This window comes from Vibrio sp. 1580 (genome assembly GCF_033340055.1).
This window is the reverse complement of sequence record NZ_JAWOVT010000008.1, coordinates 57,672-288,357: the sequence shown is the minus strand read 5'-3', so window position 1 is coordinate 288,357 and position 230,686 is coordinate 57,672. Positions and strand designations below refer to the sequence as shown.

Genomic DNA, 230,686 nt, shown 5'->3' with positions numbered 1-230,686 from the left:
GTAACCCGGAGGTGAACCGATTAGGCGAGATACCGTGTGCTTCTCTTGGAACTCAGACATGTTAATGGTCGTCATAAAGCGCTCACCACCAAACATTTGATCAGCAATCGCACGAGCCGTTTCGGTTTTACCCACACCACTTGGGCCAACCAGCAGGAATACGCCTGTTGGTGCGTCTGGGTTGCCTAAGCCTGCTTTTGCGGTTTGAATGCCTTCAGACAGTGCATCGATAGCGTATTCTTGGCCTTTGATGCTTTGTGTTAGGCTTTCTTTCAGTTTTAGCGTGGTTTCTGCTTCGTCTTGAAGCATCTTACCCATTGGAATACCAGTCCAGTCCGAGATCACATGGCTGACTTCATCTGGGCCCACTTCAAAGTGAACCAGTGGGTTGCCATTGCGGATTACATCTAGCTGTTCTTGGCAGGCCGAAATTGCAATGCGAACGGCTTCTTCATCCATTTCTGCATATGGAGAAACGTCTTGCTCTTGTTCTGAATCTTCGTCTGCAACAAGCTCTTCTTCATTTGTTTCGCCAAAGACCAGTTCATGTAAGCGAGAGCGTAGAGCAATCATCTCTTGGATCTGCTCTTTTTCTTTGTGCCATTGCGCTTCTTGTTCTGCTAGCTCTTCTTTCGTTGTTTCCATTGCCAGTTTTAGGTCTGGAATGTTAGCAAGGCTGTGCTTGTCGCCAGTTTGCTGCAGAGCATCACGCTCAAGTGCTTCAAGCTCGCGCTGTTGAGCTGCAAGTTCTTGTTGCAGTGTTTCTACAGACGCCGGAATGGCATTTAGGCTGATGTTCACACGCGCGCATGCTGTATCTAGAACATCAATGGCTTTATCTGGCAGTTGACGACCAGAGATGTAACGAGCAGAAAGGGCTGCCGCAGCAGTGATAGCATCGTCACGCACGTAAACGTTATGTGATTTTTCATAAGCAGGGCGCAGACCACGAATGATCAATGCTGCTTGTTCAGGAGATGGTTCGTCGAGTTTCACCAATTGGAAACGACGTGCAAGGGCAGGATCTTTCTCGAAGTACTTCTTGTATTCCGACCATGTTGTCGCAGCGATGGTTTTCACTTCACCACGCGCTAGGGCTGGTTTTAGCAAGTTTGCCGCGTCGCTGCCGCCTGCTTGGTTACCACCGCCAACAAGGGTGTGTGCTTCATCGATGAATAGAATGATTGGAGTTGGTGAGTTTTTCACTTCATCCAATACTGCGTTTAGGCGTTTTTCGAATTCGCCTTTTACGCTTGCACCAGCTTGCAGAAGACCCATGTCCAGGCCGTAAAGCTCAACACCTTTGAGGTTGTCTGGTACGTCACCTTGTACAATCTTAAGTGCCAAGCCTTCTACTACTGCGGTTTTACCAACGCCCGGTTCACCAACAGCAATAGGGTTGTTTTTACGGCGACGAGCAAGAATGTCCACGATTTGGCGGATTTCTTGGTCACGGCAGAAAACAGGATCGATTTCGCCTTTGCGTGCTTTACCAGTGAAGTCTGTCGTGAACTTGCTCAGTGCTGAGCCATCCTCACGAGCTTGTGTTTTCTCTGAATTAGCAACTTGCGCCTCAATAGAGTGGCTTGTTAGTTCTGCAAAGTTACGCTTAAGGCTGTCAGGATTTACCGCCTCAAGGATAGAGGCGTAACCATGTTGGCCGTAACGGAGAGGATTGCTAACAAGAGTAAGGAGTAGGGCGCCAGAGCGGATTTGTGTTTCGGATAGATCTAAAGAAGAAACCAGCCAGCTTTCTTGCAACCATTCGATTAATAAAGCAGAAAAAACAGGTTTGCTGCCATTTCCTTTGGCGTTGGTGTCGAGTGTGGATCGAACCGATTGTCTTAATAAGTTCTCAGAACAATCAAAATGACTTAATAAGACGTCAAAATCACTATTTGGCCTTTCTAATAGACTCAGTAAATAATGCTCAATTTGAACTTCGTTTGCTTTTTCAGAGACTGCAAGTGCAGCGGCGTCTTCTAATGCTACTTTTGCAATCGGGTGTAGACGCTGAATTAATGAAGAAAGGTTTATATTTATCATAGCCATTTTATTCTTTAGAGGAAAAGAGGTAGCGGCTATTATACTAAAAGTGATTGCGTTCTTTTTTTATCAAGATGTTTTGACTATCGTTTGTTGGTTATTTTTAATGATTATTGTGACATTAATGTTTGTGGTTATTTCAATGGCGTTGTTATTCTAAATTAAATGATAGTAAAAGTGTCGGATTTATTAGTTTTAATGACTTTATTTACACAGTTTTATATGGTTATTTTCACTTTTTAAAGTTAGAACAATTTATTATTATCTTAATCCAACTTTTTGGTTTTTTATCCAATAAATTGTACTCAAGATATTAGTGAATAATGTCTTGATTTGTGTAAGTTGTTGTTTTTATTGTGTTTTTAAAGTTGGCACGGACTTTGATTATACCAAATAGTCGCGGTGATAAGCGATTTGGTGATTTAAACAAAACAGATTTTAGAAAAGGAAATAGCGATGCCAACTCCAGCATATATGTCTATCCAAGGTGAGACTCAAGGCCATATTACTAAAGATACTTACTCTGCAGATTCAGTAGGTAACACATGGCAAGAAGCTCACGTTGATGAGTTCCTAGTACAAGAGCTTGATCACGTGCTAACAGTTCCACGTGATCCACAAAGTGGTCAGCCAACTGGTCAACGTGTACACCGTCCACTTGTTGTAACTAAAGTTCAAGATCGCTCATCTCCACTACTATTCAACGCACTAGTATCTGGCGAAAAACTTCCTGAGTGTGTGATCCGCTTCTACCGTACTTCAGTTCAAGGTAAACAAGAGCATTACTACTCAATCAAATTGATTGATGCGCTACTTGTCGATATCCAAACTCGTATGAACCACTGTCAAGACGCAGCAACAGCTGACCGCGTGACAGAAGAAGTGCTTAAGTTCACTTACCGTGCGATCGAAGTAACTCACGAAAACTGTGGTACTGCGGGTAACGACGACTGGCGTGCTCCACGCGAAGCTTAATTGCTCGTCGCGTAAAGATTCAGGGCCAACGATTGTTGGCCCTAATTCGATTATTTGTATCAGGTAAAAGATATGGTGAATGACGTAGAATTTAAATTTGAAGTGCCTGGATGTGGGCATGAATTTCGGGTTGAGAGCTTTCATGTTCATGAAGAGTTATCTAAGCCTTTCCACATCAATCTCTCATTACTTTCACTTGATCCAGATATCTCGTTCGATGAGTTAATACGTAAAGCAGGAACATTGACACTTTACGGACAAGGTGTTGGGGCTGCGCGTGTGTTCAACGGCGTGGTGAATGAAGTTCGTTACTTAGGGACTGGACGTCGTTTTTCTCGTTATCAATTAGTCTTGGTTCCTCAAGCTTGGTTCTTATCTCAGCGCCAAGATTGTCGTATTTTCCAGCAAAAGTCAGCGCAAGACATCATCACAGAAGTACTCGATGATGGGGCAGTCACCGATTACCGATTTGAAGTGTCGGGTACTTATCCTCCAAAAGAATACGTTCTGCAATACCGTGAGTCTGACTTGCACTTCGTGCAGCGTATGATGGCTGAACACGGTATGTGGTATTACTTTGACCATAGCGATTCAAATCATACGATGGTCATTGTCGACAGTAATGACGCGATTGCACCTTTGATAAGCTCGCCACTAAATGCTTCTTACATTGGGCCGATTGTTTATCATGCCGATGGTGGCGGTGTTGCCGATCGCGAACATATCTCTGATCTCGAGTTAGTTAACCGCGTTAGAACGGGACAGGTTACGTACACAGATTACAACTACGAACACCCTAAAATTCCACAAGAGATGACACAGGCTGGCGAGCTAGACCAAGATCTCAAGCAGTTTGATTATCCTGGACGATACGTTGACCCGCTGATGGGTCAGGTGAGAACCACGGAGTGGATGTCGGAACACATAGTCGATAATCAACAAGTGGAAGCAACGAGTGACGTAATGCGCTTAGCATCTGGTTACAGCTTTAACGTCAGTGACCACCCGCGTTCTGAGATTAACCGCGATTACCTTATGTTGTCTGTAATGCACACAGGTCAAGATCCGCAAGTGCATGAAGATGAAGCGAGTGGTATGCCAACCACTTACTACAACCAGTTCTCATGTATTCCACGTGATGTGGCATTTAAAGCGCCTAAACTAGCAGCACCAGTGGTTGATGGCCCGCAAACGGCGGTTGTTGTAGGACCGGAAGGTGAAGAGATTTACACCGACAAGCTTGGTCGAGTGAAAGTACAGTTCCATTGGGATCGCTACGGTGATAACAACGAGCATTCAAGCTGTTGGATTCGTGTAAGCCAATCCATGGCGGCGCCAACATGGGGCGCAGTTTATTTGCCGCGTATTGGCCACGAAGTCGTAGTAACTTTCCTTGAGGGGGATCCAGATCGTCCGTTAGTTACGGGCGCAGTTTACAACGGTTTGCATTTCCCACCTTACTCTTTGCCAGAAAACAAAACTCGTACCACGTTCCGCACGCAAACGCACAAAGGAACAGGTTACAACGAGTTGAGTTTTGAAGACGAAGCGAACCAAGAAGAAGTCTATATTCACGCTCAAAAAGACATGTCGACCAAGGTACTCAACAACCGTTACCGTGATATCGGTCAAGATGAATTCTTGAAGGTTGCACGTCACCAAACGAATGAAGTTCATGGTGACCATAAAGAAACCATTCATGGACATAAAACGACACAAGTAAACAGTACGTTTACCGAGACAGTCGAGCAAGACGTTACCGTCACATACAACGCGAACGAAGCCCAGTATGTGAAAAACAATTCTGACTTAGAAATTGGTGATAACCGTACGACTAAGATCGGTAAAAATGATGACTTAGATATTGGCGAAAACAGTAACCTTACTATCGGTGCGTCTAAGAGTTCAGATATTGGTGCGGATGATAACCAGACGGTTGGTGGCAACTTAACGGTATCAGTGAAAGGGAACACCGCTTATAAAGCTGATGGTGCAACGCAAATTATCAGTGGCGACAAGATTGTATTGAAAACGGGTGGTTCCTCTTTAGTGATGAACAGTGATGGTTCAATAAAGTTATCAGGCTCGGCTATTACGATCGAAGGCAGTGACAAAGTCGTCGTGAAAGGTGGCAACGTAGTGGTTAACTAACAATGGAAAAACAACCTCTTACAACAGAAGTAATATCAGAGCAGCAAGCCGAATCAACGGCTTGCTTTTCGCGTTTTGGAAGAATAGTGGCTATCAATGAGTCTACGGGCAGTGTGCGAGTTGATTTTGATGGTAACCCATTTAAGCAGCCACTCACTGCGAGACTGGGACGTGGCTTTCGTCGTTCTGAGCTGCAAATGGCTATCGATAATCGATTAAGTTGTCGAGTTGAATTTTTGAACGACGACTTAAGCTTGCCTCTTGTGACGGACATTTTCTTCTCCATTCTGGATGACTCTGACGAGTTTGTATTGCGAGCGAAGAAGATGGTTATCGAGACAGAACAAGAGTTGGTAGTCAAAAGTGGTGAGACAGAAACTCGCTATAGCGGGCGCGATGGACGAATTACCACTAAAGCGAAGTACGTCACCTCTCAAGCAGAAAAAGCACAAAAAATTCAAGGCGGAACGATCGCAATTAACTAATTACCTAGCATTAGCTAATTTACGTCGAGTTAGCTAATTACTTTGTATTAACTAATTGCAATCGCGTTATGGCACGCTAATAACGGATAACTAGATGCGACAAAGAATCGGTGTCGAGCACCTAAAGGCACCCATAACCAATCAAGAAGTCGAAGGCGCGTTAGCAAGAGCTGAGCGTGCTGTGAACGACCTTTCCCAATTGCCAGTAACATGGCTGGATTTCTGTAATGAAAAGCTGTCCATTGCTTCTGAAAGTATCGGTTTTTTAATCAGGCAGCGAGTTCAAATTCACAAAAGGGGTTATCCAAGTCGTGAGTTAGCGTATCTCAAGCTGATTGAACGCCAAATTGAAGAACTGAAGCAGGTGTACTTGTCGTTTTATCGATTAGCGCCGGGGTTGATTCATCAATTAAGAGACCAGGAGCCAGAAATCTACAGCTGGCTGATGCTACAGGGCGAGTTGGGCTCAGAGTTGGATAACCTTTTGTGCGGATTGAGTTTACTCGAAGATATTGACACTAAAACTGCAATGGTCGTTGCCGTGCAATCTCCGGTTGAATCTATGGATAGCACGCTTTCGGAGCTTATTGAGGGTAATGCGACATCCAGTGCGTTTTACTTTGAATGCTTACGTGTACGTCAAACACTAAGCGTTTCTCTCATCAAGCGCTGGCACAAAGCCAGCATCATTAGCTCTCAAGTTGCTTTGCCACTGCTCGCTTTACAAAACGTAAAAGAGGGGATTGATTGGCTTAATGACAATGCAGGCAGCGAACAATATCTATTTGAACGTTTGATTACCAAACGTGACAGAGGCACTTGGTTCCGTCAGAGCTTTGGCATCGAACCAAATGGATTACCATCAGCGCAAGTGCTCACTTACGCCAAGTTGCTTGAGTTAAAAGAGTTTGAGGCGTTTGATATCTCTTCTTCATTAGCACCTGTTGATTTTGCGCTGGGTGGTGATTGGAAGCTGGTACCCCAAATCATCGAGCACTTGGAAAGTCTGGAGGAAGCTGAGGGTGAAATTTGGCTTCAAGCTTTGTATGTCGTCTACGGAAAACTTCTTCCTCTGACTCCGCAAGATGTTGGTGTCGAATATGAATGGGAAGAGATCGTCGATCTGCTCAATGAGTGGGTGGAAGATGAAAAATATATCCAAAATCTACCAAGCCGCTTGGGTTACGCATTGAGCTTCGAGTCTACGTTAGCTGCGATGCAAGATTCTAACGTTGATGTGCTGTTCCGCGACTGGCTATGGCGCCAAATCTGCATTCAATCCAGAGCCTACGTGCCTTGGGATATGGCGATGCCGATACATCAGCAAGACTGGAACTTCAACAATTTAAAGGCCGCACCTTCTGCGAGCGAACGATTCAACTTAAGGAATAGCAATGCAGTTATGGGATATTGAAGCGCACCCTGAGCTATCACTTAAAGGTCGTTTTCAACGTGACGAAAACGGCGATGAAGTGTGGGTTGTCGTTGCCAAACGCACATGGCAATTCGATGGTGTGGTTTGGCACGAATTAGGTGAAAGTGAAATCTTCGATGATCCCCAATATTTGGGCGAAGAAGGCTTCTCTGCGATGAAAGTTGACCACGAGTTCGCGTATACCAAAGACAATACAGATGTACTTGTTTACGGTAAAGCGCGCAGTTACGCGAAAAAGCCAGTGACATACCAAGAGTGTCGCGTGTTGATTGATGGTCATATCGATAAGACTCTCGCTATTCACGGGGAACGCGTATGGGTTGAGCATGCTGGTAGTATCACGCTGAGCAATCCAGTTCCATTTATTGAAAAAGACATTGATTACACTTGCGCGGTAGGCGGTGATTTACGTAACCGAATAGGCGGTGGGGTTGCCGACTCCAACAAAGAATTGCTTGAACAGAAAGTACCCTCGATTTTTTATCCCCGAGAGGACTGGAGTGCCGCCGCGAAAAAGCTACGCGTTGCGGGGTTCGGGCCTGTGCCTCCGTTCTTTGAGTCGCGCCAGAAGCTGGCCGGCACGTTCGATGACGATTGGATTGAGAATCGCAAGCCAATGTTGCCACTCGATTTTGATAAGCGGTTCTTCCAAAGCGCGCCTATTGATCAACAGTGCAAAGGCTTCCTTCGTGGGGGGGAGCGTTTGATGATGAGTGGCTTTTGTCATGATGACACGCTTTCATTTCGAATTCCTAAAGAAAAATACCGTGCGATCGCGACGTTCAAAGATCAAAGTTATCAAGCTGATATGGCGATGTACACCTTATTCGTTGATGCGGAAAAGAAAACTATATCAATCAGTTACACCGCTGCGTTTCCTTGTCAGGGCAAGGAGCATTTGTTGGTGTCGACATCCATCACTAAGTTGGAAGAGGTAAGCGATCATGCATAATTCAACAGGCCGTTACGTGCTAGGGATGGAAGTGATGACGCCAACCGGTATGAATTTAGATATTGCTAGTGCAGTTTCGTATGCTGATTTAGGAAGATTCGACCAATGTGTAGGGGATGATGGTATCGAGCGTTTTACTTACGCCAAAATCGAATACACCAAAGAAAGTGAGCAGTTTGAAAAAACGTGTGAGTTAATCACCCACTTGCTTGATTCATTATTAGCACAGTTACCACGTTCATTGAGACCAATACCTTTGCTTATAGCGGTGCCTGCGTCTGTTTCATTAGTAAAGGTGCAAGAATGGCTTGGTGAAAGTAACTATGCTGAATTTCTCTCTGTGGTGAATGCTGTTCATGCCAGTGGGCCCAGTTTCGTTCTCCAGGCCATGAAATCATTGGATAAATATGATGCTATGATGTGTATCAGTGTCGATTCCTTGGTGAGTTCGATGCAAACACTCATCGACGATGCGATGGTAATGAGTACCAATAATCCATGGGGCGTTATTCCGAGCGAGGGTGGGGCGGGTTTAATTCTTTGTCGAAAAAACACCGTAGAAACATTGAAACTTAAGCCTCAAGCGCAGCTTGGCTACATTGATACGGAATTAAACACTTCAGACCGAAGAGGCATGTTTCGACTTGTTCAACGTGCGAGTAAAAAGCTCGATTCATTTGGTGAAGTGTATTCCGATATGACGAACCTGCGCATGCATTCGGAAGATTACGGCTTTGCTCTGGGGGCGAAAGCAGAACGATTCACGAACCCAGAACAACCGCAGCTTATCAATGAGTTGTGGGGCACAATGGGCAGTTGTTCTTCTCTCGCTTTAATTGCCTTTGCGGTCAGAGAGCACCACTTTAAGCAACCAACTACATTGTTAATGTTCGATTTTCATGGTGACAAAGGAGTTCTCCAATTACTGCAATGTTAGTGGGCACTCATCGATCAAATGGCAATGAAAATATACTCATATTATTAGGTTGAAGTTTGTAACACGAAAAAGCGTATAACTCATGCAGTGAAAGCGTAAGTAAAAAGGTCTAATAAGTTAGTAATAATAACTAAAATAATAGGCTTACTGTTTGTTTTAAATACCAACCTTGATACAAGTACGTTCAAGAAAATATTATTCAACTCTAATAATATTTATTCTATGAAAGAGTACTAAGTGTCTAATAATCAGAGTACAGCCAAAGGATATATCGATCAGTTGGTTGTTAAAGCTATTGAGAAAAAGAAACTGAATGAGCAAAGGCTAGCAGAAAAAAATAAGCCGAAGCTTGAGTACGTGCTTTTTTCACAGTTTGATGTATTAGACAAGCTTCCTTCTAAAAATGGTAAGACAACGGTTTACCATCTTGTAAAAAAAGGGCAGCCAGAGAAGCAAATCTGTTGCAAAGTTATCAATGATGACTCGCCAGAATTTGCGAGCAAAATGTTGATTAACGAAGCGAGCAGGCTGGAGCTTTCTCAACACCCTAGCGTTGCTAACTTTGTAAAAATCGGCAACGAATTCGAACGCCCATATTTGATGTACGAGTGGATCCAAGGTGAATCACTGGCAGAAAAAATGGAGCGTCATTCTTCTAAAGGCTTCCGCCACGACCACATCGCTTGGTTGGTGTATCAACTCGCTGGCGCTCTAGAGTTTATGCATACAAGAGGTATCTGCCATCTAGATATTAAACCATCTAACGTATTAGTGAGTGAAGGCGATTACGTTAAGCTCATTGATTTCGGCGCTGCTCGTTACATTGGAGAGACAGAACCTTACGCAGAAGCAAGCTTGAGCTACGCTTCCCCTCTTTATATAGAAACTGGCATCGCGGAACCGCAAGATGATGTTTACTCTCTCGCTTTGCTCGCTGGACATCTATTTTTAGGCTCAATATTTGGTGATGCTTGGAATAAGCAGTTAAAAGACCGAAAGCGTCCGGCTTTGATCCCGGCTCATATTTGGAAATTGCTGAAAGAAGTCATTAACAAACCAAGAGGGCATGGCTATACCGCTATTTCTTTTGCTCAACAGTTAGCGCGAATCGATACGCAATCAATTAGCTCAAATTCTAACGCACCAATTTTCAGTAGCTTGCGTAACGCGGACTTGCTGCTTACACACTGTAAGCCAAATGATAAAACGGCGTATGGTCGCTTTAAAATATTAGAGGTGAGCTTAGTGTTGAGTGTGCTGGCAACAGCAGGAAGTTATTTGTATCAACAGAATAAAGATCAATTGGATGCCATTTTTTCCCGAGGTGTCACTACTGTAACTCACGTTATTACGCCCTCTGAAACGGCTTCTTTTTTGGCTCAGCCTCCATGGAAAATCAAAGAAGAATTGTCTCAAGCTACTCAGAGTATTGATATGACAGTAGCTTATCGAACAGCATATCAAGCTCAGCAGTTAAGCCTCTCGAATTTATATGAAGAAAAACAGGCTCAGTTAACGTCGTATCAATCGTTAGCGGATGGCTTACCAATGGCATTAGTCGAATTACGTAAGGAGCTTGTCACCTTGCGAGAAACCCTTGTTCGTGACGGTGCTCTGTTTCCATATGCGGATGAGGCGTTGACTAAAGTGATGTCTGGGTTAAATGTCGCGTCTATCGATTCCATGAAAGTATCTGCCATAGCTGGCAGTCGAGATAAGCAGATTGCTCGCTTAATTTTAGATGGTGAAGCTAAGCTCGCAGAAAATGAAATGAAAGAGGCATGGTTGTTAAACCAGTCACAAGCCTATTTCTACAACCAAATCTTACCAAAGGCTGTGATGGAAAATATTAATGACTCCATCGATAAACATGCAGAGGCGCACTTTTACACCAAAGCAATTGAAGAAGCCGAATTAGCCAAAGCCTACTTCGGTAATACGCCAGAACTAGACAAAAAAATAAAGGATTTAATCGTCGCAAGAAGCGAATTTATTTTGTTTAGCACCGTGATGGAGCAATCCGTTTACGACAAACAAAAGCTACATGAATCCCTTGCCGATTTAGAACGGAATGCACCAAGTAAATTTACAGAAATCACGAAAATTCTAGATAGCATGGCGTCAGATGCGATTGAGCAGAGCCATCGATTATCTAAGCCAGCAAATGGCGCAATTGCGGTAGCGCGTGCGTTGAGAGATTACTTGACTGAAGGAGACGTGAATTTTGTCCAACATTGATATCGATCGTCTGCTTAATCCTATTTCTGATGAATCTCCAGTGGGAAACGATGCCCGTTACGAGTTTTGCTACGAAATGATGGAGTCCGAAGTGAAGAAATTCGGTTCCTTGTTTGGCGAAACAGTAGATTGGAGCGTGGTAAAAACGCACGCGACTGAAGTTCTAGAGCACCACAGTAAAGACTTAAAAGCCATTTGTTACCTCGTTCGCGCGCTAACAGAAGAGTTTGGTCTGCAAGGCTTTGAACAAGGTCTAAAGCTGCTTAGTGAGGCGTTAAGTCGCTTTGGCGTTGAATTGTATCCTTCGCGAAAGCGGGGTCGAGATGGCGCGGTCGAATGGTTGAACCATCAGTTTAAACTGGTCAGCAGCAAGTTAGCGGAAAGCGCTCAGTCATGGGATTTGGTATCAAACTGCATTTCGACTATTGAAGAAGTGCAGCGCCAGTACGACGAGGTTTACCAAGACTCAGAAGCGGATTTCTTTGAGATTCGCACTCAACTCAATGTTTTATCTCAACAAGCGGCGGCTGATGAGCAGAGCGATGATGCAGTCGTTAACGTTGAACAAGCGGCGCCTGCACCAGCTACGCAGTCTGCTGCCGAAGAAACGCCAGCGCAGAATGAAGTGCAAACCGCACCGGTAAAGGCGGTTCCGCCGGCCCCTAAACCTGCGCCAGTTAAGAAAGCGGTAGCAAAAGAAGTCGATGTCGATACGGACTTCTCTTCGCCTACGGCTTCTAAGCGCACCTTGAAGAAGGTTGCGGAAGTCATGCTTCATGCGAACCCAAGTGATCCGCTGGCTTACCGGATTTATCGTCATCTGACTTGGGATGACATTGATGGTCTACCCGACCACCAAAATAATCAAACGCCTTTGAGCTTGGCAGTGTCGTCCGATCAACAAGCGGAATACCGAGATAAAGCTGAACAAGAAAGCGACATCGACACCATTAAGCGTTTGGAGCGCACATTAACGGATGCGCCGTTTTGGCTGACGGGCCATTACTTCGTGTATTCGATGCTTAATAACTTGGGCTTTGATGATGCAGCGCTTGCTGTGAAACAAGAAGTGACGCGTTTTGTTGAATCGCTAGAGGGCATCGAGCACCTCTCATTTAAGAATTCTATACCATTTGCAGATGAAGCGACCTTGAGCTGGTTATCGACTCAAGATACTACTTCTTCGACTTCTCAACCCGTTGTTCAAACGGTTGTGATTTCGCAGGAAGACTCGCTGCCAATGGAGGATATCACTCTAGAAAATCTAGGGGAATGTGCCGCAGAGCTTGCCCACAAACTTGAGCTGGATAGCTCGGGACGAGGGCAGTTCATGCTGTATTTACAATTGATAGCAGCTTACCAGTCTGTTGGATTATACCCGTTGTGTTTGCCGTATCTTGAGAAGGGGTGGGAAGTACAAAAAGCGTTTAATCTCGCGAGCTGGGAACCCCACTTATCGTCACAGTTAGAAGACCTAATTCGAAAAACACTCCATCGGTTATTTGGAAGCAAGGATCTTCTACCTGAGAAGTATGAAGAGTGGAAAGCAATTTACGACTAATTAAAGAGTTAGATAAGGAACGAATTATGTCACGTGACGGCTCGGTGGCTCCTAAAGAGCGAATTAATATCCGTTATGTTCCAGCAACTGGCGATACGCAAGAAGACGTAGAGCTGCCGCTAAGCATGATGGTAGTTGGCGACTTTACTGCGCGTACAGATGAGACACCAATTGAAGAACGTACTCCAATTAACATCGACAAAGACAACTTTAACGAAGTGCTAGAGGGCATGTCTCCAAACGTTAAAGTCAACGTTGAAAACCGTCTTTCTGATGAAGAAGGCGGCCAGATTGGTGTTGATCTGACGTTCCAAAACATGAAGGACTTCTCACCTGAAGCGATCGCGAAAAGTGTACCTGAACTAAACAGCCTACTTGAGCTTCGCGAAGCCTTGGTTGCACTTAAAGGTCCTCTAGGAAATGTTCCTGCGTTCCGTAAGAAGATCGCATCGGTTCTTCAAGATGAAGAAGCGAGAAAGAAACTGTTGGATGAACTAAGCATTGGCAACGACCAAGACGCGAAAGAAGAGTAAGGGATATCATGTCTGCAGAAGCACAAGCGCCAGAACAAGAAGCAGCCTTAGTTGAATCAGGCTCACTTCTGGATAGCATTCTTAACGAAACACGTTTAAAGCCAAGTGATGAAGGTTTTGACGTTGCAAAACGCGGCGTAGAAGCATTCATCAGTGAGCTACTAAGCAGTTCGAACACAGAGAAAGTCGACCAATCTCTGGTTGATCTGATGATCTCTGAAATCGACCAAAAATTGTCTAAGCAAGTTGATGCAATTCTTCACAACGAAGAAGTTCAAGCGATTGAATCAACGTGGCGTGGCCTTAAGTACCTGGTTGATCACACTGACTTCCGCGAGAACATTCAAATTGAACTGATCTCTGCGAAGAAAGACGAAGTTCTTGATGACTTCGAAGACGCTCCAGAGGTGGTGAAGTCTGGCCTGTACAAGCAAATCTACACACGTGAATACGGCCAGTTCGGTGGTAAACCTGTTGGCGCCGTCATTTGTGATTACGCTATGTCTGCCTCTTCGCCTGACATCAAACTGATGGAATACATGGCGAACGTAGGCGCAATGTCTCACGCACCATTCATCACGTCGGCATCGGCTAAATTCTTTGGCCTAGACAGCTATGAAGAGCTGCCAAACCTAAAAGATCTGAAGTCTGTATTCGAAGGTCCACAGTACGCGAAATGGCGTGGTCTGCGTGAGCACGAAGATGCACGTTACCTAGGTCTATGTACGTCTCGCTTTATGTTACGTACGCCTTACTCTGTAGAAGATAACCCAATTAAGGCGTTTGACTACGATGAGCAAGTGACAGACAGCCATGATAACTACCTATGGGGCAACTCAGCGTACGCGATGGCGTCTAAGATCAGTGAATCATTTGCTAAGTACCGTTGGTGTCCGAACATTATTGGTCCTCAAAGCGGTGGTACTGTACAAGATCTACCGGTTTACAACTTTGAAGCTATGGGTCAAATCGAGACTAAGATCCCAACCGAGATCCTGGTTTCTGACCGTCGTGAGTATGAGCTAGCAGAAGAAGGCTTCATTGCGCTAACCATGCGTAAAGGTTCTGACAACGCGGCGTTCTTCTCTGCAAACTCTGTTCAAAAGCCGAAAGTGTTTGCGAATACGCCGGAAGGCAAACAAGCAGAGATGAACTACAAGCTAGGTACTCAGCTTCCTTACATGTTCATTATCAACCGTTTAGCGCACTACATCAAAGTGCTACAGCGTGAGCAAATTGGTTCTTGGAAAGAGCGTTCTGACCTAGAAATCGAATTGAACAAGTGGATTCGTCAATACGTTTCTGACCAAGAGAACCCGCCAGCGGAAGTTCGTGGTCGCCGTCCGCTTCGTGCTGCGAAGGTTGAAGTATCAGACGTAGAAGGCGATCCAGGCTGGTACAAAGTATCGATGTCTGTACGTCCTCACTTCAAGTACATGGGCGCAAGCTTCGACTTGTCTCTAGTTGGTAAGCTAGACCAATAACCCATTACTGAAACCATCAAGCAGCCAGTGAAGACTGGCTGCTTTTTTCGTAGGACCGCATATGGAAAAAGGTTACCGTCTTTTAGAGCGGATCGAGCTAGGAGAACCAAAAAACTGCTACGAGAAAGTGGTGTCTCATAAGCATTTGATTGAATCCATTCACTCGCATCTCGCTGACTTGTTGAATACGCACTCCGGCAACGCAATGATCGACAATGAGTATGGTCTGCCAGATTTTAACGACGTACTTTCTAACAACACAAACCTCGTTCGCCATATTCAAAAAAACATCACGTCAACCATAGAACGCTTTGAGCCCCGACTGTTTAATGTCGAGGTTCATTACCGTGAAGACCACCATAATCCATTACAACTCGGCTTTGGTATTCGCGGCGAAGTTTCCCATAACGGCGGTAAAGTCCCAATGTCGATCGATGTCTACATGGGAACCGACGGCCAATTTAACGTTTAGTAGGTGCCACTTGAGTAACAGTAAATACTTTCAAGATGAACTCACGTATTTACGCGAGTCGGGTAGTGAGTTTGCCAAATATCATCCGAAGTTAACTCACTTTCTCTCTGAAGGAACTTTTGATCCAGATGTCGAACGACTGCTGGAAGGTTTTGCTTTTTTGACCGGACGCATCCGCGAAAAGATTGACGATGAACTTCCTGAGCTAACGCAATCTCTGATGACTTTGCTGTGGCCACATTACATGCGTTCGATTCCGTCTTTGTGCATTAGCGAACTAAAACCGCATACCGGAAGTGTTACTGAGAAAACCGTGGTGAAACGTGGTGCGGAAATGGCCAGCGAACAGGTAGAAGGCACGCAGTGTTTGTTCCGTACTTGTTATGACGTCAATCTATACCCAGTTACGATTACTAACATCGAACAAACTAACAGCCGCACCAGTTCGATGATTGATGTGACGTTATCGACGGAGCATGGCCTGGAACTGTCTCGGATCGGCTTAGATACGTTGCGTTTGCACCTGCATGGTGAGATTCATATTACTCGCACCGTATTCTTATGGCTGTTCCGTTATCTAGATTACGTCGAGTTGGATGTTGGTGGCGGCTACAAACATCGTTTAGGGCCAGAATACGTTAAGCCAGTCGGGCATGAAGAGGACGAGGCGCTGTTGCCTTACAGCAAAAATTCCTTTGCAGGCTACCGTTTGCTGCAAGAATTCTTCTCTTTGCCAGATAAGTTCATGTTCTTCGACATTAAAGGCTTAGAGTGGCTAAAAGGCATTCCACAGCGCAACACGGTCAAAATCAAATTTCACTTTAAGCGTGCTTTGCCTTCAGAAGTGGTACTTAAAGATAAACACTTAAGGTTGCACTGCACACCTGCCGTTAACTTGTTTGAAAAAGACGGCGATCCAATCCGTTTAGAGCATCGACGAAACGAGTACAAGGTGCGTCCACAAAGTAACACTCAGGAGCATTACGAGGTTTATTCCATTGAGCAAGTGGAGAGCTGGAGTAAAGACGAGCGTCGCCGAAAACCACTGATTGAATTTGAATCGTTTGAGCACCAAATCAACCAGCGTGATAAGCGAGAGTTCTACAAATCCAAAGTGGGCGAGCGAGTAAGCGGAAGAGGGTTAGAGCGCTATATCTCATTCCATACTCACAATGGCGACATCGCGGATTTAGGGACTGAAACCGTATTGATGAAACTGCAATGCAGTAACGCAGACTTAGCGGAGCGCCTGTCAGTAGGAGATATCACGTACGCGACGCACAAATCGCCAACGTATGCGACGTTTAAAAACATTACTAAGCCAACACAGTCAGTAAGTCCTCAGGTTAATGGTGAACTTCAATGGCAGTTGATTGCCAACATGTCGCTTAACTACTTGTCTTTAGCGAATATCGATGTGTTGAAAGTGTTGCTCTCGACTTACGACTTCCATTCTCGTGTTGATAGACAAGCCCACCGCGCGTCGATTCATCGACTTGATGGCATTATTTCTTCAGAGATGAAACCAATCGATCGCGTATTTCGTGGTGTATCTGTGCGTGGTAACCAATTCAAGCTCGTGACGGACTCTAAGTTCTTCGTAAATGAAGGCGATATGTTCCTTATGGCCACGGTATTGAATGAATTTATCCGTTTGTATTCGAGTGTGAACTCCTTTACCGAACTAGAGGTGTTCGATGAAGCGACGGGCGAGGTTTACAACTGGGCAAGCCTAATCGGGCAGCAGACGATACTATGATTAACACACTTTCTGATAAGTCGAATGAGTTTAGTTTCTACCAAGCGGTGTTGCTGTTAGAGAAACACTACCAGCTGGAGCCAAACTCAAATTTTGTTGCCGTGGGCGAGAACAAATACTTTCACCAAGAGCGAATTGAGTTCAGCGTGTCGCCAAACCTGTGCTTTCCAAAGAGTGATATGGACTTTATTACTCATATGGAAAGAAACGGACAGCAATATTCACGTATTGAGACGAACTTTCTTGGCTTGCATGGTTCAAGCTCGCCCCTACCTGCGTCTTACACTGAGAAACTCGTCGGTCGTGATCCCGATGATAACCCAGTGAAGGACTTCTTCGACTTTTTCCACAACCGCTATACAAGCTTACTGTATCGTGTTTGGAAGAAATACCGATATCACGTGCAGTACAAAAGCGGGGCGAGCGATGCGTTTTCTGGGCGCATACTGCATTTGGCTGGTCTGTCAAGCGTTATGCAAGATTGTGAAGTAGCGGAGTTAGATCGAGCGAAAGTTCTGTCTTACGTGAACCAGTTATCTACGCGTACACGTTCACCTAAGCTTATTTCCGGTATTGTTTCGCACTACTTTTCACTGCCGAATGTGCGAATCGAAGAATGGGTTTATAGACGCGTAGAAATCGCTGAAAGCCAGCGTAACAAACTCAATCGTTCCAATTGTATATTGGGGCAAAGCTTACACTTGGGACAAAGCATTGCGGATTTGAACGGCAAGTTTAACTTGTGTATCGACAACATTGATTTTGAAACGTTTAAGCAGTTTTCCTACGATGGTGAGTTACATAAGACGCTGGTGGGCTTGATGCGCTTTATTCTGCGTGACCCAATGTCGTGGGACCTAAAGTTGACAGTTAACCTAGACAGTATTCCAGAAAACAAATTGGGTAATGGAGAAGGGAACCAACTAGGTCAAACGTTCTGGCTTGGCAACCCAGGTGATAAAGACGCCAAAATTCGACTTATCGGAAGCATATAAGAAAGCCGCTCAACGAGCGGCCCTTTATGTTTTCCTCAAAGAGGTCAGAAAAGCTTAACGACTGATCGGCTGGTGCAGTACAACGGTAGTATCAAGCCTTTGAATGCCGTTAAATGATTCAATTTCATTACAAAGATGATGAATAGACTGCAGGTCGGGCGCTTCAATTAGGGCAATAATATCAAAGTTGCCACCAACAACGCTCGTTAAGCGAACCTCAGGGATTTCTTTAAGTGCATTCGTTACATCATTCTTCTTACCCTTTTCACAAGAGATCAGTAGATAACTAGCGGCTTTTCGCCCTTCATTTTCTACGCGAATCTGTGCGGTATAGCCTTTGATAATACCGGTCTTTTCTAAACGATTAATTCTTTCTGCTACTGCTGTTCGAGACAAACCAATGTTTCGGGATAGATTCGCAATCGACTCTCGCCCATTCGACAATAGACTTGAAAGTATTTTTCGATCTAATTTATCTAAACCTTGTAAAGTCATGTTTGAAATCATGTGTTCTGCCTATTTTGTTTTTATATTGTTATTAAATCGACTCTGGGAGCGTAAAGTTATACAGCTCAGCAAGAGTGAATGGGTTTTTCTGTGTCAACGGAGTGATGCGTAAGCTCAAGTCCCTCCCTGACACTTTTATGTCACTGACAAAGCTGCCGTTATGAGTGTTTGTCAAGGTCGAGTCACCTAGCAATCTGTATATCGCCCATTGACCACTCTTATTTAAAACGTGCTGTCTGCCTTCATCGGTTACATCCTGGAGTGTGATACTAATATTGAAGTCACCATTTTGCGGTGGCCATGCCATTTCACGAATGCGGCTTGGACCGTGGTAGTAACTTATATTGGTATCTGCAATTTTTAAGCTCGCTCTAATCGCACTAGAATCAAGATCGAGTACTCTTGCACTAAACGGAATATGAACGCGGTTAGTGCTTTTATTAATTAATGTGTCTCGAACAACGTTATAGTTACGCAGTTGCACTAACAGAGCCGGAGAGATTGGCATCGTCTCGCCATCCACCTGTTTTGGCGTCCATAAATTGGTATCGTAGAACGGTGCAAAATTTTTCTGAATAAATGTGTCTAACAAACCACCGGAAGCAAACAGTAATTCAAAATCTTCAATTGAGATTTCCTCGGTCGCTGTTAGATCAAATGGGTATCGTCCTAGCCCTATCTCTTTAAACTTGGTGTAAATCTCGCTGTACCATTGGGTTTGAATGCCTTTAGCGGACTCTTTAATCATGACTGACCAGCTTTGTTGAACCACATCTAACAACCAGCTACGAACGGGTTCCGGTGATTTTTGGGCAATCTGTTTAAGTTTTATTAATGGGTCAGCTTCACTGCTGTTCATTCGATGCTGAGCTGCCGCTAGCGCCGCCATTTGCGGGTCAGGTGCATCAGCGATGTCTTTCATATATGTGCGAACACGGCTTAACGCTGCTACGGTCTCATCCCAAGGAGTAGGGGAGTTTGGTGTTTCACTGACCTGAAGTTGGTTTAATAAGTGAAAAGCTTGTTCAACACGTTTCATCAACAAGTAATCAGGCTTAACTACTTCCTCTACTGCGTCTGATGCGGAGTCTGCCGCTGCCACGAGTTTCGGGTCTAGCTTTGAAATCAGAGCATTTTTTTCACCAACGGGTGAAAATTGTGTGTTGGCATAGACCTGCTTCAGTACGGTTGTCATTGGTGAAGAAGGGCCCGAGATTAAGTCTATCGCGTTCGTTAGGTCGCCGACATTGTCATAGTTCTGGACTTTTAGTTCACTCAGCGCATTGCGCCAATTACTGATGTAGTCGTCAGTATATTTTTTACGTACTTCCTCTTTGAAGGCTTCTTGTTCTTCACTAGTAGGAATAACGTGTTGTGACAGACCTAAAACCCAGTTGTCACTGATGACTTGTTGTGACATTAGGTCCACGCGTGGTCGATAAAAAGTGCTAAAACCAGTGGAGGTATAGATCTTATCTACGATCAAGCGTTCACTATCGATTGGTGTGTTGAATACATTGCTAAACTCAAAACCCACAGCTCGTTGCAGATCTAGGGTTCCTAAATCAATCGAATTTGCTTCGTTTAAAATGCCTGCATAAACGAGATCAACATTCGAATTTGCTAGCAATGAGCGACGTGTTGCGCGAACAAGATCCATATTGATATCAATTGGCTCAAACTGCGTGCGAAAGTAAGCGTCCAAATAGCGCATCGCCTGATTGACGACGTCACTTTGGTTGCTCAAGTCGTTCATCATTTGGAGAGTTTGATGACGCAAAAAACGGATATCACGCTTTGTTGGATCGTTTAGCATTAGATACCCCTTCAATAGAGGTAAAGCGCGTGTAAAAGTGTTTTGATTTTGTGTCAGTTGTAGACGGTAACCTTTCTCAATGAGAGGTATCAACTGTTGAGCAACGTCCTTAAGTAATGCTTCGTATGCGATGCGAGTGCTTTGATCCAAACGGCTAATGTTGAGTGGTAATATCTCTTCATCCAAAGCCTTAGAACCTTTAAGCCACGCCCCATAAGAAGGCTCTATTGCTTTCGTCGCCTTCGCTAAAAGCTCATTGAATCTTGCATCTTGCTCCACTTGTGATTTGTCATCGATACTCAAGAGTTGATTCATCACATGTAAGTTACGGTCTAATGTCGTGAAAAAGAAGTAACTGCCCCCAGTAAGCAGGATAATAGAGCCGAGTATTGCCAAACGGCTTTGTCTCTGAATTAGACGAAGATACGTCTTGTTTTCGCCCGCAAAGTCGCTTTCCGGCAATATTTGTGAATCAATCAGAAAGCGAGAGAAATAAGGCGTTTCTGTTAACTGAGTATGCTCTGACGCGATAATAGGTAAGTTGAAGTAATTACTACAACTTTTTGCAAGTAAATTGTACTTGCGACCGCCTTGCAGACTCGAACTAAAGAAAATCTCACGGATGTCTAGTGAATAGACACCGTTGTTAACATCACATAGACGCTCAAGCACATAGCTGACTTCAGATTGACATAGCTCAAACTGCTTAGGGAAAGCGAGTATTGCTTGTTTCTCATCAATGTCCGTTGAATTAGCGGATGCATCTAGCGCATTACTTTCAAGCACTCTCACTAGATTTCGATAGCTATCGCGGTAGTACTCTGCAAATACACCCTTGGCTTCTTTTAGTGGGATAGAGAGGAACTCAACACGTGTCTTGAGAGAGCTAAAGTGCATGTATTCTTTAAAGCCATCTAACTTGTCTAGCTTTGACATAATCAAATAGATTGGCAATGCTGAAGACGTTTTAGAGTTGATGGTACTCAAGCGCGCCAATAACGACGAAATGGTGTACTCTTTTTGTTCTGGTTCAGAGACGATCATGAACTCGAAATCGATGAAGAATAGACACCCAGAAAATGGCTTTCTAGGTCGATGATGAATAACTTCTTCAATGAACGTATTCCATAAAGAAGCATCACTGCTTGATACTTCCTGGAACACTAAGCGTTGGTCAGGCTTGATGTATACAGCGCTGTCAGATTCGTACCATTCAAAAAAGTCATTCTTAGCGGTTCTAGTGCGATCCATCGGTTTAATTGCACTAGAATTAAATAAAAATTGACGTCGCCCTGACCCTTTATTACCAAGCATCAGGTAAATTGGTTTCTTGCCTGAGTTAGCAAGAAGAGGCTGGATAACCATAGAAAGCGCTTCTTCCTCGGTTTCCAAATGTTGAGCTTTAGCGTTGTTCTTTTTCTTCAACCATAATGTGAATTGAAAAGTGACGTAAACCATGGCGATAGCACCAAGAGTCAGCCAAAGATAAAGTTGATCGATTTCGTCAAGAAAAAGCAGATAAATAGTGGTGATAATTGCAGCCACTAAAAACATCAATATAGTAGAAATCACCACTGGATTTCTAAACAGTTTTTGTTTGAACATAAGCCTAAAACTTCTTTAATTGTATTGTTATTTATTGTCAGTTTTTTCAGCTTGTAGCTGACTCAATTTATATAGGTAGATGTTCAGTAAAAGGGTTGCGCGGTCAATTTCCTTTTGCTGTGAATACTTTTCAGCGTATTCAATACGACCTAAAAGCGGGAATAACGAGTTACTGTATTCGTACGCCTTTTCAGAGTTCTTATCTACATTCTGTCTAGCTACGTTGGCAAACACCGTTCTTGCGTCTGAGAATCGCTTATAAACATCCATAAACTGGTCTTCTAAATGGGCGCTCTGTGTCAAAAAGTTTTGACGTAGCTGCTGTGCAGAAGACGAATCCGGATAGATTGCGATTAATTCATTGGTCAAGCTATCGAGCTCGCTGACGTTACTTACTTTTGCCGAGTCTAAAAACCAGTTATTCATCATAATATCGACACGATTAATGGCCTGCGTTTTCAATGACTGAGCATATTTTTTATTTTCGTAATCTAACGAGGCGACCAAATTTACAAGTTCATTAAGTGAAGCTTGATTAATTTTTTGTTCCAATGTTCGATAACGTTGTTGCTCGTACATGAAATGTGAACATATCGCAGTAACAATCAAACCAATAACGAAGTAGATCATAAATCGACCAGACTTTGCCGGTGATGCTTTCTCTTGGCTATTTAGGTTGGGTGATGACACCGGTGCCGGAGAGGGAGACACATTCACTTTAATTTCAGGTGCCTTCTGCGTTGCTGCAGGAGCGCTAGTGTTGGCTTGTTTTTTCTCGCGTAACTCAGCCGCAATTTGTTGTTCTTTTATCTGCTCAATCCATTGATTCAAAATACGGCGAATGCGACCTAATGACGGCGCTTCAATACCGTAATGAAGACGAAGCTCTTCCTCAATCCTCAAGCATAATTGATGTGCTGCCTCTATCAATGGAAGCTCTTCTGGTAACGCTCGATGCTTATTAATTCGTTTTTCAGTATGCTCTACCATCCATTCAATAGCGCTCATTCGTGCCTTTGACTTTGAATGCTCTGGATACGCGTTGAACCAATATACGACACACACATCAAGTATTGAGTTTAACCCTTCAACAAGGCCTCTTAAGCCGTCGTTATAGGTTGACGCAACGGTAAAGTAACAGCAACAACGTAGGTCTTTCGCTTGGGTACTCAAGATCTTTTTTGAGAGTGTTTGAACCGTTTTCCACGAGACTCTCCCTGTGACTTTATTCAGGTTGTTTATTTGACGTTTAATTTCGTCAAAATCCTCAGAACCATTAGGATTAGAGCCGCTTGGGTTATTTTCATCGATTGGTCTTCGAGCGAAGTCGGTAAAAAACATAAAGAAAGTTCCAACTGATCATATAGAAGTATTAAGTTATATAGGATTTCACTACTGTTATATTAAATTATAAGCAGTGCACATCTGCCGCAATTCTATAGACAAAATAAGCGGATTAGATAATAAAAATTCATTAAAAGAAATTAAATTACTTTTAGTGTGATCTTTGTTCATAATATTAATATCAATAGTTAAGTCTATTTATAAGAAGAAACTTATATATGAAGATGAGAACGTTGATTAAAAAGTAACTAAATTGTTATCGGAGATTACGGTTTGTTCAATTAGCAATCAAATTCTGTGACTTCTATTTAAATAGAAAGATTTACTGTCTCGTCACTTAATCTGTAGTCGGTTCTTTAGTTTTTGTTTGTAGGTAAAACAACCAACCTGATAGTTGAAATGTATTAAATTATAGGTGTTTTTTTAGGCTTATTGAAAAAGAGAATATAATTGATATCTTTCGCCTCTAAGTAGAATATCGGTTTTCCTAGAGGGACGAAATGCTAAAACCAAGTCAAATTGGGCTGATTTCAGCCATGTGTCTATTTTCTTCTGTTGCAATGGCAAAAGGGGAGCGATATGGACTCTCTACCAGTATGTTGACTATCGATAGCATTAAATACGATGAAGGTAAAAGTGGTGAGCAGGATACGCTTAGGTTCGGCTTGGTTCATACTCGTCCTATTGATGAAAACAATAACCGTTGGCGTTGGTGGTTAGGGCTAAACTATCTAGCAGAAGATATTGAAGCGCCAGCAAACGGCTTATATCAAGAAGCGACGAACTATGAACTTCGTGTTGTTCCTCAATATGCGTTGACTTCTTGGAGTGTTTTCACGCCATACGTTGGTGCGGGCTTGTCTGTCGGTTACTCGCAATATTCTAATCGCTGGCAAGTAGACCAAGAGGGCTATCGTTATGAGAGTGTTGAAGACATCGACCAGTTTGAGTTAGGTGCGGTTGTGACCCTTGGTACTGCTATAAAGTTAGGCAGTAATCCTGACGCCCATATACAAATTATCCCGCAGGCCTCTTATATCCTTCCGGTTGTAAATGATGGAATTGGTGGGCTTGAACTATCAGTTTCTTTGCTCTTTTGAGGTTCGTAAATGTACTCAAATCAGCTAGTTTTATTTATCTCAAAGTGTCCAGAGGAATACACCGGTGCAAAGCATATTGAAATGCCTGAAAGTGGTGGTTCGATAGGTCGTTCCCCAAGCTGTAGCGTGTCTTTAGCCGATCACAACCGCTTTATATCGGGCACTCATTGTTTGCTCAGCGTGTATGGAGATACCTACTATATAAGTGACGTATCAACTAACGGCACAATGGTAAATGGGAATAAAATACTAAAAAATCAACCCGTTGCGATAGTTGATGGCGACATCATTTCTTTAGGGCAATATGAGATTGGTGTTTCTCTTGAGCACGTTACCTCAACACTAGACATCGCCGCTGATATTGCTCCTGAGCGAGTATCTAGCGATCCTCTGGTTAGTCTAGGAGATGCGGTTGTCGAAGAGGAAGAAAAAGTCGGTGCCTTAGAAGATTTGTTTATGGAGACTAAACAGGATGACATTGATTGTCATGATCCTGTTGCTCACCTTAACTTTTCGATGCAGCGAGATGACGATTACTTAATTCGTGATAATGAGCGTACAGAATCTGAACAACCTAGAACCGTGGAAAGCACGCGTCAGGTGGTCGATGACAGTTTCAGCATATATTCCGAATTCGATCAGCCAAGCCTCATCCCTGAAGACTGGATGGCTGCGGAAACCAAGAGTAACGCATCAGTCAATGATGCATTAGCGCCAGAAAGCGGTAAGGCACATAGAGCCGATATTGCCTCAGCTGAGGTGATGCAACCTGGCACGGTAGCCCCAGATAGCACGATTCAAAGACAACATCGTACGCATAATGTTACTGAGATGGTCGTAGAACAGGCTAATACAGGGTCAAAATGGGAAGAGATGACCCAATCTTTTACGCCTTCTCCTAACACTAATCAGCAACTTCAAATACCTACGGCAGAGCATGCGATAAACACTACGACGAAAGCACAAGTCGATACTGATGCGGCCGTTTGCTCTCAAGATATAGCGCAAGCGTTTTTTGATGGTTTGGGTATTCGAAATCCAGAGTTGATGACAAACGAGGCGCAGTTATTCAAGCAAATGGGCACTTGCTTGCGTTTATGTATTGATAACCTACAGAAAGAGTTGCACGAAGTGGAATCGTTAAAAGATGAGCAGAGTGCGAGTGAGGCTAACTCGAACATTGCAGAGCTAATGCTCACTTTGAATAGTCAGCAATTACTGGCTCCAAATGAACTGGTTGAACAAATGCTCGATGAGCTGAACGACCACCAAGTTATGTTTAACAAAGCACTGAATGAGCTCGTTTTAGAACAGTCAGAAACGAACGATCCCGTAGCATTTGCTAACAGGGTCGCTAGCCAGTCTTTGTTCTCAACTAAGTCAAAGCTGTGGGCCGAATACCTAGATTTCTACACTAATAATCGTCGCCTGCTTAATGAAACATCCTTAAAAGGGCTGATTAAGAAAAACTATAACAAAGTGATTAAGGGAAACCATGCGTAGTATCGCCGTATTACTCGGATTTGCCATGTTGTCCGGTTGTTCCATGTGGGATCAATTTAAAGAGTCCACTGGTATCACACCAGAAACTTCGTCGATTGAATTGGTTATTGAGGCATCACCTGTACTCAATGTGAGAAATGGGGGCCAGTCATCTCCAGTTATTCTTCGTCTTCACGAATTAAGTTCGCCAGTATTGTTCCGAAGCTTAGATTTCTTTGCCTTGTTTGAGAGCGATAAAGCGTCGTTGGGTGATGAGTACATCAAACGTTACGAATATCAAATACAGCCAGGTGGAAAAGTTCATGAAATGCTAACGCTAGACCCTGACACTCGTGCCGTCGGTTTTTCAGTGGCTTTTCGTGATATTGATGGTTCGTCATGGCGAAAAGTGGAAGTTATTGAAGAGAAGAGCGAGTACTACATCAAGCTCAAGTTAGAGGGCAGTGAGTTAATTTCTGATAACACTCGCGGCATTGAACAGGTTTACTTTTAAGGGATAGAAACATGTCTTTATACAATCCAGTTGTTTGGCAAGATGGAATGTTCATGAAGCCGCAGCATTTTCAACAACTCGATCGTTCGCAAAGTAAACTATCGAGCCTACTGAGTGCCAATGCATCGCCTTTGCATTGGGGAATTAAACGTTTAGAAATCAACTCTCAGTTACTAGCACTGGGTAAAATCGGTATTACTCGTGCTGAAGGTATTTTACAAGACCGGACACCATTTGAGCTTCCGTTGCTTGCTGAGCTGCCTGAAGTGAAAGATGTAGATCCTTCGATTGCCGATAAAGTCGTTTATTTGTGCTGTCCGTTACCATCGGAACGTTCTGAGTTGTTTGGTACCAAAAAAGACGGTGCGCGCTATACGATGGAATCTCAAGAAGCGGTTGACGCTTGTTATGATTCGGAAGACATGGCAAATATCGTCGTCGGTAAGCTTAACTTTTGCTTAATGTACGATCATGAAGATAAGAGTGCTTACACGTCTATTCCGATCTTAAAGATCTCAGAAGTGAAGCCTGATGGCAGCGTGATCTTAGATGATAGTTTCATTCCTACCTGTATCGATATTCATGCGTCGACAGTACTGAGTAAATTTGCGACCGAGTTTGCTTCTATGTTGAAGCATCGCGCGGAATCGATAGTCCAGCGATTAGGGGTAGTGGATCAACAAGGCGTATCATCGGTTTCTGACTTTATGCTATTGCAAGCGCTCAACCGATACGAACCCTTGTTTTGGCATTTCGCAAGCACAGAAGCTGTGCATCCTGAGTCTTTGTATCGAATTCTTCTTCAGGCAGAAGGTGAGCTTTCGACGCTGTGTTCAACGACACGCCGACCTATTGAGTTTACTAAGTACAATCATGGTGATCTTACTAGCTGTCTTTCTCGCGTCCTAGACAGTGCGAAAATGACATTGAGCGTGATGTCTGAACAAAGAGCAATTCCACTGACCTTAAAAGATCAGAACTATGGCATCAGAACGGCAGCAATCCCTGACAATAAGATCATTGATACGACAACCTTTATCCTCGCAGTTAAAGCCGACGTGACCTTGGATGTCCTGCATACCCAGTTTGTCAGCCAAACGAAGATCGGTTCTATCGATAACATACGTGACTTGATTAACCTTCAACTGCCTGGGATTGAGATTAAACCAATGCCAGTAGTGCCACGCGCGCTGCCGTATCACGCTGGCTACACCTATTTCGAGCTCGATAAAACGGGCGAAGAGTGGATGGCATTGAAGAACACTGCTGCGATTGCGATTCACGTTGCGGGCGATTTCGCTAACTTATCATTGCAACTTTGGGCCGTTCGTCTATGAGTTACGCAGAAACCGACGTCACCGTAGTCTTATTCCAACCAGAGCCTGGCAAACCAATGGAGGTAATGCCAGCGCCTGACTTATCGAGAAACATCGCAGTACAAGATCTATCTATCGACAACATGGGTATTAACCCGCTAGTGGACCAGTTCTCATGGTTGATCGCCAGTCTGTCTTGTATGTCTTCGATCCCTTGGCTTGATGACCCGATGCCATTTCGTGAACAAGTGGCACGTGAGATTCGAAAAGGCGAACGAAAACTTAATGAAATGGAGCTCGATCGTGCTTCGGTTCTTGTTATTCGTTACTGCTTGTGTGCGGCGATTGATGAATCTGTTTGTCGACAAGAGTGGGGGGCAAATAGTCACTGGAGCCAAAACAGCTTACTGTCTGAATTCCATAACGAAACATCTGGTGGTGACAAGTTTTTCGTTATTCTCGACCGCTTAAAAGCCGACCCTCGCAAATACCGTCACGTTATAGAGTTTCTCTATTTATTGCTTCAACTTGGTTTCCAAGGCAAGTACGGCCGTGAAGAGCGTGGCAACGAAAAGTTAGCGGAAATCGGCAGCACCATTTATCGATTAGTGCGAGATGACCGCCTAGCAGAACAAGAAAAAGTTTCTTTAATCAACCTTAAAGCTAAATACCTAAAGAAGCCGTTAAAAAGGGTAATTTCACCCAAGCTGACCTTGAGTCTTAGTGCGATGACGTTTGCGCTTATGTATGCGGCAACCTACATCGTCATAGACTTAAAATTTCAGCAACTGCTTGAAATGTATAGATAACCAGAAATCTAAAATGAGATCTTCTGCCAGTTTTAAGGCTTATTGTGAATATCACTGGTCTTTTAGTGAAATTCACTAGTTATTTAGAGAGATTGCAGCTTGCGATCTCTTTTATCATTCAATCAATAAAATTCAAATGGATTGGTTATGGGCGTAACAGTTGGTGCGAATGGACTTTCGATAGTTCATAAAGGCTCAGGTGGTGAAGCGAATGCAACGCTCCCAGATGTTTGTTTAACTAAGGTCGGCAAGCCAGTCGTTCCTATCCCTTATGGCAACAATGCTAAATCAGCAGACCTTGCAGGTGGGACTACGACGGTCTCTATGGATGGCGGTAACAGTGTCGCTATCAAGGGCAGTACGTTCTCAAAAAGTACTGGCGATGCGGGCGGTGACAGAAAAGGCGTTGCCTCAGGCACGATAGAAGCCGAAGCAAAATTCATTTCAGCTTCACCAACGGTTAAGTTTGAAGGTAAGGGCGTATGTCGCCTGTCCGATCAAATGACCATGAACAAAGCTAACACTATGTGTCTTGGTGGCGCACAAAACCCATCGGTTTCTGTGACTGAAGAGCAGGAAGGGACGTATACGCTGGATATAGAATGCAAATATCCAAATGGGCTCCCTTACTCTAATGCACAATTTTCTTTAGTCGAACCTTCAGGTGCTGTCATTGGGAGTGGAGTGCTGGATTCTAGCGGAAAAGCAACTGTTAATGGTCTCGCTCTAAAAGAATGCAAGTTAGTGCTCAGCGAAACTCAAGACTCTTATACGCCGAACCAATCTTTAGCTGAAAATATTGTGACGGAAACTTACCCTGATCCGAATGATTTTTGTACGTTTGTCGCAGGTCGCCGCTCGCCATTTTGGGAAGATCGTGTTGGGGTTGCTAATGACTGGGGGATATTGATGTCCCCATCCTTCAGTGATGATGACTTTAAAGATATTGTGTTAGAGCAAAGCCGTATATCGTCTCCTTATGCGATTAGTCAAAATCACTCTAAAGATTTTTCTGATGCTTATGTTTCGGCACTTTATCACATCCAAACTGATACTACTGCGCTAGAGAAATATGAACCTTTAGTTGAACTGCTCTTGGAGCAAGTGCACGAAAATGGCGATATATTGAGAGTCTTATATCAGGCTGATGTGTTTGAGCCTCCCTATGAATTATTAGCGAAGCTTCGCTTTTTAGGGACTGGAAATACTGTGAAGTATTTGCAGTTTGTTTTATGGACGTTGATAAACAATCAAATCTGTTCATACATCGATGAGCTAAACAGTGAAATCATCGGTCGTTTAGATTTCATACAAAGCCAAGCTTCTGCAAGATCGTTGAGTTCTGTTGAAGAGGGTATAAACGGTTATAAAAAAGCACTTAACCACTTCAAACAAGCACTTCCTGACGTCATTAGCCAAATTTTCGAAACCAAAAATGACACCCTAATTTCTATATCGGCAATGGCCCTTGGGAGTACCGTTAACATAGCGAGCCAATCTAGCTTTGCTACTAATTTAGGTAGGGTTAATGCGGTGGTGTACACGAAGTCAAACAACTTGAACCGCCCATCATTTGTCACTTTTGACGATAACTTTTCTGACTAGGACATTTAAATCATGGATGCAGTTTTTCCGATAGCGCAACGAGAAGGTGACGCTTACTACACGCTCAGTGATTTTACGAAATTGTTTGATCAAGCTAAGAGCGGTCGTTATTTAATAGGACAAGGGTACGGTTGGCATAGTGGCATTCACTTAACATCAAAAATGTTACCGTGGGGGAAAGGGCTCAGACCTATTCAAGCGATGCTTGATGGAAAAATAGTGGCATTTCGCATAAATCCTGATTACCTAACATCAACGTACCAAGAGCAAGAGTTTAAGTATAGTAATAACTTTGTGCTTATCGAGCATGAGGCTGTAAACCCCGAAGATAATGAAGATGTATTTAAGTTCTATACACTTTATATGCACCTTGCGCCACCTTCAGATATTGGCGCCAATTCATCTATAACCACGCGTTACCGTTTACAAGAAGCGAGAAATGTACGCACTTTCAAACATAGTGATGTGCCTACTAATTCTGGTGAAAAAAAACAGTCGATGTCTAAAGGAACATTACTTGAATACCTGTATGCAGAAGAGAAGGAGACCCATCCATACCAGATCGACAAAAATACCTACAAAATGATAAAGTGCCGTGTGGTAGAGAATGGTAAATCGGCAAGTGGTAGCGAAAAAGCACTGTTAAACAAGATTGTTTGGTTTGCTTCGGGTCTCAATAGTGACTTTGACATTTTAGAAGATTCCTCTGCTGTCCTATCAGAACCAGTTTCAGAACCTAAATGGATGTCGGACAAGGCGGCAATGATTAGGGACGGTAGTGTGGTTTCTTTACTCCCACTCCTATTTAGAGAGGGGATAAAGGTTTCAGCTGGGGAAGACATCGGTTACATGGGACTGCATGAGTACAGTAACGATGCAATTGGAACTAAGAAAGAAGATAATCGTGTGCATATCGAGATGTTCTCTTTTGAGGAGCCGCCCGAATTTTTCAAAAAACAGATTTCTCCCAAAAATGCGGAAGAAAATCCACTTGTTGTTCTCGATGGGGCCGATAGTAGCGGTGCCGTTGATATGAGTAATTCGTTTATTCAGCAATTACTTGAATCTGTGACAGAAGATCAAGTAACGGACTTCTCCTCGTTCACTGCTCGCGATGCCAAAGTATACTTAGACGGTAAGCGTAAACACTTTGAGCGATTTATTGTGAAACATCCTACAGATTGGCATACAGAGTCGTCACAAAGTCTTTATGAATCAATCCATCAGACCGCAAAGGAAGCTCTAGATATTAAGTGCTCCGCTGGTTTTGTGACTATAGAGGACTACCGTAACTCCCCATGGCGCGATCAAGTGATGGATAGCTTTGATCTTTTCTCGCAATTCGAACTGGAAAGAGCAGATAAGTTCTCATGGATGCAAGATTTACAAGGTGATTTGCAACTAAGCGATGATAAGAGTCTTTGGCATTATTGGCCTTTTATTCCTCAAACTCAAGGTGCCTTTAAGTTTACTCTAGAAATGCTACAAGAGGTATACCCTGAAGTTAAAGACTCTAAGCGGGATGTCTTACAAGGTATTGTTAATGAACTAAATGATCACATGCTTTTTTATAAGCTAGATACGCCTTTACGTAGAACACACTTTTTTGCTCAGCTTATGCAAGAAACCGGTGAGAGCCTAAATATGGCTGAATATACCAATTATCGTATTTCTACGCTGGATACATCAGAATTTAATACTGCTAGGTCACGTCGATATCCTTTAGATCACCCTAAATATGCAGGTAAGCGCTATATTGATGTTCACGGTATCGCAGACAAGAAAAATGGTAAATTCGTTAAAAAAGATGGTACTTCTCCTACTCTTGATGACAAAAGGATATTGTTTAACGTTATGTATGGAGGCAGAAGCGAAATGAAGAATGGTGATTTTTTGACAACTGATGATGGGTGGATTTTTAGGGGGCGTGGATTAAAACAGCTTACCGGCAGAGACAATTATGAGCGTTTCAATAAATGGCATTTACAAAATCAATCAGAGTGGCCATTGGACGTCGTAGATTTTTTAAATACACCAGAGCTTATATTAGAGGCTAAATATGCGACTCGCTCTGCTGCTTGGTTTTGGCTAGATATTAAAGGTCCTGAGAGGGCAGATAAAGGAGCCAACGATAAAGTTGTGAATGAAATAACACGTAAGGTAAACCGTTATACTAGCAATAAATCTTACCGGAAGCGTAGAGAAAACTTCCAACTTTTATGGGAAAATAAGGTATTTAACTAATGATAAAAAATATTAAACTTCATGCTATGTCAAGCATTCTCATAATAAGCTTCCCAGTTTTAGCAGTACACCCACAGATAGACAAAAAACTAAGCGATACAACAGTCACTTTGTGTAAGAGCAACGAGGACATTTACTTTAATGCAAAGTTAGAGAACCGAAAATATGTTTCCTTGTGTGGGGCTGGACATAGAAGTCCAAGTACTGGTTATGTAAAGTATCGATATGGGACAAGCGATAAAGTAGAATTAGAATACCCAGAAAGTGCAGAAATCCCAAAAGGTAAATTTTTAAGTTATCATATAAGACTTGGTAAGTTACAAGGTAGGAATATTTTTTTCTATTCAGGGGATTACAGATATAGTATCGGTTATTTAGCTGATAACTGTAGCTTGCATGTTTATAAAGGTAGTGAGCTTGTATTTAGCTCATCTTGCGAAGAGACTTCCGAGCTGAACACGTTTGGTGGAGGTCAATCATCAGGCTCGGTGATATTAGAAGAAGAACTAATCAAAAGATTTCCTGAACAATTTCAAGACCCAAATGAACCGGAGTTTCACTGAATTTACAATAGATGTGTTAGCTTATAACGATCCTCTGGTTCTTGCGCGTGACTCTTGAATGTTTGATGAGGGGGCTCCTTGTTCATTAGGAATATAAACATCATTAGCTTTTTATCGTCCTTGTCTCTTTCACTTTCTGTAAGTGCAAGCTGTGATCAAGAATCCACCGTATTCACATGTGATTTAGAAAATAAAGGTGGCAGTTTGAAAGCTTGCTTTAATCAAGCCGAGAATTCGATGTATTTTGTTGTTGACGAAAATGGGTTGAAAACAGTTTATACTCCAAGACAAGGGAAGAGTTTAGATAACTATAAATGGATAGATATTTCTTTTGAAGAACCTGAATTCATTCCTTTGAAGTTTGAAGTAAATGAAAACAAGAATGCGTATTTTTCATTGACTAGAGGTGGTGGGCGGTTGAGTGTCGTTGCTAACTCCGTTGACATGATTGAAGATGAAAATGCTGTTGAGTACTACTGTGAATTGGAAACTGAAACAGCTCTGGATCCCAACGTTAGATTAAAAATAAAACACGTAAAGCCTAATGAGTTTGAAGCTTGGGGTTAAATAGCAATAGATTCCGGTGAGAGCCTAAATAAAATTCATTGTAATAAAAAGTTAGCTTTTCTAGAAAATCTACTCGAGACGTTTGGATAAGAAATGTTCAGATAAAAAGCGCCGAAAGGCGCTTTTTATTTTCTTTAAAATAAAGTATGGTCTCCCTCCTTTTAAAGTGGTAAGTGTTGAATAATTCAACAGTGGTTAGGTAAATGAATAAAATAACTAAACTCGCTTTGGCTTTGTCCGTATTGACATCTATTGTTGGGTGTCAACTGGTGTCAACTGGTGTCAAATACGCCGATGCAATCGACAGCCACGAAGGAAATAATTGAAAAAGCAAAGGCAGAGTTTGATGGACAACGTTTTTATAAGTTGAATGAATATGATGAAGAAATCAACGTTTCAGATGACGGGGTCATTACCTTCAAGTCTTACTTACCACGCAGCGGCGGCTATGAATGGGTACCAATTGTGATACGCGATACTAGTTTTCGTGTTTCTTGCGATTATTTCAGTGAATATGTTGAAGCTGGAATGGTTGTTCAGGTTCAGTTTGTAGGTAAACGCGGGCGCATTGAAAATTACGACAAGCAACGTTGTGAAGAGTACGGTGAGCCAACATGGCAATAAGATCTATGGATAATTAAAGCGCCGACAGGCGCTTTTTATTTACGTTTTAGTTAACCGTTAGAAAAGATGTAGACCAATCTTCGGAAGATTAGGCAAGCAATGTGTAGTATCTGGTCACAAGTTGGTATGAACTTGCCTTTTAGAAAACGCTAATAAAATCGCTAAACAGCTACATGATAATAGAACGACACCTAAGTTTTGTACTGTTCCAGCCATCGCTAATCCCGTCCCGATCATGATGTAGTACATGAGCCCAAATAAAGCGCCTGCGCTACCTACCTGTTGTTTATAATCAACGAGTGCGTCACTGAGTATATTGGGTATCGCAATCCCATAAGACATGACGACTAACACCATTGGAGCAACAAACCAGATTGATTGGTTCAGAATCAACACACCGACTGATCCAACGCTAATCAATATTGCTGAGAGCCAAAGTAGCTGACTTTTTTGAACATTTTTGGACACTAGGGATTTGTTTAAATAACTCCCAAGCAGAGTGCCTAATCCCAGTACCATGCCACTGTATCCAAATTGTTCGGAGTTATACCCAAGTGCTGAGAAAGTAAATGCGCCAAGCTGGTAATAAGAAAATAGAGCAATGTTATACAAAGCAACCAGTAATCCTGAGCGCCAAATTCGCGCGTCTCTTACCATTTTCCAGCTAAGTTGATGCAACCGCACTGGTGTCTGTTCCTTCTGTGTTTCAGGAAGCTTAATGACGTTATAAGCGAACAATACTAACGCGATTAAAAACAAGGCAAAAAATACATAACGGTATCCACCAAGCGCTGTAAGCTGCCCGCCTAATAGCATGCCAACTACCGGACTGATTGATATACCCATCCCCATTAAGCTAAAGACTTTACTCAGTTCTTGACCGTCAAACGCGTCACGAAGCATGGTCTGTGTGACAACGGATCCTACCGCGATACCAAATGCGCTTAAGGCTCGCGCGGTCATGACAACAGCAAAGCTTTCGGTTTGAGTTGCGAGTAAAGATGCGCAACCATAGATAAAGAGCCCAATAAGCATGGTGGGCCTTCTTCCCAGTTTATCTGCGAGAACTCCCCAAACTACAACGCCAATGGCAAAAGCTAGGAAGTAAATCGACAATGTTTGGGCTGCTTGTGCGTGGTTTACATCAAATGAAAGAGCGATTGAGCTCAGTGCCGGGCTATAGATGGTTTCTACAATTTGCGGAAACATCAACATAACCAGCATGAGCCATAAAGAGGGCTTAGTATTCATATTGTTACCCATCGTTAATGAAGTTGGCGGGCAGTATAAATGAGGCTATGATTGATCTAATAACAACATAAAAACCAAATACATCAACATTCGGACAAAATGGCGCTTATTAACGAAAAAACACAATTTGATGCAGACAAAATTTCTAATTGTGTAGTGGGAATTGCTGCGGATATTGGCAAGCACGACTCAGGTATGCATATGCACAAGAAAGGGCAGTTATTGTACGCACCTCAAGGTTGTATGAGTTTTGCTCTGGAAGACTCGATTTGTATTTTGCCACCGACAAAGGCGGTTTGGATCCCACCTAATACGCCGCATCGCGCACTAATGACGAATGTGGTGGCGTACCGATCTTTGTATTTTGATTGTGAGGAGTTTGCCTGTCCGAGTAAGATCACGATGATAGAAGTGAATAATTTACTCCAAGCTCTTATTGATAAAATGTCATTTTGGGAGTGGGATAAGCCTAGCAGCGAGATGGTAAATACGACGGCGCTTTTTTGGGAGGAGTTTTATGCTGCGAAACGTTATTCGTTTCAGTTGCCTTTGCCATCACATCGGCGCTTAACAACGTTTCGTCGAGAGTTGGTTGAACCTTCATTTCTAGCTCCTTCACTTACTACTCTTGCAAGCAAAGTTGGGGCAAGCACCAAGACGGTAACACGATTATTTAAGTCGGAAACGGGAATGAATTATCAAGATTGGCGGCAACAGTGGAGGCTTTTAAAGGCAGTTGAATTGTTATCAACGGGCATGCCAGTCAGCGCAGCTGCCGATTGGCTGGAGTTTTCGTCAGACAGTGCTTTTATTGCATTTTTCAAAAAGCAAACTGGACAAACACCTCTGACGTTTATGAAAACCAAACCTTAAGCGTCAAAATGCTCACACTCTTTCTAGAACAAACCCCAGGTTCACAGGCTCAGCCTATAAAGCATACATAGACAGGTACCAACGTGCAGGTTACTTGTCTTTACTCTGCAGTTTGCGAAAGTATTGCGTAGTAAAATCAACAAAGGCTCGGATGCGTTTTGGTTGATGTCGGTCGTGATGATAAAGGAGTGAAAATTCCACACTCGGAATGCTCCAATTGGTAAACACTTCTTTTAGCTTGCCTGTCTGGAGTTCTTGTTGACAATAAAGTGCTGGCACACGGATGATGCCATTTCCCGCCAAGGCTGCTTTTATCATTACTCTGCCACTCTTACATCGTAACTGTCCACGTATCTGGTGTTCCGTTGACTGCTTTGTATTCGTGTTCTCAAATGCCCACCGTGTCACACTACCTGTCAAACAAACGTGTTTTTCTAAGTCCTTTGGATGCGAAGGATAGCCATATGTTTCTAAATAGTTTGGGCTTGCGTATGTCCCCATTTCCACATCGATCAGTTTGCGAGCGATAAAGTTGGAGTCGTCTAACTTTCCCATTCGAAAAGCGATATCGAATTCATCTGCGATTAAATCGACACGATGGCTACTAAAATCTAAGTTAATGCTCACTTGTGGGTGTTGGATTAGAAACTGAGCAACGATATCTGCGACAACGTCTTCTCCTAAATAGCCCCCCACACAGTTGATACGAATGTCACCTCTTAAGTCTTCTACATCATCAACCACTGCCATAACAGCTTGATCAATATTGTGAAGGGCAGTTTCACACTGTTTATACAGAACCTTGCCTGCTTCGGTGAGGTTCAGTGTTCGAGTGGTCCTTTGTAGCAAAGTGACACCAATCTGTTGCTCCAGATTTGTTATTTGACGTGAAACGTGTGAGCGAGAAACGCCAAGTTGCTCTGCTGCTTTCGTGAAGTTTCCTAGTTGAGCGATTAGGACGAAAGAGCGAATATCCGCAAGGTTGATGTGTGTTTGCATGATGACTTCTTCATAATTCAAAAAAGTATTGTTGCAGTATAACAACAGTGTTTCAACTAGGTCGGTATATATCAACAAAAAAAGTTTTCTTAAACTTACCGCCACTGATGTAAACCGTTCGATTAAGGATTCAAAATGAAAAAGTTAATTGTTATTACAGGCGCCAGTTCAGGCATTGGTGAAGCGATTGCACGTCACTTCAGTGAACAGGGCCATGCTCTTCTTTTGTTAGCAAGACGTGTAGAACGTTTGGAAGCATTAAACTTACCAAATACGCTTTGTGAAAAGGTAGATGTGACCGACAAAGCTTCTTTCGAGGCTGCAATTGAGAAAGCTGAAGCGTTGTATGGTCCGGTAGATGCACTTGTAAATAACGCAGGCGTTATGCTTCTAGGTCAGATAGATACTCAGGAAGCATCGGAGTGGAAGCGCATGTTTGATGTGAACGTAATTGGCTTACTCAATGGCATGCAGTCCGTCCTAGCACCGATGAAAGCACGTAACAGTGGTACGATCATTAACATCAGCTCTATCGCGGGCAAGAAAACATTCCCTGATCATGCTGCTTATTGCGGTACCAAATTTGCGGTTCATGCTATTTCTGAAAACGTACGTGAAGAAGTTGCGTCATCGAATGTTCGCGTTACGACGATTGCACCTGGTGCAGTGGAAACGGAATTACTTTCACATACAACGTCTCAAGATATTAAAGATGGCTATGACGCTTGGAAGGTGGATATGGGCGGCGTGTTGGCAGCAGACGACATTGCACGAGCAGTGCTGTTTGCTTATCAGCAACCGCAAGGTGTATGTGTTCGTGAAATTGCTTTGGCACCGACAAAACAACAACCTTAACATTGAGTTACGGCGATTTTAGGTCACTAAAGCCGTAAAACTTTGCATATCGATTCGTGATTGAGATGGCATCTTTAAACTAAGTTGCGTGAAAATTTAGGCCATCTATTTAAATCCGGACAATAAGTGTGTTATTGCTTATACCCAAGTTACTTAAGGTGAGAAAAAACTTTGAGTAATTTGGGTTTTTATTTGGTCTTAACTTTAGGTAGCGGAATTTATTTAGGTCGAAGGCGATAGTTGTGAAGAAAGGAGAGTGTGACGTAAAACAAAATGAAGCAATATCCGTCTCTTAATGAGAATTGATTTCATCAACGTCACAAGCCGTTACAATTATCCGTTAGGTATTATACTTTGTGGGTGGTTAATATTTAACCAAACAAGGAGGTGTGTATGAAACGATTCGCAAACATACTTTTTGCAACACAAGGATTGCCAGGCCATAGTGACGCCCTCGAACAAGCGATGAGGATTGCATCTAGCAACAAAGTGCCTGTCTCAGGGCTAATAGCGTGTCCTGATTTCCCAACAGACATGATCCAGTATCAGCAAAGTTATGAGCAATCGCTGCAAGACTCCCTCAAACAAAGTATTCACGAATATAGACAGAAGCTGGGACTCTCTGAAGAGGATCTCGCATTTCCTCTTACTGTGAAAAGCAGTGAAAAGCCCGCTGTCTGTATTATTCAAGAAGCATTAGCTGATAACAAAGATCTCATCATCAAAGAAGCTGAACCGCTCGGTGAAGGTGCTGAGGGTTTCAAAGCTATTGATATGACTCTGTTACGAAAATGCCCTTGTCCGCTTTGGTTGCACCGACCAATTGATAAGCCAAGAGATAAGCGCCGTGTTGCTGTGGCTATCGACCCATTAACGGCAAGCGATGAACAGCACTCATTAGCCGTGCGTTTACTCGAATTATCGCGTTCGATTGCCGACACCTGCGATAGTCGTTTACACGTGATTTCTTGCTGGGAGTATTACTTAGAAAACTACCTAAATGGTAACGCTTGGATTCAAGTCGATGATGCTGAGTTGAAACATGAACTCGACAAAGCAAAAGCCGATCATAAACAAGCTCTGCAACAGCTGTTGGAGGAGTCTGGGATTACAGGTGAAATTGTGATTCACCACCTGCATGGAAAACCCGACGAAAAGATTCCAGATTACGTAGAGAGTATTGAGGTAGACGTGCTGGTAATGGGAACCTTAGCGAGAACTGGTATATCTGGCTATGTCATTGGTAATACGGCTGAAAATATTTTGCAATCGATTAACTGTAGTTTGGTCGCTCTTAAGCCCGATGGTTTTGTCTCACCGATTCAGTAATTGGGGTGTAACAAAGTTGGGTTTAAGTGATGTTTTAGGTAAAGGAGGGAGATGGATCTCTAGAACATGGAATTATCAATGTATCAATAAGTTATCAGAGGAGAGTGACATGAAAAACCTATGCCCGAAATGCCACACAGAAATGATAGAACGTTCGAATGTTTATGTTTGTCCGAGAAATGATATCGGTGACTGCACCTACGATGCATTCGAGTTAGCTGATGACGATAATCCATATACATTCAGCCAAGAACACGTAAGTAGTGACCTACGTTCTTATGCCGTAGCAGACAGCAAATAGCGGTTTGTATCGGCGTTCCTCTAAGTAGCACTCAGTGATTACTGTTTGCTACTTTTCCCTTGGTTTCATGATCGTTTTTGAAGCGCTTGGGCTAAAACAATACAGTGGAGTTTGTCATTTGCGCCGAATAGGGCGTACCTTCTTATAATAACGAATGGGCTGCGATGTTGAATAACATAACGGGTAAAGAAAACCTGCCGAAAAACCTAGATAATCAGTTGGTCTTACTGATTTTCCCTGCGCTGCCAGTTTTAATCTTCTCTTTTCTCTTCTACATCTATACTCCTGCAGGCGTGAGCTGGAATGCGGAATGGATACCAAGCCTCGATATCAACCTTAGCTTTAGACTAGATGGCCTTTCATTTCTTTTTGCGGGACTGATCAGTGGGATTGGCGCGCTGATTCAAATCTACGCTTTGGCTTATTTACGGGAAAGTGATAGCCGGTTTTCCTTTCATTTGTATCTAACCCTATTCATGCTTGCCATGCTAGGGATTGTGATGAGCGATAACATTCTGTTGTTATTTGTTTTCTGGGAACTCACCACCATCACTTCTTATTTAATGATCGGGTTTAATCACGAAAATAAAACGTCTCGGAAAAACGCCTTGCAGTCGCTGATTGTTACTGGTGCTGGTGGACTAGCGTTGCTAGCTGGTCTTATCTTGCTGGGAGCAATGGCAGGGAGTTATGAGCTAAATACCATTATCGAGCAGGCAGACACTATTGCGCAGCATGAATGGTTTATCCCATCTCTAGTGCTCATACTACTCGGTGCATTTACTAAATCTGCGCAATTCCCGTTTCATTTTTGGCTACCTAACGCGATGGCAGCTCCCACTCCGGTCAGTGCGTATTTACACTCGGCAACAATGGTAAAGGCAGGCATTTACCTATTAGCACGTTTATCGCCAGTTTATGCCCACAGCGAGATCTGGTTTTATGCTTTAGTCATCACTGGGAGTATCACGGCCATTTGGTGCACATTTGTCGCATTAAAACAAACTGACTTGAAGCTGATGCTAGCCTACAGCACGAATGTTGCTTTGGGTAAATTAACATTATTACTAGGTATGGGCACAGATTTGGCTGTTAGTGCAGTATTGATGTTTATTCTCGCTCACTCTTTCTATAAAGCTGCGCTGTTTATGGTGGTGGGTAATATCGACAAAGCGACAGGAACACGAGATATTGATCAATTGTACGGTCTGAAGTCAGTTCTCGTCATCAGCATGGTTGCGGGGAGTTTGGCTGCATTGTCTAAAGCGGGGTTCCCGCCGTTGTTAGGCTTTTTGAGCAAAGAATACATGTACAAGTCCGCAGTAGAGCTCAATAACTGGATCGCCTTTGTACTATTAATCGTGAATATACTGATGGTCGCGCTAACCATTATGCTTATTGCGAGACCATTCTTTGCTCGCCGTGATCTCGTGCCGATTGAAACTAAGCCAGTTGAGACAAAAAACGCCATGTGGATCTCGCCTTTGCTCTTGGCACTTGGCAGTCTCCTGGTCCCGTTATTCGGTTTAAATTGGTTAGATCGCAATATTATTTTTCCGGGCTCTGCTGACATTCTGCCCACAGCAGCTCTTAAAGAGACATCACTATGGCATGGCGTGAATGTACCGTTAGTGTTAAGCGTTATTACGCTAGCGTTGGGGTATGTGGTGTACCGTGTTTATCCAGCTGTGTCTGCATTTTTTCAGCGGTTACATCTATTCGTCCCCAAAGCGGAGAATATTTTTGAACGACTATTAGATGGCATGATGACAGTGGCGAAGTGGCAAACGGCGCGGTTACAGCAAAAGAAATTGAGTCGCTATGTCCTATTATTTTTCACGGTACTTGCCGTTGCGTTACTGAGTCAGGTAGCGCTTATTCCTCTGCCTTTGGTTGGCGAACTTTCAAGTGTCACTTTCTATGAGATTGGTATTGCCTTATTGTTGATTGGTGCTGCGCTCGTATGTACGTTGTCCCACGCAAGACTTCTTGCGATTTCTGCGCTTGGTATGATTGGCTTCATGACTACGCTTGTTTTTATGATTTATAGCGCCCCGGACGTTGCGAAGACTTTACTGTTAGTGGAAACATTAATGGTGGTCTTTCTTGCATTGTTAATGCGTCATATGCCGCGTCTAACCACCGTGCCCAAGCATTCAATAAAACGTAAAGTAGCGAATATTTGCATAGCAGGTGTGATAGGTGTTTCGGTTACTTTACTTTTGTTAGGAATCACGTCTCAGCCGATGGACTCTTCGGTGTCAGATTTCTTTGCAGAAAACAGTGTCCCGGGTGGACATGGGCGAAACATTGTTAACGTTATTCTGGTTGACTTTCGCGCATTTGATACATTGGGAGAAGTTGTCGTCGTTGTTATTGCTGGGATTGCGGCAGTGAGTTTGCTTAAGACAAGAGCGAAAAAGCAAAATCGTATCCAATCATTAATTTTTGCAACCACGGCACACATCGTTTCGGCACTCATGCTCGTATTTTCAGTGTATCTGTTGTTACGTGGTCATAACGAACCGGGTGGTGGCTTTATTGGTGCGTTGATTGCCGTTATTGGTTTATCACTTCTCATGTTCGCGGAATCACCGAAATACGTTCGTTCTAGGTTGTATTTCAAACCGTTTCTCATTGCGTTATCTGGCATCGCATTGAGCTTAGTTTCTGGTGCTTTGAGCTTTGCGTTTGATAAACCGTTTTTGACCGGACTGTGGTGGAAAGACGTGATACCACTAGGGACGCCATTGGTTTTTGATGTTGGTGTTTATCTTGCCGTTATAGGTGGCGTGATGGGTATGCTGCTTCGTATTAATGAGGAGCTAGAGTGATGGAAATAGTCTGGAGTGTTGTCGTTGGAGTATTTGTCGCAGCAGGTGTTTATTTAATGCTTGAAAAGCATATCTTGCGCCTTTTGTTCGGCATCATGTTACTCAGTAGTGCGGTTAACCTTGCTATTTTTACCGCTGGAAGGCTGACGCCCGGAGAGCCGCCATTGATTGGCGATAATGCTCTTTTACCACCAGATAGCGCGGCAAATCCTTTACCTCAAGCGCTTATCTTAACTGCGATAGTCATCGGTTTTGGACTACTTATTTTTGCTTTAATGCTGTTCTATCGAGCTTATAAAGACACTGGAACTGCAAACGTCGATGAAATGCAACGTTCTGAGGAGGGTCAATGAGTTCGATTTTGCTTACGTTACCGGTTGTTCTCTCGCTGAGTACGGCGTTGACTATCTTCTTCGTCCGTCGCTCAACAAAAAGTGTTGAGTGGTTGAGCGGTGTAAGTGCGATTTCGAACCTTTTCGTTGCGGGCTTTCTCACAGAAAACATCATAAGTAATGGTATTCAAGCCGTTGCTTTTGGTCAGTGGAGTGCGCCATTTGGTATCGTGTTTGTCGCAGATTACCTCAGCGTTGCTATGGTGATGATAACGGCGGTGATTGGTGCGATATGTGTTTTCTACGCGATGGCGGACCTTCACCGAAAGCCCTCCTATAGCAATTATCATGCGTTAATGCACATGTTGCTTGCTGGCGTTTATGGCGCTTTCCTGACTGGAGATATTTTTAATCTGTATGTTTGGTTTGAGGTCATGCTCATTTCATCATTTGGTTTAATGGTGTTAGATGCAACGAAAACTCAAGTTGATGGTGCAGTAAAGTACGTGATGTTGAACCTGATTTCGACGCTGGTATTTTTACTTGCTATCGGTTTATTGTATGGCGCAACGGGCACCTTGAACTTGGCCGATCTCTACACCAAAGTTGCGGAAAATGAATTGAGCATCAACATGATGCTGTCCGCGCTATTTTTGTTTGCCTTCTCTATTAAAGCGGCACTCTTTCCTTTATTTGCTTGGTTGCCCGCTTCTTATCACACGTTGCCAAGCGGTGTGGTGGCACTGTTTGCCGCGTTGCTTACTAAAGTCGGTGTATACGCGTTGATAAGAGTCTTCACCTTAGTATTTCCGCTCGCCGAGAGTGGCTGGCAACCGACGTTAATTTGGGTCGCAGGGCTAACCATGTTAACGGGCGTTTTAGGAGCGGCTAGCCAATTCGACATTAAGAAAATTCTTTCTTTTCATATTATTAGCCAAATAGGCTATATGATCATGGGGTTGGCTATTTACACTCCCTTAGCTTTAGCCGGTGCCATTTTCTACATTGTTCATCACATCATTGTAAAAGCGAATTTGTTCTTAATAGGTGGATTCATCGAGCGCAAATATGGCTCTAGTCAACTTGAACATTTGGGTGGGGTATATAAAGCTATGCCTTGGTTGGCGTTCTTGTTTCTTGTCCCTGCGTTTTCTCTGGCCGGTTTTCCACCGCTATCGGGTTTCTGGGGAAAGCTATTGGTCATCAAGTCGAGCATACAGGCTGAATATTACTGGTTAGCAGGTACCGCGTTATTGGTGGGGTTGCTTACCGTCTACTCGATGACGAAAATTTGGAGTGAGGCATTTTGGAAAAAGCCATTTAGAGAGAAGCCAGAACAGACTCTGCAGGCCAAAGTACATTGGTTGTACTGCGTTCCAATTATTGTATTGACAACGTTGACGCTAATCATTGGCTTAGTGGCGGAGCCTTTTTATCAATTTTCCGTTCAAGCTGCAGAACAACTGTTAAATCCGACTGAATACATCAGAGTGGTGTTAGGAGGAAATACATGATCTATCTATTCCTCAATTTTTTCTTAGCGTTAGCGTGGATGATGCTTAATGGCAGCTATTCGAGTCTGAATTTTGTTGTCGGATTTACGGTCGGTTTTTTTGCTTTAAGGTTGAGTCAACCATTTGGATTGAAAACGAGCTATTTTCAACGTTTTGCATCTGCATTGAAGTTATTGGTGTACTTCGCTTATGAAATGGTTATATCGGTTGCGAAAGTGGTGTGGGACGTCGTGACACCTACTCATTTGAGTCAGCCTGATATCGTTTATGTCCCTCTGGAGGTCGATTCTGACCTAGAAATCACATTACTGGCGAACATGGTTTCTTTAACACCGGGTACGCTTAGTTTGGATGTTACGGCTGATAAAAAGTATCTTATCGTTCATGCCATGTTTGCACCTGAACATGAAGAGGTTATTCGCGGAATTAAAGATGGGTTAGAGCATCGAATTTTGGAGGTGACGCGTGGATAGTTGGCTGCAAATAACGGTCACTTTTGCCTATTCTGGGCTACTACTCAGCTTTGTTATGGCTTTTGCTCGTTTAATTCTAGGACCAACGCTAGCTGATCGAGTTGTGGCGTTAGATCTGATTTCATTTATCACTATCGGATTTATTACGGTTTACACCTTAGACAGCGGTGAGGACGCTCTGTTAGACATCGCCATTACATTAGGTTTGGTCGCATTTCTCGGCACGATCGCATTTGCACGTTTGATCGTTAAAAGAAAGGAGAAAGAATAATGGACGTGTTGATTGGACTATTTTTATGCTTAGGAACATTGTTGACCTTGGTTGCAAGTCTAGGTGTCCTGAGGCTTCCTGATTTGTATACCCGAATGCATGCAGCGACCAAAGCTGGAACTGTCGGAGTGAGCTGCTTGTTATTAGCGGTCGCTTTCTCACTCCCTGAAGTTACCGTGATCTCTCGGGTTATCGGTACGATGTTGTTTATCGTTCTCACTGCGCCAGTCGCCTCCCACCTGCTCGGCAGAGCAATGCGAGAGGTCGGATATAAGATTTGGCGCAATGATTAACCATTAGCGTCGAATAGTACTACGTCCTAGTTGAAATAAACTCGAAGCTGTATTGATGAAGTCGGAAGTAATTGACGGTATATTCAAATGCACGACCATCTTCTAGGTAACCAGTGGACTCAACTTTTAGAATAGGGGAAGCTTCTGATTCATTCAGGTATGAGGCCGTCTCTGTATCTAACAAATACGGTTTGACAGACTGACTGCTTTTCGCAATTTTCAATCCTTTGCTATTTTCAATGTACTCATATTTAGAACCATTCATTATGGCTATGCTCAAGTCTGGAAATAACATTGCTGGCATATGAGTGACTTCGTAAATTTCAGGCTCATCATTAATACATCTGAGTCTATGTATTTCATATGTATCATCATTGGGCGAGAGATTTAACTGCTTAGCAACCTGCTCATTCGGCTTTTTAAGTTCGAACTTTATGACTTGAGAGCTAGGCGTTTTCCCCTGTTTACTGACTTCCTCGATAAAACCCAGCAAATGTAAGGCATCATGTTGGGCTTTTAGATCGTTTACATAAGTTCCACTACCTCTTGTCCGACTAATTAAATTATTGTCGACCAGAATTTGTAAGCTTTTTCTGATGGTTACGCGGCTTACGGAAAACTCTTCTTGCAAATCACTCTCTTTTGGAAGCATCGATTTAGGTTGTAGTTCCCCATCTTTGATCTTTTTTTCTAATCGTTCCGCAATGTCTATGTATTTGGGTTTCATAATACCTCGCTAAGTCTTGGATCATGATAGCAAGAATGTGATCTGAGATGTAGTTAATACTTTTCCTTAGGATCTTTGTGTGATTTTTATCTCGTATCTTTGTGCTTACACTTTAAATGTATCATAAAAGTATTAATACTTATTTTATACATTTGCAGGGTAAACATTTGAGGTAGCGGAATGAAACGTCAAAAATTAACGATTGTTGGTGCTGGCAGTACATACACACTTGGTATGATGAACAGCCTTATTGCTGAAAAAGATAACTTTCCACTCGCAAAAGTCGTGTTTTACGACATAGATGAGAAACGCCAAGAGTCGAATGCATTAGCTACTGAAATTCTATTGCGAGAACACTATCCAGAAGTTGAAGAGTTTGTTTATACAACGGATAAATCTGTCGCATTCTCAGATTCGGACTTTTTCTTTATCCAGATCCGCACTGGTGGGTTGGCCATGCGCGAGCGCGATGAACAGATCCCGCTATCCAACTCTTGTGTTGGGCAAGAGACATGTGGCGCGGGAGGAATGGCATATGGACTTCGCTCTATCGGCGACATGATCCAGCTAGTGAACGAGATCCGACAAACGTGTCCAGATGCGTGGATTCTTAATTACACCAACCCGGCGGCAATTGTCGCTGAAGCTTTAAATCGTGAATTTCCGCATGATAAGCGAATTCTAAATATCTGTGATATGCCAGCAGCGATTATGGTCAGCTATGCGCAATTGTTAGGATGTGAAATTTGGGACTTCGTTCCTGAATATTTTGGGCTTAATCACTATGGCTGGTTTACCAAAATTCGTAACAAACAGGGTGAAGACTTAACGGACAAAATTAAAAATATCATCCTAAAAGAAGGGATCAGTGCGGTTGATGCGGAAATAGCGGATGACCCATCGTGGCAAGCCACATTCAAAAACATGAGAACAATGCTTGTTGATAATCCAGAGTTTTTGCCGAATACGTATCTTCAGTACTATTTGTACCCTGAAAAAATGGTGGCGAAAGAGGATATCAACAATACCCGCGCAAGGCAGGTAATTAACGGCCGTGAGAAACGAGTGTTCGAATTGAACGCAAGAATAATTGAAGCGGGCACCACGAAGCACGAAACACTGCATGCCGATATCCATGGTCGATACATGGTGAGAGTCGCGGCTTCGCTAGCCTACAACTTGAGCGATGTGTATCTCGTCATCGTACCGAATAATGGTGCTATTACAAATTTACAAAATGACGCCATGGTAGAAGTTCCAGCTGCGCTAACTAGTGATGGACCGAAAGCTTTTACTGTAGGAAAAATCCCAACCTTCCAAAAAGCCATGATTGAAAGCCAACTTGGTTACGAGAAATTAGTCGTGGATGCTTGGTACGAAGGAAGTCAGCAAAAGCTGATTAATGCACTCACACTTAACCGTACCGTGGTTAATGTGCCAAAAGCTAAAGAAATAACAAAACAATTACTAGAAGAAAATAAAGCCTACCTTCCTCAATTTTTTCAATAACAACTGGACGTTCGGGGCCTACTTGTAGGCTCCGTGAATGAAACAAGAGGTTTATATGAAAGACATTATTCAAAGGTTCGGGGCCGCGATGTTTGTACCCGTTCTATTATTTCCAGCAGCGGGCATGTTATTGGGTTTCTCTGTTGTGCTGTTAAATCAAGAAGTGTTTCCTTGGGCACTAGAGGGGAGTGCTTGGGTTAAAGTCTCGACGATCATTTTACAGGCATCTCTCGCTGTATTTAAAAATATGGCACTTATTTTTGCCGTTGGGTTACCTATCGCTTTAGCTAAAAAAGCATCTGGTCGCGCTGTACTTGCAACACTTGTTTCCTACATTACGTATAACTACGTTATTGGTGGAATCCTTCAATTTTGGGGGCCAGAACTGGGCGTTAACTATACGGAAGGTGAGCGAGGTTTGACTGAAGTTGGTGGCATTCTAACGCTTGATACCAACTTGCTAGGTGCGATTTTAATTGCAAGTCTCTCTGTTTGGGTTCACAACCGATTCTTTGATAAAAAGCTACCGGATTGGGCGGCTGTATTTGGCGGAACGCCATTGGTTGTGATCATTAGCTTCCCAATTATGGTCGTGATGGCAATTCTAACTTGTTTGACTTGGCCAAGTATTCAGCATGGTATTAACAATCTGCAATCATTTTTGGTTTCTGCTGGATCGTTAGGGGTATGGCTATTTACGTTTTTAGAGCGAATCATGATACCAACGGGGTTGCATCATTTCGTATATGGTCCCGTTTTTTATGGGCCTGTTGCAGTCGATGGCGGAACGGTTTCCTATTGGATTCAAAATATACAGACATTCGCCCAGAGCTCGGAAAGTTTAACGACACAATTTCCTCAGGGTGGTTTGATGTTGACGGGAATGGGTAAAGTGTTTGGTTGTACGGGTATCGCACTAGCACTCTATTCAGTTGCGAAAAAAGAAAATAAAAAGATGGTGATGGGGTTAGTGCTCGGAGCCGCAATCACAGCAATTCTTACAGGGATCACCGAACCAATAGAGTTTACATTCTTATTTATCGCACCTGCGCTGTTTGCTTTGCATGCGTTGTTATCTGCGACAATGGCAACGATCGCCTTTATGTTTGGTGTTTCCGGTAACTTTCAGACTGGCTTGATAGACTTCATTTTCCAAAACTGGTTGCCTTTGGCTGGTAACCATGCAGGAACATACGTGATTCAGATTATTATTGGTCTCATGTTTACTGGTGTTTACTTTGTTACGTTTCGCGCGCTTATTTTAAAATACAACATACTTACTCCGGGACGTGAAGGTGCAGATAGTAAGTTGTATTCCAAAGCTGACTACAAAGAAGCGAAAGCGGTCCATAACAGTAGCGCAAGTCCGTCACAAGCTAGTGCCTTTATTGAAGGTCTGGGTGGAAAAGAAAACATTGAATTGTTAACTAATTGCGCGACGCGTTTGCGTGTTAAAGTTAAAGATGTCTCTCTTGTAAAGGAGAACGCATTTTTCACACAGCACGGAGCGGTGAATATTGTTAGAAATCAAGAGAGCCTTCAAATCATCGTTGGTTTAACGGTGCCACAAGTTCGCGAAGATATGAGCCAACTGATAAAAGCTTAACCCCCAAACTAATTCTCCAGCTCATATGGCTCAAAGGTGAGATATAATTATCTCACCTTTTTTGTGTACATGAAGCATATTTCGCGCAGTTTCCACGAAAGTGGGGAGGAGTTATCGAGCGAGCTAAAAATACAGTTAGGTTATACCCGTCTGTATTGTTGGAAGACTTGTTGAGTCTCTAATTGACAGTGGCGCCACTTTCTATGTTGAAAAGCGTTTTAATTTCTTCCAGCACTTCTGGGTTAGCAATAGCACCAATGTTTTTTACAGCTTGTCCGTTTACCAATTGTTTCACTGCTAGCTCAACCAATTTGCCTGAGCGCGTTTTAGGAATATCACTGATGGCAAAAATTTGTCGTGGGACATGGCGCGGTGAACATTTTGTTTTCAATGTTTGGCGAATTGAATCGGTGAGTTGTTGGGTTAACTCGACGTTGTGAGCGAGTTTTACTAGTAACCAGATTTCTTCAGACTGCTGGTTTAACTTGCCGACAGCGATGGAGTCTTCAACCTCGGGTAACGTGTTCACTTGCTGATAGATTTCAGCGGTACCGATGCGTACGCCGCCTGGATTTAAGGTTGCGTCACTACGGCCATAAAAAATGAAGCCGCCATGTTCGGTTTGCATCACATCGTCGCCATGGTGCCAGATATCGGTAAACTTGCTCCAATAAGTGTTGTGATAGCGTTCGCCGTTGTCGTGCCAGAAGCCAATAGGGAAGTTAGGTAGTGAGTTATTGCAAGTTAGTTCGCCGCGTTGCTGTGTAATGGTTTTTCCCTCGTCGTCCAAAACACGCACGTCGATTCCCAGCCCTGCGCCTTGGCATTCACCTTTGTAAACTGGTGAGATAGGGTTTCCCAGTACAAAGCATCCGCAAATATCCGTGCCGCCAGCGATAGAAGCGAGATGCAAGTCCTGCTTGATGTGCTGATAGACATAACTAAATTGTTCTGGGTAAAGCACCGAACCAGTTGAGCAAAGAGTTTTGAGTGACTTCAGGTTATGTTCTAGTTTTGGAGAGCAGTTTGCCTGTTCCAGTGCTTCTAAGTATTTCGCTGAAGTACCAAACAGCGACACGCTATGTTCTTCTGCTAATTGCCATAAGATGGAGTGATCAGGGTAAACCGGACTACCGTCGTAAATCACTAAGGCTGCACCACTCGCAAGAGCGGAAACATGCCAGTTCCACATCATCCAACCACATGTTGTGTAGTAGAAAACCTTGTCTTGCGATTTGATGTCGCAATGCAGTTGATGTTCTTTGAGGTGATTGAGCAAGGTACCGCCTGCGGAATGGACAATACATTTAGGTTGACCTGTTGTACCAGAAGAATACAAAATGAATAACGGGTCATTAAACAGCGTTGGTTGATATTGAATTGATTGTGGAGAAAAGTGGTGAGTAATATCGGACCAAGAAACAAACTCAGAAGTGCTAGCACTCTCAGCGTTTTGTAAATATTCGATTTGGCATACGCTAATAGTAGTCTCTTCGGAGGCACTGCTTAACTTACTACTAAGAGTGGTGTTCTTGTCCGTCATATCGAAAGCTTTGCCTCCGAACTGGTAGCCATCACAGCAAAAAAGAACTTTCGGCTTAACCTGACCAAAACGCTCTACGACGCTATCGATACCAAAATCAGGAGAGGTTGAAGTCCAAATAGCGCCAAGGCTTGTAGTAGCCAACATGGCTATAACGGTTTCAGGAAGGTAGGGCAAATAACCCGCAACGACATCGCCTTTACCGACACCACAATTGAGTAGCCATTGTTGAATGGCAGAAACTTGTTCAAGCAACTGTTTACCGGTGAGTTGTCGGTGTTCACCGCTTTCATTGCTAAAAACAATAAACTCACGCTCTGGTGATTGCTCAGCCTGAGATAGGAGGTTCTCTGCGTAGTTCAGCGTGGCGTCAGCAAACCATACTGTGTCTCTATTTACATGGTGATGATTAGAACCTGTTTGTGTCCATTTGGGACTGCCAAGGCTCTTGATTTGCGAACCTATATCTCCGATTACGTTGCAAAACTGCCAAGTATGTCGCCAAAATTCATCATTGTGCTCAATGGACCACTGGTGTAGAGACGTGTAATTGTTGATTACGGTACCTTCGGCTTTGTCTTTATTAACCTTTTCGATGAACCGTAATAAGTTGCTATTGCTGACGCGCTCAGCAGATGGTGACCAAATAGGTGCAGAATTTGGCATAGGTCCCTCTAATTTCAATTCTTTTGAATATGACCAAAAACAAAATAAAGGGGCGAACATAGCGGTGTTCGCCCCTTATCTGATCGTTTAAAGTTGTTCGGCAAGCTGAGGTAGTACCTCAAATAAATCACCAACCAATCCATAGTCGGCAACTTCAAAGATAGGAGATTCTGGATCTTTGTTGATCGCGACAATCACTTTGGATTCCTTCATTCCTGCAAGATGCTGGATGGCACCGGAAATCCCAACCGCTATATAAAGCTTAGGTGCAACGATTTTACCGGTTTGACCCACTTGTAAGTCGTTGGCAACAAACCCGGCATCAACTGCCGCGCGAGAAGCGCCAATGGCAGCACCTAGTTTATCGGCAACTTGTTCGATCAACGCGAAGTTCTCTTTGCTACCGACCCCGCGTCCACCTGACACAACCACCTCTGCCGCGCTTAATTCAGGACGTTCTGACACGGTTTTATCGACAGAAACCAATTCAACCATTGGAGCTGAGATAGTGACCTGCTGATGCTTAATATCAGCTTGGTTGTGACAAGTAACCGGCTCAAACGCAGACGCGCGCACGGTGATGACGCGAACCTTGTCGCTGGTGGTCACTTTGGCAAATGCGTTTCCTGCGTAAATAGGGCGGATAAAAGTGTTTTCATCGATAACTTGGACAATATCGGAAATTTGCCCAACGCCGAACTTCGCTGCTACTCGCGGTGCAAGATCTTTCCCTTTTGATGATGAGCTAGCCCAGATTGCGTCAAAACCTTCAGCAACACTCACTACAATAGGTGCGATACTCTCGGTAAATTGATGCTTAAGTTGCTCATCATCGACACAAATTACGTTTGATATACCATCAACGCGACAAGCTTGTTGAGCGACTTCTTCACACTGGTGGCCCACTACGATCAAAACATTGTCTTGGCTGACTTGTTTTGCTGCATTAACCACTTTGAGTGTGTCCGCATGCAATTGGTTATTGTCATGCTCTGCTATGATTAAGTTCTTCATGAAATCACCTTCGCTTCGTTACGCAGCTTATCGAGAAGCTCTGAGACAGATTCAACCTTGATGCCACCTTTTCTTTGCGCTGGCGGTGTGATTTCTTGAATGGTTTGGCTAAATACCACTTCAACACCCAGACTGTCAGGTGTGATGGTATCTAACGGCTTGCGCTTAGCTTTCATGATATTAGGCAAAGAGGCAAAACGCGGTTCATTCAGGCGTAAGTCAGTACTGATCACCGCAGGTAAGTTCATCGCGACCGTCATCAAGCCGCCGTCCACTTCTCTCACGACCTGAACTTTTTGATCTTCTATCTTCACGTCGGAAGCGAAAGTTGCTTGAGGCCAGTCAAGTAGGGCGGCCAGCATCTGAGCCACTTGGTTGTTGTCCGTATCAATGGATTGTTTACCCGTAATCACAAGCTGTGCTTGTTCTTGCTCAACCAGAGCTTTGAGCAGCTTAGCGACAACTAATGGCTCTATTTTGTCTTCAGTATCGATATGAATAGCGCGATCGGCACCTAATGCAAGCGCGGTACGTAGTTGCTCCTGACACTGGCTACCGCCGGCACTGACAACGATGACTTCATCTGCAATACCTTGCTCCTTTAGTCGTACGGCTTCTTCAACGGCTATTTCGCAAAATGGATTAATCGTCATCTTGACGTTATTGGTTTCAACATCGCTATGGTCCGCTTTCACGCGAACTTTAACGTAGGGATCAATGACCCTTTTGATTGGCACTAGTATTTTCACGTTAGATTCCTTTTACAGTGAAGACGATGTGATGACGTCTTTAAAATGATGTTAATTTACCTTTACGTTTGCGTCAACTTTAAATATATTGTTGATTAACAAGTTGGCAACATGCAAAGAAAAAGGAATGCAATCATGGAAAGAGACTGCATGGAATTTGATGTTCTGATTGTAGGCGCAGGTCCCGCAGGCTTGTCTGCGGCATGCCGAATCAAACAATTAGCAGCAGAAAAAAAACAAGAGCTCTCTGTTTGCGTGGTAGAAAAAGGCTCTGAAGTTGGAGCGCATATTTTATCGGGCGCGGTGTTTGAAACGCGAAGTTTGGATGAGCTTTTTCCCGACTGGCAAGAGAAAGGCGCTCCGCTCAATACCAAAGTAAACCAAGATAAAACCTACTATCTAGGCAATGAAATCAATGGTCATGAACTGCCTTCTTGGGCGGTGCCGAATACGTTACATAACAAAGGTAATTACATCATAAGTTTGGGCAGTCTATGCCGATGGATGGCGTTGCAGGCTGAGAACTTGGGGGTGGAGGTCTACCCAGGTTTTACCGCCAGTCAAGCGATAATCGATGAAGATAGTCGTGTTTGTGGCGTGATCACGGGCGATATGGGGTTAGACAAAAATGGTGAACAAAAAGGAAATTTCGAACCTGGTATTGAACTGCGAGCGAAGTTTACTTTATTTGCTGAAGGCGCACGGGGGCATATTGGTAAGCAGTTGATTAACCGATTTAATCTTACTGAAGAGAAAACGCCTCAACATTACGCTATCGGTTTTAAAGAGCTGTGGGAAATCCCATCAGAACAGCATCAGCAAGGTTTAGTAGTGCACGGATTAGGTTGGCCGTTATCAAATGAAGCTACAGGTGGCAGTTATCTCTACCATTTAGAGGGAAACCAAGTTGCCGTCGGGTTGATTGTTGACTTGAATTATAAGAATCCGCACTTGAGTCCATTTGATGAGTTTCAACGTTTTAAACACCACCCGTTGATTGAGCAATACCTCAAAAATGGGAAGCGTATTAGCTATGGCGCAAGGGCGATCACCAAGGGTGGCTTTCATTCGCTTCCCACTCAGCAATTTGCTGGTGGTTTATTAATTGGATGCGATGCTGGAACACTAAATGGAGCCAAAATCAAAGGCACGCACACCGCAATGAAATCTGGCATGCTTGCCGCCGAAGCTGTCGTTGAAGCCCTTGAGAATCAGGTGATTACCGCTGACTATCAAAAACACTTCAAACAGTCTTGGCTGTATGAAGAGCTTTATCAAGCACGTAACTTCTCAAGTGGAATCCACCGCTTTGGATCGTGGCTGGGCGGTGGCTTAGCGCTGCTGGAACATAACGTGTTAAAAGGTAAAGCTAAGTGGCATATCCGCTGTGATAAGCCTGATCATCAGTCTCTGTTATTGGCGGAAAACAGCAATGAAATTGTTTATCCGAAGCCTGATGGCGTGTTAAGTTTCGATCGCCTCTCTTCCGTTTATCTATCCAATATCTTCCATGAGGAAGATCAACCATGCCACTTACGACTGGAGAACCAGCGGATCCCTATTGAGCAGAACCTTGAATTATATGCAGAGCCAGCACAGCGCTATTGTCCGGCTGGCGTGTATGAAATCGTACAGGGGGAGCAGCAGCCAGAGCTGCAAATAAATGCGGCCAACTGTATCCACTGTAAGACCTGCGACATCAAAGATCCAAGTCAAAATATTACCTGGACTCCGCCAGAAGGTGGTGGTGGTCCGAACTATCCAAATATGTAAGCGTTTGAGAATAATTTTTATTAACAATTTATTTACTTAAAGTTTGCGTTAGTTCAAATCTTTCTCGATGAACTCGATTGCAACTTAATCTTTCAGGCACTATTCTGATTTTAAATTGACGTTTACGTAAACTGAATACAAAGTTGATGCATAGGTGTAAAAGCGGTTACCAGTATCAAAGTTAGGTTTGATCAAATAGTGCTCAATGGAACGCACTTAAAATAACGAAAGGGAGATCAACTATGGTATCGGAATCGCCTCTGTTGCAGGTAAACGATATTTCATTGGCTTTTGGTGGGGTGAAAGCTTTAACTGACGTGAGCTTCCATGTGAATGAAAAGGAAATTTTTTCAATCATTGGTCCAAACGGTGCAGGTAAAACCTCAATGCTCAATTGCATCTCTGGTCGATACACACCAAACAAAGGCTCTGTAATCTTCGCTGGAGATGACGTAACTAAACGTACACCAAGCCAACGAGCTGAGTTAGGGCTGGGAAGAACCTTCCAAAACTTAGCGCTCTTTTCTCATATGTCGGTACTGGACAACATCATGGTTGGCCGACACCACCTACTGAAAAATAACTTCGTCACGGGGCCACTCTATTGGTTCTCCAATGCGCAGAAAGAAGAGATGGCGCACCGCAAATATGTGGAAGACGTGATCGATTTTCTAGAAATCCAGCACATCCGAAAAGCGACTGCAGGCACGCTATCTTACGGCTTACGTAAGCGTGTAGAGCTTGCTCGTGCCATTGCCTTAAAACCTAAGTTACTGCTGCTTGATGAACCAATGGCAGGTATGAACTTGGAAGAAAAGGAAGACATGGCACGTTACATCATGGATCTGAATGAAGAATTAGATATCACGATCATCATGATTGAGCACGACATGGGCGTGGTCATGGACATCTCTAATCGCGTTTTGGTTTTGGATTTCGGTAAACACATTGCTACGGGTGAGCCTGAAGAAGTGATGGCCAACCCACATGTGAAACAAGCGTACTTAGGCGAAGAGTTACCGACATTAGAGGAGAGTGCATAATGGCACAGCAACATAATGATTGGGCAGATATAACCCGCTTAGATACCTTTCCAAAAGTGTTGCAACACAATGCCAAGAACTGGCCCGAACAAGTCGCAATGCGTGAAAAGGAGTTTGGTATATGGCGAGAGTTCACTTGGAAGGATTATGAAAACCGCGTCAAGTGGATGGCACTGGCACTACGAGATTTGGGTATTGGTGAGCAAGATGTCGTTGGTTTGCTAGGTGATAACCGCCCTGAATGGGTATGGGGCGAGTTAGCGGCACATGCGATCAAAGGTTTCTCGCTGGGCATCTATCAAGATTCTATGCACGAAGAGGTGGCGTACCTTATCAACTATGCAAAAGCAAAAGTCGTGATTGCCGAAGATGAAGAGCAATGCGACAAGCTGCTTGAGCTTGGTGATGAAATTCCTAGCGTTGAATACATTATTTACTGCGATCCTCGTGGAATGCGTAAATACGATGATCCAAGATTAATTGATGTTGAACAGGTCTACAAAAAAGGTCAGCTGATTGATAAAGCGGACCCAGACAAATATCTCAATATGGTTGTTGAAACCAAAGGCAGCGATCTTTCAATTCTTTGTACTACGTCGGGTACGACTTCTAAACCAAAATTGGCTCAGCTACACAGTGGCACGTTCTTGGATCACTGTGCGGCTTACTTGCGTGCAGACCCTCGTTCCCCAGGCGACAACTACGTTTCTGTTCTGCCTTTGCCTTGGATTATGGAGCAGGTTTACGTGGTTGGTCAGGCGTTGATTTCTCGTCAAATCGTTAACTTTGTGGAAGAACAAGAAACCATGATGTCCGACTTGCGTGAAATCGGTCCAAACTTTGTGCTGTTAGCGCCACGTGTGTGGGAAAACATTGTGGCAGACGTGTCTGCACGAATGATGGATTCGACACCGTTTAAGCAAAAGATGTACAAACTGGGCATGAGCTTAGCCAACAAAGCGCTGGAGCAGGGCAAACGCTCTAAGTTGGCTGAATGGATTCTTCTGCGTGCTCTGCGTGACCGTTTAGGGTTTTCGAACCTGACATCTGCGGCAACCGGCGGTGCGGCGATGGGACCGGATACTTTCCGTTACCTACAAGCTATTGGTGTGCCACTTAAGCAGCTTTATGGTCAGACCGAAATGTGTGGCGCATACACCGTGCACCAAGCGGATGATGTGGATTACGATTCCGTTGGTGTTGCGTTTGATAATGCAGAAGTGAAAGTCATCAACCCGGACAGCAATGGCGTTGGTGAAATCATCGCGAAAAGTACAGGCATGTTTACTGGCTACTTAAACAACCAAGCAGCATATGATGAAGATGTTCAAGATGGTTGGATGCACACAGGCGATGCGGGCTATTTTAAAGATTCCGGTCACTTGGTGGTGATTGATCGTCTGAAAGATATGTCGGAAACCAGCCATGGCGACCGTTATTCGCCACAGTTTATCGAAAACAAACTCAAGTTCTCGCCGTTTATTGCAGAAGCCGTGGTGGTAGGTAAAGGTCGACCTTGGCTGTCTGCCATCATCTGTATTCGCTATGCGATCGTCGCGAAGTGGGCAGAGCAACGCGGCTTGGCATTTACCAACTACACCAACTTATCTGCTCAACCAGAAGTGTACCAAGCGATTCGTGAAGAAGTTCAAAAAGTGAACGAATCCCTACCGGATGCACAGAAGATCAGCAAATTCATTCTACTTTACAAAGAGCTGGATGCCGACGATGGAGAGCTAACTCGCACACGTAAAGTACGCCGTGGTGTGGTTGCAGAGAAATACGGAGACATCATCGAAACCATCTACAGCGACGATCCAAAAGTCGATGTCGATACAGTGATCACTTATCAAGATGGCACCAAAACACGCATTCAAACGTCGCTAGTTATTGAAACGCTTATTGAGCATGAGCCAACACTAGTGGATAGCGAACAACGGAGGATCGCATAGTGAATACGGATTTATTACTGCAACTCGTCATTAATGGCGTGATCGTTGGCATGTTGTATGGCGTTGTCGCCATGTGCTTTGTATTGATTTACAAATCGACTCAGGTGGTCAACTTTGCTCAGGGTGAGTTCCTGTTGATTGGCGCATGGGTATGTTGGGCGGCATTGGTGCACCTACAGTTACCGTTTTTTATTGGCTTTTTACTCACGCTCGCGTTCATGATGATTTTTGGTATCGCCGTGCAAACCATTGTGCTCAGACCGTTGATTGGTGAACCGATTATCTCTGTGATCATGGTGACCATTGGTCTATCGATGTTTTTCCAAGCGCTGATGAAGTGGATATTCGGTGTCTCGGCTGTGTCGTACCCGCAAGTGTTCGAAACCAACGTGGTGAATATCGGAGGTTTGAATGTTGAGTTTGCTTACATTCTGAGCTTGATCTTCTCAATGCTCATCATGGGCGCGTTCTACTGGTTCTTCAAATTCAGCAAAATGGGTCTGGCAATGCGCGCAACGGCATTCAACCAGCAAGTAGCCCAGAGTCTTGGCATTTCCATCAAGAAAGTGTTCGCCATCAGTTGGGCCATTTCGGCAATGGTATCTGCAACAGCAGGGATTGTTATCGGTATCGTTAACGGCGTATCTGACGCGCTATCCATTATTGGTATCAAAGTTTTCCCAGCCGTTATTTTAGGTGGCTTAGATTCGGTGGTCGGCGCAATTGTCGGTGGTATTACCATCGGGGTGCTAGAAAACTTGGCTGAGTTTTTTGATAGCCAATACCTGCAAGTGGGTAACTTATACAACATCGCACCATTCTATGTGCTGTTAATCATTCTTGCCTTCAAGCCATATGGCCTGTTTGGTACCAAAGATATTGAGCGTATTTAAGGAGAAATAACATGGCTCAACTTAGCATGCGCCCATGTGGGGATTTTCGAACCACATACAAAAGCGATACGCCAATTTTTGAAACCAAAACCATCAGAAGCCTTGCGATTGCAGGTGTCATCGCCATGCTGGCAGCACCGCTGGTCTTGGATATTTACTTCCTAAACCTGTTTATTCAGATTGCATACCTCGGTATCGCGGCATTGGGCTTAAACATTCTGGTTGGTTTTACCGGACAAATTTCGCTAGGTCACGGTGCGTTCTTTGGCTTTGGCGCCTTTGCATCGGCTTGGCTAAATAACCAGTTTAACATTCCAGTCGTGTTTGCGATTCCGCTCGCGGGTTACTTAACCATGATTGTGGGGATGCTGTTTGGTCTGCCAGCGGCTCGAATTAAAGGTTTATACCTAGCTATCGCAACGTTGGCGGCGCAGTTTATTCTAGAGGACTTCTTTGCTCGCGCAGATTGGTTCAGTGGCGGCTCATACGGTGCAAGCGCGAACCCAATTAATTTGTTTGGCTTTGAGTTTACGACTGACGAAAGCTTCTTCTACATCGCTCTGTTTGCGCTGATCTTCATGTATATGTGGGCATCAAACTTAATCCGTTCTCGTGACGGTCGCGCGTTTGTCTCAGTACGAGATCACTATCTGTCAGCAGAGATCATGGGCATCAACCTAACCAAGTATCGTCTGCTCTCATTTGGAGTGTGTGCATTCTATGCGGGCATCGGGGGTGCACTCTACGGACATTATCTAGGGTTTGTATCAGCAGAAGGTTTCACCATCATGATGTCTATCCAGTTCTTGGCAATGATCATCATTGGTGGCTTAGGCTCAGTCAAAGGCACATTGATGGGGACGATATTTATCGTACTTCTGCCTGAAGTTTTAGAGTTTGGTGTAACGGGGCTTTCAGCGTTTGGTGATACCACCGCTTTCACTGATGGTCTGGCTTACTTCAAAGAGATGGCGATTGGTTTAGTCATCATGCTGTTCCTCATTTTCGAACCTCAAGGATTATCGCATCGCTGGCAACAGATTCGAGCATATTGGAAACACTATCCGTTCTCATATTAACGTGGAATTAAGTGGAATATACCTCAATAACAAGGACAACGAGTTATGAACAAAGGACATTTAGCGACAACGTTGGTGCTGTCATCTGCACTGTTTACTACCGCAACTTGGGCAAAAGATTCTGTGTTTGTCGGGCAATTAGTCGACTTTTCTGGACCAACTGCCTATGTAAGCAAGCCTTATGGTTCTGGCGTGCGAGACGCATTGCGTTGGATTAACCAAAACGGTGGCATTAACGGTACCGAGCTCGAATTTGAAACAGTAGACATGGCGTACAAAGTACCAGTGGCGATTTCCAACTATAAACGTTGGGTGGCGCGTAAAGACATGGTTGCGCTGCAAGGTTGGGGTACGGCGGATACCGAAGCACTTATTTCGTTTGTTACCAAAGACAAAGTGCCGGTGTTCTCTGCTTCTTACTCTGGTCACTTAACTGACCCAACCGGTAAAAACCCAAAAACCGCGAAACCAGCGCCTTATAACTTCTTTTATGGTGCGTCGTACTCAGATGCGTGCCGTGCGCTAGTTAAGTGGGCGAAAGAAGATTGGGAATCTAAGGGCAATCAAGGTGCGCCGAAATTTACGCACATTGGCGATAACCATCCATTCCCGAATGCGCCAAAAGAAGCGTGTGCAGAGTACGCCAAAGAACTTGGTTTTGATGTGCAAAACCCAGTCGTTGTGTCACTAAAACCAGGGGACTTCAAAGCGCAATGTTTGTCGCTGAAAGAGTCAGGCACCAACTACGGTTACATTGCTAATATCGGTAGCTCGGTTATCTCACTAGTGAAGTCTTGTAACACGGTTGGGACAGAGTTCCAGTACATGGCAAACATTTGGGGCGGCGATAAGCCAGTGCTTGAAGCAGCAGGCGATGGCCTTAAAGATTACGTTTTCCCAGGTATGACTGCGTTTTGGGGAGATGATAATGAAGGCATGAAACTGGTCCGTGAGATTTCTAAGCAGTCTGAATCAGAGCCGGGCGAATTCAGAACTCACCATTACATTCGCGGTATTTGTTCTGCGTTCTATATGAAAGAAGCAATGGAGTGGGCGAAAGACAACGGTGGCATCACAGGTGAAAACATCAAGAAGGGCATGTATGTCCATGACAACTGGGTACCACAAGGCTTAGAAGGTGTTTGTGTCCCTGCGAACTGGAAACCGGAAGATCACCGAGGCACAACAACCGTGAACGTCTTTATGGGCAACAACGATGGCGGCGCAGTTGATATTAAGAAAGTATCTCAGGTGACATTGTCACGTCGTGACGATTGGCTAGGTTACTAATCTACGACTTATTAATAACAAAGCTTACTGAAAATAAGGATGGGTGAGAGAACACTCTCACCCTAGCAAGGAGTAGCTTGATGGCTGAATTAGCAACGAATATCGAACCGGCAGAAATACTGCTTTCAGTGAACAACATTGAAGTCGTCTACGACGAAGTAATACTAGTACTTCGCGGTGTGAGTTTAGAAGTTCCAAAAGGGCAGATTGTGACCTTACTGGGCGCCAACGGTGCGGGTAAATCCACAACGTTGAAAGCCATTTCTGGTTTATTGAAAACCGAAGATGGTGAAGTGACGCGCGGCGAAATCAACTTCATGGGCGAGCGTATAGACAACAAAAGCCCGGAAGAGATCGTCCGTTCGGGCATCTTCCAAGTTATGGAAGGGCGCCGAATTGTTGAAGATATGACGGTGATAGAAAATCTTCGCTTAGGCGCTTATACACGCACTGACAACGAAGTTGAACAAGACATCGAAATGGTGTTTGACTATTTCCCGCGACTCAAAGAGCGCACTGGCCTGGCGGGCTATTTGTCTGGCGGTGAGCAACAAATGTTAGCGATTGGCCGAGCGTTAATGGCTCGACCGAAGATGATTTTGTTGGACGAACCGTCTATGGGGCTTTCTCCACTGCTAGTTAAAGAAGTATTCAGCATTATTAACAAGATCAACAAAGAGCAAGGTATTACCATGCTTTTGGTTGAACAGAATGCCAACTTCGCTCTTCAAGCGGCCGATTACGGTTACATCATGGAATCAGGCAAAATCGTACTAGATGGCAGCAAGCACGAATTGCTAAACAATGAAGACGTAAAAGAATTCTACCTTGGCGGCGGCGATGAAGATCGCAAGAGCTTTAAGAATCTGAAATCTTACAAACGTCGTAAGCGTTGGTTGTAAGGAGCAAGGATGAACGAACTATTTGATGCGAAAGAATCGTTGTCTCTACAGGCGCGAGAAGAGTCGCTGTTTCAACGTCTGCCAGCGCTGATTGAAAATTCGAAAGCCAATAGCGAACATTACGCAGCGCATTTTTCTGAGTTTGATCCTATATTGGCAAACAATCGTGAAGGGCTTGCTCAGCTCCCGATTACACGTAAGTTCAATGTACCTAATCAGCAGCAACTTAAACCGCCGTTTGGTGGCTTAAATAGCGTTGCCATTGGTCAAATGGCGCGCGTATTCCAATCTCCTGGGCCGTTGTATGAGGCTCAAACGGATGAGGCCGATTTCTGGCGTATGGGGCGCGCGTTTCACGCTGCTGGGTTCTGTGCGGGTGATTTAGTGCATAACACGCTCTCTTACCATTTCTCTCCTGGCGGATTTATTATGGATGGTGGCGCAAGGGCTTGTGGCTGTACGGTATTTCCGGCTGGAGTAGGCAATACCGAAGCGCAAATAGAGGCAATTAAACAGCTTCAACCTAATGGTTACACTGGTACACCTTCGTATTTGCTGACGTTGCTACAAAAGTATCAAGAGAAATACAATGAGCTGCCTAGCTTTGAGAAAGCTCTGGTCTCTGGTGAAGCGGTTACAGCAGACATGGAACAGATGTTTGAGGAAAAAGGCATTGCAGTCTTTCAAGCCTACGCAAGTGCAGAGCTTGGTTTGATTGCTTATCAAGTGTCTGGTGAACAAGGATTAGTGATTGCCGAAGATATTATTGTTGAAATCGTTGATCCTGATGGTGTTCCTGTACAACCGGGAGAAGTCGGTGAAGTCGTTGTAACGTCGCTCGATGAGAAGTTCCCGCTGATTCGCTACGCAACGGGAGATTTATCGGCATACCTAGAAACGGGCTCGGATTCGCTACGCACGAATGCACGAATTAAGGGCTGGATGGGACGAGCAGACTCCGCGGTGAAAGTAAAAGGGCTGTTTGTTTATCCGCATCAAATCCAAGAAGTCTGTCGTCGCCACGATATTAAAGGCTCCTTGAAAATTGAGCGCGATGGCTTCAACGATGCCATTACTTTCTGTTGTCATGATGTGCATGTATCAGCAGAGGACATTCAAGCAACACTCCAGTCTGTCACTAAACTGAAAGGCAATGTCCAGTTTGTACCGAACCAAGCGGAGCAGCCGTTAATCAATGATCTTCGCAGTTAACTCATTGGTGGCATAAGTGCAGTAGAAAGTGGTTGTCATAAAAAACTAACAACGTCAGACAAAAGGCTAGAAAAGGGATACCACATTGCGCTGCGTATCCCTTTATTTTTTACTACCGCAATCAGGGAGCGGGTAAATGAAACAGGCACCAATGATTAACACACAATTCTGGGATGATTTGTTTATCCGAGGCACTATGCCTTGGGATGCCCAATCGACACCTCAAGAACTCAAGGACTATCTCGACAATTCACTTCATGTAGGCCAGTCAGTGTTTATTCCTGGGTGTGGTGCCGCTTATGAACTGAGCACTTTTATTCAATATGGGCATGACGTGATCGCGATGGATTACAGCCAAGAAGCGGTAAAAATGGCGCAATCAGCGTTAGGTAACTACAAAGATAAAGTCGTATTGGGCGATGTATTTAATGCCGATTTTTCTCACTCGTTTGATGTCATTTACGAGCGGGCCTTTCTCGCAGCACTACCGAGAGACATGTGGTCAGAATATTTCTCTATGGTGGATAAATTGTTGCCAAGCGGAGGTTTTCTAATTGGTTTTTTCGTCATTGATGATAATTACCTATCACGCTTCCCTCCATTTTGTTTGCGAAGTGGGGAGTTGGAGGGTTATCTAGAACCGGCGTTTAAGCTTGTGGAATCCTCAGTGGTGGCAAACAGTGTTGAGGTTTTTAAAGGCAGAGAACAATGGATGGTGTGGCAGAAACGTTAGTCGCTTTTAATCTTTTTGAAGAAGTATTCGCGGAAACTTTCTGGTTCTTTGTGAATCGCTGATATATAAGTCTTTACTCTATGCCTGATGGAATGCTCACATAGTTTGTCGGTTTGTGTGAAAAATTAATTTCTCGTTGCTGGTTTTAAGTTGTTGAGATATCTCTAACAGCGGTTGAGTGGTTGAGTTTATTGCTGGCACGGGTTATGTGCTCAGAGCGTAAAGCGACAGATCAGCATCGATCCGAAAGGTAGTAGAACGTCTCTTACTGATCTGTCTATTTCATGCTTATACTATTTTAGGTTGACCATCTGATGCGGTGGCACCGCCGTCTACAGGTAGGTTTACGCCATTAATGAAAGATGCGTCATCACTTGCCAAGAAAGTCACGACAGACGCAATTTCTTCAGGTTCGGCTGCTCGGCCAAGCGCAATGCGCTCATTGAATTTATCGCGGATGTCCTGCGGCCAGCCGTTTGTCATGTTGGTTTTTACTAAACTTGGGCATACGGCGTTAATTCTTACCCCATCCGCACCATGGTCCAATGCCATCGCTCGGGTAAGGTTCACCACTGCGCCTTTACTCGCGCAATAGAATGCGGCACCCCAGTCACCACCCAAACCGGAAACGGACGCGGTATTTACCATACAACCTTTCGTTTTTAAGAGTTCAGGTAAAGCAAATTTCGCGCAATAAACAACACCATCAATGTTTACACCAGAGATCTTCTTCCAGTCTTCCACACTACCTTCAATCACGGTACCAGGGACATGTACGCCAGCATTGTTTACTAAAATATCCAGTTTACCGAAACGGGTAACAACATCAGAAATCAGTGCTGCGACTTTGTCTGGATCAGAAACATCAATGGAATGCGCAGACACACGCTGTTTATCAAAGCCCTCAACGGCGTTTGCCAACTGCTCTTCATTCCAATCGGCAAGAGCGACGTTTGCGCCTTCTTCATACAAACGTTTTGCGATGGCCAAACCAATGCCATTGGCAGAGCCAGTCACGAGTGCGACTTTATTTTTTAATCCTCTCATGCGATTTCTCCTTCGAAACTTACAAAAACGGGATCTTGATTTTTCTCTGTGCGCGGCAACATCAGTTTGTCGTTGTCGCTGTAATCTACGGGGATAGCCACCACTGCTGGTCCTTCAACGTCCATGGCTTTATTCAATGTCGGTAGCAATTCGTGTTGACTAGTCACTGCGAAGCCTTTCGCGCCAAATGATTCGGCGTAGGCCTTGAAATCAATTGGTCCAAATTTCACACCAGAGCAGCGCTGATATTTGTTGATCTCTTGCATTTCTACCATGTTGTAGGCGTTATCAACCCACACAATATGGACGATATTGCAGTTCAGTCTAACCGCGGTTTCTAACTCCATGCTCGATTGCATAAAACCGCCGTCTCCCGATATCGATACCACTTTACTACCAGGTTTTAGCAGGCTGGCACCAATGGCCCATGGCAGTGCAACGCCCATCGTTTGTTGGCCGTTAGACACCAGCATTTGGCGAGCTCGAAAACAGCTTAAGTAACGAGCGATCCAGATGTGGAAGCTCCCCATATCAAGGCATAGCGTGGTATCTGGTGTGATTATAGATTGCATGGCTTTAATCAGTGCCAGTGGATGAAATCCTTGCTTGTGATAGACATTGGGATAGGTTTTGATCACTTGCCGTTGCAGTGCTACCTCTTCCAGTACTGAAAGTGCCGTTGGGGAAAGGCGAGCATATTCAGAGATATAGCTGCCCATTTTGTCTAATGACTGCGCAATGTTTCCGACGATTTCAACACAAGGTTGATAATTAAGTTGGTATTCTGCTGGTTCAATATCGAGGTGAATCACTGGGTTGCGGTGGCTGTTCCAAAGCTCAGGGTCATACTCTATTGGGCTAAAGCCGATGGTGAGAATTAAATCGGCGTCCCGCAGTAAAACATCGCCAGGTTGGTTATTAAACAAACCGACACGCCCAGCAAAGTGATGGTAGTAATTGATGTCTACCGTGCCGGCGGCCTGGTAAGTGCCGACAACGGGTAGCTGCGTATTTTGAAGAAATCGGGCGATAGCAGCAGCGTTTTGACTGCGGCTCGCGTGAAGGCCAAGTAAAACCACACAGCGCTTTGCTTTACTGATTCGACTGACCGCTTCTTCGATTGCTGCGATGTCTGCGCAACCAGGCTGTGTGTAAGGCGAGGGGACAATAATGTCCGTTTGGGTTTGCTCGGATAAAACATCTTGGGGGAGACTCAAAAAGCAAGCCCCAGGACGACCTGACTCTGCGATACGAAATGCGTTCGCCATGATCTCGCTTGCGGCGTCCACATGCTGCACTTCAGCACTGAACTTAGTTATAGAGCGAAAAATACTGACGGTATCCATGCTCTGGTGTGTTTGTTTTTGCTGGTCAGTTCGTTTCACCGCACCACCGATAGCAATCAGCGGATCGCCTTCGGAGTTTGCTGTTGCCACCCCCGTAACTAGATTTCCACAGCCAGGGCCTGACGTAACCATGGTGACGCCTGCTTTGCCGGTTAGTCTTCCCATAACGCCCGCCATAAATGCGCCGTTAGCTTCGTGGCGTACCGGAATCATTTGGATGTTAGTGTCTTCAATCGCATCGAACAGTCGATCGATTTTTGCACCGGGAATACCGAATATGTACTTAATGCCGAGAGACTCTAGCTGTTGAGCGATCAACTGAGCTCCATTTTTATTTGAAGGTTTGGATTGCATTTGTTGTCCTTATTATTTGCCTGACTTTGTTACTTTTCCGCCTTTTCTATGGCGGTATTTATATCTTCCGGAGCCAAATTGGCGTTGAGGAAGTCTGTCGATACTGGGGTATCAATCACTAGCCGCGAGACTTTGCCAATCTGGAGGAACCCTGACGAAATGCTGTAATCCTGAATATGACCACCTCCTTGGCGGTCATCGGTAATAAAGTGTTCGTGATAGCCGGGCACATTGATGCCAGTCGTATATTTAGGACTGCGAAAGCCGGCGACCACACCTTGCTTATGCGTGAAGCGGAACGTTGGTTGTTCTTTGACCACTTCAAGCATTGGCCGATAAGGGCGTGTTTGTTTAGGTACGGTACGAGTACGAACTGAATCGAAAACGCCATCAATGCGCACTGCGCAAAATAGGTTATCGCTTGGAACCATGTCGTCTATGAGGCTATGGACTTCATGACGTGACATGCGCGATGTCAGTGGCAGCTCGATATCAGGCTTAAAAAAAGTCATGACAGCAAAGGGCGTTTTTTGCGCCAGGTCTGCCGGGTTTGCGGAGCCATCCGACTTGAGTTGAAAAACTTCCTTATCAAACGCAATCAACTCACCATCCAATTCATTGAACGTACCTAAACCAAAATCCCCATGTTTCAGCAGTTCTTCTATGGTTGTTGAGCCTTCGTAAACACCAGCGATCAAAGCACTCATTAACGAAGTCTGATAAATCTCACCATCTCCGGTAACGTAATGGTATTCAGAAAATTCTTTCGCTACTTCAAGCGAACAAGCACATAGAGGGTTATAAAATCCACACATGAGTAAGACCAGTTATGCAATGAAGAGTATATTTAGATTGACTTCTACACGGTGCTAAATCCAATATAAAAAAGATTTATTTTGATATGGAAAATATATGGAATTTCGCTACCTGAAGTATTTTGTCGCGGTCGCCGAGACTCGTCACTTTACCCGAGCAGCTGAACAGTTAGGGATTGCGCAACCTCCTTTGAGTCAACAAATCAAAAAGCTAGAGCACGAGCTTGGCGTGGACTTATTTAAGCGCTTGTCTAGAGGAGTAGAACTGACCCATGCAGGGCAAGTCTTTTATACGGATGCGGTAAATATTCTTGCTGATGTGGAACGCGCTAAAGCAAAAGCCCGACAGATTGCCCGTGGTGAAAATACGCAGGTTAAAATTGGGTTCGCGACGTCAACATCAACCTGCATTAAGGTATTGGAGAGGATTGGGCGTATTCAAGAGAATGGGGTTCATTTACAGACGGCGGAACTATCAATGCCAGAGCTTGCCACTCAGTTAAAAAGCAAACAACTTGATCTCGCAATCATGCGGCTACCCTGTTACGCCAGTGAGCCTTTTGAGCATAAGGTGTTGTTTAACGACCCGTTTGTCGCAGTGATTCCGGCGGGCCACGAACTGGCAAAATATCCCTGTATCCAGATGAAACAGTTGAGAGGCCATAAAATTTTACTGTTTCCACGAGAGACTGGACCCGCATTGTTTGATGGCATGAGCACACTTTTTGCCGACGCAGGAGTAAGGCTCGAACCACAGTTCGCAGCACCGCAACTTCGTACGACGATTGCCATGGCGCAGGCCGGGTTAGGTATCGCTCTCGTTCCGCGCTCACTGGCTGAACATCTCGATGATTCCGCGACAGTCGCCGAGATTGATGATATCCCCCTAACCAGTCGTGTTGTCGTTGCTTGGGAGGCGTCTAATCTCAATAAACAAGCGTTAAAAGTAGCCACGAACATCGGTCATGTTGGGGCTTAAAGGTGAGTCATATAGCCAGTCGATTCTACCCAACGAACAAAACTTACTGAAGATTGCGATTCTTTTGTCGTATATATTACCTACAACAAGTTGAATTGATAGCTGAACTCTCGTTTCATCGAGATGATAATGACGAGGAACTTGATTTAATGTATGGTTAAACAGTAAGGATGACGGATGATTAAAGCACAAATATATGATGTATTTTGTGATGAGTTAGCTCAAGGTAACCCATGTGGCGTTGTCGAACTAAATCACTGGCTGAGTGATTCTGAATTACTTCAAATCACTCATCAGGTCGCTCAACCTGTCACATCATTTATGGTTCAGTCTGGCAGTGACTACCACATTCGCTGGTTTAGCCCAGAAGGAGAGATCAACCTATGTGGACACGGAAGTTTGGGCGCAGGCGCTGCAATCATTTCCAACTATCATCAGAATGAGATCATTCTAAAAAGCCAGCATGGCCATATTACCGTTACTGGACTGGATGGAATGTACAGGATCGTGATGCCAAGTTGGCAAGCCAAGCCTCATGCCATCCCCTTGGGTATTTCAGGCTTTTCCAATGACCCCGTAGATGCTTTTACAACGCGTGATTTGGTTGTTGTTCTCGAATCCGAAGATGATGTTGTTCGCTATCAACCTAACTTTGATGAGCTGATTAAAATTGATGAGTTTCATGCGGTCATCGTGACGGCTCAAAGCTCTGATAGTGGCTATGTGCTGCGTTACTTTGCACCTAAAATCGGTATTTCAGAAGATCTTGCCACAGGCTCGGCTCAGTGCTCATTAGCGCCTTATTGGTTTGAAAAGCTGGGCAAAGAAAAATTGACGGCTCGTCAGCTATCTCGTGCTGGTGGTTATTTTGAAGTGGCTCGTGGTTCAGAATCTACGATCGTATTGTCTGCACACGTGAAAAGTCGGACTTGAATGTAAACGCCTCTAGCTCCTAACGCAAGAGCTAGAGGTCCCCATTTTTTATTGACTTAAAAGTGCCGAGCTAAGATTTTAACCCTGCAGCGGTCATCATGACGCGAAACAGCATTGATACGAACCCCAGAGCGAGCACACTGGCCGCCCAGATCCCAACCATCCAAGCCCATTGGCGGCACCAATTTTTGATTTTCATACTCACTCCTTGCCAACTCGTTAATGGTACGCTTCGCCTTCTTTCACTTTTCCGGAGAAGACGTAGTAACTCCAAAAGGTGTAAGCCAGAATGATCGGGATGATGATCACCGCTCCAACGAGCATAAAGCGCTGACTGCTTGCAGGAGCCGCTGCTTCCCATATCGATATGCTAGGAGGAATGATATTTGGCCAGATACTGATGCCAAGACCAGCGAACCCGAGAATCACGATCACCAATGCCATCACGAAAGGGCTGCGCTCTTTTCGCTTTTTTACGGAGTCGGCAATCTTCAAACAGACCAGCCCAGTAATGACAGGTACCGGCAGTAAGTAGAACAAATTAGGCAGAGAAAACCATCTTTCCGCAATGGCAGGGTAAGCAAGTGGGGTCCAAGCGCTCACAATGATTAATGCGGAGATCATCGCCAGTAGTGTTTTGTTAGTGAAGCGGTACATCGTGCTTTGCAGTGCACCTTCCGTCTTCATGATGAGCCATGTACTACCAAGCAGCGCGTAGGTTGCGACTAAACCCAAACCACAAAAGATGGGAAAAGGGGTGAGCCAGTCTAGTTGGCTACCTACGAAGACGCGGTTTTCCACCGCAAAGCCCTGAATTACCGCGCCAACAACAACGCCTTGGAAAAACGTGGTTAAAATCGAGCCGACCATAAAAGAACGGTCCCAGAACTTCAAGTGGTTTTCCAATGCTTTAAAGCGAAACTCAAACGCGACGCCACGAAAGATCAAAGCAATCAACATCAACGTTAAAGGGATGGTTAGCGCTTCAATAATCACCGCGTAAGCCATCGGAAAAGCGCCAAATAGAGATGCGCCTCCAAGCACAATCCAAGTTTCGTTGCCGTCCCAAACTGGCGCGACACTGTTGACCATGACGTCTTTTTGTTTTTCATCCTTGATGAAGGGCATCAGTATTCCAATACCCAAATCGAAGCCGTCCATGATGATGTACATCAAAGTGGCAAAAACGATGATCGCGAACCAAATCACGGATAAATCAAAATGCATATTTTCTACCTTCACTTTGTGACAAATTCTAAATGCGACCTGAAACGGTCGTCATGTCGTGCTCATCGTGTTCGATTGCATCGGGGCCTTTCTTGATTTGGTGGATCATGTAGTAATAACCAAAACCAAATACCAAGCTGTATACAACAAGGAAACACAGCAGGCTGATGCTCATTTGTAGGTCTCCGTGTGCAGAAACCGCATCACGCGTTTTTTGTACGCCATACACGACCCAAGGTTGCCGACCAACCTCTGTCGTAAACCAGCCAGCGAGTATTGCGATAAGACCAGATGGCCCCATAAACAATGAAAACTTGAGGAACCAACGCGAAGTATAAAGCGTGTTCTTTTTTCGTAACCATATGCTGTAGAAGCTCTGAAAAATCATCAGAAGTCCTAGCCCGACCATGATTCGAAATGACCAAAAGACGATAGGTGAGTTCGGTCGTTCCTCTTTCGGGAAGTCTTTCAGCGCCGGGATTGGCTCAGTTAAACTGTGGCGTAGGATCAAACTTCCTAAAACAGGAATTTCTAAGGCATAGTCTGTGCGTTCTTGTTCCATGTTTGGCATGCCGAACAATATCAATGGGGTTGGTTTGCCATCGCTGTTATCCCAATGTCCTTCGATGGCAGCGATTTTGGCGGGCTGGTGTTCCAGAGTGTTTAGCCCGTGCACATCGCCAATCACGGCTTGGAGTGGCGCAAGGAACACTAAGATCCCGAGCGACATCGAAAACATGGTTTTTACCGCAGTCGATTGATTGCCTCTCAATAAATGCCAAGCGGCTGACGCGCCTACAAAGAGTGCTGAACTGACGAAAGCCGCGACGCTCATGTGCGCCAAACGATAAGGAAATGAAGGATTGAAAACGATAGCAAACCAGTCGGTTGGCACCACACGTCCGTCGACAATTTCATAGCCTTGTGGCGTTTGCATCCAACTGTTGGAGGCGAGAATCCAGAACGTCGAAATGATCGTTCCTAACGCCACCATCGAGGTTGCAAAAAAGTGCAGCTTTTCGCCGACGCGACGCCACCCAAACAGCATTACGCCAAGAAATCCGGCTTCGAGAAAGAAAGCCGTTAACACTTCATAAGTCAGTAATGGGCCTGTGATAGAACCAGCGAAGTCGGAGAAACCACTCCAGTTGGTGCCGAATTGATAGGCCATGACAAGACCAGATACAACACCCATTCCAAAGTTAACCGCAAAAATTTTCGACCAGAAGTGATAGAGCTTTTGGTAATCGGGATTACGTGTTTTTAGCCATAAGCCTTCCAGCACGGCGAGATAGATGGCCAAACCTATGGTGATAGCGGGGAAAATAATATGAAAGGATACCGTAAAGGCGAACTGTATCCGTGCAAGCATAAATGCGTCGAGGCCAAACATTAAACTTCCTTTGATCTTTTAAGTTTTATGAGAGAGCTATTTTAAAAGGAGCGGAATGAGGGAAGTAGGTACAGACAGTGACTATAAACCTATAACAGATTAAATATTGAAGTGTTATTATTTTGAATTCGGCTTTATGGAAGGGGATTTGCGTTTGGCGAAGTATCAAGAGTTAGTGGAACAGCTTAAAAGGCAGATAAAATCGGGGATATGGCATCCGGGTGACAAGCTGCCTTCGCTGCGTCGCCAATCTGAACACTCGGGTTTGAGCTTGATGACGGTGTTGCACGCGTATCAAATTCTGGAATCTCAAGGCTGGGTCACGTCACAGCCGCGATCTGGTTATCGAGTCGCGCCCAATATTAAGAGCTCAAATGAACCCCAAGCGCCAGCCGCGGTTTCGTGGACTGAGCAGGTAGACATCAATGAGTTTATCTTTGATGTTCTGCAGGCGAGTAAAAATCCATCCATGATCAATTTTGGCTTTGCCTATCCAGACCCAAGTTTGTACCCACGATATCACGTGAATCGGGCGATGAGCGCAGCCGCTCGCAATATGCCGATTTCCACCACCTTTGATAACTTACCGCCGGGAAACGAGCAATTACGCACCATCATCGCGAAGCGTTATGCTGCGAAAGGCATTGAAATTTCACCCGATGAAATTGTCATTACGGCAGGCGCGCTGGAGGCGTTAACGCTCAGTTTGCAAGCCAGCACAAGACCGGGAGATTGGGTGGTTGTGGAGTCGCCTGCATTTTATGGTGCATTGCAATCCTTAGAGCGGTTAGGTTTGAAAGCGCTCTCAGTAAGAACAGACCCAGTCACGGGCATTGACCTAGACTCATTGGAACGAGCGCTGCAAACACACGATGTGAAAGCGTGCTGGCTGATGTCGAACTTCCAGAATCCTCTGGGTTTTACGCTCTCCAACGAGAAAAAACAAAAGCTGATTGAACTGACACAGCGATATAACGTGCCAGTAATTGAAGATGATGTGTACAGCGAACTGCATGCCGAGAATGACTCGGTTTACCCACTAAGAATGTTTGATGACACGGGTAATACCATGTTGTGCTCCTCGTTTTCAAAATCATTAATCGCAGGGCTACGTATTGGTTGGGTTGCGGCGGGAAAGCGGGCGCTAGAGGTACAAAAGTTACAGCTAATGAGTACATTAGCGACGAGTGCACCAGTGCAAATGACATTGGTGCATTATTTAACAAGCCGCAATTATGAATTGCATTTGAAGCAGTTACGGAAAAAGCTGTTTGAACGCAAAAGTAAGATGACGGGTCTGCTCAGTGAGCTGTTACCTGAAGCAGTCAACGTGTTAAGCCAAAGCGGCGGGTACTTTATTTGGTTAGAGCTCCCCAAGCATATTGATGCCTTGCCAATATATCGAGAAGCACTAAAAGGTAATATCAGCATCGCACCGGGAAAGATGTTCAGCCTGACAGAACAATACGATCACTGTATTCGTCTTAACGCTTCTTTTGAGCTCAATGACAAATACGTTCATGCTCTCATTCTGCTTGCCAATATTATTCGCGACCATTTGGCGAAATAGCGACTTTCTTCAGTTTTTTGGTTTAATGGAGCGCGCCGGATTTCCGACAACTCGATCGCCCGGCACAACGTCTTTGGTTACGACAGAGCCAGCGCCAACGATGGCCTGGTCGCCAATGGTCACGCCTGGCAGTATGATAGCGCCCCCACCAATCCAAACGTTATTGCCGATTTTTACCGGTTTGGCGATCTCATCTCCGGCTAAGCGTCTTTGTGTATCGAGTGAATGAGCGGCTGTGTAAATTTGCACTCTAGGCCCAATCATGACGTTCGCGCCAATCTCAACTTGTCCATTGTCCAGAATAATGGCATCCCAGTTGATGTAGGTGTTTTCCCCGATGGACAAGTGGCAACCGTAGGTAAGTTGAAGCGGTGGCTCTATACAGGCGCTGTTTTCTAATTGGACGCCCATTTCCGCCAATAGTTGTCTACGGATATCTGGGTTTGGCTCGTGGTTAAATTGGAAGACAAGCTGCGCGGTTTTGGCGCGCATGAGCTTTAGTTCTTCATCCAGACAATTATAGGTTTCTCCAGAGCGCATCCGAGTCAGTTCTGACATAACAATCATTCCATCAATATTATTTGCAATAAGGTGCATAATGATAAGTGAAGGAGATTCGAAGTGAAAATTTGATGCTTAAAAATCAGAAAGTTATCACTGATTTGCCTTGCGTGTTTAGTCGGTTGATTGGCTCGTTGAGTACACAAATACGTGCTCCTTAAATGGCTTAATCGTGTTGAAGCCAAAGCGGGAAACCACTCGAAGCGTTTTGCGTAGATTACAATATAGTTAATAAGAAGAACTTAATTGAGCCGCTTGCGCTATCGATTGACCTAAAAATTTAAGACTTATGCGCTCTGGCTTGCTGGCAACGATGAATCAAGAGTGAGCACTTTATGTTCGAACGGGTCATTTCATTTTTAGAAACAACACTGTTTTCCTTTAACGAACAACCTATCACGTTGTGGGCGATATTGATGGTGCCGACATGGGTGATTGTCGCTTTATGGTTGTCCAAAATTTTAATCAAAACCGTTACGTCAAGAATGTCCTCATCGGGGAAAGATCCAAACGTCATTCATTTGGTTAAACGGATATTATTTGTCATCGCTCTCGCCATTATTTTTATGACCACACTTTCGATGATCAATGTGCCAATTACCGCGTTCGCCTTTCTGTCTGGTGCCATCGCTATCGGCTTCGGTTTTGGTGCGCAAAACATCATTAACAACTTCATAAGTGGCTGGATTTTGATTGGTGAAAAGCCAATCCGAATTGGGGATTTTTTAGAGGTTGAGGGCGCCAAAGGCACTGTCGAGCAAATAAATACACGTTCAACGAGAATCAGACGAACCGATGGTGTTCATATGCTCATACCCAACAGTCAGTTGATTGAGAACGTGGTGATCAACTGGACGTTATGCGACAGATTAGTTCGTGGCTCGGTCGTCGTCGGCGTCGCGTATGGGAGCGATGTCAAACAGGTTGCTGCCTTAATGGCGGAAGTGACTTCGCAGCAAGCGCAAGTTCTGAGTTCGCCAGCGCCAGATGTGTTTTTTCAAGACTTTGGTGACAATGCTTTGATCTTCGAATCTTATTTTTGGATTAACTCAACGGTTGAGGGCGGTATTCGCTCGGTCGCAAGTGCCATGCGTTTTGAAATCTACGAAGCTTTCGAAAAGCACGGCATTGAAATCGCGTTTCCACAACGAGATGTGCACATTGATGGGCAAATCAAGTTGTCTAGGGAGAGAAACGGATAGGGCGATAAGCGGTATTGGTGTTCTTATCTTGGTGTCGAGTAACCATAGCGAGGCGGTCACAACACGGATTCACCTCGCTAGAAACCAGTTTGAAGGCGTTATTGGTTGTCCCACATGACTTCGCATTCTTCTTTGATTGCTGATTTTAGCAACTCAATCAGTGGAAACGCTCTGCGTCCTAGGCTTACCGCGGGCTCTGCTTGTTCTTCCTCTTCGTCTACATCAGTAGGGAGGTTTTCTTCAGCTGCATTTTTCGCAGATAGAGCAGAAGTTAATCTTGATAACGCGTCAGGAACATCTTGAGCGGAAATTGATCCCGGCACCGTGCCGCTGTGACCCATCATTTTGAGCATATCTAATGCAATATCACCAAACATTGTGACGTTTGAGTGGCTTCGACAACGAAATGTTATGAGCATTTACCTGATCCTGTTTTATATGTTCGCTTTGAAACTAAATTGTAGCTGAAATCAGGCACTAATTAATGTGATGAAGACCGTTGAGCGTTAAGGTTTTTATGAGTAACAATAAAAAACGGGCACGTACGTCTGCATGCCCGTTTAAATACATTACCTGATTGGTTGTTGATGATTTACAAGCTATACGGATCGCCCAGAGCTAATGCGACCCTAGAAGCAGGAGACTTTCCTAACGCACGGCAAATTTGCCAACCCGCTTCATTGATGACGCCAAGGTCAACGCCTGTTTCAATCCCAAGTTGCTCACACAGATAAAGTACATCTTCCGTTGCAACATTGCCACTGGCTCCTTTCGCGTAAGGGCAGCCGCCGAGCCCCGCTACTGCGCTATCAATGGTGTTGATGCCCATTAACAAGGCTTGGTAGATATTGGCTAATGCTTGTCCATAAGTGTCATGAAAATGTACTGCGAGCGCGTCTTTTGGCAGTAGCGTTAACAACGAATCCAGCATGGCGATAACGCGATTAGGCGTTGCTTTACCGACAGTATCACCGAGCGAAATCTCATAACATCCCATATCAAACAACGTATTGGCGACCTTGGTAGTTTGCTCTGGCTTTATTACTCCCTCATATGGACACACCATGGTACAAGACAAGTACCCGCGTACAGGAATGTTGTGCTGGTTCGCCAATTCGATAACGGGTTCAAATCGAGCGAGACTTTCGGTAATGCTGCAGTTGATGTTCTTCTGGCTGAACGTTTCTGAAGCGGAGCCAAACACCGCAATTCGCTTTACACCGCTTTCCAGCGCACGTTCTAACCCTGCGAGATTTGGTGTGAGCGCGCTATAAACCACTTCAGGCTTTTTTGAGATACCAGCAAACACCTGATCGGAATCGGCCATTTGAGGCACCCACCTTGGAGAGACGAAAGATCCAGCCTCAATATGCTTTAAGCCACTGCTGCTTAGTTGGTTAATCAAACGGATTTTATCAACCAGCGTCACTGCCGTTTCATTTTGCAGACCATCACGAGCGCCGACTTCGACGATATTAACCTTCGCTGGTAGCATATTCGCGCTCCTTATCTTCACTGACGTTATCCGATATCAAAGACAAATTCAGCAGGATGGAACCGTGCTGTACTTGGTCCCCGTGCTGATAAAACAATTCGTCGACTTTTGCTGCTACCGGAGCCGTGATGGTGTATTCCATTTTCATTGCTTCGAGTACCAAAAGCGGATCGCCCGCCGCCACTTCGTCACCTTTAGCCACCATAACTGCTGAAATTATGCCGTTGAGTGGTGCGGTTGGACTTAGTTCATCATCTACATCTTTTGCAGAGTCAAAGTTAGGTTGATGAGCGAACGTGCGCTGCTGACCAAGATAAAATAGTGTTGTTCTTTGTTCATCGCTAAGTGCATTAAAGGTGTAACGCACATTATCAATATCGACGATAAACTGGTTGTCACTTTCAAGCAGGATGACCTGATGCAGATCCTCGCCGCATCGGACAGTGAAGTGAGATCCTGTATCTTGCGATGATTGTTGCAAACGTGCCTGATGGTTGGCATTGGCATCCGTGAAGTTAAATCGGTAAACGTTGTCAACTGACAGTCTAAAACCTCGTTTGGTTGGCGCGGGTAACGTTGAGCTGTCTGATTTTGAAATGAGATCATTCCAACGAGCAACCGCCGCCAATGTAAGCCAGATTGAATCCGAGACGTCTTGCTGCTCATTTATGCCTTGTTGATGTCTTACGAGGAAACCTGTATCGAGCTCAATCTCGGCAAAGGCTGGCTGCGAAATAATACTGTGCAGATAACCAATGTTTGTCGTTACGCCACGTACGTGATATTGAGTTAACGCCTGCTTAATCTGCTTTAGAGCGATATCACGAGTTTGCCCCCAGACGATCAGCTTGCTGATCATTGGATCGTAATATTCGCTGATGCTATCGCCTTGGGTAACACCACTATCAACGCGTACGCACGCTAGGCGCACACTACTGTCTGATACGGGTTCTTTTAAGTAATCAATGCGGCCAGTCGACGGCATAAAGTCATTGTCTGTATCTTCTGCGTAAATTCGCAGCTCAATTGAATGACCGTTGTGGGTGATTTCCGATTGCGAAATAGGTAAATGCTCGCCAGCTGCGACTTTGAATTGCCACTCCACCAAATCAACGCCGGTGATCAATTCAGTGACAGGGTGTTCAACTTGCAGACGGGTATTCATCTCCATGAAGTAGAATTGACCTCGGCTATCGAGTAAGAACTCCACCGTGCCAGCGCCAACATAGTCGATCGCTTGAGCGGCCTGAACCGCAGCTTCACCCATTTGTTTACGCAGTTCATCACTAAGACCGGGAGCTGGTGCTTCTTCGACTACTTTTTGGTGACGACGCTGAATGGAACAATCGCGATCAGAAAGATAGACACAGTTGCCACGCTGGTCTGCGAATACCTGAACTTCCACGTGGCGAGGCTGCAATATGCATTTTTCGATTAGAAGCTGCTTATCGCCAAAGCTTGAAAGTGCTTCACGCTGCGCTCCGTCGATAGCCAGCGGCATTTCGGCTGCGCTGTTGACCACTCGCATGCCTTTGCCGCCGCCACCTTGTGTTGCTTTAAGCATCACTGGGTAACCGATTTTTTCAGCTTCCGCTAATAAGTGCTCTACGCTGTTGTCTGTGCCGTGATAGCCGGGAACCAAGGGCACGTTCGCCTCAGACATGATGGCTTTGGCTTGCGACTTCGAACCCATTGCTTCAATTGCGCTGGTGGGAGGGCCAATAAAAACAATGCCATTTTCGCTGCACGCTTTCGCCAGTTTAGGGTTCTCGGAAAGAAAACCATACCCAGGGTGGATAGCATCGGCTTGCCATTTTTTCGCAGCGCCGATAATTGCATCGATATCGAGATACGATTCACTCGCAGGAGCGGGGCCAATGAATTCAGCGAAATCCGCTTGTTTAACATGTAAGCTGCTGCGATCCGCTTCGGAATAGACGGCAACCGTCTCTATAGCCATGCTTTTTGCGGTTTTAATGATTCGGCAGGCAATTTCACCGCGGTTTGCGATCAGTATTCTTTTAAACATGATTCCTCCAATTGGCGGCGCGCTTTTCAAAAAATGCACTCAGTCCTTCTTGTCCTTCTTCGGACACGCGGGCGGTTGCAATAGCTTGGCTGGTGTATTCAATTAATGAATGCTCGATAGGTTGATTGTCACAACGTAAGCAGAGCGTTTTTGCTGCCTGCATGGCTTGTGGACCGTTGTTAAGCAGGTGATCAATGGTGCGATTGACGGCTTCACGTGGTTGAGAGTCTATCTGATGAAGAATACTCATCGATAGTGCGGTTTCGGCATCAATCAGTTCCGCGGTTAAAAAGTAGCGTCGGCTTTGTCGTTGTCCAATCGCTCGAATGACGTAGGGTCCGATTGTCGCGGGTAACAAACCGAGTTTCACTTCACTCAAACAGAAGCGGCTTTCAGGTGTACCGATAGCGATATCGCAGCAGCAGATAAGCCCAAGTGCGCCGCCAAATGCAGCGCCATGCACCATAGCAATGGTTGGTTTGCTAAAGGTATCCAGTTTGTGCAAGAGCAACGCTAACTGCTGTGCATCTTGCAGATTTTCCCCCTCGGTTTTGGTGGCCATTGACTGCATCCAGCCAAGATCCGCACCCGCAGAAAAGTGTTTACCTTGCGCCGTTAGTACCAATGCACGTAGAGAGTTGTCTCTCTCAAGTTTTTCCAAGGTGTCGATAAGTGAAGCAATTAATTCATCATTAAACGCGTTGTGTTTCTCTGGTCGATTGAGGCTCAACCAAGCAACGCCATTGCTGTCTTTTTCAAGCAGTAGTCCGGTCATGTGACTTCCTTTGTCTGACATTTCAGTCTGTATTTCAATGCTCGCTAACCATTACTTTTTAAACATCGGTATTCGCGAGGAGTTAAGGTTTGCCTTGCATCCGGCTACATGCGGAAGATGCCAAATTTACTGTCTGGTATTGGCGCATTAAGCGCAGCAGACAGAGCAATGCCGACAACATCACGGGTTTTCGCAGGGTCAATAATGCCGTCGTCCCACAGGCGTGCACTGGCGTAGTATGCATGGCTTTGAGTCTGATATTGCTCCGCAATTGGACGTTTGAACGCTTCTTCTTCCTCTACGCTCCAGCTTTCACCTTTGCGAGTTTTGATATCGCGGGTCACTTGCGCCATCACGCCAGCCGCTTGCTCTCCACCCATGACGGAGATGCGCGCGTTTGGCCACATCCACATCATGGTTGGATCATAAGCGCGGCCACACATGCCGTAGTTTCCTGCGCCATACGATCCACCAATAACCACGGTAAACTTCGGCACGTCTGCACACGCAACAGCAGTTACCATTTTCGCACCATGTTTGGCGATGCCTTCGGCTTCGTACTTCTGACCGACCATAAAGCCCGTGATGTTCTGCAAGAAGAGCAGAGGAATTTTGCGTTGTGCGCACAGCTCAATAAAATGCGCGCCTTTTTGTGCTGATTCCGAAAATAGAATGCCGTTGTTAGCGACAATGCCAATCGGCATACCGTGAATATGGGCAAAGCCACAGACCAAGGTTTCGCCGAACAAGGCTTTAAATTCATCGAGCTGGGAATCATCAACAATTCGGGCAATGACCTCTTTAACATCAAACGGCTTTTTAAGATCGGTTCCGACGATGCCGTACAGCTCTTGGGCAGGAAAACGTGGTTCCTGAGGTGCTTTTTGCTTGAGTTGAACGGGTTTCAAGTGGTTGATTTGTGAAACCGCTTGTCTTGCCAACTCTAACGCGTGGTGATCATTTTCTGCGTAATAGTCCGCCACACCAGAGGTGCGACAGTGAACGTCTGCGCCACCAAGATCTTCCGCGCTGACTTCTTCACCTGTCGCTGCTTTTACAAGAGGTGGACCTGCCAAGAAAATCGTACCTTGTTCTTTGACTATGATGGAAACATCACACATCGCAGGAACATAAGCGCCGCCAGCGGTACATAGCCCCATGACCACCGCAATTTGTGGAATGCCTTTGGCCGACATACGGGCTTGGTTGTAGAAAATACGGCCAAAATGGTCTTTATCTGGGAATACCTCATCTTGGCGGGGTAGGTTAGCGCCGCCAGAGTCGACTAAGTAAACACACGGCAGTTGGCATTTTTCTGCAATTTCTTGTGCTCTTAAGTGCTTTTTCACGGTGAGTGGGTAGTAACTGCCGCCTTTTACCGTCACGTCGTTCGCGACGATCATGCACTCATTGCCGTCAATTACACCCACACCGGCAACCACTCCAGCACATGGAACGTAATCTGGATACACATCCCAGCCAGCAAATTGACCAATTTCTAGAAAGGACGAACCAGGGTCGAGTAGGGCAAGAATGCGCTCACGTACCGGAAGTTTGCCTTTCTTCTGCTGATGCTCGCGGGCTTTCTCACCGCCACCATCTTCTATTTGGGCAGTCACGGTATAAAGTTGATCTACAAGTGACGCCATAGAGCGGTAGTTTTCCTGATACTGCTCTGAGTGGGTATTAATATTGGTCGTCAAACAAGCCATAAATAGCCGATCTCCATTCGGTAGACGGGTGACACCACCCGCCTTTATCTATGTTGAATAAGATTTAGGTTGAATAAGGAATTTATTTAGATTCAGAACGCCTAGGTATGTTGATTAGGCGCTTTCGTTAAACAATTCGCGACCAATAAGCATGCGGCGAATTTCTGAAGTGCCCGCACCGATTTCATACAGCTTGGCATCTCGCAACAAACGGCCCGTATCAAACTCGTTGATGTAGCCGTTACCGCCAAGTAGTTGAATCGCATCCAGTGCCATCTTGGTTGCCAGCTCTGCGCTGTAGAGGATCGCGCCAGCAGAATCTTTACGTGTGGTTTCACCACGATCACAAGCGGCAGCGACGGCGTAAACATACGCTTTAGCGGCATTCATTTGTGTGTACATATCCGCGATTTTTGCTTGAACTAGCTGGAATTCACCGATGGATTTACCGAACTGTTTACGGTCGTGAATGTAAGGCACAACGATATCCATACACGCCTGCATGATGCCAAGTGGGCCGCCTGCAAGCACCACACGTTCGTAGTCGAGGCCGCTCATCAATACTTTCACGCCTTGGTTTTCTTCGCCGAGAATATTCTCCGTAGGGACTTCGCAGTTTTGGAAGACCAGCTCACACGTATTCGAGCCGCGCATACCCAACTTGTCGAGTTTTTGTGCTTGAGTAAATCCAGGGAATCCGCGTTCCACAATAAACGCCGTGATGCCTTTGGAGTGCTGGCTTGGGTCGGTTTTTGCGTAGACAACATAGGTGTGTGCATCAGGGCCGTTTGTGATCCACATTTTGTTGCCGTTTAGCAGGAAAATATCGCCTTTACGTTCGGCTTTAAGCTGCATAGAGACCACATCAGAGCCGGCGCCGGGTTCACTCATAGCAAGGGCGCCGATATGTTCACCGGAGATGAGCTTAGGTAGGTATTTCTCTTTTTGCGCTTGTGTGCCGTTACGGTGGATTTGGTTGACGCAAAGGTTGGAGTGAGCGCCGTAACTTAACGCAACCGAAGCGGATGCTCGGCTGATTTCTTCCATAGCGATAACGTGGGCGAGATAGCCCATGCCTGCACCACCAAACTCTTCGCTGGTGGTCACACCTAAAAGACCCATGTCACCTAATTTGGACCAAAGATGGTTTGGAAAGTCGTTAGTTTGGTCGATAGATTGCGCTAGCGGCGCAATTTCTCTTGCAGCAAAACTATTGATTTGCTCGCGAAGCAAATCGGTATTTTCGTCATAAACAAAGTTCAGGGAAGAGTAGGTAGATTTCATTGCGTGTCCTTGCCTTTACGTCACCTACATCCCAGAGTTGAGGTGTTAGGTGACTTTTTCGCCTTTCATGGATCTCAGTGTGTTTTGGCATCGCAACTGCGCAGCATTTAACTCCATCATTACCGCTTGAATGTCGTTTGCTTGCTGTTGCAATGCTGCCTTCTTCTCTTCGATCAACCGAATCATATAGTTCAACTGCTCAGTACTTTGATCGGTATCGTAGAGTTCAAATAACTCTTTGATATCTGCAAGAGAAAAGCCCAATCGCTTACCTCGCAAAATCAGTTTTAGTCGAATTCGATCGCGACCATTGTAGATTCGTGTGTTGCCTTTACGTTCCGGAGTTAGGAGACCTAAATCTTCGTAGAAGCGAATGCTTCGAGTTGTAATGTCGAACTCTTTCGCGAGCTCGCTGATCTTAAATGTGTTCATTCCTTAACCTTACGACTTTCGTATAACATTTACATGAATATACAATTCGTTAACGTTAAAGTAAACAAACAACATCCACTCTTGAGCCTTGATATCACTCGCATTTACTCGAAATCAAAGAATCACTCGAACAAACAATAACCTCAAACTTGACGTTAACGTAAATGTTAGTATAGTTATGACGTAAACGTCAATAAAAGGTTAATGGAATGAAAAATGAAACATGGATTGTTGCCGCTAAGCGAACGCCTATCGGCTCTTTTCAAGGTGCATTAGCTTCAACAGATGTCACGGAACTCGGTGCGAAAGCCATTCAAGGGGCGCTAGCCGAAAGCCAACTCGATGTGCACAAAATAGACGAAGTGTTGATGGGGTGCGTTTTACCCGCCGGTGTGGGGCAAGCCCCTGCAAGACAAGCAAGCCTTAAAGCTGAAATGCCACAATCGATTGGTTGTACGACACTGAACAAAGTTTGTGGATCGGGTATGAAAACCGTGATGCTGGCATATGACCTTATTCAATCTGGTAATGCGCATGCTGTCATCGCTGGTGGCATGGAAAACATGTCGTCTTCTCCTTATCTATTAAAGAAAGCGCGTGATGGTTTCCGTTTAGGTCACGAGCAAGTGCTTGATCACATGTTTTATGACGGGTTGCAGGATGCCTACCAAGGCGAGCTGATGGGTGTCTTTGCAGAACAGACGGCGCAAAAGTATCAGTTCAGCCGTGAAAGTATGGATGCCTGGGCGCAACAGTCGTTGACTCGTGCGCAGCAAGCAATCGAACAAGGTTTGTTCAAAGAAGAGATCGTGCCTGTTAACATAAAAAGTCGACGCGGCGAAACCTTGGTTGTAGATGATGAGCAACCGAGCAAACTCGACGTCACTAAAATTCCTACCTTACGCCCTGCGTTTGCCAAAGATGGCGGCGTAACCGCAGCAAACTCTAGTTCCATTTCGGATGGTGCGTCGGCAATGATCTTAGTCGATAGTGAGTTTGGTCGTCAGGAAAACCTTCAGCCTCTAGCCAAAATTGTCGCGTACAGCACGCATGCAAGACAGCCTGATGAGTTCACCATCGCACCAGTCTTCGCGATTGAATCGCTGCTGGAAAAAACGGGCTGGGACAAATCAGACGTGGACCTTTGGGAAATCAATGAAGCTTTTGCTGTCGTGACTCAATACGCGGTGAAAGCTCTCGAACTGGACGAGAGCAAAGTGAACCCTCGTGGAGGGGCTTGTGCGCTGGGGCACCCAATAGGCGCAAGTGGCAATCGAATCCTTGTCACTTTGATTCATGCGCTAAAACAAACTGGTGGTAAGCGTGGCGTTGCATCGCTTTGTATTGGCGGCGGCGAAGCTACCGCTATCGCGATTGAAATCTGCTAAATCACTCTCAACAAAGTTTCACTTACATAACAGTAGTCAGTAACAAGCTGAAAAATACAAGGATGTCATCATGACAGAACAAGTAAAGCAGTATATCGGTGGTGAATTTGCCATCTCCGATTCAAAACAATGGCTAGATGTAACCAACCCGGCAACCAACGAAGTGATTGCACAAGTACCTTGTGCCACGGAATCGGAAATGAATGCGGCGATTGCCAGCGCAACAGAAACGTTCAAACGCTGGAAAGAAGTTGCAGCGCCGGAGCGTGCTAGATTGATGTTGCGTTACCAACATTTGCTAAAAGAGCAACACGATGAGTTGGCGATACTGCTTTCAAGTGAGACAGGCAAAACCCTCGCGGATGCAAAAGGTGACATTTGGCGTGGGATTGAAGTCGTAGAACAAGCGGCGAACATTTGTAGCTCAATGATGGGCGAAACGGTTGAGAATGTCGCAACCAATATTGATGGTTACTCTTACATTCAACCGCTCGGTGTTTGTGCTGGCATCACACCGTTTAACTTCCCTGCGATGATCCCATTGTGGATGTTCCCGATGGCGATCGCTTGTGGCAACACCTTTATTTTGAAGCCGTCAGAGCAAGTGCCACTAACGGCAATGAAACTGGCGGAGCTGTTTGAACAAGCTGGCGCACCAAAAGGCGTATTGCAAGTTGTTCACGGGACCAAAGAGCAAGTCGACCGCATTCTGACTGATCCAGTTGTTCGTGCGATCTCTTTTGTTGGCTCTGTGCCCGTTGGTGAGTACATCTACAAAACAGGTACAGACAACCTGAAACGCGTGCAGTCATTTGCAGGTGCTAAGAACCACATGGTCATCATGCCGGATGCAAACAAACAGCAAGTCATCAATAACCTAGTTGGCGCGTCAGTTGGTGCTGCAGGCCAACGCTGTATGGCGATTTCGGTTGCCGTATTTGTCGGCGAAACCAAAGAATGGATTCCAGAGCTTAAAGAGGCGTTAGCTCAGGTTCAGCCTGGCGCGTGGGATGATGAAACCGCCGGTTATGGTCCACTGATTAGCCCTCAAGCGAAGCAGCGAGTGGTGGATCTGATTAATGAAGGCAAAGCGTCAGGCGCGAATTGTGTTCTGGACGGGACAGACTGCCAAGTACCTGGCTTCCCGAACGGTAACTGGGTGGGGCCAACACTGTTTACCAACGTGACCACAGACATGTCGATTTATCAGGAAGAAATTTTCGGGCCTGTACTGTTAACTATGAAAGTGGATGACCTAGATGAAGCGATTGAACTGATCAATGCAAACCGCTTTGGTAATGGTACGTCTATTTTCACGGCGAACGGCGCTGCCGCGAGAAAGTATCAACACAATATCGAAGTAGGTAACGTAGGAATCAACGTACCGATTCCGGTGCCATTGCCGTTCTTTTCGTTTACTGGGTGGAAAGGCAGCTTCTACGGCGACCTGCATGCTTACGGTAAACAAGCGGTTCGCTTCTACACCGAGACGAAAACTGTCACCGCGCGTTGGTTTGAAGATGACATTCCAAGCGGTCCAAACATGACTATTCAACTTAGCTAATTACTGGATTAGCGACACCTCTAGCCAAGCCCTTCATCCTTTTAGAGGGCTTGGCTCGGATACAAATGCAACGAATTAGACCTTAGGACTTCAAGATGGATTTTGAATTAAACGAAGATCAACTCGCGTTTGCCGAAGTAGCAAAGCAGTTTGCAGACCAAATGTTAGCGCCTCATGCGGCCGAGTGGGATGAAAACCATCATTTCCCTAAAGACGTACTGCGTCAAGCAGGTGAACTTGGTTTTCTGAGCATCTATACGCCGCCAGAGCATGGTGGCTTGGGATTGTCTCGTTTGGATGCGGCGATCATTTTCGAGCAGTTGGCTATGGGTTGTACCGCGACTACTGCGTTTATGACCATTCACAACATGGCGACGTGGATGATCACCAGCTTTGCCAAAGCCGAAGTGGCGCAGCAATTTAGCGCGGATCTAATTTCGGGTGAAAAGCTCGCTTCCTACTGTTTAACCGAACCTAATGCCGGCTCTGACGCCGCTTCTCTAACGACTAGCGCAGTGCGTGATGGCGATGAGTTTGTCCTCAATGGCGCAAAAGTGTTTATCTCGGGTGCCGGTGATACAGATGTATTGGTCGTGATGGCGCGTTCGTGTGGTGAAGGAGCGGGTGGCGTTTCTGCATTCGTTGTTCCTGCTGATTGCGAAGGCATTAGCTACGGTAAAAAAGAAGCCAAAATGGGTTGGAACTGCCAGCCAACTCGCATGATTACCTTCGAAAATGTCCGCATTCCGGCTGACTATCTGTTGGGTGAAGAGGGAGAAGGCTTTAAGTTCGCCATGCTTGGCCTTGATGGTGGTCGAATCAATATCGCTACTTGTTCCGTCGGTACTGCGCAACAAGCACTGAACGAAGCCAAGCAATATATGAACGAACGCAAACAGTTCGGCCGTTCACTGGCGCAATTTCAAGCGTTGCAGTTCAAGCTTGCTGATATGGCGACTGAGCTGGTCGCTGCGCGTCAAATGGTGCGACTCGCTGCCGCTAAACTCGATGCCCAGCACGCAGAAAAAAGTGCGTACTGTGCCATGGCAAAACGCTTTGCTACTGATGTGGGCTTTAAAGTCTGCGATCAGGCGCTGCAAATTCACGGTGGCTATGGCTACATCAAAGAATATCCAGTCGAGCGCCATTTCCGAGACGTTCGTGTTCACCAAATCCTTGAAGGTACCAACGAAATCATGCGTCTGATCGTCGCAAGACGATTACTAACGGAAGGCGTTGAGCTGCTTTAGTCAGCGAGACACAGCCTTACCTAAAGAAATTAAAAAGGACTGAAAGATTATGACGGCACAAATCAAATTAGAGCGCGAAGCGCATATTGCCAAGCTCACGATTAGTAATCCGCCAGCGAACACTTGGACACTTGAGTCTTTGAATCAGCTAAAAGAGTTGGCGATTGAACTTAGCAATGATCGCTCTATTTATGCGTTGGTTTTAACAGGCGAAGGCGAGAAGTTCTTCTCTGCTGGAGCAGATCTTAATAACTTTGCATCCGGCGATAAATCACAAGCAGCAGACATGGCGTTCGCATTTGGTGAAGCGTTTGAAGCGCTTTCTGCATTCGATGGGGTTTCTATCGCAGCGATTAATGGCTATGCGATGGGCGGCGGTCTGGAAGTGGCGATGGCGTGTGACATTCGTATCGCAGAAGAACAAGTACAAATGGCACTTCCTGAAGCATCGGTAGGTTTGTTGCCGTGTGCGGGTGGGACACAAAACCTGACCGCGTTGGTAGGTGAAGGTTGGGCGAAGCGTATGATTCTATGTGGCGAACGAGTGACGGCCGAGCGAGCGGAAAAAATTGGGTTAGTCGAAGAGGTGGTGGCGAAAGGTCAAGCACTCGAAGCGGCTATGGAGCTAGCACAGCGTGTTGCAGGTCAATCACCGAAATCTGTGTCTGCGTGCAAAACGCTAATTCAAGGTCGACGCAGCCAAACTCATGCAGCTGGATTGGTTTTGGAGCGTGAACTGTTTTTACAGCTGTTCAATACACAAGATCAGACTGAGGGTGTGAATGCGTTTTTGCAAAAGCGCAAGCCACAATGGACAAACAGCTAGCGGAGGCCAAATGACAGGTACAGTAAATGTTTCAAAACTTGAGTGCGCTGATGGCTCTGTTATTGGTGTGCTGGAGCTGGATAATCCAGCTGCTCTCAACGCGTTGAGTTACGTGATGATTGAGAAGTTGTACAAACAGCTTAGTGAATGGCAAACGGACGACAGCGTCGTCGCGGTATTCTTGCATGCTCAAGGTGAAAAAGCGTTTTGTGCTGGTGGCGATATTCAAGCGATCTACCGTGCACTTGAAAACAAAGAGCAAGACTTTGATTCTGCGTTTTCAGCGATGGAAACCTTCTTTGACCTCGAATATCGCTGTGACCATCTTATTCATACTTATCCAAAACCGATCATCGCGTGGGGACATGGTTATTTGATGGGCGGGGGAGTTGGCCTGTTTATGGGTGCCAGCCATCGCGTAGCAGAAACCACCACACGCTTTGCAATGCCAGAGATTAAAATTGGCCTTTACCCAGATGTAGGCGCGACGTACTTCCTGAACCAGTTGCCAAAACATTTGGCACTGTTCTTAAGTTTGACTGCTTGCCAAATTAACGCAACAGATATGAAAGCGTTGGGGTTAAGCCAATGGATTGCACAGCCAGAAAACAAGCAAGTGCTGCTGGAGCTGCTTGCATCGGTAAGTTGGAAAGGTGAAGCGAACATCAACGAAAAAATCGCCACTACGCTGCGTTCGGTACACGTGGACGAGCCAACCGAAGGGATGTTGATGCCCTATGCGGAATTGATTGAGCAGTTATGTTCGGGTGACTTAGCGTCAATTGTTGATGCAATCAGCCGTGCTAACGTTGATAACAAGTGGTTCGTCAATGCGCAGAAGTCACTGAACTATGGCAGTCCGTTGTCGCTCAGTATCACTTATCAGCAGTTAACGCAGTATCAAAACCTCTCTTTGAAAGCGTGTTTTGATATGGAATTTAACCTAACACTACGTTGTGGCTTAGAAGGTGATTTTAGAGAAGGGGTTCGTGCGCTGATTATTGATAAAACCAATCAACCGACTTGGCAACATCGCACGGTTTCTGACGTAACGCCACAAGTTTTGGAGCGCTTCTTCTCGCCAATTGACTCAGCAGAATACCCACTGACCGCATCGTCGGTAGCTATAGCGGCACTTTAGTACAAGGAAGAAATACGATATGGACAAAATTGCATTTATTGGCCTTGGTAACATGGGTGCGCCTATGGCTAAGAATCTACTCAAAGCGGGCTTGAATGTCGAAGTATTTGATTTGAACCCAAGCGCAGTTGAGGAGTTGACCGCATTGGGCGCTTCAAGTGCCGATTCCGTTCAGCAGGCAGTACAAGGTGTGGAGGTGGTTGTCACTATGCTGCCAGCGAGCCAACACGTTCAAAGCGTTTATCTTGGTCAAGATGGCATCTTAGATAGCGTCGAATCAGGCACCTTGCTGATTGATTCATCCACCATCGATCCTACGACTGCTCGTTTGGTTGGCGAAAAAGCATCGCAACTTGGTATCAGTTTTGTTGATGCACCAGTATCTGGTGGCGTTGCGGGCGCAGCAGCAGGTACGTTAACTTTCATTGTTGGCGGCTCACAAGAGAACTTTGTTCAAGCCAAAGCGGTGCTTAGCCACATGGGTAAAAACATCTTCCATGCTGGTGATGCTGGAGCTGGTCAGGTGGCGAAGATCTGCAATAACATGATGTTGGGCATTTTGATGAGCGGCACCTGTGAAGCACTCAATTTAGGGATGGAAAACGGACTCGATCCCAAAGTGCTTTCCGACATCATGTTGCAAAGTTCAGGGCGTAACTGGGCGCTAGAGCTTTATAACCCTTGCCCAGGTGTGATGGAAAATACGCCTGCAAGCAATGGTTATCAAGGCGGCTTTATGAGCCAGTTAATGGCTAAAGATCTGGGTCTTGCGATGGAAGCGGCGGTTGCCAGTCAAACATCAACGCCAATGGGCAGCTTGGCTCGTAATCTGTTTAATTTTCACAACGGTCAGGGCAACGGGCAAAAAGATTTTTCAAGCTTGTTTGAGTTCTACCAAAAGCAAAATCAGGCCTAAGGAGCGCTTATGGAGTTAGCAAATAAGGTCATTGCGATCACGGGGGCAGGGCAGGGGCTGGGTAAACAAATGGCACTGTCACTGGCGGAAAATGGCGTTCATCTTGCGCTTATCGACCTCAATTCAGAGCAACTGGCTGAAACGAAAGCGGAATGTGAATCTCTCGGCGTTACCGCTCGTTTTTATGTGACGAACGTGACTGACGAACAGCAGGTGTGCACTGCTTTTGAGCAAATTGAGGCAGATTTCAAGCAGCTCAATGGCGTTATCAATAACGCAGGTATTATGCGTGATGGTATGTTCATTAAAGTCAAAGATGGTCAGGTTAACACGATGTCGCTGGAACAATTTCAGTCTGTTCTAGATGTGAATGTAACAGGCACTTTCCTGTGTGGCCGTGAAGCGAGCAAGGTAATGCTGAACACCGATAGCAAAGGGGTTCTGATCAACATATCCAGCGTTGCGCGTGCCGGGAATATTGGTCAAACCAACTATTCAGCATCTAAAGCGGCGGTAGCCACCATGGCAACGGTGTGGGCGAAAGAGTTAGGGCGTTTCGGAATTCGCTCAGTGGCGATTGCTCCGGGTGTCATCAAAACTGCCATGACAGACCAAATAAAACCTGAAGCGATGGAACGTTTAATCGGAATGATTCCGGTTGGACGTTTAGGTTTGGCGGATGAAATTTCATCGACCATAAAATACGTGTTAACCAACGAATTCGTGACCGGAAGAGTGTTCGAAGTCGATGGCGGAATGCGAATGTAACCCCTTCTGCAACATAAAAAAGGGGAGCGAGTTTGATTGTCCGCTTCCTTCCACTTTCTCCTTTCATTTATTGCTTCTATCTGAAAAATGTATTGGATGCATGGTCGACTGCTATCTCATCGAACGGTATAAAAATTGACTCTATTTCTAATGTGAATGGTTAGTTCTATATTGCTTGTCATGTAAATGTATCAACTCACAACTAAGACGATCTTTTGTCTCACTAACGAGATCATTATTCTTGGTGTGTAAAAAACACTCTTATTGGTTATATTGTGACCGAAAACTATTTCGGCATCTAAAGATGGTGATTTATTATTCAGCGCAAAATACATGGGAATATGAGGCTGACTGAATAACCTTCAGTTGTCTTAATAATAAATAATCAGAATTCTCAATTACACTGAAGTAACTACCCATTAGGGAAGAGCAATAATGTCACTATTTCATTCGCTTAGGACGATGCCGCTATTATTGGGGTGTCTGTGTTTTTCTGTTCAGGCCTCCACAGAAAAGGTGGAACAGGAAGGTAAGTTTTTACAGTCGTTAGAAGGCATCGAAAATCAAATTTACGCATTACCTCAGAGTTCTTTAGCTTTGATTGAAGCGTTAGAAGAAGAGTCTTTGCTACAAAACCAACCAACAGCGCTGTTGGTGCGTTACTGGCTTGCCAAGGCCACGGTTTTAGAGCTGCTAGGGCGCGTAGAAGAGAGTCAGAGTGTCGTTCAAAAAGGATTGGAGCTTGTGCGTCCACAGAGCCATGAGTATCTCCTGTTTAAGTTGATTCAGATGCGAACTATGGTTGGAAAGAGCGATATCGATACCGCGCTTTCTGCGTTGGATAGCTTGTTGGAAACATCGCGTGAGAATGGTGATAAGCAACTTGAATCAGAAATCCTGTTGCTAAAAGGACGCTATTACGATGAGCAAGGTGAGTTTAAAAAATCTTATGCTGCACTTATGTCGTCCATGGATGCAGCTGAATCTTCAGGTGTTCACGGGCTGGTCGAACGTGCAGCACTAGAGCTAGGTGACGTACTTGTCAAAATTCAGGGTTACGACCGATCTGAGGCGCTTTTGGAACAAGCATATCGCTATTTTAGGGATAGGCGTATGTCGTTCAATGAGTTGTTGAGCGTTTTGACGATAGCGAAACTTCATAAAGCACAGTTCCAATACGAAGAGGCGATAGCGTCATATCAGCGAGCGTTAAAGCTGGCTCAAATTATCGGTGATGGACGCTTTAGATTTCGAGTTAACCTTGAACTTGCAGCTTTATATCGTGAGACGAATCAAGAAAAGAAGATGGTTAACCACTTGAAGCTGGCGGAGAATTTACAGTACAGAGAAACGTCTAGCGCGTATTTGGCAACATTTAAGTTGTTACAAGCCGAATATATGTTAGAGCAGCAGCAATTTGAAATACTTTTAGCGATGATCGCGCCAATGCTGCCGGAGATTATAGAGAGTCGATACGTCAAGCAACAGCAAATGGAGCTACTAAAAGTCGCCGCTATGGCCTATGCGGGAAGCAATGACTTTAAACTAGCATTCGAAACTTACGGTAACTATCACGATAAATTTATCCAATTTAGCAATCAAAGAGAAGTTGAAAATCTTGAGCGCCAGCAGACGTTATTTGAGTTGGAACGACTTGAATATGAGAACGAAGATCTCAACTGGAACAATGTTTTGCAGCGTATGGAGCTAGAAAATAACCGTCGTACTTTTTACTTATTGGGTGAAGCGCTACTTGCGCTCATCGGTGTTCTATTTTTGATGGCGGTAGTATTTCTCGTCGTCAATCGCTCGCGTTTGAGAATGCGTCGCCTCGCAAAGACAGACACATTGACAGGGTTGTTCAATCGCCGTTTTTTAGAGGACTGGTTCACTAAGCCAGTAGAAGTGAGGCGTGAGCGAAAAGAGAAACCGGTACCTCAATCTAAGCAAGAAAAGATACAACACTTTGTTTTTGAGCAAGTCGAGCAAGTTAAGTACGGTTATCTAGCTTTAAATAAATGGGTAGATAGCAAACTCGATAAACAGAAAATGGTGCCAAATAAACCACAATCGGGGCCAGTAACTTTAGCGTTAATCGATGTGGATTATTTCAAGCAGGTAAATGATACCTATGGGCATGTGTTTGGAGATACCGTACTAACGGGCGTTGCCAAAGTGTTGGAGGAAACTGTACGTGAGAACGACATTGTTGCTCGTTTTGGTGGTGAAGAGTTTGTTGTTGTTATGCCCAATACAGACCATGAAAACGCCCTTATTACTGCAGAACGTTTACGTAGCGCTTTATCCCTACATGGCTTTGTTACGGAACAGAAAGGAGAAGTGAGAGTGACCTGTAGTTTTGGAGTCGTTACCACTGAAGATAATGAGATGAGTTTTAAATCACTTTGCGATCAGGCCGATAAATTGCTTTATCAAGCGAAAGCGAACGGACGCAACTGCGTGAAAGGTCGCTCGCTAGCGTAACAGAAATCAAGAGTTCAGGCTCATCGCACGATGAATCTGAACTTATCCCTCCCATTTACTTTGATAGCCAAGTGACTTTGAGATCCTTGCTTCGAATATAAAACGCTGAATCTAACATCTTAAAGTCACTTGGCGATATTACTTAAAAATGGCTTAAGGATATCGAATCGCATATTCATGGCGTTCAATATAACCTCTCTCTTTGCCTTCTTCACCTTCAAAGTGCGAATGCCACTTGTGTCTACAAAACTATAACAAACTAGTGTGTCTAATCTTTGCACAAATAAACCGTGTACAGGTGAAATGATTAGTGGTCGATATAAATTTTTTGTGGCACAGATTTTTGTTGTTCAAAAATCAACTCGTCCATAATCGCTTTAAAAATAGATTAATAGTTAATTATTTAATTTTATTTACCTTATTTGTTTATTCTTAAACTGAAATCTAGTTATCCCGACAAGTTCTTGCCGAGCAATTTTTCGTACACCCTCAACTTTTCATCCTTTTTTACTAACATTTTTCTTTAAAAATAATTTGAGTTCGAATTAATTTTCAGGCATTTTATATTTAACTAACCGTTCAATTAAAAATAACAGGGACGCAAAATGCCAAAGGTGGGGATGCCTGAAATCAGAAAACCGCAGCTTGTGAAAGCGACAATGTCAGTGATTGATAGAGTCGGTTTACACGCGGCGAGTATTTCGTTAATCAGCAAAGAAGCCGGTGTATCAACGGGGATTATCAACCACTATTTCGGTGGTAAGCACGGATTGCTGGAGGAAACGATGCGAGAAATCTTGCGTCAGCTTTCGTCCACTATCACACAGAAGTTACGTGAGCTGCCAAGTGATGCTCATCACCAAAGAATTAATGCAATCATTGACGGTAACTTTGTCGGCTATCAGGCAGAAAACCAAGTTGCTAAGACTTGGCTGGCGTTTTGGTCGTACTCAATGCATGACGAGCAGCTCAAGCGTTTACAGCGTGTCAACGAACGACGTCTATTGTCCCACCTAAGAAAAGAACTCAAAGCATTATTAAATGCAGAGCAGGCTGAATTGGTTGCTCATGGTATTGCATCACTTATTGATGGAATTTGGCTGCGCGGAACGCTCAACCCGCAAGGCATTGATGCAGAAAGAGCGAGAATCATCATCAACGATTATCTCGAAAAACAACTTACGTTTTATTCTGAAAAAATATAAAAGTTACAGGTCTTCAAAATGGAAATGAAAGCACACTATATCAATGGTGCGATGTACGACGGGTGTTCAGATGAACACTTCACCACTTACAATCCAGCGAATGGGGAGCCATTGGCCAACATTAAACAAGCGAACCAAGACGATCTTCAAGCAGCGATTGAATCGGCAAAAAAAGGTTTTGCTGCATGGTCGGCGATGACTGCGATTGAGCGCAGCCGTATTTTACACAAAGCCGTTGCCATTTTACGTGAGCGTAATGACGAGCTGGCTGCATTGGAAGTGGCAGATACTGGTAAGCCCATTCAAGAAGCTATCGCGGTTGATATAACAACAGGTGCCGATGTTCTTGAGTACTACGCGGGCCTTGCTCCAAGTCTACAAGGTGAACAGCAGCCACTCAGCGACGATCAGTTTTTCTATACACGTCGTGAGCCATTGGGCATTTGCGCGGGTATTGGCGCTTGGAATTATCCAATTCAAATTGCGATGTGGAAGTCGGCGCCAGCACTGGCTGCGGGCAACGCAATGATCTTCAAGCCATCAGAAGAAACACCATTAACGGCGCTTAAGCTCGCCGAAATTTATTCAGAAGCGGGCATGCCAGATGGCGTATTTAATGTCGTGCAAGGGGATTACCGAGTAGGACAGATGCTAACGGCGCATCCTGATATCGCAAAAGTGTCATTCACGGGTGAGTCAGGCACCGGTAAAGTCGTCATGAGTGACAGCGCTAAGACACTAAAACAAGTAACGATGGAGCTTGGTGGTAAGTCTCCACTGATTATTTTTGATGATGCGAAGTTAAACGATGCCGTTTCTGCGGCCATGGTGGCGAACTTCTACACCCAAGGTGAAGTTTGTACGCACGGTACACGCGTATTTGTCCATGAAGGTATTTATGACGACTTTATCGCACAACTTAAAGCCCGAACCGAGCTGTTAGTCGTCGGCGATCCGCTTGATGAGAACACGCAGATTGGCGCGCTAATCTCTAAAGATCATGAATCGAAAGTTTTAGGAGCGATTGAAGCAGCGAAAGCGAGTGGCGCGACGTTACTGACTGGCGGCTACAAAGTAACAGACAATGGCCTAGCTAATGGTAACTTTGTTGCTCCAACCGTATTTGTTGATTGCGATGATGATATGAGCCACGTTCAACAAGAAATCTTTGGCCCGGTAATGTCAGTTCTGAAATTCCGCGATGAGTCGGAGGTGATTGCGCGTGCAAATGGCACCGATTATGGCTTAGCGGCAGGTGTATTTACTCAAAACCTATCTCGTGCGCACCGTGTGATCCATCAAATTCAAGCGGGTATTTGTTGGGTGAACACATGGGGTGACTCACCTGCGGAAATGCCAGTTGGCGGCTACAAGCAATCAGGTGTTGGCCGTGAAAACGGAGTTGAGACCCTTAAGCATTACACACAAACGAAGAGTGTTCTGGTTCAGCTAAGCGACTTCGAAAGCCCTTACAAATGATACTACTCATAGTAGATAACTGACCACTTTAGCTTGTTAAAATGCTCGATAACTACGTTGTCAATTTTGATTGTAGGTTAACTACTTATCAAAATTTCCGCCTTGTTCTCAAGCATTTTTCCTACGCTAATTTCGTTCACTTATCTAGGGTGATTAGTATTAACTCCTAGGAGAATAAAAATGCAACAACACTACGATTACATCATCGTCGGTGCGGGTTCGGCCGGCTGTGTGCTAGCGGATCGCTTAAGTGAAAGTGGTCAAAATTCGGTCCTATTACTCGAAGCGGGTGGGTCGGATAAAAGTATTTTTATCCAAATGCCAACAGCGCTTTCTTACCCGATGAACACTGAAAAATACGCGTGGCAGTTTGAGACGGTTGAAGAGCAAGGGTTGGATGGTCGCCAACTTCATTGTCCTCGCGGAAAAGTTCTGGGCGGTAGCTCATCTATCAACGGCATGGTTTACGTTCGCGGACACGCTTGTGACTTTGACCAGTGGGAAGAGGAAGGCGCGAAAGGCTGGAATTATCAGTCGTGTTTGCCTTATTTCCGTAAAGCAGAGTCTTGGATTGGTGGTGCTGATGAATATCGGGGCGATCACGGTCCAGTCGGCACATGTAACGGCAACGATATGAAGCTCAATCCACTGTACCAAGCTTTTATTGATGCAGGCAAAGAAGCGGGCTACCCAGAAACAAAAGATTACAACGGTTATCAGCAAGAGGGCTTTGGCCCAATGCATATGACCGTCGACAAAGGCGTACGCGCTTCGACCTCTAATGCATACTTAAGCCGCGCTAAAAAACGCAAAAACTTCACCCTAATGAAGAGGGTGACGGTTCATCGAGTTTTATTAGAAGAAACTGGTGCAGAAGGTAAGAAAGCGGTAGGCGTTGAATTTGAAAAGTCAGGTTCAATTCAGCAATGTTTTGCGAATAATGAAGTGATTTCGAGTGCGGGTTCGGTTGGCTCCGTTCAGCTGTTGCAGCTTTCAGGCATTGGCCCTAAGGCAGTATTAGAAAAAGCGGGCATTGAGGTGAAACACTCGTTGGAAGGGGTAGGTAAAAACCTGCAAGATCACTTAGAAGTGTACTTCCAATATCACTGTAAGCAACCTATCACGCTCAACAGCAAATTAGGCTTGGTGAGCAAGGGCTTGATTGGCACTGAGTGGATATTAACTCGCAAAGGCCTTGGTGCTACTAACCACTTTGAATCGTGTGCGTTTATCCGCTCTCGTGAAGGACTAAAGTGGCCAAATATTCAATATCACTTCTTGCCAGCGGCAATGCGCTATGACGGGCAAGCTGCTTTTGATGGTCATGGTTTCCAAGTGCACGTCGGACCTAACAAGCCAGAAAGTCGCGGGTCGGTCGAAGTTGTCTCTGCGAATCCGAATGATAAGCCGAAGATTGAGTTTAACTACATTTCCACTGAACAAGATAAGCAGGATTGGCGTGATTGTATTCGCCTTACTCGCGAGATCCTCAATCAGCCAGCCATGGATGAGTTTCGTGGGGATGAGATCCAACCCGGTCTGAACATCACAACGGATGAACAGATTGATGAATGGGTGAAGCAAAACGTCGAGAGTGCTTACCATCCATCTTGTACCTGCAAAATGGGCGCAGATAATGACCCATTAGCCGTCTTAAATGAGCGATGCCAAGTACGCGGTATTCAAGGCTTGCGTGTGGTGGACTCTTCTATTTTCCCAACCATTCCGAACGGTAATTTAAATGCGCCAACGATTATGGTGGCAGAACGCGCCGCGGATATGATTTTGGATAACGCCCTAGAAACGTCGAACAACGTACCAGTTTGGATTGCACTGGACTGGCAAGAGATGCAACGAATGCATCCGCCAAAAAGAGATCTCGATTCGATCTCATAAAATGAAAAAGTCAGTAATCATTACAAGGAATTCAACATGTCTAAGATGACAAAAATCTTCTCAACAATTGCACTAAGTACTTTAGCAACAGGCGCTTACGCCAACCAATGTGAAACGGTTCGTTTCGCAGATGTAGGTTGGACTGACATCACTGCGACCACTGCCGTTACATCAGAGTTACTTAAAGGGTTGGGGTACAAAACGAAGACTGACCTTCTGTCTGTGCCTGTAACTTACTCCTCTATGGCTAATGGCGATATCGACATTTTCCTAGGTAACTGGATGCCAACGATGGAAGGTGATATCGCGAAATACCGTGATGCAGGTACTGTTGAAACCGTACGCGCGAACCTCGTTGGCGCAAAGTACACGCTAGCGGTTCCAAAATACGTTTATGACGCAGGCGTAACCAACTTCGCTGACCTAGTAAAACATGCCGACAAATTTAAAGACCGCATTTACGGCATTGAACCAGGAAACGATGGCAACCGCTTAATTCAGTCAATGATTGATAGTAACGCATTCGGCCTAAAAGATTTCAGCCTAGTTGAGTCCAGTGAAGCTGGCATGGTGTCTCAAGTATCACGTGCCGCACGCCGCAATCAATGGATTGTGTACCTAGGTTGGGCGCCGCACCCAATGAATAGTAACGTTGAAATGGAATATCTAGCGGGTGGTGATGACTTCTTCGGTCCTAACTACGGCGGCGCGAACGTCTACACAAACGTACGTAAAAATTACCTCGCTGAGTGTCCAAATGTAGGTCAGCTAGTGAAAAATCTAGAGTTTAACCTAGAAATGGAAAATGAACTGATGGAAGCGATTCTTAACCAGAAACAGAAGCCATCAAAAGCAGCGCAAGCATGGTTGAATGCAAACCAAGAGCAAATTGAAGCGTGGCTAGAGGGCGTGAAAACGGTGGATGGCCAAGATGCGCTAACAGCTATTACAAACTACTTAAAAACAAACGCTTAATAAGCAGTATTTGAGCTCGTTTTTTTAAAAGAAAGTGGGCAGTTTTGCCCGCTTCATTAACACAAAGGTTTTATTTTGAATTTTATTACGGACAACAAACTACCGTTGGGCCAATGGATGGAAACTGGCGTCGATTGGTTAACCATCAATGCATCGGGTTTTTTCGATGCAATCTCTATTACACTTGAAACGATCATTCTTTTCGTGGTGGACATTTTTAAATGGATGCCACCTGCAGCGCCAATCATTATGACGGCGGCAATTGCTTGGTTCTTACATCGCAGCATTCCTCTTGTCGTATTTATCGTGTTGGCCTTACTCGCAATTCTCAACCTTGGTTACTGGCAAGAAATGCTGGAAACCTTTGTCCTTGTGTTTGCAGCGACAACGATTTCCGTATTAATTGGCGTGCCGTTGGGCATTATGGCGGCGCACCGTCCTTGGTTATACACCTTGTTGCGGCCAATACTCGATTTAATGCAGACCGTCCCGACATTCGTTTACCTAATTCCAACCTTGGTTCTGTTTGGATTGGGTATTGTCCCAGGTCTAATCTCGACCATCATTTTCGCTATCGCTGCGCCAATTCGATTGACGTACCTCGGCATTATTAAAGTGCCGGAGGAGCTACTTGAAGCGGGTAAAGCATTTGGTGCCAGCCGCATGAAGCTACTGTTTAAGGTGGAGTTACCTGCGGCATTGCCAAGTATTATGGCTGGCGTTACGCAGTGCATTATGTTGTCTCTTTCTATGGTGGTCATTGCGGCGCTTGTTGGTGCTGATGGGCTTGGTAAGCCAGTCGTACGTGCACTGAATACGGTAAACATTTCACAAGGTTTTGAAGCTGGTTTAGCGATTGTACTCGTTGCCATCATTCTTGATCGCTTGTGTAAAGCACCAAACCAGAAGGAGGCATAATCATGGACGCTATTACTATTAAAAATCTTGATGTCGTTTTTGGTCAGCAACAAGCACAGGCGCTAGCACTACTAGATCAAGGGAAGTCTCGACAAGAAATCATTGATGAAACTGGCCAAGTGGTTGGGGTTGATAATGTTTCGCTGAACGTGAAACAGGGTGAGATCTGTGTCTTGATGGGGCTTTCGGGCTCGGGTAAATCAAGTTTGCTGCGAACGGTTAACGGGTTGAACGATATTTCTCGTGGCTCTCTGAAAATTAAAGACGGCGACGACATGGTTGAGCTCTCTAACTGTGACGAACAGAAGTTGCGCCACCTTCGTACTCACCGCGTATCCATGGTGTTTCAGAAGTTTGCATTGATGCCATGGTTAACGGTATTAGATAACGTTGCGTTTGGTCTAGAAATGCAAGGCATTGGCAAAGCAGAGCGCCGTAAAAAAGCGCGTGAACAGCTCGAAATGGTCGGTTTGTCTGAGTGGGAAACGAAATTCCCGCACGAGCTCTCTGGTGGTATGCAGCAGCGTGTTGGCCTAGCGCGAGCGTTCGCGATGGACACAGATATCTTGTTAATGGATGAGCCGTTTTCAGCGCTTGACCCATTGATTCGTGCTCAGCTTCAAGATGAATTGATTCTGCTTCAAGAAAAGCTAAACAAAACCATTCTTTTTGTGAGTCACGACTTGGATGAAGCACTTAAAATCGGTAACAACATCGCCATTATGGAATCAGGAAAGCTGATTCAACATGGCAAGCCAGAACAGATCATTCTTGCTCCAGAAAACGACTATGTGGCGGACTTTGTTGCTCACACTAATCCATTAAATGTGCTGAAGGGACGCTCCTTAATGCGTGACGATTTAGTTCGCGAAGATACGCGTGTTCTGATTTGCCCTGATAAAAATATTTGGGTGATACAAGAGAGCAAGGGGTTAAGTTTAGCGGATAAAGATAAATCGTTGATTCAATGGAAGAGCGACTCTTCGAACCTTGACGAAGTTAATGAAAACTCTCTGGTTCAGGTTAGCCCAGAAATCAGTATGCGAGAAGCGATTGAACTTAAACAGCGTTGCAATCAGCCTCTGCTTATGGTTGAAGATAATAAGCTGGTTGGTGTGTTAAGCGACAATGAGCTTTACGATGCATTGCTTGGTAATTTTAAGTCAGAGCAAGTTGCGTAAAGTTGACGCAGAACCAAGTAAAAAAGAGCCGCACATTAATGCGGCTCTTTTTAGTTTAAACAATGAGTTAAGTCGCTAAGCTAAGACAATGGTCGACTATAGAGTCGTAATTACGTCATCCACTGCAAGGCGTGCTTTTGGAAGACCATGATTATAATCTTCCCCATCTTTATGGTAGCCAATCGCCAGCGCAACTTCACAAATATGGCCCTCGAGCTCTTCTTTAAACTCTTCTCCAATCAGAGCCGGATCGACACCTTCCATCGGTGTTGAATCAATGCCTAGTCGTGCCAATGTGTGTAGTAGGTTGCCTAGTGCCAAATAGACTTGTGCTTTTGTCCAGTTTCCGTTGAAGCCATTTTCGTCCGTATTTGCATCGGCAAAAGCGTAAGCACCCATAAAGTTGTTGTACATCTCCGCTGGCAAGTGGCCAGATGTTACTTCTGCATCCACACGCTTCGCAAATTTCTCTTTAGTAAATTTAGGATCGTAAGCAAACAGAATCGTATGTGATGCGGCTTTCGCGTGTGGTTGGTTAAACTGGTGCATATTTGCAAACGTATTGTGGAAACGTTGCTTCGCTTCATCACTTTCAATAACGATGAATTTCCATGGTTGTGAGTTGATAGAAGACGCCGACAAACGCAGTGCTTCTTTGATTATCGCCATGTCTTCTTGAGAAACGCGCTTGGTTTCATCATATTTTTTTGCAGTGTAACGGTTATTTAGATCGGTAATGATTTGATGGGACACGTTTATATCCTCTTTATGTGATGACAGATGAGGATGCACTAGCATCGACAACCATGCGTACCTCGAATATGGGTTCATGATAATGGATATTTTTTCATTGATAAGAGGGTGTTTATTTAAATCACTTTTTACTTTTTGTTGAAAATCGATGTGAGTTGATCGATTTGAAACTTAAAAGTCCTTATTTGGAAGCTTTTATTTGATATTAAATTAAACTCATATTGAGGCGTAGGGGAAAGCAAAATGAACGTGATTGAAGTTTTTAATGATAGCTATGAACGTTGTACTTCAGATCAGGAGTTTTTCGACTTGTTCTACAAAAATTTATGGTCGAAAAGCGCCAACTTTAGACAGAAGTTTGACGGTATAGACATGCACCAACAAGTGAGAATGCTTAGAGGGTCTATCGTGTTTTTTATGATGGCAGATACCTCGACCGAAGCGCACAAAATGGTGGAAAAGTATGGGAAAAAGCATGCAAGTGCAGATATTGGTATAGAGCCGCAGGATTTTGATGTTTGGCTTGAGAGTTTGTTAGAAACGGTTCGGCAGTGTGATTCTGGGTACGATGCCGATGTTGAAACCGCTTGGCGAACATGCTTTAAAACGGGCTTAGAAGTAATGAAACAAGAATGTGATAAAGAAGATGGGCACATCCTTAAAGCGAGTACCAAATAAGGAAGTAACGTGAGCGGTCGTTACTTCCTAGGGGCAAAATCTTACTTATCTTGTGTCTCTTTATTCTTTTTCACCGCTTCGGCGATATCACTGACAGCTTCGACAAGATTGATCGGCATTGGAAAAATAATAGTGGATGTTTTGTCTGTAGTGATTTCAGTGAGTGTCTGCATGTAACGTAATTGCAGTGCATTCGGTGCTTCGTTGAGCATTTGCGCTGCTTCTTTTAATTTATTTGAAGCCTCTAACTCACCAGTAGCGTGAATGATCTTCGCCCTACGGTTACGTTCTGCTTCTGCCTGACGGGCTAGGGCTCTGACCATGCTGTCATTTAAATCAACATGTTTGACTTCAACCGTAGCAATCTTGATTCCCCAGTCATCAGTCTGTTGATCGAGAATGGATTGTAAATCCTTATTGAGGCGTTCTCGCTCTGATAGCAATTCATCGAGTTCATGCTGACCCAATACCGAGCGCAGCGTGGTTTGTGCTAGCTGGCTGGTAGCATCGCTGTAGCTTTCAATATTGTTAATCGCCATTTGAGGATCGACTACGCGAAAATAAACGACCGCGTTGACGCGCACAGAAACGTTATCTTTGGTAATTAAATCTTGTGTCGGCACATCCAAAACGACAGTACGTAAATCAACCCTCACCATTTGCTGAATAAATGGGATAAGGATGATCAAACCAGGTCCTTTGACTTCTTGAAATCGACCAAGAAAGAACACAACCCCACGTTCGTATTCTCTCAAAACCTTGAACATTTGGGTCGCTAGTGCGAACAGCAGCACCACGATCACCGCAACGGTATAGAGCATCATAAAGCGCCTCCTATTTATTTTGGCGGTCATCAGGCATCACAGTTAAGGTCAGCCCTTTAACATTAACAATGGTGACGTGATCACCTTGTTTGAATTGTTGATGGTCTTTGGCTTTAGCTCGCCATAACGCACCGTTGAGTTGAACGCGTCCTTCGCCATCGATAAAGTCATCGCTTACCACAGCGACCTTCCCAGGGTAAGTCTCTAAACCCGTCGTTACACGCCGGCGGCGAATTTTGAGCAGCAGGCCGACGGTCAGCACGATTAGAGCTACGGAAAATATGGCAATACCAAAAATCAAAGGAAGGGCGATCTGGAACCCTGGTAACTCACTGTCCATGAGAAATATCGAACCGAGTACAAAGGCGACAACGCCGCCTAACCCCAAAATACCAAAGCTCGGACTGAATGCTTCCGCTATCATTAGTGCAATACCGAGTAACAGCAGACCAAGACCTGCGTAGTTGACAGGCATCATTTGTAGTGCGTACATGGCAAGAAGCAGACAAATCCCACCTAGCACACCGGGTAAGCCAATTCCTGGGTTGTAAAATTCAAGAAGTAAACCGTAGATGCCGATGAGCATTAGAATGTAGGCAACGTTTGGATTGGTGATAACGGCTAACATTTCTGCTCGCCAATCTGGCGTTCTTTCAACCCATGTTGGATTTTCAAGTGACAATGTCACAGTGCGATTGTTTACTTTAACAGTTTGCCCATCTATGGCTTTGACTAAGTCCTCTGGCGAATTGGCGATGTAATCGATCACGTTTAATTCTAATGCTTCTGTTGCATCCAAGCTCGCCGCCTCGCTTACTGCTTTCTCTGCCCATTCTGCATTTCGTCCATGAAGTTTTGCTAAGCCTTTAATGTAGGCTTTGGCGTCGTTAATTACCTTTTTCTCCATTGCGGTTTTAGCGGGAACTTTTTCTGAGCTTTCGTTGGTTCCTTCTGGCGTTTCTTCCGCGTTTTGATCTTTGCCATCATCCGATGAAGGAGGTTGAGGCGCACCACCTAACGCGACGGGCGTTGCAGCTCCGAGGTTTGTCGCTTCAGCCATGGCGGCTACGTGACTAGCGAGCAAGATGTATGTTCCGGCACTGGCGGCTCTAGAACCAGATGGGCCGACCCAAGTCGCAATGGGAGTCGAGGAGGTGGTAATCGCGTGAATAATATCTCGCATTGCGCTATCTAAGCCGCCTGGTGTGTCCATCTCTAAGATCACTAAACTGACACCGTTTAGTTGAGCTTCTTCTATTTCACGAGATAAATAGTCGCTAGTAGCAGGCCCTATAGCGCCTTTGACAGGAACAATCCAAACGGTATTCGCCAGTGCTTGACTGGCCATCAAGAGTAAAGGTAAGAACCATATCCATAGTCGTTTCATGCAGTCCTCCTTGTGTGGTCACAGGGACTTTTTGAAATCCTAATTCAAGTATATCCAAATAACTTAGAGATGCTTGAGTATAGGTTCTAATGAATAAGTTGCCGAGGCTAATTAGGAGACTACTTTTTTATATATAAACGCTGTGTGAGATAGTAAACTAAAGCAAATTATTGGTAATTGTGATGTTTATGTTTATTGTTCAGCGTTTGATTAAGTTGGCCGTTATCTGTGCCGTTTTCTTTACTATTTTCGATCTGATCTCCTATGGAGAGGTGACTTGGTTTCAACGGTTTTTGGCTTTTCTACACTAAACTCAGATTTCAATACGTTAGCTACTCATAAGGCGATAGGTTTCTTCCTATTCGCCTTATTACTCCCTCTTCAACCAAAGCCTTAAACAAAGCAATACTTAACTCGTTTTTTCAACTTCCTGTCGGTGGAAAAAACGCCAAAATGCAACTAAATTCATATCAATGACAAGTTTAAGGTATGTAGTTGATGAGGCAATTCAGCGCAATCGCACTAGCTGTTGTAACACTCATTTTGAGCCAAACAACAACCGCAAGAAACGCGAAGATGTTAGGTGATATCTCCCTAGTTCAGCCCATACAGGGTGATCCTAATGTGGATATTAAGCTAGCGAGAATTGGCTGGCATCTCTTCCGCGATCCTCAATTATCGTCAAATGGTAATGTCAGCTGTGCGACATGCCACAATCTGCAAACCAATGGCGCTGAAAATACACCTGTCTCTACGGGGGTGAAAGGTGATGGAATTAGAAATTCTATAACAGTGTTTAATGCAGCGTTAAATTATCGTTTTTTATGGGATGGTACGGAAAACACCTTGATGGCTCAGATTGATGGTCCAATCCATAATCCAATGGAAATGGACTCAAACTGGCAAACAATAGAGCAATATGTAAAAGAGAGTGAACATTATCAAGCTCTATTTAATCGTGACGGTGAATTGCCGATTAACGTTCATAATATCAAGTCCGCTATTGTGGAGTTTGTTGAAGGGCTGCAGACGCCTGGCGCACCATTCGATGCTTACTTATTGGGTTACACGCATGTACTGAGTGAACAGCAAATCAGAGGTTGGAAAACATTTCAGACTTCAGGTTGTGTGCAGTGTCATCAGGGCAAAAATATCGGCGGAGCGATGATCCAAAGGTTCGCCTATTTCAAGGATAAGCCAGTAGTAGAGGACTCGGGCAGGCAACTCGTTACGATAGAAGATGAAGAGCGATTCTATTTTAGAGTAGCCAGTTTACGCAATGTCGCGCTAACGAGTCCTTATTTTCATAATGGGCAAGTCGATAAGTTATCCGACGCGATACAAATCATGGCTAAAACCCAGCTCGGTATAACGATGAACGATGAGAATGTCGCGGACATTGAAGCATTCTTGCAGTCGTTGACAGCACCTAGACCCATAATTTTAGAGGTGTTGGAAAATGAATAAATTCAAACTGATCAACTTTTGCTTTTTTATTGGGATACTGACGTGCTGCACACTGGCGTATATGTCGTATATGAATTCAAAAAACGCTCAAGAATTTCATGCAGGGCTAATGAATATCGGACATGAGTTGATTGAAGAGCGTGATGTTATCGTGAACCGATATGCCGTTGAAGATAGGAAAAACTATGAGTTAACAACATCTTTAGTAGAGATAGAAATCGCAGCACAGGCACTGTTGGAATCATCAAAGGCATCAGTTTGGTTTCCCGTGACACCCAATCGTATAAAAGTTAGGGATACGCTTGAACAGTTTAAGGAGCGAGTGCTTCAAACAACGTTGAAGCTTGATATGTTAATTGGTGTTCAGGTAGAAAATCGGTATGCATTACTCATGTTGTTCAATTTATATCAGCAAGAGGTTTCTACCGAGAGCGGTCAATCATTGGGTGGCAGTCGTTATTTTGAATTTCTCAACCAGTTGCTTCTAACACAAACTGAAGTTGAGAGTGAAAAAGAAGCGAACTTCCTTAAACGGCTTCAAACGAGTGATAAAAGAATTGAATTGCTGACGAATGAACTGCTTGATCACACTTATATTGAGTTTGTCGAAAGCTCAGAGCATCGGTTACTCAATATTGCTCAAAGTGAGGCGCGTTTTACGTGGTTGTTTGTATTTATCGCGGTGATGTTTCTAGTTAGCGCGTTTGTTTATCAGTCACATCACCGAATGCATAACTTAAAACAGTTGAATCTTGAAATTGAAGAGGCGAGAAACAAAGCCGAGCGAGCGGCAAAAGCGAAATCAAATTTTCTTGCTGCAATGAGTCACGAACTAAGAACGCCGATGAATGGCGTACTAGGGCTTTCTCAAATGATTGCAGAAGAGACCAAAGAGCCGACGACGAAAGAGCACATTAGGGTTATTCTTGACTCTGGCCAGCATCTGATGACTATCCTCAACGATATTTTGGATTTTTCTAAAGTTGAAGAAAACAAACTGGAATTTGAGCAAGCTAAGTTTAAGCTCGATCAAGTGCTTTCTCCGGTGTGTAGCGCAATAAAACCACTTGTTGATGAAAAAAATATCGAGCTAATCTTGGAAAACGAGGTTTCTGAATATACTGAATTTACTGGGGATTGTGCGCGTTTACGACAGATCTTATTTAATCTCGCCGGTAACGCGGTGAAGTTTACCAATGAAGGGCATGTGCTGGTTAGAACCGAGTTAGATGAATCGAATCAGTTGTTGGTCATGTGCGTGAGCGACACCGGTATTGGTATTGCGCCAGACAAGCACGAGCATATTTTTAACTCGTTTGAGCAAGCAGACTCATCAACGACTCGAAGGTTCGGCGGAACAGGGCTTGGGTTAGCCATCGTCAAAAAACTAACCGATTTGATGGGTGGCCATATTACTCTGAAGAGTATAGAAGGCGTTGGAAGTCAATTTATCGTTGAGTTGCCGATTCCTTGGGTAGAATCTGCTCCGAAAAAGCAGCAAGAAGCACCGAAACCTCGCGCAAAATCACACCATTTAAAGATACTACTTGCTGATGATAACCGTGTGAATGCCATTGTGGCAAAAGGGTTTTGCGAAAAGCTTGGGCATGAAGTGGATGTTGCAGAAAATGGATTAATCGCGGTTAAAAAGGCGAAAGAGAACGAGTACGACCTGATCTTGATGGACAACCACATGCCCGAGATGAATGGTGTTGAGGCGACACGCGTTATCCGACAAGAGTTAGGTATCAAGACATTACTCTTTGCGTACACGGCAGACGTATTTCGTGAAGCTCACGATAGCTTTATTGAAGCAGGAGCAGACCATGTGCTTACAAAACCGCTACAGCATGAGAGCTTTTCAGACGCTCTCAAACAGTTTGCAGCCAGACTCGAACCGAAACGGAATCCGCCACTAACGAATGACAGCAATGTGCTTCAGTTGCAACGTAAGCCAATCGAGAACTTAAGGTTAACAGAGGAAGAACTCTCCCACTCAGGCATGTTTGCTTCTTTACGAGATGAGCCAGAAGCGCTCGATGAGCTGCTAAAAAGCATTATTGTCGATTTTGAGACATCTGTTGATGAGCTTATTGAATACTTTATGGCTGAAGACTTTGCTTCATTAGAGCTGACGTTGCACAAAACGAAAGGGATGGCACTGAACCTAAGTTTACCTATTTTGGCGAGCCAAACGGAGGCCCTGGAAACTCAACTTAAAGCCAACCAAAGTCCCGAGATTGAGCAGTTGCAGATGCTGATCAATCGGTTACAGGTCAACATCCATCAGTCTCATAGACTTTTGGATGATATCCAGAAGAACAATGCCGATCCTCAACAGATTTTATAGTCCCTGTGAGTGCGATGCTTTCCTTAACTCATTTTGTTGTGGTTTACTGTGGCAAGGACGGATAGTGTTGATTCGTCGTCGGAAAATCAGGGAGTTAGAATGAGTAAGCATTCCGCTTTAATCAAATGGCATCGTAAAGCTGGCGAAGAGTTTAGTGATAATAAGTATAGTAGGGCACACATTTGGCAATTTGATGGAGGGTTGCAAGTCCCAGCATCTCCATCTCCCCACGTAGTACCATTACCACTATCCGTAGAAGAAAATGTTGATCCAGAAGAAGCGTTTGTCGCGGCACTTTCTAGTTGTCATATGCTCGTTTTCCTGTCTATTGCAGCAAAGCGACGTTATGTTGTGGACAGTTACTTCGATGAAGCGGTAGGGGAGCTTGAAAAAGGCGAAAACGGAAAAGAGTGGGTATCAAAGGTAACGTTAAACCCTAAGATAACATTTTCAGGTGAAAAACAACCGACACCATCTCAATTAGAAAAACTGCACCACATGGCCCATGAGAATTGCTTTATCGCCAACTCCGTTAAAACAGAAGTGACAACGCTTATTGCGAATTAAGTGGAGCTCTTTATCAAAAAGCGCGGCCTATTGCGGAGTTATATTAAGCCAGCAGTCATCCTGCTGGCTCGTTCATCTAGACGACACCTTGCTCAATCATTGCATCAGCGACTTTTCTAAAGCCTGCAATGTTGGCGCCTAAAACTAAATTTCCAGGTTGGCCAAACTCTTTACTGGTTTCGTTTGCATTGATGAAAATATTTTTCATGATGGTTTGCAACTGACCATCCACTTGTTCAAACGTCCAGTTTTGCATGCTGGCGTTTTGCGCCATTTCAAGTTGACTGGTTGCAACGCCGCCTGCATTGGCTGCTTTTGCAGGCCCATAAGCTATGTCCGAGTCCACGATAATATTGGCAGCATCACGGGTGGTTGGCATGTTCGCCCCTTCACTAATCAAAATACATCCGTTTTCGATAAGAGCCAGTGCGTCGTCTGACGTTAATTCATTTTGAGTCGCACAAGGGAAGGCAGCATCAGCCTGATATCGCCAAACAGCATGTCCTTCATTAGGATAGTCGCCCTCTGGTGTGTATTCTGCTTCAGGGTAAGTTTCTAAATATTCTTCTAAGCTTGCTCTTTTCACTTCTTTCAGTTGTTTTAGGAGCTTAAGATCAATACCGTGCTCATGATAGATCGTACCTCGAGAGTCGCTGCATGTAACTGGCGTTGCTCCCATATGGTACAGTTTTTCAATGGCGTAGATAGCCACGTTGCCAGCACCAGAAACGAGACAAGTTTTCCCTTTCAATGAATCGTTGCGGTCGTTGAGCATGCACTCTGCAAAATAGACGGCGCCATATCCTGTCGCTTCTTTTCTGGCGAGTGAGCCACCCCAAAGCAGACTCTTGCCTGTAAGCACACCTTCGTAGCGGCCCGTCAATCGTTTGTATTGACCAAACATATAGCCAATTTCGCGCGCCCCGACACCGATATCGCCTGCGGGCACATCGGTGGTAGGACCGATGTGACGGTACAACTCGTTCATAAATGATTGGCAAAATCGCATGATCTCGCCGTCGGATTTTCCTTTAGGATCGAAGTTTGAACCGCCTTTGCCGCCACCGATAGGAAGGCCAGTCAGTGCGTTTTTAAAAATTTGCTCAAAGCCGAGAAATTTTATGATGCTCGCATTGACTGAGTGATGGAATCTCAATCCTCCTTTGTACGGCCCCAAAGCAGAGTTGAATTCAACTCGATAACCTTTGTTTACTTGTACATTTCCAGCATCATCAACCCAAGGAACTCGAAACATGATTTGACGTTCTGGCTCGACGATCCTCTGGATAATCGCTTGTTCCTTATATTTATTATTGCCTTCTATTACCGGCGCGAGAGAAGTTAATACTTCTTCTACCGCTTGGTAAAATTCTTTTTGCGCAGGGCTACTGTGTTGCAACGCAACAATAGTATCGTGTATGTATGACATAGATTTCTTCCTTGATGTGAATAAGCAATCAGTTTATATGAATGTATTTCCATTAAATAGTGATTTTGACCAAGATTCAATGGTTGTAGTGGTCTTTCCTGCGGATGAGAATGTGCAGCTTCTAACCCAGGCTGTGTTGGTTGAGATAGGTAGGGCTAGCTAAGTAAGCGGGTGGTTGAGTGATCAGTTTCACATATAACAAGCAGAAATCACTTTAGTCGATGTTGTTGTGCAGTTACGCAAATTGTTTATGTTAACGTCATGTTAAAATTTGTGTGTGTGATAACTTGTGAAAAGACAACTATATGGATGAGCTTAAGGTTCTGAACTCGTTTATTCAGCAGAATGGCCTACCAGCGTTTGGCCACCTTGATGGAATTCCAACATCGTTACAGCTAGATAAATTTACCTACCTCGATGAGATGGATAAGCCGGTATCTAAGTGGCGCCGTTACCGCGATTATAAGCAGTTTCAGTTCGTCAATTTGGTCACACCTAATTACGTCATTGGAGTAGCGATTGCTGATATACGGTATTTAGCATCCGGCTTTTGCTACCTGTTTGATATTAAAAAGAATAAGTTGATTGAGCAACAATGGTTGAAACCTTTTAATATAGGTTATCAAACTCAGCCTTCCAGTTGGTGCAGTCTTGCCCATCTTGCTAACAAAAGAGTTCAGTTTTCTATTAAGGATGGTATTTGGCACGTCCACTTTGTGACAGAGTCAGTCAATGCGGATCTCTATTTACGTCCAGAAAATATGAGTTTGCCATTAATGTTGTGTACGCCAACAGGTTATGCGGGTTGGACATATACTCAGAAGCACAATGCGTTAGCAGTAGACGGTAACTTGTTCATATTAGGAAAAGAGCAAGATCTTTCAGAGGTGGCTGCTGGTTACGATTTTTCCGCTGGGTACATGCGGCGAGAAACAAGTTGGCGCTGGGCGAGTATCAATTGCTTTGAGGATGACAGGCGTCTGGGGTTGAACTTGGCAGCTGGCGTTAATGAAACTGGCTATTGCGAAAATGTATTGTGGATTAATGGTCAGCGTCACTTTTTGCAACCTGTGCAGTTTCAGTTTTCACGAAGTGATGAAGGGCAAAAGTGGCATATTACGTCTGAAGATAAACGAGTTAACTTACAGTTCACGCCTTTGAATCGACGCTCAGAGAAGAAAAATTTTTGGCTTCTCAAAAGTAACTTTCGTCAGTACATCGGTTATTTCTCTGGCTATATTATCGATGGAAATGGCATCAAACATCAGTTAGAAGAAGTTATGGGTCTTACTGAAGATCACTATGCAAAATGGTAGAAACACAATGGATTGGACGCAGTTGATGGACCGCCCAGAATTACTTCTGATGATTCTGGCTCCAGTTTTCTTTTTCTGCATGCTTGCCGAATATTGGTTCGGACAAAGAAGAGGACGCTTGCCTGAAAGCGCGACGTATTACTTCCCTGAAGTAGCGTGTAATTTTGTTCTTGCGGGCTTACACCAAGCGACAGACATACTCACGGGTTTACTGATTGCTCAGTTGTATTTGTGGTGGTTTGATTGGCGTTTGTTTGATATCGAAATGAGCGTCTCAGCTTTTCTTTTACTTGTTGTCCTGCAAGATTTTTTCTATTACTGGTTTCATCGGGCTAGCCATCGTATTCGTTGGATGTGGGCCGCGCACGTTGTTCATCACAGTTCGGAAAGAATGAACTTCAGTACCGCCTTTCGTCAAAGTTTAATGTATCCGCTAGCGGGGATGTGGATTTTTTGGTTGCCCTTGGTGATTATTGGTTTTGAGCCAAAATGGGTTGTCTTCGTTGTGTTGTTTAATCTGGGCTTACAGTTTTTTGTTCACACCCAATCAATTCGTTCGCTCGGGCCACTAGAGTGGGTATTTAACACGCCGTCTCACCATCGCGTTCATCATGGTGTGAACCGTCAGTACATCGACAAAAATTATGCGGGTGTATTAATTATTTGGGATCGAATGTTCGGAACGTTTGAACCAGAGGTGGAAACGGTTCGGTATGGGGTTTCTAAACCTGTAAACAGCTTTAATCCCATCCGCGTGACGTTTGCAGAATGGAAAGACATGTTTTATGACGTAACTCGACCAAACTTATCATGGAAACAACGCTGCCGCCGTTTGTTCGCTCCGCCATCGGATTTTTATGAGTAAATTGAGATAAAGAGATTGGAGCGGGCAGCGGGAATCGAACCCGCATCATCAGCTTGGAAGGATGTAACACTAGTGAAAAATATATCGTGGTTTAACAATAAAAGCCTTATTAAATAATGTCTTGAGTCGGATTTTTCAATTTACATTTACACCATTTAATGCCATATTAAAGTTAACTATGGTACCAATTCATAGTTGTGAACAAGACACTTTTGGTACCTTTATTTTAGATATTAGGTATGAAGTGGCAACGTTATTAGCAAAATCTAAGAAGAAAAACTTATCCACTCGAGTTCACCCAGAGGCTCTCGATGCCTTCAATTTTTTTCATTCAATGGTGTTTAAGTTCGATAAAGTTCAGGTAGGTTTGGAAGCAATTAATGCGATTCAATGTGATCAAATTTACCGCGCTGTTTTATCAAAACCAGACCAACTTGAACTGATTTCTGGCTTCGAATTTTTCAGTTTTTCGTTGCAACATTTTAATCTTGATGATGCCGTGATCTTGATTGAAAGTGATCTTCAATCCAGGCAGATTTCGGATTTAGCTTGGAGAAGTGTGCTACGAGTTTTACTCTCATCTGTAGAAAATCAGTCGCTCGAAATCATGCGACAACATATCAATATTCACACGCCATCTCATTTGTTAAGTGATTACTTTGGGACTGATCACCTTACTCAAAAACAATTCGCTGAGTTAACCAATATGAGCGTGTCTGGATTAAAAAAACAATCGAAGTACAACCCCAAACCGCCGCAAAAATTTCAAGCTAAACCTGCGTTATTTGAACAAATGAAGGAGCGTTTTGGGAATGAATAACAACGGCGAAAAAAGTGAACAAAATCGTCGCAGTTTAATCGACGAATTATTTTATGGGTCACCTGAAAATCAGAGTACCATTGCGACCGAAGTGCTAAGGTTGATTGATATATTACCACACTCTTTCCGAGAAGAATTTATTGAAATCCAGTGGTTAATTTCCCAAGCCAAACACTTTCGAAAAGTGCATAGCACAGTATCACTCTCAACCATTCATCAAACTCTGCATAATCGCAAGCTAATCAGCAAACTTGATATCGCAGCATTTATTTCGTCAACCCTCACGCTTCTCTCGTATGATCAAAACAAGTTTGATTTCTATAAAGCTCTAACATTGATTGTCGTTATGAAGTTAAGCATAGCTGTACCTGGCGACCACCGTGATAAAATAAAGAGGTTATGCAATGAGATCAGACAGTATGCGACCGGAAATCGTCAACGACTGGTTCCTCTTTTACCAGCACCGGAACAGCATGATTTTCAATCATTGATTGAGTATTTTGATCAGCAAATCGAATCAGATACCAACATTGATAAACAGCAAGTTAGGCGACTTGGCTATTATCGTAATCCCTTTCGAGATAGTTACAATAACAGAGTAGGGATTAACCGTAAGATCGGTGCGCGTGAATTCAAACAAGGCCGTAATCTGACAATCTCAAAAGCGCAACCATTTGATGAGAGTGAAAACGAGCATCACGCAACCGTGATTGAACTGTCTTCAAAAATAAATGGCTCCGGTTGGCAAAGTGAGGATCAAGGGCAGCCAGAGCGTTCTTTATCACTAATTTCATCGAAAAACTTTGTGCAGCGGGATAAGTATCAAAATGCGATGCGAGCCCGAGCGATTAATAGCCGGATTGTAAAAAATAAGATGTCGCTGACGTGTAGTATTAACCAAGTAAGTGAATATGATATTCGCTGTGTCATGAGTGAGTGTATCTCTATTTTACGTGACAATAGTGATTACAAGCAGGTGGCGGCAGCAACGGTCATGTTGCTGATGATTTATACTGGCAACACTTTGGATGAGATAAACCAATGGAAAAGTGCTCGTTCTGATGGTTCTCGCCATATCATTGGTATTAAGCGCCGCTTCAATTTGCCTTCCGCTAAGAAGCTGGACAAACAATTAAGGTTTCTAGCCAAGGACTTTGAAGTCAGTTATGTGCTCCCACTGCCATTTAACCTCGTCTCTTCACTCAATAATTTCAATTTTTATGCCTCTACTGGTTTGGACGTCAAAACGGTATTATCGAATATAAAGAAAAAGTATCACTTATCGGTTACTTCATCATCGTTAGCGAACTTTATGAAGCAAACCATGATTGCGCAAAAAACTGATGTTTGTATTGCGGAGCTCATCAGTGCGCACGATCCGCAAAATGAACCCGCCCGGTATTATACCGCCATTAACACTAACGAATTTTTGAAGTGTTACTATCAGTATTGTGATTACCTGTCAGAGCTCAGCCAGTCAAACTATTTAGTTGATTTGGAGAAGTTCACGTCACAAGGTGTGCTTGGTTCCCCGTTTTTTCTGCAAACTGAATATCTGCAGTGGTTGTTCGAAAAACTAACCGATTTTTTCAGCTCAATGGACAATGATAAAGAAGACTGCTTTAGTGCCACTTACCACAATATGCGCGTTTTAGAGCTTCAGATCATTTTAGGTCTTGCCAGTGGATACCGCCCCGTGAACGATTGGTTCGGATCATTGAACGATATTCATATATCTACAGGTGAATATCGAATAGCGGACAAAGAGCGTGGAAAAAGTTCTGGTGGTCGAGTGGTTATTCTGCCGCCCATTGCGCTTACAAAGTTAAAGCAATATCTCCAGTTTTGTGAAGAAGCCGAGCTGTATCACAGTCGTTTTAAACCTAAACTCGCTCAGGCTTATATGGAAGCCCGTGGTGGTGAGCGAGCGTTTTGTTTTTATATTGGCAGAAATGGGGTAGAAGAAACCACCCCGTCGTCTTATGCGGAGCACATCGACAGTATTCTTCCGCTTCCTCCCAACTGGACACGACACTACCTACGATCATATCTGTATTCAATCGGTGTTCATGATGAACTGATCGCCGCATGGCTGGGGCATCAATACGCAGAAATACTGCCTTTTAGCCAGTTCAGCCAACTCAATCGGCACCAGCTCACAACCATCTCCAACGACTTGCAATCGCACCTTTGTATGCTGTTAGGCGAGGAGGAAGTATGACATTCCTGACCGGTGAATTACGGAGAGAAAAAAGTCGCCTTGAGCATATCGAAAAGGTAAAGCAAAAAGCGGACAAGCTATTTGACGAGGCGTTTCCTTCTCCAGAAAGCATAATCAGTGAAGAGGTGTTTATTCAAGGTTGGGAGCAGTTTGAACAGTCACTATTAAACGTGTTCGGCCCGCAGAAAGACTTCCGACAAGGATTTAAATATGGTGAGTATCGTGTTAATGCCAACAAAAAAAAGCATGGCTGGCCATACTCTCCACCATCAACGATTATCACCAATCGTCCACCAACCCAAACACGTGATAAAAAATGGTTAGTATCTTCCTGGGCTATATATGACCAATATGCGACATGGAGGGATACGCACCTTAATGTCGATCTACAGGATGCTTCACTTCGCTACCAAAGCTTGATGCTCTCGTTGATCTTTGAGTCAGGTCAAATGAGTATTGATGTGGTCAATGCTTTTCATCATGCAATTATCAGCCAGCAGCCTCTGTCTCTGCAAAGGGTCAGTTGTTACACCTACCTAACTCTGCTTCTGGACAATGAGAACCTTAATACCAACGCAGAAATTGATGGTGAACGTGTCACTCAATATCACTGCTACCTGTCACTACATACACTGGCCCAACTCAACCTTTGGCAAACGACGGATCTTTCGGAATGGTCTGCGCCAGAAACAGCGCGAGGAATATACGCAATACTCACTAGCCATTTCAGTCAGGTAGATAAGTTACCATCAAATTTGGCAACATTTTGTCGAGCGGCGGCGAGTTGGTATGAACGTCATTACAATGTCACAATCAGCCAAGCACTTATTGAGTTCCGAATGGGGCGAACGCGATCTTATTCACTTCCACTGTCCAACTTAAAGCAAGTACTGTCGCCTACTCTCAATATGCCTCAGTCATCTTCATTCTATGATTTTAATGATCCTATTTCCTTACCGAAAGGCAGGGAAACATCAACAAAAATAACAAACGCTCCCCGTATTAAAGATTCGGAATTCTATGAATTGGTGTCGATACCGTTTAAGACAACGCAAGGACAGAAAATCAGCGCGCAAAAACTTGCTGAAGACTTGTCTGTACTGGTTGACTCCTATTCTATGTCTGATTGGCAAGCCTGCTTTGTCAATTGGCTTAGGTTCAAGCTTGAGACTTGCACGTCCTCAACCGTCAATAGTTACCGGACAACGCTTATCAAAGATTGGGTGTTTATGAATACTGAATTCACCATAGACAATACGTTGAACGAGGGAGCTTTAGAAGAAATCTATGAAGAACAAATTAATCGGCATAAGAGTCCAAAGTCACGCAAGAACTTTGCGGCTCGGTTAAAAGATTTTCATCGTTACACCTTTTCATTCCTAAACCTTCCAAGACTCAGTGACGATTTCTTTCACTGCGACAGTACTCAAAAGCACACACGTGCAGGTTTTATTGATGAACACGTTTTTGGTGCGCTGATCAAGCATATTCAAACACTTGACGATATCAATGTGCTCGATCGATTAGCGTTGCAGTGTATCTGCATTATGTCCTATCGGTGTGGGTTAAGAATTGCTGAGTTATACAAATTGCAAATGGGCAATATTAGCCATTGTGATCAGATTTGGGTAGAAGTGCGTCCGAACCAATTCGCCAATAACAAAACCGCGAGCAGTTTGCGTAGAGTGCCTGTGCTTCCTCTTTTACTGGAGCAAGAGAAAGAAATTTTTAATCAATACTTACGACAAAAAAGAACCTTATCAAAATCTCAGTCTTCCCCACTTTTCACTCTTGGAGAGGATCCCAATGCCCCCTTTAATCTTAAAGCGGTGTCGAATTACGTGGGAAGCTTTCTGAAGATCGCATCGGGGCAGGAGCATTGGGTGTTCCACCACTTGAGACACTCATGTTTAAGCCGCTTACAACTGATGTTAGAGCTTGAAAATGCATATGAAATTTTGCCCTATGCATACCCATATGATCAAAAGCAAAGTGCCGATATCCAACAGTTGCTATTTAAAGGAACCTCATTAAAGGGATATTGGGAAATTGCAGCCTTTGCTGGCCACGAAGATCCGGAGATGACGTTCAGCCATTATTTTCATTTCAGTGATTTACTCGCTTCACCCCATAAAGCCGATTATCTACGATCACTATCGCTGCACGAAGCAACCCAGTGCGGTTTGCTATCTCACGACCGCTACTGGAAAATGCGCAAGCGTAACAATGAACAAGTGTTGTTGGCTCACGCGGCAGCCCCGCTATACAAAAAGCTCAATGTTCAGCTGGTATCAGCGTCACCTGACCAAAATGAGCAATGCTATCCAAGTCTCTTGGATCACAAAGCGGAGAGTTTTTCAATTGAGTTGTGCTATCAAGTACTTGATGCTATTGCCAGTGGTCAATCGGTTGATAGATTGGCGCTTGAATATCGTATCTCATCAAGCATTGTTGAGCAGTGGGTTGATAACGCGGAATACCTAAAATCCCTATCAGCCAACCCCACGGGGAATAACGTGGGGCAAAGCCGTCTGTTCTCTACTATTCGGCAACATAGTCTGGTACCTGGGAGATTGAAAACCAACAAAGAAAAAGAGTATGTGCGTAAATTCAATGCTAAGCTGCGTAATCACTACAAGCATCATCAACAACAGTTCACCGAACAGATGCAATACTTCTTAACTCATTGTACCGCCAGTCAATCGGGTGTGACCTTTAATCAACCTGAACTACTTTCGAGTTTTATTGATGCGTTTTCCTTTGCGATCCCCAAAGCGCATTGGCGGGTGGTGACTCTGTACATGCGATCTAGTCGATTACAGAAAGAATGGAAAGCAGCCTACGCAGGAATAAAGACCATCGTGGGAGAAGCGGGGACAACAACGGGGCGAACAGGCCATGGTTCGGTCAGGCTTGAGCTTATTAGTCCTGATGAAGAAACAATGACCGCTAACAACGAGCTGAGTAAATATTCATCACATCTACTTGTATATATTTTATTTTTTACTTTTGTCATGGTTAGAAAAGCATAAAGTTTAATTTTTGCCGCAAATATTAATAAAACGATGGAGCAACAATGTGAATCCACTGCTACGTATTTCGGAGCAATCAGCCACCGATTCCGGGAATCCCTGGACACCCATTCCGGCTATTTTTCAAGAAAGTTGTCGAATTGGTAACGTTACTGTGGGAGAGTAATAAAGTCTCATACTAAAATGGCTGAGATCTCATCGGTAAACTGCCTTTTCAAAAGCGTTTATACCCGTGCGACCTGAAGTCGTATGAAGCGTTGTTCTGTGAAGCTTCTTCCTCAGCAGCCCCATCGCTGACTTCAGAGTAAACCAGATGTATAGTTGAGCAACGTGTTGTGCTATAAATATCTAGTACCACTTTTAGCGAGAAGTGGATTGTGAGTAAAAACAGTTTCCAATAGAATTGTTGGTTGATGATATGCAAGCTGATGAGATAGAAAAAGTTCTTACGAAATTTCCATGTCTAAAATCTGAACTCAGAGATGTTTTTTGCTCAGAAGAGTTGGGGATTAAGTGGTTAGCATCACACATTCCTGCTTTAGGAGGCTTAACCCCAGTAGAAGTTGTTCAAAAAGGCGATTTGAAATTAGTTTTAATGACACTGAATAAAATTAAAGATGGGGATTATTCATAGAATTCTTAGTGGTCAAATACCTCCGGTCACCACTTTGCCTAAGAGCCCCTATGGTAATCCTCTATTTTCTAATTTAGCAAAGTGTGTAACAAGCTATTGGGACAAACTTGTACAAGGGTCTCTTGCATAAATGTACTGAAAACACTTTTTTCTCGAAATGTGTTTAGCTACAGTAAAACTGCTCTAGAACAAGAACATTAGATAAACATGTACTTGGGGATGTCAAAACGCCTAGACAATGCTTGTATATGACTAACTGTCAATTTTCTTTCACCTTTTAAAATTAGCGACACTAAGGATTTACCGCCAATCTCCGGCAAATCGCTCAGTTTTAAACCATATTGATCAATTATTACTGACAACATAGCTCTGCCTTTATCTAGCGAGTCTATGTGGTCATTAAATTTTTGAAATAACGCCGACTTATCTTCGTAGCGTTCAATAACAGGAAACAATAAATCAATCAGCGTTTTGTTGGCATCGTAATCCGTTACCAGTTCATCCATTAACTCTATCAATTCATGATATTGTTGTTCAGATCTAATCCCAGCCAACCACGGCATTTTCGAGTTAATCTCAATAGATAATTCTTTAAGCGACTTAATATCCACAATCCATTCACCCTTTAGATGAGCACATACAGAATATAGTATATGTATGCGTACCAGTTTACAATTTGTAAACATAACCAAAGGGCAATCTTCCTCCTAATAAGTCGCGCAACAGTAATCACAAGTCAGTGGCATCTCTTCTGACTCATTAATTGGATGGTACGCCCCTCCTATCCACTAAACTCGATAGTATTGAGGAAAGGGAAAAGGTGACCATCATGCTTAACACACATATTATCGGTATCGACTTAGCAAAACATGTTTTTCATCTTGTCGGCCACGATTTATCAGGTCGAGAGACTTTTCGCAAAAAATTAACCAGACAGAAAACACTGCAATTACTCTCTGTTCATAAACCAGTCATTTTTTAACTTAGTAATGTGAAGGAAAAACGTACATGAATATTGAAGAGCGCAAATGAGTTAGAAGTAGCTTTGAAATGGTGAGAATGATGGCTTACCGAGCCACACTGAGTGTTTCCTACTGCAAGTGTTAGAGCGTAATTATGTGTCACTGAACAAGAAATCTTAACACAGGAAGCTGACATAGTGTCTCAGATGATTGTTCAAGAAATGGATACAGAGCAACGTGGCCTATCTTTAGAAAGCACGAAAACCCTATATTTAGAATGAGTTATTGAATATTCAAATATTGACCCCATCTTTAAATTGAATTTATGAGAATTACTGCAAGTAATGACATTTTATCAAAAATCAAAAATCAAAAATCAAAAATCAAAAATCAAAAAGGGAAAATGAGTGTTAGACATTTTTAAAGAGAAAATTACGTGGGTACTAATTGGAGCAATTACCATTCCTACTGGGGGATTCTTTGGAGCTAAGCTATACCAAAGCTATCTGAAAAAAACGGGTACATCAGCAATTCAAGGTGTAGCCGACCGCGAAGCACAAAATGTTTTTGCTGCTTGTATGTCAGCGGTGGACTTAGAAAGTTATAGCGACATGAAAGACTGTGACCGTTACTACCTTGAATATTTGCCTGAGAAAACATCGCCTGACTACAGGGAAAAAACGATAGAGTTTGAAAAGCTTCAGGTGGATCAGGAACTGGTAAAAGCCTATTACGATAAAATCGTCTTATTAAGAGCGGAGTTCGAACTCGAGCCCTACGAGCCATTAGATGAGCTGTCAAATGGAAAGATCACTGTTGGTCAGTAATTGAGCTCATCGCTTGCACTGACTATGGGCTGTACTTTCGCATAGACAATCCAAATTCCAAAATAAGTAATCTGATGTATATTAAACTGATGATATTCAGAAGTTTGAGTTGGAATTTGATACTAGATACGAAGATCGGGCTGTCAGTTCGCGAGGATTTTTGTTGGAGAAATTCCCCATCGAGTCAGCTACTTCGTTAGAACTGGATGATTATGTGATAGGAACGGGCACATCGTCATTTTGTGCAGTGTTGAAGTAAAGACTAAACCATGAGTCAGTATTCAGGGTTCGACTGCGCTGAAGTTTGGGATCTATTTTGGGAGAACAGAATCCGACTCGGACAAAAAGTTCCGACATACGACGAAATTTGGCGAGTCGGTCGAAGCTTGGCATGCCAATGCTTGCCATAAGTCTCATTGTATAAAGCCGAGAAGAATGTTGATGTCTGGTTGCTACCGATACTGGAGGCTTATCTGCATCAATCTTGGTTGGAAATAGATGAGAAGCTGGTTTGGGCGCTGAGGTATATACCAAGGAACGCTCGAAAATCACCACAGAGAAAATCGAAGAAAGACAGGACCTTAGATGGCATCTATGAAAAAACTTGATGCTTAAGGTCCAGCCTATAAATATGCACTTAGTTTTAAATAAAGACGATTTATATAAATTAATCTCTTATTTAAATCGTAAAATTTTGTATTGACAATATGAGCATGATTGCAAATCAAGTATATATCATTCTGTTTTCTCGATCAAAAATCAATTTGACTTTAAATTGACCTGTTTTTGTTTGAGTATTGAACATATTTGCTGGTAACATTATCCCAACTTATGAATTAAAGCGTATTCTATACTCCTGTAAAAATGGAAAACGTAAAATCATAAATAATATCATGTAAACTTAATAAATACTTTAACCTCCTCCTTTGAGATAATAATCTAATTTATTTTCTACTTGTCGAATTTGTTCGTCACGGGAAGTTATTTTTATAATTTATTCTTTAACTAAAATTTTATAGGTATATAAGTTGGAAAAATTAAAATCTACTCAGTCTGGCAATAACAAGAACAAATTTACTAAACTTTGCGTAGCTGCTATAGCTCCTTTTTATCTATTAGCAAATCCCGGAATATCTATTGCAGCAACAGACAATTTACTAGCTGTAAACGACTACGTTGAAATAACAGAAATAACCGCGACTACTATCAACGTATTAGTCAACGATACCTATGCTACAAAGCCAAATATCACCGTCACTAAGCCTTCTCGCGGAAAAGTACGTATCAAAAATAATGGTAAGATCAGGTATATACCTAACGGAAAGTTTGAAACAACAGATTCATTCACATATACCATCAGTGACGGTGTTAATAGTTCGACTGCGACGGTTAATATCTCTCTAGTTTCAGACGAAATCATTATTGAAAACGGAACTGATAACACTAGCGACGGTACAGAGAGCACCGACAACCCTGGAACTGATAACACTACCGACAATACAGGTAGTACAGACAATACGGGCACTAGCAGCGACAGATGGATACCTGCACCGGGTACAACATGGTCGTGGCAACTTGAAAACTATAGCAACGTAACCATTGACCCAGAAGTAGAAGTTTACGGCGTCGACCTTTTTGACGGCATCGACGAAGGTGTGATTTCAAATCTCAAAAACCAAGGCAAAAAAATAATCTGTTACTTTAGCGCTGGTACGCGTGAAGATTGGCGACCAGATGCTGGCGACTTTTCTACGGATTCTGTAATTGCAAACGGCGAAATGCAAGACTGGGCTGGTGAAGTGTGGCTAGACATCAGCAACCAAACTGCATTAAACAACAGCATCAAACCAATTATGACTGCGCGTTTAGAGCTTGCCGCGCAAAATGGATGTGACGGTGTAGAACCAGACAACGTAGACGCATTTGAAAATACTGAAGAAACTCAAGGTTACATCAGCTCAGCAGATCAGCTAAGCTACAACAAATGGCTTGCGACCACTGCGCACGAGAAAGGATTAAGTATCGGCCTTAAGAATGATATTGGCCAGACTGACGAACTAGTCGACTATTTTGATTATGCGATCAATGAACAATGTTTTGCTTACGGAAATGAATGTACTACGTACGAAGAAAACTTCCTAAAACAAAATAAAGCGGTATTTAATCAGGAATATTACACTCGTGGTAGAGGTGGAGAAATTGACGAATATACGTTCCAATACTCAGCATGTCCTTACTTTACAGAAGTGAAAATTTCATCAAACTGGAAAGTTGGCTACGCATTAGATGGAAAAGATGTTGTTCGTTGTGAATAAATAACATTGTTATCTAAGCTATTGATACTCGACCATCATCCTATTCTGGTCGAGTATTAATAGCAGAAATGAAAGTCTTTGATTCGAGAGTTTTGGCTGCTTCAGGTATCTACTGCTGAATGATGAAGATATGGCACTCAGAGATATATCTAACCACTGCATGAGTGATAAAGTGTCCCATTCGTAAATACTATTGTATTTATTAATGGTGATACCTTCTGAGTTAAGTTTACTATCATGGAAGAGGTAGTGATATTCAAGTTTTAAAAATCAGCAGGTAGTTATGGAGAATCAATGATGGAAGTACTAGTTACAGGCGGTATGGGTTACATAGGCAGTCACACATGTGTACAGATGATTGAAGCAGGTATCGAGCCAATCATTCTTGATAACTTGTGCAATTCCAAAGTCGAAGTCCTAAGTCGAATTGAAGCGTTAACAGGGAAGCTTCCTGAGTTTCATCAAGGTGATGTACGTGATGAAGCTTTCTTGGATTCGGTATTTGCTAAGTACAATATCCAAGCTGTTATTCACTTTTCAGGTTTAAAAGCGGTAAGTGAGTCGCTTGAGAAACCACTAGAATATTACGACAACAACGTGAATGGCTCACTGGTATTGGCCCGCAGCATGCGTAAAGCGGGAGTGAAAAGTCTTATCTTCAGTTCTTCCGCAACCGTATACGGGGATCCGGACGTTGTGCCTATTACTGAAGATTCGCCAACTGGCGCAACCACTAATCCTTATGGTCGCAGCAAATATATGGTGGAAGAATGTCTGAGCGATCTATTCCATGCTGAAAACGATTGGAGTATCACTTTACTGCGTTACTTTAATCCGGTAGGTGCCCACCCATCGGGGTGCATGGGTGAAGATCCACACGGTATTCCAAATAACTTAATGCCGTTTATTGCTCAAGTAGCTGTCGGCCGCCGAGAAAAACTGTCTGTTTTTGGTAACGATTACCCAACCTCTGATGGAACTGGAATTCGCGATTATATCCACGTGGTGGATTTAGCTGATGGCCATATTGCTGCGCTTAAAGCAGTAGGAAAAAAATCAGGATTACACATATATAACCTTGGTACAGGTAAAGGCTCAAGTGTTCTTGAAATGGTAGAAGCATTTGGATCAGCTTGCGGCAAGCCCGTTCCTTATGAGTTGTGCCCACGTAGACTGGGTGATATTGCAGAGTGTTGGGCGAGTACTGAAAAAGCAGAGCGTGAACTTGGCTGGAAGGCAACGCGCAGTGTCGCGGAAATGACGGCGGATACTTGGAAGTGGCAATCAAATAATCCCACAGGTTATGAAGCTACGTCCAAGCCGTAACTCCAATATAATGGGAGAATGCAGTGAAAAGAAATGTTTAGGAGTTGAGCAAGCGTTCGATCCATATATACAAGGCAATTTTCACTCCGAGTCTACTAAGTTTTTAAGAAATGCAGCTTAAAAAAACTGTATTGATGTGGTTGCGATATTTACTCAACTTGCCTACGCTTAGTCTATTAGCTTTACGTTGATGACGGTTTAGGTTGCCGAATCTGCTCCTCGTGTCAATCGAACGATGTCAGCTGACAGATAGTAAGCTAATAAGTAATTTGTAATAGTTATATTTCGCATAAAGTAATTGTAATTTATAGTGTTTTCATATCTGTATATTTTATTAAGTTAAAGCCCATTTTTACTGGGCTTTTCATTTTTGCCCTTCAAACTTTGCAGCAATGAAGGGAATCATTACAAAAATGTATCTTGTAGGCTTAAGCTCATCTTTAGTTATGTTAATGGCAGGATGTTCTACATCACCATCAGAATTAAAAGTAGTGGGCTTATATCGGGTAGTTTGTTTGACAGTGATCCATAAAGGGGGAGTCGATCAAACTAGAGAAGTAGCTCTTTGGTCAGTTCATCACTACAGCAATCAAAGAGCTGAGTAATTCGGCTAACAGGTCGAGAATAGGCTTCGATAGTTTTAGACCGTTTAACCTTACAGTTTTAGGTTGTAACGTGTTATTCGTAAAGCGCATCATATCGTTCAACTGCATTGAGTGGTTTTGCTCTGGCGCAGTTCTGTTTCGTTTAACAATTGAGACAAGCGTTAAAGTTGACATTTGGGTAGTTGGTGCTGACTATACTTAACTCTATAGCGTAGAATAATTTAATATTAATGGTGTGGTATTTATTTCATATAATATACATCTATTACCCATAAGATTTCTATTAGATTATGAATGATAAATTGTGCTTTTCATAATAAGTAGAGAAAGACAATGAAACTTATCGAGCAGTATAGCAAAGACATAACTTTTGCTGTTGTTATCAGTCTGACTTTATTAACAGCTTGTGATTCAGGAAAAATTGAAACAGATCCTCCAAGTCCTGAAAATCCACCCGTTGTCGACCCTCCACCTATAGAACCACCGCCGGTAGAACCCCCTGAAATGTGGGTTCCTACCCCGGGATCTAGATGGATGTGGCAACTGCAAAACTATGGCGACATGACGATTGATCCCAACATTGGCATTTACGATATCGATCTGTTCGACGGTATAGAGGGTGGCACCAATAGCCTAATTATGAAACTTAAAAATGCCGGTAAAAAAGTCATTTGTTATTTTAGTGCCGGGACGCGAGAAAATTGGCGCCCCGATGCTGACCAATTCACTCCCGATTCCGTCATCGCTGATGGAGACATGCAAGACTGGCCGGGTGAAACCTGGCTGAATATCGGCAATGAACAGGCGTTAAACGATACTATCAAGCCTATTATGGCTGCTAGGCTCGATTTGGCCAAAAATAATGGCTGTGATGCGGTTGAACCGGATAACGTTGATGGATTTGATAATACTGATGAAACCCATGGGTTAATTACCCCAGAACACCAATTAAGCTATAACAAGTGGCTTGCCAAAGAAGCTCATGCCAGGAGCTTAAGTATCGCATTAAAAAACGATATCGACCAATTAAATGATCTGGTATCGTCGTTTGACTTCGCGATAAATGAACAGTGTTATGCTTATAGTAATGAGTGCCAATCCTATGAAATTACGTTTTTAAATAATAATAAGGCGGTATTTAATCAGGAATATTATACCAGCGGTAAAAGTGGTGAAACCGATCTGAATACGTACAAAAATTTGGCTTGCCCATATTTTATCAGTGTTAAAATTTCATCTCTGTGGAAAATGAGCTACGAGCTAGATGGCGTAGGGGTGATGACATGTGATCAATGATACCTAATTGCTGTTTACCTACTGGCTATGGGCGTTGCAGCATAAATGTCTGATACTCAAGGTCTTCAAATTGCTTGTCGAGAGTTATCATGCCAATAACTGATACGATAAACATAGTGATGGCGAATCCATAGCCATAGAAAATCGGTCCAAGTATGATGGTGATAGCGGATAGTGTGACGTTTCCAATTGCCATTAACAATATCAGCCATAGTGCTGACATTCTTTTGTCCAGATAATACATGACATTCAGTATGGCCATAAATAACACTTGTAAGCTAACACCGACTAAATCAATATAAAAAAGATGTAAGTAGGTTAAGTCAATATTTAATAAGTTCAGAATATCTTCCGCCCATAGAATTAAAAGTAACAGTGTCATTCCTTGAACTTTAAATATCTCATACAGGCTTTTCTGGCAGGCGACAACCATATTATTTTTCAGCGAATGAATTTTAGTCAAGGTTGCCCCTTTGCGTACAGCATGATAAAAACGGATGCACGCATCAGCAAATTCTGTTTCCATATGGAGCATAAATACCGCCATACCAGGTACGACCGCCAAATAAGCGATGAAAATTGGCAGGTCATATATATAGGAAGCTCGGAATACATCGATGACTTGATGAGAGGTTCCCGTGTTGAACCAGAACACAAATTTATCCAACCATACCCCCAGGTTATAAAGTACGCCGCAGAATATCAGTGAATAAAACGTTTTTTGGGGATTAAGAAACTCAAACGAAATCAATCGCTCAGCAGGAAACTCCCGGATAATGTCATACAAGAAGGCAAACGTGAGGATGCCCTGGCAGAAACAAAAGATCAGCATCAGCCCCAACAGACCGGAGGGTGGCAGAGAAAAACTGAGGCCGAGCATCAAACCGTAACTGATTGCCATTGTTATCAAAATGCGATAGTACTTCTTCATGCCACTCAACAGTATAATGGCTAGCCATTGATTACTAAGCAGAATTAATGTGGTGAAGATAACAATCTTCAGCGTTGGCTCGAGAGTACCGGCAAGGTTTAACACAGCAGCACCGACGGCAGCTGCCAACACGCTGATAATCAGCATAGCACCAAGCAGGTTCGGTAAAATGCGATGTTCTTGCCCGATGGAGACTAGATCGGAAATATAGCGGGTAATCAAGAGTTGGAGTAGTCCGCTGATGATAAGCGACCCTGCCATCAAGTAGGTGACAATCACCAAAAACTGAATCACGACTTCGGTGGGAAAGCTCATACCAAGCGTCACCAGGCCGATAACCAGCATGGCAAGGATCGTCAGTATCCAGGGGCCTGAACTGATAATACCTGCCAGGCCGTAAGCTTCTATGATCGACAGCAGCGTGTTTTTTTGCAGAATCTTCCTTATTTCAAACCCAATCCCCGCCATTGATGGCCTCCTGATACAGCTTTTGATAAGCACCGTACATTCTGGTTTCGTTGTAATAGCGAAGCACTCGCTTCTTGCCGACATCACCGGCTTTTCGCCACGTTGCAGAATCTGCCAGAATTTGGGTAATCGCGTTGACCCCTTCCTGAGGGCTGGCTATGGGAATGACTTCTCCAGCGGAACCGAGCGCGGCATCTTCCCCCTCAGCGCCTTTTATTATCTCGCGGCAGGCTCCCACCTCGGTTGCAATACAGGGGATGCCTGAAGCCATTGCCTCCAGCAGCACCAGTGGCTGCGCCTCGCTGATAGAGGTCAGCATCATTACGCCAATGTTCGGCATGATTTCCGCCACGTTCTGACTGCCAAGCATTTTGATATTGTCACTCATGCCCAAGCTTTTGATCAGCAGATCGCATTCGTAGACGTAGTCTGGATCTTCTTCAGTTGGGCCGATGATCCAGCCTTCCAGGTCAGGCAGCTCTTCCACCGCCATTCGTATGGTGCGAATAAAGGTTTTGATGTCTTTGATCGGTACCACTCGTCCCACCAAACCTACGACTAAAGGGGGGTGCAAAGGTCTTTGTTGATAGGCTCTTTCAAAACGATCCACATTGATGCCATTGACTATCACCAGAGTGCGGTCATCCGGAGCTCCATCTTGGTGTTGTCGCTGTCGGTTGCCTTCAAACAGGGAGATGATTTTATTGGCCTGGTGATAGGCGGTGAGTCCGAGCTGCTCAAAAAATTGCACCCAGGTCTTTCGTATTAGATCCATCCCTTTATACATAGAGACATCCAGTGTGGCGTGGTGGCTATTGGCCCACTCAGCCTGCGACAGGTCTATTTTTCTTTCCTTGGTATAGATGCCGTGTTCAGTAAGCAGTAGAGGTTTTCCCGTGATTTGGTGGCATAGCGCACCAAGAAATCCAGCGTAACCGGTTGAAACACTATGGAATACTTTCGCATCCGGTAGGTTTTGCGATATTTTCGATAAAATGAACAACGGTTGATAAATGTTCCGGTAGGTCCAGAAGTAGTCGACGAACGATTCGGTATCTGCATAAGAGGTATACTGATAGGTCAACATGTCCCAAGAGGCGCGACTGTAAAGAAAGTCCTCCATTGTCAGATAACCGTGTTTGCCAAGTATTTTGGAAACACTGAGAAGCAACTCACTCGGGATAGGCGTCGAACTGTTGTTAAAATAGGACAGGAAAGCACGTAATGTTGCAAAATGTGTCTTGTTGCCTGAGCAGAGTCGGGGTTTGTATTTTTTTGCATCTGACAATAGGAAGTGAATCTCAAACCCGACAACATTGTCAGGTAACTGATAGGCCGGTTCTTTGTACAGGTCAGGATGCCCACCAAGAAAAATAAGATAAAACTTAAGTTCAGGCAGACCTAGAATGATCTGGTGTACCCAACTAGAAACACCACCTCGTACATACGGGTATGTGCCCTCAAGTAGCAGGCAAACGTCAACAGATTCCTTGGGCTGATTCCGTTTTAAGAATTTCATTTCCAATACTCTCTTATCTGGCTAGTTAACTCGCTATGTTGATCTGGAAAGTAAGTAATGAAATGTCGTACATCGCGGTAATTGCCAATCATATAGGCTGCTTCCGCCAGGTAGGGAGCAACTTGCTTGGTGATTGCTCCTTGGTTTTTGGCGCTGTTCAGTACCAGGATGGCGTCTAATGGACGCTTCTGCTTAAGAAAAACTCTCCCTAACAAAAGGTTAGATGATGCAGACTCTTGGATTTTATTGGCCTGAGTCAGGTACTGTTCGGCCTGTTTTAAGTAGAGTTGAATCAAAACGCCTTCAGCAATGCCAAGATAGCAAAGTTCCCAATACTGTTGGGCAAGCTCATATGCTTTGTGCGCTGTTGCCTTATGCTCAAATTGCTTTTTTAATAAGCTTATTGATTCATTTATTTCCGTCTCTATTCGTTCCAGGGAGGCATAGGCCTGTAACCTTACATCATCGGACAGATCTTTTGTTGCAAGTTGCAACATGGGCACGGCGTATTTATTGGGCAGATTACGAATCGCCGAGATAGCGAGTAAATGCCTTTCTGGATCGCTGTCATACAGCAGAATTTCACGCAAAGCCCCAACACCCAAATGTTCGACGGGGATATTTTTCGGATTCTTCGGCAATGGATTTTCTTCATATGCTCGCCAGGTGACGTTGCTTACTTTACGTGGCAGATGCAGTGCGACCATCAGCGAACCGAGCGTTCCCAACATGCCAATAACCGGAAGTAACCAGTTAAAAATAAACAGAAAACCCATCGAACTTTCTAATGGGTACTGATAGTTAGTTGGCATCATTAGCCAGCAGGCGGCACTCAAACTGACGCAGGCCAAAGTGTGGTAAGCCAGCGCGTATAGCTCAAAATGAGTTGTAACAGGGTGCTGGATTACCATGTATATACTGATGCCCTCAAGCACCAAAGCACTAAGAAGCAGCCATATTTTCATAGAAGTCTCCTAGTCGCACCATAACTTGTTGAATTTTATTCCAATCCTTTTCTACTGACAGTGGTCCGATGATTTTGAAATCGGCGTTAAGGGACGGTATTTCTACTGGAATCACTTCGATGAGGCGATTAGCAAACTGCTGCGCTCCATACAAGGTTGTCATCGGCAGCAACACGGCAAGTGCCTGCTGGCCGTTGACAGTCTGACAGTACCAGTAAATATCGGATCCACGGTGATGCTCGATTGCAGAGTTGAGTGCTCGTCGATGCTTGTTTTTGATATCGATACAGACGATCAGAGAGCTGTCTGTTCCGTAGTGTTTGTTGTTATTTCTGGCCCTGCCCAGATAGTCGAGAAACAGCGACCCCTGATTCTGTTGTAGAGTCGGGGCTATGATCTCGTCAGTCAACAGGTCAGCAGAATAGTTAGCAATGACGGAGAGTAATGCAATATTGGTCGGATTAAGCATGAAAAACTTGGTGCTTTCTGCCAAAACAGCGGCCTGGATTTCACCATGAGTATTAACCAACGGAATGCAGAGTTGGTAGCGAGACTTATGCTCCTGTTGCTCAGACAATTTGGCAACGGAAAGCAGTTGCTGCTCCTTCAACATTTCTTGCAGCATTGGGTCTGCGCGGTCTAACAGGTGCTGTTCGCCCCGAACCGCTACTGCAGTAGGGGTAATATTTCCCCCGTTAACCTGATAAAACCCGGCAACTTCTATCCCACCAATTTCTGCCATTAAGTTGAGGATAGGTTCAGCAAGGTTTTCCTGACGATGGTCAGTGTACTGGCTCGCAATATTGTCCAGGGCTTTAATACTTGATCGAAGACTGCTGCTCTGGCCAGCCGTGCGCTGTTCGAGCTGGTCATGAGACACTTTAAGCAAGTGGTAGTTTTTGGTGAATAGAGCCAGCTTATCACGCATATACTGATGCTCTATCGACAGACGACGGCTGGTGTTGTTCCAGTGATTTTGAAATTCACCGGCCAGCAAGGTGGCGAAGACAATACCGATCCCGTGAGAGAGCGGGAACTGTTGAAGATTACCGTCTAGCTGCATGATATAAGCGATGGCAATGTTGGTTACGACAGCGCAGGTTAATCCTTTGGCGAGCCCATAACGCAATGCGATCAGTATCGGACCAATCAATGGCCAGAAAAAGTTCTGCTCTACAAATGGCGGCATCAGTAATTCCGATTTAGTCCAGATATAAATAACGATCAACGTGACAACTGACGTCTCTAGCCAGGCCACGCCGTTGCTTTGATATCCGTTTACCATCTGTCTAATGTTCCGTTTACTCATATAGCACCATTGAGTCTTAATGTGTTTTTCTTGTCGACAGAAAACTGGCTACTATGGCCGAGTGATGACTATGCCATCGAGCAAGTTTTCAATTACAACCTGACCGGTGCCTGTAATACTCTCGCGTCCCCAGCCGACTCGGCTGCCCGACGCCCGCCAGTACACCTCACCAGTTTTGGCGGATTGAATTTCTAACGTTAAACCCACCGCAGGCTCGCCATCTAATCCGCTTTTGTAATGCCACTCTTCGATAGAGCCGGTAATGACATAATCTACCGGTTGGGTTGCTAACCACGCTTGGGCGTTTTGCTGCTTAACGCTTGAATCAAGCACACTGCGGAGATCATTGCTGTTTGTCGCTGGGTACCTAATCGTTCTGATGCCTTTTGCATAAAGCTGCGTGGCGACCAATTGTTCCGCTTTTTCTGCCGCCATTGGAGTATTGGCATTGTTGGTCATTGGCATGATGGCCCATGAGCTTGCCGCATTAAAAGTTGGGCTATCCGGTATTTGGTAATTGCTACATGAGAACAGGGTCATGCTCATTATTATCAGTAGGATATTCTTCATCTTATTGTCCTTTTAGAAACTGTAGTAGTAGCCCAGTGATAGTCGCAGTGACTCAGTACCGTTTCGATCCCGGCTTTGCCAGCTAGTCGTCAGGTAAAGCTCATCATTACCGATAATTTCCCAGCCCAGTCCGGCACTGACAGTGACATCCGGCTTTGAAGTGACCGTGTTGTAGCCGAGTGAAGTATCAAGCCAATATCGAGGTGAGGGTACTGTAGGGCCCGGTAGACCTGGTGTGCCGTGATACAGACGTTGACCAATGGACAACCGCTGATACCTGTCTGCAATGAAATCGCTGCTTGTGATAGGCGTGTTGCCCTGGTACCACTTATTGAACCCGGTTAAAGGTGAGTTGTCGTGTTTTATCCTGTGTGTTGAAATATCGGCGTATGCCTGCCAGGCGGGATCGTTAAAAAATAGCTGCTCGGTTGCGTGCAGATTCATGTCCCAGCCCTGGCCGATATTGTCATCAAATCGAGTTTTTAAATCATGATAGTTGAGCCGTAAAAAGAGGGATTCTCGGCTGGTCAGATTATAATGGGTGCTAAAGCCCAGGGTATTGTCTTGACCGGCAACGGTTAACAGTTTGCTCGCTTCTGTGTGTGAATTCAGGCTGAAGCTGAATTTAGCCTGCCAATCGTCATTAATGGCAAACTGATAATGTCCTTTTAGCCCGAGCCGTTGGTCACCAATACCATCTGCGACATCAAAACCTATTTCGGCACTGCTATCGGCAAATTGCTGGTGGTACGAACCTCTCAAGCGACGTTCGTTCTTAAGATCATTACCCTTAAGGTTGTCTGTTGCGCTTGTTTGCTGGTAGTCGCTGCCAAGTCGCCAGAAGCCATAAGGGTGCGGAGCATAGAAATCCAGGCTGTAACGGGTGATATCCCATGAACTAATCGATAAAACTTGGCCACGTAGACTGCGATTTTTATCCGGATTCTGCTGGGCATGCATTTTAAGTAACTGCGCTTCAGAGGCTTTATCCTGTATGGTGCCGAGCTGATTTTCGCCTTCATCCCATGCGGCTTGCTGCTGACCAACTTTCTGCAGCGCGGCATACTTGTCGGTAACGGGCAAATTAACCGAATTTTCCAGCAGGCGTTCTATGGCATCTTTATCGTTCTGCTTCATCGCCAGGGCTAGTTTCTGCCAATCAGGCAGAGGGTACTGGCCTAACGCGGTATTCTGTTGCCAATAAAGCAGGCGATCGGTTTGATTATTGGCCAGGTAATGGCTGTACAGCTCGGCAGTGCGTTCCGGGCTCGGTGCCGTCGTCGCCGCAAACTCAATCATCGATTGTGCAAAAGCAGGGCTGGTAAACATGGCGATTAGCGACCGGTAGCTGGCATCGCCCCCCTGGCTGGCCAGTAGTTCTTGTTTCCTTTGATTGAGAACGAATTTGCGCAGCTCGTACGCTTTATCTGACTGGCCGGTTTTTTCCAGCAATGTCGCGTAATTGAGCAGGATGGATACGTTAGGATCGTCGCTATTGAGCAGCAATTGTTTGTACCAAAGACCAGCTTCAGCCAAGTTGCCCAGTTGTTGATTGGCGGTAGCAAAAGCAAGCCATAAATTCTCATCGTCCGCCAATACCAGTTTATAACGGTCATAGAGTTCTGACAGGCGCTGATGATCGTTGGTTTCAATCGCTATCCACATTAAGTTGTTTATAGCGGTCGGGTCAGACGGAGAAATTTCCAAAATAGTCTGCAGCAGTTCAGTCGCCTGATCAGTTTTCCCCTCTTGTAAAGCAAGCTGAACACGGATATTTAACACGCCTAAATTACGGGCGAGCGATGGGGCACTAGCGGCCAGATTAACTAACTGTTTCAGACTGTCGCTATCGCCCCGTTGTTGGCTTTCAGCGATTAACATCAGCAGAATTTGATCGTTATCCATCTGTTTAAAAAGCGTGACCAGCATCGCCCTACTTTCGCTATCAAGGGGCGAAAGGACTTTTACGTATCGATAGATGTCGAGTTGGTCACTCTGGCGAGCAGCGAGTTGGTTAAAACTTTCTACCGCAACAGGGCGGTTACTGCTTTCCCATGCGAGCGTCGCGACGCTTTTCAGATATAGGTCCTCTGCATTCAGCCAGTTCCGGGGGGCGGTCAGAGCATTTAAGGCTTGCTGGGGTTGGTGCTGCATTAAATACATGTCTGAGGCTATCAGTGCTTCTTCTTGGGTAGGTGAGCGAAGTCGACGCAGATCACGCCATTGCGAGATAGCCGCCCGGCTATTGTTCTGATAGCTATAAAGCCGCATTTTATGGCTGATCAGTTGCGAGTCGTTAGGGCGTGTTTGTGCAAGTTCGATAACGCTTTTTAACGCAGCATCTGTTCCCTTAGACTTTTCAATCGCATCTACCCACTGTGAGTATTCATCCTGGCGAAGCAGATTCTGTTTGGCCAAGGCATCCAGAAAAACCCCTTCATAGTAGATATCACTTAATGCCTGAGAGTCTTCAAGACCATTACGAAGCTCCTCTTCTTTTGGGGAAAGAGGCAAGAGGGCAATGCCGACCGCCTGAGCATTTTTGATATCATCCTGCCAGCGGTAAATTTGGTGCAGTGCCTGATAATCTTGTGTGTCTCCCTCAAGTTCGATTGCTTGGTTTAATGAGGACGCTGCTACGGATAGTTCTCCCAAAGCGACGGCAATTTCAGCACTATGGCGATAGTGGCTCGCTTCCGGCTCGACTTTAACCAGCTTGTCGAGTTGCTCGAGGGCGACATCCAAATTGCCGACTTTCTCTGAATGGTCGCTTGATGCTTTTAGGAAATCAGGGGCGTTAGCGAGAGTGCCTTGATACTGCTCGATGAATTCTTTACTTAGTTGTGGTTGATCTATGGCAGTAAACAGGTCAAACAGGGCGTTCGCATGCGGCATATCTTCAGAATGCTGGAACGCTTGTTTGCTCAGCGATAATGCGGAATCGTAGTTTTCGCCCTGTAATGCCAGAGAGATTAGCTCGTCGTAGTCGGTCACACCACTTGCAAGGTGCGGATATAAATAGTTCAGTCCTTTTAAAGGCAGGTTAAACCCAATGGCGGCATCGGCAAAACGACGGGCAAGTTCGTCATCAGGGACAGCATTAATCTGATCAAAAAATGCGGTTAACTTCTCTGCAGCTTGCTGCTGTTGTTCTGGTTTTGCATTGTAGTAGCGGGCGAGCAGCACCGATAAATAAGATTCAGTTGCCTGCCAGTCTCGCTGGCCATTACTGTCAATTAACATCGATTCCAGCAGACGGCTGGCATCGTCAAGTTGACCAAGTTGGACGTACTTATCGGCTATTTGCCTCACGATATCACGATTTTTCGGATCGAACTCATACAACTGATTCAGAAAAGCCAGGGATACCTGAGGAGAGGCGGACTGCTCGATAAGTTGAATTAACATCAGCTTGGTTGGAGCAACAAACCACATCGTGCCGAGCGAAAAGACCGCGATAAGTGCCAGAGCAGACTTGCTGATTAGCCGAGTTCTGGGTTTATTCTTCGCTATGTAAGATTGCTCTTGTGGGTTGTCGCGTACTTTCATCATGAGCTCCTCATATTCTAACTATCGTAGAGGTACACAGCGAAGTGTCCCGGACAGAACTCCGCTTTTCGATGAATGGAACTGGATGGAACCTTTTGAGATAACGCGCTTGCTAAGAGGTTCTCCTGTAAGTGGCTGGCAATCTTGAGCGCCATAGATTGTCAGTTCTAGTGGCCGGTGAGACTGTATTGACCAATTGATAGCACTTCCGCTCTGCTGCCATTTAAGCAGCACACCATTAGCACTCTGTAGTCGGACTGCTTTTGTATCGTTTGGATGAGTCGAAAACACCGTGCGAGGTTGCTTAAGAATAAGGAATTTACCATCTTTAGCTTGATTCCATCCTGCTAAATCCAGCCCTGCTGGATAACCAAGTTTATCGGCCAGTCGAATGCTTTTTACGCCGGAAGAGGTGACCTGCCAGCGGCCATCCAACGTTTTCGCTATTCCCGTTTCGTATAGACTTTGGGCTCGCAAGGCATACTCACTGAGAAAAAGTGGTGTTGTCGGTTGAGAGATTGCCCAGTCATAGACTGATTTCAGAGCTTGGAGTGAGGCAGGGTACTCCGCAGAATACATGTTGAAATAAATACTGATGGGTTTTAATCGACGAGGTTCGCCCAGAATGGCAAAAGTCTCAAGCACACGACGGTAACCATCATAGTTCGCGGTCCACTGCCGGGTATAACTTAGCTCATTAGCGATGGGGGCGTAGACTTGCACAGCATTGGGATACCATTGAATTGCAGCAGAAACTCGTGACAAGTCATCGGCACCATTAACGGCATAACTGTTGCCGCCATTCACATTTAACAAATGTGCATTAGTGGCCACCGTTAGCGCTTGTTGGTCCGGATCAGCCTGACCAGACCAAAGTATCAGTTTGGCTTTTTTACTAGCAGGGGCGAGTTGAGCATTAATGTACTCGGTACTCTCGACTATCTCATGTCGGATGTTTGTTGAAGAAGATGGTTGTTTGGCATTCTGGTCGCCAGAATCCGGGTACCAATATTCTGGGTGACTATAGGTATGCGAGGCAATTTCAACATTGCTTTGGCTGAATATCTTTTTGGCAGTCTGAGTGAGCGCTTGTCTTTTTGCCTCTGCTATTTCGCGGCTGGCTATGTCTCCGGCAACCACAGAAACGGTAACAGGAAGCGAGTATTTGCGCAGGATTTGCTGATAAACGACTTCTCCGGCAGTGGGCGTATCTGGTAGCCAGGTTTTGGACCCAAAACCATCACCATCAATATGGCTGGTCAAAATACGTTGGCCTGATTCAGTGGTGATATCGGCCGAAGGAATCACTGGAAGATTCAGTGTTACTGCGATCAGGCGGAACGGATCAACTGCCCAGGACTGCTGCCCATTGGCAAGGTGATTCATGGGTAGTGGGCTCAACGCCGCGCCGCCCCAAGGCGCACTAAATAAGAGCGTTGACTCATTGCCAGACTTATCAACGAAAGACACCAAGGTTTTGACATTGGAATTGTTAGACTGCCAGGCAGGGGAGGAGTCAAACGCGCTGAATGACACCGGGTAGTGTCCCGCCGTCCAATCTTTGCCTTTTCGCTGTTCTGTTTTCCCGGAAAGTTTTCCATCAGCTTGAATTCCGAGCTTGGCTAGCAATTTGGGGTCGGTGGGCAGGGCGTTAATAAACAGAACCGGAACGGAACCGATCAGTTGATTTACCCAGTTTTGTACTGCTGGAAACTGCTGGAACCCTCCTTCATCTAACCAGATGACTACACCGGCATAGCGACTAATGTCCAGGTTATTTAAGGAAACAAACTTTATATCAACACATTCAGGCACATACCCAAGATATTCAATAGGCATTGCCAGGTTACGATGACATGAAGAGGCCGCTGGATTCATGTCCGAGCTATCATAGAGCCCCAATACTCGCCGGGCAATTGGCTCGACGCTACTTGTTCCAAATTCATACAGTAATCCGTCACTGATATAAGGTGTGTTTTTTTCATCGATGAGGCGCTGAGCGGCCCGTTTTTGATCGGCTCTTCGTGAAGCAGGAATATAGTCAATGACTATGGTTTCTATCCCTTTGGCTTTGACACGATCGAGCTGGTTGTTGAGCCACTTGGAATCATTGGCCGAGGTTTCACTGTATGCCTGACTAGCAGGGTCATATTTATGATATAGAGATTCGGCGACCACGGCATAAGGTTTAAAAGACATTGAATCCAGTAGTTCAAAGCCGCGATTAAACATCAATTTAGGCTTGTTGGGAGAGTTGCTTAATGCAGTCAAGATATTGATCAGGGCACTTTGTTGTGCTGGCAAATCGTAGTCACTTTGATTAAGCAGGGTGTAACTATCTAAGGTATCCAGAAACAAACCATCGAAGTGTTGATTGGTGAGTAAGGCGGCCTGGTCGAGTAAGTAAGTTTGCCAATTGGATGAAGTCAGGTTCATCACATAGCTATTCCAATTGCGGTTTTTTAATGGAGAGTCTGCGAGTAATGACGCAGGCAGTGTCGCTCCACTGTATTCACCCACACTAAGATAGGCGAATACCAATGTTCCGGAAGTTTGAAGAGTTGCTATCTGTTTTGGGGTAATAAGCATTGGATTGACGACCACCCGGTCATAATTCATTAACTCACGTACTGAATCAATCTGATTGTAATAGAAGGCAATAGAGGAGGGCATACTCCCAAAAGCGGTAGCATTGAAACTTCCTATTAAAAGAAAAATCATAATCGAAGATCGCATGCGACACCCTAGCCTCATATGTGAACTGGGTAAAGTGTGTATCCGTTCTGTATATATTGCAAAAAATAAACTTGGCTCTAAATATTAAATACGATTTCTTAATTTTGAGAAAATTTACCGGTAAGGAAAGTAACAAAACCATTGCACTTTAGACATAGAAAAACTTGGTTATAAATAGACTGCGATAGATTGATGCAGTTATCTGATTGATTTATAAAGCGAGCTGATTATAAGATTTAATATTTGCTCATTCACAGCCTCTTTATTATTACAAAGACGGACCACTTTATTATGCGATATTGAACTCTACCTGCTATGTCAAGCCATCTGGAAAAGGCGTTAAAAGTGTTACCGCCAATGGCTTACTTTTGCCACGATATTAGCTAGAAAGTTTTTGCATAGCATTAGATTTCTGTGCCAATGAGTAAGATGCCAACTCTCTAGAAACCCACGTTGGAAAAGGGCTCGCTTCATTACCCTCCAGAACGATCCAATGTAATTTGTCACGTTGTCACATTATAAGGAACCGAAAAAATAGACTATTGATAGTATTATTTTTAAGACTTGCCTAAACTGTGACCTTGTCTACACTTGAACGCGTGAAACCGTGCTCATTTAAGACATTGGTATAACCAAGTCAACTGGGCGCTCGCAGCATGGGGCCGACGTCGTAATAAATCAGAATCTGTGATGCAGCTGTACAGCTGATGGCCTGGGGTTACAACGGCTTAAATCGAAGCCAGACACTTTCTTAAGGATAAGCAATTATGTTTTCTAGACACATTGCTGAAAAGATATGCGTTAAACAGATATTTCTTTTGTGCTTATTGTCGTCGTTTTCAGCTTCTTCATATTCGGCAGACACACTTCCTAATGTTGCCTTAAAGGTATTGGTTATCTCACCTACTGCGGACACAAATGAAACCACTTCAGATGGTAATCTGAATCCAAATTATGCGCGCGGACTGGACACAATCGACGATATGCTGGATGAGATGGGAGTGCCATACGATGTTCTTGATGCCAGTACTGAAGTCCTAGACTGGGGTAAACTGGTCACTAACGGTCAGGGCAACTATAACGGCATCATTCTAACTAATTCATTTCTTTATTACCCAAATGAAGGCAATCCATGGAACTCTGCCTTTACGTTGGAAGAGTGGCAGCTACTTCATGATTATGAGCGGGAATATAAAGTGCGCGAATCAGTGATGTCTGGTGACCCGATCCCATGGTGCTGGGCGAAACAAGATTTAGATCTAGATTACGGCATGCACTGGGAAGGAGTAGATCTTACTTATAGTGATTTAACCGCTCGTTGGAATATTCCCGTCGGCTCTAGCAACGATAAAGAAGTATTTGAATATGTTAATCGAGACCAGCCTGTAGCGTTGATAGGAGAAAAATTTCTGGCTACACCAAGAGGTAGTGCTCTTTACTGTAGTCCAGAAGTGGTACTTGATGCGACCGCAACACCGTTGTTAATCGACCAAGCTTCAGGCAAAGCTCTAATATCCAGAGTTGAGTATCCTGATGGGCGTGAAGTACTGCTTTCAACAGTGACTAACTCTTGGTATTTAATTAACTCCCAAGTATTGAACTATGAGTTCCTAAACTTTGCAACTCAAGGCGTATTTATTGGTTCGCGTAAAGTCTATCTGGCTGCCCATATAGATGACATATTTATCGCAGATGAAATATGGGATCCTGTTTCGAATACAACCCCAGGCAACTTGAGTTATCGCACGACGCCAGCAGATATTCAAAATGTCGTAAGCGCCAACGCGAACTTCATAAACAGTAATTCTGGTCTGATGTCTGATTACAAACTGGATTTCACCTTTAACGGTATAGGAGCTGCAAGACCACCTTTAAAATCGCAGCAGGATACCTATATTGATTCTTCAAGACGCCGTGCTAGCAACGGCGATCAAAAAACCGCTTATTCATTAAATATTTTCAAAATATACAGACAACATGCATTGTTCGATTTTGGTAGCGTTCAATTGCCTGCTGGAATTGATGGTAATCCGGAGGCTGCGAGAGCAATACTCACTATTACCACAGCAAATAATGTCCACTCACCTAGCGGGCATGTATGCATGGTAGACAGAGCTTGGGACGAGTCAGCCAACTGGCGAGACAGATTGCGGACAGGATCATGTGTTCGTTATACCTATAAGCCGAGCAATGGCACAGACACCAAAGGTATTATTGAAGCTGACGTCACTTCGATTGTAAATCAGTGGAAAGAGTCTGGTGGATCCAATAATTTTGGGTTCCTTGTTAAAGCGAAGAAAAACACTTGGGTTGAACTTTATACTCGAGAAGCAGATAACGAAAGTTATCGTCCGAAACTCTATATAGAATATTTGCCTGATTCTCAGCCTCTGACTGACGCGATAGTAGCGAATGCAGATCATTTCCGCTTTATTAACCATACGCTGACTCACCGGGATCTGTATACCAGTTCTGGTGCGACTTTCGGTATCGCGTATGATGAAATAAACGAAAACTTTAAAGTTTGGGAGGAACTAAATTTCCCAAATTATATAAATGATTCAAAAGTACTGGTAACCGGTAACCACTCTGGACTCGAAGATGCCGAAAACTCAGATGGGGAATATTCGCCTGATTTGGTGACTCCGTATCCTCTGGGGTTGAACATGGCGCTTGTCGATGTGTTGGAAAATTTGGGCATAGAATATCTTGCATCTGACTCGTCTCGTGTATGTCAAAACAGTGCTCAGTTTTTACCATCAATACCGGTTGATACTTGTGAGGACTTAGCATCAGCGCCAAAAAGTCGTGTGGTGTTGTTGCCGCGTTATCCAACATCGGTATTTTACAATGTAACTACGCCTGCAGAGTTAACTGATGAGTATAACTATATATTTTATGAACGGTATAAAGAAGATCCTACTTCTCCACTTTATGTAGAGGGAAGACCATGTGACGTGTATCCAGGATCAATTTGCGAGCCTCGCAACTATGACGAAATATTGGCAGCCGAAGCCGAAACAACATTGCGTCATATGCTGTCGTTTAAACCATGGCCTCACTACTTCCATAGCTCTAATCTGCGTAATTATAGCGGTGGAGATACACTGGTTTATGACTGGCTAAATGCCGTCGTGAATAAATATAATTCCTATATGCAGTTACCAATAATAAATATTGATTACTTGAGTAACGGTGAAATGAGTAAAGAAAAACTGCTCGCAAGCGAAGCTAATGTAAGAGGAGTATGGGATCGAAATGCCAATACAGTCACCGTTACTGCCGATAGTCCTGTGACCGTTCGAATGACAGGGCTGGAAAGCAGCGACAATTATGGCGGCCAATATCAATTGAAAGCTACAGTGGATGAAAATGGTGAAGTATTTACCGTAAACCGCTCACTTGATTAAGGTGCCGTAAGGTTAGTTTTTTCAATTTAATAAAAACCCCGAAAGCATCCCGTCTTTCGGGTTTTATTTTTCCAACAAACTGTTTATTTACAAACACAGCAAAGCATTGTTTGTGTTGCACACGCATTGCTTTTCAACGCTATGAAATTAACGGAGTAAATATTATGTGTGGAATAGTAGGAGCAGTCGCACAAAGAGATGTCGCAGAAATTCTTGTAGAAGGTTTACGTCGCCTTGAATACCGGGGTTATGATTCTGCCGGTATCGTGGTGGTAAACAACGAACACCAACTGACCCGGGTTCGCCGCCTGGGTAAAGTACAGGAATTGGCGCATGCTGTAGAAGCGGAGCAAGTCATCGGTGGCACCGGTATTGCGCACACCCGCTGGGCTACGCATGGAGAACCATCTGAAGCCAATGCACACCCTCATATGTCAGGTGATATTGCAGTGGTACACAACGGCATAATTGAAAACCACGAAGACCTGCGCGAGCGTTTACTCGATAGTGGTTACCGATTTGAATCCCAGACTGACACGGAAGTTATTGCTCACCTTGTAGAATGGGAGTTGCGCGGAGCAAACTCTTTGCTTGAAGCAGTACAAAAGACCACGCAGCAGTTGGTAGGGGCGTACGGCATGGTAGTGATTGACCGTAATGATCCATCACGATTAGTGGTAGCACGTTCTGGCAGTCCAATCGTCATTGGTCTTGGGGTGGGGGAAAATTTCCTAGCCTCTGATCAGTTAGCTTTGCTAAGTGTGACACGCCGCTTTATTTATCTGGAAGAGGGTGATGTCGCTGAAGTCACCCGTCGAGAAGTACAAATCTATGATGCCAAAGGCAATCCTGTCGAGCGTGAAGTCATCGAATCTAAGGTTGAGCAAGATGCTGGCGAAAAAGGCGGTTACCGCCACTTTATGCAGAAAGAGATATTTGAGCAGCCGCAAGCACTGGCTAGCACCATGGAAGGCCGCATCAATATAGATTCTGTTGTGACAGAAAGTATTGGTGTTAATGCGGTTGAAATCCTTAGCAAAGTAGAGCATGTGCAAATCATCGCCTGTGGGACCTCGTACAATGCAGGCCTGGTGGCACGCTACTGGTTTGAAGGTATTGGTGGAGTCAGTTGCGATGTAGAAATCGCCTCCGAATTCCGCTACCGAAACTTTGTTACTCGCCCTAATAGCCTGTTGATTACTCTGTCTCAATCCGGTGAAACCGCCGATACGCTGGCAGCAATGCGCTTGGCCAAAGAGCGCGGTTACATGGCCATCATGACTATCTGTAATGTGTCTGGTTCATCTATGGTCCGTGAAGCTGATATTGCCTTCATGACCCGGGCGGGAACCGAGATTGGTGTCGCGTCCACAAAAGCGTTCACTACTCAACTGGCATCGTTATTAATGCTGGTTACTGTTATCGGTAAAGAGCAGGGGAGAATAAATAGCACTAAAGAAGCCCTAATAATCGAAGCTATCCATGCTCTACCGGCCGATGTCGAGAGTGCCCTGGCATTTGAGAAACAGATACAGCTGTTGGCAGAGGATTTTGCAGACAAGCAGCACACGCTGTTCCTCGGTCGAGGAGAGTTCTATCCAATTGCCATGGAAGCAGCATTGAAGCTGAAAGAGATCTCTTACATCCATGCGGAGGCCTATGCCGCCGGTGAATTAAAACATGGCCCTCTGGCCTTGATAGATGCTGATATGCCGGTAGTGGTGATTGCGCCAAACAATGAGCTATTGGAAAAACTGAAATCCAATGTTGAAGAAGTACGTGCGAGAGGTGGATTGCTGTACGTGTTCGCTGATGAGGAGTCCGGCTTCGAAGAGGATGAACATATGAAAATCATCTCAATGCCACATGTCAGTGACGTAACCGCGCCGGTGTTCTATACCATTCCGATGCAGTTACTGGCTTACCATGTGGCTCTTATCAAAGGAACTGATGTTGACCAGCCTCGTAATTTGGCTAAAGCAGTAACGGTTGAGTAGCCCCTAACGTGATAATTTAAAAATTTGTGTGAGAGTAATAAAGTATTGAACCCGAGAATAAAGAATCATACTGACGAGGTAATAAAGTTTCATACCAGCTAAAAATCAATAGGTTAATGTCTTGAACCTGAAGTTTTTATGCTAAAACCTGCCTTTTAGTATGATACTTTATTTTTGAAGGTTGCATTTACGACAACCAACTATCAATAACTTACGCGATGTTCAGTATGACTCTTTAAAACTGTCTGACAATAATAGCTAGGGCAGTGTGAGTATGATTCTTTGACTAAATTAGCTTAATGTTTGAATGAGTTTACTTAATTTGACTTTGGAGCAGTGAAAGAAGTTAACCTAAGGATGCGTTTGTACTTATATGTACTTTCTCGTGTTGTTAATCTCGTTATTTTCAGTTCTAAAAGATATTTAATAGATTAAGGAGCTTTCATGGAAAAGTGGTTAACTGAGATTAACGAAGTAATGATAGAAGCGCTGGACTTAGTTTCAAGAGGCTTTGATGTGATGGACGCACCTCCCTTCTAGCACCGATGTACCAAACTAATGGTGCAACCAGTAAGAACAGGAGTAATCATCATGTCTATTAAAGTTGTCGGCATCGATATAGCCAAAAACCTCTTTCAAGTATGCGTGTTGAGTGCTGATGGACAAATCTTGTGAAACCGAAAGGTAAAGCGTGACAAGCTTCTTGATACAGTCCGTCAATTTCCAGAGCAAACGGCTATTGCGCTGGAATCATGCGCAACTTCGCATCATTGGGGAAGAATATTTCAAGAGCTGGGCCATAGGGTCGCTCTTATCCCAGCTCAGCACGTAAAACCATTTGTTGGGCGACAAAAGAACGATGCCAACGATGCGAGAGCTATTTGCGAAGCCTTTTCAAGACCCGATATTCATTTTGTTCCTGTTAAGTCTGTTGAGCAACAAGACCTCAAAGCTATACGCAGTGTTCGTAAACGTTTAGTGGAAAACAGAACAGCGCTTGCTAATCAGATCAGAGGACTTGCCGCTGAGTACGGAGTGGTTTTCCCTTTGTCTATTAAATCACTGCGGAGTCATTTGCCGTTAGCGATTGAAGATGCTGAGAATCAGTTGTCTCATGTTATGAGAAGCTTACTGCAAACACTGTACTGTAACTTTATCAATATCAGCGACGAAATTGATGAAGTTACTCAAAGCATAACCAGATTGAGCCAACAACATCCGAGGTATGAGGCAGTTAAGAATATCCCTGGTTTTGGTCCGATTTTGACTGCTGCAATTATTAGTGAAGTAGGCTCTGGCAAACAGTTTCAAAATGGGCGGCAATTCTCAGCTTGGTGTGGATTAGTTCCCAAACAAAATAGCTCGGGTGGGAAAAGTAGCCTAGGGACGTTGTCAAAGAGTGGCAACCGCGACTTGAGAACCTTGCTTATTCACGGCGCACGCGCAGTTGTACGGTGTAGAACAAACAGCATGGATCCTATGGGCGTTTGGCTCAGAAGCCTGATTGCACGTCGTGGGAAAGCTAAAGCTATAGTCGCTTTGGCAAACAAGCTCGGTCGCGTGGTCTGGCGTGTTTTATCAACCGACTGTGAGTACGATATCAATCGTGCTTTTAAGCCACTGTAATTAATGAAATATAGCATTTTAAATAGCAACTGAGTTTGCAATAGCTGATGAAGAAACGGTGAATCATCCTTACTACACTCTGATTAAGCAACAGGTTTATCGAAACCGAGGCTTTGAATAGACAGTTAGGAGCGGATTACATCATGGCGCTGGTCTGTTATTGACCTAGATAGACGTCGGATATATGTTAGCGACCGTACCATTCAATTAGCAATTGCATCCAGAGGTGCGTCCATATATGTTGCTTAAATCGGTGGAACTAAATCAAAAATCTACGATCTGATCGTGGCTATACCCATCAATCGTCGTAGCCTCATGCCTAAACCTCGTTACAAAACAACTAACTGGAAGCAATACAATAAAGCCTTAATCAACCGTGGTTCTCTGACCTTTTGGATTGATGAGAAAGCGATAGCCGAGTGGAAGCAAAACAAACAAGGCAAGCGTGGTAGACCTCGCCGATTCAGCGACTTAGCCATTACTACCGCACTGATGGTGAAACGCGTTTTCTCTATGCCATTGAGAGCGTTGCAAGGTTTTCAAGACTCCGTATTTAAGCTGGCTAACATCACGCTTGTTTGCCCGCACTACACCTGTATAAGCCGCCGAGCTAAGGAAGTTGAGGTTTCATTTAAAAACAAAACCAGAGGTGCGATACAACATCTGGCAATTGATGCCACTGGCCTCAAGGTTGATGGCGAAGGTGAATGGAAGGTCAAGAAGCATGGAACTGATGGGAAGCGAAGAGTCTGGCCTAAGCTGCATATCGCGGTAGATACAAGCACCCACGAAATAGTCGCAGCAGAGCTGAGCTTATCTAACGTAACTGATGCCGAAGTGCTCCCCAACTTACTCAAGCAGACACGTCGTAAAATCATTGAGATATCAGGCGATGGCGCTTATGACACAAGGAATTGCCATGATGCCATACGGATCAAGCGAGCGGTTCCGCTCATCCCGCCAAGAGAAGGAGCAGCCTTCTGGGAACAAGGGCATCCTCGTAACTTAGCGGTAGGTTGCCAGAAGCTCTACGGCTCCAACAAGAAGTGGAAAAAGCGGTATGGCTATCATAAGCGCTCGCTCTCAGAGACAGCAATGTACCGAGTGAAGCAGTTGTTGGGTGGAAAGCTAAGCCTAAGGAATTACAACGCTCAGGTTGGCGAGACTTATGCAATGATCAAAGCGCTGAACAAGCTTACAGGGCTTGGTATGCCTGAAACTCGGTATGTTGTTTAAGAACTGATCAACATGGGGCTACCATGTCTTCTCACCGAATTAAGCATCAAAGCCTATATGACAGAAACCTTACACAGAAAGGTGATTATTTTAACTTATGACTCAATAATAAGACTTCCTCTAAGTTACTAATATTCATAACAATGAATTAGTAATACATTTATTAATAATGCATAAATTCAATATGTGTGACTTCGATCAACATTAAGTGATTAAAAAACAGACAAAAGTAATTTAATGAGGGCCTGATTAAATGGCCTCTTAACAACGAAAAGGGGCGTATCCTCGCGGATACGCCCCTTGCTTAAGGGATGAATGTGCCCTTACTTTTGGGCTCTTGGCTCGTTCATTAACCCTAAAATCAGCGAGAATGTGGCAATTAATAAGACAATTGTGAATGGGAAACCTGTCGTCACTGCCATCGCTTGCGCAGCGGCTAGTCCCCCTCCCAGCAATAATGCAATCGCCACTAAGCCTTCAAACGTACACCAAAATACGCGCTGTGGTGTTGGTGCATCGACTTTACCACCAGCTGCAATAGTGTCGATAACCAACGAACCCGAGTCCGATGATGTAATGAAGAACACCACAACCAGAATGATACCGACAAAAGAGGTAATGCTTGATAAAGGCATAACTTCCAACATCTCAAACAACTTCAACGGAAGCTCGGCATCTTTAACGGCTTCATAACCATCATTTACAAACTGGCTAATTGCTGTTCCACCAAAGGCCGTCATCCAGAAAACACAGACTGTTGAAGGGACAATGAGTACGCAGAAAATAAATTCACGAACGGTACGTCCGCGCGATACACGTGCGATAAACATACCAACAAATGGTGACCATGAAATCCACCAAGCCCAGTAGAATGAAGTCCAGCCTTGAGAGTAGTTAACGTCTTCGCGATTAAATGGCATCGACAATGCTGGGAAGTTTTCCATATACGACAAAATGTTGTCGAAAAAGCCAGTCAAAATAAACAAGGTTGGCCCAACAATAACAATAAAGAACAGCAATAATGCCGCCAATACCATGTTAATTTCGGAAAGTCGTTTAACACCACCGTCCAATCCCGCAAGTACGGATATCAACGCAAATGCGGTGATAACAATAATCAGGACAATTTGTGTCGTGTCTGTTAGCGGAACGCCAAACAGAAAATTCAAACCTGTTGCTGCTTGAGAAGCGCCGTAACCCAATGAAGTAGCAAGCCCAAATACTGTCGCTACTACCGCAAGAATATCAATAATGTGGCCTGGCCAGCCCCAAATACGTTCACCGAAAACCGGGTAAAAAACCGAACGCATCGTCAGTGGTAGACCTTTGTTATACGAGAATATGGCGAGACCCAATGCCAGCAAGGCGTAAATGGCCCATGGGTGTAAAGCCCAGTGATAAATCGTTGCGGCCATACCCAATGACTGAGCCGCTTCGATATCACCTAAAGCGCCGCCGAGAGGTGCCCAATCTGTTCGGACTCCATTTTCCAGCACAGGCCCTGCGAGCGAAGAACTGAAGTGAGACATTGGCTCCGATACACCAAAGAATACCAGCCCGATACCCATACCTGCGGCAAACAGCATTGCCAGCCAGCCAGCGTAACTATAGTCAGGTAAAGCCTCCGTCCCGCCTATCCTAACTTTACCCAGTGGAGAGATGGCCAAACCAATACAAACTAAAACAAATATGTTACCGGAAAGAATGAAAAACCAATCAAGGCTAGAGGTTAGCCAGGATCGCATATGGACAAAAATCGGCTCTACTTGTTCCCTGAAAATCAAGGTAGCAAATACGAATATCACAATTGCTAACCCAGAGACCGCAAACACTCGGTTATGAATATCTAAACCAAAAGGTCCAACGGATAATACGACGTTGTCCTGACCGACTTGATAATCGGTATCTATAGGGTTGGCTTTTCCGCTGTGTTTAGGAATACCACCATTATCTTTACTCATTGAATGTTCCTTTATCTTTACACAACCTAAATAGGTGAAAGGTATGGATCAATTAACAACTACTTATTAGCCATAAGTATAAGTCTTAATAAATGAAAACATCTCGAATGCGTTCAAAGCAACTGAAAAAGTCGAAAATAAACGGCATGTGTTAGACACCTAAATGCAAGCACGCAAAGCAAAAATGTGACGTATTTCAGTGAAAAAGTGCTTTAAGTAACGTGTCTAAACGAGAGTATAAAAGTTCTCTTTTTACATTTCAAATATGACAATTTATGAAGTCAGACCCCTCCGCTAGCCAGTAACGCCCTGTCATTCGGATTATATTTCCCTTAGCCAGGGTGACTCCACTTACTATCAAGTGGACGGGTTTTCCTGGGCAAATAACAGAACTCGGCTCAAAAAGGCAAGGTTCGTCAGCACTCTGTGATAGCTGTAAGCTGTCTTGTTTTATTATCGATTAACTGGTGCTAGTGGATAAAAGCCCCACCACAAAAATTTGCCACCAAGAGATACGAGTTGTAGCTGTGTACACTCGCCAAAATATCGAGTGCACACAGTTCTAACACAGCGTATACCAAGCCGTTAATGTAAAATAATATTCATGGAATACTCAATACGAGACTCAAGTGCTGACAAAATCCAAACGGAATCTCGTGCATTGGGGTTGTTCAAGCATTGATGCAGAATGGTTATCACACCATCAGTCACGTGAGATGCAAATTTTTGCTCTCTGGTGTACATTGACGGTTGTAATGCCGAGCGTGTACAAATCATAGAGTAAATTTCGTCGCGAAAACCATCTATATCTTGATGAGTACACCGTTTAAAAGTCGTACTTTGAATAACATCAAAACACAAACTGGCACAGTGAATAGCTAGTGGTGAATACTTCATAGCTCACCTCCATTTGCCAGAAAGTTCGCAAAAGCACTACCGTCACGTCTAGTCAGGTTTGGTACATAACGGGAATACACACGAAATAACATGGTTGTGGTGGTGTGTCCCATCTGGTTTGCAATCCATTCTGGAGCCTCACCCGAGGCCAGCAATAGTGTCGCGTAGGTATGTCGCGTCTGGTATGGGTTTCGAGGCCTGAGTTTGGCTTTACGGAGGGTAGGGTACCAGATAGACTTTGAGACACTCTGGTAGTTCAAAGGCATACGTTTATCATTTGTAAAAACAAACTTATCTCTCAGGTAAGCCGTTTTTTTATGCTCTCGAAGTGCTTCGACAGCTCGATCAGTCAGCATAACTACTCTATATGAGCCATCAGTTTTTAAATCTGAAAGTTCGCCACGAACTAAACTCTGGTTAACGGTAATGGTTTTGTTGCTCAGATCGACATCTTTCCACATCAGGCCGTCAATCTCACTGGTGCGTAAACCAGTGAAAAAGCGGGTAATGTAATAAGTCTTATAATCTTCAGGGGCGTGAGCAATCACTTGTTCAACTTCGTGAAGATTAAATGGGTCAACTTCAGTACGTCCGACTTTTAATGCTTTAATATTTCGCCATGGGGAAGTAAAATCATAGCGATCAGCGGCTTCATTCAACATGACTCTTAGTGGCGTCATAATATGATTGATGCGGGAGGGGCTTAACTCTTTACCTTTTCGACCTGGAACTTTGGCGAGTGTAGATCGAAAGCTTAAGATTTGTTGTTTAGTGATGGCGCTGATCTTCTTATTCCCGAACATGGGAATGATGTACTTGTTTAGAATGCCTTCCACATCTTGGTAATGGCCTTTACGCCATTCAATTTCTTTCTCAGATAACCAGATTTCGGAAAAATCCTTCACCTTAGGTGAGTCAACAGAATCAAAATATTGCTGAGCAGTCTGTTTTTTTATCTCCAAATTTTTAAACTTTGAAACCGCTTTGCTATTTGGGAAGTATTTTTCATAATCGAATATGTCGATAATAATTTCGGCTTCAATTTTTTTTAGCAAGTGTGACAGGCGTTTTCGGTTTGCTGAAGTATCTGGCAATTGTGTCTGTTCACGACAACGTTGTCCTTTGTATCTGAACTGAAGAACCAATTTATTGTTTCGTACGTTTATAACACCCATAGTTTTCTCCTAAAACCCAGTTAAAAGAGATTGATATGAAATTCCGTTTAACATTTCTTCTTCAACTCTTTCCCAAATAAATAGAATTTTTCTTCCACCAAAAGGGCGGATGTAGTGGACACCTTCGAACAAGACGGAATCCTTTAGTTGCTCACGAATAACACGAGAATCATACTTGATACGTTCAGAGAGCTCTGAAGTTGTCAGATAGGTGTGGTTCATCGTAGAATCTCCTATAACACTATTTGATTTTTAAACGGTCTTAATGACCTCCTGTAGATTAAAATTTAGCACAGTATTTACCTATTGCAACCATTTATGACCTTCAGGAGAACATTTTTTGTAGGAGAAGAACATGTTGAAGTGCCATTTATCAAAAATTATGGGTGAGAAGCGTCTGAAAATTTCTGATGTGGCGAGGGATACAAACATTAATCGCGGTACAATTACCCGCCTATACAATGAAACAGCAACACGGGTTGATCTGGAAGTCATTGATAGCTTATGTGCGTATCTGCAAGTTAGCGTCGGAGAACTTTTTGAGTATAAGGGTGAGGATTTGGATTAAAAAATCTTATGTTGAGCTGATGAATGTCAAAATTCAATAGCTCAAATTTTGAAAAGTTACTGAATTAGGTATGGACACCGTTCTAGCCACTATTTGGCCACTGTGTCCATGCTGATGTGTAAAATGCACGTTATTACAAAGCGATTGATAAACAAGAACTAGATTTAAAACACTTGTGTTTCAATAAGTTGGAGGTGTTCAGGATAGAAAGTAAAGCTTGGAGCGGGCAGCGGGAATCGAACCCGCATCATCAGCTTGGAAGGCTGAGGTAATAGCCATTATACGATGCCCGCGAATCGATAGGACTCGGTTAATATGCCACACTGGACGAAAAAGAAAAGTCTTTTCTCATCAAATGTTTGTCAGTTGCCTAAAAAAGTAGCGGACTGATGTTAAAGTGTTCATTGTCTCTGGTTTTTTGTGGCACTCGCGATTTCGTTACTAAGCCTAGAGGCTTCCAATTAGGTCGTAAACACCGAATTCTTAGGTGTTTAGATGTTGATGATATTCAAGATTTTTTGTGCAAAGGTTAATCTCGTTTATTGAACAGTCACGTTTCATGGTCAAGACTAGATATTGAAATGATTACTTTTTACTGTTGATGCGTATGTATAACACAGGGTAATTCTGCTGAAACAGTCAGCTTAACCAAAGGAGATTTAACATGATGAGAGGTTTGATATTAGGGTTGGTGGTGATGCTGGTATCTGCTTGTACGACCGTGACAACCGATGTAGATAAACAAGCCGACTTTTCAGCTTACAGAACGTTTGACTTCGGTGCTCAGGCGGAAGCTCCTACCAGTATTGATGGTCGACGTATTGAGCAAGGGCTTGCTGAACAGCTTGAGGGTAAGGGTTTAAATAAGGTAAATAGTGGCGGTGACCTTTACGTACATCATGATATCGTAGAAGAATCCGAGCTTGTTTCTTCAGGATCGTCGGTGAGCTTTGGCTATGGCTGGAATAGCTTTGGTGTGATCACTTCAAGCCCAGAAAGATATAAAGAGCGTAAGTATGGGAAGTTGGTGGTTGAACTGGTTGATGCAAAGGCTAATCAAGTCGTTTGGAAAGGCGTTTCAAGTCGTAAACTGTCTGAGTCAATGAGCTCTGAGAAAAGAGAATCTCTCATCCAAGAAGAAATCGCGAAGATGTTTGAAAGCTACCCTTACGGTGAAAAATAATTAGTATTCTTAACGATTAAGAATACTAATTGCCAATAGTTACGCACAGGGTTAAAAGAACTTATCATTTTGGTTCTGGTTACCTTTGTGCGTACGACTCTGATTGCTTTACTCGGACTACTTTTCTGCTTGTTGGCTCCGAGCATGAGCCTTGCGTACTCACACCCAAATTTTCTTTCCGTTCATAACCAGAATATCGCTGTTGACGCTAAGTCGAAGCACTTTTCAGAACATCCCATCTCTTCAATACAGCAAGACTTTCCGAGTTTAAACAGCCGGAATGTATTGAGGGTTAGCCATGCTAAGGAAATGAGCTCGAACGACGATGTAGAACCCGAATGGTTTGAAATGCTTGATGTAGCATGGTGGGCGCATCGTTCGGCAATTTACTCGATGAAGCGGCTAAAACGCATCGGTAATGAGGCTTTAGGTTGTTGTATTGAAAGTATTTTTACTCACTCTAAATACAGAATCGGCGTGAGAAAAGAGTCGAATTTCATATACCGCTTTATACATGCTCGCTAACACATTCCATGTTTTTGCAACTTTTGGTTAATTATGCTTAGGAGCGGTTTATGTTTGATTCGATCATTCAGGTCTTGAGTGCTTTTTGGCATCAAGATTTCACGGCGTTAATGGCGCCAGGCAGTGCAGGTTTGGTTTATTTTGTTGTTGCTGTGAGTATCTTTTTGGAAAGTGGTTTTATTCCTGCTGCACCTTTCCCATGCGACAGTGTCGTCGTATTATCCGGTACGCTGGCGGCGGTTGGCGTCCTTGACCCAATTATGATCATGTTGGTGATAGCTGTTAGTGCGGGGTTGGGAAGTTGGGCGGCTTATTTACAAGGCAAGTGGCTAAATCGCTTACCTAAGGTTCAAGGCTGGGTGAGTGCGGTTCCTCAAAAGCGTTTGGAACAAGTCGACGTATTACTCAGTAAACATGGATTGGTTGCGCTTTTGTGCGCGCGGTTTATTCCGGTTGTTCGTTCCCTATTGCCATTAATGATGGGGTTGCGAGTGAAACGTATTAGTAAATTCCATTACTTTGCGTGGCTGAGTGCGATTTTATGGACGCTGATATTATGCGGTTTTGGTTCATTACTTCCTTTGCTACCAGAAAATATGAGCAAAGCAATCACAATGCTATTAATGGCGGCACCAATAATTACTCTTGTGATTGGAGTGCTTAGTTTCTTGTTTGTTAAAGCACGTCGAGCGACCTGTAAACCCAAGGATGTGTCAGAGTTTTCCCAATAAGTTTACTTTGATTTGCACTTTTAAGCTTGTATGCAGATTAGACATCTAATCGACAGGTTTTTGTCAGTAAAAAGAAAGGCGCATACATTGCGCCTTTCTTTTTGAGTGTCGTTAGGGTTTCGAATTTAATAGCCAATGCTATATAGGTATTCGCCAACTTCTTTGCACTGAGACTTGTAGATGTTCTCTACTTCAGACTCATTCTTATCTGCTGCTTTAAATTCAAGTTCGGCAGACGATAGCTGGTCAAAGCTGTAGTCTCTCTCAGACATTAAGTAGTGTCTGAACATCGCTCTGTGTTCCGGAACTGCAATACGTGCGTTAGAAACGTTGGCACACTCTAACAGAGTGTCGTTACTCATTTCTTCTGGCTTAGTTTCTGTGTTTGCTAAGGTTGAGCCCGCTGCAAATAGTAATGCTAGTGCGATGGTTGTAGCGATTCTTGTCATTATATGGACCTCAAATTGGTTCTAGTAACAATGAGCATATTGGTTCTTATCGTTACATTTTCGTGTTCTCTGTATGTCATAAAAAGTTAAACAACAGAGAAGGCGTTGCGACCATGAGTAAAGACGTACATTAAGTTCGCTTCCTTTCTTCCTGAGAGGCGATAAAGAGAGCGTTGACTCATGAGTCCGCCATAACTGTCTAGAGGTAAGCGAGATGCTTGTTTTGCCAACTCCAGTAGTGGTGGAGAAGAGAAAGCAATAAGTAAAAAATAATCAGGAGTAAAATCTGATGATAAAACGCCATCAGTAGCTGATGTTCGGCGACAGGAGACAAGCCCGAACAACTCGCGCTTTATATGTAGGTAGTAACTTTCTGAACCCCAAGAGCTCAGAGAAGCTGAGGCATGAAAATCAGTGTGTGCTAGCTCAAAATCGTCCTGTTGAGAGAGTTTAAGTAGGCGCTCGGAAGTGTAATGTTTGGTGTGGTGCCACTCATGCGCATATGAAGCTGTGATGAGCCCTGAGAGCAGGGACAAAGAAAGCATCAATAATATACGGTGTAGATAACGCAAGAAGTAACCCTAAACATATAAAGCCACAGTTACCCACCATGATTAAGGAATCTTAGTGGAACTATGATAACGATGAAAGCCAGTGTCTGATCAACTCAGCGTATACTAACGAGATGGAAGGGGGATGAACAGAGTTTTCTGATCGCACTTAGGTATATCAGCGAATAACACAATAATTTTCGCTTTCGAGTAAGCGAAAATGGAAAGAGAGTCGTTGCACAGGACGATTAAGCTAACAGGATTATTACTAGGGAAGAAATAGAATCTTCTTTTTCTTCCCCATATGTGTCGCATCGATATTATGCGCTTGCGTAAATAACGCTGCCGCCTTTTATGGTGTCAATGATCTCGCGAGACAACTTCTCTGGCAAAGCAGGGCAACCCCAACTGCGTCCGAGGTATCCATTCTTCTTGATGAAGGAAGGGTTTGCGTAATCGGCACCGTGCACGACAATGTAACGCTCGCGAGCTTTGTCGTTTAATCCAGAGCTTAGCCCATCTAATCGAAGTGAATAGCCATTTGAGCCGTAGTAAGTGGTATCAGTCAAAAAAGTGCCCAATGATGTTTTTCGCGAGTTCACGACATTTGAAAACTGTGTCGCTGTTTTCTTTCCGCTGTTCACGCCGTGAGAAACATACGTATTGTAGATTAGCTTCTTTTTATCTAAATCAACCACATAAAAACGCTTTTCAGTTGATGGTTTACTATAGTCGATGATCGTTAGTACCGACTTCTTTCTATCGGGTGTCTTCTGATAAGCGATGTAAGCGTCACTGAACAACTTAAAGTCTACTATGCCATCTAGCTTGGCTTGTTTAAACACATGTTCAACTTGCTTTGGTCGTAAATGATCCCTGGGTTCGTTATCTGATTGTTTTGCAAAAGCAAAAGGTGAGACAGACAACAGCGCACATGTAAATAATAAAATTAACTTTTTCATCTTGGCTAAATAAAACTCTATGGTGTTACAAATTTACCGATTGCTTCATGCATTCGTTAAAACAACATGCACATCAATATAATTCTATTCCCAATGTTTCTTATTGCACGCTTAGGTGCTTGATATTGGGTTGACGATAAGTTTTCGAGTTAAAAACTAACTAATTGAAACTTATAAAAAATATGAAGTTTAACGATGATTTCTATAAACTTCGGCGTAAATAATATCTGATATATGTAATTAATAAAACTGTGTTTAAGGATATTTGTGAAGTTGCTAATTTATAAAAACGGCGTTTTATTTTTCGTACTTTAGAAACTCTTTTTATTTCAATGTGTTTTCTTTTTCTACGCTTTATCCAATACCTCAAAAGTTTGTGATTTAACTCGTAACAAATCGTAACGCCGAATCGTTATGTGTATAAATGCATTTATAATGTATGAATAAACAACAGGGTGGTAAGAAAAGGTAGTAAAACAGCGGTGAATCGGTTGTTTTTAATTCACGATTGACAAAGCTAAGTCTAAGTCGTACAAAAATTGAACTTGTGAATGTATCGTTTAAGTGAGAGTGATGAGCTCGACAAAAGTGAAGTGATGCGTGCTATTGTTTATTCTCTAACTTATTCGATTACATAAGGAAGGTACATAGTAAAAATTGAAAAAATAATTCTATCGTGTGGATTAAAATATATAAATAATAAAACTTAGAAATTAAAAGATAAGAACGCCAGATATTAATTCATTAAATTTTTGAACATGAAAGTAAACTCTATCTATTATGTTTGGTTTGGTTTGGTTTGGTGTGAAAGCGCTCGTCTCATTAAGAAAAGCGCTCAAATTTATTTAAGGACGGTTATGACAGCATTTAATAAAGTGTTTATTGTCACTCCCAATGTTAATGATTTTGCAATGTTGCAAGAGTCGCCATTGGAAATGTCTCTTCAAGTAACGGCAAGCAAACCTATCCAACTCTATGGAGAGTCTGTTAAAGCCAGTTGGAAAAGTATTGATATTGAATGGTTAGACGTTATGGGTGAAAAGCCATTGCCCAGGCCTGATATTGCAGCATGGGGATCTTTTACTCTTGCTGTATCCGCTTCTATTGCGGATAAGCTCGATGTGTTGAGCGAGAATGTCGAATTTTTACCATTAAATCTACAAGGAAAGCCTTGGCGAGCATTAAACATTGTCACTCAAATTGATGCCATTGATACCTCTGCTACCGAGTATAATCTTCGTCATGGTAAGCTAAGTCGTGCTAGACCGTTTAAGAAACTCGTTTTGAATAGAGAAGCCGTTAATGAGTCTGACTTGTTCAGAGTAAAAGGTGCTGGGCTCAGAACGTTTTGCACGGACAAAAAAGGTGGCTTGTACGATAGCGTCAAAGCGCTGAATTTGACCGGTTTGGATTTCAAGGAAGTGCTGGTTTAAAAACGAATAAATAGTAATTTACTCAACTAAAGTCATAGATATAGGTATGGGGGAACAAAAGCTGAGCATCTATCAATGAAGCTCATATACAGCTAAATACAGCCGCCACAGTTGTGACTGCTGTACTTCTCCCCTTAACTTATGTTCTTGAAACCCTAATTGAGCTGACCATGGACGCATCAAATCGACTGTCGTCATTTGCCGATTGCCACCACAAGCTCAATTGTTCTTTAGTCATTGGTTTGCCAAATAAATAGCCTTGCATATAGTCGCAGCGGTATGCCGATAGCCATTCATGCATCATATTGTGTTCAATACCTTCTGCTGTAACCGTTTTATTTTGGGCATGGCATAGCTCAATAATAGGTTTGATCACATGGCCGTTGTTGGTGTTCATCAATGTAACGAGGAACTCTCGATCAAATTTGATTTTTTGAACCGGATACTGAACGAGCTGAGTTAACGATGTGTAACCAGAACCAAAGTCATCAATTGCAAGACGGTAGCCACGTTTTGATAGCTCATCAAGTAGAGCCGTGCCTTGTTGTTCTGCGGCAAAGGTTTCGGTTATTTCTATCTCAATACATTCTGGTTTAACACTGTGCAGTGTCGCTTGTTCATGGATGTAGTTTGCCATTTCTATCGAGTTTAGCTCTGCTGATGAAAGATTGACCGAAAGAACAATATCCTTACCGAAAATATTCCTTAATTGATAGTATTCCGCCGTTGCATTGGCGAAAACCCAGCGGTCAATTTTATCAAATAATCCGGCTTGCTCTGCAATTGGAATAAACTCCTTTGGAGGGATAGGGCCGATACCTTCGGCTTCCCAGCGCAACAAGACTTCTAACCCCTCAATTTCGTTGTTTCGATTGTTCATATAGGGTTGAAAAACGAGGTGAAATTCTTCCTCTACATTGCTTTTTCGGAGCGCACGTTCAAGTTGACTTCGTCTTTGAGACTCAATATTGAGAGCGGCTGAATAATAGGCGTATTGATTTTTCCCTGCCCGTTTTGCTTGATACATAGCCGCATCGGCACTGGAGAGTAACTTCGCGATGTCAGTACCGTCTTGAGGATATTGTGCAATACCTACGCTTGCCGTAACGGGAAATGAATTACTCCAAGATGAACTGAGATTACTAATCGGTTTTAGTAACTCTGATGCAAGCAAATCAGGCAAGCGTTTTACCTCTTGATTTGAGCTCAGCAAAATTGCAAATTCGTCACCAGATAACCTGGCGGCAAAGCAGGGGCTGTTGTAATCGTGCGATAACTTTTGACAAGCATCCTTGATGTGTGATGAGAACACTTTTAATAAGTTATCTCCCAATTCATGCCCGTATTTATCATTCACGTATTTAAAGTTATCAAGATCGACGTAAACAACCCACAGAAACTGCGAAGGGGAGATAAGTTCACGAGTTGCAAGCTCATGAAAACGATGGCGATTGGCGAGTTGCGTCAGGTGATCCGTTTCAGCTAGGCGTTTTGTCTTTTTATAGATGACATTAAGTTCCTCATACATATCAAAAAAGCGTGCAGAGAGGCGTCCTATTTCATCGTTTGTTTCTAGCTTTTCAATATTGTCACGTTGATTAGATTCAAGTTCGTTCAGCTGCTTATCAAGGCGAGAAACAGGGCGCAACACATAGCGGTACAACACCAAAATGATTAATGTGATAGTGAAAAACGCCGCTACGCCAAAGGAGAAAGCAAGTTCTAGCCACACTTTATCGACTTTATTCCACATTAAATATTCGGCAGGAGAAAGCACGGCATAAAAGTGCGGCAGCAGCTCAATGGTTTGAGCGAGAGGAATATCAAGATAAATGGGTTTGTCGGCGAAAGTAATCACGCTGTGCGTGTCAAACTCGATGTCATGCTTAATCTCGTTAAAGGCTTCAAGTGATACGGAAACTACCACAAAAAACACATTTTTCGAGTCAAAGCTCAAAGGGTGAGTCCCCGTTCTTTTGTCGACGACCTCATATTGAAGAAGAATGCTTTGTCCACTGGAGTTATAAATAAAGCCAGTGTGACTGAAAGCCTCTCTCTCATTGAAACTTCGTGATATGTACTCTAATACCTTTGGGTCGACCACGCCCGATGATTCGTAATATTTGTTTTCTGTGTAGTAGAGAAGGTTTTGTTTGCCGTCGAGGATCGCCATGCTCGCATCGCCTTTGTAACCATGGCTTAATACTTCAGCGGTCTCGTCTAATCGATTAAACAAGACTCGCTCACGATAGGGGTTGTTATGATTAACCAAATAGTCTTGTAATACATCACTTTTACTGAGCGTATAGGCATAGCTATTAAGAAAAATATTCGCTTGTCGAAACTGCCCGGCGAGCTTTTCCATCTGCAACTGAATATAGCTGTCTTCCCGCTTGATGAGCGTCACTTTTTGAATGCTATAAATAATATAGCTAGATACTAACGCGCTTAATAAGATCACTGGCGCGACAAGCAAAATGACTCTATTGCTTAACTTCATTATGGTTCTTAGTTTCCGTTTGTGTCCCTACAAACGTCGCGTACCAGGTAAGGTACTGAACGGATGATGTGTTTTGGCAAATTGTAACCAGATTGTAAGGTGAGCGTTCTCCAAAATCAGGCAGCTATCTAAGAATTGTGATGACGTGAAAGGTTTCGAGCTTATTAACTAGAGGTTTTCTCAGTAGTTGGACGTCTCTTTTCCTTCCTCCCTGTATAAAACCTAACCGTAATGACAGGGAAATACCATCATCGAAACGTTTCGATGGTAAAGTGTGACTCAAGTGCACTTTTCCTATTCAATGACAATTGAATTACAGATCATTCTCACACCTTATCGATCTCACACTGGTCAAATTGCGATGACGAATTATTATTTCATCGAAACGTTTCGATGAGTTTTCTGTTAATAACGAAAACACTTTAAGACAGGCGCTCATGGTTGTATGAACGTGTAACCGAAAGGTCGATGAGATGAAAAAAAGTACCCTAATTAACTCAGATATTTCTTACTTGGTGGCGACGCTAGGCCACACCGACGAGATCACGATATGTGATGCTGGTCTACCAATCCCAGAGCATGTTCAGCGAATCGATTTGGCGCTAACGCATGGGGTACCAAGTTTTCTTGATACTGTTCGCGTAATTCTATCTGAGTCCCAAATCGAAGGGGTCATCATTGCGGAAGAGTTCTCTGATGCAAGCCCAGTTTTGCATGAAGCGTTGCTCAACGAACTGAGCAAAGAGAGTGAAGAGACGGGCAAATCTATTGAGGTGAGCTACGTGTCACATGAAGCGTTTAAAGCACGCACGGCCCAAAGTCGCGCTATCGTAAGAACCGGCGAATGCTCGCCATATGCGAACGTTATTTTCCAAGCGGGCGTGGTTTTTTAAGCCAGAGATATTGAGGACAGATTATGACTCAAGCCATTCTACAACTAAGCGAAATTGAGAAGGCGTTTCCGGGCGTAAAAGCACTCGACAAAGCAAGCCTGAATGTTTATCCAGGCCGTGTTATGGCGCTGATGGGTGAAAATGGAGCAGGCAAGTCAACGTTAATGAAGGTGTTGACAGGCATTTACCACATGGATGCGGGGAGCATTCAATATCAAGGTCAGCCGGCGGCCTTTAAAGGTCCACGCGATTCACAGGAAGCTGGTATTAGCATAATTCACCAAGAGCTGAACCTGATTCCTGAACTGACGATTGCCGAAAATATTTACTTGGGACGAGAGTTCACCGGCTCCTTAGGGCGTATCCAGTGGGGCAAAATGTATGACGAAGCTGACAAGCTTTTAAAACGTCTCAATGTAAAGCATTCATCAAAAACATTGCTTGGCGATTTAAGCCTTGGTGAACAACAAATGGTGGAAATTGCAAAGGCATTTTCGTTTGAGTCGAAAGTCATCATTATGGATGAGCCAACGGACGCACTGACCGATACCGAAACGGAATCACTGTTTAAAGTGATTAATGAGCTCCGCGAGCAAGGATGCGGCATCGTATACATTTCGCATCGTCTTAAAGAAATCTTTGAAATCTGTGATGATATTACAGTGCTTCGTGATGGTAAGTTTATCGGTGAGTGCAAGGTGTCCGACACTGATGAAGATGGCCTAATTGAAATGATGGTTGGCCGAAAATTAGAAGAGCAATATCCACGTATTGATGTCCAACATGGCGAAACCTGTCTTGAAGTCATTGGTTTGACTGGGTCTGGCGTTCAGGATGTGAGCTTTACTCTCAAGCGCGGTGAGATTCTCGGAATTTCTGGCTTGATGGGCGCAGGCCGCACTGAACTCATGAAAGTCATTTACGGCGCATTACCTAGTGAGCATGGTGTTATCAATCTTGACAACAAAACTATTAACCCGGTTAGCCCGCAAGATGGCTTGGCAAATGGTATCGCTTACATCTCTGAAGATCGCAAAGGCGATGGTTTGGTTTTAGGTCTTTCAGTTAAGGAGAACATGTCACTTTGTTCGCTAAACCAGCTGACCAAAGGCTTCCAGATTCAACACAGCGACGAAGTGATTGCAGTGGAAGATTTTATTAAGTTATTCAACATTAAAACCCCAACGCGAGATCAAATCATCGGCAACTTATCTGGTGGTAACCAGCAAAAAGTTGCGATTGCGAAAGGGTTAATGACGAAACCTAAAGTTCTGATTCTGGATGAGCCAACACGTGGTGTTGATGTCGGAGCAAAAAAAGAGATTTATCAGCTCATCAACAAGTTTAAGGCCGAAGGCATGAGCATCATCTTGGTTTCTTCCGAGATGCCTGAAGTGCTCGGCATGAGCGACCGTATTTTAGTGATGCATGAAGGTCGTATCACTGGCGAATTTGATGCGAAAGACGCCGATCAAGAAAAATTACTCGCCTGTGCCGTAGGCAAAGAGATCAATGAGGAAGCAGCATGAGTACGAATACCATGAGCAAACCAACCGAAACTGGCAACAAGAAGTTGTTCACAAAAGAGTGGCTGATTGAGCAAAAATCACTGATAGCTTTGATCTTTCTGATCGTTGTTGTATCATTTTTGAACCCGAACTTTTTTACGGTCGACAACATTCTCAACATTCTTCGTCAAACCTCCGTGAATGCCATTATCGCAGTGGGTATGACATTAGTTATTTTAACAGCAGGCATCGACTTAAGTGTTGGTTCGGTATTGGCATTGTGTGGTGCCTTTGCGGCAAGCATGATTGCGCTTGAGGTTCCGGTGCTAGTGGCGGTTCCAACTGCTTTAGTCGCAGGTGCAGCGTTAGGTGCGATCAGCGGTATCATTATTGCGAAGGGTAAGGTGCAGGCATTTATCGCTACGCTGGTTACCATGACGTTACTACGCGGTGTGACCATGGTGTACACCGAAGGTCGTCCAATCTCGACAGGCTTTACTGACACCGCGGATGCGTTCGCATGGTTTGGTACTGGCTACGCGCTAGGCATTCCAGTTCCTGTTTGGTTAATGGTGGTTGTGTTCGCTGCGGCTTGGTATTTACTAAACCACACGCGCTTTGGTCGCTATGTTTACGCACTAGGCGGCAATGAGTCTGCGACTCGCCTATCAGGTATCAATGTAGACCGAGTGAAGATTGGTGTCTACGCCATCTGCGGTATGTTAGCAGCGCTTGCAGGCATTATTGTAACGTCTCGTCTTTCTTCGGCGCAGCCAACAGCGGGTATGGGCTACGAGCTAGACGCTATCGCAGCGGTTGTTCTTGGCGGTACCAGCTTGATGGGCGGTAAAGGCCGTATCATGGGTACCTTGATTGGTGCGCTGATCATCGGTTTCTTGAACAATGCACTTAACCTACTTGATGTTTCTTCTTACTACCAAATGATTGCAAAAGCAGTGGTTATCTTGCTTGCGGTATTGGTAGACAACAAAAACAAGTAATTCATAACAATCTGTATATATAACAGTGAATACAAACCGAGTCAGGGGACGTGTACTGGCTCACCCTACACAAAGGACTAGAACGATGAAAAAACTTGCAACTCTTATCTCTGCTGCACTTCTTTCTTCAACCGTATCGGTAGCGGCGCAAGCTCAAGATACCATGGCGATTGTGGTTTCGACGCTAAACAACCCGTTCTTCGTAACGATGAAAGACGGTGCGGAAGCAAAAGCGAAAGAATTGGGGTACGACTTAATTGTACTGGACTCGCAAAATGACCCGAGTAAAGAACTGTCGAACATCGAGGATTTAAGTATTCGCGGCGTAAAAGCAATTCTTATCAACCCAACGGATTCTGATGCAGTGTCTAATGCAATTCGTATGGCGAACCGTTCTAAGATCCCTGTGTTGACATTAGACCGTGGTGCAAGCCGTGGTGAAGTTGTGAGTCACATCGCGTCGGACAACGTAATTGGTGGTGAAATGGCAGGCCACTACATCATGGAAAAAGTCGGCGAAAAAGCAAAAGTCATTCAACTTGAAGGTATTGCGGGCACATCGGCAGCGCGTGAGCGCGGTGAAGGCTTTATGAATGCCGTGAAGGGCAGCGATATGGATCTTCTTGCTAGCCAACCAGCTGACTTTGACCGCACAAAAGGTCTAAACGTAATGGAAAACCTGCTAGCGGCTAACCCGGATGTACAAGCGGTATTTGCACAGAATGATGAAATGGCGCTAGGTGCACTTCGCGCAGTTCAAGCTTCTGGCAAAGATGTCGTTATCGTTGGTTTTGATGGTACGGAAGACGGCATTGCAGCAGTTAACCGTGGCAAACTAGCGGCAACTATTGCTCAGCAACCAGACCTTATCGGTGCTTTAGGTGTTGAAACGGCTGACAAAGTTTTGAAAGGTGAAGAAGTAGAAGAGTACATCCCAGTACCACTAAAAGTAGTCACTAAGTAAGTTTCAAGTTCCAATAAATCATCCTAATTTTTGCTCTCTCCTCCGTTTATATCTGTCGTTTAGGAGGTGAGGGCAAATTTACCCAAAATACTGCAAAGTGTGGGGTATAGATGCCTTTGGCTTTTTATCGAGACTCCTTCGTCAGGAAGAGAAGTTAAAGTCATCTAATGTATTTTCCTAAACAGTTTTTAAAAAGGGTTCATTCAGAACCGAGGATAACCGTATGAATAAGTTAGTGGTGTTAGGTAGTGTAAACGCTGACCATGTTCTTCAAGTGCCTTCTTTCCCTCGCCCAGGCGAGACGCTGCATGGTCGCAACTATCAAGTTATCCCAGGTGGCAAAGGTGCCAACCAAGCCGTCGCGGCGGCGCGATTAAATGCAGACATAGGTTTTATCGCTTGTGTGGGCGACGACTCATTCGGCATTAACATTCGCGAAAACTTCAAAATGGACGGCATCGATATCACTGGTGTGAAGATGCAGCCAAATTGCCCGACAGGTATCGCGATGATTCAAGTGTCGGACAGTGGTGAGAACAGCATTTGCATTTCAGCTGAAGCAAACGCCAAACTGACAGCAGAAGCGATTGAGCCAGATTTAGAGCGTATTCGCCAAGCAGATTACTTGCTAATGCAATTGGAAACGCCGATGTGCGGCATTGAGAAAGCTGCACGTGTAGCGAAAGATGCCAAAACCAATGTCATTCTGAACCCAGCGCCAGCTCGCGAACTGTCAGATGAATTACTGTCTTGCATTGACGTGATTACACCAAATGAAACGGAAGCTGAAGTTCTGACAGGTATTACTGTAACAGACAACGAAAGCGCGCAAGAAGCGGCGAATGTGCTACATGGTAAAGGTATAGAAATCGTCATGATCACACTCGGTGCAAAAGGCGTTTGGTTAAGCCAAAACGGTCGAGGCGAAATCATCTCGGGTTTCCGCGTTGAAGCGACGGATACTACCGCAGCGGGCGATACATTTAATGGGGCATTCGTCACTGGTCTCCTAGAAGATTTACCTTTAGAATCAGCGATTAAGTTTGCACATGCGGCGGCTGCAATTTCTGTGACCCGCTTTGGCGCGCAAACGTCGATTCCAACCCGCGAAGAGGTGGACGCGTTTCTCGCTGAACAATAAGGCGCACAACGCCTCATTAAAATAGGAGTAGTAACATGGCGACGATGAAAGACATCGCAAAACTGGCAGGGGTTTCCACTTCAACAGTGAGCCATGTTATTAACAAGACGCGTTTTGTGAGCGAAGAGATCTCTGAACGCGTTAACAATGCCGCAAAAGAGCTTAACTACTACGCGCCCTCTGCGTTGGCGCGTAGCCTCAAAGTCAATCGTACCAAAACCATTGGTATGCTCGTGACAACCTCAACCAACCCATTCTTTGGCGAAGTCGTAAAAGGCGTAGAGCGCAGCTGCTACCAAAAAGGCTACAGCCTCATTTTATGTAACACCGAGGGTGATAACGAACGTATGCGTCAATCCATTAATACGCTATTGCAAAAGCGTGTCGATGGTTTGATCTTGATGTGCTCGTCGCTAGAAGGAGAGCGTATCGATGTATTTGAGCGTTACCCAGATATCCCAGTTGTGGTAATGGACTGGGGGCCGATGCTATTTACAAGCGATAAAATCCAAGACAACTCACTTCGTGGCGGTTACTTAGCGGCGAAATACTTAATTGATTGCGGCCATACCGAAATTGGGTGCATCACTGGCCCTTTGATTAAACACCAAGCGCAAATGCGATACGAAGGTTATAAGCGAGCAATGAACGAAGCTGGCTTGGAATTTAATGCCAATTGGATCATTGAGTCTGACTTCGAATGTGAGGGTGGGTATCAAGCGTTCAAAAAAATGGCTCAGCGTGGCGCATTACCCAGCTCGATTTTCGTCTCTAACGATATGATGGCGATGGGTGTGATTAACGCCGCAAATGAGCTCGGTATTAAAGTGCCGGACGACCTATCCATTATTGGTTACGATGACATCCATATCGCGAAATTTATGTCGCCATCGCTAACTACCATTCATCAGCCTAAGTACCGTTTGGGGCAGGCTGCCGTTGAGACTCTTGTCCGAAAGTTGGATGAAAAATCAACAGAGGCACAGGTCGTACAATTAGAGCCGACTCTAGTGGAACGAAAAAGCGTCAAGAGGTTAAAGTCAAACCTCACTGAATGACGTGTGATGTTGAGCTAAAAAATTAAAAAAGTCGTTTCTCTTTATACGATAAAGCCTTACTATCGTCGTTGATTATAAATAAAACTATTAATTGTTGTCTGGCGGATTAGTCAAATGTTATCAAAAGGTTACGCTAAGTTATCTGTAAAACACCCTTGGTTTCACCGAGTTAATGTTATTACAGTTGTATTGATTTTTTTTGTGAGCTGCTATCAGCTACTGGTTAATGAAGCATTTGAGTACGCAATTGGCTTTATTATTACACTTTTGGCGTCAGCTTTATTTGCATCAGCTTCTGCATTCAAAAAACGCTATCTAGGCTTGGACTCATAGGCACGTCTATTTCCAACACCGTTCAATAGCATCATTTATTGCTTTCAAGTAAACATTGAACTGAATTATGATCGAGTGCATCAAGAGGAGGACAAATGTCCTCCTTTTTGTTGGGGATCACGCTCTAATATAAGCGTATTCCAAACAAAATAATAAAGGACATGTTATGGACCTCTTTGCCTTACTCGATATTAATAATACTCTCGTTAACATTCCGATTGGCGACGGCTACGCAATGAGTTGGATCGAAGCTTTCGGTACCGTTTTTGGACTGCTTTGCATTTGGTTTGCCAGCCAAGAAAAAACCATCAACTACTTATTCGGTTTGCTGAATGTCACGCTTTTTGCCGTTATCTTTTTTCAAATTCAGTTATACGGATTATTGCTTCTTCAATTGTTTTTCTTCTGTGCGAACATTTACGGCTGGTATGCGTGGACTCGTCCAAACGCACAAGGTGAAACGCTGGAGGTTCGCTGGTTAAATAAACAGAAACTTATTACTACTGCCTCTATTAGCGTTGCATGTATCGCATTATTAAGGATCTATATCGACCCATTTTTCTTTGCGCTAGCAAACATTGCTGTTGATAGCTTGAATCTCTTTGGTGCTGGCTTGGCTGAACCGGTGCTTGAACCTGACGCGTTTCCGTTCTGGGATGCGACCATGACAGTACTTTCTGTTGTTGCACAAATTCTGATGACACGTAAATACGTCGAAAACTGGATTCTATGGGTCGTGATTAATATTATCAGTGTGGGTATCTACGCGACGCAAGGTGTTTACGCAATGTCTGTTCAGTACGCGATTCTTATGTTCATCGCTGCCAATGGCACGCGTGAGTGGGCTCGTAGCGCTAAGCGCAATGGCGATAAAACCTTAGCGCACGCTGCTGCGTAAGGAACGAAAAATGGCCAAACAACCTCATATCGGAGTGGATGAAACACAAATCGCTCCCCTCGTTATTGTATGCGGCGAGCCAGATCGAGCGAATCGTATCGCGGCATTATTTGATGATGCAGAAATGGTGTCGGAAAACCGCGAGTACCGTGTGTTTACCGGCAACTACAAAGGCAAGCCTGTTTCAGTGTGTAGTACAGGTATAGGTGCGCCATCGATGATCATCGCAGTGGAAGAGCTAAAACAGTGCGGTGTGACTCATGTGGTACGTGTTGGATCGGCGGGGGCAATGCAATCAGGCATTCACCTTGGCGAGTTGATCATTGCCGAAGGCGCGGTAAGAGATGAGGGCGGCTCTAAAGCGTATGTCGATTCGTCTTATCCAGCCTACGCAAGCTTTTCACTGTTAAAGGAAGTTGAGCGTTACTTGTCGATGCAAAAAGTGCATTATCATTTTGGTGTGGTGCGTTCTCACGACAGTTTCTATACCGATGACGAAGATGCAATATGCCAACATTGGAACAAGAAAGGCATCTTAGGTGCCGATATGGAAACCTCTGCGCTGTTTACGGTCGGTCGACTACGAGGCCTTCATGTGGCTTCGATATTAAACAACGTGGTGCTGTATCAACAAGATGTGAAAGAAGGTGTTGGTCAGTACGTTGATGAAGCCAAAGTAATGATGCAAGGTGAGAAGAGTGCCGCGATTACGGCATTAGAAGCCTTGGTTGCTCAGCGTTAGCCAGTCTCTATCTCAGTAAGTCACATAAACAGAATAGATGTAAAGCGACAGCTCACTGTCGCTTTTTTATTTGGAGTTACGGGGTACAATCCACCTTAAATAGTTGTCCGTAACTTTTTCTGAGAGAGCAGAAAATGAAAATCAGCCCTTATCCGACTGGTCGCTTCAAAACATACCTTGAAGAAAAGAGTGCCACCTTTCGCGATTTGATTTATCAATGCCAAATAAATTCGCGTTACTTTGATGCTGGGGAAGCAATTCTCCGCCAAGGTGAGCAACTTCAGTACTTGTATGTTGTGCCAGTAGGTCGAGTCTCGATGAACATATTGGCCGCAAATGGACGACGTTTTCAATTAGGGGAAGCTAACTGCGACTATCATATTTATGGTGAAATGGAGTTCTTCACTCAGACTCCTTGTCAATGGAATGTGATAGCAGATGAACATATGCAGGTTGATGTTATCTGTATCCAAAAACTAACCGAAGCACTGCAAAATCATCCCCAAATGATGGTGTTCTTCGCTTCAGCATTGGCTGAGGATTATCAAGACTCCATGGATATCTACACTAATCGTTTGTTGCATCCCATTACTTACAACATTGCCTATGATCTTCTCGTCCGTAATCAGACGGATAAGTTGCTTGGTGGTTTTGATAAAGTGAACCAAGAGGCTGAGCGGTTTGGTACCTCAGGCCGAGTCTATCGACGTGCAGTTAAGGACTTGATTGAAAAGGGATTGATTACAAAAACGGACAACGGTTTGGAGATTATTGATGAGCTGGCACTCAAAGCGTTTATTGAAGCGCATGAATGATACGCCCAGGTATTGGAACTGATGGGTTTTATAAGTCTTTGATATATCTAAGTCTTGAGTAAACGTAACTAATGTAAAGTACCTTAAATTTTGTTGAATGCATTAAAGAGTAGCGTTATATTGCGAACGCGTATGATAATAGATCTCATTAAGGCTTAACAAAATGAAAAAATTCGTTGGTGCGGCTATGCTGTCGTTATTTACTGTTTCTCCTTCTTTCGCTGCTAAAGTTGTGATTGACCACTACATGGGTCAAACAGAGCTAGAACAATCCCCAGAGCGTGTGGTTGTGATTGGCTTTGGCCCGCTAGATGCGTTGGACAACTTTGGTATCGATCCTGTTGCAGTATCTAACTCTTCTAATCTTCCTAGTTACCTTTCAAAATACAGCAAAGATAACTACACCTCTGCGGGTAGTTTGTTTGAACCTGATTTTGAAACCATCTACATGCAAAAACCGGATTTGATTTTGGTTGGTCCGCGAGCGTCTGCGAAATATGAAGAGCTGAGTGAAATTGCCCCTACAGTTGTTTTTGCGGCGAAAGAGAACCAAGGCTATTGGGAAGGCACGCAAGCGCAATGGCGCAATATTGGTAAGATCTTTAATATCGAAGAAAAAGTAGAGCAGAAAATTGAAGCGCTAGATGCTCAATTCAAAGCAATCCGTGACTACAACCAATCGAACAAAAATGATGCATTAACGATTTTGAGCATGGGTGACAACATCAGCGCGTTTGGTGCCCAGTCGCGATTTGGCGTCATTTATAACGACTTTGGCTTCTTGGAAACGGTTGAGCACGTGAAAACGGGCACTCACGGAGATGTCATTTCTTATGAGTTTATTCGTGAAGCTAACCCGAAAAATATTCTCGTGGTTGACCGAAATTCTCTGACAGGTACGCCGGATAACGATATTCGTAAATCCATGGATAACGACTTAGTCAAAGCTACTGCGGCATATAAAAATCATAAAATCACTTATTTAGATGTGGACGCGTGGTACTTGTCGATGTCTGGTGTGACAGCAACAGAAAAAATGGTCAGTGAGATAAAGCAAACCGTTGAACTGTAATCCAAGATAGCAGAGGTTAACTTTGAAGAAGTTATTGCTAACCCTTGTGGTTTTAAGCACGGTTTCGTTATTTGTTGGGGTGGCAAACATGACGCCCCAACAACTCTTTTCAGGTGATGAGAAAGCATTAGAGCTTTTCTTTACCAGCCGTATACCACGTTTATTTGCCATACTGCTTGCTGGTGCTGGCTTGAGTATTGCGGGACTTGTCATGCAGCAAATCAGCCAGAACCGATTTGCTGCACCTTCTACAACCGGTACGATCGAATGTGCCATGTTGGGCTACGTACTGAGCGTGGTTTTCTTTGGTAATGATAATCACCTTTGGCTCGTATTCGGCATCTCGGTATTTGGGACGCTAGCGTTTGTTTTCTTTATTCAGCGCATTCAATTTAAGAGCGTGGTTTTTGTGCCTCTTGTCGGGATTATTTTCGGCAATGTCATCCAATCCATGACTACGTTTGTCGCTTACAAATATGATGCACTTCAAAGTCTGAATGCTTGGACAGTCGCAAACTTCGCCAACATCTTGCGTGGTGATTTTGAACTGCTGTACATCGCGGTACCAATGGTTATCCTCAGCTATCTTTTTGCCGCAAGGATCTCTGCCGTAGGTATCGGAAAAGATTTCGCGATTAACTTGGGTTTGAATTATCAGCAGGTTGTGACGATTGGCGTGCTATTGGTGTCCATCATGTCAGCAAGTGTCGTGATGATTGTTGGCCAGTTGCCATTCTTGGGGCTGATTGTACCGAATCTCGTGAGTCACTTTTATGGCGATAGCCTCAAAAAGAACATTCCGCTTACGGCCATGTATGGGGCCATTTTAGTGTTGTGTTGCGATTTGGTGAGTCGTTTAATTATTTTCCCTCATGAAATGCCAATCTCTATCGTGATCAGCATATTGGGTGGCGTGGTATTCATTGCTATGTTGTTGCGAGGTAAGCAACATGCGTGATTCAACGAAGATCCTGATGCTAGGTGGCATTGCGATTCTTTTCGCGTGTCTGTTTATTGGTATTGGGCTAACGGCTGACAACTACCAATATTTTTTGTCTCGTAGAGTTCCTAAAGTATTGGCGATAGTGCTAGCGGGTGTGGCCATTGCTCAGTCTTCACTTGTATTTCAAACCATTACGCACAACCGAATTTTAACGCCAAGTATCATGGGTTTTGATGCGCTGTATGTGTTAACCCAAATATTGATCGTGTTGATTTTTGGTGGGTTGAGTACCTTGGTGCTTAACTTGTACGTCAATTTCGCGATTGCAGTCATTGTAATGGTGTCGTTTTCGCTACTGCTGTTTGGGTTTTACTTTTCAAAAGGCAGCAAGAACCTGATTACGTTGCTATTGGTCGGCTTGATCTTTGGTCAGCTATTTTCCAATGCGGCGTCATTCTTTTCTTTGCTGATGGACCCAAACACATATGCATTTGTTCAGTCGAAACTGTACGCCAGTTTCAATAATGTCAAAGTGAACTTGGTTTACTTTAGTGCTCCGGCTTTGATGTTTGCATGTTGGTTGTTGTTTAGGATGCATAGCACTTTAGATGTGTTTTGGCTCGACCAAGACAATGCGAAAAGCTTGGGTGTTGATGTACCTAAAGTGACGAGAAATGTGTTTATTATCTCGGCGGTTTTGATTGCTATTTCTACGGCTTTGGTAGGGCCAATCATGTTCTTTGGTTTACTAGTGACCAACTTAAGCCGAGAAATGTTCCGAAGTTACCAACATAAAACGCTATTGGTCGGATGTTCGTTTCTATCCATCAGTTCACTACTTGCTGGGCAATGGATAATCGAAAACGTGTTCAGTTTTGAGACGACGTTGAGTGTCGTAATTAACTTTATCGGCGGTGCGTATTTCTTATACCTGCTGCTGAAAAACAAAGTTGTATAAATATGATAGTAATAGACAAATTAACGAAGGCTTTCGGTTCAAACAAAGTCGTAGACGAGGCCAATACTCAGTTTGAAAAGGGCAAGGTAACATCGATTATCGGTCCAAATGGCGCGGGAAAGAGCACGCTGTTATCTATGGCCTCGCGCTTAACGGAGCGAGATGGCGGTAGTGTTATCATTGATTGCAAGGAAATCGCGGAATGGGACACAAAAGAGCTAGCGAAAAAACTGGCAGTACTTCGCCAAGCTAACTCGATTACAATGCGGTTTACCGTAAAAGAGTTAGTCTCTTTTGGTCGTTTCCCATACTCTAAAGGAAATCTGACTAAAGAAGATCATGAGGTCATAGAACAAGCGATCGACTACTTAGATTTGCAAGATATTCAAGACAAATACTTGGATGAATTAAGTGGTGGTCAGCGACAGCTTGCATTTATTGCTATGGTGATTGCACAAGATACAGATTATGTCTTTCTTGATGAACCTCTTAATAACTTAGATATCAAACACTCTCTTCAGATCATGAAAGTTGTGCAGCAGTTAGCCCATGACATGAATAAAGCTATGGTGGTCGTGATTCATGATATTAATTTCGCGGCGTGTTACTCAGATGTCATATTGGCGCTTAAGAAAGGCAAGGTTGTGGCGAGTGGTGCGGTTGAAGAGGTGATTCAAGCATCTACGCTAGAGGACATCTATGAAACGCCATTTAACATCATAGAGTTAAACGGTAAGCGCATGTGTACTTATCATTAAGCGAGCTAGTTCGTTTTTAACGAGATCAATAGATAGGCGGGCTTACTTGGTGAGCTCGTCTATGATTGGGCATCGGCTCTCTGCATCTCCAGGACAAGAAGAAACCCAACCTTCAAGTTGCGTTTTGATCTCCATGAGGTGTGCAATTTTTTCTTCAACCTCTCTCAGTTTGTCCATGGTTCTTGCTTTTACTTCGCTACTTTTGCGATTGGGGTTATGAGCAAGTTGTACGAACTCTTTGCATTCTTGCAACGAAAAGCCTGCGCTTTTTGCGCGTGATACCAAGTTAAGCTCTTGAATATGATTATCTGAATATTCGCGATAGCCAGAGTCGCTACGCGCTGGTGGAGATATGATCCCTTTGTCTTCATATAATCGAATCGACTTAGATGAAAGCCCAGTGAGCTTCGCGACGGCACCAATATTCATGTTTAACCTCCATAACGTTTAAGGCGAGTATATACCGATGTTGTGGATAAGACACTCCTAAATAACAGTCAGTTACCTAGAGTCCCCTTACTCTTTAATCACTTCATGTGGTGGCACACCAAATGCCTTTTTAAAGGCATAAGTGAAGTTAGAAGGGTGGTGGTATCCGGCTTCATAGGCGGCTTCTGTTATCGTCACTAGGCCACGTTCCAAATGTTGCCTAGCAATCTCAAGACGTCGAAAACGAATGTAGCCGTTTATGGTCATATTAAGTGATTGTTTAAATCGACGCTGCAGGTTTGAAACACTCATTGAGAATTGGCTCGCCAACTTTTCCAAGCGTAGTTCTTGATCAAGGTGAGTTTCAATATAGCTGACAATATCCTCAATTCGACCATCAATGTGTCGTTCAATACTGCTGTTTTTAGCACTGAAATTCTTAGGAATTTGCTTGGTGGCTTGATGTAATATTTGATAGATCAAGCTTTCGACCTCTAGCTTTTCTTGGAACTCTTGCGGTGTTTCTCTATTTGTTAACGTTTCGGCCAGCTCGCATAGCGTCTGGTTAGGCTCCAACTGTTGAAACGCCTGATGAGAGTTAAAAAAGGCTCGATGACTACAATTTTGCTCAAGGCGGGCCTCTAGCCATTGGGGCTTAACCAATATGTTGATCTTATTAATGAGGTTATCTTTGAGCAGTGAACGACGAAAATTTGCAGGTTTGAGTAAGTTCACCACTACACCCTTAGGGCCGTCGCTCGCGTCTAAATCAAATTGCAAATCGTCGTAGCCAAACGAGAGTCTACCTTCTAAAAGAATAGTGACCAGCAGTGAGGCGTGTGCAGTAGAAACAATATTCGAATCAATAAGTTCTAGACAACGCCCGCCATGAACAAAAATTTGATCATTGTACTGATATGATAGGAACTTACCTTCGGCCAGTTGAGTTTGACAAGGTTGGCCTTGCGTGACAATCCATTGTTTCTCTGTCGCCTCTAGTCTTTGGGTTAAAGCTATCTTGGCAATTTTAGTTCGTTTTGTTGTGACTTCCTGCATTTGACACTTCCTCATAACACTTGTGCGATTTCGCATAACCGAATCGCCTTTGTATTTATAAAACTCATGCTTATTATACCTGAGAATTATTATCATTAATATTTAGGAGTTAAGTTATGGAAAGCCCTGCTTGTTCACCTATCAAGCTTTCAAGCCTTTGCCTTGCAGTGGGAATGGCGCTATCAACCCCTGTTTTAGCTCAAGATACTGAGTCACATTTTGAAGAGGTCGTTGTATGGGGAACGAAAGTTTCCAGCAACACTGAGTCGATGTTTGCGGACGACATGTCACTGAAGCAAGCGGATCATATGTCTGATTTACTGCGCGATATTCCCGGTGTGGATGTTGGTGGCACACACTCTGTGAATCAACGTATTACGATTCGTGGTTTGAGCGAAACCGATTTGGACATTCGTCTTGACGGTGCTTCTCAGCATGCGAGCATGTTCCATCATATTGGTAACTTGACGTTGAACCCTGACATTCTCAAATCTGCGGACATTCAGGTAGGTAATAACTCTGTGACTCAAAACGGGTTAGGCGGTTCGGTCTACTTTGAAACGAAAGACGCTCGTGACTTACTTCGTTACGATGAAAAGTTTGGTGCGCGTGTTTATGGCGGCTATGCATCCAACGACAACCAACAAGGTTCGTTGACACTGTACGGACTTTTGTCCGAAAACATTGATGCGATGGTCTATGGCCATTACGTTACGCGTGATGATTTTGAAGATGGTGATGGCAATAAAACCTATGGTGCTGCAGGTGATGTTTACAACATTCTGGCTAAGCTGGGGTATGAACTAAATGACATCCATCGTTTTGAGCTCTCTTATGACATGTACCGAGACAGTGGAGATTACAGTCCGCGTCCTGATATGTCGGGTAGTGCAAATAATAGCCTTTCGAGCAAGTTACTTATCCCTACGGATTATGACCGCGATACCGTTACCTTGAGTTATGAGTTGCGAGGCGAACAACACCAAGGAAACGTCACTCTTTATAATACCGAGACAGAAATTAAACGTGACGAAACGGTGATGGCGCCTCGTTGGCCCTCGAACCGTTTATCAAAGAACACCGCCAAAAACCAAAACTTTGGTTTGAATGGCAAATTCCAGTCAGATGTTATGTTAGGTGAGTTTGATAATCGAGTCACTTATGGCTTCGACTACATGGATAAAACGTCTTCGAGTTACTACGGTAGTCGTAAGTTTATGGACGAATCGGCGATTTCAACCGCACTGTTTGTAGAAGATCAGTTCTTCTTCTCTGATGCCTTCTTTATTACTGCAGGTATGCGCTTTGATGATTACAAACGCAAAGCTGAGACAGGAAACAGTAATTATGATGATGTGACTTGGGCTCTAGCAGCAGAATGGGCGGTGACGCAAGATTGGACGTTGTTTGCGAGTGCACGCTCTCTATTTAAAGGTCCAGAGCTAATGGAAACCTTTATTGCTTACCAAGACGTTGCATTTTTAGAGGATGGGTTAAAGCCAGAAACGGGATTGAACACGCAGGGTGGTGTTCGTTTTGATAAAACCTTTGATAAGCATTTCTTTGGGGCGAATATTACGGTATTCAAAACGGAAATTGATGATTACATTGCAGAACAGTACCAAAACGCGACTCAAACTTACCTGATTTACAACTTAGGTGATGTTGAGATTAAAGGCTTTGAAGCAAGTGCTTCTTATGGTTACGACAAGTTTAACAGCAAACTTTCTTACTCTAAGTCGGACACCAAAAACAAGAATACTGGTGGTCCTGTTGCTGGGGGCAATGGGCGTAGCATTGATATGGGTGATAGCATTGCTCTAACTTTGGATTACCAGTCAGACGCTTTAGAAACGATCTTCGGGTGGAACTCAATGTTTGTTCTAGAGGAAGACAACGTCTTTGATGGTCAGCCAAAGAAAGCAAGTTATGATGTGCATAATCTATACGCTCAATGGGTGCCGTCTGATATTGATGGGCTGTCGGTGACCTTTGGTATTGATAATGTATTTGACGAGTTGTACAGCTCTCATGCGTCTCGTTCGGGGACTGCACGTGGCTTCACGCTTGATGACTACGAGCCGGGTCGCAACTTCAAGCTCTCTGCAGCTTATCAATTCTAACAAGGTTCTTCATAGGACGTTTCAAAGTAACGAGTAAGTTCATGATTAAAGAAAGCACCCGAATAGATAGCGAACATGCTGACAAATACTTAGTGACGCTTTGTCGGCATTTTGGACGAAAAGTTCCTGCTACTTGGAATGAAAATAGCGGTTTGGTGACATTTCCGACGGGAAAAGCTGAGTTTAACCTTTGTGCATCTAGCTTAACTATAACCTGTGAGGCGGATTCAGAAGAGAAACTGAATACGGTGAAGGCGATCATTTCATCGCATGTGGACATGTTTTCTCGTCGAGAAACACTAGCACTTAGCTGGGTTCGTTAGCGCTCGTTTAAGGATGCTGTGATAGAAAGGGAATGTTAAAAGCAAAAGCCCGCAATCTTATGATTTGCGGGCTTTTATTGTTTGAATGCTATTGCGCTTTCTCAGGCTCTAGGCTTTTTTTTTCCTGCTGCATTTTTGCTAGGAAGTAGATGTTAACGCAAGCAATAAAACCGTTAGTTAGTACTACAGGCCAAGAATCAATCATTAGTCCGTAAGCAGTAAATAGCGCACAACCAATAAAGTTAAGGATACGAAGCTTAACAATATCTTTCATAGTTAGCGAAATAGCGACCATGATTGAAGCTGCATAACCTAAAATCTCAACCATATTCATGTCCATTTTTTGACCCTCTTAAAATCTGCCGAATTTTGTCGGTACCAATTCTTCTCATCTTGAGATTAATGAGGAAGCTCCATGCCTCGAATGGTCTTTTTTTGTTGTATGGACGCACTATATCAATGGAAAAACCGTGATAAAAGCCTCAAATCAAGGTTAAGAGAAGGTTAGCGATTACGCAAACGTTTAGGACTGGAATTACTGATAATTTTACTTATTGTGTTGATTGATAATAACGATGACATTAATAGCTCAAACACCATTGAAAGTAAGGGAATATTTACATATGATTGAAAATGATAATTATTTTCAAGTGCTGTGTTTATGTATTTTATTATTAGCTTGCTCGTGTTTTTTTTGCTGTATATCAGAACAAAACCGAACTCGTGGTGTGCGGGGATTCATATCGTAAGCCACTTTTTTATCGTTGCATTTTGTCCTGCAATTTATGTTGTTCAATATTTAATCGTTACGTTTTTTTCGTCACCGATATTGATTAAGATGTCATCACGCTCCGGTGTATACAACATTCTCATTGCTTTTCTTCCATTATTGATCGCAACCGGCAGTCTGGCGTTTAGCTGAATGATTTCATCTCTCTTCTTTTCTTAAAACAACTACACTTAATCAGAATAAGGTATCAATTTCATATAATTATTCGATATCTACGCGTCAGCACATGTGTCACATTTCTGTGACTACGAGTAAGTTTTACTTATGTTGCTTGGTAGTAGGGTATTTATCGATTGTTTAATGATTCAATACTTAGTTTAATCGTATAAAGGTGTGCAGTATGCCGCACTAAATTAATAAGAAATTATCTAAAAAGGTTAATGGGAAACGTAAGCCATTAGCGGAGGTCAGATGAGTACGCACACGGTACCGCAGAGCGCGATTGTAAATGCTGTCAAAGGTGAAGTTTTGGTTTTGGGCCTGGATGGAAACGTTAAGGTCATAAAAGCGGGGGATGAGTTAAGACCTGGCGAGATTATTATCACAGAAAATAATGCTTCTCTCGACGTACAGATAAATAATGAGCTTTATCTGGTCGATGCAAATTGTGTTGCTTGTCTTCCTGTGCCTTCTTCTGAATCACTAGAACCAGTATTGGTACAATCTCCAGTTAATGGCTTGGTGACTTTTGACCCAACGGCTATTGGAAGTGCTGACTTCGACGCCAACGATATTGCCGCTATCCAGCAAGCTATTTTAGACGGAGCTGACCCTACCGCTATCTTAGAAGCAACAGCTGCTGGCGCAGGTGCTGAAGGCTCGGCTAATGCTGGCTACGTGACGGTTGAATATAATAACCCGGAAGTACTCGCGTCTACTTTTTTGAAACGTCTGCGACTCGCAGCGGAGAAGATGATCGCGACGAAGATGACGGTTTGAATGTCACGATCTTTGCTGATGGTGGGCAGTCACTGCAATCTAGCGTAACAGAAGGCTCAATTTCTCTATCTAGCTACCCGCAAACCATTTCTTCTAGTGTGCTGGTTGAAGCAGGGGATCTCGCACTTGATACTGCTTCATTTGTACCTGAAACGTCCTCATTAGAGTCTTTGTTAACCGAGTTAAATAGTGACATTACCTCTGGTGGTCAGCCAGTAGCGTTCGTTTACGACGAAGCGCAAAATGCCATTATCGGCACTCAAGGTGGTAACGAAGTGCTTCGTATCGAGATCGAAGCGACATCTTTAGGCCGTGATTTAGAGTTAGAGGTCGTTACCACGATTAGCCAGGGTATTGACCATGTGGCGTCCATCGCTGATGGCCAAGTATCTATCGTCGGTGATCAAATCAATATCGCTTTTGATATTACTGGCGCAGATATTGGTGGGAACAGCATTCAAGCGCCTATTGATTTTACGACAACCGTTATTGATGGCGATGATCCTGCGCCGCAAAACGTTACTTTTGAAAACGTTGAATCTTCTTCTACACCAATCACTGGCACCTTTGTTGATATTGGTAGTGATCAATTGGCAACGGTCACGTTTAATCAAGAAGGACTTAGTCAGTTCGATGGCCTATTGAGTGATAATCAGGCGACAGAAGCGGTACTCTCTGAAGACGGCAGTACTATCACCTTGTCCATTGCTGGCTCGAATGAAACCGTCTTAACCATCAGTCTGAATACTGATGGTACCTACCAATTTGAGCAATTTAAGCCGTTAGAACAAACAAACGGTGAAGATACGATTGAGCTCTCTTTGCCAACCACAATCGTCGACTTTGACCAAGATACAGCAAGCAACACCTTTACGATGACCATCCTTGATGGCGATAATCCAGTGATTGAGAACGTGACGGGATTGTCTTTAGACGAGGCGGGTGTTGACCAAGGTTCACAGGAAGGCGCGGTAGTAACAAGTGGTACTGGGGCGATCACGACAGCGGTCGGTAGTGACATCATTGATCACTATGAGTTGGAACCTACAGAGTTCAATGTTGGTGGAGAACTCCAATCTCAAGGGCAGGTTGTTCAACTAGAACTAGCGTCCGAGAGTAACGGCGTACGTACTTACGAAGGCTTCATTGAGCTGGATGGTGTGCGTATTACCGTATTTGATGTGGCGATTGATGCACCTGCATTGGGCGAATACCAATTCAACTTGTATGAACAACTTGACCATACGGGTGCTAACGATGACTCGCTCACTTTCTCACTGCCAGTTTACGCGGTAGATGCGGATGGTGACCGCTCCTCTATTACCGAAGGTTCGAACACACCAGAAGCTGCGCAAATTGTCATTCAAGTTCAAGATGACGTTCCTTCGATTGATGGCGTTGATGCGCTAGCCGTCGATGAAGACGATTTATCAAGCATTGGCTCCGATCAAAGCGACTCTGTGTTCGCGCAAGGTAGCTTCACGACGACTCAGGGCTCAGACCGTGTTGTAAGTTATCAATTAGAGAGCGGCACTGATCCACTCAATGGGTTGGAATCGCAGGGGCGATCTATCTCTCTGACGGAAACAACCAATTCAGATGGCAGCTTTACCTATTCTGCAACGGCAGAAGGGGACGCTATTTTCACCTTACAAGTTAACCCTGACGGTACTTATTCGTTTACCCTTGAAGGTCCAATCGATCATGCTGTGGGTAGCGATAGCTTAACTCTAGACTTCACTATTGTCGCAACGGACTTTGACGGTGACACCAGCTCACTTGTTCTACCGGTTACCATTACTGATGATGTGCCAACTATTAATGACGTTGTCGCTCTTAACGTCGATGAAGATGACTTAAGTTCGGTAGGCTCAGACCAATCACAGCCAACATTGGTTGAAGGTCAGTTCACGACGACTCAAGGTTCTGATGGCGTCGTACAGTATCAGTTGGATGTAAACGCTGATTCTTTAAATGGCCTGCAATCTCAAGGTCAAACCGTTTCCATTGCCGAAACGCAAAATGCAGATGGCAGTTACACCTACAGCGCAACGGCAAATGGCAGTGCAGTTTTCACATTAATTTTGAATACCGACGGCTCGTACAGTTTTGAGCTGCAAGGTCCAATTGACCATGCGGCAAATAGCGACAGCTTAACCCTTGATTTTAGCGTTATTGCTACAGACTTTGATGGTGACACAAGTCAAATCGTATTGCCTGTTACCATTGTGGATGATAAGCCGACCATTACCGATGTCGATGCGATTACCGTTGATGAAGATGATTTGGGCACGATTGGTTCGGATCAGACTGACCCGATTTCAATCGATGGTAACTTCACCACCACACTAGGCTCTGACCGAGTAGTGAGCTATCAGCTTGATGCTTCAGCAACACCAGTGGCTGGACTCACATCACAAGGCGTGGCAGTCACACTGACGGAAACCGCAAATGGTGATGGCAGCTTTACTTACGAGGCGACAGCGGGGACTGAAGCGGTCTTTACGCTGACAGTGAATACTGATGGTAGCTATAACTTCACGCTTGAAGGTCCAATCGATCATGCTGTTGATAGCGACGAGCTGACACTGAACTTCCCAATCATCGCAACAGACTTTGATGGCGATACCACAAACGCCACTATCCCAGTGACAATCGTGGACGATAAGCCAGTGATTACTGACGTCGACGCCATTACGGTTGATGAAGATGATCTAGCGTCAATTGGCTCAGACCAAAGCAACCCGATTTCTATTGATGGGAACTTTACTACCACACAAGGCTCTGACCGAGTGGTGAGCTACCAGTTAGATGCTTCTGCAACACCAGTTGACGGTTTAACCTCGCAAGGTGTAGCGGTAACGCTAACAGAAACCGCAAATGGTGATGGTAGTTTCACTTATGAAGCGACAGCGGGTGGCAACCTTGTATTTACTTTGATAGTGAATACTGATGGCGCTTATAACTTCACGCTAGAAGGGCCAATTGATCACGCGGTTGATAGTGATGAGTTGACACTCAACTTCCCAATTATCGCAACCGACTTTGATGGCGACACTGTTACTGAAACCATTCCAGTCACAATTGTTGATGATGTTCCGACCATCACAGCGGTGGATGCGTTGAGTGTCGATGAAGATGACCTTAGCAGTGTGGGGTCCGACCCAGGCGGCGATCTGTTCGTTGAAGGGGCGTTTACAACCACACAAGGCTCTGACCGAGTGGTGAGCTATCAACTGGATTCAACCGCTGATCCTGTTGCGGGGCTGACCTCTCAGGGTGAGGCGATTACCTTGGTGGAAACCGCCAATGGTGACGGCAGCTTTACCTATGTGGCGACCGCTGACGGCAATCCAGTCTTCACGTTGAATGTAGCAACAGATGGTACGTACGACTTTACGCTGCAAGGCCCGATTGACCATGCAGCAAACAGCGACAGCCTGACGATTGATTTCCCAATTATTGCCACCGATTTTGATGGTGATACGACTTCGGCAACCATTCCAGTCACGATTACGGATGATGCACCAATCATTGATAATGTCGTGCCTCTGGCTGTAGACGAAGATGATTTATCAGGTATTGGCTCAGACCAAACTGACGCAGTGTTTGTGGAAGGCGCATTTACGACCACTCAAGGTTCAGACCGTGTGGTGAGCTACCAGCTTGATTCAACTTCGGATCCTATCGCAGGTTTAACTTCTCAAGGTGAGCCTGTTACTTTGGTGGAGACTGCGAATGCCGATGGCAGCTTTACTTACGTGGCTACCGCGGATGGCAATCCTGTCTTCACCATGAATGTGAATGCTGACGGTACATATGACTTCCGTCTGGAAGGGCCAATCGATCACGCGTTAAACAGCGATGAGCTAGTACTGAACTTCCCAATCATTGCAACAGACTTTGATGGCGATACGACGACCGCGACCATTCCCGTCACGATTACTGATGACGTTCCAACCATTGATAACGTTGTTCCACTCACGGTGGACGAAGATGATCTCGCCTCAATTGGCTCAGACCAAAACGATGATGCGTTTATGTCGGGTTCTTTCAGCACAACTGAAGGCTCGGACAGTGTTGTTAAATACCAGCTTGATGCAACAGCAGATCCAGTAGCAGGGTTGACCTCTCATGGTGAGCCTGTCGTGCTTGCTGAAACTGCTAACGGCGACGGTAGTTTTACTTACACTGCCACAGCAGATGGCAATGCCGTATTTGAATTGGTGGTGAAGCCAGATGGCAGCTACACCTTTACACTGCAAGGTCCATTAGACCATGCGGTGAATAGCGACAGTCTGCAAATCGACTTCCCGATTATCGCGACAGATTTTGATGGCGATACGTCGACAGAAACACTACCTGTCACCATCGTTGATGATAAGCCAACCATCACTGGCGTAGATGCCATCACGGTTGATGAAGATGACTTAGCGACGATTGGCTCTGACGGCTCAGGTCCAATTTCAATCGATGGCAACTTCACTACAACGCAAGGCTCTGATGGGGTAGTGAGCTACCAATTGGATGCTGCTGCAACGCCTGTTGACGGTCTAACATCACAAGGTGTGGCCGTCACGCTGACTGAAACCGCAAACGGTGACGGTAGCTACACTTATGAAGCGACAGCAGGAACTGAAGCAGTATTTACGCTGACCGTTAATACGGATGGTTCATACAACTTCACGCTGCAAGGTCCAATCGACCATGCGACGGGTAGTGATGAGCTGACACTGAACTTCCCAATCATCGCAACGGATTTTGATGGTGATACCACCACAGAAACGATCCCAGTCACCATTGTGGATGATAAGCCGACCATTACCGATGTCGATGCGATTACCGTTGATGAAGATGACCTAGGCACGATTGGCTCAGATCAAACTGACCCGATTTCAATCGATGGCAACTTCACCACCACACAAGGCTCGGACCGAGTGGTGAGCTATCAGCTTGATGCTTCTGCAACACCAGTTGACGGCCTTACATCACAAGGCGTGGCCGTCACGCTGACTGAAACCGCAAACGGTGATGGCAGCTTTACTTACGAGGCGACAGCGGGTACTGAAGCGGTCTTTACGCTGACAGTGAATACTGATGGTAGCTATAACTTCACGCTTGAAGGTCCAATCGACCACGCAGTAGATAGTGATGAGTTGATACTGAACTTCCCAATCATCGCGACCGACTTTGATGGCGACACCACAAATGCCACTATCCCAGTGACGATCGTAGACGATAAGCCAGTTATTACTGACGTGGATTCCATTACGGTTGATGAAGATGATCTAGCGTCAATTGGCTCAGACCAAAGCAACCCGATTTCTATTGATGGTAACTTCACCACCACGCAAGGTTCAGACCGAGTGGTGAGCTACCAACTCGATGGCACATCAACACCAGTTGACGGTTTAACCTCGCAAGGTGTGGCTGTCACGCTAACAGAAACTGCAAATGGTGATGGCAGTTTTACCTACGAAGCAACAGCGGGCTCTGAAGCGGTCTTTACGCTGACAGTGAATACTGATGGCTCTTATAACTTCACGCTAGAAGGGCCAATTGATCACGCGGTTGATAGTGATGAGCTGACACTCAACTTCCCAATTATCGCAACCGACTTCGATGGCGACACCGTTACTGAAACCATTCCAGTCACGATTGTTGATGATGTACCGACCATCACAGAGGTGGATGCGTTGAGTGTCGATGAAGATGACCTTAGCGGCGTGGGCTCAGACCAAACTGACGCTGTGTTCGTTGAAGGAGCGTTTACTACCACACAAGGCTCTGACCGAGTGGTGAGCTATCAACTGGATTCAACCGCTGATCCTGTTGTGGGGCTAACGTCTCAAGGTGAGGCGATTACCTTGGTGGAAACCGCCAACGGTGATGGCAGCTTTACCTATGTGGCGACCGCAGATGGCAATCCTGTTTTCACGTTAAACGTAGCAACAGATGGTACGTACGACTTTACGCTGCAAGGCCCGATTGACCATGCCGCCAACAGCGACAGCCTGACGATTGATTTCCCAATTATTGCCACCGATTTTGATGGTGATACGACTTCGGCAACCATTCCAGTCACGATTACTGATGATGCGCCAATCATCGATAATGTTGTGCCTCTGGCTGTAGACGAAGATGATTTATCAGGTATTGGCTCAGACCAAAGTGACGCTGTGTTTGTGGAAGGCGCATTTACGACTACTCAAGGTTCAGACCGTGTGGTGAGCTATCAACTTGATTCAACTTCTGATCCTGTCGCAGGTTTAACCTCCCAAGGTGAGCCTGTTACTTTGGTAGAGAATGCGAATGCTGATGGCAGCTTCACTTACGTGGCTACCGCGGATGGCAATCCGGTCTTCACCATGAATGTGAATGCTGACGGCACATACAGCTTCCGTCTAGAAGGTCCGGTTGATCATGCGTTAAACAGCGATGAACTAGTTCTGAACTTCCCAATCATTGCAACAGACTTTGATGGCGATACGACGACCGCGACCATTCCAGTCACGATTACTGATGACGTTCCAACCATCGATAACGTTGTCCCACTTACGGTGGACGAAGATGACCTTGCCTCAATTGGCTCAGACCAGAACGATGATGCGTTTATGTCGGGCTCTTTCACCACAACTGAAGGCTCAGACAGCGTTGTTAAATACCAGCTTGATGCAACCGCAGATCCAGTAGCAGGGTTGACCTCTCATGGTGAGCCTGTCGTGCTTGCTGAAACTGCTAACGGCGACGGCAGTTTTACTTACACAGCCACAGCAGATGGCAATGCCGTATTTGAATTGGTTATGAAGCCAGATGGCAGCTACACCTTTACCCTGCAAGGTCCATTAGACCATGCGGTGAATAGCGACAGCCTGCAAATCGACTTCCCGATTATCGCAACAGACTTTGATGGCGATACGTCGACAGAAACACTGCCTGTTACCATCGTTGACGATAAACCAACCATCATTGACGTAGACGCGATCCGTGTGGATGAAGATGACTTAGCGACGATTGGCTCTGACGGCTCAGATCCAATTTCAATCGATGGCAACTTCACTACAACGCAAGGCTCTGATGGGGTAGTAAGCTACCAATTGGATGCGGCTGCAACGCCAGTTGATGGCCTAACATCACAAGGTGTGGCAGTGACCCTGACTGAAACTGCAAACGGTGATGGTAGCTACACTTATGAAGCGACAGCAGGAACTGAAGCCGTATTTACGCTGACCGTTAATACGGATGGTTCATACAACTTTACGCTGCAAGGTCCAATCGACCATGCGACGGGTAGTGATGAGCTGACACTGAACTTCCCAATCATCGCAACGGATTTTGATGGTGATACCACCACAGAAACGATCCCAGTCACCATTGTGGATGATAAGCCGACCATTACCGATGTCGATGCGATTACCGTTGATGAAGATGACCTAGGCACGATTGGTTCAGATCAGACTGGCCCGATTTCAATCGATGGCAACTTCACTACCACACAAGGCTCGGACCGAGTGGTAAGTTATCAGCTTGACGCGTCTGCAACACCAGTGGCTGGCCTTACATCACAAGGCGTGGCAGTCACACTGACGGAAACCGCAAATGGTGATGGCAGCTTTACTTACGAGGCGACAGCGGGTACTGAAGCGGTCTTTACTCTGATAGTGAATACTGATGGTAGTTACAACTTCACGCTTGAAGGTCCAATCGACCACGCAGTAGATAGTGATGAGTTGACACTGAACTTCCCAATCATCGCAACAGACTTTGATGGCGATACCTCTGCTGAGACAATTCCTGTCAAGATCGTTGATGACAAGCCGACACTTGGTGGAATCGAAGCAACAAGTGTGCAAACGGTTGATGAGGATGATATCCCAACAATCGGATCTGATGGTACACAGTCGAACAGCATTGCCGGTAACTTCATCGCGACTGATGGTTCTGATGGCATTGTCGAGTACAGCGTTTCTGACCTAACGACGCCAGTACAAGGCCTGACCTCTGGTGGTCAATCTCTGGTTATGGTTGAAGTATCAAACGCAGGTGGCGTTTCAGTTTACGAAGCTCGTATTGATGGCACGACGACACCAGTATTCCGTGTAACCCTCGATGCCTCTGATGACAGCTACACGTTCGATTTGCTCGCTCCTCTCGATCATCCAAATGCTGATGGCCAGAATGAACTGATCATAAATTTACCGATAAACGCGACTGACTTTGATGGAGACGTGTCGAACAACATCACCTTACCAATTACGGTTGTGGATGATGTTCCGACCATTGATGGTTTGCTAGCAGGCAGCGAACAAACCGTTGATGAAGATGACCTACCAGCAGGTACGGATGCTGCAAGTGCAGAAGATACTGTTATTTCAGGTACTTTTGATATCACCGAAGGTGCTGACCAAGTTGCTTCTATTCAGCTGAGTGACCTGACCACGCCAGTTGCGTCACTGACTTCAGATGGTGACGCTATCACCTTAGTTCTGTCTTCTAGCGCAAACGGCGTGAACGTATACCAAGGTGTCGCTGGCAATCCTGCTGAAGTGGTTTTCGAACTGACGTTGGATGCAACGAACAACACCTACGAGTTCGATTTACAGAAGCCGCTTGATCATCCAGATGGTAATCAGCAAAACGAGATTGTTATTAACCTCCCTGTGACGGCGACAGATAATGATGGTGATACTTCACCAGCCTTCACATTGCCAATTACCGTTGTGGACGATGTTCCAGTTGTTACCAATATTGAAAGTCTACGTGTCGACGAAGATGACTTACCTCTTGGTTCTGATGGCACTAAAGAGCCGTTAACGGTATCAGGTGAATTCGAAGTCACTAGCGCAGATGGTATTGATGCTTTCGAATTGGATCTGAGCTCAAATCCTATTCCGAACCTGAAATCGGGTGGAGAAGAGGTAACACTTTCTCAAGACGTTGGCGCTTCAACTGCTGACGCGCTTGTTTACGTGGGACAAACTCCGGGTGGAGTGACGGTCTTCACGTTGACACTTCATCAAGATGGTAAATACGACTTTGAGTTATCTGGTCAGTTAGATCACGCGGTTAACTCTGATGAGATTTTGTTGAATCTACCTGTGAAGATCACGGATGGCGACAACGATACCATCACTGCGACCTTGCCAGTTACGATCGTAGATGACAAACCAACCATTGATGCTATTAGCTCTGGTAGTACCTTGTCTGTGGATGAGGATGATATTCCAAGCCAAGGTTCGGACGACACGCCAGAATCCAATATCATTGGTGGCAACTTTGACGTTACTGATGGTGCCGACTCTATCGTTAGCTTCCAGTTGGATAGTTTAACATCGCCTGTTTCTGGCCTTACCTCAGGTGGTCAACCGCTTGAGTTGGTTGAGTTTTCAAATTCAAACGGTGTGATTGAGTACCGAGCTTATGTACAAGGTACGACGGACACCGTCTTTAAACTGACGCTAAATGGTTCAGCAGACAGTTATGAATTTGAACTGTTGGGTGCACTTGATCATCCTGCGGGTAACGATGAAAACTCGTTGGTCATTAACTTCCCAGTCAACGCGACTGATTTTGATGGCGATGTGTCCAATAACATCACCTTGCCGATCACCGTGGTGGACGATGTCCCAGCTATTGTGAAAGTGACAGACTCTAGCCAACAAACCGTTGATGAAGATGATCTTTCCGGTGGCTCTGACACGACAAGTAGTGATTCAACGGTATTGAACGGCGGATTTGAGGTCGTTGCTGGTGCAGACAAGATTGTCAGCTACCAAGTTTCAGACCTCGATGCAGTCGTGTCTGGTTTAACGTCGAACGGCAGCAGCATCGAGTTGAATCTAGTAAGCACGAATGGTGGAATAACCAGTTACGAAGCGGTTATTACTGGCACATCAACTAAGATCTTCACGCTGTCTCTTGATGCGAATAATGACAGCTACCAATTTGAGCTGTTGGGACCAATCGACCATGACGCTGTTCAAGGTGAAAACAACCTTGTCATTGATATTCCAATTACAGTAACAGACTTTGATGGTGACACGTCATCATCACTGAATCTTCCAATTACCGTAGTTGATGACATTCCCGAAATTAAATCAGCAGATGCTTTGGCTGTTGATGAGGATGACCTTGCCAACGGCTCTCAGGCAACCAACAAAGACAGCCTAGAAGCAACGGGCAATTTCGATACGGTGGAAGGGGCAGATACCGTTGTCTCTTATCAGCTGGATCTTACTTCTAACCCGATACCAGGAGTAACTTCAGGTGGTTTTGCGGTGACGTTAGTTCAAACCGCGGTAAGCAACAACAACTTTACTTATCAAGGTCAAACACCTGATGGTAACTCAGTGTTCACACTAGTTTTGAACGCTGACGGCTCTTACAAGTTTACGCTTGAGGGTGCGCTAGATCACTCAACTCAAGGCGAAGATACACTCATACTTGATCTCCCAGTCTTTGCGACCGATGTCGATGGTGATACGGCAGGTATTAACTTACCAGTGACGATTACCGATGATGTTCCAACCTTGCACGATGCATCTATTTCGCGTGTTGAGGGGCAAGGCAGCCGCACGGTTCGTTTATTCCGAGACCCTGTAGAGGGGGATGATGACCTTGGTGCTGACGGCGCACAAGTGACTTCATTCTCGGCTGATGATTCAGGCATTTACTTTAAGCAAAACGGTGTTGATTCTGATTCTGTCGATTTGAACGGCAGCGACCAAGTCGTATTTGTTCACAAGGTTCTTGACGGAGTGGATACTGAAATCGGTCGTTTGGTTGTTCGAACCGATGGCAGTGTGTCATTCCGTCCGAATGACGACCTTGACCATACCGAAACCGACTCGATTGATTTCACCATCAACGTTGTTGCAACCGATGGTGATGGCGATATCGCAGATGCCGATGTGGATATCTCGATAAGAGACCGCAATGCGCAAATTGACACGTCTACCGTTACTGCGTTCGAAGACCAAGGGCGTGATGGTGTCGTTGTGGGCGTTGACTCTGCAAATACTCAGGACAACTTGTCGACGCTGGATGTTAGCCCTGCGAAAGTCGACTTGGTTATCAATTTACACGATATCGACCGTAACGAGAGCTTAGGTGACATCACTATTCGAGATGCTGATACTCACAACGGTACGTTCTACTACAGAGACGGCAGTGGCAACTACATTGAATTAACATCTGTGGGCAATACGGTTGTTCTCGACGCATCAAATGTTGAGCAGTCATTCAATGGTGAGCTTGTCTCGCTAGATAACTTGTACTTCGTACCAGATCGTCATACATCAACCGATCCTTCTGGTATCGATCCTCGTATCCGCGTGGAAATTCTTAACAATGGTACGCCAGATCATACGATTAATGGTCGTTTAGACATTGAAGTTGCTGCCGTTGCAGATATTGCAACGTGGACGGCAAGCAGCGAATTTAACTACTCGGTTGATGAAGATGGAAACAATGTCGCACTTAACATCACGGCTGAAACCCAAGACACTAGTAACCCTGAAGGCATTGTGTACGAGCTTGTCTTTACACAAGGAGAAGGTAACGCAGAGTTAGTCTATTCAGATGGTAGTGCGATACCAAAATCCAGTGGTGTTTATCTGGTGGATGCAAGCCGAATTGATGAAGTTCAAGTTGATCCGATAGATAACTTCTCGGGCGAAATCAGAATTGATGTCACCGCTATTACGACGGAAAACAACAATCCACTGCTTGGGAAAGATACCGCTCGCTCAGAAACCGAAACCATCATTATTGATGTAAACCCAGTTGCGGATAAAGGTAGTTTTACTGTAAACCGAATTAATGTGTTTGAGGATAATGCTCGAACTCAAAATACGGTAGACCCTGTCACTGATCACGACCCACTCCAATTAAGTGAAGTGATCACCATGAAACCATCAGCGGACTTAGATGGTTCTGAAGCGTTATTTGTGCGCATTTCTAACTTCTCAATTGATGGGGTTACTTTGGTGTGGCTGGACTCAGCAAACCCAAGTCAGATAGTAGAAGTGACCGACTCAAGCGGCAATGTACTTTATTACGAAGTGCCAGAGTCTGAATTAGCGAACGTCGAAGTTCTTCCTCCGTTGCACAGCAATGATGACTTTACTTTCAATGTCGAAGGCATTGTGAAAGACACAGCATCATTGTCTACCGGTACGACAGAAGATGTGTTGTCACTGGGCAGTAAGACTGTCATCGTTGGTGTAAAAGGTGTTGCTGACATACCAGACACGGTATTAATTGACGCGGGGAACGTTTGGAACCGATTCGTAGACGGAGATGTGGCCGGGATAGAGACGACTATTGAAGAGAATGGTGTTGTAAACCTCAACTTCTCGGTTGTATCAGGTGAAGTTGCCGATAGACCTCTGGATGATTCAGAAGCCATTACTGTTATCCTGTCCAACATCCCCGATGGTGTTCGTGTCGTAGATTCAGACGGTTCAAGCGTTGACCTCACCTTTGTTGGCTATGATGGTAACGGTCAACCGATTTACGAAGCAAACATCACTGGGCTGAATTTTAATTCCGGTATTCAAATTATTCCAGAAGCCTCTTCAACCGAAAACATTGCGATTACAGGGACGATCATTGTTACCGAAAATGATGGTCATAGTCGTGTGATTGAAAGAGAGGTAAGGATCAAGGTCGAACCCGTTATTGACGCTCAAGATAACTACGTTGTTCGATCTGAGGGAGATGAAGATACGCGCTTTGACATCGATTGGAAACCGACGCTCGTACAAAGCCCTGATACCGATGAATTCTTTAGTGATGTAACCATCTCTGGATTTCCTCCAGGCAGCACGGTCTATGTAGATGGTGTGGCACAAACGCTTGTTTCTGGAACACTAACGCTTTCACCGCAAGCCGGTGAATCAGAGCAAGATTTTTCCGCTAAAATCTCTCAAAGTGGCTATGTTCAAGTCCAGTTGGAGCAGGATTCAAGTACTGACTTTGACTTGACCACGACCGTCACTGTGAAAGAGATTGACCATGAATATGTTGACGCTTCGAATCCCGGTGAAGGTATCGCTGAGAAAACCATCAATGGTACGGTGAATGTCCAAGTTAATCCAATCGTTGAGCCAGAGGATAAAACGGGGGCAATAGATGACCAAACCCGTCTGCTTGTCACTGAAAGTGGTGGTGGTGCTACCGATATCGTGAAGTCAGACGATCAAGGTAACATTGACTTTACGATCAACACTTCTATGGGGGGCGAATCTGGTGCTCATATCATTAAATATCAAGAGTTTGATGTGTCTTCAGATGAAGTGGTGACTCAACTTGTTGTTCAATTTCACAATGTGGACCCTGAGATCCTCAACCAATTGGTTATCGTCGGTGCACTAAATGAAGGTGGAGGTCGTTGGACAGTAACCAATGAAGACAACTTCTCAATTAAAGCGCCGTCTGGACTTGATTTAACACCAAACGATGACAGTGACGATGGCGATAACGGTGGTCTCTCTCAAATTGGCTTAACCATTTACGCAGAAGTAAATGATTTGGGCGAAGATTTGGGCAACGAAAAAGATGCGACGGTCGTGCGTCAAACGGATGTGACACTAGAGTTTCCAACCGTCCTCACACCGAAAATGAGTGTAGCGGCAGAGATTCAGGTGGCTGATGATGTCCAAATTCAAGCGTTGGAAGACAATTCTATTAACCTTGGTGCTCAGTTGACGTCGAAAGTCGATGCGATTAATGCAGATGGTGTGGAAGATGTCTTAACTATTATCGTCGACCCGACAGCTCCTGGCATTCCTCCTGGTTTGGTGATCACGGGGACGGATGTTGATTTTGTCAATGGTAAATACGTGTTCCAAGCCCATATCGATGCGAGTGGAAATATTACTGGCCTTGATGGCTTGACGATGCACTTGGCAGAAGATTACGCAGGTGATTTCGAATTACCAATTCGGTTTGTCACTAAAGACACTGAGTCCGGTGATGAAAAAGAAAATAATGTCCAGTTTCCAGTTCAGGTTTTACCGGTTGCAGACGTTCCGAGTTCAGCCGGGGATCAGCCGTTGGATAGCGATGTCACACCAAATGTAAGAGTAGATATCGTCGGTACTTTCGGCTTGGATGCAAACAAACAACCTGTAACTGATCTAAATAACGACGTTCCCACGGCGGATGGTGTTGGTTACGAAGATGGCTTAATCCAACTTAACTTGAGTGTTGATTTTGCCGATCAATTTAACAACACTCAAGGTGGTCGAGAAACACTAACGAACATCAAGTTAGAGCTTGATGACACAACATTAGGTGAGTTTGTTGATGCCAATGGTAACAGCTTAGGAACCAGTATTGAGTTTAATGAAGCTGAGATTTTAGCTGGTGCGCTTGACAATGTTCTGTTTAAGCCAAAAGAAAATTACCCCGTAGGTGGTGGCCAAAATACCGTCAAGATTAATATCGAGGGAGAAATTACTGATGAAGCTGTGTTTGATCAGTCTATCTTGAATAACTCTGGCGATAATATAGATGTGAGAACCTTCACTGACGATGTCACATTTGAAGTTACGCCAGTCGTTGATGACATTACCATTACAGGTGCCGATCCGACGCAGCCAATCACGGTGATTGGTGACGAAGATACTTTAATTTCGCTGAATCAATCGGGCTCTGGTGTTTCGATCAGCCTGAACGATAATGACGGTTCTGAGAGTTTCGTTTCACTCAAGTTAACGGGGCTTCCTGATGACTTTATCGTTAAATCCAATTCCTCTGATTATGTTGTTAAGAACAACGGTGGGGGCGAATGGAGTATTCAACTAAAAGATCTCACTCAGACGTCCATTGACCTGAGTGACATCCAAATTAAACCGCCAAAACACTTTAGTGGCGAGGCTGAGATAGGTATTACGGTCTTCATTCAAGAGGAGTTGCTACAAGTTCCAACGGAACGAAACAACAACTTTACGCTTATTGTCAATCCTATTGGTGATGATGTTGATGTGAATCCCGATACTTCGGCTGCAGGTAATGAGGGCGAAGACATTGTTATTAATGTAAATGCGTTAGTGGTTGATAACAAAGAGTCCATCGGAGATGGTGCAAACTACCAGGAAAATGATCCAGAGACGCTGAGAGTTGAGGTCTCCAATGTCCCTGATGGGGCGAGTGTTTCATTACCTGATGGGACAGTGTTTACTGACCAAGGCGGCGGCATTTTTGTCTTAGAAATCAATGCTCAAGACTTGGATCAAGTGGTGTTTAATTCTGGGGATCGCAACGATAACTCATGGGATGGTTCGCTGCATTTCAAAGTGCAAGCCGTTGATACTGGGCTCGATGGCAGTCAAAGCTTGGGCTCCGCAGAGGAGTTTGATGTCACTGTTGATGTTGAAGCAGTGAACGATCGTCCAGAGTTCGTCAATACCGTGGATGTGGAAACACCAGAAGATACGCCAATGCTGCTTGATGGTTTCAGCATTACCGATATTGATGCCGTACTCGATGATCCGAATGCTGAATATGTACTCAATGTGAACGTCGACAGCGGTATCTTGGAGCTTAATCCAACGCTCATCGCTACTTACAACCTAACCGTGAGCGGTGATGGTACGGACTCCGTTGAACTGAAAGGTACAGTGGCCGATCTAAACAATGCCATTGCAGACGGTCTGATTGAGTTTAATCCAGACCTGAACTTCTTTGGTGACGTTCAGGTGGACGTGACAGTCGATGACCAAGGTAATGAAGGTATCGTAATTGGTGGGGTAGATGACACCCTAAATACCAACAGCAGCAGCTTCAATATTGAAGTGACAGCGGTGAATGATACCCCAGAAACTACGCCAGTGACGCTACCGGATATTGAAGAAGATAGTGGTGTGTTCTCCATCTCTGAAGCGGATCTTATTGCGAATGCGACAGACGTAGAGAACGATAACCTCACGGTCAGCAATGTTCAGTTAACGGATCCGAATTCGGGTAGCATTACTTTCAACAGTGGTACGGGAGAGTGGGAATTTACCCCAGCACCAGATTACAACGGTCCAGTTGAAATCACGTACACCATTACAGATGATGGCACGACAAGTGGTGCATCCGATCCTAAATCGGTTAACGGCAGCGCATCGTTCAACGTAACGGAAGTCAATGATGCTCCAACGACGTCTGAAGTGGTACTTTCTGATATCGCAGAAGACAGTACGGCGGTTGAAATTACCCAAGCTGATTTGTTAGCGAATGCTTCTGACATTGAAAACGACACCTTGATGGTGAGTAATGTCCAGTTGGTTGACCCAAGCAGCGGCACATTGGATTTCGAAAACGTAACAGGTACATGGTCATTTACTCCTGCGCCTGGCTACAACGGCAAGGTCGATCTGACCTACGACATTACCGACAACGGTACAACGAACGGTGTTTCTGATCCTCAAACGGTGTCAGGAACGGCGACCTTCGAAGTCACTGAGGTGAACGATGCACCGGTAACATCAGAGGTAACGTTGAGTAGTACGGAAGAAGATGGTGGTTCGGTAACTATTACGGCTACTGAGTTGCTGAGCAACGCAAGTGATCCTGAGTCAGACAACTTGACCGTCGATAATGTTGCGTTAGTGGACCCAACTTCCGGCACGTTGACTCAAGTGAGTGCGACAGAGTGGACGTTTGAACCCGCAGCAGATTTCTTTGGTGACGTTAATTTCACTTATGAAATCACAGATGACGGAACCACTAACGGCGCTCCAGACCCAATTACAATCGCGGGCACAGCAGTGTTGAATGTTGAAGCTACCAATGACGCACCTGAAATCACTGCAGCGTCGGTAACGGATACGATCAATGAAGCTGATGGCCAGAAAGTAACGGGTATTAGTGTGAGTGACGTCGACTTTGCGGGCGCACAAGCAAATGAAAGCATGACCGTGACTCTTACAGTTACCGAGGGCGACCTTCGTGTCGAGCCGCCAGCAGGTAGTGGTGTGACTGTTGGGGCGGGGATGGCTGGTGAAATAACCCTAATGGGCACACCAGATAATATTAACTCCGTTCTTGGAGCAACAGACGCTTCTGAGGGTGTATTTGTGGATGCAGGAGATGTCAACGCAGCTTCAATCACTTTATCGGTGAAAGTCGAAGACAACGGCGTGTACTTCGCAAATGCATCGGGTACCGCATTGGAGGCGAATCAAGACTTCACTATCAATGTGACACCTGTAGCTGATGCACCTACATTGAGTATCAATCCTCAGTTTAATTACATTCGTCAAATTGCGGCTAGCCAAACCGCGAGCAGTCAAGGTTTAGCGATTGTCGGAATCATGGCGGCGCTTACTGATGTTGACGAGGTGCTGTCTTTGGAGCTAACGGGCGTACCAGCTAGTGCTGAGGTAACAAGTGGCGTTTCTCCATCAGGCATTAGCTTCGATGGTACCACTTGGACAGTACCAAGCGATGAAATTGATACGCTAGAAATTGTCGCAACAGATACTAACAGTGGTATTGATGTCGGTTCTTACGATATTTCGCTTACGGCGATATCAACGGAATCTAATGGCGATGAAGCGCAGTCTTCACCTGTCCAAATTAGTTTGGATGTGAGTAGTGATAGCGACGATATTGACCAGTCAACCGCAGTGGACGACAGCTATTTAGTCGGCGGAGACACAGGTACCAACTTGATTGGTGGAGACGGTGACGACGTTATTCTGGGGGGTGATGGTGATGACGTGCTTATCGGTGGCTTAGGCTCAGATATCTTAACGGGTGGAGACGGCAGCGATATCTTCAAGTGGACGGTAGATTCCGTTGATGAAGGGGCAGTGGATACCATTACTGACTTCACTGTTAACGAAGACAGTATCGATTTACGTGAAGTTATCTCTGATCTCAATAACTCAATGATCGACATGGATGATCTGCTTGGTCACATTTCGGCAGACTACGATGCATCGACGGAAAGTGTTTCTCTGAACATTACGACGGATGCAAATGTTCAACAGACTATTGTCGTGGAAAACTTAGGTACTTCAATCGACTTCAACGGTCTCAGCTCCAACGAGATTGTAGAGTCATTGCTCAACAACGGTGTTATTGATAACGGATAAACCTGTATACAACACAAAAATGGGCGGCTCTGATAAGCCGCCCATTTTTTTCGGGAAAGCTTGATTTTAAACAGGAGATATTTGAATCGAAATAGAAATAAAGAGCGAAGCAAAGGGGTTATCTTGTTACGACGTTATAGTGATAGTTGGAAATTAAAATAGCGATAATTTGACGTTAAATCGCCTAAACGTGGATGTCTAGCAAGCTGCCAATGATTTCATTGTTTTTCTCTATGACAGACGCGCCAACTCGGTTATAACCAGCGGCTTGTGCGAGGTTGATGAGAGATTCAACTTTTTGAGAGGGAAGGCTAGGTGTTGAGGCTGTTATTGCGACATCCGCAACCGCAGCTAAATCGATGTTGTGATCAGAAAGCTCTTCTTTTACCTTACTTACATTATTGCTAATGCCATGTGCAGCTTTCTCGGCCATTTGTTGTGACATCTGAACGATGTGGTATCCAGATTGAATTCCCGATACAGGCATATCACTACTCCCAACATTATGATAGTGAGAGCATAGGTGGAGTTTATAAAACGTTCAAGTGTTTTATATCAATGACTTGATTAGGCAAACAGTTTGGCAAGCATTTCTCTTTCTTCACCAGATAGAACCGGTTTTTGCGCTTTATTTAGTTTCACGCTGATCTCACCTTGTAATGACTTTAACTGACTTGCCGTTAAATCACTGAGCTTTTGCTTAAGTTCATTAAATTGTTGTGCGTTCATCTCAATACCTTCGTCGTGATTCGGTTTATCCGTCGTTGCCCGAAATTCTTCATCCTTTGGATACAACATATTTATTCAACCAAAATAGATTAGAATTTGATCGATTGCTTTTTGTCCGAATATTGTCAAGGTGTGTTAAGTGATACGTCAGATTTTTCCTAAGAAGGTACATAATTACCCACTTTGGGGTAGATGGAAACGTAAAAAGAAAAAGGGAAGCGATATAGCGCTTCCCTCTTACATATGGTTTGAATGTTACTAACTTACCCTGACGGCAAACTTACTAGCAAGTGAATGAAGCTCTGGGAGCATGCGATAGATAAGATGAAGTTGCTGCAATACCATGCGGGCAGAGCTGTCGTCTTCATCGCGCCATTCGTTTAAGCGTTGCTCGAGTCCAGCATCATCAATATTAGATAGGTCACACTCCTCACAATGCTGGTGAAGCTGTTTATGAAGTACATCCAGATGCTGATGAATACAACGGTGAGCATCTAAAACGAGTTTATGAATTGACTCATCTTCGATGCGAGTTCTGTGCGCGCCTAATGCAGAAATATAGTTCAACATTGCGTGATTTAACGTTAGGAAGCGAAAACTTTCATCAACAGCTGCGCGATATTTGCCAGGCTCCGCCAGCATCGTACTAATCGCAGAAGAGAGTGAGGCATCATTATTGTGGGCCTGGCGGCGAGCGATACGGTAACTCAAATTGTCTTTCTTGCCGATTCTATACTGACCAATGATCTGATCGAGATACTGCTTGTTCGCCTCTATCGCATCCGACATAACTTTGTGAAGCCTTCTCGACTGCCAGTCGGGCAAAATAACTAATACTGCCCCTACTGCAAGCACACACCCGATGAGGGTATCTGCTAGTCGAGGAAGGACAACTGCGTAACCTTCACCTAGTTGATTAAATAAGAAGAGGACGAGCAGTGTAATAAAACCAGTCGCGTACCCATAGTTGTTCATCCGGAAGGCGAAAAACATCACACCAGAGATAACGATAAATACTAACTGGCTTTCTTGAGAAGGGAAAAAAGTCAGCAATGGTACACCAATCAACAAACCAGCTAATGTACCTATTACTCGCGCCGTCAATTTTTGGCGAGTGGCACTGTAGTTCGGTTGGCATACGAATAAAGTGGTTAAGAGTATCCAGTAACCTCGGTCGATGTTGAATATTTGAATGATTCCATAGCCAATCGTTAAGGCAATTGACATACGTAATGCATGCCGAAACAGCATCGAATCTTTGTGTAAATTTGCTGATATACGCTGCCACATCGCCTTTAGCGTGTGTGGGTTGGTATCGGCGAGGGTATCTTCTTCGAGGCCTTCAACATCTGGGTTGTTAATGTTATTAAGTTGTTTTTCTACCGTCGCTAAGTTGTTGAATAAATATGTTAACTGCATCAGCAGACGTTTCCAGTGCCCTTGCTTTTGTTCTTCTAGATAAGCAAGAGAGTTCTGTACTTCAGCTAATGCCAGAATAGATTGATCGGTATGGGAGTATTCATTTCCTAGCTGAATGGCTAGTGCAATATCACGACACGCTTGGGCTTGAGACTCCAAAAGATATTTAAAACGAAACAGCACATCAGAACGTTCAAATTCGGTCGCTAAATCCTGATAGCGATAATGGCTAGAACTGACTCGTTCGTGAATGTCTTGAGCGATGAAATAAATATTTAAAAATCGGTCACTAGGCCCATCAATGTGACCCCGTTTCGATCGGTTAAGTAATGTGGTTTTACAAGCGTTTAGTGCCGTAACCGTGGCAGCATTGCATTTTGCAGCTTCAATCCGTAGCGGTTGTGGCGTCAAGTTGGTCACAGGGTGAAAAAGCTTGGCTTTCGCATCAAGATAATTCGCCATTTGGAAGAACACATTGGCTAGGCTTTGTTGCACAGGTTGAAGGGGCCAAAATATCTGCCAAATCATGGACATGAAGTAATACCAGGCGGCACCAGTTAAAAGCAGTAGTGGCTGAAACCAAATGTTGGTGCTTTCATGTGCGCCAAGCATAGTATAAATAGCGATCAGCAACGAACCAAAAGCAATACTCGCGTACTTAGGACCTATCGCCCCAAGAATGATGAAGCCGAAGGTTGAGATAAATAATCCCAACGCAAAAGCCCAAGGGGTATCGAACAAGATTTCAATTGAAAAAGCAGCAAGCGCAAAACAGAGAAAGGTGAGAATCAGAGCCTTGATGCGTCCAGTGAAACTGTCATCACTTTCAGCCAAAGCAGCAGCAATAACGCCTAATATTAATGGCGTTATCAGCGTGTTTTGCTCGAAGTACCAAGTTGGGATAACCACACCCAGTAAGGTAATGAGGATAAGAACGCTGTAATTTATCGTCTTGTTTGCCCAATATAGCCGAAATTTAGAAGTTGCTTGCACAATGCGCCTTATGTTTCCGATGAAGAACAGGGGGAATACTACCAGACCCACTATAGCGCGTTTATGATTTACTTTAAGAAAAATTCGTGGTTGCTGATAAAATCAGCAGGGATGTCATTGACTTATATTAAAGCTGCCATGTCATGTATTTAAGATTGTAAAGCCAGCTTCAAATAACCTCAGCTTTAGGTTATTAAATCGACAGTAATGTGAATTTTATTAAAGAATAGAAGAAGAAGCTTACTTAGGTGCTCGCCGTTGCTACAATTTAGCGCCTTAAAATGATATAAATCGACAACTTCTAAACTAAAAGGCGCACGTTTCATGCAGCTTACTGCCACTAGCAAAGCACAGTTTTTTATTCAAAATGAGTACCATCACGTCGAAATAAAAGAGAACAGTGTTTTATTAAGCTCGATAGGCAGTGAAGAACATATTCCTTTTACGATCTGGAATGGCAAAGTTAGCGTAAAGCGTGGGTTATTATGGAGCTCTTTACAGTTTTTTGCTCATGAACACGAAGGCAAACAACAAAGCTGGCTAGTCCAAGGTTTACCGTGGCCACAATGCCGAAAGTTCGCGCTTGAGGCCGTTCGTCAATATCAAGAGTGGCACAACACTCAGTGCCGAAAACTGGCTGAGTATCTACCTAAGTGGGAAGAAGAGCTTTACAAACTAAAGCACTTGCCTGCTTACTTATCGCATTCTCAAGTGGTCTCCTGGGTTGAAAGCCTTAACCAAGAGTTAAGCGAGATGAAAACCACCCTAGAAGAAGCCAAAATGCGAATGCCGAATCGTATGTCGCAAATAGAGCCTTGGCTCATTGATACCTCTGAGGCGCTTGGTGAGCGTAATCGCGATTGGCTAGAAGCAGAACGTCCAAATTGGGAAGTGCTGTTTAATCAAATTGAATCCTCTCCTTTGAATTTATCCCAGCAATATGCGGTATTGCTCAACGACGACCACAACTTAGTTCTTGCTGGGGCCGGCTCGGGCAAAACCAGCGTTTTAACCGCACGAGTTGCCTATTTGTTGCAAAGCCATCAAGCTCAAGCAGAAGAGCTTCTCATGTTAGCGTTCGGTCGTGATGCGGCGACTGAAATGAAAGAACGCTTAGTAGATAAAGTGGGCATGGCGGCAGACGGTGTGCGCGTAAACACATTCCATCAGTTGGGTTTGTATATTCTTAAACAAGTCGAAGAGCAACCTGTCGAAATTAGTCCTTTAGCGTTGGACGAAAATCAACGAACAGCATGGTGTGTAGACTGGTTGAAAAAACATTGGATGACACCCACCAACTTTAAACGTTGGCAAAAACATTTAGACAAATGGCCGATTGCGTACCTAAAAGGGGATGATGAGTTAGGAAGCCATTCAGAAAATCCAAAACTGATCGCTTGGCTAGATTCGCAGCTGTCTCATTTAGCGTCGGTAGGGTTGACCAAAAAGCAAGTACAAGAAAAGCTCGTAAACCACCAAGACTATACGCGTTTAAATAGTGAACTCGCCTTATGCTGGCCATGTTTTACAGCGTGGCAGAAAATGCTTAAAGAAAGCAACCAAGTGGATTTCCCAACCATGATCAGTCGTGCGACAGATTATGTGAATAAAGGGAAGTTTGTCTCGCCATGGCGCTTTATTATGGTCGATGAGTATCAAGATATCTCTCCAGATCGTCTGGCATTGATTGAAGCACTGTGTGAATCCACTCAGAAACAAGCAGGTGCGACGTTGTTTGCTGTTGGCGACGATTGGCAAGCGATCTATCAGTTTGCAGGAGCGGATGTCGATCTTATCACTGGCTTTAAAGAACGCTTTGCTCACTCTACCGTTCATCACTTAGATACAACTTATCGTTTCAACAATCAGATTGGTGATGTAGCGAATACATTCGTGCAGCAAAACCCATCGCAGTTGCCGAAAACACTAAACAGCCACAAACAACGCAAGCAGAAGAGCGTACATACCGCGCCGAGCAATCAAGTGGAAAAGATCTTGGATCACTTGAATCAACAAGCCAAGCAAACCAAGTCAGTTTTATTGCTAGGACGTAACCATTATCATAAGCCCGATTTGTTCGACGATTGGTTGCGACGTTTCCCTAATCTCGATATTCGCTTTATGACTTGCCATGCGAGTAAAGGACGCGAAGCTGACTTTGTGATTATTCTTTCTGTGGATGAGGGGCAATTCCCCGCTAAGAAGAAGCAAATTCACATTGATGGTGCGTTGACGGAGTCCAAAGACAAATTCCCTTACGCAGAAGAGCGCAGGCTATTTTACGTGGCGATTACACGTGCGAAAGAGAAGGTTTGGATCACGCATACTGGCGCGGGATCTGCATTCGTTCAAGAGCTCGTTAATGGTGACTATCCCATCGTGACTTCCCGTTAAATGCAACGTTTAGAATGTTAAAAACAGCAAGGGCGATACTTGGTATCGCCCTTGCTTTATTTGGTTGGCATCAAAGCTTACATGCGCTCAGCAAGATAGGCTTCGTAATCCGGTACTTCGATGTCTACTTCTTGCTCAAGAAGAGGGGAGTTAAACAGGAACTTAGCGGTGGCTCGGTTCGTTGCTACAGGAATATTCCAAACACTAGCAATACGAAGAAGCGCTTTAACATCTGGGTCGTGAGGTACGGCATTCAGTGGATCCCAAAAGAAAACGAGAACGTCGATTTTGCCTTCTGAAATGAGAGCGCCTAGTTGTTGATCACCGCCCATCGGACCACTGATCATGCTCTTGATCGCAAGTCCAGTTTCTTTACTCAGCATGTGTCCTGTCGTGCCAGTTGCGTAAAGGAAGTGACTCTGTAGCTTTTCTTTGTTTTCTTTTACCCAGCGAAGTAGCTCAGGTTTGCAGTTGTCGTGAGCAACCAAAGCCACATGTTTATGGGTTGGCATGGTACGAATGGTTTTTTGCATCAAGATGTTTCCGTTTGTATGATTTTAAAATTGTTGTGACTCAATAGAACACGTTTTTGGTCTTTCAATCAACAGCCTTAACACGGAATGTCGGCCTATATTCTGACGGAGATAACGATTCTTCGATCGTGTCGTCATGAAGCGTCTTCGGAGTCAGTGGTTTGATGGTTGGTGAGGCATGTTTGTCATAAGCTTCACCTCTTAAGTAATGCGTTGCTTGCATCACGGAAAGCCGACCTTGCTGCACCATTTTATCTGTTGGTGCGAAGAGTACTTTGTTACGTAACAGGCCTCGATATACACCATGACTTAAGTACACAGAAACTAAACCGATCTCCTCAGCTTTGCCGGCACTACGCAGCTCACTGATGGCCGCTTCAATCGCCACTGCACTGCCAACAATGTAATCTATATTTCCCATATCGATCACACGTTGAACTAGGTTACGTTGTAACTCCTTGTCGTTGTCTGCCCAAAATGAGTCAACAATGTTGATATCACTTCCTTGTATCGCTTCATAAAATCCGGCAGTAACGGGTTTCGTACCACCACGAGTTCGCGGCCCCAAAAGTAAGGCAATGTTGGTTTTTCCTGACCCCTTTGGATGGCGAGCTGCCAAATATTGACCCGCTTCGTATCCCATCCAATGCCAGTCAACACCGACAGTCCCTTTTAGCAACTCACTTTGTTCTTCATCCAAGTCGAGTTGGTTCACAGTAGCAAAAACGGGAGTATTCCCCACCCAATTTTTAAGTGAATGCTCGTAAGCCTGTGGGTCCACGGTCCCAAGGATAACCGCATCTGCTCCCCATTGGTTACACAGTGCGAGTTGTTGTTCTTGACGGGTTTTGTTTGGGTAGCCGCCCGCTTCAAGGACTCGTAGCTCGACACCTTCTCTTTTCGCTTCGGACACCATTCCATAGTTTACTGACAACCAGTATGAATCCTTTAGGTGAGGGTATATTGCACATATTTTCTCTGCGGCAACCGCTGGCAAAGAAGCAACTAGGGTTAAAGTGGCTGCAGAATGTTTGAAAAATGTGCGAAATGCGTGTTGATTTTTAACCATGAAATGAAGTTCGTTGGCATAGATTAAGTAAACACTGCAAAATATAACGTAATATGTCGCTGAACACGAACATTAAGGTCATGAAAATATGCTGCTAGCAACTGCAAGCATCGGTCGTAAACTTTTGTTGTCTTTCATTGCGATGGCAATACTGGTCATGTTATCGGCACTTATTGGTGTGTCTGGATTTTCTTTGGTTGCCAAAACCGAAAGAAATGTCGTGGATTCTGCGATTCCCGCCATGATTGAGGCGAGACAAGTCTCTGAGTTGAGTACTCGTATTATTTCGTCTGTACAAATGTTGTCGAACGCAAGAAACGAGCAGGAAAGAAAGGAGTCAGGGCGAGTGCTGTTCGAACAGCTCGAGTCTTTACTCACTCACATCAAGGAGCTCGGGAGCGAGTCGTTCGATTCTCAATTGTTAGAAGCTTTAGAGAATAACGTTCAGAATGTTATCGACAATTTGGCTGAACTCGGTGTTTCGGTTGAAAAAAAACTGTGGCTTGCAAAAGAGGTAGATACTCGTGTTGAAGAAATGCGTCTGCTCAGTGCAGAGCTAGAACAACTAACTCGTACGCAAGTTCAGAATACAAGCACCATTGCTGTTGCTAACGTCACGCATATTTATGACTTATTAGAATCGAATAAAAAATCGCAAGTTTATCAGGCGCTAGATGCACTGGTGGAGGTCGATCTTGATCTGACAGAGCGATTGCATGAACTGCACTTGTTGGCCTTTAAAATGTTGAATCAGATTGAAGAGGCTCGGACATTAACGAATATTGAGCGAATTCAACAGGTTCAAAGTGATTTTGATAGCAACCTCAAAATCATGAAGCGCCGTGTACTCGCTGTGGAAGATCCTACGCGCTCTAAGCAAATGAGCCAACTGCTCATAGAGCTGGGTAAGCGTCAGGTCGTATTTTCTATACTGATGCAGCAATACGGGAATAACGAACAGTCACAACAGCTGATGCAAAAGACATTAGAGTTGTTCTCAGAGCTTAATGGCACGGTCAACAAATTGGTTGATGATTCAAACAAAACCACTACGGTCGCTGTAGACCAATTGACCAGCACATTGAAATTCGCTCAGTGGTCTCTAACCGTTATTTCAATTGTTGGTTTGATTGTATTGGTGCTGATTTTATGGCGTGTGGTGTACCTTTCTGTTGTGAAGCGGTTAGCGGAATATTCCGCTGCGTTGCTGTCTGTGGCACAGGGTAACTTAGCGGTTGAGTTGGAAGTGAAAGGCAAAGATGAGTTGGCGCATATGGGGCAGGCCATCATCACGGCTCGTAATACCGCGCAAGCACTAAAAGTGGTAGCAGAGGGTGAAGCTCAAGCCAAGCGAGAGCTTGAGGAGCATAAAGAGCATTTAGAAGAGCTTGTTGAGCAACGCACTTCGCAGTTAAAACAAGCCAACCGCCGTTTGAATGAAGAGGTTTTGAATCACGCTAAAGCTCGCAAGCAAGCAGAGCAAGCGAGCCGAGCAAAATCGGCATTCTTGGCGACGATGAGCCATGAGATAAGAACGCCAATGAACGGAGTGTTGGGGACAGCACGCTTGTTGATTGACTCAGGCCTCAACCCAATTCAAAAGCGTTATGCGGAAATCATTAATCGTAGTGGTAAAACGTTGCTCGCGATCCTTAATGATGTACTGGATTACTCCAAGATTGAAGCGGGGCATTTAGAAATTCGTCACATGGGCTTTGATTTACACCAAATGGTGGAGGACACTTTCCAGTTAATGAACAGTCGAGCACAAGAGAAGAAGCTACTGTTCTCCTACCATATTGAAAGTGATGTTAGTCGCTACTGGAAAGGGGATGTCACCAGAATCAGTCAGGTGCTGAACAATCTTGTTGGTAACGCGATTAAGTTCACTGACGAAGGAGAAATTGATATCTACGTTAGCCTGAACCCTGAGGACGAGTCGCAAGTCCTGTTTGAAGTATCAGACACTGGAATAGGAATTGCCAAAAAATATCAGAGAACGTTGTTTGATGCCTTCACGCAAGCTGAAGGTGGGATGAGCCAAACTGGAGGTACGGGGCTTGGACTTGCCATCAGTAAGCGAATCATTGAAGCGATGGGCGGTGTTTTAGAAGTCGATTCCGAAGAGGGAAATGGTAGCCGATTCTGGTTCTCTATTCCGTTAGAGGAAAGCGAACCTGTTGAAACAGGAACCGTGGCAACCGCACGTTGCAAAGTGAAAGCAAAGGTCTTGCTAGTAGAAGATAATGAAGTCAACCGAGTGGTCGCGGAAGGCTTTCTAGAAAGCATGGGGCATCAAGTCGTGATGGCAGAAAACGGCTCACAAGCAGAGCAACTGATCAGCACACAAGATTTTGATATCGCTTTGGTCGACATCAACCTCCCTGATTGTGATGGAACTGAGTTGATCCAACGCTTAAAGCGGATTGAGTGTAATAAGCCGGCCAATAAAGCGCTTGCCGTCACGCCAATGATTGCAGTGTCTGCACACGTTTTTGCGGAAGAAGTTGAGCGCTATCTAGCCGCTGGTTTTGACGGATACTTGCCTAAGCCATTAGCAAAAGAGGCACTCGCGGCATTGATTCAGGATGCGCTAGACGGAAAGCCGTTGTTGTTGCCACAAAATGCCGACTGTACCCCGTTTGATCAAATTTCACCTCAAGAACAAGAGCTACAATCAAAGGTCGTTCAAGCACCCCAAAAAAAGGAACCCGATGTGGTCATCATTAATCCGAGCGTGATTGAGTCCGATATGAAAATCTTGGGCAGAGATAAGATGTTGCACATTATTAATCTGTTTAGATCCACCAGCACTGATGTATTAAGCAAACTGCAAGCGTCTGCTGAGGACAATGATAGTAAAGAAGTAAAGAACCTTGCCCATAAATTAAAGGGCAGTGCAGGAAGTTTAGGACTAACTGCGCTAATGAACGCTTGCCAAGCAATTGAAGCCGCGGCTCAACCTTTAGATACCTATAATGCGACTAAAGATGATTTAGTTTCTCAAGTGTCTGCATCAATTCAAGCTCTGGATGAGTTAATGGCGAAGTAATCCATCGAGCATTGAAAATAAAAAAACCTCCGGCTTTCCGGAGGTTTTTTCTATTCGGTCATGTCATCTTCCCACTCGAATCGAGTGTCTAGGGCATAAGGGTCATCATCAAAAGGATGTTCCACTTTGCCACGCAAGTATTCGAGTTGATGCTCAAGCATATTGACCGTTTCGTAGTCTCCCTCAGAACAAGCAACGTAAATCTGTTGTTCAAGAGCGGCAATGTTATCTCGGATACCCATGAGAACCCCCTTAAATCATCATCGATTCTCAAAACGATTATAGTCAAGTAATCCAAATTCGATCGGTTGTTTTGTACGGTACCAATTATGTAAACGATCGCTAAATGACCAGAATTTTTCTGAGCTTCTACGAATCGCAAAATTATCCAATAACTTAACGTAATCGGACTCGTTTTGGATGGCACTAAATTGATCGACAAAATCTTTTACTTGGTTTTCGTTGATCGAGAAAAATGCCGCAGGGTAGCTTCCCACAACGCCGCGTACAATGGTCATATCATCGTTAGCAAAGTCACGGTTACTTTCTTCATCAAACAAGCTAGAGATGTTTGTGTGTGCATTGTTGTGAAGTAAGGTGAACAGTTCATCTTCCCCTGATTGACTTCTCACCATAAGCATAGTGATTTGCGGAACGGTTTTTAGGCCTTCACCACGAACGTGGTCAATACGTTTTAGTTGCTTTTCACTACTCGCAGAAAGAGCCGTGTCTTGAATTTCGTAGCGAGGCAGAAGCACATCTGAAACATGTTCGCTCAACAACTCCACCAACTCCGTTTTTGGATCGTCACTCTTATACTGAACGCTGGTTGGTTGGTTAAACGGCTTCACATTTCGTTGTAAAAAGTCACTCAACTGCGGGCTTTGATCTTTATACCAGCTAGATTGCAGTTCATGGCGCATATCGGCGGGTAACAACGAGATAAAGTTACTTTCGCCTTCTAGACGCAAGAAGTCCATAAACATTCGTGTCATGAGCTGATGGCCGAAGTTACCGTAAACGTCAAACCCAGCAACAAGCAAATAGTGGATACGCTCTAGTAACGCGTAGTCAAGAATCCACACTGTTTTAGGCTGCTCACCAACTAACCCTTGAACAACAGAAGCACTATCAAAATGGCGGAATATCGTTAATGCCGCATTATGGTTGGTGCCATTACCGTCCCAAATTACATCGGTGGATAGGTTTTCACCTTCTTTAAACCAGTTATTAGTGAACTCAGATTTAGCCTCTAGGTAGCGAGCTTGCTGGCGCGCGTACTTGACCCAGTTGGTAACAGGTAGCGTGTTACTTTCTTGTTCTGCCGGTAGTTTTAGGTTATCAGCCTGAGATCGGTAAAACTCATTTACTTCTGGGATGTCTGCTTTATCTGGATCAAGGAAAAACACCCAAAAGCGATCATTGATAACATTCAATGCCAGTTGGCCACGACAAACTGGGCCTTTGATGTATGCCATTATTGTATTTTGTGCATTATCTAGCATGAACTTAAAGCGCGACTTCACTGGAAGGTCGATGAATGATGTCATCGGGTTTGCAGCAACTTCTGGTTCATAACTCGGTAGCTGACTAACCATGTAATCAGCATCAATAAACCAAGTTTTCCAGTTCTCTATGCGTTGCTTGTTTAACGCGAATGGCATGTGAGTTTTATCTACTATGGTCCCTTGCTCTGGAATAATTCGATAAAACACACGTTCAACCCCTGGATCATCGTACGGGCGACGCGTTGAAATACGTTTGACGGGCTGTCCTGGTGGTGTAGCAGAGCGGACGAGCGTGAAGAATCGGGGATCTTCATCGAGTTCCGAAAAGTAGAGATGAGATAAAAACAAATGCTCATATATATACCTAGCCATCAGCTGATTTTTCAAATCAGAGTGGTTAAGTAATGTTTCGTACTTATCTATTTGCGCTTGCTCATTCTCACTAACAGGTTGGTGAACGTTCATTATTGCGCCGTTTTCCAACCAAGTCATGAGTGTGTGGTATTCACTGTTTGATAGATTTGGCATACCAAAAGGCATGCCCCAGGTTGGGTTATCCTTTTCGTATTGCTCGTATTCTTCAATCGTTGGACAGGTTTGCTCTCGGTCTATCGAAAAGTCAAAGCCTTCTAACTGGACTTGGTCAGGCAATGGGTGGCGCTCTTTTTGCTGTAGCAAACGTGCGATAAGGCCTGCGTCAATGTTGGCTGCCATGCTTTGATCACGTTCGTTGAGAACCGGATGAAAACCCGCATCGCGCCACTCTTGGGTTGTTTCTGCATCTTCGAATAAGCGTGTTGGTGCTGCGGCTGTGAGTCTTGTTCCTTCATATACCAGTGCTTTACTCGCACCACGGTCAATGCCCTCAACAGAAGAGAGCTTAAGCTGACATGGTGCATCGTAGCACGCGTGGCAGACGACACAGCGGTTATCCATAATGGGTTTAACTTCGCTTTGGAAGAAGTTTGCTTGAGGGGTTTCCACGTCAACTGTGCGTTCACGCACGAGCTGTGGACCAAACAGTTGGTCATAGTTAAGACCAGCATAGGTTGCACAGCCGGCAAACAAAGTAGCAATGCAAAGTGTAAAAATTAAGCGCAAATTCATTGAGTTATTTTACGTGATTAGAATTTGCATTAATTAAAGCAAAATAAGCGGTCAATTACCAAAAGTTGGGTCAATTAGCGTTAATTTTTCTGTTGATTGTCTGAGCGCTTGAAAATATAACCCTGGCGGTGGACTGTCTGAATTCTGTCTGTTGGAACACCTTCGTGAACTAGACGCTTTCTCATTCTGCTCATGTGCATATCGAGTGCTCGATCATGTTCAGTAAATTCACGTTTTAGTACTGTTTCGTAAAGAAAATGCTTACTAAGCACTTGATCTTGATGGTGAGTGAGAGTTTGCAGCAGCTTAAATTGAATGCTTGTTAACTGAACAGATTTCTTGTTTGGCAAGTAATTGAGTACCACAGAGTGAGTGCGCTTATCTAGTAATAGCTCCTCATCATTATGGTGAACGCCGTTGTGTTGGCATTGGGAAGTTTTTCCATTTGAAACCTTGGAGTCAAGCACACGGGTACCTTAATTATTAATAGTAGTAAAACGTATTATCATTAATATTTATATAAAAGCAATCAGGTACTTTATGAGCACTGTGATATGCGTAGACAATCTTAATACTTGAGATTACCAGTAGTGATGAATGATGCGATGGCGCTCTGAACTAAAGTGCTATTGGAGTGCGTATTAGCTACAAATAACGGTGTAATGTTAGGCAAAGATAAAAAGAATTCTCATTTAGTAAATTCGCTTATCCGCCATTTGTGAACTATACATTCTGTTGCAGGAAGCACTTTTCTAATACACACAGAGGTTTATATGACAGCGAAATATGGCGTTAAACGCCGATTAGCGATTCTTGCCGCCGCTTTAATCGGTGCGACAAGTAGCAGTATCGCAGCAGAGAAACCAAATATTCTCGTCATTTGGGGTGATGATATTGGCCAGTCCAATCTCAGTGCTTACACGTTTGGCTTGATGGGGTACAAAACACCAAATATAGACAGTATCGCCAAAGAAGGCATGATGTTCACTGACTATTACGGTGAGCAATCTTGTACAGCGGGCCGTTCTACTTTCATTACGGGCCAAACCGTTCTTAGAACAGGTTTGAGTAAAGTGGGGCTTCCAGGTGCTGATCTTGGCTTGAAGGAAGAGGACGCAACCATTGCCGAAATGCTGAAGCCGATGGGCTATATGACAGGGCAATTTGGTAAAAACCACTTAGGTGATAAAGATGAGCACCTTCCTACTAATCACGGCTTCGATGAATTTTTTGGCAACCTTTATCACTTGAACGCCGAGGAGGAGCCAGAAAACGTCGATTATCCTAAAGATCCTGAGTTTCGTAAAAAGTTCGGTCCGCGCGGCGTTATCCGTTCGTACGCTGATGGCAAAATTGAAGATACAGGACCTCTAACTCGCAAGCGCATGGAAACCGTGGATGAAGAGACGTTAGATGCGGCACTCGACTTTATGGATCGTGCAGTCAAGGCTGAAAAACCTTTCTTTGTCTGGTGGAACGCAACTCGTATGCACTTCCGTACTCATGTGAAAGAAGAGAACTCTGGAAAAACAGGTATCAGCGAGTATGCAGATGGTATGGTCGAGCATGATAACCATGTAGGTCAGCTACTGAAAAAAGTGGATGATTTGGGTATTAAAGACAATACAATCGTCTTTTACTCCACCGATAATGGCCCACACATGAACTCGTGGCCAGATGCAGGTACAACGCCATTCCGTGGAGAGAAAAATACCAACTGGGAAGGTGCGTACCGAGTTCCTGCGATGGTACGTTGGCCAGGTAAAATTAAAGCTGGCTCTGTTTCGAATGATATCATGCATCACATGGACTGGATGCCAACGTTTGTTGCTGCCGCGGGTGATGACAATATCAAAGAGAAATTGCTCAAAGGTTATAGTGCGAATGGTAAGAAATTCAAAGTTCACCTAGACGGCTATAACTTCCTACCATATTTGACTGGTAAAGAGGATAAGGCCCCACGAGAAGAAATTTTTTACTTCTCAGATGATGGAGACTTAACTGCACTTCGCTATAACAAATGGAAGCTGGTCTTTATGGAGCAACGAGCAAAAGGCACGTTGCGTATTTGGGCTGAACCATTCACCACACTTCGTGTTCCTAAGATCTTCAACTTGCGTATGGATCCTTACGAAGTGGCTGATATCACTTCTAACACTTACTACGATTGGATGCTAGACCGTGCTTACATGCTTGTTCCTGCGCAAGCTTACGTAGGCAGATTCCTTGAAACGTTTAAAGAGTTCCCACCAAGGCAAAAAGCAGCAAGCTTCTCGCTCGATCAAGTGATGGAGAAACTAAAAGAGAACCCAAATAAGTAGGAAAAGCTAAGTGAAGTATCACATATAGAAAGAGGCTCATTAACGTGAGCCTCTTTTTTATCTGTAAAATTCTATCTATTCAGGTTTGTAGAAAGCTTGATGACGAAAACGCCTAACGCTTCAATTGACAAGAGTTATAAACAAATTGGTTCGTAGTGGGCTGCCGTTAAGTTGGCTTTGATTTTTTCACGTAGAGCGATGTGGGCTGGGTTGTTTACCTCTCGCTTATGGTAAACGAACTTGTAAGGGATAGAGCGTATCGAAATGGGGCAGGGCAAAATTTGAAGTTTGAGCGCTTTGCTCCACTTGTTTGCAAAAGATTGAGACACGATCCCTAAACTGTCTCTTTGGGCGACATACAGCGCCATGCCCGCTAGCGAAGATGTGATCAAGTCGACTTTTCTTTCTTGAATTGTTTCCTTTGCTAGTTGCTCGAACCCCGACATGTTGTTCCATTTTCCTGAAAATAAACAGTGAGTTTCCTCATAAAATTGCTCTTTTGTGAGTGTGCCGTGTACACGGGGATGGTTCTCACGACAGATAACCACGGCTTCTTCCTCATAGGCATCTTCAATAATAAACGCTGCATCTTTTGTGATCACCGTATCGATTACTAGATCGACTTTTTGTTGTCTTAACAGCTCAAATAATAGGAATTTTTCGGGTGGTGATTCATAAAAAATAGTGTTCTTTATCGGGTCCATAATGTGCAACAAAATTTCCGAACAACACACTTCAAAATGATTTTTATCAGATATCGCATTGTCAATAATATTAACCGCTTGCTGGAATTGCGGCAGTAATTGATAAGCGGTGGAGGTTAGTGCGATCCCTCGTCCTTTTTTAACGAATAATTGCTTATCTACGACTTGCTCTAAACGCTTTATTGCAGCGCTCACAGCAGGTTGTGTAAGCCCTAATTGTTCCGCGGCTTTTGTATAAGATTGAAACTCCGCAACAACAAGAAAAGTTTGGATCAAATTCAAGTCCATAACGTCACTCATAAATTTAATTTATAGGTTAACTAATTTTGACTGCATTTATCGCCTGAAATTAGTGCTTTATCTTATATCAACAATGGTATTGAAAAGCGAATACCATTTTTTACGCACTAGCGAACTCTTGGAGATAATATGAAAAATGCGACCAAAACGAGCAGTAAAAAACTCGTACTTAACGCATGTACGTTAGCTTTGGGCGCTGCATCTGCAGTTGCACATGCAGCGGACAAACCCAACATTCTTGTCATCTTTGGTGATGATGTTGGTTACTGGAACCTTAGTACCTACAACCAAGGCATGATGGCGTACAACACGCCAAACATCGATAGCATTGCTAAAGAGGGTGCGAAGTTCACTAACTTCTACGCACAGCAAAGCTCGACAGCAGGCCGTTCTGCATTCATCACTGGTCAAATGCCAAAACGTACAGGTCTATCAAAAGTGGGCTTACCAGGCGCTCCGGAAGGTATCTCGGAAAAAGATCCGACGATTGCAACCGTGCTTAAACAAATGGGTTACGCAACCGGACAATTTGGTAAGAACCATTTAGGTGACCGAGACGAGCACCTTCCTACCAACCACGGTTTTGATGAATTCTTCGGCAACCTATACCACTTGAACGCAGAAGAAGAGCCAGAGAACGTGGATTACCCTAAAGATCCGGAGTTCAAGAAGAAATTTGGCCCTCGTGGCGTTATCCATTCTTACGCTGACGGCAAAATCGAAGATACCGGTCCACTTACGCGTAAGCGTATGGAAAATGTTGATGGTGAGTTTCTTGATGCCGCAGAAAGCTTCATAGAAAAACAAGTAAAAGCGGACAAGCCGTTCTTTACTTGGTTTAACACCACTCGCATGCACAACTTCACACATGTTCCTGAAGAATACCAAGGTAAAACAGGTGCCGGTTTCTACGCGGATGGTGTTAAGCAGCACGATGACCAAATCGGTCAGCTACTAAACAAGATCAAAGAGTTAGGTGTGGATGACAATACAATCATTGTTTACACCACTGACAACGGTCCTATGGTTGATTTGTGGCCGGATGCAGGGATGACACCGTTCCGCTCAGAGAAAAACACTGGCTGGGAAGGGAGTTTCCGTGTGCCAATGTTGATTAAATGGCCTGGAAAAATTGAGGCAGGTAAAACATTCAACGGCATGATGTCATTAGAGGACTTTTTCCCGACACTAGTTGCTGCGGCAGGTGATACCAAAGTTAAAGACGAACTGCTAAAAGGCAAAAAAGTTGGCGATATGGACTACAAAGTTCACCTAGACGGTTACAACCAACTGCCATATTTAACGGGTAAGTCAGACAAATCCGCACGAAATGAGTTCGTTTACTGGAGCGACGACGGCGATCTTGTGGCATTGCGCCAAGGAAAGTACAAGTTCCACTTTATGATTCAAGAGAATGAAACGGGTATGGATGTATGGCGTAAGCCGTTCACTAAACTTCGTGTGCCACTGATCTTTGACTTGAGCATTGATCCATTTGAACGAGGCGATCAAGGCATGGGTTATTCTCGTTGGATGTACGAGCGTTCATTCTTAATGATGCCAGCAATGGATACAGTGAAAGAGGTGATGGGTACATTCAAAGAATTCCCGCCTCGTATGGAAGCAGGTTCGTTCGTACCTAAGTCTTCTAAGTAAATTAAGATTATATAGCGCTTTTTGGAGCGCTATATACCCAAATAGCTTCACTTTTGCTGTACAGCGCTCACGAGGTTATTTGGGTATATGTAATAGTGAGAAACGTATGAGTAAGATTTCCCCTCGCCATTCTACTACTATGCCTATTGTTCCTCTTAAAACGGCGTCTAAAGCGCCTGTTCTGGGCGCGTATGACCGTCGATTCCATGTGATGGCAAAGCCAGGCGGAGCAAAGTGCAACATCGATTGTCAGTACTGCTTTTATCTGCATAAAGAAAATCTACTGCACCAAGAAAAGCAGCCAAAAATGGACGACGCAACACTGGAAGCGTTCGTGAAAAGCTATATCGAAAGTCAGGATGGCGAAGAAATTGTATTCTCATGGCAGGGCGGGGAGCCGACGCTGCTTGGGTTGGACTATTTCCGCAATGTCGTAGCTTTGCAAAAGAAATATCAGCCGAAAGGCGTTCGCATTGAAAACGACCTTCAGACCAACTGTATTTTGCTAAACGATGAGTGGTGTGCGTTTTTAAAAGAGCACAACTTCCTAGTTGGCTTGTCGATTGATGGACCACGAGAGCTGCACGACAAATATCGCAAAACCCGCAGCGGTAAGCCAACGTTTGATCTCGTGATGAAAGCGGTAGATAAGCTCAAAGCGCATGGCGTGAAATTCAACGCGTTGGTCACGGTGAATCGTCACAATGCGAAATACCCGCTCGAAGTATATCGATTTTTAACCCAAGAATTGGGTGTGACTTATATTCAGTTTGCGCCGGTGGTAGAAGCCAACAACTTCCAAACAACCGCGCCGCAGTTTTGGAACGAACAGATGATCCCAACCAAAGGCAGTGATCTGGCTAAACCGGGGCATCCAATGTCGATTGTAACGGATTGGTCAGTCGATCCTGAAGACTGGGGACGCTTTTTAATGGCGACCTTTGAAGAGTGGGTGAATAACGATCTTGGCCGTGTGCTGGTTAATCTGTTTGAAACCGCGGTGGCGCAAGTAATGGGGAAACCGTCTCAGCTTTGCGTGACGGCGGAGTTTTGTGGCAAAGGGTTGGCGATTGAGCACAATGGCGACGTGTTCAGTTGCGACCACTATGTGTATCCAGAATACAAACTCGCCAACATTCATGAACACTCACTGAATGAAATGGCCTTCTCTACAAGACAATATACTTTTGGCATGGCAAAACGCGATTCATTGCCGACGTATTGTAAGCAATGCCCTTACTTGCCTTATTGTTGGGGTGAGTGCCCAAAAAACCGTTTGATCAAAACGCCGAATGGTGAGAGTGGTCTAAACTATTTGTGTTCGGGAATCAAAATGTTCTTTGATTATGCGTTACCGATGTTGGTTGGTCTTGCACAACTTCTCCAATCTCAAGAACCGCAAAGATAACATAGTGAATATAACCTTAAGTTATTTCATTTGTTCTTATACTTAACTATCGAAAAGACGGCTTAAACCATTGAAAAGGTATCCTATGAACCACGCACAACAAGCGATAAAAGAACTCATCGAACAAACAGAAAAAAGCGTCATTGGACAAAGCCACGTGGTTCGAGCTTTAGTCATCGGGTTATTAACAAATGGGCATATTCTGCTAGAAGGTTTACCGGGAACGGCAAAAACACGTTCCGTAAAATCGTTGGCGAACTTGTTAAACACCAGTTTTGGTCGAATCCAGTTTACGCCGGATCTTTTACCATCTGACGTGACGGGTACTGAGGTTTATCAAGAGCTGGATGGTAAGCCGCAACTCCACTTTCAACCTGGGCCCATTTTTAACAGCATTGTACTTGCTGATGAGGTCAACCGTGCACCTGCCAAAGTACAAGCGGCACTGCTTGAAGCCATGGCCGAAGGCACAATCACAGTAGGTGATAAAACTCACGTATTGCCAGACTTATTTATGGTGCTTGCAACGCAAAACCCAGTAGAGCAAGAGGGCACGTACCCACTGCCAGAAGCGCAAATGGACCGCTTTATCATGAAGGTTACCGTCGATTATCCAGAAGATGACGCCGAACGTGACATCATTCGTTTGGTGCGCAGTGAAGAATTGGGTGCGGAAACCAGCAGCGAAATTATTACGCCAAAACACATCGAGCCAGACGTGGTGCTAGAAGCGCGTCGTCAGTTACCAAACATCGTGGTATCAGACCTAGTGGAAAACTACATCGTTGCGTTAGTGATGGCGACTCGTAAGCCAGAGCGTTATGCCGATTCAAACTTAGCAAAATGGATTGAGATTGGCTCTAGTCCTCGTGCTTCTATCGCACTTGACAAATGCGCTCGTGCGTATGCGTGGATGCAAGGACGTGACCATGTGACTCCTGACGATGTGCGTGCCATGGTTCCGTCTGTATTGGGCCACCGTTTTTCTTTGACCTACGATGCACTGGCAGATGGGGTCGATCATCAACGAGTCGTACAAGAGCTGCTAGATTGTGTAGAAATTGGGTAAGTGGGAGGCATTATGGCTAAGCCAACTCTTGCGCCAAAATCACAGGGGATGGATCCCCGTTTGTACTGCGATTATGCTCGTTTAGTACGTCTGCAAGCACAAGCAGAATCATTCAGTTTACTTCCTCATCTAAAAGCGGGTAGCGTACTCTCTGGCCGACACAATTCGTTGTTTCGCGGTCGTGGATTGAACTTCGAAGAGCTGCGCCATTACCAATTGGGTGACGATATTCGTAACCTTGATTGGAAAGTTACGATGCGTACAGGTAAGCCGCACGTGCGCAGCTATACAGAAGAAAAAGATCGCAACGTAATCGTGTGTGTCGACCAGAGAAGCACAATGTTTTTTGCTTCGACGCAAGTAATGAAATCAGTTGTCGCGGCAGAGATCGCAGCGATGTGTGGGTGGCGAGTATTAAAAGATGGCGACCGAGTCGGTTTTGTCATCGCATCCCCGCAGGCATTGTTTCACAGCAAGGCACAGCGTTCGCAAAACGATCTTCTGGCGCAACTTAAACGTCTCGCTAAAGCCAATCAATCGCTCAATGTGGACTCCTGCAATTCCGAAAAAGTAACGTTCAGTCAATGGATTGAGCTTATTAAACGCATGAAGCTCAAGCAATCCACTTTGATTTTTATCAGCGACTGGAACGACTGCGAGGAGCACCACCTTGATCACCTTAAACAGCTACAACAGCACAACGATGTTCTTGCAGTGATGGTCAGTGACCCATTAGAACAAGCGCTACCAGACGATTTGGCAAAATCGAAATGGGTGGTTGGTGACGGGCAGTATCAACTCAATTTAGACAGCAAAGCAAAGGTAGAAGCTGCGAGCGCAAAGCTTGAGGCTCGAACTAGCTTACAGCGTCAATCACTCTCTCAACTTATGGCGATGAAACACCTTCCGCACATCGAACTCGATACGACAGGTGAGCACATTAAACAATTCCAAAAACTGGTAGGAGGGCGTTAAATGAGTGATCTTCCTACGCCTCCAAGTACCTACATACTCAGAGAGCTGCATGATGTGGCCGTACCATCTAGCGTGAGTTGGTACCCGCAAACTATTGGCTGGAAAATTTTAGCGGCGGTTGCGTTCATTGCATTGGTATATTTCGCATATCGCTTGGCTCGGCAATGGTGGCATAATCGTTACCGAAAAGAAGCTCTACTGGCGATTTCGCAAATCAACCCGAGCGACAAAGACATGCCAAAAGTATTGTTCTCTGTGCTTAAAATAGTGCTGATTCATATTGATAGCCGTAACGCGAAATTGTTTGATACCGCCTTTTTGCGCAAGCTCGATGCGCTATATCCGCAAACCGGAGATTCTCAAGCAAACTCGCAAATGGTTTTTAACGATGAGCTTTCAAAGTGCTGGCTACAAAGTATTGTTGACCCAAGCGTTACGCTAACCAACGAAGAGCGAGTAACGCTTATTGCTCGTGCGAAAAACTGGGTGAGTGAGCACCGTTGTGATGCTCAAAAAAGCGCGGCAAATAAATCACCACGATTGAAACGCAAAGCACATCAGGGAGGTCAACATGAATGATCTTCTTGCATCGATAACTGGTTTGTCTGGTTTTGAATTTGCTCACCCAATGTGGTTTCTGGTTTTGCCCTTGCCGTTGGTGGTGTACTACTTGGTGCCCGCATATCGCACTAAGCAAATGGCGATCAAAGTGCCGTTTTTTAGTCAGCTGGTGGAAGCGATTGGCGAGACGCCATCAGAAGGTGCAAGCCAGTTGACCCCGAGTTGGTGGCAGCGAGCAACGTTAATTCTTTCATGGCTTTTGGTGGTGTGTGCGATGACAAAACCCACCGTGTTAGGCGAGCCTCAAGTTCGCGCGAGTTTAGGCCGCGATGTGATGGTGGTGGTGGATCTTTCGGGCTCCATGGCCGAGCCAGATTTCACCTCACGTACAGGCGAAAAAATTTCTCGTCTTGATGCGGCAAAAGAAGTGCTGTCGGAGTTTGTTCAGTCTCGTAAAGGTGACCGATTAGGCTTGGTGCTTTTTGGTGATGCTGCTTTCGTGCAAACGCCATTTACCGCAGACCAAAAAGTGTGGCTCGAACTGCTTAACCAAACCGATGTGGCAATGGCAGGGCAGAGTACCCATCTTGGTGATGCGATTGGCTTAGCGATTAAAGTTTTTGAGCAAAGCGATAAGTCGCGTGGTGCTTTAGAACAAGATCAAAACCGTGAAAAAGTCGCGATTGTATTAACCGATGGTAACGACACGGGCAGTTTTGTTGAACCGATTGATGCGGCGAAAGTTGCGAAAGCCAAAGGCGTGAGAGTACACGTCATTGCGATGGGCGATCCGGAAACGATAGGTGAAACCGCGTTGGATATGGACACGATTCATCGCATTGCGAAAGAATCCGGCGGTGAAGCGTTTGAAGCACTCAACCGTGATGAACTATCGGCTGCCTACGACGAAATTGGCAAACTGGAACCTCAACTTTACGAAAGCACCACATACCGCCCAAAACAAAGCCTTCATCATTACTTGATGGCGTTAGTGGTCATCATGCATTTGCTCGCGTTCAGCGTCGCAACACTTAAAAGAAGGGCTGTTACACGATCATCATTAGGAGAGAGCGATGTTTGATTCTCTTAGTTGGACGCAATTCTTTACGCAGTTTCATTTTATTCGACCACTGTGGTTACTGGCTTTGGTCCCCATGTTTTTCTTGGTGTGGTTACGCTGGCGAGAAGAAAGCAAGCCAAGCTGGAAGGATATTCTGCCCGAACATTTACGCAATGCTTTGACGATAGGTGAGCGAGGCTGGCGTAAGCAACTGCCGCTTAAGCTCTTGATGCTGATTGTGTTCATCGCCATTGTGATTTGTGCAGGCCCAACGTGGCAACGTGAATCTTCCCCCTTTGGCGAAGATAAAGCCTCTCTGCTGGTGGTGCTTGATAACAGCGAATCGATGCTGCAAAAAGATCTCCCACCAAGCCGCCTTGAGCGTTCCAAACAGAAAATACGCGATTTGCTAGCCGTGCGAAAAGGCGGAAAAACGGGTTTAGTCGTGTTCGCGGGCAGTGCTCATGTCGCGATGCCTATAACTCAAGACAGCAAAGTATTTGACCCGTTTTTGGCGGCCATTACGCCAGAAATTATGCCCGTGCAAGGTAAGCTTGCCGAAAAAGCATTGCCGTTAATTGACCAACAATTGCAAGGTCAACCAGGCTCCACCGTTCTGTTGGTGAGTGATGGCGTTAATCCAGCCACGATTGAGCAATACCAAGCGTATTTCTCGGGCAAACCTTATCAACTGTTAATTCTTGCGGCAGGGAATGCTGACATTGTGAGTAACAACCCAATGGATTTGGATTCTCTACAAAAACTGGCTAGTCAGACTAACGGTCGATTGGTGGAAGTGACCGTCGATAATAGTGATATCGAGCAACTGAATCGATACGTTGAGCGCAATATGCAGCTTAATGGCGAATCTTCAATGCCTTGGAAAGACATGGGGTATCAACTTCTGTTCCCAATCGCGCTGATCATGATGCTGTGGTTTAGAAAAGGGTGGTTAGTGCAGTGGTGCGTGATTGTAATGGTGAGCGGCACGTTATTGATGCCAACAAGTGCATTGGCCGAGAACATTTCAGTTAAAGCCGAGCAGCCACAAGTTGTGCAAAAAGTGACGGCTTTCGACAAGGTGACGCAATGGTGGTGGGATTTGTGGCTAACGCCAGATCAACAAGGACAGCGTTTGTTCAACCAACAAGCGTATTTAGAAGCCGCGAAACACTTTGTCGATCCATTACGCAAAGGGACGGCGTACTACTACGCTAGCGAGTTTGAACTCGCCCACAGTGCGTTTTTGGAAATGCAAAACGACCCGTCCGAAGAGGTTCGAGATTACGGTCTTTATAATGCGGCGAGTGCATTGGCGCGTCAGCGTGAATATTTGGCTGCACGTGACTTGTTAAAATCCCTAGCCAACAAGCCAACGTTAAGCGAGAGGCTAAGACCGGATGTTGAGCATAACTTGAAAGTGATTGGTGGTATTGTAGAGGACATCAACCGGATGAGTGAGAGTCAGGCAGGAACGGAGCAAGAAGCATCAACCGAGCTAGGCGATAACCCTCAAACCGCAGAAGGGGCGGATGAAAAAACGTCAGCGGAGTTGATGATTAAAGAGACGTTAAGTGCAGACGACATCTTAGGTAGCCAAGAATTAGCCGACAAATGGTTAAAGCGAGTCGAAGCGGATCCTAAATACTTCTTAAATGCGAAGTTTCAGATTCAATTGCGTTCAATAGAAACCGGAGAATCAACCTCTACTGCGAACGAAAATACAGAGGAGGCGGTGCAATGATGAAAAGCCACCGTTTTACGCACTTTGCTTTACCCTTGTGGTTAGTTATCTGTTTCGGTTTCCTCCTGAGCAGTAGTGTGTTGGCTCAAGATATTCGTGACGTTCAACGAGAGCATGGTGTTGAGTTACAAGCGTGGGTTGGTCAACAACCAACGGCTGGAGAGAAGCGGAAAACACCAAGTTTTAGCGTCAATGAGCAAGTTATTTTAACCATCGAAGTGGCAACGCCACGTTGGTTTACGGGTGGTACGAGAATTGGCAATATTGAAATACCCAATGTTATCGCCAAACAGCGTAATCAACTAGCAACCAACTTTACTGAGCAAAAAGAGGGACAAACTTGGTCGCGTCAACGCTGGGAAGTGACTTTGTATCCTCAAGCTTCTGGTGATTTTGTGATTCCACCTGTCGCAGTGGGCGTTCAGGTGTCTGCGCCGGACGGCGAGAAGGTGTCAGGCACACTTTACACGCAGCCGATTAAGTTCAAAACCGTATTGCCATCGGGCCTGCTGAGTGGTGAGACACCTTGGTTTGCTGCAACAGATGTAGAGGTAAAGCAAGATTGGGATACCTCCACTGAGTCACTCAAAGTTGGGGATGCAATCACGCGTAAAATCACCATTTCTGCTCAAGATTCACTATCTGTATTGCTACCAGACTTGTTGAAAGGAGAATCAACAACCCGTTATCAAGCGTATCCTCAACCCCACCGTTTGACAGATACGCAAACACGTGGTGACTACCAGTCAACACGCACAGAAGAGAGTGTGTACGTGATTCAACAAGGTGGTGAATTAACCCTGCCAGATTATGAGTTCCGTTGGTGGAACAGTAAGACTCAACAAGTGGAAACGGTGGTGTTAGAGGGCAAAACATTTGCTGCGAAGCACACGTTGAAATCCTTCATCAAAACGTACTTTGCATGGATTGTATCCACGCTTGTATTTCTGGGTTTTGTGATTATTTCATTGGTAGCCATTAAACGTTACTACCGCAACAGACCGACACCAGCATGGCTGACGTTCCACCGTTTGTTAAAGGCTAAACGTTGGTCTGAAGCAAGGACCATATTGTACAAACAATTGCGTTTAAATACGGCCGAGCTAGAAATGACCAAAGCCGATACGAGTGAATCGTGGCAAAAAAGTGCGTCGCGAATGCAAAATGGTGAAAATAGCGCTCATTTACTGAAGTCGATGTGGCGCAAAGTCCAGACCAAACAAAAACGCTTTAAATTCCGTATTCCGCGAGCGTTACCAGAACTGGACAAAGTCATTGGAAGAGATGGCAATGAATAAAACGGGGCGCTAATATAGCGCCTCGTTTTTATTAGAGAATAGAGTTCAAATGAGCCAAGAGTTTATGCGCCGCGCATTGGAAGTGTCCAAAAATGCGCTTCCTGAATGTCAACCCAACCCGCCGGTTGGCTGCGTGTTAGTGAAAGACAATCAAATCGTTTCTGAAGGTCATACTCAAGCGATTGGTGGCAATCACGCGGAAGTGGAAGCGCTGAATGCGTATCAAGGCTCGTTAGAATCGGTGACGGCATACGTTACGCTGGAACCGTGTTCGTTTGTTGGTCGCACGCCAGCTTGCGCGGTGACATTAGTCAAATCCGGCATAAGCAAAGTCGTCGTAGCCATATTGGACCCCGACCCGCGCAACAGTGGTCGAGGTATCGAGATTCTAAAACAAGCAGGTATAGAGGTAGAAACGGGTTTGTGCGGCGAGGAAGTCAGCGAGTTTCTTACCCCTTACCTAGGCAAAGCCTAAGTCAAGCTTTACGTTGCACTATGGTGCCAGTTTATGTGGTGAATGAAGTGCGTCAAAATTGAGTTAAAACTCATTAAAACAAGCGATACCGCCCATTTATTGCACTTGGCTACGTGAAGGATCATGCTGTTAGATTAAAATAGAGAAAGTGACTTTTGAAAAATTTAATAGCATGAAACCGACCGACCTTAATCTTATTCCCATTTTCACTGCCATCTATGAAGAGCGTAACTTGTCTCGGGCGGCGGCGCGTTTAAACATCACCCAGCCTGCGGTGAGTAAAGCGCTAGCAAGGCTACGTGATATCTACGATGACCCATTGTTTCATCGTTGCGTTAAAGGTGTCGAGCCTACCTCGTTTGCGATGGATATTTATCCTGCTCTTCTAGCTTCAGTACAAAATTTCACTTCGACATTATCGGCCTCTAGTGAGTTTGACCCTAAAGTGTCGAATAGAGTGTTTTCTATTGCCTGTGTGTCCGTTGCAAGCTTTGAGTTGCTACCTCAAGTCATGAAACAAATCCGTGTGTCGGCGCCAAATGTTGCATTAGAAGTACATCCGCTTTTTACGGAAGATTTTGAAAGTGATCTGCGGTTACAACGATACGATTTGATCATTGATATCACACCAAGAGCAAGAACGGTGTTAAAACTGGAAACTGTACTTACGGAGCGTTTGGTGGTGGTATGTAGCGAAGCGCATCCACGCCTGAATGACGAGATTACGGCTGAACAATTTTTTGAAGAAGAACACGTAGTGGTTTCGCAGTGGCAGAGTCGTAAGAGCTTGTTAAACGCCGATGACATTGTCGACTTGGATAAGAGAAAGATTAAGTATCGAGCCTCAGGCGTACTAGAAATGCTCCCAATTATTTGTGGTAGTGAATACATTGGTTTAATGCCAGAGTCGATGATCAACTTGTTCAATAACACCTATCATGTTAAATCTTTATCAATGCCATTTGATGAACAAATGTATGAGCTTTGCACAATCTGGCATCCTAGTCGCACAAACGACAGCGCCCATCAGTGGTTGCGTTCACAGATTAAGCAAGCAGGAAAAGTCATCAACCAATAGGAAGTGCAATGAAAAAGACAATACGTGCCATCCTTAACGGAAAAAAAGCTGGGAATCCAGAGTTAAGAGATGCAATCATGAAAATGAGAGACAAAGGCATCGACGTACAGGTGCGTGTGACGTGGGAATCTCAAGACATGCCGCGGCTAGTAAAAGAAGCGGTTGATGAAGGCATTGAACGTATTGTTGTCGCTGGTGGCGATGGGACCGTCAATGAGGCGGCTTCTGCGATTATTCAAATTGACAAAGAAAAACGTCCTGAGTTAGCAATTATTCCACTTGGTACCGCCAATGACTTTGCTACCGCTATTCAAGTACCTAATTCCATTAAGGCGTCTTTATCTCTTGCTGTTGAGGGGCAGTCCGCTTTGGTCGATTGCGTCAAAGCGAACGATCGCTGCTTTATTAACGTGGCAACAGCAGGGTTTGGCGCAGAAGTTACAGCAGAAACGCCTGTTGAACTCAAAAACTTTCTTGGCGGCGGAGCTTACACGCTAACTGGTGTTGTAAAAGCACTTGGCTTTAAACCATATGACGGAACAATAACGATTGAAGGTGGTGCGTATCAGGGAGAAATGTTGCTCGGTGCGTTTTGTAATGGGCGCCTTGCTGGAGGTGGGCAAGAGTTAGCTCCAAAAGCGATGATTAATGATGGGCTGATGGATCTAACATTGGTGCGCCCATTTTTACCTCATGAGCTGCCTAAAGTAATCGACGAGATCAATAACCCGAGTGAGAAAGGAGAGTTTGTGAAGTACACAAGAGCAAGCTGGTTGGAGATAGACTTCCCGAATCCATTGCCTCTTAATTTAGATGGAGAACCTTATCATTCGAGAACCATTAGATTTGATGTTCAGCCTAAGAGTATACGATTAGTCGTACCGCAAGATTGCCCTTGCTTGACTAGCTAAACGAGCGTTTTCCATGATTATTGCTTAACACAGCCACTAAAATGTGGCTGTGTTGCTTGTGTTGAGGTATCAGTCAACCTCTTAACGTTTTTGAATGGTCTCAACGTCTATCTGCGTAGTTGTCCAATCTGAGTCAACCTCTCCTCGAATCATTACGGTATCTTTTGGTGTCACTTCTTGACCCATCCAATCTTCGTTGTCGATCTCTACTTCGATCTCACCAGTGTTGTCTTTGAACAAGTAAGTCTCGTTACCAAATGATTGAACAATATGCCCGGTTAGCACTACAGCGCTGTCGTCGGTTGCGTTGCGCGCCTCTTTCACCGTATTGATTGCACTGACTTCTGGACCATTAAACGCGGCGAAAGCCGAGCTTGAAAGTAGGGCAAGCATGGATGTTAACAATACTCTTTTCATTATCATCTCCTTATATTAGAAGTAATAAGTTGTGCCTACGTTAAAGGATGCAGTGTTTGCGTAGCTGTCTAGTTGGTATTTAGCGTTTGCGCCAATGGTGAGCTTTGGCAACACTTGGTATTCCGCGCCCACAGAGAACATTGCGCCTAACTCGTTGCTTTTCTCCGAGCTATGGAAAAGCGTGTTGCTTATTTCCACATCGTCATTCGCGACAAGCTCATATTCTTGATGTTGAGCAACCTTGGCGTCGTATTGTGTGTAAGTTAAACCCGCTTTGAATTTTGTTGTCCATTTATCACTTAATGCATAGCTAAACACTGGTGCTAGCGAGACTTGTTTGGCTGTGATAGAGGCATCCCAATCCATTTCATGATGGTAATCTTTGCCATCAATTGTCTTGATACCAAGGTTCTTAGAACGGCCGTCATCAAGGTCAAACTGGCTGTAACCTAGCTCAATTGCCCAATTGTCATTAAACGAGTAACCGATAAAACCTGAGAAGATACCACCCTCAAGTTCTGGATTAAGCGTTACATTTTCAGATGAAAAGTGAGGTTCCAAGTCATGGTCAGTGGTGCCTAGTCCATATTCCAGACCTACATAAGGAGCCGCAGATACCGAAACTGAGCAGGTAACGAGTAACGCAAGAATGGTTTTGTTCATTTTATTTTGCCTCTTCAAATCAACTTAATGAGTAGAAGCGCATTGTGTGTGATGAAGCGTGAAGTGATCGTGAAGAAACAAAAATATTTCAGAAAAAGAGCAAGGTGCGGTAAAAAAGAAATTGTTTTAATGAATATGCGCCAAGCTCTTTATATAAAGAGAGTTAACTTGCGGCGACGTAACACACCGCAAATGGCACATTAAGGCGAGTAAACTCTTTAATCCAACGCCATTGGTTGTCTTGGAGTTTATCTCCTGGGCCTTTTACTTCAATCCATTCGAACTCGTTTCCTTTGAAAGCAATCAGATCAGGCATCCCATTGCGGTAAAGCTTTAGGTCACTCAATTGTATTTTAAATAGCGCCACCAACATGCTAGTTGGGATTGTATCGAGTGCCGTTTCGAGTAGCTCTTTACTTATTAAGCTCCAATGCACAAATGGATTGCTGATACCAAACTTCTCATCGTACCTAGTTAACAACGTATGAGTATTGCCCGTTTCCAACTCATCAAACGTCGCATCTATCAAAGCTTGGCGTTTGGTAACAAAATCAGAATGGTACAAATCTAAAGGACGGTGTTGATAGGCATTGATGAATGCGCCTTCGATGGGAGCGAAAATCGCATCCCAAAAAGTGAGACCAAGTAATGCATTAAGCAGTGCATTTTCGGCGTAAAATACAGTCCAGCCTAAGGACTCAAAATACGCTTTGCTGGCGAGTTCGACTCTCTGTTGAGATAAATCCAGTTCAAGGCGGTATTCCGTACAGGTTGGCTTCGTCACTCTTGGCACTTTCTCGCCTTGTTTTCGTTTTAACCGTTGCTCAAGTTTTTGTGCAACTTCGAGCTCAGACACATCGATCGGTGAGTTAAGCATATCTGTGACAATGTCACCAAATAAATCATCATGGTTTAATTTGTCATAGATACGTGCGCGTCGTTCTCGGCTCGGTGTGAGTTGAGTTTGGCCAAATAGAGATAGGGCGGTCTCTAGATCATTAAGCCGTTCGTAATCACGTGCTATGTCATTCAACATGTGCTCGCGTTTACGATCTACGTAACGGTGTTTAACGGGCTGAGGCATTGCCTCAATTAATAAGTCGAGATTGGCTTTGTCTTTTCGGTCAAATTGCCAGTACAGGTTGGCCAACTGGCTCAGTTCAATTAAGCGGTCTATTTGCTCACGTGAATCAAAGAAACGGCGCACTTTACTCAATTGATATTGCTCGAACTGATGCAAACCTAAGTCATCAAGCACAAACTGACTTAAGTCTTGATGGGTGTTGGCAAAAAACAGAGTGAGTAACACGTCGATCATATGAGCAGAATTGAGTTTGACGATCGTAAACTCAAGCCGCTCTATACGATCAAATTCCGTATTACTCAAATGTTCGACAAGGGCGTCTTTCTTGAGTGATTTCGGCAGTTCGGGATAAAGCGCGGAGATTTCTGGTTTGGTCAGTAAATTAGCCGCTAACTCTTGATGAGAAAGGGGTGGGGAAAGGGCTACAAACTCATGCTGACTCAATTCTGCCAGTGCTTCATTGATAGAAGGTATTTCTTGATAACTCAGCTTATCACTTCGAAACCAACATCCCTTTCGGCTGTATAAACGCACCAAAAGGCACTGGGCGTGTTTGCTCAAAGAATCAAACGAGCAAAGCCATGCGTGTTCTTCCTTGGTCAGTAAATCGCTGTACCAAGTTATTGCGTGATGAGTCAGCTTGAAGAAGTTCTCTAGATAGTAGTCTGGTGCAAGTTCGATAGGGCTTTCCATAAACGACCGATAACAAAAAAGGCTTAACCCATAGGTTAAGCCTTTTCGCTATCAAATCAATTCGCAATTATGCGTTTTTTAGCTGTGCTACTTTCGCTTCAGACAATGGCTTAGTGATGAACGCTAGTACGATACATACTGCCACCATTGCTGAAGAAATTGTGTAAGCCAAGGTGTAGCCGTCGCCATTTGTCATCGAGAAACCAACAACCGCTGCGCCGATTGCACCACCGATACCCCATGCTGTGTAAAGCACGCCGTAGTTAGTGCCGTAGTTTTTCAGACCGTAGAACTCAGCCGTTAGAGTAGGGAATACCGCTAGAAGTGTGCCGTAACCTACCGCTGCGATTGCTGTACCGATGATCAGTGTAAACTCAGAGTCGAACGTCGCGAACAGCACCATGTTTACGCCTTGTAGAACGAACGCGAGTAGAAGCGTACGAACACCGCCGATTTTATCTGCAAGCATACCCGCGGCAACACGACCGCCAGAGTTAAATACAGCAAGAATAGACGCTAGGTAAACCGCGTTTGGCAAGTTTGCTTGAACGCTTGCGATTGTCGTGATGTTACCAATGATCATTAGACCAACAGAAGCTGCAAACGCGTACATGATCCATAGAGAGTAGAACTGTGGCGTTTTCAACATTGCTTTCCAAGTTAAGTCATCTGACTTTTTCACCGCTTTAGGTGCTTGGCCTTCTTTTACTTTAGGCTCCGCAGGTGTGTAGTCTGCTGGTGGGTTGTTGATGGTTGCTGCAAGAGGAACCGCAATCGCTAGGATACCAACACCAAGAACCATAAAGCTAGTTTGAATGCCCATGCTGTCTATTAGCGCAGAAGTTACTGGCGCAAGGTAAATAGCCGCTAGACCAAAACCTGCCGCAATAATGCCGTTAACCATACCTTTCTTCGAAGCGTGGAACCACTTCATCGCAGAAGGTGATAGGCATGCGTAACCAAAGCCGATACCTGCACCTGTGATCACACCGAAGGTAATGTTCAGCATGAGTGGAGTGTCAACAAAGCCAGACGCGATCATGCCCAGACCTGTAAGAACAGTACCTAGGATAAGGATCATTCGAGGGCCCATGCGGTCTTGAAGAATACCTGCAATAAGAAGACAGATAGAGAAAGTGATGGTTGCAGTTGCGTAAGGTGCAGAAGCTTCTGCAGCACTCCAGCCTGATTCAGTTACCAGTGCCTTGTTGAATACACTCCAAGCATACAGGATGCCAAGACAAAGGTTGATACAGAACCCTGCTAACAGGATGCGCATAGCTTTATCAATCTTGCTCATTTTTATTCTCAGTTTTTCCTCTTATTGGCAATGCCGCAAAGAAGGTTGGTTTAAAGATGTTTTTTCTCAAAATTAGTTTGCGTTTTTCAACGTTTAACGCAATGAGCGCGGATTATAACCAATAAATATGTGATTGGAATCTCTTTTTACGGTTACTGATAAAATAATTTGCAACATTAAAAGTGGATGTGAATTCATGGTTTTGTATGTAGTAAGAACGTTGTAAAAAAGTGATATTTTTTGTTCGCTAATAACGAATGATGAGTCAAGACAGAGAGGTTTTACGCTGTTGAGTGCACAGTTCACATTTCAAATAAAAAATTTCAAAATGTTTCCATGTTAACCATCTGTAACAAAAATGGCGAATTTATCATCTAACTGTCGTAAGTATCAGATGCAAAGGGTTTCTTAATTTTTAATTGTTAACCTTTTGTAATAATTGAAGCTGATTAGCTTTTATGTTCATTAAGTGAGCAAAAAAGTAACTTGTAATTGCTGATTTTAGGCGCAGAATATAGTGAAAAATGAGTTTTCATTTATGAAGGGATGCTTTTTAGATTTGTTGTGAGGTGACTTATGAAACTGTTCCTATTACTCATGGCTTCGGTATCCGCTGGTATCGCATCAGCAGACCACATCCATTCATTTATGTTGGGCTTATCTATTGCTTCTTTAGCGGTAGGTAGCTGTTATTTCTTCGCATTTCGCAGCTCGCGCTTTCCACAGCTTGCTTTATTCCTACTCATTTGCGGTATGCTTTCTAAGTTGACGATAACCGTAGTCGGTGTGATGTGGGGAATGTCCGCGGAATTAATCACGTCTCCAATCGTATTCGCACTTTCATATTTATTCTTTTCGCTTGCCGTTACCTACTTATGGTTTAGCTACAGAGAGAGCATCACTAAGATTCCTGACCGATTTAAGTCAGCGTAAATCAACACATTAGAATAAAAAAAACGCCAGCACATTTGCTGGCGTTTTTAATTAAACGTAATTTTGTTCGGATATTGCTTTTAGTTTGATCGTGGCAATACCGTTAGGCACTCATTGGAACAAGCACCATAGTACCAATAATCACCGTGATAAGGCCTGCTAGAACTGGAACGGATGTGCGTTTTACAACC

Annotated in this window: 178 protein-coding genes, 1 tRNA gene and 3 pseudogenes (2 of these 182 only partly in view); 119 read left to right on the top strand and 63 right to left on the bottom strand. The window is 44.3% G+C overall.

All coding sequences use genetic code 11. The features are described 5' to 3' along the window. Nucleotides 1–2,046: the 5' portion of a type VI secretion system ATPase TssH gene (gene tssH, locus R7093_RS15205; RefSeq protein ID WP_021035954.1), read on the bottom strand. It extends 633 nt beyond the left edge of the window; only the first 2,046 of its 2,679 coding nucleotides appear in the window; it begins with the start codon at nt 2,044–2,046; the stop codon falls past the left edge of the window. A gap of 456 nt (nt 2,047–2,502) precedes the next feature. Here tssH and R7093_RS15200 point away from each other — a divergent pair, with 456 nt between their 5' ends. The 13 genes from R7093_RS15200 to tssG all read left to right on the top strand — a co-directional run bounded on the left by R7093_RS15200 (nt 2,503) and on the right by tssG (nt 18,023). After that, nucleotides 2,503–3,021, top strand: coding sequence for an Hcp family type VI secretion system effector (locus R7093_RS15200; RefSeq protein WP_005373415.1), 519 nt, complete (start codon nt 2,503–2,505; stop codon nt 3,019–3,021). A 72-nt stretch (nt 3,022–3,093) separates the two neighbouring features. After that, nucleotides 3,094–5,172, top strand: coding sequence for a type VI secretion system tip protein VgrG (tssI, locus tag R7093_RS15195; protein WP_047101268.1), 2,079 nt, complete (start codon nt 3,094–3,096; stop codon nt 5,170–5,172). A 2-nt stretch (nt 5,173–5,174) separates the two neighbouring features. Further along, the gene (locus R7093_RS15190) at nt 5,175–5,657 is read left to right on the top strand and encodes a hypothetical protein (RefSeq protein WP_025767908.1); all 483 of its coding nucleotides are present in this window, start codon (nt 5,175–5,177) and stop codon (nt 5,655–5,657) included. A 94-nt stretch (nt 5,658–5,751) separates the two neighbouring features. Further along, entirely contained in the window at nt 5,752–7,071 is a 1,320-nt protein-coding gene (locus tag R7093_RS15185) for a hypothetical protein (protein ID WP_047101269.1), read from the top strand. Continuing rightward, nucleotides 7,052–8,044, top strand: coding sequence for a DUF2169 domain-containing protein (locus tag R7093_RS15180; protein WP_047101271.1), 993 nt, complete (start codon nt 7,052–7,054; stop codon nt 8,042–8,044). The genes R7093_RS15185 and R7093_RS15180 overlap by 20 nt, the downstream gene beginning before the upstream one ends. Beyond that, on the top strand, nt 8,037–8,981 hold the full coding sequence (locus tag R7093_RS15175) for a hypothetical protein (RefSeq protein ID WP_033906406.1): 945 nt from the start codon (nt 8,037–8,039) through the stop codon (nt 8,979–8,981). Before R7093_RS15180 ends, R7093_RS15175 begins: the two co-directional genes overlap by 8 nt. Before the next feature lie 237 nt (nt 8,982–9,218). After that, nucleotides 9,219–11,219: a serine/threonine protein kinase gene (locus R7093_RS15170; protein WP_318146723.1), complete on the top strand. Its 2,001-nt coding sequence runs from the start codon at nt 9,219–9,221 to the stop codon at nt 11,217–11,219. Next, complete coding sequence (gene tssA, locus R7093_RS15165) at nt 11,206–12,780, top strand: type VI secretion system protein TssA (RefSeq protein WP_033906408.1); 1,575 nt, start codon at nt 11,206–11,208, stop codon at nt 12,778–12,780. Before R7093_RS15170 ends, tssA begins: the two co-directional genes overlap by 14 nt. A 26-nt stretch (nt 12,781–12,806) precedes the next feature. Beyond that, nucleotides 12,807–13,313: a type VI secretion system contractile sheath small subunit gene (tssB, locus tag R7093_RS15160; RefSeq protein WP_047101275.1), complete on the top strand. Its 507-nt coding sequence runs from the start codon at nt 12,807–12,809 to the stop codon at nt 13,311–13,313. 8 nt (nt 13,314–13,321) lie between these two features. Then, nucleotides 13,322–14,797 (top strand): type VI secretion system contractile sheath large subunit, encoded by a 1,476-nt coding sequence (gene tssC, locus R7093_RS15155; RefSeq protein ID WP_005373378.1) that lies wholly within the window; start codon nt 13,322–13,324, stop codon nt 14,795–14,797. 61 nt (nt 14,798–14,858) lie between these two features. After that, nucleotides 14,859–15,269 carry a type VI secretion system baseplate subunit TssE gene (tssE, locus tag R7093_RS15150; RefSeq protein WP_033906409.1) on the top strand — a complete coding sequence of 137 codons (411 nt, stop codon included), beginning with the start codon at nt 14,859–14,861 and terminating at the stop codon, nt 15,267–15,269. A 10-nt stretch (nt 15,270–15,279) separates the two neighbouring features. Beyond that, on the top strand, nt 15,280–17,028 hold the full coding sequence (tssF, locus tag R7093_RS15145; protein WP_047101277.1) for a type VI secretion system baseplate subunit TssF: 1,749 nt from the start codon (nt 15,280–15,282) through the stop codon (nt 17,026–17,028). Beyond that, nucleotides 17,025–18,023, top strand: coding sequence for a type VI secretion system baseplate subunit TssG (gene tssG, locus R7093_RS15140; protein ID WP_017820372.1), 999 nt, complete (start codon nt 17,025–17,027; stop codon nt 18,021–18,023). The genes tssF and tssG overlap by 4 nt, the downstream gene beginning before the upstream one ends. 54 nt (nt 18,024–18,077) lie before the next feature. On the opposite strand, the gene R7093_RS15135 is transcribed toward tssG, so the two are convergent. From R7093_RS15135 to R7093_RS15125, 3 genes are read right to left on the bottom strand one after another with little or no spacing between them, the layout of a single operon-like run. Next, complete coding sequence (locus R7093_RS15135; protein WP_005373369.1) at nt 18,078–18,530, bottom strand: Lrp/AsnC family transcriptional regulator; 453 nt, start codon at nt 18,528–18,530, stop codon at nt 18,078–18,080. 31 nt (nt 18,531–18,561) lie between these two features. Next, entirely contained in the window at nt 18,562–21,951 is a 3,390-nt protein-coding gene (tssM, locus tag R7093_RS15130) for a type VI secretion system membrane subunit TssM (protein ID WP_213886139.1), read from the bottom strand. A gap of 27 nt (nt 21,952–21,978) precedes the next feature. After that, a complete protein-coding gene (locus R7093_RS15125; RefSeq protein ID WP_005386112.1) occupies nt 21,979–23,292 on the bottom strand; it encodes a type VI secretion system ImpA family N-terminal domain-containing protein in 1,314 nt (437 codons plus the stop codon). A 503-nt stretch (nt 23,293–23,795) separates the two neighbouring features. Between R7093_RS15125 and R7093_RS15120 the strand changes: the two genes are divergently transcribed. The 10 genes and pseudogenes from R7093_RS15120 (at nt 23,796) to R7093_RS15075 (ending at nt 34,119) form a co-directional block, all read left to right on the top strand. Further along, nucleotides 23,796–24,395 carry a hypothetical protein gene (locus R7093_RS15120; RefSeq protein ID WP_017633753.1) on the top strand — a complete coding sequence of 200 codons (600 nt, stop codon included), beginning with the start codon at nt 23,796–23,798 and terminating at the stop codon, nt 24,393–24,395. Between the two features lie 9 nt (nt 24,396–24,404). Continuing rightward, the gene (locus R7093_RS15115) at nt 24,405–25,898 is read left to right on the top strand and encodes a type VI secretion system-associated FHA domain protein (RefSeq protein WP_151515686.1); all 1,494 of its coding nucleotides are present in this window, start codon (nt 24,405–24,407) and stop codon (nt 25,896–25,898) included. Continuing rightward, complete coding sequence (gene tssJ, locus R7093_RS15110; protein WP_005386118.1) at nt 25,891–26,391, top strand: type VI secretion system lipoprotein TssJ; 501 nt, start codon at nt 25,891–25,893, stop codon at nt 26,389–26,391. Before R7093_RS15115 ends, tssJ begins: the two co-directional genes overlap by 8 nt. A gap of 11 nt (nt 26,392–26,402) precedes the next feature. Then, complete coding sequence (gene tssK / locus R7093_RS15105; RefSeq protein ID WP_005373357.1) at nt 26,403–27,728, top strand: type VI secretion system baseplate subunit TssK; 1,326 nt, start codon at nt 26,403–26,405, stop codon at nt 27,726–27,728. Then, nucleotides 27,725–28,516, top strand: a complete 792-nt coding sequence (gene icmH / locus R7093_RS15100) for a type IVB secretion system protein IcmH/DotU (protein WP_005386120.1) — start codon at nt 27,725–27,727, stop codon at nt 28,514–28,516. The genes tssK and icmH overlap by 4 nt, the downstream gene beginning before the upstream one ends. Before the next feature lie 147 nt (nt 28,517–28,663). Then, nucleotides 28,664–29,111, top strand: a pseudogene (locus R7093_RS28670) (DUF4150 domain-containing protein); the annotation flags it as partial. A 1,022-nt stretch (nt 29,112–30,133) separates the two neighbouring features. Further along, nucleotides 30,134–32,365: a hypothetical protein gene (locus R7093_RS15090; RefSeq protein ID WP_318146722.1), complete on the top strand. Its 2,232-nt coding sequence runs from the start codon at nt 30,134–30,136 to the stop codon at nt 32,363–32,365. Then, nucleotides 32,365–32,928, top strand: a complete 564-nt coding sequence (locus R7093_RS15085; RefSeq protein ID WP_213886137.1) for a hypothetical protein — start codon at nt 32,365–32,367, stop codon at nt 32,926–32,928. The genes R7093_RS15090 and R7093_RS15085 overlap by 1 nt, the downstream gene beginning before the upstream one ends. A 78-nt stretch (nt 32,929–33,006) precedes the next feature. After that, on the top strand, nt 33,007–33,495 hold the full coding sequence (locus R7093_RS15080) for a hypothetical protein (RefSeq protein ID WP_225496057.1): 489 nt from the start codon (nt 33,007–33,009) through the stop codon (nt 33,493–33,495). Between the two features lie 279 nt (nt 33,496–33,774). Beyond that, nucleotides 33,775–34,119, top strand: a complete 345-nt coding sequence (locus R7093_RS15075; protein WP_262680839.1) for a hypothetical protein — start codon at nt 33,775–33,777, stop codon at nt 34,117–34,119. A 114-nt stretch (nt 34,120–34,233) separates the two neighbouring features. Here the strand turns inward: R7093_RS15075 and R7093_RS15070 are convergent, their stop codons facing one another. Further along, the gene (locus R7093_RS15070; protein ID WP_213886136.1) at nt 34,234–35,370 is read right to left on the bottom strand and encodes a multidrug effflux MFS transporter; all 1,137 of its coding nucleotides are present in this window, start codon (nt 35,368–35,370) and stop codon (nt 34,234–34,236) included. Between the two features lie 99 nt (nt 35,371–35,469). Here R7093_RS15070 and R7093_RS15065 point away from each other — a divergent pair, with 99 nt between their 5' ends. Continuing rightward, nucleotides 35,470–36,243 (top strand): AraC family transcriptional regulator, encoded by a 774-nt coding sequence (locus tag R7093_RS15065; protein WP_137282732.1) that lies wholly within the window; start codon nt 35,470–35,472, stop codon nt 36,241–36,243. A gap of 90 nt (nt 36,244–36,333) precedes the next feature. Here the strand turns inward: R7093_RS15065 and R7093_RS15060 are convergent, their stop codons facing one another. Next, nucleotides 36,334–37,242, bottom strand: a complete 909-nt coding sequence (locus R7093_RS15060) for a LysR family transcriptional regulator (RefSeq protein WP_005373334.1) — start codon at nt 37,240–37,242, stop codon at nt 36,334–36,336. A gap of 135 nt (nt 37,243–37,377) precedes the next feature. On the opposite strand from R7093_RS15060, the gene R7093_RS15055 reads away from it, so the two are divergent. The 9 genes from R7093_RS15055 to mnhG all read left to right on the top strand — a co-directional run bounded on the left by R7093_RS15055 (nt 37,378) and on the right by mnhG (nt 45,444). Continuing rightward, nucleotides 37,378–38,097: an SDR family oxidoreductase gene (locus tag R7093_RS15055; protein ID WP_005373333.1), complete on the top strand. Its 720-nt coding sequence runs from the start codon at nt 37,378–37,380 to the stop codon at nt 38,095–38,097. Between the two features lie 393 nt (nt 38,098–38,490). Beyond that, a complete protein-coding gene (locus tag R7093_RS15050; protein WP_005373330.1) occupies nt 38,491–39,426 on the top strand; it encodes a universal stress protein in 936 nt (311 codons plus the stop codon). A 109-nt stretch (nt 39,427–39,535) separates the two neighbouring features. Continuing rightward, complete coding sequence (locus R7093_RS15045; RefSeq protein ID WP_005373328.1) at nt 39,536–39,727, top strand: hypothetical protein; 192 nt, start codon at nt 39,536–39,538, stop codon at nt 39,725–39,727. Nucleotides 39,728–39,891: 164 nt separating this feature from the next. Next, the gene (mbhE, locus tag R7093_RS15040) at nt 39,892–42,561 is read left to right on the top strand and encodes a hydrogen gas-evolving membrane-bound hydrogenase subunit E (protein ID WP_152665661.1); all 2,670 of its coding nucleotides are present in this window, start codon (nt 39,892–39,894) and stop codon (nt 42,559–42,561) included. Then, nucleotides 42,561–42,914 carry a Na+/H+ antiporter subunit C gene (locus tag R7093_RS15035; protein WP_017633704.1) on the top strand — a complete coding sequence of 118 codons (354 nt, stop codon included), beginning with the start codon at nt 42,561–42,563 and terminating at the stop codon, nt 42,912–42,914. Before mbhE ends, R7093_RS15035 begins: the two co-directional genes overlap by 1 nt. Then, nucleotides 42,911–44,407 (top strand): Na+/H+ antiporter subunit D, encoded by a 1,497-nt coding sequence (locus tag R7093_RS15030; protein WP_256900917.1) that lies wholly within the window; start codon nt 42,911–42,913, stop codon nt 44,405–44,407. The genes R7093_RS15035 and R7093_RS15030 overlap by 4 nt, the downstream gene beginning before the upstream one ends. Next, the gene (locus R7093_RS15025; protein WP_005373320.1) at nt 44,404–44,880 is read left to right on the top strand and encodes a Na+/H+ antiporter subunit E; all 477 of its coding nucleotides are present in this window, start codon (nt 44,404–44,406) and stop codon (nt 44,878–44,880) included. Before R7093_RS15030 ends, R7093_RS15025 begins: the two co-directional genes overlap by 4 nt. Further along, entirely contained in the window at nt 44,873–45,151 is a 279-nt protein-coding gene (locus R7093_RS15020) for a cation:proton antiporter (protein ID WP_005373317.1), read from the top strand. Before R7093_RS15025 ends, R7093_RS15020 begins: the two co-directional genes overlap by 8 nt. Continuing rightward, the gene (gene mnhG, locus R7093_RS15015; RefSeq protein WP_005373314.1) at nt 45,151–45,444 is read left to right on the top strand and encodes a monovalent cation/H(+) antiporter subunit G; all 294 of its coding nucleotides are present in this window, start codon (nt 45,151–45,153) and stop codon (nt 45,442–45,444) included. Before R7093_RS15020 ends, mnhG begins: the two co-directional genes overlap by 1 nt. Nucleotides 45,445–45,463: 19 nt before the next feature. On the opposite strand, the gene R7093_RS15010 is transcribed toward mnhG, so the two are convergent. Further along, nucleotides 45,464–46,171 (bottom strand): GntR family transcriptional regulator, encoded by a 708-nt coding sequence (locus tag R7093_RS15010; protein ID WP_047101298.1) that lies wholly within the window; start codon nt 46,169–46,171, stop codon nt 45,464–45,466. Between the two features lie 180 nt (nt 46,172–46,351). Between R7093_RS15010 and R7093_RS15005 the strand changes: the two genes are divergently transcribed. Further along, on the top strand, nt 46,352–47,680 hold the full coding sequence (locus tag R7093_RS15005; RefSeq protein WP_047101299.1) for a 6-phospho-alpha-glucosidase: 1,329 nt from the start codon (nt 46,352–46,354) through the stop codon (nt 47,678–47,680). A gap of 55 nt (nt 47,681–47,735) precedes the next feature. Further along, nucleotides 47,736–49,286, top strand: coding sequence for an alpha-glucoside-specific PTS transporter subunit IIBC (locus R7093_RS15000; protein ID WP_047101519.1), 1,551 nt, complete (start codon nt 47,736–47,738; stop codon nt 49,284–49,286). A gap of 178 nt (nt 49,287–49,464) precedes the next feature. On the opposite strand, the gene R7093_RS14995 is transcribed toward R7093_RS15000, so the two are convergent. The 3 genes from R7093_RS14995 to R7093_RS14985 form a co-directional block, all read right to left on the bottom strand. Then, the gene (locus R7093_RS14995) at nt 49,465–51,495 is read right to left on the bottom strand and encodes an acetoacetate--CoA ligase (protein ID WP_318146721.1); all 2,031 of its coding nucleotides are present in this window, start codon (nt 51,493–51,495) and stop codon (nt 49,465–49,467) included. 87 nt (nt 51,496–51,582) lie between these two features. Next, nucleotides 51,583–52,509, bottom strand: a complete 927-nt coding sequence (locus R7093_RS14990) for an electron transfer flavoprotein subunit alpha/FixB family protein (protein ID WP_206954232.1) — start codon at nt 52,507–52,509, stop codon at nt 51,583–51,585. Continuing rightward, entirely contained in the window at nt 52,506–53,258 is a 753-nt protein-coding gene (locus R7093_RS14985) for an electron transfer flavoprotein subunit beta/FixA family protein (RefSeq protein ID WP_005373300.1), read from the bottom strand. Before R7093_RS14985 ends, R7093_RS14990 begins: the two co-directional genes overlap by 4 nt. A gap of 135 nt (nt 53,259–53,393) precedes the next feature. Here R7093_RS14985 and R7093_RS14980 point away from each other — a divergent pair, with 135 nt between their 5' ends. From R7093_RS14980 to R7093_RS14940, 9 genes are all read left to right on the top strand, one after another. Then, nucleotides 53,394–55,031: an electron transfer flavoprotein-ubiquinone oxidoreductase gene (locus tag R7093_RS14980; RefSeq protein WP_318146720.1), complete on the top strand. Its 1,638-nt coding sequence runs from the start codon at nt 53,394–53,396 to the stop codon at nt 55,029–55,031. Between the two features lie 242 nt (nt 55,032–55,273). Beyond that, entirely contained in the window at nt 55,274–56,074 is an 801-nt protein-coding gene (locus R7093_RS14975) for an ABC transporter ATP-binding protein (RefSeq protein ID WP_005373297.1), read from the top strand. Further along, nucleotides 56,074–58,026: a long-chain fatty acid--CoA ligase gene (locus R7093_RS14970; RefSeq protein WP_005373296.1), complete on the top strand. Its 1,953-nt coding sequence runs from the start codon at nt 56,074–56,076 to the stop codon at nt 58,024–58,026. Before R7093_RS14975 ends, R7093_RS14970 begins: the two co-directional genes overlap by 1 nt. After that, the gene (locus R7093_RS14965; protein ID WP_005373295.1) at nt 58,026–58,919 is read left to right on the top strand and encodes a branched-chain amino acid ABC transporter permease; all 894 of its coding nucleotides are present in this window, start codon (nt 58,026–58,028) and stop codon (nt 58,917–58,919) included. The genes R7093_RS14970 and R7093_RS14965 overlap by 1 nt, the downstream gene beginning before the upstream one ends. A gap of 11 nt (nt 58,920–58,930) precedes the next feature. Beyond that, on the top strand, nt 58,931–59,998 hold the full coding sequence (locus R7093_RS14960; RefSeq protein ID WP_005382737.1) for a branched-chain amino acid ABC transporter permease: 1,068 nt from the start codon (nt 58,931–58,933) through the stop codon (nt 59,996–59,998). Nucleotides 59,999–60,043: 45 nt separating this feature from the next. Continuing rightward, nucleotides 60,044–61,288, top strand: coding sequence for an ABC transporter substrate-binding protein (locus R7093_RS14955; protein ID WP_005373285.1), 1,245 nt, complete (start codon nt 60,044–60,046; stop codon nt 61,286–61,288). 80 nt (nt 61,289–61,368) lie between these two features. Continuing rightward, a complete protein-coding gene (locus R7093_RS14950; RefSeq protein WP_005373283.1) occupies nt 61,369–62,190 on the top strand; it encodes an ABC transporter ATP-binding protein in 822 nt (273 codons plus the stop codon). Nucleotides 62,191–62,199: 9 nt separating this feature from the next. Next, complete coding sequence (locus tag R7093_RS14945) at nt 62,200–63,402, top strand: phenylacetate--CoA ligase family protein (RefSeq protein WP_053349213.1); 1,203 nt, start codon at nt 62,200–62,202, stop codon at nt 63,400–63,402. A gap of 136 nt (nt 63,403–63,538) precedes the next feature. After that, nucleotides 63,539–64,135 carry a methyltransferase domain-containing protein gene (locus R7093_RS14940; protein WP_047101308.1) on the top strand — a complete coding sequence of 199 codons (597 nt, stop codon included), beginning with the start codon at nt 63,539–63,541 and terminating at the stop codon, nt 64,133–64,135. 288 nt (nt 64,136–64,423) lie between these two features. Here R7093_RS14940 and R7093_RS14935 read toward each other — a convergent pair whose 3' ends face one another. From R7093_RS14935 to budA, 3 genes are read right to left on the bottom strand one after another with little or no spacing between them, the layout of a single operon-like run. Next, nucleotides 64,424–65,182, bottom strand: a complete 759-nt coding sequence (locus R7093_RS14935; RefSeq protein WP_047101310.1) for an SDR family NAD(P)-dependent oxidoreductase — start codon at nt 65,180–65,182, stop codon at nt 64,424–64,426. Next, complete coding sequence (gene alsS, locus R7093_RS14930) at nt 65,179–66,882, bottom strand: acetolactate synthase AlsS (RefSeq protein ID WP_158173444.1); 1,704 nt, start codon at nt 66,880–66,882, stop codon at nt 65,179–65,181. The genes R7093_RS14935 and alsS overlap by 4 nt, the downstream gene beginning before the upstream one ends. Nucleotides 66,883–66,911: 29 nt before the next feature. Then, complete coding sequence (gene budA / locus R7093_RS14925; RefSeq protein WP_158173445.1) at nt 66,912–67,697, bottom strand: acetolactate decarboxylase; 786 nt, start codon at nt 67,695–67,697, stop codon at nt 66,912–66,914. 97 nt (nt 67,698–67,794) lie between these two features. On the opposite strand from budA, the gene R7093_RS14920 reads away from it, so the two are divergent. Beyond that, on the top strand, nt 67,795–68,676 hold the full coding sequence (locus R7093_RS14920; RefSeq protein WP_158173446.1) for a LysR family transcriptional regulator: 882 nt from the start codon (nt 67,795–67,797) through the stop codon (nt 68,674–68,676). 177 nt (nt 68,677–68,853) lie between these two features. Continuing rightward, the gene (locus tag R7093_RS14915; protein ID WP_318146719.1) at nt 68,854–69,609 is read left to right on the top strand and encodes a PhzF family phenazine biosynthesis protein; all 756 of its coding nucleotides are present in this window, start codon (nt 68,854–68,856) and stop codon (nt 69,607–69,609) included. Between the two features lie 70 nt (nt 69,610–69,679). Here the strand turns inward: R7093_RS14915 and R7093_RS14910 are convergent, their stop codons facing one another. Genes R7093_RS14910 through R7093_RS14900 form a run of 3 tightly spaced genes read right to left on the bottom strand, consistent with a single transcriptional unit; the run spans nt 69,680 to nt 72,229 of the window. Continuing rightward, nucleotides 69,680–69,808, bottom strand: a complete 129-nt coding sequence (locus tag R7093_RS14910; protein ID WP_015313385.1) for a DUF2474 domain-containing protein — start codon at nt 69,806–69,808, stop codon at nt 69,680–69,682. A 20-nt stretch (nt 69,809–69,828) separates the two neighbouring features. Then, nucleotides 69,829–70,836, bottom strand: a complete 1,008-nt coding sequence (gene cydB, locus R7093_RS14905; RefSeq protein WP_064369311.1) for a cytochrome d ubiquinol oxidase subunit II — start codon at nt 70,834–70,836, stop codon at nt 69,829–69,831. Between the two features lie 28 nt (nt 70,837–70,864). Next, the gene (locus R7093_RS14900) at nt 70,865–72,229 is read right to left on the bottom strand and encodes a cytochrome ubiquinol oxidase subunit I (RefSeq protein ID WP_064369310.1); all 1,365 of its coding nucleotides are present in this window, start codon (nt 72,227–72,229) and stop codon (nt 70,865–70,867) included. 136 nt (nt 72,230–72,365) lie between these two features. On the opposite strand from R7093_RS14900, the gene R7093_RS14895 reads away from it, so the two are divergent. Continuing rightward, on the top strand, nt 72,366–73,799 hold the full coding sequence (locus R7093_RS14895; protein WP_318146724.1) for a PLP-dependent aminotransferase family protein: 1,434 nt from the start codon (nt 72,366–72,368) through the stop codon (nt 73,797–73,799). 9 nt (nt 73,800–73,808) lie between these two features. On the opposite strand, the gene R7093_RS14890 is transcribed toward R7093_RS14895, so the two are convergent. Further along, nucleotides 73,809–74,357 (bottom strand): sugar O-acetyltransferase, encoded by a 549-nt coding sequence (locus R7093_RS14890; protein WP_250654674.1) that lies wholly within the window; start codon nt 74,355–74,357, stop codon nt 73,809–73,811. Nucleotides 74,358–74,695: 338 nt separating this feature from the next. On the opposite strand from R7093_RS14890, the gene R7093_RS14885 reads away from it, so the two are divergent. Next, on the top strand, nt 74,696–75,562 hold the full coding sequence (locus R7093_RS14885) for a mechanosensitive ion channel family protein (protein WP_318146718.1): 867 nt from the start codon (nt 74,696–74,698) through the stop codon (nt 75,560–75,562). A gap of 98 nt (nt 75,563–75,660) precedes the next feature. Here the strand turns inward: R7093_RS14885 and R7093_RS14880 are convergent, their stop codons facing one another. From R7093_RS14880 to R7093_RS14850, 7 genes are all read right to left on the bottom strand, one after another. Beyond that, nucleotides 75,661–75,981 carry a DUF1840 domain-containing protein gene (locus R7093_RS14880; RefSeq protein WP_005373256.1) on the bottom strand — a complete coding sequence of 107 codons (321 nt, stop codon included), beginning with the start codon at nt 75,979–75,981 and terminating at the stop codon, nt 75,661–75,663. Nucleotides 75,982–76,154: 173 nt separating this feature from the next. Next, the gene (locus R7093_RS14875) at nt 76,155–77,057 is read right to left on the bottom strand and encodes a hydroxymethylglutaryl-CoA lyase (RefSeq protein ID WP_062731026.1); all 903 of its coding nucleotides are present in this window, start codon (nt 77,055–77,057) and stop codon (nt 76,155–76,157) included. Further along, nucleotides 77,038–79,086: an acetyl/propionyl/methylcrotonyl-CoA carboxylase subunit alpha gene (locus tag R7093_RS14870; protein ID WP_318146717.1), complete on the bottom strand. Its 2,049-nt coding sequence runs from the start codon at nt 79,084–79,086 to the stop codon at nt 77,038–77,040. Before R7093_RS14870 ends, R7093_RS14875 begins: the two co-directional genes overlap by 20 nt. Next, nucleotides 79,079–79,861 carry an enoyl-CoA hydratase-related protein gene (locus R7093_RS14865; protein WP_005373249.1) on the bottom strand — a complete coding sequence of 261 codons (783 nt, stop codon included), beginning with the start codon at nt 79,859–79,861 and terminating at the stop codon, nt 79,079–79,081. Before R7093_RS14865 ends, R7093_RS14870 begins: the two co-directional genes overlap by 8 nt. Nucleotides 79,862–79,965: 104 nt before the next feature. Next, entirely contained in the window at nt 79,966–81,573 is a 1,608-nt protein-coding gene (locus R7093_RS14860; RefSeq protein ID WP_238970455.1) for a carboxyl transferase domain-containing protein, read from the bottom strand. Nucleotides 81,574–81,687: 114 nt separating this feature from the next. Continuing rightward, a complete protein-coding gene (locus R7093_RS14855) occupies nt 81,688–82,857 on the bottom strand; it encodes an isovaleryl-CoA dehydrogenase (protein ID WP_025767892.1) in 1,170 nt (389 codons plus the stop codon). A 45-nt stretch (nt 82,858–82,902) separates the two neighbouring features. Further along, nucleotides 82,903–83,289: a MerR family transcriptional regulator gene (locus R7093_RS14850; protein WP_005373242.1), complete on the bottom strand. Its 387-nt coding sequence runs from the start codon at nt 83,287–83,289 to the stop codon at nt 82,903–82,905. Nucleotides 83,290–83,498: 209 nt separating this feature from the next. Between R7093_RS14850 and R7093_RS14845 the strand changes: the two genes are divergently transcribed. The 14 genes from R7093_RS14845 to choV all read left to right on the top strand — a co-directional run bounded on the left by R7093_RS14845 (nt 83,499) and on the right by choV (nt 101,280). Continuing rightward, nucleotides 83,499–84,677: a thiolase family protein gene (locus tag R7093_RS14845; RefSeq protein WP_238970454.1), complete on the top strand. Its 1,179-nt coding sequence runs from the start codon at nt 83,499–83,501 to the stop codon at nt 84,675–84,677. 70 nt (nt 84,678–84,747) lie between these two features. Beyond that, nucleotides 84,748–86,241, top strand: a complete 1,494-nt coding sequence (locus R7093_RS14840) for a CoA-acylating methylmalonate-semialdehyde dehydrogenase (protein WP_318146716.1) — start codon at nt 84,748–84,750, stop codon at nt 86,239–86,241. Between the two features lie 95 nt (nt 86,242–86,336). Beyond that, the gene (locus tag R7093_RS14835; RefSeq protein WP_005373226.1) at nt 86,337–87,491 is read left to right on the top strand and encodes an acyl-CoA dehydrogenase family protein; all 1,155 of its coding nucleotides are present in this window, start codon (nt 86,337–86,339) and stop codon (nt 87,489–87,491) included. A gap of 49 nt (nt 87,492–87,540) precedes the next feature. After that, entirely contained in the window at nt 87,541–88,317 is a 777-nt protein-coding gene (locus R7093_RS14830) for an enoyl-CoA hydratase (RefSeq protein ID WP_005382662.1), read from the top strand. A 10-nt stretch (nt 88,318–88,327) separates the two neighbouring features. Continuing rightward, entirely contained in the window at nt 88,328–89,458 is a 1,131-nt protein-coding gene (locus R7093_RS14825; protein WP_238970452.1) for an enoyl-CoA hydratase/isomerase family protein, read from the top strand. A 19-nt stretch (nt 89,459–89,477) separates the two neighbouring features. Then, complete coding sequence (gene mmsB, locus R7093_RS14820) at nt 89,478–90,374, top strand: 3-hydroxyisobutyrate dehydrogenase (protein WP_025767888.1); 897 nt, start codon at nt 89,478–89,480, stop codon at nt 90,372–90,374. A gap of 9 nt (nt 90,375–90,383) precedes the next feature. Continuing rightward, nucleotides 90,384–91,142 carry an SDR family oxidoreductase gene (locus tag R7093_RS14815; protein WP_033906450.1) on the top strand — a complete coding sequence of 253 codons (759 nt, stop codon included), beginning with the start codon at nt 90,384–90,386 and terminating at the stop codon, nt 91,140–91,142. A gap of 462 nt (nt 91,143–91,604) precedes the next feature. Beyond that, nucleotides 91,605–93,626, top strand: coding sequence for a tetratricopeptide repeat-containing diguanylate cyclase (locus tag R7093_RS14810; protein WP_136977223.1), 2,022 nt, complete (start codon nt 91,605–91,607; stop codon nt 93,624–93,626). A 605-nt stretch (nt 93,627–94,231) separates the two neighbouring features. Beyond that, nucleotides 94,232–94,831, top strand: a complete 600-nt coding sequence (gene betI / locus R7093_RS14805) for a transcriptional regulator BetI (protein ID WP_017820329.1) — start codon at nt 94,232–94,234, stop codon at nt 94,829–94,831. An 18-nt stretch (nt 94,832–94,849) separates the two neighbouring features. Then, nucleotides 94,850–96,310 (top strand): betaine-aldehyde dehydrogenase, encoded by a 1,461-nt coding sequence (betB, locus tag R7093_RS14800; RefSeq protein ID WP_047101361.1) that lies wholly within the window; start codon nt 94,850–94,852, stop codon nt 96,308–96,310. 180 nt (nt 96,311–96,490) lie between these two features. Then, complete coding sequence (betA, locus tag R7093_RS14795; protein ID WP_047101363.1) at nt 96,491–98,206, top strand: choline dehydrogenase; 1,716 nt, start codon at nt 96,491–96,493, stop codon at nt 98,204–98,206. Between the two features lie 36 nt (nt 98,207–98,242). After that, complete coding sequence (locus R7093_RS14790; protein ID WP_005382646.1) at nt 98,243–99,181, top strand: choline ABC transporter substrate-binding protein; 939 nt, start codon at nt 98,243–98,245, stop codon at nt 99,179–99,181. A gap of 75 nt (nt 99,182–99,256) precedes the next feature. Continuing rightward, a complete protein-coding gene (gene choW / locus R7093_RS14785) occupies nt 99,257–100,099 on the top strand; it encodes a choline ABC transporter permease subunit (protein WP_005392552.1) in 843 nt (280 codons plus the stop codon). Between the two features lie 2 nt (nt 100,100–100,101). Continuing rightward, on the top strand, nt 100,102–101,280 hold the full coding sequence (gene choV, locus R7093_RS14780; RefSeq protein WP_047101368.1) for a choline ABC transporter ATP-binding protein: 1,179 nt from the start codon (nt 100,102–100,104) through the stop codon (nt 101,278–101,280). Between the two features lie 96 nt (nt 101,281–101,376). Here the strand turns inward: choV and R7093_RS14775 are convergent, their stop codons facing one another. Continuing rightward, nucleotides 101,377–102,033, bottom strand: coding sequence for an NAD(P)H-dependent oxidoreductase (locus R7093_RS14775; RefSeq protein WP_047101370.1), 657 nt, complete (start codon nt 102,031–102,033; stop codon nt 101,377–101,379). A 243-nt stretch (nt 102,034–102,276) separates the two neighbouring features. Between R7093_RS14775 and R7093_RS14770 the strand changes: the two genes are divergently transcribed. Continuing rightward, nucleotides 102,277–102,711, top strand: coding sequence for a globin (locus R7093_RS14770; RefSeq protein WP_017633662.1), 435 nt, complete (start codon nt 102,277–102,279; stop codon nt 102,709–102,711). A 41-nt stretch (nt 102,712–102,752) separates the two neighbouring features. On the opposite strand, the gene R7093_RS14765 is transcribed toward R7093_RS14770, so the two are convergent. Both R7093_RS14765 and R7093_RS14760 read right to left on the bottom strand, forming a co-directional pair. Continuing rightward, nucleotides 102,753–103,535, bottom strand: a complete 783-nt coding sequence (locus R7093_RS14765; protein WP_005373196.1) for a slipin family protein — start codon at nt 103,533–103,535, stop codon at nt 102,753–102,755. 10 nt (nt 103,536–103,545) lie between these two features. Next, nucleotides 103,546–104,922, bottom strand: a complete 1,377-nt coding sequence (locus tag R7093_RS14760) for an NfeD family protein (RefSeq protein ID WP_047101372.1) — start codon at nt 104,920–104,922, stop codon at nt 103,546–103,548. A gap of 498 nt (nt 104,923–105,420) precedes the next feature. On the opposite strand from R7093_RS14760, the gene R7093_RS14755 reads away from it, so the two are divergent. From R7093_RS14755 to R7093_RS14745, 3 genes are all read left to right on the top strand, one after another. After that, a complete protein-coding gene (locus R7093_RS14755) occupies nt 105,421–106,389 on the top strand; it encodes a cytochrome-c peroxidase (RefSeq protein WP_017820324.1) in 969 nt (322 codons plus the stop codon). Then, a complete protein-coding gene (locus R7093_RS14750; RefSeq protein WP_047101373.1) occupies nt 106,382–108,739 on the top strand; it encodes an ATP-binding protein in 2,358 nt (785 codons plus the stop codon). Before R7093_RS14755 ends, R7093_RS14750 begins: the two co-directional genes overlap by 8 nt. 99 nt (nt 108,740–108,838) lie before the next feature. Then, nucleotides 108,839–109,306, top strand: coding sequence for an OsmC family protein (locus R7093_RS14745; protein WP_017820322.1), 468 nt, complete (start codon nt 108,839–108,841; stop codon nt 109,304–109,306). A 76-nt stretch (nt 109,307–109,382) separates the two neighbouring features. On the opposite strand, the gene gdhA is transcribed toward R7093_RS14745, so the two are convergent. Beyond that, nucleotides 109,383–110,735, bottom strand: a complete 1,353-nt coding sequence (gene gdhA, locus R7093_RS14740; protein ID WP_213965463.1) for an NADP-specific glutamate dehydrogenase — start codon at nt 110,733–110,735, stop codon at nt 109,383–109,385. Between the two features lie 305 nt (nt 110,736–111,040). Between gdhA and R7093_RS14735 the strand changes: the two genes are divergently transcribed. The 6 genes from R7093_RS14735 to R7093_RS14710 all read left to right on the top strand — a co-directional run bounded on the left by R7093_RS14735 (nt 111,041) and on the right by R7093_RS14710 (nt 119,623). Further along, nucleotides 111,041–112,051: a DUF2804 domain-containing protein gene (locus tag R7093_RS14735; protein ID WP_033906458.1), complete on the top strand. Its 1,011-nt coding sequence runs from the start codon at nt 111,041–111,043 to the stop codon at nt 112,049–112,051. Nucleotides 112,052–112,058: 7 nt separating this feature from the next. After that, complete coding sequence (locus tag R7093_RS14730) at nt 112,059–112,916, top strand: sterol desaturase family protein (RefSeq protein ID WP_005373167.1); 858 nt, start codon at nt 112,059–112,061, stop codon at nt 112,914–112,916. 244 nt (nt 112,917–113,160) lie between these two features. After that, the gene (locus R7093_RS14725; RefSeq protein WP_225477436.1) at nt 113,161–113,736 is read left to right on the top strand and encodes a hypothetical protein; all 576 of its coding nucleotides are present in this window, start codon (nt 113,161–113,163) and stop codon (nt 113,734–113,736) included. Beyond that, entirely contained in the window at nt 113,729–115,957 is a 2,229-nt protein-coding gene (locus R7093_RS14720) for a hypothetical protein (protein WP_225481789.1), read from the top strand. The genes R7093_RS14725 and R7093_RS14720 overlap by 8 nt, the downstream gene beginning before the upstream one ends. Continuing rightward, the gene (locus R7093_RS14715) at nt 115,954–118,989 is read left to right on the top strand and encodes a tyrosine-type recombinase/integrase (protein WP_225477432.1); all 3,036 of its coding nucleotides are present in this window, start codon (nt 115,954–115,956) and stop codon (nt 118,987–118,989) included. The genes R7093_RS14720 and R7093_RS14715 overlap by 4 nt, the downstream gene beginning before the upstream one ends. A 418-nt stretch (nt 118,990–119,407) precedes the next feature. After that, nucleotides 119,408–119,623, top strand: coding sequence for an MbcA/ParS/Xre antitoxin family protein (locus R7093_RS14710; protein ID WP_225477430.1), 216 nt, complete (start codon nt 119,408–119,410; stop codon nt 119,621–119,623). Nucleotides 119,624–119,820: 197 nt separating this feature from the next. On the opposite strand, the gene R7093_RS14705 is transcribed toward R7093_RS14710, so the two are convergent. Continuing rightward, nucleotides 119,821–120,234: a type II toxin-antitoxin system HigA family antitoxin gene (locus tag R7093_RS14705; protein ID WP_225477428.1), complete on the bottom strand. Its 414-nt coding sequence runs from the start codon at nt 120,232–120,234 to the stop codon at nt 119,821–119,823. A gap of 218 nt (nt 120,235–120,452) precedes the next feature. Here R7093_RS14705 and R7093_RS14700 point away from each other — a divergent pair, with 218 nt between their 5' ends. Beyond that, nucleotides 120,453–120,605: a hypothetical protein gene (locus R7093_RS14700; protein WP_405522539.1), complete on the top strand. Its 153-nt coding sequence runs from the start codon at nt 120,453–120,455 to the stop codon at nt 120,603–120,605. A 387-nt stretch (nt 120,606–120,992) separates the two neighbouring features. Beyond that, nucleotides 120,993–121,412 carry a hypothetical protein gene (locus R7093_RS14695; RefSeq protein WP_225477426.1) on the top strand — a complete coding sequence of 140 codons (420 nt, stop codon included), beginning with the start codon at nt 120,993–120,995 and terminating at the stop codon, nt 121,410–121,412. A gap of 210 nt (nt 121,413–121,622) precedes the next feature. Here R7093_RS14695 and R7093_RS14690 read toward each other — a convergent pair whose 3' ends face one another. Then, on the bottom strand, nt 121,623–121,820 hold the full coding sequence (locus tag R7093_RS14690; RefSeq protein WP_225477516.1) for a hypothetical protein: 198 nt from the start codon (nt 121,818–121,820) through the stop codon (nt 121,623–121,625). Between R7093_RS14690 and R7093_RS14685 the strand changes: the two are divergent. The 4 genes and pseudogenes from R7093_RS14685 to R7093_RS14670 form a co-directional block, all read left to right on the top strand. After that, nucleotides 121,787–122,020 (top strand): annotated as a pseudogene (locus tag R7093_RS14685) (IS4 family transposase); the annotation flags it as partial. The gene R7093_RS14690 and the pseudogene R7093_RS14685 sit on opposite strands and share 34 nt — an antisense overlap. A gap of 420 nt (nt 122,021–122,440) precedes the next feature. Next, nucleotides 122,441–123,727, top strand: a complete 1,287-nt coding sequence (locus R7093_RS14680; RefSeq protein ID WP_225477425.1) for an endo alpha-1,4 polygalactosaminidase — start codon at nt 122,441–122,443, stop codon at nt 123,725–123,727. 297 nt (nt 123,728–124,024) lie between these two features. Beyond that, nucleotides 124,025–125,053 (top strand): UDP-glucose 4-epimerase GalE, encoded by a 1,029-nt coding sequence (gene galE, locus R7093_RS14675; protein ID WP_318077178.1) that lies wholly within the window; start codon nt 124,025–124,027, stop codon nt 125,051–125,053. 938 nt (nt 125,054–125,991) lie between these two features. Then, nucleotides 125,992–126,954: an endo alpha-1,4 polygalactosaminidase gene (locus R7093_RS14670; protein ID WP_318077175.1), complete on the top strand. Its 963-nt coding sequence runs from the start codon at nt 125,992–125,994 to the stop codon at nt 126,952–126,954. A 25-nt stretch (nt 126,955–126,979) separates the two neighbouring features. Here the strand turns inward: R7093_RS14670 and pelG are convergent, their stop codons facing one another. From pelG to R7093_RS14635, 7 genes are all read right to left on the bottom strand, one after another. Then, nucleotides 126,980–128,353: an exopolysaccharide Pel transporter PelG gene (pelG, locus tag R7093_RS14665; protein WP_225478260.1), complete on the bottom strand. Its 1,374-nt coding sequence runs from the start codon at nt 128,351–128,353 to the stop codon at nt 126,980–126,982. Further along, nucleotides 128,334–129,872, bottom strand: coding sequence for a GT4 family glycosyltransferase PelF (gene pelF, locus R7093_RS14660; protein ID WP_225478261.1), 1,539 nt, complete (start codon nt 129,870–129,872; stop codon nt 128,334–128,336). Before pelF ends, pelG begins: the two co-directional genes overlap by 20 nt. Beyond that, a complete protein-coding gene (locus R7093_RS14655; RefSeq protein WP_225478262.1) occupies nt 129,869–130,837 on the bottom strand; it encodes a HEAT repeat domain-containing protein in 969 nt (322 codons plus the stop codon). Before R7093_RS14655 ends, pelF begins: the two co-directional genes overlap by 4 nt. Beyond that, nucleotides 130,815–132,122, bottom strand: a complete 1,308-nt coding sequence (locus R7093_RS14650; protein ID WP_225478263.1) for a GAF domain-containing protein — start codon at nt 132,120–132,122, stop codon at nt 130,815–130,817. The genes R7093_RS14655 and R7093_RS14650 overlap by 23 nt, the downstream gene beginning before the upstream one ends. A gap of 75 nt (nt 132,123–132,197) precedes the next feature. Next, nucleotides 132,198–132,716: a hypothetical protein gene (locus R7093_RS14645; protein WP_225478264.1), complete on the bottom strand. Its 519-nt coding sequence runs from the start codon at nt 132,714–132,716 to the stop codon at nt 132,198–132,200. A 12-nt stretch (nt 132,717–132,728) separates the two neighbouring features. Continuing rightward, entirely contained in the window at nt 132,729–136,268 is a 3,540-nt protein-coding gene (locus R7093_RS14640) for a tetratricopeptide repeat protein (RefSeq protein WP_225478265.1), read from the bottom strand. Between the two features lie 18 nt (nt 136,269–136,286). Next, on the bottom strand, nt 136,287–139,001 hold the full coding sequence (locus tag R7093_RS14635; RefSeq protein ID WP_225478266.1) for an endo alpha-1,4 polygalactosaminidase: 2,715 nt from the start codon (nt 138,999–139,001) through the stop codon (nt 136,287–136,289). A gap of 767 nt (nt 139,002–139,768) precedes the next feature. Between R7093_RS14635 and R7093_RS14630 the strand changes: the two genes are divergently transcribed. The 4 genes and pseudogenes from R7093_RS14630 (at nt 139,769) to R7093_RS14615 (ending at nt 147,270) form a co-directional block, all read left to right on the top strand. Beyond that, nucleotides 139,769–142,411, top strand: a complete 2,643-nt coding sequence (locus R7093_RS14630; RefSeq protein WP_225478267.1) for a DNRLRE domain-containing protein — start codon at nt 139,769–139,771, stop codon at nt 142,409–142,411. Between the two features lie 164 nt (nt 142,412–142,575). Continuing rightward, nucleotides 142,576–144,408, top strand: a complete 1,833-nt coding sequence (gene glmS / locus R7093_RS14625; RefSeq protein ID WP_225478268.1) for a glutamine--fructose-6-phosphate transaminase (isomerizing) — start codon at nt 142,576–142,578, stop codon at nt 144,406–144,408. A 591-nt stretch (nt 144,409–144,999) separates the two neighbouring features. Next, nucleotides 145,000–146,034 (top strand): annotated as a pseudogene (locus R7093_RS14620) (IS110 family transposase). A gap of 315 nt (nt 146,035–146,349) precedes the next feature. Further along, nucleotides 146,350–147,270, top strand: a complete 921-nt coding sequence (locus R7093_RS14615) for an IS5 family transposase (RefSeq protein WP_225478226.1) — start codon at nt 146,350–146,352, stop codon at nt 147,268–147,270. A 323-nt stretch (nt 147,271–147,593) separates the two neighbouring features. Here the strand turns inward: R7093_RS14615 and R7093_RS14610 are convergent, their stop codons facing one another. From R7093_RS14610 to R7093_RS14595, 4 genes are all read right to left on the bottom strand, one after another. Then, the gene (locus R7093_RS14610) at nt 147,594–149,231 is read right to left on the bottom strand and encodes a BCCT family transporter (RefSeq protein WP_014234857.1); all 1,638 of its coding nucleotides are present in this window, start codon (nt 149,229–149,231) and stop codon (nt 147,594–147,596) included. 585 nt (nt 149,232–149,816) lie between these two features. Further along, a complete protein-coding gene (locus tag R7093_RS14605) occupies nt 149,817–150,128 on the bottom strand; it encodes a hypothetical protein (protein ID WP_225478225.1) in 312 nt (103 codons plus the stop codon). Continuing rightward, nucleotides 150,125–151,303 (bottom strand): tyrosine-type recombinase/integrase, encoded by a 1,179-nt coding sequence (locus tag R7093_RS14600; protein ID WP_225478224.1) that lies wholly within the window; start codon nt 151,301–151,303, stop codon nt 150,125–150,127. The genes R7093_RS14605 and R7093_RS14600 overlap by 4 nt, the downstream gene beginning before the upstream one ends. 9 nt (nt 151,304–151,312) lie before the next feature. Further along, nucleotides 151,313–151,525 carry a hypothetical protein gene (locus tag R7093_RS14595; RefSeq protein ID WP_225478223.1) on the bottom strand — a complete coding sequence of 71 codons (213 nt, stop codon included), beginning with the start codon at nt 151,523–151,525 and terminating at the stop codon, nt 151,313–151,315. A gap of 133 nt (nt 151,526–151,658) precedes the next feature. Between R7093_RS14595 and R7093_RS14590 the strand changes: the two genes are divergently transcribed. Further along, nucleotides 151,659–151,871, top strand: coding sequence for a helix-turn-helix domain-containing protein (locus R7093_RS14590; RefSeq protein WP_225478222.1), 213 nt, complete (start codon nt 151,659–151,661; stop codon nt 151,869–151,871). 218 nt (nt 151,872–152,089) lie between these two features. On the opposite strand, the gene R7093_RS14585 is transcribed toward R7093_RS14590, so the two are convergent. Beyond that, nucleotides 152,090–152,164, bottom strand: a tRNA-Gly gene (locus R7093_RS14585). A gap of 371 nt (nt 152,165–152,535) precedes the next feature. Between R7093_RS14585 and R7093_RS14580 the strand changes: the two genes are divergently transcribed. The 3 genes from R7093_RS14580 (at nt 152,536) to R7093_RS14570 (ending at nt 154,310) form a co-directional block, all read left to right on the top strand. Beyond that, on the top strand, nt 152,536–153,054 hold the full coding sequence (locus R7093_RS14580; RefSeq protein ID WP_053304498.1) for a DUF4136 domain-containing protein: 519 nt from the start codon (nt 152,536–152,538) through the stop codon (nt 153,052–153,054). 87 nt (nt 153,055–153,141) lie between these two features. Continuing rightward, nucleotides 153,142–153,579 (top strand): hypothetical protein, encoded by a 438-nt coding sequence (locus R7093_RS14575; RefSeq protein WP_234499406.1) that lies wholly within the window; start codon nt 153,142–153,144, stop codon nt 153,577–153,579. Between the two features lie 50 nt (nt 153,580–153,629). Beyond that, complete coding sequence (locus R7093_RS14570; protein WP_054577812.1) at nt 153,630–154,310, top strand: DedA family protein; 681 nt, start codon at nt 153,630–153,632, stop codon at nt 154,308–154,310. A 125-nt stretch (nt 154,311–154,435) separates the two neighbouring features. Here R7093_RS14570 and R7093_RS14565 read toward each other — a convergent pair whose 3' ends face one another. The 3 genes from R7093_RS14565 to R7093_RS14555 form a co-directional block, all read right to left on the bottom strand. Beyond that, entirely contained in the window at nt 154,436–154,759 is a 324-nt protein-coding gene (locus R7093_RS14565) for a hypothetical protein (protein ID WP_005373158.1), read from the bottom strand. An 86-nt stretch (nt 154,760–154,845) separates the two neighbouring features. Beyond that, nucleotides 154,846–155,304, bottom strand: a complete 459-nt coding sequence (locus R7093_RS14560; protein WP_017633653.1) for a hypothetical protein — start codon at nt 155,302–155,304, stop codon at nt 154,846–154,848. A 326-nt stretch (nt 155,305–155,630) separates the two neighbouring features. Further along, nucleotides 155,631–156,272 (bottom strand): murein L,D-transpeptidase catalytic domain family protein, encoded by a 642-nt coding sequence (locus R7093_RS14555; protein ID WP_005373154.1) that lies wholly within the window; start codon nt 156,270–156,272, stop codon nt 155,631–155,633. An 857-nt stretch (nt 156,273–157,129) separates the two neighbouring features. Between R7093_RS14555 and R7093_RS14550 the strand changes: the two genes are divergently transcribed. Next, on the top strand, nt 157,130–157,705 hold the full coding sequence (locus R7093_RS14550; RefSeq protein WP_017635389.1) for an imm11 family protein: 576 nt from the start codon (nt 157,130–157,132) through the stop codon (nt 157,703–157,705). Nucleotides 157,706–157,844: 139 nt separating this feature from the next. Here R7093_RS14550 and R7093_RS14545 read toward each other — a convergent pair whose 3' ends face one another. Then, on the bottom strand, nt 157,845–160,205 hold the full coding sequence (locus R7093_RS14545) for an EAL domain-containing protein (protein ID WP_171344894.1): 2,361 nt from the start codon (nt 160,203–160,205) through the stop codon (nt 157,845–157,847). 473 nt (nt 160,206–160,678) lie between these two features. On the opposite strand from R7093_RS14545, the gene rbsD reads away from it, so the two are divergent. From rbsD to vctC, 13 genes are all read left to right on the top strand, one after another. Next, nucleotides 160,679–161,098, top strand: a complete 420-nt coding sequence (rbsD, locus tag R7093_RS14540; protein ID WP_005382620.1) for a D-ribose pyranase — start codon at nt 160,679–160,681, stop codon at nt 161,096–161,098. Between the two features lie 23 nt (nt 161,099–161,121). Further along, nucleotides 161,122–162,627 (top strand): ribose ABC transporter ATP-binding protein RbsA, encoded by a 1,506-nt coding sequence (rbsA, locus tag R7093_RS14535; protein ID WP_318146715.1) that lies wholly within the window; start codon nt 161,122–161,124, stop codon nt 162,625–162,627. Continuing rightward, the gene (gene rbsC, locus R7093_RS14530) at nt 162,624–163,607 is read left to right on the top strand and encodes a ribose ABC transporter permease (protein ID WP_005382618.1); all 984 of its coding nucleotides are present in this window, start codon (nt 162,624–162,626) and stop codon (nt 163,605–163,607) included. Before rbsA ends, rbsC begins: the two co-directional genes overlap by 4 nt. 85 nt (nt 163,608–163,692) lie before the next feature. Continuing rightward, nucleotides 163,693–164,571, top strand: coding sequence for a ribose ABC transporter substrate-binding protein RbsB (gene rbsB / locus R7093_RS14525; protein ID WP_005373143.1), 879 nt, complete (start codon nt 163,693–163,695; stop codon nt 164,569–164,571). Between the two features lie 223 nt (nt 164,572–164,794). Continuing rightward, a complete protein-coding gene (rbsK, locus tag R7093_RS14520; protein ID WP_047101385.1) occupies nt 164,795–165,712 on the top strand; it encodes a ribokinase in 918 nt (305 codons plus the stop codon). Nucleotides 165,713–165,747: 35 nt separating this feature from the next. Then, nucleotides 165,748–166,770: a substrate-binding domain-containing protein gene (locus tag R7093_RS14515; protein ID WP_005373138.1), complete on the top strand. Its 1,023-nt coding sequence runs from the start codon at nt 165,748–165,750 to the stop codon at nt 166,768–166,770. Between the two features lie 499 nt (nt 166,771–167,269). After that, complete coding sequence (pnuC, locus tag R7093_RS14510; protein ID WP_047101387.1) at nt 167,270–168,001, top strand: nicotinamide riboside transporter PnuC; 732 nt, start codon at nt 167,270–167,272, stop codon at nt 167,999–168,001. A gap of 10 nt (nt 168,002–168,011) precedes the next feature. After that, nucleotides 168,012–168,743, top strand: a complete 732-nt coding sequence (locus R7093_RS14505; RefSeq protein ID WP_017635382.1) for a nucleoside phosphorylase — start codon at nt 168,012–168,014, stop codon at nt 168,741–168,743. A gap of 134 nt (nt 168,744–168,877) precedes the next feature. Continuing rightward, complete coding sequence (locus R7093_RS14500) at nt 168,878–169,558, top strand: Crp/Fnr family transcriptional regulator (RefSeq protein ID WP_005382613.1); 681 nt, start codon at nt 168,878–168,880, stop codon at nt 169,556–169,558. A gap of 163 nt (nt 169,559–169,721) precedes the next feature. Then, the gene (locus R7093_RS14495) at nt 169,722–170,630 is read left to right on the top strand and encodes a siderophore ABC transporter substrate-binding protein (RefSeq protein WP_005376635.1); all 909 of its coding nucleotides are present in this window, start codon (nt 169,722–169,724) and stop codon (nt 170,628–170,630) included. Nucleotides 170,631–170,652: 22 nt separating this feature from the next. Next, complete coding sequence (gene vctD, locus R7093_RS14490) at nt 170,653–171,588, top strand: iron chelate uptake ABC transporter permease subunit VctD (RefSeq protein WP_047101389.1); 936 nt, start codon at nt 170,653–170,655, stop codon at nt 171,586–171,588. Then, the gene (locus tag R7093_RS14485) at nt 171,581–172,531 is read left to right on the top strand and encodes an iron chelate uptake ABC transporter family permease subunit (protein ID WP_047101391.1); all 951 of its coding nucleotides are present in this window, start codon (nt 171,581–171,583) and stop codon (nt 172,529–172,531) included. The genes vctD and R7093_RS14485 overlap by 8 nt, the downstream gene beginning before the upstream one ends. A 2-nt stretch (nt 172,532–172,533) precedes the next feature. Beyond that, nucleotides 172,534–173,289 carry an iron chelate ABC transporter ATP-binding protein VctC gene (vctC, locus tag R7093_RS14480; protein ID WP_017635379.1) on the top strand — a complete coding sequence of 252 codons (756 nt, stop codon included), beginning with the start codon at nt 172,534–172,536 and terminating at the stop codon, nt 173,287–173,289. A 42-nt stretch (nt 173,290–173,331) separates the two neighbouring features. Here vctC and cueR read toward each other — a convergent pair whose 3' ends face one another. Further along, nucleotides 173,332–173,718: a Cu(I)-responsive transcriptional regulator gene (gene cueR / locus R7093_RS14475; protein ID WP_005376627.1), complete on the bottom strand. Its 387-nt coding sequence runs from the start codon at nt 173,716–173,718 to the stop codon at nt 173,332–173,334. Between the two features lie 87 nt (nt 173,719–173,805). Next, nucleotides 173,806–174,774 (bottom strand): helix-turn-helix domain-containing protein, encoded by a 969-nt coding sequence (locus tag R7093_RS14470; RefSeq protein ID WP_005382609.1) that lies wholly within the window; start codon nt 174,772–174,774, stop codon nt 173,806–173,808. Between the two features lie 116 nt (nt 174,775–174,890). Between R7093_RS14470 and R7093_RS14465 the strand changes: the two genes are divergently transcribed. Beyond that, entirely contained in the window at nt 174,891–176,897 is a 2,007-nt protein-coding gene (locus R7093_RS14465) for a TonB-dependent siderophore receptor (protein WP_047101392.1), read from the top strand. Between the two features lie 41 nt (nt 176,898–176,938). Beyond that, nucleotides 176,939–177,220 (top strand): DUF2218 domain-containing protein, encoded by a 282-nt coding sequence (locus R7093_RS14460; RefSeq protein WP_005376622.1) that lies wholly within the window; start codon nt 176,939–176,941, stop codon nt 177,218–177,220. A gap of 88 nt (nt 177,221–177,308) precedes the next feature. On the opposite strand, the gene R7093_RS14455 is transcribed toward R7093_RS14460, so the two are convergent. Next, the gene (locus R7093_RS14455) at nt 177,309–177,560 is read right to left on the bottom strand and encodes a YgjV family protein (protein WP_005376619.1); all 252 of its coding nucleotides are present in this window, start codon (nt 177,558–177,560) and stop codon (nt 177,309–177,311) included. Nucleotides 177,561–178,421: 861 nt separating this feature from the next. Between R7093_RS14455 and R7093_RS14450 the strand changes: the two genes are divergently transcribed. Together R7093_RS14450 and R7093_RS14445 are read left to right on the top strand one after the other, a co-directional pair. Next, on the top strand, nt 178,422–178,949 hold the full coding sequence (locus R7093_RS14450; RefSeq protein WP_318146714.1) for a retention module-containing protein: 528 nt from the start codon (nt 178,422–178,424) through the stop codon (nt 178,947–178,949). Continuing rightward, nucleotides 178,946–197,041 (top strand): DUF5801 repeats-in-toxin domain-containing protein, encoded by an 18,096-nt coding sequence (locus tag R7093_RS14445; protein WP_318146713.1) that lies wholly within the window; start codon nt 178,946–178,948, stop codon nt 197,039–197,041. Before R7093_RS14450 ends, R7093_RS14445 begins: the two co-directional genes overlap by 4 nt. A 184-nt stretch (nt 197,042–197,225) precedes the next feature. Here R7093_RS14445 and R7093_RS14440 read toward each other — a convergent pair whose 3' ends face one another. The 3 genes from R7093_RS14440 to yccS all read right to left on the bottom strand — a co-directional run bounded on the left by R7093_RS14440 (nt 197,226) and on the right by yccS (nt 200,182). Next, nucleotides 197,226–197,528 carry a hypothetical protein gene (locus R7093_RS14440; protein WP_047101396.1) on the bottom strand — a complete coding sequence of 101 codons (303 nt, stop codon included), beginning with the start codon at nt 197,526–197,528 and terminating at the stop codon, nt 197,226–197,228. 80 nt (nt 197,529–197,608) lie between these two features. Then, nucleotides 197,609–197,839: a hypothetical protein gene (locus R7093_RS14435; RefSeq protein WP_005376575.1), complete on the bottom strand. Its 231-nt coding sequence runs from the start codon at nt 197,837–197,839 to the stop codon at nt 197,609–197,611. A 189-nt stretch (nt 197,840–198,028) separates the two neighbouring features. Further along, complete coding sequence (yccS, locus tag R7093_RS14430) at nt 198,029–200,182, bottom strand: YccS family putative transporter (RefSeq protein WP_005376573.1); 2,154 nt, start codon at nt 200,180–200,182, stop codon at nt 198,029–198,031. Nucleotides 200,183–200,506: 324 nt separating this feature from the next. Here yccS and helD point away from each other — a divergent pair, with 324 nt between their 5' ends. Then, complete coding sequence (gene helD / locus R7093_RS14425; protein ID WP_213898393.1) at nt 200,507–202,576, top strand: DNA helicase IV; 2,070 nt, start codon at nt 200,507–200,509, stop codon at nt 202,574–202,576. A gap of 77 nt (nt 202,577–202,653) precedes the next feature. On the opposite strand, the gene R7093_RS14420 is transcribed toward helD, so the two are convergent. Beyond that, complete coding sequence (locus R7093_RS14420; RefSeq protein WP_005376571.1) at nt 202,654–203,109, bottom strand: methylglyoxal synthase; 456 nt, start codon at nt 203,107–203,109, stop codon at nt 202,654–202,656. A 64-nt stretch (nt 203,110–203,173) separates the two neighbouring features. Further along, the gene (gene torT, locus R7093_RS14415; protein WP_080960073.1) at nt 203,174–204,223 is read right to left on the bottom strand and encodes a TMAO reductase system periplasmic protein TorT; all 1,050 of its coding nucleotides are present in this window, start codon (nt 204,221–204,223) and stop codon (nt 203,174–203,176) included. A gap of 43 nt (nt 204,224–204,266) precedes the next feature. Between torT and torS the strand changes: the two genes are divergently transcribed. Further along, entirely contained in the window at nt 204,267–207,230 is a 2,964-nt protein-coding gene (gene torS / locus R7093_RS14410; RefSeq protein WP_047101400.1) for a TMAO reductase system sensor histidine kinase/response regulator TorS, read from the top strand. Nucleotides 207,231–207,280: 50 nt separating this feature from the next. Here the strand turns inward: torS and R7093_RS14405 are convergent, their stop codons facing one another. The 3 genes from R7093_RS14405 to R7093_RS14395 all read right to left on the bottom strand — a co-directional run bounded on the left by R7093_RS14405 (nt 207,281) and on the right by R7093_RS14395 (nt 210,312). Beyond that, entirely contained in the window at nt 207,281–207,472 is a 192-nt protein-coding gene (locus tag R7093_RS14405) for a hypothetical protein (RefSeq protein WP_005376565.1), read from the bottom strand. 18 nt (nt 207,473–207,490) lie between these two features. After that, on the bottom strand, nt 207,491–209,845 hold the full coding sequence (locus R7093_RS14400; protein ID WP_047101402.1) for a fatty acid cis/trans isomerase: 2,355 nt from the start codon (nt 209,843–209,845) through the stop codon (nt 207,491–207,493). 80 nt (nt 209,846–209,925) lie between these two features. Next, the gene (locus tag R7093_RS14395) at nt 209,926–210,312 is read right to left on the bottom strand and encodes a winged helix-turn-helix domain-containing protein (protein ID WP_005376561.1); all 387 of its coding nucleotides are present in this window, start codon (nt 210,310–210,312) and stop codon (nt 209,926–209,928) included. A gap of 306 nt (nt 210,313–210,618) precedes the next feature. Between R7093_RS14395 and R7093_RS14390 the strand changes: the two genes are divergently transcribed. Beyond that, entirely contained in the window at nt 210,619–212,166 is a 1,548-nt protein-coding gene (locus R7093_RS14390; protein ID WP_005376560.1) for an arylsulfatase, read from the top strand. Nucleotides 212,167–212,300: 134 nt separating this feature from the next. Here the strand turns inward: R7093_RS14390 and R7093_RS14385 are convergent, their stop codons facing one another. Next, nucleotides 212,301–213,158, bottom strand: a complete 858-nt coding sequence (locus tag R7093_RS14385) for a LysR family transcriptional regulator (RefSeq protein WP_025767859.1) — start codon at nt 213,156–213,158, stop codon at nt 212,301–212,303. A gap of 141 nt (nt 213,159–213,299) precedes the next feature. On the opposite strand from R7093_RS14385, the gene R7093_RS14380 reads away from it, so the two are divergent. The 11 genes from R7093_RS14380 to yegS all read left to right on the top strand — a co-directional run bounded on the left by R7093_RS14380 (nt 213,300) and on the right by yegS (nt 225,405). After that, nucleotides 213,300–214,826 carry an arylsulfatase gene (locus R7093_RS14380; RefSeq protein ID WP_017635363.1) on the top strand — a complete coding sequence of 509 codons (1,527 nt, stop codon included), beginning with the start codon at nt 213,300–213,302 and terminating at the stop codon, nt 214,824–214,826. Nucleotides 214,827–214,932: 106 nt separating this feature from the next. Then, nucleotides 214,933–216,234, top strand: coding sequence for an anaerobic sulfatase maturase (locus R7093_RS14375; protein ID WP_115386602.1), 1,302 nt, complete (start codon nt 214,933–214,935; stop codon nt 216,232–216,234). A gap of 85 nt (nt 216,235–216,319) precedes the next feature. Further along, nucleotides 216,320–217,303, top strand: coding sequence for an AAA family ATPase (locus tag R7093_RS14370; protein ID WP_005376549.1), 984 nt, complete (start codon nt 216,320–216,322; stop codon nt 217,301–217,303). A gap of 12 nt (nt 217,304–217,315) precedes the next feature. After that, complete coding sequence (locus R7093_RS14365; RefSeq protein WP_318146712.1) at nt 217,316–218,278, top strand: DUF58 domain-containing protein; 963 nt, start codon at nt 217,316–217,318, stop codon at nt 218,276–218,278. Next, complete coding sequence (locus R7093_RS14360; RefSeq protein WP_318146711.1) at nt 218,279–218,857, top strand: DUF4381 domain-containing protein; 579 nt, start codon at nt 218,279–218,281, stop codon at nt 218,855–218,857. After that, nucleotides 218,850–219,920, top strand: coding sequence for a vWA domain-containing protein (locus R7093_RS14355; protein WP_222716375.1), 1,071 nt, complete (start codon nt 218,850–218,852; stop codon nt 219,918–219,920). Before R7093_RS14360 ends, R7093_RS14355 begins: the two co-directional genes overlap by 8 nt. Continuing rightward, nucleotides 219,913–221,643, top strand: coding sequence for a vWA domain-containing protein (locus R7093_RS14350; RefSeq protein WP_213966174.1), 1,731 nt, complete (start codon nt 219,913–219,915; stop codon nt 221,641–221,643). Before R7093_RS14355 ends, R7093_RS14350 begins: the two co-directional genes overlap by 8 nt. Further along, nucleotides 221,640–222,941, top strand: coding sequence for a BatD family protein (locus R7093_RS14345; protein WP_318146710.1), 1,302 nt, complete (start codon nt 221,640–221,642; stop codon nt 222,939–222,941). Before R7093_RS14350 ends, R7093_RS14345 begins: the two co-directional genes overlap by 4 nt. A 49-nt stretch (nt 222,942–222,990) precedes the next feature. Further along, nucleotides 222,991–223,416 carry a bifunctional diaminohydroxyphosphoribosylaminopyrimidine deaminase/5-amino-6-(5-phosphoribosylamino)uracil reductase RibD gene (locus tag R7093_RS14340; protein WP_005376542.1) on the top strand — a complete coding sequence of 142 codons (426 nt, stop codon included), beginning with the start codon at nt 222,991–222,993 and terminating at the stop codon, nt 223,414–223,416. A gap of 172 nt (nt 223,417–223,588) precedes the next feature. Then, nucleotides 223,589–224,494, top strand: coding sequence for a LysR family transcriptional regulator (locus R7093_RS14335; RefSeq protein ID WP_005376541.1), 906 nt, complete (start codon nt 223,589–223,591; stop codon nt 224,492–224,494). A gap of 8 nt (nt 224,495–224,502) precedes the next feature. Continuing rightward, nucleotides 224,503–225,405 (top strand): lipid kinase YegS, encoded by a 903-nt coding sequence (gene yegS, locus R7093_RS14330; protein ID WP_017635356.1) that lies wholly within the window; start codon nt 224,503–224,505, stop codon nt 225,403–225,405. Between the two features lie 81 nt (nt 225,406–225,486). Here the strand turns inward: yegS and R7093_RS14325 are convergent, their stop codons facing one another. The 4 genes from R7093_RS14325 to R7093_RS14310 all read right to left on the bottom strand — a co-directional run bounded on the left by R7093_RS14325 (nt 225,487) and on the right by R7093_RS14310 (nt 229,562). Further along, on the bottom strand, nt 225,487–225,822 hold the full coding sequence (locus tag R7093_RS14325) for a YgiW/YdeI family stress tolerance OB fold protein (RefSeq protein WP_017635355.1): 336 nt from the start codon (nt 225,820–225,822) through the stop codon (nt 225,487–225,489). 15 nt (nt 225,823–225,837) lie between these two features. Beyond that, nucleotides 225,838–226,485 (bottom strand): AcfA family outer membrane beta-barrel protein, encoded by a 648-nt coding sequence (locus R7093_RS14320; protein WP_017635354.1) that lies wholly within the window; start codon nt 226,483–226,485, stop codon nt 225,838–225,840. 163 nt (nt 226,486–226,648) lie between these two features. After that, nucleotides 226,649–228,262, bottom strand: coding sequence for a VRR-NUC domain-containing protein (locus R7093_RS14315; protein ID WP_017635353.1), 1,614 nt, complete (start codon nt 228,260–228,262; stop codon nt 226,649–226,651). A 67-nt stretch (nt 228,263–228,329) separates the two neighbouring features. Beyond that, nucleotides 228,330–229,562, bottom strand: a complete 1,233-nt coding sequence (locus tag R7093_RS14310) for an OFA family MFS transporter (RefSeq protein ID WP_318146709.1) — start codon at nt 229,560–229,562, stop codon at nt 228,330–228,332. 576 nt (nt 229,563–230,138) lie between these two features. Here R7093_RS14310 and R7093_RS14305 point away from each other — a divergent pair. Further along, the gene (locus R7093_RS14305) at nt 230,139–230,495 is read left to right on the top strand and encodes a hypothetical protein (protein ID WP_005376535.1); all 357 of its coding nucleotides are present in this window, start codon (nt 230,139–230,141) and stop codon (nt 230,493–230,495) included. Nucleotides 230,496–230,598: 103 nt separating this feature from the next. Here the strand turns inward: R7093_RS14305 and dcuC are convergent, their stop codons facing one another. Continuing rightward, nucleotides 230,599–230,686, bottom strand: partial view of an anaerobic C4-dicarboxylate transporter DcuC gene (dcuC, locus tag R7093_RS14300; protein WP_005376528.1) — the end only. 1,280 nt of this gene lie beyond the right edge of the window; only the last 88 of its 1,368 coding nucleotides appear in the window; the start codon falls outside the window, past its right edge; its stop codon occupies nt 230,599–230,601.

Coding starts and splice junctions, on each gene's coding strand:
- R7093_RS15200 (WP_005373415.1), top strand. CDS start 2,503: ATGCCAACTCCAGCATATATGTCTATCCAAGGTGAGACTCAAGGCCAT.
- tssI (WP_047101268.1), top strand. CDS start 3,094: ATGGTGAATGACGTAGAATTTAAATTTGAAGTGCCTGGATGTGGGCAT.
- R7093_RS15190 (WP_025767908.1), top strand. CDS start 5,175: ATGGAAAAACAACCTCTTACAACAGAAGTAATATCAGAGCAGCAAGCC.
- R7093_RS15185 (WP_047101269.1), top strand. CDS start 5,752: ATGCGACAAAGAATCGGTGTCGAGCACCTAAAGGCACCCATAACCAAT.
- R7093_RS15180 (WP_047101271.1), top strand. CDS start 7,052: ATGCAGTTATGGGATATTGAAGCGCACCCTGAGCTATCACTTAAAGGT.
- R7093_RS15175 (WP_033906406.1), top strand. CDS start 8,037: ATGCATAATTCAACAGGCCGTTACGTGCTAGGGATGGAAGTGATGACG.
- tssB (WP_047101275.1), top strand. CDS start 12,807: ATGTCACGTGACGGCTCGGTGGCTCCTAAAGAGCGAATTAATATCCGT.
- tssC (WP_005373378.1), top strand. CDS start 13,322: ATGTCTGCAGAAGCACAAGCGCCAGAACAAGAAGCAGCCTTAGTTGAA.
- tssE (WP_033906409.1), top strand. CDS start 14,859: ATGGAAAAAGGTTACCGTCTTTTAGAGCGGATCGAGCTAGGAGAACCA.
- tssG (WP_017820372.1), top strand. CDS start 17,025: ATGATTAACACACTTTCTGATAAGTCGAATGAGTTTAGTTTCTACCAA.
- R7093_RS15135 (WP_005373369.1), bottom strand. CDS start 18,530: ATGATTTCAAACATGACTTTACAAGGTTTAGATAAATTAGATCGAAAA.
- tssM (WP_213886139.1), bottom strand. CDS start 21,951: ATGTTCAAACAAAAACTGTTTAGAAATCCAGTGGTGATTTCTACTATA.
- R7093_RS15125 (WP_005386112.1), bottom strand. CDS start 23,292: ATGTTTTTTACCGACTTCGCTCGAAGACCAATCGATGAAAATAACCCA.
- R7093_RS15120 (WP_017633753.1), top strand. CDS start 23,796: ATGCTAAAACCAAGTCAAATTGGGCTGATTTCAGCCATGTGTCTATTT.
- R7093_RS15115 (WP_151515686.1), top strand. CDS start 24,405: ATGTACTCAAATCAGCTAGTTTTATTTATCTCAAAGTGTCCAGAGGAA.
- tssJ (WP_005386118.1), top strand. CDS start 25,891: ATGCGTAGTATCGCCGTATTACTCGGATTTGCCATGTTGTCCGGTTGT.
- tssK (WP_005373357.1), top strand. CDS start 26,403: ATGTCTTTATACAATCCAGTTGTTTGGCAAGATGGAATGTTCATGAAG.
- icmH (WP_005386120.1), top strand. CDS start 27,725: ATGAGTTACGCAGAAACCGACGTCACCGTAGTCTTATTCCAACCAGAG.
- R7093_RS15090 (WP_318146722.1), top strand. CDS start 30,134: ATGGATGCAGTTTTTCCGATAGCGCAACGAGAAGGTGACGCTTACTAC.
- R7093_RS15085 (WP_213886137.1), top strand. CDS start 32,365: ATGATAAAAAATATTAAACTTCATGCTATGTCAAGCATTCTCATAATA.
- R7093_RS15070 (WP_213886136.1), bottom strand. CDS start 35,370: ATGAATACTAAGCCCTCTTTATGGCTCATGCTGGTTATGTTGATGTTT.
- R7093_RS15065 (WP_137282732.1), top strand. CDS start 35,470: ATGGCGCTTATTAACGAAAAAACACAATTTGATGCAGACAAAATTTCT.
- R7093_RS15060 (WP_005373334.1), bottom strand. CDS start 37,242: ATGCAAACACACATCAACCTTGCGGATATTCGCTCTTTCGTCCTAATC.
- R7093_RS15055 (WP_005373333.1), top strand. CDS start 37,378: ATGAAAAAGTTAATTGTTATTACAGGCGCCAGTTCAGGCATTGGTGAA.
- R7093_RS15050 (WP_005373330.1), top strand. CDS start 38,491: ATGAAACGATTCGCAAACATACTTTTTGCAACACAAGGATTGCCAGGC.
- R7093_RS15045 (WP_005373328.1), top strand. CDS start 39,536: ATGAAAAACCTATGCCCGAAATGCCACACAGAAATGATAGAACGTTCG.
- mbhE (WP_152665661.1), top strand. CDS start 39,892: ATGTTGAATAACATAACGGGTAAAGAAAACCTGCCGAAAAACCTAGAT.
- R7093_RS15035 (WP_017633704.1), top strand. CDS start 42,561: ATGGAAATAGTCTGGAGTGTTGTCGTTGGAGTATTTGTCGCAGCAGGT.
- R7093_RS15030 (WP_256900917.1), top strand. CDS start 42,911: ATGAGTTCGATTTTGCTTACGTTACCGGTTGTTCTCTCGCTGAGTACG.
- R7093_RS15025 (WP_005373320.1), top strand. CDS start 44,404: ATGATCTATCTATTCCTCAATTTTTTCTTAGCGTTAGCGTGGATGATG.
- mnhG (WP_005373314.1), top strand. CDS start 45,151: ATGGACGTGTTGATTGGACTATTTTTATGCTTAGGAACATTGTTGACC.
- R7093_RS15010 (WP_047101298.1), bottom strand. CDS start 46,171: ATGAAACCCAAATACATAGACATTGCGGAACGATTAGAAAAAAAGATC.
- R7093_RS15005 (WP_047101299.1), top strand. CDS start 46,352: ATGAAACGTCAAAAATTAACGATTGTTGGTGCTGGCAGTACATACACA.
- R7093_RS15000 (WP_047101519.1), top strand. CDS start 47,736: ATGAAAGACATTATTCAAAGGTTCGGGGCCGCGATGTTTGTACCCGTT.
- R7093_RS14995 (WP_318146721.1), bottom strand. CDS start 51,495: ATGCCAAATTCTGCACCTATTTGGTCACCATCTGCTGAGCGCGTCAGC.
- R7093_RS14990 (WP_206954232.1), bottom strand. CDS start 52,509: ATGAAGAACTTAATCATAGCAGAGCATGACAATAACCAATTGCATGCG.
- R7093_RS14980 (WP_318146720.1), top strand. CDS start 53,394: ATGGAAAGAGACTGCATGGAATTTGATGTTCTGATTGTAGGCGCAGGT.
- R7093_RS14975 (WP_005373297.1), top strand. CDS start 55,274: ATGGTATCGGAATCGCCTCTGTTGCAGGTAAACGATATTTCATTGGCT.
- R7093_RS14970 (WP_005373296.1), top strand. CDS start 56,074: ATGGCACAGCAACATAATGATTGGGCAGATATAACCCGCTTAGATACC.
- R7093_RS14960 (WP_005382737.1), top strand. CDS start 58,931: ATGGCTCAACTTAGCATGCGCCCATGTGGGGATTTTCGAACCACATAC.
- R7093_RS14955 (WP_005373285.1), top strand. CDS start 60,044: ATGAACAAAGGACATTTAGCGACAACGTTGGTGCTGTCATCTGCACTG.
- R7093_RS14950 (WP_005373283.1), top strand. CDS start 61,369: ATGGCTGAATTAGCAACGAATATCGAACCGGCAGAAATACTGCTTTCA.
- R7093_RS14945 (WP_053349213.1), top strand. CDS start 62,200: ATGAACGAACTATTTGATGCGAAAGAATCGTTGTCTCTACAGGCGCGA.
- R7093_RS14940 (WP_047101308.1), top strand. CDS start 63,539: ATGAAACAGGCACCAATGATTAACACACAATTCTGGGATGATTTGTTT.
- R7093_RS14935 (WP_047101310.1), bottom strand. CDS start 65,182: ATGAGAGGATTAAAAAATAAAGTCGCACTCGTGACTGGCTCTGCCAAT.
- alsS (WP_158173444.1), bottom strand. CDS start 66,882: ATGCAATCCAAACCTTCAAATAAAAATGGAGCTCAGTTGATCGCTCAA.
- budA (WP_158173445.1), bottom strand. CDS start 67,697: ATGTGTGGATTTTATAACCCTCTATGTGCTTGTTCGCTTGAAGTAGCG.
- R7093_RS14920 (WP_158173446.1), top strand. CDS start 67,795: ATGGAATTTCGCTACCTGAAGTATTTTGTCGCGGTCGCCGAGACTCGT.
- R7093_RS14915 (WP_318146719.1), top strand. CDS start 68,854: ATGATTAAAGCACAAATATATGATGTATTTTGTGATGAGTTAGCTCAA.
- R7093_RS14910 (WP_015313385.1), bottom strand. CDS start 69,808: ATGAAAATCAAAAATTGGTGCCGCCAATGGGCTTGGATGGTTGGGATC.
- cydB (WP_064369311.1), bottom strand. CDS start 70,836: ATGCATTTTGATTTATCCGTGATTTGGTTCGCGATCATCGTTTTTGCC.
- R7093_RS14900 (WP_064369310.1), bottom strand. CDS start 72,229: ATGTTTGGCCTCGACGCATTTATGCTTGCACGGATACAGTTCGCCTTT.
- R7093_RS14895 (WP_318146724.1), top strand. CDS start 72,366: ATGGAAGGGGATTTGCGTTTGGCGAAGTATCAAGAGTTAGTGGAACAG.
- R7093_RS14890 (WP_250654674.1), bottom strand. CDS start 74,357: ATGTCAGAACTGACTCGGATGCGCTCTGGAGAAACCTATAATTGTCTG.
- R7093_RS14885 (WP_318146718.1), top strand. CDS start 74,696: ATGTTCGAACGGGTCATTTCATTTTTAGAAACAACACTGTTTTCCTTT.
- R7093_RS14880 (WP_005373256.1), bottom strand. CDS start 75,981: ATGCTCATAACATTTCGTTGTCGAAGCCACTCAAACGTCACAATGTTT.
- R7093_RS14875 (WP_062731026.1), bottom strand. CDS start 77,057: ATGCTACCAGCGAAGGTTAATATCGTCGAAGTCGGCGCTCGTGATGGT.
- R7093_RS14870 (WP_318146717.1), bottom strand. CDS start 79,086: ATGTTTAAAAGAATACTGATCGCAAACCGCGGTGAAATTGCCTGCCGA.
- R7093_RS14865 (WP_005373249.1), bottom strand. CDS start 79,861: ATGACCGGACTACTGCTTGAAAAAGACAGCAATGGCGTTGCTTGGTTG.
- R7093_RS14860 (WP_238970455.1), bottom strand. CDS start 81,573: ATGGCTTGTTTGACGACCAATATTAATACCCACTCAGAGCAGTATCAG.
- R7093_RS14855 (WP_025767892.1), bottom strand. CDS start 82,857: ATGAAATCTACCTACTCTTCCCTGAACTTTGTTTATGACGAAAATACC.
- R7093_RS14850 (WP_005373242.1), bottom strand. CDS start 83,289: ATGAACACATTTAAGATCAGCGAGCTCGCGAAAGAGTTCGACATTACA.
- R7093_RS14845 (WP_238970454.1), top strand. CDS start 83,499: ATGAAAAATGAAACATGGATTGTTGCCGCTAAGCGAACGCCTATCGGC.
- R7093_RS14840 (WP_318146716.1), top strand. CDS start 84,748: ATGACAGAACAAGTAAAGCAGTATATCGGTGGTGAATTTGCCATCTCC.
- R7093_RS14835 (WP_005373226.1), top strand. CDS start 86,337: ATGGATTTTGAATTAAACGAAGATCAACTCGCGTTTGCCGAAGTAGCA.
- R7093_RS14830 (WP_005382662.1), top strand. CDS start 87,541: ATGACGGCACAAATCAAATTAGAGCGCGAAGCGCATATTGCCAAGCTC.
- R7093_RS14825 (WP_238970452.1), top strand. CDS start 88,328: ATGACAGGTACAGTAAATGTTTCAAAACTTGAGTGCGCTGATGGCTCT.
- mmsB (WP_025767888.1), top strand. CDS start 89,478: ATGGACAAAATTGCATTTATTGGCCTTGGTAACATGGGTGCGCCTATG.
- R7093_RS14815 (WP_033906450.1), top strand. CDS start 90,384: ATGGAGTTAGCAAATAAGGTCATTGCGATCACGGGGGCAGGGCAGGGG.
- R7093_RS14810 (WP_136977223.1), top strand. CDS start 91,605: ATGCCGCTATTATTGGGGTGTCTGTGTTTTTCTGTTCAGGCCTCCACA.
- betI (WP_017820329.1), top strand. CDS start 94,232: ATGCCAAAGGTGGGGATGCCTGAAATCAGAAAACCGCAGCTTGTGAAA.
- betB (WP_047101361.1), top strand. CDS start 94,850: ATGGAAATGAAAGCACACTATATCAATGGTGCGATGTACGACGGGTGT.
- betA (WP_047101363.1), top strand. CDS start 96,491: ATGCAACAACACTACGATTACATCATCGTCGGTGCGGGTTCGGCCGGC.
- R7093_RS14790 (WP_005382646.1), top strand. CDS start 98,243: ATGTCTAAGATGACAAAAATCTTCTCAACAATTGCACTAAGTACTTTA.
- choV (WP_047101368.1), top strand. CDS start 100,102: ATGGACGCTATTACTATTAAAAATCTTGATGTCGTTTTTGGTCAGCAA.
- R7093_RS14770 (WP_017633662.1), top strand. CDS start 102,277: ATGAACGTGATTGAAGTTTTTAATGATAGCTATGAACGTTGTACTTCA.
- R7093_RS14765 (WP_005373196.1), bottom strand. CDS start 103,535: ATGATGCTCTATACCGTTGCGGTGATCGTGGTGCTGCTGTTCGCACTA.
- R7093_RS14760 (WP_047101372.1), bottom strand. CDS start 104,922: ATGAAACGACTATGGATATGGTTCTTACCTTTACTCTTGATGGCCAGT.
- R7093_RS14755 (WP_017820324.1), top strand. CDS start 105,421: ATGAGGCAATTCAGCGCAATCGCACTAGCTGTTGTAACACTCATTTTG.
- R7093_RS14750 (WP_047101373.1), top strand. CDS start 106,382: ATGAATAAATTCAAACTGATCAACTTTTGCTTTTTTATTGGGATACTG.
- R7093_RS14745 (WP_017820322.1), top strand. CDS start 108,839: ATGAGTAAGCATTCCGCTTTAATCAAATGGCATCGTAAAGCTGGCGAA.
- gdhA (WP_213965463.1), bottom strand. CDS start 110,735: ATGTCATACATACACGATACTATTGTTGCGTTGCAACACAGTAGCCCT.
- R7093_RS14735 (WP_033906458.1), top strand. CDS start 111,041: ATGGATGAGCTTAAGGTTCTGAACTCGTTTATTCAGCAGAATGGCCTA.
- R7093_RS14730 (WP_005373167.1), top strand. CDS start 112,059: ATGGATTGGACGCAGTTGATGGACCGCCCAGAATTACTTCTGATGATT.
- R7093_RS14720 (WP_225481789.1), top strand. CDS start 113,729: ATGAATAACAACGGCGAAAAAAGTGAACAAAATCGTCGCAGTTTAATC.
- R7093_RS14715 (WP_225477432.1), top strand. CDS start 115,954: ATGACATTCCTGACCGGTGAATTACGGAGAGAAAAAAGTCGCCTTGAG.
- R7093_RS14710 (WP_225477430.1), top strand. CDS start 119,408: ATGCAAGCTGATGAGATAGAAAAAGTTCTTACGAAATTTCCATGTCTA.
- R7093_RS14700 (WP_405522539.1), top strand. CDS start 120,453: ATGCTTAACACACATATTATCGGTATCGACTTAGCAAAACATGTTTTT.
- R7093_RS14690 (WP_225477516.1), bottom strand. CDS start 121,820: ATGGCAAGCATTGGCATGCCAAGCTTCGACCGACTCGCCAAATTTCGT.
- galE (WP_318077178.1), top strand. CDS start 124,025: ATGGAAGTACTAGTTACAGGCGGTATGGGTTACATAGGCAGTCACACA.
- R7093_RS14670 (WP_318077175.1), top strand. CDS start 125,992: ATGAAACTTATCGAGCAGTATAGCAAAGACATAACTTTTGCTGTTGTT.
- pelG (WP_225478260.1), bottom strand. CDS start 128,353: ATGGCGGGGATTGGGTTTGAAATAAGGAAGATTCTGCAAAAAAACACG.
- pelF (WP_225478261.1), bottom strand. CDS start 129,872: ATGAAATTCTTAAAACGGAATCAGCCCAAGGAATCTGTTGACGTTTGC.
- R7093_RS14655 (WP_225478262.1), bottom strand. CDS start 130,837: ATGAAAATATGGCTGCTTCTTAGTGCTTTGGTGCTTGAGGGCATCAGT.
- R7093_RS14650 (WP_225478263.1), bottom strand. CDS start 132,122: ATGGTAAACGGATATCAAAGCAACGGCGTGGCCTGGCTAGAGACGTCA.
- R7093_RS14645 (WP_225478264.1), bottom strand. CDS start 132,716: ATGAAGAATATCCTACTGATAATAATGAGCATGACCCTGTTCTCATGT.
- R7093_RS14640 (WP_225478265.1), bottom strand. CDS start 136,268: ATGATGAAAGTACGCGACAACCCACAAGAGCAATCTTACATAGCGAAG.
- R7093_RS14635 (WP_225478266.1), bottom strand. CDS start 139,001: ATGCGATCTTCGATTATGATTTTTCTTTTAATAGGAAGTTTCAATGCT.
- R7093_RS14630 (WP_225478267.1), top strand. CDS start 139,769: ATGTTTTCTAGACACATTGCTGAAAAGATATGCGTTAAACAGATATTT.
- glmS (WP_225478268.1), top strand. CDS start 142,576: ATGTGTGGAATAGTAGGAGCAGTCGCACAAAGAGATGTCGCAGAAATT.
- R7093_RS14615 (WP_225478226.1), top strand. CDS start 146,350: ATGCCTAAACCTCGTTACAAAACAACTAACTGGAAGCAATACAATAAA.
- R7093_RS14610 (WP_014234857.1), bottom strand. CDS start 149,231: ATGAGTAAAGATAATGGTGGTATTCCTAAACACAGCGGAAAAGCCAAC.
- R7093_RS14605 (WP_225478225.1), bottom strand. CDS start 150,128: ATGAAGTATTCACCACTAGCTATTCACTGTGCCAGTTTGTGTTTTGAT.
- R7093_RS14600 (WP_225478224.1), bottom strand. CDS start 151,303: ATGGGTGTTATAAACGTACGAAACAATAAATTGGTTCTTCAGTTCAGA.
- R7093_RS14595 (WP_225478223.1), bottom strand. CDS start 151,525: ATGAACCACACCTATCTGACAACTTCAGAGCTCTCTGAACGTATCAAG.
- R7093_RS14590 (WP_225478222.1), top strand. CDS start 151,659: ATGTTGAAGTGCCATTTATCAAAAATTATGGGTGAGAAGCGTCTGAAA.
- R7093_RS14580 (WP_053304498.1), top strand. CDS start 152,536: ATGATGAGAGGTTTGATATTAGGGTTGGTGGTGATGCTGGTATCTGCT.
- R7093_RS14570 (WP_054577812.1), top strand. CDS start 153,630: ATGTTTGATTCGATCATTCAGGTCTTGAGTGCTTTTTGGCATCAAGAT.
- R7093_RS14565 (WP_005373158.1), bottom strand. CDS start 154,759: ATGACAAGAATCGCTACAACCATCGCACTAGCATTACTATTTGCAGCG.
- R7093_RS14560 (WP_017633653.1), bottom strand. CDS start 155,304: ATGCTTTCTTTGTCCCTGCTCTCAGGGCTCATCACAGCTTCATATGCG.
- R7093_RS14555 (WP_005373154.1), bottom strand. CDS start 156,272: ATGAAAAAGTTAATTTTATTATTTACATGTGCGCTGTTGTCTGTCTCA.
- R7093_RS14550 (WP_017635389.1), top strand. CDS start 157,130: ATGACAGCATTTAATAAAGTGTTTATTGTCACTCCCAATGTTAATGAT.
- R7093_RS14545 (WP_171344894.1), bottom strand. CDS start 160,205: ATGAAGTTAAGCAATAGAGTCATTTTGCTTGTCGCGCCAGTGATCTTA.
- rbsD (WP_005382620.1), top strand. CDS start 160,679: ATGAAAAAAAGTACCCTAATTAACTCAGATATTTCTTACTTGGTGGCG.
- rbsA (WP_318146715.1), top strand. CDS start 161,122: ATGACTCAAGCCATTCTACAACTAAGCGAAATTGAGAAGGCGTTTCCG.
- rbsC (WP_005382618.1), top strand. CDS start 162,624: ATGAGTACGAATACCATGAGCAAACCAACCGAAACTGGCAACAAGAAG.
- rbsB (WP_005373143.1), top strand. CDS start 163,693: ATGAAAAAACTTGCAACTCTTATCTCTGCTGCACTTCTTTCTTCAACC.
- rbsK (WP_047101385.1), top strand. CDS start 164,795: ATGAATAAGTTAGTGGTGTTAGGTAGTGTAAACGCTGACCATGTTCTT.
- R7093_RS14515 (WP_005373138.1), top strand. CDS start 165,748: ATGGCGACGATGAAAGACATCGCAAAACTGGCAGGGGTTTCCACTTCA.
- pnuC (WP_047101387.1), top strand. CDS start 167,270: ATGGACCTCTTTGCCTTACTCGATATTAATAATACTCTCGTTAACATT.
- R7093_RS14505 (WP_017635382.1), top strand. CDS start 168,012: ATGGCCAAACAACCTCATATCGGAGTGGATGAAACACAAATCGCTCCC.
- R7093_RS14500 (WP_005382613.1), top strand. CDS start 168,878: ATGAAAATCAGCCCTTATCCGACTGGTCGCTTCAAAACATACCTTGAA.
- R7093_RS14495 (WP_005376635.1), top strand. CDS start 169,722: ATGAAAAAATTCGTTGGTGCGGCTATGCTGTCGTTATTTACTGTTTCT.
- R7093_RS14485 (WP_047101391.1), top strand. CDS start 171,581: ATGCGTGATTCAACGAAGATCCTGATGCTAGGTGGCATTGCGATTCTT.
- vctC (WP_017635379.1), top strand. CDS start 172,534: ATGATAGTAATAGACAAATTAACGAAGGCTTTCGGTTCAAACAAAGTC.
- cueR (WP_005376627.1), bottom strand. CDS start 173,718: ATGAATATTGGTGCCGTCGCGAAGCTCACTGGGCTTTCATCTAAGTCG.
- R7093_RS14470 (WP_005382609.1), bottom strand. CDS start 174,774: ATGCAGGAAGTCACAACAAAACGAACTAAAATTGCCAAGATAGCTTTA.
- R7093_RS14465 (WP_047101392.1), top strand. CDS start 174,891: ATGGAAAGCCCTGCTTGTTCACCTATCAAGCTTTCAAGCCTTTGCCTT.
- R7093_RS14460 (WP_005376622.1), top strand. CDS start 176,939: ATGATTAAAGAAAGCACCCGAATAGATAGCGAACATGCTGACAAATAC.
- R7093_RS14455 (WP_005376619.1), bottom strand. CDS start 177,560: ATGGACATGAATATGGTTGAGATTTTAGGTTATGCAGCTTCAATCATG.
- R7093_RS14450 (WP_318146714.1), top strand. CDS start 178,422: ATGAGTACGCACACGGTACCGCAGAGCGCGATTGTAAATGCTGTCAAA.
- R7093_RS14440 (WP_047101396.1), bottom strand. CDS start 197,528: ATGCCTGTATCGGGAATTCAATCTGGATACCACATCGTTCAGATGTCA.
- R7093_RS14435 (WP_005376575.1), bottom strand. CDS start 197,839: ATGTTGTATCCAAAGGATGAAGAATTTCGGGCAACGACGGATAAACCG.
- helD (WP_213898393.1), top strand. CDS start 200,507: ATGCAGCTTACTGCCACTAGCAAAGCACAGTTTTTTATTCAAAATGAG.
- R7093_RS14420 (WP_005376571.1), bottom strand. CDS start 203,109: ATGCAAAAAACCATTCGTACCATGCCAACCCATAAACATGTGGCTTTG.
- torS (WP_047101400.1), top strand. CDS start 204,267: ATGCTGCTAGCAACTGCAAGCATCGGTCGTAAACTTTTGTTGTCTTTC.
- R7093_RS14405 (WP_005376565.1), bottom strand. CDS start 207,472: ATGGGTATCCGAGATAACATTGCCGCTCTTGAACAACAGATTTACGTT.
- R7093_RS14400 (WP_047101402.1), bottom strand. CDS start 209,845: ATGAATTTGCGCTTAATTTTTACACTTTGCATTGCTACTTTGTTTGCC.
- R7093_RS14390 (WP_005376560.1), top strand. CDS start 210,619: ATGACAGCGAAATATGGCGTTAAACGCCGATTAGCGATTCTTGCCGCC.
- R7093_RS14385 (WP_025767859.1), bottom strand. CDS start 213,158: ATGGACTTGAATTTGATCCAAACTTTTCTTGTTGTTGCGGAGTTTCAA.
- R7093_RS14380 (WP_017635363.1), top strand. CDS start 213,300: ATGAAAAATGCGACCAAAACGAGCAGTAAAAAACTCGTACTTAACGCA.
- R7093_RS14375 (WP_115386602.1), top strand. CDS start 214,933: ATGAGTAAGATTTCCCCTCGCCATTCTACTACTATGCCTATTGTTCCT.
- R7093_RS14370 (WP_005376549.1), top strand. CDS start 216,320: ATGAACCACGCACAACAAGCGATAAAAGAACTCATCGAACAAACAGAA.
- R7093_RS14365 (WP_318146712.1), top strand. CDS start 217,316: ATGGCTAAGCCAACTCTTGCGCCAAAATCACAGGGGATGGATCCCCGT.
- R7093_RS14360 (WP_318146711.1), top strand. CDS start 218,279: ATGAGTGATCTTCCTACGCCTCCAAGTACCTACATACTCAGAGAGCTG.
- R7093_RS14355 (WP_222716375.1), top strand. CDS start 218,850: ATGAATGATCTTCTTGCATCGATAACTGGTTTGTCTGGTTTTGAATTT.
- R7093_RS14350 (WP_213966174.1), top strand. CDS start 219,913: ATGTTTGATTCTCTTAGTTGGACGCAATTCTTTACGCAGTTTCATTTT.
- R7093_RS14345 (WP_318146710.1), top strand. CDS start 221,640: ATGATGAAAAGCCACCGTTTTACGCACTTTGCTTTACCCTTGTGGTTA.
- R7093_RS14340 (WP_005376542.1), top strand. CDS start 222,991: ATGAGCCAAGAGTTTATGCGCCGCGCATTGGAAGTGTCCAAAAATGCG.
- R7093_RS14335 (WP_005376541.1), top strand. CDS start 223,589: ATGAAACCGACCGACCTTAATCTTATTCCCATTTTCACTGCCATCTAT.
- yegS (WP_017635356.1), top strand. CDS start 224,503: ATGAAAAAGACAATACGTGCCATCCTTAACGGAAAAAAAGCTGGGAAT.
- R7093_RS14325 (WP_017635355.1), bottom strand. CDS start 225,822: ATGAAAAGAGTATTGTTAACATCCATGCTTGCCCTACTTTCAAGCTCG.
- R7093_RS14320 (WP_017635354.1), bottom strand. CDS start 226,485: ATGAACAAAACCATTCTTGCGTTACTCGTTACCTGCTCAGTTTCGGTA.
- R7093_RS14315 (WP_017635353.1), bottom strand. CDS start 228,262: ATGGAAAGCCCTATCGAACTTGCACCAGACTACTATCTAGAGAACTTC.
- R7093_RS14310 (WP_318146709.1), bottom strand. CDS start 229,562: ATGAGCAAGATTGATAAAGCTATGCGCATCCTGTTAGCAGGGTTCTGT.
- R7093_RS14305 (WP_005376535.1), top strand. CDS start 230,139: ATGAAACTGTTCCTATTACTCATGGCTTCGGTATCCGCTGGTATCGCA.